We start from the raw sequence: 230,686 nt of genomic DNA, 5'->3' as shown, positions 1-230,686 counted from the left end.
GGCGATGTTCATGCAGACGGCGCCTGACGAGAAATTATCGAGGTCGCGCCAGGTCATCGGCGCGATATACAGGCCGACATACGAGCGGTTGAGATGGAATTTCTTCCGCTCCTTGCCGTCGTCCAGCGTCACATCGAACGCACCGGACATCGCAATCATGATCTGGTGCAATTGGCGATGGGCATGACCCGCGCGCACTGCGCCTCCCGGAATATCGTAGAGGTAGTACACACGCTTGATGTCGAAAGGAATCTGCCGCCCCGCCTCGACAACGCTGAGATTGCCGCGGCTGTCGTGGATCTTGGGCAGTTCAATGATTCTACAATCGCTCAGAGCCATCTAAATCTCGCGAGTTGAGGACATCACTACAGATTATTGTCCTAATGTTTCGGAATGAAGAACATCACGGTCTCGTAAATCGTTTCCGTGTAGTGCCGCATGTAAAGATCATAGTCGCCTCGCACGGCGAGGATCGCCTGCGGGATGCGCCAGAAGTCACCGGCATTGTGATAGACCGAGATCGCAAGGCGCGGATGGGCCGCTGCAATCGTCGCCTTCGCGCCCGCGATCGCTTTCAGCTCCGCGCCCTCGATATCCATCTTCACGAAGGTCGGCGTATCGTTGATGACGTCGTCGAGCCGATCGACCTCGATGACCAGTTCGCCCTGCGCGTCGATATGCGAGGTCGAGCCGCCGGCGCTGAAGTGCAGCCTCTCCTTGCGGTCCGACAGGCCGCAGGCATGGAAGTGCACATTGGGGCGTCCGGCGAGACGCGCCTTGCAGACGTCGATGTTCTTCTGCTCCGGCTCGAACACGTGGATCGCACGGTAGTCCGGGCAGTGCTTGATGAATTCGAGGCTGGTATGCCCGTCGAAACAGCCGACATCGACGAACGTCTCTCCACCGCGCGCGAGCGCCAGAAACGGCTCGAAATACTGCACGTCCTCGCGCGAGGTGAAGCCGCGAAGATTGTCGAGGTCGTGACTGACGCGGAAGTTCACCAGCTTTTGGAACACCTGGCGCGACTCGTCGTCCGCCAGTGCCGCGAAGACCCGGTCATACTCGGCGCGATTGGCGGCGAATTCGGTGGCAAAGCCCTCGTTGAACACCAGTTCGCGGACGGGCAGTCCGGACCATTTGTAGAACGCGAAATAGTCGAGGTGCTGGAGACCGAACGCATCGAGATGGCGCATGACCGTGAACGGGCTGCCGCCCGAGGCGATCAGCACCATGGCATCCTTCGGAACGGCTGACGTCTTGACGATCGGCAGACCGAGGAACGTGTCGTTCTTCGAGAAATCGTCGATGAAACCGTCGACCTTGACCTGCGCGACGAGGTCGTGGCCATAGGCGTTGCAGCCGAAGATGTACTTCTTGCGCCCGTTATCGCGCACGAACTCGCGGCAGAACGCCTGCGCGGCATCGGCCCATTCCCGCCTGCCGGCCTCTTCGACGATCAGCTTCATGTTGAAACGCTTACCCAGCTCTTCTTGGTGGAGGACGACGTGATGGCTTCCAGCATGTTCAGTCCCTCCAGCGCGGCATCGATGCCGAACACGTAGGGCGGAAACGGCGCGCCGTTGTCGCGGTGATAGGCTTCGAGCGCATCGGCGACATCGGTGTAGTAGTTGGCGAACGCCTCGATGAAGCCGGCGGGATGACCGACCTTGAAACGGGTGTAGCGGGCCTGGTTGGCGACCGTCGCCTCGCCGCTGCCGCGATCGAGGGTCGACTTGTGGCCGGCGACATCGGCGAGATGCAGGTACTCCGGATGTTCCTGATGCCACTCGGCGGCGCCGTTGCGGCCGAACAGCCGCAGCCGCAGGCCGTTGCGAAAGCCCAGCGCGCTCTTGCCGTACCACACATTGGAGGTCAGTTCGCCGCTGTAGCGGGCGATGCACAACACGTTGTCCGCGACCTGGTCGAAATGACCGAAGCTGTCCTGGATGGCGACGAGTTCGCGCGGGCTCTCGCCGGTCAGGAACTTGGTCAGGCTGTGGACATGCGTGCCGAGGTCGAGCGACACCGTGGGAATGCTGCGGCCGTCACGCAGCCGCCAGTCCTGCGGCGAGGGGCGATTGCCCCTGGCGTCGAGCCGGGCAAAGCCCTCCTGGGGCATCTCGACATGGATCTGGCTGATGGCGCCGAAGCGCCCCTGCTCGATCAGATGGCGCAGCTCCCGCAGCATCGGGTAGCCGGTGTAGTTGTAGGTCACCGCGAGAAAGCCGCTGTTCTTGTCGAGGGCAGCCTTGATTTGCCGCGCATCGGCGCTCGACGCCGCCAGCGCCTTCTCGCAGATCACCGGCACGCCGCTGGCGATGCACGCCAGCACCTGGTCGCGATGCTGATCGGTCGGCGTCAGAACCAGGATGGCATCGAGGCGCGCGCGCTCGGCGGCGAGCATGTCGTCGAGCGAGCCATAGACGCGATCGTGCGCGACACCATAGGCATCCGCGGTCCGCAGGTTCGGCTCGCTCTTGCGGCTGAAGCAGCCGGCGACCAGCTCGTAACGCTGATCCATCTCGATCGCGATGCGATGCACCTGGCCGATGGCGGAATCGGTGCTGCCGCCGAGAAACGCCACCTGCAGCTTGCGCCGCCCGCCGTTGCGCTGCTGCATCACGCGCGCTCCAGCGACTGAATGGTAATGTGGCTCGCCCATTGCGGCGCGACCTGCAGCATCTCCTCGCGGGAGTGATGCTCGGCGAACAGAATGGCGAGCTTGCCGTAAGGCGCGGGCTTGAGCACCTCGCCGCTGATCATGAGCTGAACGACCTCGACGTTTTTCGCCGGCACGTTCTGGCTGAAGGAGTGAGCGACGACCTGCTCCGTCACCGAGATGGTGTGGCGGCTGTAGGGCTTGAGGACGTCGTTGCGCGGCGGCACTGCGTAGCGCTCGCCGAGATACTTGGCGACGACGAGGTCGTGGTAGGCGACGCCCATCGAGCGCTCGACGAGGCCGCCGTAGAGATCGCCCGGGCAACGGCGCATGCACTCGATCAGCCAGACATCGCTGCCGTTGCTGATGAACTGGGTATGCAGCAGCCCGTCGTTGAGCTTCAGTGCGGTCACGAGACGCCGGATCGCGACCCGCACCGCCTCCTTGATGGCGTCCGACAGCCGCGTCGGATGGTTCGAGCAGTCGACCTGAAACGGATAGACCGTGCAGAACTCGTCGACGAACGTATCGAAGGCGATGTCGCCGTCCTCGATGAACGCAGTATGGCTGTGGAGATTACCCTCCACGAACTCCTCGACCAGCACCTGGCCGGAACGCGACACCTTCAGCGCCTGCGCGATCACGGACGACAGATCCGCATCGGCCGAGGTCTTGGTCATGCCGCGGCCGCTGAAGCTGTCGTCCGGCTTGAACAGCAGCGGCTGCGCCAGATCGAACGCGCCGACCTCGTCGACCGAGCGCACCTGGCGTGCGCGCGGCGCCGGAATGCCGTGCGCCTCGGTGAACTTGCGGAAGCTGACCTTGGTGTGAAGAATCTCGGCGACGTCGAGCTGGTCGAAACCGGGGAAACCGTACTGCCCCGCGAGCGCCGCGCAGGACATATAGGAATAGTCGTTGCAGCTCGGAACGAGGTAATCGATCGTCGCGTTTTTCAGAAAATTGGCGAGTTCCGCTGTCACGGAATAGTCAAAGTAGAACGAACGATCGGCGTACTGATGGCAGGGATCGTCCTTGGCGTTGCCGCACACCCAGACCTCCAGGCCGCGGCGCTTCAACGCAAAGAACAGGGGCGCTGCACTGAAGCTGCTGCCGACGAGTAACGCGATCTTGCTCATTTAACGTTCGTTTCCAAGGACTTCATTTGGAACCACGGGGAGTGCCCGGCACCCGGCCAGCAGGGTCTCGAGCTCAAGGGCGCGCTTTCAGCGCCTCGCTCAAGGTTCCGGGGTCGATGTGATAGGCATTGTGAATTGGGTGCGCCCGTTGGGATGATGGTTGGCCTAACACGAACAACAGATGGTGTCCAAGTACCCCAGACAGCACCGCGTAGTAATAATCATTGCTCTGTTCATAATATGGCTTGAGAGCAACAATAAGCGCTCCCGAAGGCGCAAAGATCATGTTGGCGAGACTGGCCCCGACCGGCGCAGCGATGACCCGTGCATTTCTGCACAAACGAACCTGCTCGGCAAAACCAAGCCGGCCGGGATCGACGAGATGAAAGCCGTTCTCGACCATGATCCGCTCGATCTCGGCAACGTTGCTCAAGCCGCGGGCGTTGGTGCTGCCGGCGCCCCGGTGCAGATAGATCTTCTCCGGTCCGGCGCCTTCCGGCGAAAGATCCGCGCCCCGCGCGACCGTCCGCAGCGAATCCAGCGCGAAGCGCGAGAAGCAGTTCTTGTAGGCCGGATGCGGCTTGTTGCTGAGCTTGTGCGGGATGTACGGCTCGTAGCCCGTGGCCGAAACGTCCGCGAGCACGCCGACGTTCACCGGCTGCCAGCGCTCCACCAGAATCATCGGTCGCGCCTTCCGTGACAGAATTGCGACAGCGTCCCGCATGTTGCGGTGAATCCAGCCATCGACAAGCAACGGCCAATCATCGTAGTCCGGCGACGCATCGAGAATCGCCAGCCGCGGTGCGATCTCGGTCATCCAGTGCGCGTAGTTGCCCGCGCTCTGCCCCAGGAGGTTGATCGCGCGCGGCAGCGTCCGCGCAGCCGCACCGAAATAGGACGTCATGCGCTCGCGTGCCGAATCGAGCTTGATGAAGCCCCGGATTTCGGCCGGGGATTCCTCGGTCTTCGGCGCGAGCAGGTCCGGATGAATGGCGCAGCCCTGCGCAAGGACAAAACTCGTGCCGCCGACCACCATCGCATCGGCGATCTCGATGATGCGCGCCTCCGGCACATCGATCGCGATCGATCCGCTAAGCACATGAGCCCCTTGCGGCGCGCCGATGAACTGCGGCGGCGGCAGGACGAGATGCTCGGCCGGCGCCACCGGCACCGTCTTCGGATGCGACCGGCGCTGAAATTCGGAAAACGCGACCAGCCTGTAGGTGGCGATCGTATCGCCGCGGCGCAGGCGACAGCCGAGGCGGAAGAGCGCGCGGTAGCCCGCCAGCGCGATCTCGCGGCCCAGCCGGAAGACGAAATACTGAGCGAGATACTTGCGATAGATTCGCAAGCCGTTCGAGACGATCTTCCCCATCACCACCCGACTCTGACTTGCCCGAAACGTCCCGGCCGCCTGGGCCCGCCCGTGGGGCAGCCTGCCGCCCGCAGCGCAAGACGTGGAGACCATCGCCAGGCCCCGGGGAAAAAGGCCCCCTGGACGCGGACCCTTCCAGAGGGACTCCACCGGCCCTACCGATGCTTGGCTTTCCCGGGCGGGCGTTGCATACCCGGCAGACCCCGCCTCCGGGCCGCACTCCTAGCGGAAACACCGGCCCGGCACAAACCTCCGAACCGCACCCGGCCGCCCCGTGACGATCGCCTCGCCGCCCCCCGCCCTGCTCCTCGCCATCGCCCCGGCCGCCGCCCTGCTGTGCGCGGCACTGGCGGTGCTGCTGCGGCCGCTGCTGGTCCGCTACGCCCTCGCCCGGCCCAATGCCCGGTCGTCCCACAAGGTCCCGACCCCGCAGGGAGGCGGCATTGCCGTCATCGCCGCCACCATCGCCGCGGTCGCCCTGGCGGGCCTCGGCGGCCTGCACGGCGCGCTGGCGGCCCCCGGGGCCGTGGTGCTCGCGGCCGCCGTCGTGCTGGCCGTGGTCGGCACCGTGGACGACCTCCGGCCGATCCCGGTGCTGCCCCGCCTGGTGCTCCAGGCGGCGGCGGTGGCGGCGGTGATCGCCGTCCTGCCGGGCGATGCGCGGATCCTGCCGCCCTGCCCGCTGTGGCTGGAGCGCGCGGTGCTGGCGCTCGGACTGCTGTGGTTCGTCAACCTCACCAATTTCATGGACGGGCTGGACTGGATGACGGTGGCCGAACTCGTTCCGGTCACCGCGGCGCTGGCGGCATTCGCCGCCGTCGGCGCAGCGCCGGGGGAGAGCCTGCCGGTCATGCTGGCCCTCGCCGGCGCGCTGATCGGCTTCGCGCCGTTCAACCGGCCGGTCGCCCGGCTGTTCCTGGGCGACGTCGGCAGCCTGCCGCTCGGCCTGCTCACCGGCTGGGGCCTCGTGCTGCTGGCCGGCAACGGCCACCTCGCCGCCGCGCTGCTGCTGCCGCTGTATTACCTCGTCGACGCCACCCTCACCCTCGGCCTGCGGCTGCGCCGCGGCGAGAAGGTGTGGGAGGCCCACCGCAGTCACTTCTACCAGCGCGCCACCGACAACGGCTTTGCGGTCATCGAGGTCGTCGGCCAGGTGTTCGTGCTGAACCTCGTGCTGGCGGCGCTCGCTGCGCTGTCGCTGGCATGGCCCTCCGCGCTCGCCGGCGTCGCCCTGGTGTCCCTCGGCGCCGCCGCAGTGGCCGTCGTGATGGCGCGCTTCGCGCGGCCACGGAACAAAACCTAAGCCCGTCCCGCTCCGAACTCCGGCACCGCATCGCGCAGCACGCCCTCGATCACGCTGCGATCCTCGGCGATCACCGCCTTGTCCAGCGCCGCCAGCCAGCCGCGCAGGGTCTCCAGCGGCGGTTCGGCCGGCTTGGCGGCGACGATGCCGGGAATGCCGATCTCGGCGGTCGGCTCCTGGTGCGCGAACAGGATCTCGTGCAACCGCTCGCCCGGGCGCACGCCGGTGAACACGATCTCGATGTCGAAGCCGACCTGCAGGCCCGACAGGCGGATCATGCGCTCGGCGAGATCGACGATCTTCACCGGCTGGCCCATGTTGAGCACGTAGACCGAGACGTCCGGCCGCTGCGGCTGCAGCGCATGGGTCGCCGCCGTCACCACGAGGTCGCAGGCCTCGCGGATGGTCATGAAGTAGCGCACCATGTCCGGATGGGTGACGGTGACGGGGCCGCCGGCCTCGATCTGCGCCTTGAACTTCGGCACCACCGAGCCGTTCGACGCCAGCACGTTGCCGAACCGCACCGAGATCAGCCGCATCGGCGGCTTGCCGTTGCCCTTGCCCTGCAGCTTGCGGTCGAGCGCCTGGCAGTACATTTCGGCGAAGCGCTTGGTCAGCCCCAGCATCGACACCGGCTCGATCGCCTTGTCGGTGGAGATCATCACCATCGCCTCGGCGCCTGCGGCGAGCGCGGCATCGGCGACATTGACCGAGCCGAAGATGTTGGTCTTGACGCCCTCCGCCCAGTCGCGCTCAAGGATCGGCACATGCTTGAGCGCGGCGGCATGGAACACGATGTCCGGCCTGAATTCCTGCAGCAGCCGCAAGATACGGTCGCGGTCGCGGATGTCGGCGATACGGCCCTCGATCTGCACGTCGGCGCCACGACGCGCGAGCTGCTCGGTCACCGCATGCAGCGCCGGCTCGGCATTCTCGATCACGAGGAGACGCGCGGCGCCGAAGGTCACCACCCGCTCGCAGATTTCCGAGCCGATCGAACCGCCCCCGCCGGTCACCACCACCGCCTTGCCCTTCACCAGGGCCTCGAGACGGGCATAGTCGATCCGCACGCTCGGCCGCAGCAGCAGGTCCTCGACCGCCACCGGCGCGAGCTGCGGCGTATCGCGGCTCTCGCCCAGCGACGGCAGGCGGCTGACGGTGAGGCCGAGCTTGCGGGCCCGCATCAGCACCGATTCCGGCTGCATCTCCGGCTCGAATGCCGAGGGCAGCATCACCACGCGGTCGAACGGCTTGCCGCGGCGCTCGAAGTCGCCGGCGACGTCGCCGAGATCATCGAGCCCGCCGAGCACCGGCACGCCGCGGATGATCTGGCCGCGATCGGCCATCGACGGCGACAGCATGCCCACCGGCCACAGCCGCTTCACCGCGCCGTTCTCGATGGCGCGCAGCAGCACCTCGGCGTCGGCGGCGCGGCCGATCAGCAGCGCCGGCGCGGCGGCGACCACGCGGGCGTGGCTGCGGGTGCGGGTGTAGCGGAAATAGCGGTAGGCAAGCCGCGCGCCGCTGAAGAAGAAGATCTGGACGAACCAGTAGAGGATGATCGTGGTCTTGCCGAGGAAGAACGTGCCGTAGACGTTCGGCGCCAGGAAGATGTAGTCGACGACCAGCAGCGCCACCGCGAGCACGGTGGAAACGCGCAGGATGTTGAACAGGTCCGGCAGCGAGATGAAGCGCCACTTGGTCGCCGTCAACTGGAACAGGTAGCTGACCACGAAGCTGAACAGCAGGAAGTACGGCAGCATCCACAGCAGCAGCGGCAGGCGGTCGAACAGCCGCGAGCCTTCGAAGCGCAGATAGAATGCCACGAGCACGGCGGCGCCTGTCGCCAGCACGTCGTGCAGGGCGATCAGCCACATGCGCCAGGTCATGCGGTACAAGCGGATCATGGCCGCGCGCTCCCCGCCGCGGCGACCGCCTGCGGCGTTCCGCCGGCTGCCGCCTCGCGGCGCGCCTTCAGCGCCATGCCGCCGGCGACCCCGACGCCGATGACATACATCCAGCCCTCATGGAAATCGAACAGGTGGGAGTTGAGCAGCGAGCTCACCATATTCTCCACCACCACCAGCAGGCCGACATAGGCGACGAGCGAGTTGCCGCGGAACAGCAGCAGATGGGCGATCCACATGGCGTAGAGCACGATGCAGCCGAGCACGCCCCACTGCACCGCGACATTGAGCGTCTGGTTGTGCGGGTTGCCGATGACGTCGGCGGCGAGCCCGGTCTTGCCGACGGCATCGAGCTCGAACAGCCGCTTGGTCGCCCCGGTGCCGTTGCCGACCAGCGGCGCCTGCGCGATGAACTTCAGCGACCGCTTCCAGTAGCCGAGCCGCTGCGCCGTCGAGGTGATCTCGTTGTTCTGGTAGCCTTCATACTCGACGCCGATATGGGTGACGCGCTCGCGCAGGTAGGGCGAGGAGAACCACACGGCAGCCGCGACCACCGCCGCACCGGCGAACAGCAGCACCGTGGTCCGCGCGCGCAGATGCAGCACCGCGAACAGCAGCAGCAGCACCGGCATGTAGACCAGCGCGGTGCGCGCCGACACCACGAACATCATGTTGACGAAGAACGCCAGCATCAGCACCGCACAGGCGAGCGCAAGGCCCCATTGCCGCCGGCGGACGAGGGTCAGCGCCGGCGCCGCCAGCGCGAACATGCACAGCGCGAACTCCTGGCTCTGGTCGATGTAGTTCTTCACCGGTACGCCGTCGGTGACGGTGAGCTTCAGCGCGGGAAACACCAGCACGACATAGGACCACACCAGCAGCAGTGCGCACGACACCACGAACGCCACCAGCACCCACAGGCCGCGCTGCGACCGCTCGAAGTGGTAGATCAGCAGCGGGATCAGCAGCAGCTTGGACACCGGGTTGATGCCGTGCAGCCGCTCCGGCCACGGGCTCTGCGCCCATAGCGTGCCGACCACCGCGAGCGCGAAGAACACCAGCGGCATGAAGCATGCCGGCCGGCGCAGCGAGGCCAGCAGTTCGCGCCAGTTCGCGGTGAATGCCAGCGCCACCAGCCACAGCGCCATGAACACCGCCGGCGGGGTCGTCGACCACGGCAGCGAGGCGGCGGCCAGCGCCGCGAAGATATCGGTGTTGCGCATGCGCACCGCCGGGTCGCGCAGCGCGGCCATCAGGCCGCGGCGCCCGCCGCCGGGGGCCGCGCCGTCACGCGCGATCACGCCCTCGCTCACGTCCGCCCCTCGCGCGCGCGCTGCACCAGCGAGGTCGTGCTGTGGCCCTGCAGGATGTCGACGAGCACCACCTCGCCGCCATAGGCCTCGACCACCTCGTGGCCGACCACCTGCTCGCGGGTGTAGTCGCCGCCCTTGACCAGCACGGCGGGCCGCACCTGCTTGATGAGGTCGAGCGGGGTATCCTCCTCGAAGATCACGACCAGATCGACCGCCTCCAGCGCCGCCAGCACCTCGGCGCGCGACAGTTCGTTCTGCACCGGTCGCCCCTCGCCCTTGAGGCGTTTCACCGAAGCGTCGCTGTTGAGGCCGAGCACCAGACGATCGCAGGCGGCGCGCGCCTGGGTCAGCACCCGGACATGGCCGGGATGCAGGATATCGAAGCAGCCGTTGGTGAAGCCGATGCGCAAGCCCTCCTCGCGCCACTCCGCGAGGCGGACGTCGAGATCGGCGGGGGTCCCTGCGATCTTCTGCTCGGCGGCGAGCGAGGCCGGCGGCAGAATGCGGCCGCGCAGCTCCGACAGCGCCACCGTCGCGGTGCCGCGCTTGCTGACTGCGACAGCGGCGGCGGCGGCGGCGCAGCGCAGCGCCTCTTCCCAGTCGGCGCCTGCGGCGAGCGCCACCGCCAGCGCTGCGGCGACGGTGTCGCCGGCGCCGGAGACGTCGCGCACCTTGACCGGCTGCGCCGGCACATGCACCGGCGCGCCCTCGCCGGGCACCAGCGTCATGCCATGCTCGCTCTGGGTCACCAGCATCGCCTCGCAGTCGGCGAGCAGCATCAGTTCGCGCGCGGCGGTGGCGATCTCGGCATCGCTGCCGGCGCGGCTGCGGCTCGCCTCGGCGAATTCCTTGCGGTTCGGGGTGAGCAGCGTCGCGCCGCGGTAGATCGCGAAGTTGGCGCTCTTGGGATCGACGATCACCCGCTTGCCGAGCTTGCGCGCGGCGTCGATGACATGACGGATCACCCGCGCCGTCAGCACGCCCTTGGCGTAGTCCGACAGCAGTACGATGTCGGCGCGCGGCAGCGCCGCGAGCGCGGTGTCGATCAGCTGCTGCTCGATCGCTTCGGTCGCGGGCGCGGCGCGCTCCCAGTCGGCGCGCAGCATGTGGGTCGAGAAATGTTCCGACACGTAGCGCACCTTACGCGTCGTCGGCCGTGCCGAATCCGTCACCAGCAGCGGCTCGATCTGCGGCTCGCGCGCCAGCGCCGCACGCAGCACGTCGCCCGCGGCATCGGCACCGACGAGGCCGACGAACAGGCACCGCGCGCCGAGGCTCGCGATGTTGCGCGCGACGTTGCCGGCGCCGCCGACATTGGTCTCGCTGCGCTGGACCGCGATCACCGGCGCCGGCGCTTCCGGCGAGATACGCGACACCTCGCCATAGACGAACTCGTCAAGCATCAGGTCGCCGATGCACAGCACCGTCTGCCGGACCATGGCGCCCGCGAGCGCGTCGAAATCGAACATTTAAAGCGTCCGTATCCTTGAGGTTGGCCCGATCAGCGGTAGCGATCGGCCTGGTCGAGAAAGTCCTTCACGTAGGCGCCGACAGCGTCCTCCAGCGAGGTGAAGCCGCCATTGTAGCCCGCGGCGAGCAGGCGATCGACGCTGGCCTGCGTGAAATACTGGTAACTGCCGCGGATCTGCTCGGGCATGTCGACGTAGCTGATGTTCGGCGTGCGGCCGAGCGCGGCATAGCCGGCGAGCATCAGGTCGCGGAAGCTGCGGGCATGGCCGGTGCCGACATTGAACAGCCCGCTGACCGAGCGGCGCGACAGCAGCCACATGATCACCCGCACGACGTCGTCGACATAGATGAAATCGCGGCGCTGGTCGCCGTCGGCGATGCCGTCGCGATGCGACTTGAACAGCTGGACCTCGCGGCCGCTGCGGATGTCCTCGAAGCGCCGCGCCAGCACGCTGGCCATCGTGCCCTTGTGATATTCGTTCGGGCCGAACACGTTGAAGAACTTCAGGCCGGCCCACTGCGGCGGCAGCTTGTCGCCGTTCTCGAGACGGCCGAGCACCGCGAGATCGAACAGGTGCTTGCTCCAGCCGTAGAGGTTCATCGGCCGCAGCCGCTTGAGCGCCTCGACCGAGCCATCATCGACGAAGCCCTCCTCGCCGTCGCCATAGGTCGAGGCCGACGACGCATAGATCAGCGGCGTCGCATTGGCCGTGCACCAGTCGAGCAGCTTGAGCGACAGGCGGAAGTTGGTGTCGATGACGAGATCGCCGTCGGTCGCCGTGGTCTCGGAGATCGCGCCGAGATGGATGATGGCCTCGATCCGCCGCCCCTGCAGCCAGCTCATCAGCTCGGCCGGCGGCACGATGTCGGCGAGCTGGCGCTTGGCGAGGTTGCGCCACTTGCCGTCACTGCCCAGATGATCGCAGACCGCGACATCGGCGCGGCCGGCGTCGTTGAGCGCGGCCACGACATTCGATCCGATAAATCCGGCCCCACCGGTCACCAGCAGCATGACAGTTCCAGTTTTACGTTGCGGGGGCCACCTTTGCCCCAGACCCGGCCGGCAGGCAACTCACGTCCGGTATCATTCGCGCACCGTTCTGGGGACGGGTCCTGGAGCGGACCTTGGGACCGGTCCTGGGACAGGCCTTGGCCTCAACATTTCTCGCCGCGCCACTGGACGCCGCCCGCGGCAGGCGATAACCGGCGGGGGCCGGCCGAAGCGTTCCGCGCCTCGGTCCCGGCCCGCCGGATGTGGGACAGTCGAAGAATTATGAACAAAGATTCACAATTTAAGCTGGATCCGTCGCTGGTCGACCCGTCCGACACCCGGCCCCTCCTGATCGTCCCCTATATGTGGATTGGCGATTTCGTGCGCGGCCACACGGTGGTGCGGGTGCTCAAGCAGCGCTGGCCCAACCGCCCGGTCGATATCCTGGCGACCAGCCTGGTCGCCCCCCTGCTCGACTACATGCCGGGGGTGCGCAAGGGCATCGTTTGGAACCTGCCGCGCAGCCGCCTCGCCCTCAGGCAGCAGTGGGAGCTCGCCCAGGTCCTGCGCGCCGAGGGCTATGGAACCGCACTGATGATGCCGCGCACCTGGAAGTGCGCGATCGCGCCGGCGCTCGCCGGCATCCCCGAGCGGGTCGGCTTCGTCGGCGAGGTCCGGTTCGGCCTGATCAACGACTGGCGCTGGGGCGAGCGCGCTCTGCCGCGCCTGATCGACAAGAAGGTCGCCCTGACACTGCCGCCTCGCACCCACCTGACCATGGACTGGCCGCCGCCCCGAATGGTCGTTCCCGCCGCCGAGGCGGCCGCCTGGCGGGCCAGGAACGGCCTCGGCGACGGTCCGGCGGTGGCGCTCGCCCCCGGCGCGGTCGGCCCCTCCAAGCGCTGGACGGCCTATCCCGAGCTCGCCCGGCAGCTCACCGCCCGCGGCATCGATGTCTGGGTCGTCGGCGGCCCCGGGGAAAAACCGCTCGCCGACGCCATCGTGGCCGCCGGCGGCGCGCGGGCGCGCGACCTCACTGGCACGGACCTGCGCAACGGCATCCTGGCGCTCGCCGCCGCGCGCCTCGCCGTCTCCAACGATTCGGGGCTGCTGCACGTCGCCGCCGCCGCAGGCACGCCCTCGGTCGGGATCTTCGGCCCGACCAGCCCCTACCACTGGGCGCCGCTCAACGGCCTCGCCGCCACCATCCAGTGCGACACCAAACTGTCGTGCCAGCCGTGCCACAAGCCGGTGTGCGCCATGAGCCACCATCGCTGCATGACCGACATCAGCGCTGCAACGGTCATGACCGCAGCCACCGACATCCTCGCAGGCCTCGGCCTTGCGGCGACGCCGCAGCCGACCTGACCGCTTGCGCCTTTCGCGCACGGCCAGTACCACTTCAGCGCATTCCCTTGAGGCGGAGCTTCCCTTGAGCCAGTACCGGATCGCAGCCCATTTCCAGAGCTCGCTGGCGGCCATGACCGAGGCGGCCTGCGACGACGCGCTGCTGCACACTGCGCACGCCATCGCAACGGCCTGCGTCAAGGCATTGCAGGCCGGCAACAAGGTGCTGATGGCCGGCAACGGCGGCAGCGCCGGCGACGCCCAGCACCTCGCCGCCGAGATCGTCGGCCGCTACAAGGTCGACCGGCCCGGCTGGGCCGCGATCGCGCTGACCACCGACACCTCGGCGCTCACCGCCATCGCCAACGACTACGGCTTCGAGCAGGTGTTCGCGCGCCAGGTGCAGGGCCTCGGCCAGCGCGGCGACGTGTTCTGGGGCTTTTCCACCTCCGGCAAGTCGCCGAACGTCATCGCGGCGCTGAAGCTGGCGCGCGCCAAGGGCCTTACCACCATCGGCTTCACCGGCCTGAAGGGCGAGGCGATGCGCGAGCACTGCGATCTGCTGCTGGTGTCGCCGAGCGAGGACACAGCGGTGATCCAGCAGATCCACATGGTGGCCGGCCACGCCATCTGCGACGAGATCGAGCAGGGCCTGCTTGCCGGCGCGGCCGCCGCCAGCCCCAGGGCATGAGCGCGCGCGCCGCCGGCACGACCGCGCCGCGGCCCGCCGCCTTCCTTGACCGCGACGGTGTCCTCAATCACGACGACGACTATATCGGGCACAGCGACCGCATCCGCTGGATCGACGGCGCGGCACGCGCCGTGCGCCGCCTCAACGACGCCGGCTATCTCGTGTTCGTCGTCACCAACCAGTCGGGCGTGGCGCGCGGGATGTTCGGCGAGGATGACGTCCGCGCGCTGCACGCGTGGATGCGCCAGGAACTGGCCCGCGACGGGGCACGCATCGACGACATCCGCTACTGCCCCGACCACCCGCAGGCGCCGCTGCCGCGCTATCGCCGCGACAGCGACTGGCGCAAGCCGAAGCCCGGCATGCTGCTCGACCTGATGGCGCAATGGCCGGTGGACACCGCGAACAGCTTCATGATCGGCGACAAGGACAGCGACATCGACGCGGCGACCGCCGCCGGGATCAGGGGCATCAAGTTTTCCGGCGGCGATCTCGACGCCTTCGTTGCCGAGCTGCTCAGCGCCCCCAGGACTTGATCAAGACGACTTGATCAAGGCGACCTGATCGAGACGACCTGATCAAGCTGTATTGAGCGCAATCCGTCATCTTCAAAATCCGTCATCCCGAGGTGCGCGCACTTGCGCGCCTCGAAGGATGAACGGCCACGGAATTGCTGCACGGGCCGTCGCCCTTCAAGGGCCATGCTACGCATGGCGACCTCAGGGTGACGGACGACACGCCTGAAATCATCAGGATGCTAGAGCACCGACGGCAGCACCTGCTGCTCCAGCACCTCCGTCGCCTGCACGAACGACGGATACTGCCCCTTGCCGCCGAGCACGGTGATCGGCCCACGGCCGACCGGCCCGGTGAGGCCGGGATCAGTGGCGAGGAAGATCGCAAGCAACGGCACGCCGTAGGCGGCGGCGAGATGCAGCAATCCGGTGTCGACGCCGACGACCAGCGCGGCGCCCGCGATCACCTTCGCCGTCGCATCGAGCGGCTGGCGCTGCAGCACCCTGGCGCCGGGGATCGCCGCCGCAAGCCGCGTCGCCCGCACCTCCTCGGCCGCGTTGCCCCATGGCAGCAGCACCGCGAAGCCGCGTGCCGCGAGCCATTTGCCGAGCCCGATCCAGTCGACCTCGCGCCACTCCTTGCTGGCGCGCGAGGTGCCGTGCAGCAGCACCGCATACGGCGCGCCGCCATCGCGCAGCGGCCGCTCGAGGCCATAGTCGATCACTTCGCTCGCCTGATAGCCGAGACTTGCCGCGGTCAGCAGGCGGTTGCGCGTCACCGCATGGAGCGCGCGGCTGACGCGATGGGTGACGTCGTAGAAGCGCGACGCGATCGGCTCGCGGATACTGTCGCGGTCATAGCCGTGACGCTCGCCGGTGGTGAAATGCACGATGAGCGCCGAACGCAGCAACCCCTGGGTGTCGACCACCGTCTGCGCGTTCACCGCGCGCAGCGCCGCGCGGAACGCCGCGAAGTCGCGCCATGTCGCGGCCTGAAACAATTGCTTTCGCCAGCGCCGCGTCGCCACCGGCAGCACCGCATCGACCGCCGGATGCAGCCGCGCCAGCGGCGCGAACGCCTCCTCCACCACCCATGTCACCCGCGCATCGGGATACGCGCGGCGCAGGTCCGTCATCGCCGGCATCTGGTGCACGACGTCGCCGAGCGAAGAGGTCTTGATGATCAGGACGTTGGACATGCGTGATTTCGGGAAAAGCACACCATCGGCGTTACGGTTTGGAAACCATAAAGCGGTTTCGAGCGCAAAAAGCCACAGAAATGCGCCCCGCGCCGGCTGCCTTATACCTGATATCGACCACGCGCGATGCACAGTCGCGCCAACGCCGGAGCATTCGCCGGCCGACTTGAGATGCGGCGGCCGCGACCCGGCCACCGCCGGAATGAGGTGATCGCATGACCGTTCTTGTCACCGGCGGGGCCGGCTATATCGGCAGCCACACGGTTCTGGCGCTGGCGGAGGCCGGCGAAAGCGTCGTGGTCATCGACAACCTGTCGACCGGCTTCTCGCACTTCATTCCCGATGGCGTGCCGCTGTTCATCGGCGACGTCGCCGACGAAAATCTCGTCGAGGGCGTGATCGCCGCCCATCACGTCGATTCCATCATCCATTTCGCTGGCTCGGTCGTGGTGCCGGAGTCGCTGCGCGACCCGCTCGGCTACTACCGCAACAACACCATGACGACGCGCAACCTGCTCAACGTCGCCGTGAAGTGCAACATCCCCCGCTTCATCTTCTCGTCGACCGCCGCGGTCTACGGCAATCCCGACCAGATGCCGGTCGTCGAGGAAGCGCCGACGCGGCCGCTGTCGCCCTACGGCATGTCGAAGCTGATGACCGAAATCATGCTGCACGACGTCGCCACCGCCCACGGCATGAACTATGTGGTGCTGCGCTACTTCAACGTCGCCGGCGCCGATCCGCAGGGCCGCATCGGCCTCGCGACGCAAGGCGCCACGCACCTGCTCAAGATCGCGGTGGAAGCCGCCACCGGCCAGCGCGCCAAGATCGACATCTACGGCACCGACTACCCGACCCCCGACGGCAGCTGCATCCGCGACTTCATCCATGTCAGCGATCTGGCAGATGCCCACCGCGCCGCGCTCGGCTATCTCGATCATGGCGGCCCCTCGACGACGCTGAACTGCGGCTACGGCCGCGGCTACTCGGTGATCGAGGTCATCGAGGCCGTGCGCCGCGTCTCCGGCCGCAGCTTTGCCGTGCAGCATGCCGAGCGCCGCGCCGGCGACATCATGACCATGATCGCCGACACCCGCCGCATCCGCAGCACCCTCGACTGGACGCCGCGCCACGACGACCTCGACTCCATCGCCGCCCATGCCCTGGCATGGGAAGAGAAGCTGCTGCAGGAGCGCGGCACAAACCGGGCCGCCAGCGCCTGATTCGCCGTCCGCAAGCCGCCCGGACCACACCGCGGGGCACCGCTCCGGCCGGCGTCAAGCCCTGATTTGGCTTGAAAAACCCCGCCCACGCGGGCATTGAGGCACGCGCTTCGCACGAACCTGGCCACGACACGGGCCGCGCGCTCCCCGGCCTGTCCGGCACGGGACACGCGTTCTGCGCCCGACAAGGGCTCGGCCGAACGCCGCCCGCATGGCCCGGCCCGCAACCGGTTCCCGGCGGGAACCATGTGCGCCTGTTTCCCATGCCCTCGACGGACCGCGGATGACCGATACTGCTGCCAAGAACCAGACCAAGCCGCCGAGAAAGATTACGGACGATCCGTATGGCGCTGCCGTCCTGATCCGCCGCCTGGTGACCGAACAGGGCCTCACGTACTGGCGGCGCTACCTCGTGGCGTTTGGCATGATGGCCGTGGTGGCGGCCAGCACCGCCGGGTCCGCCTATCTGCTCGGCGAGGTCATCAACGCCGCCTATGTCGCGCGCGACTTCCACGCCATCCTGACACTGTCGCTGGTCACCATGGCGCTGTTCACCGCCAAGGGCGCGGCGACCTACGGCCAGTCGGTGATCCTGTCGCAGATCAGCAACGCCATCGTCGCCACCAACCAGCGCCGGCTGTTCAGCAAGCTGATGAGCGAGAGCATCGGCTTCTTCTCCGACCGCCACTCCTCCGAATTCCTGGGACGCCTCACCGCCGGCGCGACCTCGGTGACGCAGGTGCTGAGCCTTTTGATCACCGCGCTCGGCCGCGACCTGCTGTCGCTCATCGGCCTCGTCGTCGTCATGCTGATGCAGGACCCGATCATGTCGCTGTTCGGCCTCGTGGTAGCGCCGCCGGCGATCATCGTGCTGCGCAAGCTGGTGCGGCGGGTGCGCAACCTCGCGCACACCCAGTTCGCCAACACCAACGACATCCTGGAAACCATGCAGGAATCGTTGCAGGGCATCCGCACGGTGAAGGCGTTCACCCTCGAAGACACCATGCGCGCGCGCATCGACGCCAACATCAGCGCGGTCGAACGCAACGCCAACAAGATGGCCCGCGTCTCCAACCGCTCCAGCCCGCTGATGGAGATGCTCGGCGGCTTCGCCATCGCCGGCGCGCTGATCTATGGCGGCTATGGCGTGGTGGTGAAGGGCTCGACGCCCGGCCAGTTCTTCTCGTTCGTCACTGCGTTCCTGCTCGCCTACGAGCCGGCCAAGCGCCTTGCGCGCCTCAACATCGACCTCAACAGCAACCTGATCGGCGCCAGCAAGCTGCTGGAGATCGTCGACAGCCCGGCGACCGAGCCCGACGACAGCGACAAGCCGGCGCTCAAGCTGACGCAGGCCCGCGTCGAGCTGCGCGACGTCAGCTTCGCATACCGCCCGGACGAGGTCGTGCTCGACCACATGAGCCTCACCGCCGAGCCCGGCAAGGTCACCGCGCTGGTCGGCCCGTCCGGCGGCGGCAAGTCGACGGTGCTGGCGCTGCTGCTGCGGCTCTATGAGGCGAACAGCGGCCAGATCGTGATCGACGGCCAGGACATCGCCACCATCTCGCGGCGCTCGCTGCGCCAGCAGACCGCCTATGTCGGCCAGGACGTCTATCTGTTCCGCGGCACCATCCGCGAGAACATCGCGTTCGGCCGCCTCGGTGCGTCGGAGGCCGACGTCATCGCCGCGGCGCGCGCCGCCTGCGCCCATGATTTCATCATGGGCTTCCCGCAGGGCTACGACACCCCGGTCGGCGAGCACGGCACCCAGCTCTCCGGCGGCCAGCGCCAGCGCGTGGCGATCGCCCGCGCGCTGCTCAAGGACGCGCCGCTGATCCTGCTCGACGAGGCCACCGCGGCGCTGGATTCGGAGTCCGAGCGGCAGGTGCAGGAAGCCATCACGCATCTGTGCCAGAACCGCACCACGCTGGTCATCGCCCACCGCCTGCACACGATCATGCATGCCGACGCGATCCTGGTGGTCGAGGGCGGGCGCATCGTCGAATCCGGCCAGCACGACGACCTGTTGCGCCGGGGCGGCCGCTATGCCTCGTTCTTCCGCTTGCAGCATCGTGAAGCGGCGCCGCTGGCGCCGGTGGCGGCCTCCGCCTAAATTGGGGCCGGCGCCGGCCCGCAGGCCTGCGCCGCTCATTCCTGTCGCCCAGCCAGCGGACCCCAATCATGTCGACCAGCGCTTCCTTCGTCATTCCCCCCACCGCCACGCCCGTGCTGCCGGTCGCCGGCCTCGACAAGACCTTCCCGGTCCGCCGGATCTGGTGCGTCGGCCGCAACTACCTCGAGCACATCCGCGAACTCGGCAATGACGAGCGCCAGCCGCCGTTCTTCTTCGCCAAACATGCCGACATGCTGGCCCCGAACGGCGCGATCATCCCCTACCCAACGCTGACCAAGGACTTCCAGCACGAGGTCGAGCTGGTGGTGGCGCTCAAGAGCGGTGGCCTCAACATCACCCCTGCCCAGGCGCTCGATCACGTCTACGGCTACGCGGTCGGCATCGATCTGACCCGGCGCGACCTGCAGATGGCGTCGCGCAAGAAGGAGCAGCCCTGGGAGATCGGCAAGTCGTTCGACCTCTCCGCGCCCTGCGGCGCGCTGCGGCCGGCGAGCGAGATCAGCCACCCGACCAGCGGCCGGATCTGGCTGTCGGTCAACGGCAGCGAGCGGCAGAAGGGCGACCTCTCCGAGATGATCTGGAATGTCGCCGAGATCATTTCCCGCCTGTCGCTGCAGGTCTCGCTCGGCGCCGGTGACATCATCATGACCGGAACGCCCGCCGGCGTCGCTGCACTGTCCCCCGGCGACCGGGTCGAGTGCGGCATCGACGGCATCGGCAATCTCAAGATCGCGATCGGCGAGGCTGCCTGAACACGGTCCCGGGCCATCCCACCCAGCTGTCCAACGGCCCCTTCGGGGGCCGTTTTGCCGTCTGCTGCACGGTGCTTGGATACAGGCGTCCGAAACATGGGCTACGATGGCCAACGCTTGAACGTCAATAACCAGAACTGGCTAGTGGCAGACTCTGGGGGGTGGGTCACATAGTCCGCCGCCTTCGACAACCGGCTTGGGGACGCGCCGGGCGACGTTCGCGCGCCGCGTCTTCCTGCCCGGGAGTTCGCTCCTTGAGGCACATGTTTCGCATCACACTTCCTGCACCACAACGCGGTGGTTCCGAATGCAATCACAGAAGGAACTCAAAGAACTCGGCAACAGGATCGCATCCACCATGCAGCTCGCCGAGAAGCTCGATCAGCGGATGGCCGCCTACCTGCTCTCGATGGCCAGCCTCGAGGTATCGCAGGCGCTGGAGAGCATCCAGCAGCGCGCCGCGGGACGACGAATGGACAATTGATGGACGCCGACCAGCATCGCGGGTGATCGGGGTCGTCACCGACCACCGGCCGGGCGCCGGGGAACAACACGTCCGGCCTGATCGATGCAAAAAAGCCCCGGAGCGATCCGGGGCTTTTTCATTGTGCGCGGCGCTCGCGCGGCCGATGGCCGCACGCGATCAGTAACGATAGTGATCCGACTTGAACGGGCCTTCCGGCGTGACGCCGATATAGGCCGCCTGGTCCGGACGCAGCTTGGTGAGCTTCACGCCGATCTTGGCGAGGTGCAGCATCGCGACCTTCTCGTCGAGGTGCTTGGGCAGCGTGTAGACCTTCTTCTCGTACTTGCCGGGGTTGGTCCACAGCTCGATCTGCGCGATCGTCTGGTTGGTGAACGACGCCGACATCACGAACGACGGATGGCCCATGGCGTTGCCGAGGTTCACCAGGCGGCCTTCCGACAGCAGGATGATGCGGTTGCCCTTCGGGAACTCGATCTCGTCAACCTGCGGCTTGATGTTGGTCCACTTCAGGTTGCGAAGGCCCGCGACCTGGATCTCGTTGTCGAAGTGGCCGATGTTGCAGACGATCGCCCGGTCCTTCATGCCGCGCATGTGGTCGACGGTGATGATGTCCTTGTTGCCGGTCGCGGTGACGTAGATGTCGGCGCGCGGCAGCGCGTCCTCGATGGTGACGACCTCGTAGCCTTCCATCGCCGCCTGCAGCGCGCAGATCGGATCAACTTCGGACACCAGCACGCGGCAGCCGGCCTGGCGCAGCGACGCCGCCGAGCCCTTGCCGACGTCGCCGAAGCCGGCGACGAACGCGACCTTGCCCGACATCATGACGTCGGTGCCGCGGCGGATGGCGTCGACCAGCGATTCACGGCAACCATAGAGGTTGTCGAACTTCGACTTGGTCACGCTGTCGTTGACGTTGATCGCCGGGAACAGCAGCTTGCCGGCGGCGGCGAGCTGGTACAGGCGATTGACGCCCGTGGTGGTCTCTTCCGACACGCCCTTGATGCTCTTGGCGAGCTCGGCGAACCAGCCCTTCGGCTTCTCGGCCAGCTTCTTCTTGAGCAGCGCGAAGAACACTTCTTCCTCTTCGCTCTCGGGCTTGTCGAGGAATGCGGTGTCGCCGTTCTCCGCACGCAGGCCGAGGTGCACGAACATGGTGGCGTCGCCGCCGTCGTCGAGGATCATGTTCGGCAGGCCGCCGCCGTGCCAGTCGAACAGCTTGGCGGTGTAGTCCCAGTACTCGGTCAGGGTCTCGCCCTTGTAGGCGAACACCGGAATGCCGGCCGCCGCGATCGCCGCCGCGGCGTGATCCTGGGTCGAGTAGATGTTGCAGGACACCCAGCGCACGTCGGCGCCGAGCGCCTTCAGCGTCTCGATCAGCACCGCGGTCTGGATCGTCATGTGCAGCGAGCCGGCGATGCGCGCGCCCTTCAGCGGCTGCGACGGGCCGTACTCGGCGCGGGTCGCCATCAGGCCCGGCATCTCGGTTTCGGCGAGATCGATTTCCTTGCGGCCGAACGCGGCGAGGCTGATGTCCTTGACGATGTAGTCGGCGGTGCTCATGGAGGGTCCCTTGAAAGGCATGTCCCCGGACATGCGAAAAAGCTGCGGGGAACACGCAACACGAATGCGGAGAAAATGAGAGCTGTTCGCGCTCTCATTCCTGTCTTGGATACATTTCAATCGCGTCAGTCACGCGATCCGGCGGTGGCCTGCCGCGGATGGTATCCGCGGCAGCCGCACCGAGGCCGCGTCAGACCGCGCCCTTGAGCGCGTCGGTCAGATCGGTCTTCTCCCAGGAGAAGCCGCCCTCGGCGTCCGGCGCACGGCCGAAGTGGCCGTAGGCGGAGGTGCGGGCGTAGATCGGCTTGTTGAGATCGAGATGCTTGCGGATGCCGCGCGGCGTCAGGTCCATGACCTCGGCGACCGCCTTCTCGATCTGGCTCTCCTGCACCTTGCCGGTGCCATGGGTGTCGACATAGATCGACAGCGGCTTGGCGACGCCGATGGCGTAGGACAGCTGGATGGTGCAGCGATCGGCGAGACCGGCCGCCACGACGTTCTTGGCGAGGTAACGCGCCGCATAGGCCGCCGAACGGTCGACCTTGGTCGGATCCTTGCCGGAGAACGCGCCGCCACCGTGCGGTGCCGCGCCGCCGTAGGTGTCGACGATGATCTTGCGGCCGGTCAGGCCGGCGTCGCCGTCCGGACCGCCGATGTAGAACTTGCCGGTCGGATTGACGTGCCAGATGGTGTCCTTGCTGATCCAGCCATCCGGCAGCGCCTTGCGCACGTAGGGCTCGACCAGTTCACGCACTTTGGCGGAGGTCAGGTTCTCGACGAGATGCTGGTGCGACACCACGATCTGGGTGACGCCGACCGGCTTGCCGTTCTCGTAGCGCACGGTGACCTGGCTCTTGGAGTCCGGGCCGAGCACCGCCTCGGTGCCGGCGTGGCGGGCTTCCGAGATCAGGCGCAGGATCTTGTGGGCGTAGTAGATCGGCGCCGGCATCAGCTCAGGCGTCTCGTTGCAGGCGTAACCGAACATGATGCCCTGGTCGCCGGCGCCCTCTTCCTTGTTGGTGCCGGGCTGCAGCGCGTCGACGCCCTGGGCGATGTCCGCGGACTGCGGGTGCAGCAGCACCTTGATGTCGCACTTGTCCCAGTGGAAGCCGTCCTGCTCGTAGCCGATGTCCTTGATGGCCATGCGGGCGACGTGGGCGATCCAATCCTTGGTGACGGTCGACGGGCCGCGGGTCTCGCCCGCGATCACCACCTGGTTGGTGGTCGCGAGGGTTTCGCAGGCCGCACGGATCGCCCAGGGGTCGATGCCGGCCTTCGGGCCCTCACGGAAGAACAGATCGACGATTTCATCGGAAATCCGATCGCAGACCTTGTCCGGATGACCTTCCGACACCGACTCGCTGGTGAACAGGTAAGATGCGCGCATCAAGAAACCCCTTCCGCTGGACCATCCAGCGGTCCGTTTAGAATGATCATGAAACGTCAGTCACGCCGGCGCGAAATGACGTAGGATTCATCGTAGAACCACAGGCCGTTGTGCCGGCGCAGAACGTCCCGGGTCGCCTCGAGATAGCGGCCGCTCTGGGTCATTTCCGTCAACCGGTCGTCCTCGATCTGAGCGACATACACCGCCGCGTTCCAGGCTGCAAAGGCCGTCGAACTCCCGATCGCACCGGTAACCTCGTTCGGCAATGCTTCCATATCGTATCGGAAGATGGAACGCGCGTCCGAATAGGCGTTGAAGTTAAGATCCCGCCCGGCTGTCCCCAGCTCGTATTTCACCGCGCGCAATAGCTCATGACGGCTCACGGAGAAAGGATTTTCTCCCGGCCAGACCGTCTCGATGATCTCCATCCCGGGATCGTGGCCATAGGAGTGAATTCCGATCAGCCGCCCCCCGGGGCGCAGGGCCCGGGCCAGGGGGGCGATGATCCGCTTGGCCCGGAAGTTGACCGAGGACTTCGCCCGGTAGGGCTGCGACGCAATGACCAGGTCGAAATTGGCCTCCACCCGGCCGGCCCGGGGGATCACCGCATCCAGCAGGAAGCGGTGGTCCTCGCGAAAGAACACCAGCGCGATCGGCCGCTCATAGACCGGCATGCCCGACCGCGGACTGACGCTGGCGCGCCAGTTTTCCTCGAGAAATGGCTGCAATTGCGCGATCTGGGCCTCGAAATCGCCGGCGGCGTTGCCGCCGAGCGCGACCTCCTTCCAGATCATGCCGGCGGCCGCCGCCGGCGAGCGCGGCGCCAGCCAGGGCGCCTCGGCATAGTGCATGTTGGTCAGGACGAAGACGGTGGCCGGATGCTCGAACAGGCGGTCCGGCAGCTTGTCCAGCACAAGGCGGACGTCCTCCAGGCTGATTTCCTTGCCGGCGACATAGAACGGCATATGCGGGAAGCGGCTATGCATCGAACGCATAACGCGGGCCAGCACGGTTCCATCGCCCACCCCGGCGTCGAACACGCGCAACGCCGGCGGACGGGGGTGGATGCTCGCGAATTCCAGTTCCACCCGCTGGGCCACCACCCGCTTCTCGCTGCAGGTGTGGACGAACAACAGGTACTTCTGGCGATTCTCGAAGAAGCGGAAGTTGCCCCGGGGGTCGCGCCGCTCCAGCGGTTCAGGCGGCAACGGGGCTGCGCCGCCCGGCAACCCCTCCCCCAGGAAGGCACGGATACGGTCCAGCGTATCGGTGGTGATGCGCTTGCCCTCACGCAGGCGGGACACCAGCTTGCCGTCGTTGACGGCGAGGCGGCCGAAGGTCGATTCGGCGATGCCGGCCTCGCGACAGTAGTCGGAGATCTGGGCCAGCAACGGATCGTTTTTCATCGCGAGCGTCTCGGTTTTGACGGGATCACGGTGCGGCAGGCTCCTTGGCGACGGTCAGGACCGCGGGGGGCGCTCCCAGATACAGGATTCCGCCGTGGTTTTGGACCGCCTGCCCATTCCACCCAGCGGCCCAAGTCGCTCACAGCCCAAGGGCCCGAGCATGTGGGGCGAGTTTCCCCTCCTGGCGGCGCCGCGGCGGTTCGCAAATGAATCACAGGACTCACGTATAGCCGGTTCGCGCGGCAGGGGGACCGGCCCGCGGCGACAAAACCGCCCGCGAGGCCCCTGCCCCTCCGCGCCTGCGGCCCTCGCCACGACGGGCCGCCCCTGTTAGAAGGCGCCCGCCAGCGCAACGGATTGGATCGGCAGCATGCGTATCGCAATGATCGGCACGGGATATGTGGGGCTGGTGTCCGGCGCCTGTTTCGCCGACTTCGGCCATCAGGTCACCTGCATCGACAAGGACGCGGCGAAGATCACCGCGCTGCAGCGCGGCGAGATCCCGATTTACGAGCCCGGCCTGAACGAACTGGTGGCGAGCAACGCCGCCGCCGGCCGCCTCGACTTCAGCCTCGACCTGCGCGACGCCGTCGCCGCGGCCGATGCCGTGTTCATCGCCGTCGGCACGCCGTCGCGGCGCGGCGACGGCCATGCCGATCTCAGCTACGTCCACGCCGCGGCGCGCGAGATCGCCGAGAACGTCAAGGGTTTCACCGTCGTCATCACCAAGTCGACCGTGCCGGTCGGCACCGGCGACGACGTCGAGCGCATCATCGCCGAAACCAATCCCGCCGCCGATGTCGTCGTCGCATCCAACCCCGAATTCCTGCGCGAGGGCGCGGCGATCCGCGACTTCAAGCATCCCGACCGCATCGTCGTCGGCACCGAGGACGAGCGCGCGCGCAAGGTCGTCGCCGAGATCTATCGCCCGCTCTACCTCAACCAGGCGCCGATCATGTACACCGGACGGCGCACCGCCGAGTTGATCAAGTACGCCGCCAACGCCTTCCTTGCCACCAAGATCACCTTCATCAACGAGATCGCTGATCTCGCCGAGCGCACCGGCGCCGACGTGCAGGAGATCGCCCGCGGCATCGGCCTCGACAACCGCATCGGCGGCAAATTCCTGCACGCCGGCCCCGGCTTCGGCGGCTCGTGCTTTCCCAAGGACACCCGCGCGCTGATCAAGACGGCGCAGGACCACGACGTGCCGCTGCGCATCGTCGAGGCAGCGCTCGCCGTCAATGACAACCGCAAGCGCGCGATGGCCCGCAAGGTGTCGGCCGCGCTCGGCGGCAACCTGCGCGGCAAGATCATCGGCGTGCTCGGCCTCACCTTCAAGCCGAACACCGACGACATGCGCGAGGCGCCATCGATCCCGCTGATCACCGCGCTCGAGGATCTCGGCGCCCATGTCCAGGCCTATGATCCGGTCGGCATGGAGCAGGCCAGACTCGAGCTGCCCGCCATCACCTACTGCGACAGCCCCTATGCCTGCGCAGCGAAGGCCGACGCGCTGGTGATCGTGACCGAGTGGGAGCAGTTCCGCGCCCTCGATCTCAAGCGGCTGAAGGCGGAGATGGCGCATCCGGTGATCGTCGACCTGCGCAACATCTACCGCCCCGACGAGATGGCCGAGCACGGCTTCACCTATGAGAGCATCGGCCGGCCGAAATAACCGCGCGTCGGCACACGACGCTGTCACGTCTCCGACAGCGAATGCTTTAGGCCGCCAGCCGGTCGAGCAGCGCCAGCATCACCGGCGCATCGGGCATCGGCAGCACTGCGTCGACACGGTCGATCAGGCGCGACTGCAGCAGCGCGTTGCGCGCCTTGCCGATGGTGCCGAGCGGACCACGGAAGCCGTGATCCTCCCAGGCGAGTTCGAGCACGCTCTCGTTTACCAGCGCATCGATGAGATCGTCCGCCTCCCGGTTGATGCTGATCAGCGGATGCGCGGAGAACACCGTCGGCCGCGGATAGAGGATGACGGGCTTGGCGGGTGCGTTGGCCTCGACGCGCTTCCAGCGATCGGCGTCCTGCAGCACCCACTCGACGAGCTGGTTCTCGTAGCCGACGATCAGCGGCTGGGCGCCGACGCCCCCCGAGACATAATCATCGAACAACTTGCCCGACGACGGCGGCTTGAAGCCCATGCGCCGGAACACGGTGGCGACGTCGCCGTCGACGCGCCCCAGCGTGTCGATCATGACGAGATCGCCGCTCAGCACGCTGGCGACGAGACCCGCGAACATGAAGCCGGAATTGGACCGGTTGGGATCGGTCGAGACGACGCGCGCGCGGCCGAACAGGTCGGACACGCCGATATCAGCCCAGGACTGGCCGGCGATGATGGCCTTGAGCAGTTTCAGCAGGTCGACGGTGTAACGTGGCCCGCCGGCGGATTCCGCAAAACCCGCCTTGACCAGACCATCGGCGATGCGGTCCCAGGAATAGAGCACGATCGGCGAATTGAAGATCACCTGGTCGCGCGAGATCTTCACCCCGGAGCTGCGCGCCACCTCGACCAGCACCGACGACGACGGCCACAGGAACTGCGGCTTCTGGTCGAGCAGCGTGCGCTCGCGCACCATCTCGACGGAGCCGGCACGGCGCGCATCCAGCACCAGCCCGAAGCGGCGTTCGAGCAGGTTGCGCACGCGTGCGTTGGCGAGGAAACCCTCCTTCTCGCCGCCGGCGAAGCCGAACAGCCGCTTCGCCTCGCCAAAGCGCCCGGCGATCTCCGGATGGCCCCGCAGATAGATGTAGCCGCCCGTCGCCGCGGCACTCGCGGCCAGCAGCCCGACACCGAAGGCTCGGCGCGACATCGCCATCAGGATCTCCCTTGGCCCTGACCGGACGATGCACCGACGGATGCCGGTCCCAGATCCTCGTCGAGGGCGCTCTTCAGCAGTTTGAGTTCGATATCCAGCTTGTCGAGATCGGCATCCTGCAGGCTCGCGGCGTAGCGCGTGAAGGCAAGGTCGAGCCGATCGATCAGTTCACTGGTGGCCGCGATCCGCGCGCCATCCGGAATGGGGTGACGCTCGAGGAGATCATAGGCTTCGGCGATCTCGGCCGCGCGCGGCAGGTAATAGGTCAGGAAGCGCCTGATACGATCGACCCGCAGCGGATCCTTCTCGATCGCGGCAAAGATGTCCCGCGCGATGGTCACGAGATGGCGGACATGGGCGGCGATCTTGGGCGTGCGGATCGACGCCGCGGCCTCCTCCAGGCGCGCCGTCAGCGGCTCGGCTTCGGTCAGCAGCTCGCGCGCGAATTCGATCTTGCCGCGCGCCGCGCCGCTGGCATCGAGCCGCGCGAACAGCTGGCGCGGCGCCACGACGGCGACAGTGCCGCAGCCGGCCACTGCGCTGATCAGCACCGCCATCCAGAACGGCATGGCGGCGCCGAGCGCCAGCACGGGCAGGAGGATCGCGCCGACAACGCCGCCAACGACCCAATTGCTGCCAGATGGAAGCGCCGGCATGTCAGTTGTACCCGCGGACCGCACGGAACGCGTCGGTCAGGTTCTTCGTGCCGTCGAAAACCCTGCCGCCGGTGAGCCTCGCCAGCGCGTCGAGCTGGCTGCGATCGGCATCGTCGCCGAAGGTGACGCCGAAGACAGGGACGCGCCGACCATCCGCGCGCCACGCACGCTCGAAGGTCGCCATCTCGCCCTGGCTCTTGCCATCGGTCATGATGACGATCGCCGCGAGATGCTGCCCCTCGTCGAGGGACTGTTTCATGGCGTCGAGCGCCCGCGCCCCGCAGGTGTAGAAGTCGGTGCCGCCGCCGGCACGCAGCTCCAGCGCCCGCGCGAGAAGGCCGGCCTGCTCGCTGTCGTCCCCGCTTGCGCCCGCCGTCCACAGCACATGGTCGTTGAACGGCAGCACCACGATCTGGTCCTGCTTCGACCATTGCACCAGCATCTCGCGGGTGCGGGCGGGCGTGAACAGGAATTTCATGGCGTCGAGCAGCTGCTTCTCGCCATTGCCCTGCATGCTGCCGGACAGATCGAGGCACAGCGCCGTCAGCGATGGCCGCCGCAGCGCCTCCTGATAGAGGCCGAGCGCCTTCTGGATCACCGCCGGCTCCGGCGGGCGAACCACGGTGACGGCACGGCCGGGATCGACATTGGTTGCGGCATCCGCGGGAAGCTGGGCCGCGCGGTTGAGCTCGACCCGGCGCCCCGTCCTGGCGATACGCGCCTGCGAGTCGTCCTTCAGCAGGAAGGCCTGCAGATCGTTGAAGAAGGTCTCGACATCGCTGCCGCGGCCGCGCTCGACGAAACCGAGCGGCGAATCGGCGACCGCGACGCCATCCTCCGGATAGATGGCATAGAGCGGCTCCTGCCGGTCGGCGATCAGCTTGTCGTTGGTCTCCTTGATCACCGCTTCATAGTTCCACATCGCCGCGTAATGGGCACCGGTCCGCTCCCCGTCCCGGTAGAGATCGGCGAGCCAGCCGCTGGAGCCGGCGGTGCGCTCGACACCCTTGAGCAGCGCGCGCACGGTCGCGAGGACGCCGGGCTTGTCGAGATCGCCGGCTTCGATCAGGTCGGGCTTGCCGATGCCCGCGGCCAGCATGGCGAGATAGGCCGCCGCGCCGGAGTTCGACTGGGTCGCCGAGGTCATCAGGAATTTCAGGCGGCCGCCCTCGACCGCGGCGAGAATGTCCTTCGCCTTCACCTTTGCGCCCACCCAGCCGAGCGCCTGCGCCCGCGAGCGACGCACGCCGAGGATGACCGGCATCTGCGCGATCGACCGCACCGACTTCACCCGACGCTGGGTATCGAACATGTCGATCCAGATCGACGCGGCCGGCCACACCGCATCGGCCGCCGGGTCGTTGCCCGACTTCAGGGCAAGCGCGATGTCGAGTGAGCCCTGATACCGGATCGTGCAGGTCGCGCCGCGCGACTTGCAGAACTCCTGCACCAGCGGCGCGAGAACCTCGTTCTCGGAGCCGGACAGGATGGTGAATTCCGGCACCGGCTTCGAACAGGCGGCGAGCAGCCACGCGCCGAGCGCGACGACAAGCAGCTTCATCGGCGAGATCAGCTTCATGCGGGCGTCTTGGCCAGGGCGTCTTTCAGCTCGTCGGTGAGCTGCGCCATGCGCTGCTCAGCATCGGCGCGCTTCTTGCGGCCCTGCTCCTGCACGTTCAGCACGCCGGAGACGGTGTCGATCAGGTCGCGATTGGTCTTTTCCAGCGTCTCGATATCGACGATACCGCGCTGCGACTGCTTCTCGATCTCGATCGCCTGCGACTTCATCATCTCCGATGCCTGGCGCATCATCTCGTTGGTCGCGTCGGTCACGGTCTTCTGCAGGGCCAGCGCCGATTCCTGGCGCTTCAGCCCGAGCAGCAGGATCATCTTCTGCTTCCACACCGGGATGGTGAGCTCGGTGGTCGCCTGCAGGTTCTCGATCAGGGTCTCGTCGCCGGACTGGACGATGCGGATCTGCGGCAGCTGCTGGATGCCGATCTGGCGCGCCTGCTGCAGATAGAACACGCGCTTTTCGAGCCGGTCGAGCGCCTGCACCGCATCCTGATAGGTCTGTGCGGCCAGCAGGGCGTCGCTGTCCTGCGATTGCGTCTTTGCCGCCCGTTCCAGCTCGACAAGCTGGCCGCGGCGGAATTCCTCGGCAAAGCCCTTGCCTGCCGCGATATGGGCGTCGAGATCGACGAGCGCGGACTTCGTCTGCTCGTGCAGATCATCGAGCAACGCGATATCGCGCCGCAGCGTCTCCTTGTTGCGGTCGAGTTCGACACAGACGCGATCGATCTGCGAGGCGACATCGCCGAACTGCTCGCTGAAACGCCGCAGGCGGGCTTCCACCGACGAGAACAGGCGGGTGAGCAGGCCGCTGTCCTGCAGCGCCGCGGGATCGAGCCCGCGCGCCTTGGCGAGAATGTCCGACAACAGCTTGCCGGTCGTCCCGAGTTCGCGGTTCTGGGTCTGGGCCAGGATGCGATCCGCGAACTCGACGACCGAACGCTGCGCGCGGTCTCCGAACGTGACGATGCGCGAACGGTCGGAGATGTCGATCTCGGACTTGATCCGTGCGACCACCGAGACATCGCTCGTGACAGTCGGAAGATTGACGGCTTCGTTCATCGCGATGGACCCCACTGACATGCTGCCGGCGCAGCAACGGCCAGCAACATAACCGAGGCCCCCACCGCCAGAATGACAGTTTCATGACGTTCATTTTATGAAGAGAATTCAATCGGGTAGGAGCAGCCAGCGAGCCCTCCGCAACCACGACGAGACCTTTCACTTCTTTTCTCCAGGCGAATCCGGTCGTCGCGCGGGTGCCGCTTTTGCCGCCTCCGCGACGCCGGGCGTCTTCGAAGGCGGGAGCGAGGCCGCCGTCGGAAATCGGGTGGAGTCCACGGCCTGACGGACGCATCGTCGACGCAACGGTCACGCCCACAGCAGGAGGCCTCACCATGACCCCGTTCCGGATGCAGCCATCCCCCGATCCCGTCCTCGCCTACGCCACCGGCGCCTGCACGCTCGGTCTCGTCCTCGTCGCCGCCGGCGGCAAGGGCATCCGTGCCATCCTGCTCGGCGACAACACCGACACGCTCGTGCGCGATCTGCGGACACGCTTTCCCCATGCCGAGCTTCTCGCCAGCAACGATGGCTGCGGCGGCTATCTCGCCGAGGTCATCCGCCTGATCGAAGCGCCTGATCATGCGACCGCGCTGCCACTCGATCCGCGCGGCACCGCGTTCCAGCGCCGGGTGTGGCAGGCGTTGCGCACGATCCCCGCCGGCGAGACCCGCAGCTACGCCGACGTCGCGCGCTGCATCGGCACCCCGGGCGCGGTGCGCTCGGTGGCCAGCGCCTGCGCCGCCAACCCGATCGCGGTGGCGATCCCCTGCCATCGCGTGGTGCGCGCCGACGGCGCCCTCTCCGGCTACCGCTGGGGCGTGGTGCGCAAGCAGCGCCTGCTGCAGCAGGAGGCCGCGCGATGATTGCGGCAACCCGTACGGCCGTGCGGCGCGCGGCGGCGACTACCGCCCCGCCGCAGCTCGACGCCATCACCCGGCATGTCGACGCCATGCCCTGGCCGGAGATCACCGGCGAGCTCGACGCCGGCGGCTGCGCCGCGATCCGCGACCTGCTGACCCCGGACGAATGCGCCGAGGTCGCCGCGCTCTATGACCGCGACGTCTTCCGCAGCCACATCGTGATGGCCCGGCACGGCTTCGGCCGCGGCGAATACAAGTACTTCTCCTACCCGCTGCCCGACCTCGTATCGGCATTGCGCACCGCGCTGTACCCACGCCTCGCACCGACTGCCAACCGCTGGAACGAGGCGATGGGCATCGAGGTGCGCTACCCCGATGACCATGCCAGCTTCGTCGCGCGCTGCCACGATGCCGGGCAGACGCGGCCGACACCGCTGTTGCTCCGCTATGTCGCCGGCGATTACAATTGCCTGCACCAGGATCTCTATGGAGAGCACGTGTTCCCGCTGCAGGTGGCCATTCTTCTGTCGGAGCCCGGACGCGATTTCGAGGGCGGCGAGTTCGTGCTGACCGAGCAGCGGCCGCGCATGCAGTCGCGCGCCGAGGTCGTGCCGCTGCGCCAGGGCGACGCCGTCGTCTTCGCCGTGCATCATCGCCCGGTGCAGGGCACGCGCGGCGTCTACCGCGTCAACCTGCGCCATGGCGTCAGCCGCCTGCGCGCCGGCCGCCGTCACACCGTCGGCATCATCTTCCATGACGCCAGATGATGGACGATCTGTTCGGCAGCGAACCGCGCGACCTGCCGCTGGCCACCGGCGCCGTGGTGCTCGGCGGCTTTGCGCTGCCGCGCGCCGACGCTCTGCTCGCGGCGCTGCGCGAGGTGGTGGCGCAGGCGCCGTTCCGCCACCTGATCACGCCCGGCGGCTATCGCATGTCGGTGGCGATGACCAATTGCGGCGCGGTCGGCTGGGTCAGCGACCGCAGCGGCTATCGCTATGATCCCGTCGACCCGGAGAGCGGCCGGCACTGGCCGGCGATGCCGGAGGCGTTTGCCGCGCTCGCCGCCGACGCCGCAACCGCCGCGGGCTTCGCCCGTCTCGTTCCCGATGCCTGCCTGATCAACCGCTACGAGCCCGGCGCCAAACTGTCGCTGCACCAGGACAAGGACGAGCTCGACCTCGACGCGCCGATCGTCTCGGTGTCGCTGGGGTTGCCGGCGACGTTCCTGTTCGGCGGCCTGTCGCGCAACGACAGGACGCGGCGCGTGCGCCTCAGCCATGGCGATGTCGTGGTGTGGGGCGGCCCCGCCCGCCTCGCCTATCACGGCGTCGCGCCGCTGCCCGATGGCGAGCATCCGCAAGTCGGCCGCCAGCGCCTCAACCTGACCTTTCGCAAGACGCGGTAGCGGGTGGCCTGTCGGCCTGTGTCCCGTCATCCCGAGAACCTGACTGAAAATGCAAGCAACTGCCTTCATGTCGTCGTCGCCGGGCTTGTCCCGGCGACCCCGATAAGGAAGGCACTGCGTCCCTAAGCGAGGTGGCCGGGAGACCTTAGTCCTAGCGATCCGTCAAAGACGGATCGCGCTGCCCGGCCACGACAGAAAAACAGAAAACGCCAGGGCGATGGATCAGGCCACAGGCGCATCCCGGTCACGCTCGAAGTCAGCTCACAGCCGCCACGGCACGAGACGCCGCTCCAGCCAGTCGAGCACCACGACAAGCGCAAGGCCGAGAAACGACACGGTCAGGAGGCTGACGAACATCGTCTTGATCGAGAACAGCTCCCAGGAGCGCCAGATCTGCCAGCCGATGCCGGATTCGGCGTTGATGAACTCTAGCGACACCACCACCAGGAATGCCGAGCCCAGCGCCAGCTTGAGGCCGGAGAAGATCGCCGGTAATGCGGCGGGGATGGCGATGGTAGCGATGAAGTCGAGGCCGCGGGCGCCGAAGTTGCGGCCGACGTCCATGTAGACGCGCGGGATGCTCATCACCCCGGACATCGCGCTGATGGCGAGGAAGAAGAAGCAGCTCGCCGAGATCGTCACCAGCTTGGAGGCCTCGCCGAGGCCGAAGATCAGCAGGATCAGCGGAAAGATCGCGATCTTCGGAATTGGATAGATCGAGGCGATCAGCGGATAGGCGCAGAACCGCATCCACGGGATCAGGCCCATCAGCGCGCCGACAAGGATGCCGAGCGCCGAGCCGACGGTGAAGCCGAACAGCACCCGCCCGAGCGTGGCGCCGACATGGTAGAACCACGTCCCCGACATCAGGTCCTGGGCGAAGGTCATGGCGATCTGCGACGGCAGCGGGAAGAAGCGCAGGTTGATCCAGCCGAGCATGCCGACGATCTGCCAGACCAGCAGCAGCACCGCCGGCGACAGGATGTAGACGAAGCCGGAGGTGGGATCGAAGCCGCGCGTCTTCACGTCTTCCGGCGGCAGCACCACGGTGCGGCGCTTTCGCGTCTCAGTGCGCATCTCTCACCTGCGGCTTCATGACTTCTTCCTGCAGCTGCGACCAGATCTGCGCGTACAGCGCCGAGTAGCGCGGGTCGGCCTTGAGCGCGACGCTGTCGCGCGGCCGTTCGAACGGAATGTCGAGCACCGACTTCACCGTGCCCGGCCGCGCCGCCATCACCACGACGCGGTCGCTCAGCGTCAGCGCCTCCTCGAGGCTGTGGGTGACATAGACCACGGTCTTGCGCGTGGTCTCCCACAGCGCCAGCAGCTCGTTCTGCAGCAGGATCTTGGTCAGCGCGTCGAGCGCGGCGAACGGCTCGTCCATCAGGAGAATGTCGGGATCGTTGGCGAAGGCGCGCGCGATCGATACCCGCTGCTTCATGCCGCCGGACAACTGGTGCGGATAGGCGTTGCGAAACCGTGTCAGCGCCATGGCGTTGAGCCAGTAGCTGACCTTCTCCTCGACCTCGCCGGCCGGCATGCGCCGCCGGCGCAGGCCGTAAGCGACGTTGTCGGCGACTGTCATCCACGGCAGCGCCGAGGCTTCCTGGAACACCATGTTGAGCTGCGGCGCGCCGCTGTCCGAGACCTCGATCTCGACCCGCCCCGAGGTGTGGCGCTCGAGCCCGGCGAGAATGCGCAGCACCGTGCTCTTGCCGCAGCCGCTGGGACCGACGATCGACAGAAACTCGCCGTCGCGGATGTCGAGGCTGAAGCCGTCGACCGCGACGAAGTCGCCCTCGCGCAGCCGGAACACCTTGGTCAGATCACGCAGGCTGATCCGGGTCTCGCCGGGCGGCGAGCCCGGTGCGTCCACGGGCAAGCCCGCCGCGCCCTCGTTGCGGCCGGTGGGCGGGATCACCCGGAAGGGCGGCGACATCGCGGCTCTCCGTGTCAGTTGGCGCCGAGCGCTTCGGCCGCGAGCTTCGTATCAATGAAGGCATCAACGTCGAGGCCGCTCTTGACCAGCTTCTGGTCGATCCAGGTCTGGTACTGCTCCTTGATGTCGGGCACGTTCATCTGCAGCTTGTCGTCGAAGAACGTCCACGACGAGTGCTTGAGGGTGTCGGCCGGCAGGCGCGTCCACTTCTCGGCGATCAGCAGCAGCTCGGTGCGGTCGCCCTTGAGCGCCGCCTTGTACCACGCGATCGCCTTGGCGTAGGCGCGCAGGAACGCTTTCGCCTCCTGCTGGCGCGTGGTCAGCAGGGACTCGCCGAGGATCAGCGTATAGGCCTGCAGGCCCGGCGCCGCCTTGCGCGCATCGAGCCAGTCGATGGACATGCCGCCGGCGGCGAGGCCGAGGTTCTGCGGCACGGTCATCGCCGATGCATCGACCACCTTGTTCTCGAAGGCGACGCCCATGTCGGACAGCGCCTTGAAATACTTGATGGTGACGTCACCGGGCTTGAGGCCGCCGTTCCTGAGCGCCTTGAACATCATGTAGGCGAGCGAGGTGCCTTCCACGGCGAAGCTCAGGGTCTTGCCCTTGAGGTCGGCGAGCGACTTGAATGCGCCGGCGTCGTAGAGATCCTTGCGCACCACGATGACATAGGGCGCGCCTTCGAAATCCGGATTGACCTGGCCGCCGTCGGCGACCATGGCGAACTTGATGCCGCCATCCATGGCGTTGAACAGTGCCGCCGACGGGCCGCCGAACACGACGTCGAGTTCGCCGGCCGCGAGCAGCGGCAGCAGCTTCGGCGTCGCGGTGACGGTCGGCTTGAGGGAGACCTGCAGCCCCTCGTCCCTGAAGAAGCCCTTGTCGGCGGCGATGTACAACGGCACCTGCGGCAGGCTCGGGCTGAAGCCCACCTTGATCTCCGCGGCGAGCGCGGCATGCGACGTCAACGCGGCCAGCGAGAACGCTGCCGCCGTGAAGAGTTTCGGCCAGATCCTGGTCATCGTTTCCCCGTCTTGAAAGATGTCATGCCGGCGCGCCGCGTCAGGCCGCGGTGCGCTGGTGTTCGAAGGCCGGCATCACGCCGGCGCTGAAAAGCTCCACCGAGCGCAGGCTCTCGGCATGGCTGAGGTCGCCGAACGCCATGCGGCAGAGCAGATAGCTGACGCCGGACGTCTCGATCTGCTGGCGCAGCGTGTCGCGCACCGCCTCGGGCGTTCCGACCACCGCATAGCCCGCCTCGACCGCCTCCGCGAAGTCTTCCGGAAAGCTCAACGTCGCTGGCACCGAGCCATGGGCGCGCCACAGGAACATCAGGCTGGCGTGCCATTTGGCATAGGCACGCGCGCCGATCGCGAAGGCCTCGCGGGCATCGTCGGCCACCACGATGTGGCGGCTCATGCCGATCAGCGGCATCGGCGCATCGTCCGGCGCGAAGGCCTGCCAGTGCCGGCGATATTCAGACGCGACCTTCTGCACCTGCTCGGCGCGGCCGTTGCTGACGATGTTGACGCGGTGCTGCGCCGCCCACGCCGTCCCCTCCGGCCGCGTGACGCCGAGCCACAGCGGCGGGTGCGGCTGCTGCAGCGGCCGGATCTCGATCGGCACGTCCCTGAAGCTGAAATGCTCGCCGGCAAAATCGATCCGCTCGCCGGCAAACGCCTTGAGCAGGATGTCCGTCGCCTCGGTGTACATGCCCTGCGCGCGGGCCATGTCGACACCATAGAAGCCGAGCTCGATCGGCGAGATGCCGCGGCCGATGCCGAGTTCGAGCCGGCCGCCGCTCATCTGGTCGAGCATGCAGATCTCTTCATAGAGCCGCAGCGGGTGATAGAGGCTGAGCGTGTAGACCAGCGGCCCGAACCGCAGGCGCTTCGTGCGCTGGGCAATCGCGGACAGCAACACGCTCGGCGACGGCGAGCATCCCAGCGGCGTCGAGTGATGCTCGGCGACATGGTAGGCATGGAAGCCGGCGCGATCGTACGCTTCAGCCAGCCGCAGGCGGTCCTCGTACTGGCTCCGCAGATCCGAGCCATTCCGATCCATGTGATCGAACACACCGAATTTCACCGAGAACGCCCCCCACGCCGCGATTGACAATCGCTTATTCAATATTATTGAATTGATCAGCTAAATCAAAATAGCGGCGCCCGCCAGCCTTGGCAAGGCGACATGCTGTCCCGCCTGCGGCGGGCGATCGAAGGCAAGGATCGGGCGCGTGGGCGACCAGGTGAAAGCGAAGAAGGAGCCGCGCGGCATCCAGTCGATCGAGGTCGGTCACCGCGTGCTGCTGGCAATCCAGGCCGGCCCCGAGGCGGTGGCGCTGCGTGACATCGCGAGCCGCGCAGGCCTGTCGTCCAGCGCCGCGCACAACTATCTCGTCAGCTTCATCCGCACCGGTCTCGTACAGACCGACCAGCGCGGCTCCTACCAGCTCGGCTCCGCCGCGGTGGCGCTCGGCATGACGGCGCTGAAGCAGGTCACGCCGTTCGACGCGGTGCGCCGCGAGGCGCTGCACCTGCATGCCAGCCTCGGCACCGGCATCGCCGTGCTGACCTGGAGCGACACCGGACCGGTCATCATCATGAAGAAGGAAGGCGTGCGCCGCGGCCCGTTCGAGCTGCGCAACGGCCATGTGCCGATGCTGACCACCGGCGGCGGCAACGTCTTCATCGCCTACCTAGACGACAAGGTGACGCGGCCGGTCGCCGTCACCGAACTGCGCGCCAAGGACCGCTCGCCGCGCGAGGCGGCGGCGGTGCTGGCCGAGATCCGCGCCGACGTGCTCGCCAAAGGCTATTCGGCGCGCCGTCTCGAAACCCTGCCCGGCTATGGCGCGCTGTCGGCGCCGGTGTGGGACCTCAACGACGATGTCGCCTACGCGCTGACCCTGACCGGTCCGGCCGAGGGCCTCGACTTCGCCAGGACCGGCAAGCACATCCCCGAACTGCTCAGGAGCGCCCGGCGCGCTTCGCAGCAGCTCGGCGCCCATGCCCGTCACTGGGCCGATGCGGGCTGACCCCGGGAAGATCTCGCGTGCATCTTTTCCGTCATCCCCAGGCACGCTCACTTGCACGCCTCGAAGGATGAACGGCCACCGAACTGCTCGGTCCGTCGCCCTTCGAGCGCCACGCGCCATCACAAGCCGGGCTCGCCCGACTTGTGCGCTCTTCACGCCTGCGCCGGGACCTGCGCGTGGTAGCGTCGATCGTCCGGAGTGCCCGATTCGCCGGGCCGCCGGCCGAGGCCGACTGCATGTCCGATCTCCTGATTCACTCGATGTCGGAATTCGCCGATCTGATCATGCCCGCGCTGGCGCTTGCCGGCGCACGCGACATTGTCGAGATCGGCGCCGAATATGGCGGCATGTCCTCGCTGCTCGCCGATCATTGCCGGCACCACGGCGGCACGCTGACCAGCATCGACCCGGCACCGAAGGCGGCGTTCGCGCGCTGGCTGCAGGACAATCCCCATGTCCGGCATCTGGCGAAACCGAGCCTCGATGCGTTCGCCGACCTCGCCGCCGCCGATGCCTGGTTCGTCGACGGCGACCACAACTGGTACACGGTCTATCACGAGCTGCTGCAGATCGAGGCCCTCGGCCGCCGCGACGGCAAGCCGCTGCTGGCCTTCCTGCATGACATCGGCTGGCCGTGTGCGCGGCGCGACCAGTACTGCGCGCCCGACCTGATCCCGGCCGAGTTCCGCCATCCTCACAGCTACGATGCCGGCACCCGGCCCGGCACGCCCCACCTGATCGAAGGCCGCGGCTTCCGCGGCATGGGCAGCTTCGCCATCGCCACCATCGAGGGCGGGCCGCGCAACGGCGTCCTGACCGCGATCGAGGACTTTCTGGCGCACAGCCTCGGCGGCGGGCGCGAACTCGGCTTCGCCGAGATTCCGGCAGTGTTCGGCCTCGGCGTCGTGTTTGACCTGGATGCGCCGTGGAGCGCGGCGCTCGCCGCGCAGTTGCTGCCGTTCCACCAGAACCGGCTGCTCCGCACGCTTGAGGACAACAGGCTGCGCAACTACCTGCAGGTCATCGAGCTGCAGGACATCGCCGCCGCGGGCTGACGGCCGCGGCCACGCCGCGCATCCCCGAAAGCATCGGGGCCGGCAGCGCCATGCGCCACCGGCCCCGGAGATGTACCGCCGCTGCAGGACGCGGCGACGCGCATGCGACGCTTACTTGCCCCACACCTCGTTGGCGATCTCGACGGCAAGGCCGAGCTTCGCCCACTGCTCGTCTTCGGAGAGCACGTTGCCTTCCTCGGTCGAGGCGAAGCCGCACTGCGGCGACACCGCCAGCTGGTTGATGTCGGCAAACTTGGACGCCTCGTCGAGACGACGCTTGACGTCGTCCTTCTTCTCCAGCTCGCCGAACTTCGAGGTGATCACGCCGACCACGACCACCTTGTTGCCCTTGGGCAGGAAGCGCAGCGGCTCGAAGCCGCCGGCGCGATCGGAATCGTACTCCAGGAAGTAGCCGTCATAGTTGGTGCCGGCGAGCATGGTCTCGGCCACCGGCTCGTAGCCGCCGGACGAGATCCAGGTCGAACGGAAGTTGCCGCGGCAGACATGGGTGGTGATCGCCATGTCGGCGGGCTTCTCGGCGATCGCGTAGTTGATGACGCGGGCGTAGATCTCCTGCAGGCGATCGACCTCGTCGCCGCGGGCGCGGGCCTTCGCCAGCTCGTCCTGCGAACACAGATAGGCCCACACGGTGTCGTCGAACTGCAGGTAGCGGCAGCCGGCGTCGTAGAACGCCTTGACGGCCTTGCGGTAGGTCTTGGCGAGATCTTCGAAGAACGGCTCGAGATCCGGATAGACCTCCTTCGAGATCGACCTGCGGCCGCCGCGGAAATGCAGCACGGCCGGCGACGGGATGGTCATCTTGGCGACCGCGCCGGTCACAGCGCACTGCTTGTGCAGGAAGCGGTAGTGATCGAGCATCGGATGGTCATCGGGAAAATCCAGCTTGCCGATCACCCGCACGCTGTCGGGGCGCGTGGTGATGCCGGTGAACTGGATGCCCTCCGGATGATAGAGCTCCGCGCCGGTCAGCCTGGCAAGGAAGTCGAAGTGCCACCACGAGCGGCGGAACTCGCCGTCGGTGGCGAGCTGCAGGCCGATCTGCTTCTGCTTGTGAACGATCTTTTCGATCTCGGCGTCCTCGATGCGGGCAAGCTCGCTCGCCTGGATCTCGCCCTTCTCGAGCCTGGCGCGCGCCTCCTTGATGCGCTGCGGGCGCAGCAGGCTGCCTACCTGGTCGGCGCGGAAGGGAGGGAAGGTGCGTTGCATGGTCTGTCTCCAATGCGTGTTGGTCTTGGGGGATCGTTGGGGTCGTCTGTGGCCGCTCCGCACATGCAAACGGGGCGGCAATCGGTTGTCAGCGCGCGGGGCGCTCAGTGTCCACCTCCCGATACGCCCAAAAACTTCTCCAGCGTCGCGGCATCCTCCTTGAGCGCCGCGCTCGGCGCGTCGTGGACGATCGCACCGCGCTCCAGGATCACGGCACGGTCGGCGAGGCCGAGGATCTTGCGCGCGTTCTGCTCGACAATAATGGAGCAGATGCCGCCGGCACGGGTGATCTTGCCGAGCGCCAGCAGCAGCTCGTCGACGATGATCGGCGCGAGGCCCTCGGTCGGCTCGTCGAGCAGCAACACCTTGGGGTTGAGCGTCAGCGCCCGGCCGATCGCCAGCATCTGCTGTTCGCCGCCGGACAGCTGGTTGCCGAAATTGCGCCGCCGCTCCTTGAGGCGCGGAAACATCTCGTAGATGCGCTCCACGGTCCATGGTCCGGGGATCGCGACCGCGGTCATGTTCTCCTCGACAGTCAGCGAGCGGAAGATGTTGCGCTCCTGCGGCACCCAGCCGATGCCGGCGCGGGCGCGCTGGTCCGGCCGCATCCGCGTCACGTCATGGCCGCCGAGCGCGATGCTGCCGCCGAAGCGGCGGGTGACGCCGACGATGGAATTGATCAGCGTGGTCTTGCCGGTGCCGTTGCGGCCGAGCAGTGCCAGCACCTGCCCTTCGGCGAGCTGCAGCGACATCTTCGGCAGCACCACCGCCTCGCCATAGCCGGCGCGCAGGTCGGAGATCGACAGCAGCTCAGGCATCGGCGCCCTCCCCGAGATAGACCGCCTTGACCTGCGGATCGCGCGCCACCTCGTCGGGCGTGCCCTCGACCAGCAGCGCGCCGCTGACCAGCACCGAGATGCGGTCGGCGAAGCTGAACACCAGATCCATGTCGTGCTCGATCAGCAGCACCGTGACGTCGCGCGGCAGGCTGGCGACCGCCGCCAGAATGTCGTGGCGCTCGCTCTCCGGTACGCCGGCGGCCGGCTCGTCGAGCAACAGCACCCGCGGCTTGGTGGCGATCGCCACCGCGATCTCCAGCAGGCGCTGCTTGCCATAGGGCAGCCGCGAGGTCGGTTCGTTCATGACGTCGAGCAGATGGAAGCGCGCGAGGTGCTCGGCGATCTCGCCATTGACGTCGGCGCGGGTGCCGAGCACCCGCCACCAGTCCGAGCCATGGCCAAGCCGCTCGGACACCGCCAGGCCGACGGTCTCCAGTGGCGTCAGATCGGGATAGAGCTGGTTGATCTGGAAGGTGCGCGACAGGCCGCGCAGCACGCGCTTGTGCACCGGCAGCGCGGTGATATCCGAGCCTTCGAGCAGGATGCGGCCACCGTTCGGCCGCAGCACGCCGGTCAGGAGGTTGATCACCGTGGTCTTGCCGGCGCCGTTCGGACCGATCAGCGCATGGCGCGCGCCGGTTCTGATCTGCAGCGACAGGTCGCGGGTGACGGCGAGGCCGCCGAAATTCTTGCGAAGGCCGATGGTTTCAAGCGCCAGCGACATCACGCCTCCTTGCCGGTGGTCGGAGCGGCGGCAGGCTTGCCGGCAAGACGCGCGATCTGACGCGGCACCACCAGCACCCAGCGGTGCAGCCGCTCACGGCCGATCAGCACGATGATCACCAGCACGAGGCCGATCCAGAACTGCCAGAACTGCGGCGTCCAGGTCGAGAACTGCTCCTGCAGCAGCTTGAACACCACCGCGCCGATCAGCCCGCCATAGAGATAGCCGGTGCCGCCGATCACCAGCACCAGCAGCAGGTCGGCGGAGCGGTCGAACGCGAACACGTCAAGGGACGCCAGCGCCGTCGACTGGGTGAACAGCGCGCCGGCGACGCCAGCATAAAAGGCCGAAAGGGTGTAGATCGCGATCAGCCGCCGCGTCACCGGGATACCGATGGCGGCCGCCCGCAGCGGATTGTTGCGAATGGCGCGCAGCGACAGGCCGAACGGCGAGTGCACGATGCGCCGCGCGATCAGGAACATCACGAACAGCACGGCGAGGCAGTAGATGAAGCCGACCTTGCCGAAGATATCGAACTCGAACAGCCCGAGGACCGGCGCGATGGTGATGCCTTGCAACCCGTCGAAGCCGCCGGTGATGTTGGAATAGCGGTTGGCGAGCTCGCGGAGCAGCAGCGCGATGCCGAGCGTCACCATCAGCCGCGTCAGGTCGGCGGCGCTGCGCGTCACCAGGAAGCTGGTGAGGAAGCCGACGATCATCGCCGCGAAGCCGGCGACCACGAGCGCGATCACCGGCTCGTTGATGATGCCGTGCTTGGCAAGGAGACCGGCGCTGTAGGCGCCGACGCCGAAGAACGCGGCATGGCCCAGCGACACGATGCCGGCATAGCCGAGGATGAGATCGAGCGACAGCGCGAACAGGCCGAGCCAGGCGATCTCGGTGAGGATGAGGTAGCGGTTGGGGAACAGGACGATCGCCGCCGCGGCGACCAGCCAGAAGGCGACTTCCGGCCAGCGCCAGCGCGCCGCCGCGACCAGGTGATCTCCCATGGCACCGTGCTGCTGCATGACCGCCCTCACCGCGTCGCCGAGCGGCCGAACAGGCCGTTCGGACGCCAGATCAGGAGCACGATCATCATGGCGTAGATGACGAAGGCGCCGAGCTTGGGCACGTAATACTTGCCGGCAACGTCGCCGATGCCGAGCAGCAGCGAGGCGAGGAACGGCCCGGTGATGCTCGAGGTGCCGCCGACCGACACCACGATGAGGAAGTAGATCATGAACTTCAGCGGGAAATACGGATCGAGGCCGAGGATTTCGGCGCCGAGCGCGCCGCCCAGGCCGGCAAGCCCCGAACCGAACGCGAAAGTCAGCGCGAACACCTGCGCGACATTGATGCCAAGGCCCGTGGCGACGCGCGGGTCATCGACCGCCGCGCGCAGGCGGCTGCCGAACCGGGTGCGGCCGAGCACAAGCTGCAGCGCGACCGTGAGCAGACCGCAGATGACGATGATCATCAGGCGATAGCGCCCGACCTCGAGGCCGAACAGGCTGACCTGGCTGCGCAGGTATTCGGGAATCTGGATGAACACCTGCTGCGAGCCCATCAGGTAGTCCATCGCGGTCACCGCCATGAACGTCAGGCCGATGGTGAACAGCACCTGGTCGAGATGGCTGCGGCTGTAGAGATGGCGGTACAGCAGCCGCTCCAGCACCACGCCGATCAGCGCGCCCGCGACGAAGGCGAGCGGCAGCGCCGCGAAGAACGGCAGGCCCCAGCGATTGACCAGGATGACGCAGGCATATCCGCCGGCCATCGCGAACGCGCCATGGGCGAGATTGACGAAGTTCATCAGGCCCATGGTCACGGCGAGGCCGCAGGCCAGCACGAACAGCAGCATGCCGTAGGCAACGCCGTCGAACAGGATGGTCAGGACGGTCATGAGCGATCCAAGCGGTGGTTCGTCGTCTGCATCAGGCTCAGGCCCCCTCGTCCCGCGCATCTGACTGGAAACGGCGTCAGGCTATGGTGAAATAACAGCGCTTTCCGTTTTTCAGTCGTGGCCGGGCTCGTCCCGGCCACCCCGCTTAGGGGCGCAGTGCCTTCCTTATCGGGGTCGCCGGGACGAGCCCGGCGACGACAAACACTAAGGTCGGCGGCTAACGCGGCCCGAGGGCCGCTCCTCACCATGAGGAGGACAGATGGCCGGAAACCGGCAGCCGTGCCGCGCGGCCGCCCTACCTCACTTCTTCAGCTTGCCCGGATCCTTGATCGGGCCGAAGGTCGCGAACTCGATGTTGTAGAGCTGGCCGTCCTTCTTCTCGACTTTGCGGATGTAGACGTTCTGCACGATGTCGCGGGTTTCCGGATCGATCGAGATCGGACCGCGCGGGCTCTCCCAGGCCATGCCCTTCATCGCCGCGATCAGGGAATCGCCGTCGGCCTTGCCGCCGGTCTTCTTCAGCGCCTCGTAGACGAGGTGGATGCCGTCATAGCCGCCGACCGCCATGAAGCCCGGACGGGTGCCGTAGGCCTTCTCGTAGGCCGCGACGAAATCCTTGTTCTTCTGCGAGGGATGCGCCGCCGAGTAGATGTGCGCGGTGACGGCGCCGATCGCGGCATCGCCCATGTTGTTGAGCAGGTCGTCGTCCATGACGTCGCCCGGTCCGATCACCTTGATGCCGCTCTTGTCGAGGCCGCGCTCGACATACTGCTTCATGAAGTTGCCGCCCTGGCCGGCCGGCACGAACACGAACATCGCGTCCGGCTTGGCGTCCTTCATGCGCTGCAGGAACGGCGCGAAGTCCGGATTGGCGAGCGGAACCTTGACTTCCTCGACGATCTTGCCGCCGCCGCCCTCGAAGTGCTCCTTGAACGAGGCCAGCGCGTCGGCGCCCGGCGCATAGTCCGACACCAGCACGGCGACCTTCTGGATGCCGTTCTTCACCGCCCAGTCGCCGATCACGGTCGAGGACTGCGGCAGGGTGAAGCTGGTGCGCACGATATAGGGCGACTTCTCGGTGATGATCGAGGTGCCCGCCGCCATCACGATCTCCGGCACCTTGGCCTGGGTCGCGAGCGGTGCCGCGGCGAGGGCGGCCGGGGTGACGCCGAAGCCGGCGATGATGTTGACCTTGTCGTTGACGATCAGTTCCTGGGAGAGGCGCTTGGTGTTGTCGGGCAGCGCGGCGTCGTCCTTGAGGATGACCTCGATCTTCTTGCCGGCGACGGTGTCGCCGTTCTGCTGCATGTACAGCTTGATGGCGTTGTCGATCTGCTTGCCGGTGGAGGCCTGGCCGCCGGTCATCGGCACGATCAGGCCGATCTTGACGGTTTCCTGCGCCAGCGCCGAGGTGGAGGCGAGCGCAGCGGCGCCGATCAGGCCCAGCAGGGCGGCGCGCGAGAACAGGTGAGTGCCAGCAGACATCGTCTTTTCCCTCCAGTCGTTCAGTCGTTGTTGATCACCACCCTTGCGGTGGCTTCGGCGAGAACCCTAACCCAAAACGCAGCCTGCGTATCAGCGCGATGTCAGGGCGTGATGACCGAAGCGTTTGCTGCGGCCGTGCCTCCACGCGCGCTGTCTTAGCGGATGGTGTGGCGCATCCGTGCGAGGCGGCGGCGCGACGCCATCGCCGGCCCCGCACGTCTCGCCCCCGCCGATCCGGTCCCCCGCCGCAAACCTGCGTCCGAACTCCGTGTGCCGGAAGCGCATGCCGTCAGCGTCATGCCCCTCCCGTCCGGCGGGCATCGTGTATACAGCTCGCGCCCGAAATCAACCGTTTATCGCACGAAATGCAGGTTTATATCCTTGAACTGTATACAGGGGAAACCGCATTCCGCGTCGTGACGCCCGCCCGAAAATCGCGGCGATCGCTGACATGTCGCCGCCTCCGCTCGCCGGACGGCGGCTCCGGGCCCGGCCCGCGGCCGAACGACGCGCTCGGCCATGTCGCGACCTCAGCGAATCATCGGGAAATCTCCTAACGTCCGCGCTGGCGATGGGAGCTGGGGGCTCACCGAATGTCTGAGGCATTCATGCGCGCGGCGCGGGCGACATCGTCCGATGGCGCCGCGGCGATCGTTGGTGGCTGGACCGATGGCGATCTCGACCCCTCGGTGAGCGAGCACGACGGCGACGCGGTGATCAGGCTCGGCATCCGCCACGCGGTGCTCGGACGCCTGCCCTCCCCCACCGCCTCGCTGTCCCCCGCCGTGCTCGAAGCAGGCCCGGGCGCGCGCTTCGTCGTCACGCCACCGCCGGCACCGACCACCGCCCAGCTGCGCGATCTCGCCGCACAGGGGGTCTGCGGCGTTCGCATTGCCGTCCCCGGCAACGCCGAGGCCGCCCGCACCGAAATGGAGAGCGCGCTGCGCTATGCCGACCGCATCGTGCCGTTCGGCTGGCATGTCGAGCTGGCGCTCGACGCCACCGCCGAACTCGCCCCGCACGAGTGGGCGCTGATGCGTCTTCCGGTCGCAACCTGCATCAGCGGCATCGCCCCGCTGGTCGCGCAGGGCGGCGACGAGGCCGAGACCTCGTTCCTGCTCGAACTGCTGCGGCTCGGCCGCACCTGGATTCGTCTGCCGGGCCGAGTGGCTGCGACCGACGATGACGGCATGGCCGCCTTCGTCCGCGCCGCAGCGGCGATCCGCCCCGACCGCCTGGTGTGGGGCAGCGGACCACCGGCCCCCGGCCGCGACGGCGGCGCTCATGTCGCCGACGCCCTCGCCACCCTCGTCCGCTGGCTGCCCGACGCCGCCGTCCGCGCCGCCGTGCTCGGCGACAATCCGGCACGGCTGTATGGCTTCGTCACGGGAGCGGCGCCGGCCTGACTCTGTCTGCCGTCGTGCCGCGATTTCGCCGTGCAGGTACGCCACAATCGGTTCATGAATTCCACAGGCATCATTCAGTCCGGACGCACCTTGAGACGCCTGCGCCTTCTGCAGCGTATGAAGCAGGCCGACCTCGCCGCCCGCCTCGGCGTGACCCAGACCACCGTGTCGCGCTGGGAGCGCGGCGCGCTGGCGATGTCGGCCGAACAGCAGGCGGCGGCGTGGCAGTTGCTCGCCTGCCGGCCCGACCCGGCGCACGACGCCGTGCTGCGGCGGCTGGTGGAATCGTCCATGGCGCGCGTCCACCTGATCTGCGACCGCACCCATCGCCTGCTCGCCGCCTCGCCGGCGCGCCACGCCGACTGGCAGGTCGACGCCAGCGAGATGATCGGCCGGCCGCTGCTGCGCTACGCTTCGCCCGACATCCTGATCGCCGAAGCCTCGCTCGCCGCGCGCGGCTGGCACGACGGCGAGCTCGCCGAGCTGATCGTCGAGACCGGGCCGAACGCCGATCCGGTGATTCCGATCCGCGCCAGCCGCGTGCTGTGGGAGCGCATCGCCCTCGCCGACGGCAGCGCCGGGCGCCTCGTGACGACGCTCGCCTGAGCCCTGCGACCTCAGGCGCGCCGTCGCGCATATTTTAGGCGTGGACCGCCACACCCTGCCGTGATGGGTGTCGGCCATCCCCTTCGTCACGGAAGACGTCATGACCCTGCTGATCACCGGAAGCGCCGGCCATCTCGGCGAGGCGCTGATGCGGACGCTGCGCGCCGCCGGCCGCCCCGCCCGCGGCCTCGACCTCAAGCCATCGCCCTTCACCGATCATGTCGGCGCGATCACCGACCGTGCCTTCGTCGCGGCCTGCCTGCGCGGCGTCGACGCGGTGATCCACGCCGCGACACTGCACAAGCCTCATGTCGCCACCCACAGCGCACAGGATTTCGTCGACACCAACATCAGCGGTACCCTGGCGCTGCTGGAGGCGGCGGTCGCCGCCCGCATCGGCGCGTTCGTGTTCACCAGCACCACCAGCGCGTTCGGTGCGGCGCTGACCCCGGCGGCCGGCGAGCCCGCCGCCTGGATCGCCGAGGATGTCGCGCCGATCCCGCGGAACATCTACGGCACCACCAAGGTCGCCGCCGAAAGCCTGTGCGAGCTGTTCGCCCGCCGCCACCGCCTGCCGGTGATCGTGCTGCGCACGTCCAGGTTCTTTCCCGAGGCCGACGACGATCCCGCGCGCCGCGCCGCCCATGCTCCCGCGAACGCCCAGGCCAACGAGCTGCTCTACCGCCGTGTCGACATCGCCGACGTCGTCAGCGCCCACCTGCGCGCGCTCAACCGCGCCGCGGCCATCGGCTTTGGCCGCTACATCGTGTCGGCGGCAACGCCGTTCACCCCGGCCGACTGCGCAGAACTCAGCCGCGACGCCGCAGCGGTGGTGCGCCGGCTCTATCCGGACTGCGCCGCGCTCTATGCCGCGCAGGGCTGGACGCTGTTCGCCGACATCGACCGCGTCTACGACAGCCGCCGCGCCTGCGACGAACTCGGCTGGCGCCCGGCCTACGACTTCGCCCATGTGCTGGCGAGCCTGCGCGACGGCTCCGACTTCCGCAGCCCGCTGGCGCGCGCCGTCGGCCGCAAGGGCTATCACGACGCGGCATATGCCGACGGGCTCTATCCGGTGGCGTGATCGCGAGCGCGCGGCGCTTCAGCGGCGCAGCTTGTCGAGAATGTCGCCGAGCTTCTTCACATCGGCGCCGTTGAGCTTGGCCGCGAAATGGGTGGCGATGGCCTGATGATAGACCGGCCAGATCCGCTTCTGCATCTGCCGGCCCGCGGCGGTCACCACAATAGAGGCGCCGCGCGCATCATCGGCCACCGCCTCGCGCACCACGAGGTCTTCGGCCTCGAGGCGGTCGAGCAGCCGCGACAGGTTGTGCTTGGCGAGCAGGAGCCGCGCATGCAGATCGCGGTAACGCAGCCGACCGGCCGGCTCGCGGACCAGTTCCAGCAGCACGTCGTACCACACCAGCGGCGGCAGCTCGGCCGCCTTGAGATCGGCCTCGACATGGTCGAGCAGGTCCTGCTGCACGCGCACGAGGCGCGCCCAGGTCCGGATGGTGTCGTCAGGCAGCCGCTCGGTCATGACAGTGGATCCATCTGCGCCGCGGCGGCATCTTCCCGGCGCTGTGCCGCCGCCATTCGCTCTCGCATCGCCTCTCCTCACCCCGTGGAAAACGCTCTAGCAGGTTGTTGCAATTACAACAAGGCGAGCTATTTTGTTGTAATTGCAACGAAAGGAATGCACCCATGCCACTTGATGCCCGTCTGGCCCCGACCGGAGTCCTGGTGATCCGCGTGACGCTCGGACTGATGTACCTGATGCACAGCATCGTTTTGAAATTGCTGACCTTCAGCCTCGCCGGCACCGCCGGCTTCTTTGTCAGCGTCGGCCTGCCGGCGCCGCTCGCCTACCTCACTTTCGCGGCGGAAGCGGTCGGCGGCGTGCTGCTGGTGCTCGGCATCCAGGCGCGCTGGGTCGCGCTCGCGCTGCTGCCGCCGCTGTTCGGCGCCATTATCTGGGTGCACGGGGCCAATGGCTGGGTGTTCACCGCCGCGGGCGGTGGCTGGGAATATCCGGCAGTGCTGATCGCCGTCAGCGTCGCGCTCGCGCTGCTCGGCGACGGCGCGCTGGCGCTGGTGCCGTCGTCATGGCCGCGTTCGCAGACCGCGGCGCTTGCCCCTAGTCGGTGAACACCACCGTCTTGCGGCCGTTGAGGATGACACGGTCCTCGAGGTGGAAGCGCACCGCGCGCGCCAGCACCCGCCGCTCGATGTCGCGGCCCTTGCGGACGAGGTCGTCGGGGGCGTCGCGATGGCTGATGCGCTCGACGTCCTGGTCGATGATCGGGCCCTCGTCGAGGTCGGCGGTGACATAGTGGGCGGTGGCGCCGATCAGCTTGACGCCGCGCTCGTGGGCCTGGTGATAGGGCTTTGCGCCCTTGAAGCCCGGCAGGAACGAGTGGTGGATGTTGATGCAGCGGCCGACCAGACTGGCCGAGAGATCGTCCGACAGCACCTGCATGTAGCGCGCCAGCACCACGAGATCGGTCCTGGTCTCGTCCACCAGCCTGAGGATCGCGGCCTCCTGCTGCGGCTTGGTCTCACGCGTGACCGGCAGGTAATGGAACGGGACGTCGCCGAACTCGGAGCCGTTGTAGGTCTCGCGCGGGTGGTTGGCGACGATCGCGGTCGGGATCATCTCCAGCTCGTCGGTGCGCCAGCGGTAGAGGATGTCGGCGAGGCAGTGGTCGAACTTCGACACCAGCAGCATGACACGCTTGCGGTGGGCGCGGTCGCGCATCTGCCAGTCGATGGCAAAGCGCATCGCGACATGGCCGAACTCCGCCTGCAGCCGCTCCAGCGCGACACTGGAGGTCGCCGGTTCGAACACCACGCGCATGAAGAAGTGGCCGGTCTCGGTGTCGCTGAACTGCTGGGCGTCGAGGATGTTCTGGCCGTTGGCGAGCAGGAACGCCGACACCGCGGCAACGATGCCGGGACGGTCGGGGCATGAAAGCGTCAGCACGAACTGGGGCTGGGGCATGGACTGCGGTCTTCCCGGCATCTGGTGGCGCCGGACGGCGAACCGGCCGGCGATGGCGGGGTTGATCTACCACCGGCCCCCTCTTGCGCCAATCCCCGCCCCGATCACAATGGCCCGGCGGGGCGGCGCTGGTTAACGGTCTCCCACAGGCGATCCCCGAGATCCGGGGCCGATGCGACCGATCCACCAAAGACTCAGGTCACGAGACCTGCGAAAAGAAATTTGCGAAACAAGACTTTACGAAACGAGACTGGCGAGACCAAACCATGGCGGACAGACTGAACGGCTATCGCATCCTGATCCTGGAGACCCGGGAGGAGGCCCAATTCTCCCGGCTCCTGGCGGAACAGGGCGCGCAGGTGCTGCAATGTCCGATGTTCGTCATCCACGACGCGCCGGATCCGGCGCCGGTCGACGCCTGGCTGCGCCGCTGCATCGCCCGCCCGTTCGATGATGTCGTCCTGATGACCGGCGAAGGGCTGCGCCGCCTGCTGGCGCTCGCCGGTCGCCTTGGCATCGACCGTGATGTCGTCGCCGCGCTCGGCAAGGCGCGGATCGTCGCCCGCGGACCCAAGCCCGGCAAGGCGCTGCGCGAGGTCGGGCTGACGCCCGCGCTCACCACGGAAACGCCGACCTCCGAGGGCGTCGCCACGCTGCTCGCCGGCCTCGACCTCCAGGGCCACCGCGTCGGCCTGCAGCTCTACCCCGACAAGGACCATGCCGAGCTGATCGCCGCGATCACCGCGCTCGGCGCCGACGTCGACACGGTGCTGCCCTACGCCTACGACCCGCAGGCAGCGGAGACCAACATCCTCACCGCCATCGACGAGATGGCGGAGGGCCGCGTCGACGCCATCGCGCTCACCAACTCCAACCAGGTGCGGCGGCTGCTCGATGCGGCGCGCGCCCATGGCTATGACGACAGGCTGCGCGCCGCGCTCGGACGCACGAAGATCGCGTCCGTCGGTCCGGCCGTCTCCGACGAACTGACGGCGCTCGGCCTGCGCACCGACATCTACCCCGCCAACGACGCCTTCTTCATGAAGCCGCTGATCAGCGCGATGGCCAGCGCCCTCGCCGCAACACCCCCGCGCGCGCCGGCTTGACACGGCGCGTCATGCGCTCAAGGGGCGAGCAAGCCAGGCGTCAGTACGACGTCAGGTATAGCTGCGATGCGGTCCCGCGCATCACGCAGGATCGCCCGATCGCGCGCATTGAGCGTCGGCAAATCACCGTCCTTGAAATAGCCGATGGCGCGCAGCACCTGAGACGGCTCTCCGTCGAACATCTGTCTGAAAGCGCCCAGACCGGTGGATAGCGACACCCCCGCCGATATCATCGCGGCAATATCCCGATAGTCCTTGGCTTCCGCACGATCCAGCGTCGCCTTCAATTTGGTCGCCATCAGATCGTCCAGCGATGCAACAAGTAATGTGCCATCGCCGGTCAAGGACGGCTCGTGAACACGACCGATGCCCAGAGCGCCGAAGAACGACACCTTGACGGGCCCTGAAGGCATCTGTGCGAGCACCACAAGCGTGTCCGGACTGTCCTGAAGAACGGCCGCGCCATGGACGAACTTGAACGCCGACCTGATTGCCGCCTTGTCCAGGGAATCGGCAGTGAAGAAATCGAAATCAACGGACTGGCGATGACCGAGATGAAGAGCGATCGCCGTCCCCCCATAGAGCACGAGGGACAGTCCGGGCGCGGGCTTCAGAAACTCCCAGATCTCCTGCTGCGCAGCAGGCAGGATGGACAGCTTCGGATCAAGTCGCGAGGGCATCGAGCGCCCTCCGGGGTGGTTCGTCCGCGATCGCTTCGCCGGTCGACAATGACAACCGCCCGCGCCAGAACTCCCAGGACCGTTCACTGAACCAACCCGGCTCGGCGAGGCGCATAAGGCCCACCAGGCGATCGCGCCCGATGATTTGCTCGAGGCGCAGGACGTCATCGAACGTTGCCAGGTTCATGGCCTGCGCGATGACGCGATCATCGGAATGAGAGCGACCGTCAATCGGCTCCCACCACACGTATTTGCGGCTCAAATCCGCGATCAGGCGGCGTGTCTCGGCATCCGGGTTCATTGTTCAGATATAGCAAATCCACCCTTCGACTGCCATCTGCTTGTCAATCCACGGGACACCACTTTGGCGCCCGAATACCAGACCGCATCAGCCCCCTCGGCAACCATGTGCGTGCATGCGCGTACGCGCATTGAGCTTTGCGAAGACTTCGCTCACACTGCTTTTCCGAGCAGATGGAGCGCAGATGCAACAATTTCCGCTGTCTGGAATACGCGTCGTCGAAGTCGGCTCCGGTGATGCGCTCGCCTATTGCGGAAAGCTGTTTTCGGATTTCGGCGCCGAGGTGATCAAGGTCGAACCGCCCGGCGGCGATCCGCTGCGCCACGCGGCGCCGCTCGCCGCGATCGGCGACGGCACGCACGAAAGCGGTGTATTCGCCTGGCTCAACACCAACAAGACCAGCGTGACCGCCGATCTCGATGACGCGGCGGACGTCGCGCGCGTGCGCGCCCTGCTCGCGACCAGCGACCTGCTGCTCGACGCGCGGCTGCCCGGCGCGATCGAAGCCTCGCAGCTGTCGCATCGCGCGCTGCGCGAGAGCGATCCTGCGCTGGCGATCACCGCGCTGTCGTGGTTCGGCGAGCACGGTCCCTACCGCGATCTCCACATCACCGAAGCGGTGTGCCGCAGCCTCGCCGGCCTCGTGAAGCTGGTCGGCCCGGTCGACGGCCCGCCGGTGCTGCCGCGCGACGGCCAGGTGGCGATGACCGCCGGCCTCACCGCATTCATTCCCAGCCTCGCCGGTCTGATGGGCGGCGCGGCCGGCGGCGCCCGCCGCTTCACGGTGAGCGCGTTCGAGGCGTTCCTGCAGATCACCGAGTTCGACACCGGCCTCGCCCTCGAGGCAGGCTTCTCGCGGCCGCGCGCCGGCCTCAACCGCTTTGGCCGCGGCTACCCGTCGGGCGCGTTCATGACGAAGCACGGCTGGCTCGGCGTCACCGTGGTCACCCCCGCGCAATGGGTCGGCTTCTGCGAACTGATCGGCCTGCCGCAGCTCGGGCACGATCCGGCCTACAACACCACCATCGACCGTTTCCTGCGCGCCGAGGCGCTGCGAGACATCATCACGCCCGCGCTGATGCAGCAGACGGCGCAGCACTGGTTCGAGCGCGGCATCGCGCTGCGGCTGCCGCTCGCCGTGGTGCCGGACATGGCGGAGCTGCTCACCCAGGAGGTGCATCGCAGCCGCGGCGCATTCGCGGAGGTGACCATCGGCGCAGCGACATTCACAGCGCCGGTGCTGCCGCAGTCGCTGACGAGAACGCCGCCGAAGCCGAACGGCCGCGCGCCACGAGCGGGCGAGCGGGATATCGCAGGGCTCGCGCCCCATGCACGCGCGGCGCGACGCGCGGCGACCGCCGACGATGCCCTGCCGCTGGCCGGCGTGCGCATCGTCGACCTCACTATGGGCTGGGCCGGCCCGACCGCGACACGACAGCTCGCCGACTTCGGCGCCGATGTCATCAAGGTCGAGTCCTGCCAGTATCCGGACTGGTTCCGCGGCACCGACACCCGCCCGCCCTATCTCGAAGAGACGCTGTACGAGAAGACTTACTGGTTCCAGTTCAACAACCGCAACAAGCGCGGCATCACCCTCGACCTGACGAAGCCACGGGGCCTTGCGCTGCTCAAGCAGCTGCTCAGGGATGCCGACGCCGTGATCGACAACTACGCCGCCGACGTCATGCCGCGGCTCGGCCTCGATGCCGCGGCGATGCTGGCGATCAACCCGCGGCTCGTCGTCGTCACCATGCCGGCGTTCGGCATGACCGGCGCCTGGAGCGGCGCGCGGGCCTACGGCTCGACGCTGGAGCAGGCGTCGGGCCTGCCGTCGGTGAACGGCGGCGACGGCGATCCGCCGACCATGCTGCACGCCGCGCTCGGCGATCCGCTGGGCGGCCTCAACGGCGCCGCCGCGCTGCTGCTCGGCCTCGCCCACCAGAAGGCGACCGGCGAGGGCCAGCACATCGACCTGTCGCAGGTGCAGTGCATGCTGCCGCTGGTGGCGCCGTTCATCATCACGCAGTCGCTGACCGGCCGCAGCGAGCCGCGGCACGGCAACCGCCATCCGGATCACGTGCCGCACGGCTGCTTCCCGTGCCTCGGCATCGACCAGTGGATCACCCTCGCCGTGCGCAGCGACGCCGAGTGGCTGGCGCTGTGCGCGGCGATGCGCCGGCCGGACCTCGCTGACGACACGACGCTGGCCTCCGCCGACGGCCGCCGCGCCGCCGAGGATCGCATCGAGGCCGCGGTGGCGCAGTGGACCGCGACGGTGCGCCCGGACGTGGCGATGGTGACGCTGCAGCGCCATGGCATCGCCGCCGGCGTCGCGCGGCTGCCGGGTGACCTGCCGGCCGATCCGCACCTGCTCGCCACCGGCCACTGGCACAGCGCCGACCGCACCTTCATCGGCCCGCACCTGCTGCCGTCCGTGCCCTGGCGCCCGGAGTTCGCCGCCCATCCCCCGCCGATCCACTCCACCGCGCCGACGCTGGGGCAGCACAATGCCGAGGTCCTCTCGCAGGTGCTGGGACTGAGCGCGGAGGACATCGCCGCGCTGGAGACCAGCGGCGTCATCGGCACAGTGGCGACGGTGAAGGGCAAGGGGTGAGCAGGTCCCTGCACTGCTGAAGTGCGATGCCTCTCCACGTACTCCAAGTCATTGCCGGGCTTGACCCGGCAATCCAGCTTCGTCGCGAGATGTAAGGCCTTTTAAGCTGGATCACCGGGTCACGGCGCTGTCGCGCCGGCCCGGTGATGACGCAGAATATGCCATTGGCGATCTCGACCTCACCCCGCCCGCTCAAGAAACGCCTGATACGCCAGCCGCAGGCCGTCGTGCAGCGGCGTGCGGGCGCGCCAGCCGAGTTGCGACAGGCGGCCGATGTCCATCAGCTTGCGCGGCGTGCCGTCGGGCTTGGTCGTATCGAAGGTGATGGCGCCATCGAAGCCAACGACCTCGGCGACGACGCGCGCGAACTCGGCGATGGTGATGTCCTCTCCGCAGCCGATGTTGACGAGATCGGGGCTCGAATAGGTCTTCATCAGGTGGACGCAGGCGTCCGCCATGTCGTCGACATAGAGGAATTCGCGCCGCGGCGTGCCGGTGCCCCACACCACCACCTCGTGCGCGCCGGCGACCTTCGCCTCGTGGAAGCGACGGATCAGCGCCGCCACCACATGGCTGTACTCGGGATGATAGTTGTCGCCGGGACCATAGAGATTGGTCGGCATCACACTGATGAAGTCGCTGCCATACTGCGCACGGTAGGCCTCTACCAGCTTGATGCCGGCGATCTTGGCGATGGCATAGGGCTCGTTGGTCGGCTCGAGCGGGCCGGTCAGCAGCGAATCCTCGCGCAGCGGTTGCGGCGCGAGCTTGGGATAGATGCACGACGAGCCCAGGAACATCAGCTTCTCGACGCCATGGACGTGCGCCGCCTGGATGACGTTGGTGGCCATCATCAGGTTCTCGTAGATGAACTCGGCACGCAGGGTGTTGTTGGCGACGATGCCGCCGACCTTGGCGGCGGCGAAGAACACCGCCTGCGGCCGCTGCGCGGCGAACCAGCGGTTGACCGCAGCCTGGTCGATGAGATCGAGCTCGCTGCGCGTGGCGGTCAGCACCGTGACGCCCTCGGTCGCGAGGCGCCGCACCAGCGCGCCGCCAACCATGCCGCGATGGCCTGCCACGAACACGCTCTTGCCGGTCAGTTCGTAGGTGCCGGTCTGCCCATGGGGCGGCATCGCCATCGTCTCTCCTCAGCCTGTCGCCTCCATTTAGGCGACCTGTGGATTTTCCGCCAGTTGGGCATCTTCCCGATGCGCCGGACGGCAGGAACCGGCGCCGGCCATCGTCCCCATGCCGGCCTCCGACTAAAGGCCAATGAGACTCCTGAAAGCCAGGACAGCGGCCCCGCCCGAGCCGCGGACGGCACGTGGCTGCTGGCTATCCCTGCGCGCGAGCGCCGCAGGGCGCCTTCCGGCCTTGCCACCCGGAAACGCTTGGACCACAATCCGGCCCAACCAAGAACGACACACGACATCAGGAACCGCCAACAATCCGACAGCGTTGGGCACGCCAATTTCGTGCAACGAAATTGGCTCGTCACGACCTCTCGACCGCGACTTCACGACCACCGAAGAAACGCTCCAACAAGAAACCATCCAAGGAGGATGACGATGCGTAAGGCGATGATGACCGCGCTGCTGGCGCTGCCCCTGCTGGGCGCGACCGCGATGGCGCAGGAGACGGTGAAGATCGGCTACATCGATCCGCTGTCCGGCGGCGGCGCGAGTGTCGGCGAGGTCGGCCTCAAGACCTTCCAGTTTCTCGCCGACGAGCTCAACGCCAAGGGCGGCATCCTCGGCAAGAAGGTCGAGATCGTCCCGCTCGACAACAAGACCAACCCGCAGGAGAGCCTGGTGCAGGCGCAGAAGGCGATCGACGCCGGCGTGCGCTACATCACCCAGGGCAACGGCTCGGCGGTCGCCGCCGCGCTGTCCGATTTCGTCACCAAGTACAACGAGCGCAACCCCGGCAAGGAAGTGCTGTACTTCAACTATGCCGCTGTCGATCCGATCCTGACCAACGACAAATGCAGCTACTGGCATTTCCGCTGGGATGCCAACTCCGACATCAAGATGTCGGCCCTGACGAGCTACATCAAGGAAACGCCGTCGGTCAAAAAGATCTACCTGATCAACCAGGACTACTCGTTCGGCGAGTCCGTGCGCACCCAGGCCAAGGCGATGCTGGCCCAGAAGCGGCCCGACATCCAGATCGTCGGGGACGAACTGCACCCGCTGCTGAAGATCACCGACTTCGCGCCCTACATCGCCAAGATCAAGGCGTCCGGCGCCGACAGCGTCATCACCGGCAACTGGGGCCAGGACTTCGCGCTGCTGCTGAAGGCCGCTGCCGATGCCGGCCTCAAGGTCAACTGGTTCACCTATTATGCCGGCGGCACCGGCGGCCCGACCGCGGTGAAGCAGGCCGGCCTCAATCACCAGGTGTTCCAGATCTCCGAAGGCGTGCCGAACCTCGATTACGCCCCCGCCAATACCTTCGAGAAGGCGCTGCGCGCCAAGTACGACTTCAGCCTGTTCTATCCGCGCGCGGTCAACGAGATGCGCATGCTCGCCGCCGCCGCCGAAAAGGCGAAGTCGATCGACCCGGTGAAGGTTGCCGCGGCGCTCGAAGGCATGGAGTTCGACGTCTATGACGGCGGCAAGGGCTTCATGCGCAAGGACGACCACCAGTTCTTCCAGCCAATGTACATCTCCTCGTTCGGCGAACGCACCGACAAGGAGCCGTTCGACGAGGAGAAGACCGGCTGGGGCTGGAAGCTCGTCGCCAAGCTCGACGCCAACAGCACCGTGTTGCCGACCACCTGCAAGATGGACCGGCCGTAAGTCCGGACGCGCTGGAGCGTCGACCTCGTTCCTCATCCTGAGGAGGCTGCGCAGCAGCCGTCTCGAAGGATGAGGCCATCGGGGCCGACGCGGCCGGCGCGACCGCCACTTCCCGGGCCTCATGGTTCGAGACGCGCGGCCATGCCGCGCTCCTCACCATGAGGAGAGACCTTGGGCGGGAACGCAGGAGACCCTTTTGCTCGAGCTGATCATCACGTCCACCCTGAACGGCGTCCTCTACGGCATGCTGCTGTTCCTGATGGCGAGCGGCCTCACCGTCATCTTCAGCATGCTCGGCGTGCTCAACTTCGCCCATGCCAGCTTCTATATGCTCGGCGCGTTCTTCGGCTTCCAGCTTAGCCGCTGGTTCGGCTTCTGGCCGGCGCTGATCATCGCGCCCGTGCTCGCCGGTGCGCTGGGCGCTGCCGTGGAGCGCTATGGCCTGCGCAATGTCCACAAGAACGGCCATGTCGCCGAACTCCTGTTCACGTTCGGTCTCGCCTACGCCATCGAGGAAGTGGTGCAGATGATCTGGGGCAAGAGCCCGATGGACTACCGCGTTCCCGCCGTGCTCGACTTCCCGGCGTTCACGATCTTCTCGACCAACTATCCCGCCTACAAAATCTTCATGCTGGCGGTCGCGGTAGCGATCTTCGCCGCGCTGCTGATCGGCCTGAAGAAGACGCGGGTCGGCATGATCGTGCAGGCAGCCCTGACCCATCCGCACATGGTCGGTCATCTCGGCCACAATGTCGGGCGCATCTTCATGCTGGTGTTCGGCTTCGGCACCGCGCTCGCCGCCGTCGCCGGCGTCATCGCCGGTCCGGCGCTGGTGACGCAGTCGAACATGGCCGGGCTTCTCGGGCCGATCCTGTTCGTGGTGGTGGTGGTCGGTGGCCTCGGCTCGCTGCCGGGCGCGTTCATCGCCTCGCTGCTGATCGGCCTTTTGCAGACCTTCGCCGTCTCCATCAACGGCTCGCTGGCGAGCGTGTTCGGCCCGCTCGGGCCCGGCCACACCCTGCTCGCCGACGTCTGGAACGTCACCGTCGCCCAGGTCGCGCCGATCCTGCCTTACGTGCTGCTGGTGCTGATCCTGATCCTCCGCCCGATGGGCCTGCTGGGAACGCGTGAAACATGAGCGAGATTTCGTCCCACGCGCCCCGTGCCCGCGCCATCCTGTCGGACAATGTCCGCTTCTACGGGCTGTGGCTCGCCGTCGTGGTCGCCCTGCTGGTGATGCCGCGGATCTTCTCCTCCGGCGCATCGCTGACCACGCTGAGCCTGATGGGCATCGCCATCATCTTCGCGCTATCCTACAACATCCTGCTCGGACAGACCGGCATGCTGTCGTTCGGCCATGCGGTCTATTACGGGCTCGGCGGCTTCCTCGCCGTGCACGGCATGAACCTGATCATCACCTCCAAGCTGCCGGTGCCGCTGCCGCTGGTGCCGTTGATCGGCGGCTTCGCCGGCCTCGTGTTCGCCATGGCGCTGGGCTGGGTGTCGACGCGGCGCAGCGGCACCGCCTTCGCCATGATCTCGCTCGGCGTCGGCGAGCTCGTCGCCTCCTCGGCGCTGATCCTGCGCAGCTTCTTCGGCGGCGAGGCCGGCATCACCACCAACCGCGCCAAGCTGTTCCGGCTGTTCGACTGGAGCTTCGGTCCGCAGATCCAGGTCTACTACCTGGTCGCCGCCTGGACGCTGATCGCCATGATCGCGATGTACGCCCTGACCCGCACGCCGCTCGGCCGCATGTGCAACGCCGTGCGCGACAACCCCGAGCGGGTGCAGTTCGTCGGCTACGACCCGCATGTGGTGCGCTACATCGCGTTCTGCTTCTCCGGCTTCTTCGCCGGCATCGCCGGGGCGCTGTCGGCAGTCAATTTCGAGATCGCCAACTCCGCCTATCTCGGCGCCACGCAATCCGGCGTCGTGCTGCTCGCCGCCTATATCGGCGGCATCGGATTCTTCGTCGGCCCGATCCTCGGCGCGATCTTCGTCACCTATCTGTCGCTGGTGCTGTCCGACCTCACCTCGGTGTGGCAGCTCTATTTCGGCCTGATCTTCATCGCCGTGGTGGCGTTCGCACCCGGCGGCATCGCCGGTGTCCTGATGAAGCACCGCCCGCTGCTGCGCTCCGGGCAGATGATGCCGGTGCTGCGCGCCTACCTCGTGGCACTGGTGCCCACGCTCGCCATGCTCGGCGGCCTCGTGCTCGCCATCGAGATCGTCGTCCACCACACCGTCAATGCCTCGGACGATCCGGTCATCCAGGCCTTCGGCATGCGCTTCGACGCGGCGAGCCCGCTGATCTGGGGGCTGGCGGCCGCACTGATGATCGTCGGCTACCTACTGGCGCGGCGGACCTGGGCGTATGTCGCCCGGGCCTGGGACGACGCCCTGACCGCGGCGCGCGAGAAAGGGATCGCGGCATGACATCGTCCTCCACCCCCGCGGCCATCACCGTCCGCCACGTCAGCAAGAGCTTCGGCAACGTCGCCATCATCCGCGACCTCAACCTCTCCATCGCCCAGGGCGAGCGCCATGCGGTGATTGGCCCGAACGGCGCCGGCAAGTCGACCACCTTCAACCTGATCAGCGGCTACATCACGCCGACCTCCGGCGAGATCCTGCTGCGCGATCAGGTGATCTCCGGCCTGCCGCCCTACCAGATCAACCGCCGCGGCCTGTCGCGCAGCTTCCAGGTCACCAACGTGTTCGCCAACATGAGCGTGTGGGAGAACGTGCGCTGCGCGGTGCTGTGGGCGAGCGGCCAGCGCTACGCGTTCTGGAAGAATGTCGACCGCCTGCCCGCCGTGCGCGAGCGCACCGAGCGCATCCTCGAGGACATCGGCCTCACCGCGCGGCGCGACGTGCCCGCCGGCCTGCTGACCTATGCCGAACAGCGCGCGCTGGAGATCGGCATCACCACCGCCGGCGGCGCCGATGTCATCCTGCTGGACGAACCGACCGCGGGCATGAGCCATGCCGAAACCGAACGCGCCGTGGCGCTGATCCGTCGCCTCACCGAAGGGCGCACGCTGGTGATCGTCGAACACGACATGAGCGTGGTGTTCGGCCTCGCCGACCGCATCTCGGTGCTGGTCTACGGCCAGATCATCGCCTCCGGCACGCCCGAGGAGATCCGCAACAACCCCAAGGTCAAGGAAGCCTATCTCGGCGAGGAGGCCGCCTGATGCTGGAGGTCAGCGATCTTCACGCCTATTATGGCAAGAGCCACATCCTGCAGGGCGTCGACATGCATGTCGACGCCGGCGAGGTTGTCAGTCTGCTCGGGCGCAACGGCGTCGGCCGCTCCACCACGGTGAAGGCGATCATGGGCGAGGTCGCGCCTCGCGGCGCCATCCGCTTCAAGGGCCAGGACATCGCCGGCCTGCCCAACCACCGCATCGCCCGCCTAGGCCTTGGCTACGTGCCGGAGAACCGCGACATCTTCCCCACCCTGACGGTGCGGCAGAACCTCCTGATGGGGGTCAAGGATCCGCGCAAGCCCGGCAAGTGGAAGCTCGAGGACATGCTCGCCATGTTCCCGAATCTCGCCGCCCGCGCCGACACCGCCGCGGGCGTGCTGTCCGGCGGCGAGAAGCAGATGCTGACCATCTGCCGCACCATGATGGGCGATCCCGAGCTGATCATGATCGACGAGCCGACCGAAGGGCTGGCGCCGCTGATCGTGCAGCAGGTCGGCGACCTCATCGCCGAGATTGCCCGCCGCGGCGTCGCCATCCTGCTGGTCGAGCAGAAGCTGTCGATCGCCATGCGCATCTCCCACCGCGTCTATGTGATGGGCCATGGCCGCGTGGTCTTCGAAGGCACCCCCGCCGATCTCAAGGGTAACGCCAGCGTGCGCAAGGAGTGGCTGGAAGTCTAGATTCCCTGCGTTTCCGCTCCCAAATCGACAAGGTATTTGAATGCGCGCAAGATATTTGATTGCTGTGTTGCTCTCGCTCGTGCCTGCCATCGCCAACGCTCAGTTCGAACCGTTCCCGGCGCGCTTCAAGGCCAGCACGATCGCGGCCAACGGGACGCAGATCCATGTGCGCGTGGGCGGCAGCGGACCGGCCGTGATCCTGATCCATGGCTTTGGCGACACCGGCGACATGTGGGCGAAGCTCGCCGCGGATCTGGCGAAAGACCACACCGTCATCGTGCCCGACCTGCGCGGCATGGGGCTGTCGGCGAAGCCCGCCGACGGCTACGACAAGTGGACCCAGGCCGCCGACATGCGCGCGGTTCTCGACGCGCTGAAGATCGATCATGCGGCCGTCGTCGGCCACGATATCGGAACGATGGTGGCCTACGCCTACGCTGCGCGCTACCGCGACAAGACCGAGAAGCTGATCGTCATGGACGCTCCCGTTCCCGGCGTGCCGCCATGGGACGAGATCGTCCGCAGCCCGCAGCTCTGGCACTTCGATTTCGGCGGTCCCGACATGGAGCGACTGGTGAAGGGCCGCGAGCGCATCTACCTCGATCGCTTCTGGAACGAATTCGCGGGCACGCCATCCAGGATCTCGGAAGACACCCGCCGCCACTATGCACAACTCTATGCCCGGCCCGGCGCGATGCGGGCGGCGTTCGCCCAGTTCAGGGCGATCCGCAGGGATGCGGAGGACAACAAGAAGGCCATGGCGACCAAGCTGGACATGCCGGTCCTCGCCATCGGCGGCGAGAAGTCGTTCGGCGCGATGGAAGCCGTCGTGATGCGCAATGCCGCGACGCATGTCACCGGACTGGTCATTCCGGATGCCGGACACTGGCTGATGGAGGAGCAGCCGGCCGCGACCATCGCTGCGGTGCGCCAGTTTCTCGACGCGAAGTAGCGACGGCACGCGTCATGGCCCTGCGGTCGGCTGGACCAGCCCAGGGACCGGCCGGCCGATCCGTCGCGGGTCGCCGGCCCGCTACCCGGACAGCGGTCGATCGGAAGAGTCCGGTTGCCAGACGATTCAGGCCGTGCATTGATGCGGCCGAGCCTGACGCGACGTGATCGACCGCGAGGATGCGAGCCCATGAGACGCGCATTGGTGATCCCTGCCCTTCTCGCTCTTGCTTCCCTTGCCTTCCTTGCCTCCGTCGCGACCGCACCGGCCCATGCGGACGGCTCCGTATCGAGCCTGCGCAAGCCCGATGGCCGGCCCATGGGCATGGGTGCCCGCCGCGGCGAGATGCAGCTGTTCGACGAGGTAATCGCGAAATACAACGCCTCGGGCGAACGCTTCCGGATCGACAGCCACTGCCAGTCGGCCTGCACCATGTTCCTGTCGATCCGCAACGTCTGCGTCACGCCGGGCGCGACACTGCTGTTTCACGCCGGCGGCACCCAGGCCGCGGGCATCAGCGTGGCTGCGACCCAGCACATGCTCAGCGCCTATAACGCCGCGCTGCGCCAGTACGTCACCGACAACCATTTCATGGACACGTTCGAATTTCACCCGATCTCCGGCCGCGACATCGTCAAGCGCTTCGGCTATCCGGCCTGCCGCTGAAGGCCCGTGCGGTAGCAGACGACTACGCGCCGATGTCGCAGCGCACCGCAAAAAATTGTGCGCAGCAACATGATCGCGAACGCCCACGCTGATGGACACAGCGCCGCGGCCCAAATGTCGTCTGGGCGATATTCTTCGGCCCCGTTTCGGGCGAAGACGCATTCAAGCGTCGGGTGAACAACACCCGCGACTTTGATAACATGGGAGCGAAATTCGGGATCGTCGGATTGCGCGTGCGAACAGACGTCACAAAGCTGCGGCCGCATCGACGACAGAACAAGATTATGCCCTTCGTTGAATAGGTTAGCGGGACGAAACCGGTTAGGTTTCGAATTCCGACGATCAATCGCCAACCACAACAAGAGCGCGCAATGCGCCGTCAGGGGAGACGACGAGCTTGGCCAGGGACGAATCCAACGTCGCGTTGGAGGTGCGCAACATTTCGCTGCGGTTTGGCGGCGTCCGAGCGCTGACCGACGTCAGCTTTGCGGTGAACGAGGGCGAGCTGTTCTCGATCATCGGACCGAACGGCGCCGGCAAGACCTCGATGGTCAACTGCGTCTCCGGCCGCTACCGCCCGACGGAAGGCAGCCTGCACTATCGCGGCCGCGACATCACCGGCCTGACACCGAACGCGCGGCCGGGCATTGGCATCGGCCGCACCTTCCAGAACCTCGCCCTGTTCCACCACATGAGCGTGCTCGACAACATCATGGTCGGCCGCCATCACCTGCTGAAGAACAACTTCCTCACCGGCTCGCTGTACTGGCTGACCGGCGCGCGTCGCGAGGAGCTGGAGCATCGCCGCAAGGTCGAGGAGATCATAGACTTCCTCGATCTCCAGGCGGTGCGCAAGGCCACCGCGGGCACGCTGTCCTACGGCCTGCGCAAGCGCGTCGAGCTGGCGCGCGCGATGGCCCTGGAGCCGAGCCTGATCCTGCTCGACGAGCCGATGGCCGGCATGAACTTCGAAGAGAAGGAGGACATGGCCCGCTATATCGTCGACCTCAACGAAGAGTACGGCATGACGGTGATGATGATCGAGCACGACATGGGCGTGGTGATGGACATCTCCCACCGCGTCATGGTGCTCGATTTCGGCCGCAAGATCGCCGAGGGCGATCCCGCCGCCGTGCTCGCCGATCCGCATGTCAAGCGCGCCTATCTCGGCGAAGAGGACGAGTTGCTGACGAGCCCCGACGACCAGCCGGCGGAGGTCTCGGCATGATGGACTATGCGGGCCGCGTCGCCGCCGCCGACACCTATCCGAAGCTGCTGCGGCTCAACGCCGCCGAGCATGGCAGCGCCGTCGCGCTGCGCGAGAAGGACTTCGGGCTGTGGCGCGAGTTCACTTGGGCCGATTACCAGGCGCGGGTGCGTGACTTCGCGCTGGGCATGACCGCGCTCGGCCTGTCCGCCGGCGACGTCGTCGGCATCATCGGCGACAACCGCCCCGACTGGGTCGCCGCCGAGATCGCCGCTCACGCCATCCGCGGCATGAGCCTCGGCATCTACCGCGACGCGCTAGAGGAAGAAGTCGGCTACCTCCTCAACTACGGTGAAGCCAAAATCGTGTTCGCCGAGGACGAGGAACAGGTCGACAAGCTGCTCGGGCTCGGCGAGCGCGCGCCGCACCTCAAGCACATCGTCTATTCCGACCCGCGCGGCATGCGCAAATACGACGATCCCCGCCTGATCGAAGCCGACAAGCTGGCCGCGCTTGGCCGCGCCCGTGGCGAGGCCAACGCCGATCTCTACGACCGCATGGTCGACCTCACCCATGGCGAGGAGGTCGCGATCCTCTGCACCACGTCCGGCACCACCTCCAATCCCAAGCTGGCGATGCTCGCCCCCGGGCGCGTGCTGCGCCACTGTGCCACCTATCTCGCCTTCGACCCCAAGGGACCGGACGACGAGTATGTCTCGGTGCTGCCGCTGCCCTGGATCATGGAGCAGGTTTACGCGCTGGGCAAAAACCTGCTGTGCCGCATGAAGGTCAACTTCATCGAGCACGCCGACACCCTGATGAACGACTTCCGCGAGATCGCGCCGACCTTCGTGCTGTTCGCGCCGCGGATCTGGGAATCGATCGCCGCCGACGTTCGCGCCCGGGTGATGGACGCCTCCCCGCTCAAGCAGAAGCTCTACGACATCGGCACGAAGGCCGGCCTCGCCGCGCTCGCCGACGGCCGCCATTCCACGATCGCCGACGTCCTGCTCTACCGCGCGCTGCGCGACCGCCTCGGCTTCAGCCGCCTGCGCTCGGCCGCCACCGGCGGCGCGGCGCTCGGCCCGGACACCTTCAAGTTCTTCCGCGCGATGGGCGTGCCGCTGCGTACGCTGTACGGTCAGACCGAGCTACTCGGCGCCTACACGCTGCACCGCCCCGATCATGTCGATCCCGACACCACCGGCGTGCCGATGGCCAGCGAGGTCGAGATCCGCATCGAGGCGCCGGACGCCAACGGCGTCGGCGAGATCGTGGTGCGCCACCCCAACATGTTCCTCGGCTACTACAAGAACCCGGACGCCTCCGCGACCGACGTGCGCGAGGGCTGGCTGTACTCGGGCGATGCCGGCTACTTCAACAAGGACCGCCAGCTCGTCGTCATCGACCGCATCAAGGATCTCGCCGAGACCACCCGCGGCGACCGCTTCTCGCCGCAATACATCGAGAACAAGCTGAAGTTCTCGCCCTACATCGCCGAGGCGGTGGTGCTCGGCGCCGGACGCGACCAACTGGCGGCGATGATCTGCATCCGCTACTCGATCGTGTCGAAGTGGGCGGAGAAGAGCCGCATCGCCTTCACCACCTACACCGACCTCGCCTCCCGCCGCGAAGTCTATGCGCTGTTGCGCAAGGAGGTCGAGGCGGTCAACGCCACCCTGCCGCCGGCGCAGCGCATCGCCAAGTTCCTGCTGCTGTACAAGGAACTCGACGCCGACGACGGCGAATTGACCCGCACCCGCAAGGTGCGCCGCAGCGTCATCAACGAGAAGTACGCCGACATCATCGATGCCGTCTACTCCGGCCGCCCGGACATCGACGTGGATACCGTGATCCGCTTCCAGGACGGCTCGACCCAGCGGGTGCGCACCACGCTGACCGTGGTCGACCTCGCGGGCGGCCGCCCCTTCGCCGAAGCTGCCGAGTAGGACGCGCGATGAACACCCATCTGCTGATCCAGCTTCTTGTCAACGGCCTCGTGGTCGGCACGCTGTATGGCGTCGTCGCGATGTCGTTCGTGCTGATCTACAAGGCGACCCAGGTCGTCAACTTCGCCCAGGGCGAACTGCTGCTGGTCGGCGCCTGGGTGTGCTGGGCGCTGCTGACCAAGTACCAGGTGCCGTTCTGGCTGGGCATGCCGATCACCCTGGTGTTCATGTTCGCATTCGGCATCGCGGTGCAGCTCGTAGTGCTCAGGCCGATGATCGGCGAGCCGATCATCTCGGTGATCATGGTGACCATCGCGCTGTCGACCATCCTGCAGGCGCTGATGAAGTGGATGTTCGGCGTCAACCCGCAGCCGTTCCCCCAGATTTTCGCCAGCCAGACGGTGAGCTTCGCCGGCTTCCAGCTGCAGACCGTCTATGTGCTGAGCCTCGTGGTCTCGGTCGCAATGATGGGTGGCATGGCGTGGTTCTTCCGCGTCTCCAAATACGGCCTCGCGATGCGCGCCACCGCGTTCAACCAGCAGGTGGCGCAGTCGCTGGGCATCTCCGTCAAGAGCGTGTTCGCGATGGCGTGGGCGATCTCCGCCACCGTGTCGGCGGTCGCCGGCATTGTCGTCGCCGTGGTCAACGGCGTGTCCTCGGGACTGTCCGCCTACGGCATCAAGGTGTTCCCGGCGGTGATCCTCGGCGGCCTCGACAGCATCGCCGGTTCGGTGATCGGCGGCATCATCATCGGCCTTCTGGAAAACGCCGCGCAGTTCATCGACGGCGAATACCTGCACTGGGGCAACCTGTTCGAAATCGCGCCGTTCTACGTGCTGATCATCATCCTGATGATCAAGCCCTACGGCCTGTTCGGCACCAAGGACATCGAGCGGATCTGATGAGTGGCAGCATGATCGGAGCATCGATCGATATGTGCGCGGGACTACGCCTCGCGCGGCCTCATGGTTCGAGACGCGCGGCAAGCCGCGCTCCTCACCATGAGGAGCTTCCCCTCATCCTGAGGAGGCGCGCAGCGCCGTCTCGAAGGATGCGGCCCCAATCCCTCCGACCTGAGGCGTGACCATGGCCAGCCAGTCCCTCCTCCCCGCCGGTGATTTCCGCTCCAGCTACGCGGCCGACACCACCATCTTCCCGACCGTCACCAGCCGCAACGCCGCGCTGCTCGGCATTGTCCTTGCCGCCGTCTCGCCGTGGCTCCTCAATGACTACTGGGTCGCGATCCTGATCCAGGTCGGCATGTTCGGCATCGCCGCGCTCGGGCTCAACATCCTGGTCGGCTTCACCGGCCAGATCTCGATCGGCCATGCCGCGTTCTTCCTGTTCGGCGCCTTCACCTCGGCGTATCTGTCGAGCAAGCTCGGCGTGCCCGTATTCTTCGCCATCCCGCTGTCGGGCGTCGTCACCGCGCTGGTCGGGCTCGTGTTCGGCCTGCCGGCGGCGCGGCTCAAGGGGCTTTATCTGGCGATCGCGACGCTGGCGGCGCAGTACATCCTGCTCGACTTCTTCTCCCGCGCCGAATGGTTCACCGGCGGCAGCGTGCCGGCGATGGCCGAGCCGTTCTCGATCCTTGGCTATGCCGTCCAGGGCGACCGCCAGTATTTCTATGTCGTGCTGGCCTATGTCGTCGTCTGCTTCCTGCTCGCCACCAACCTGATGCGCACCCGCGACGGTCGCGCGCTGGTGGCGGTGCGTGACCATTATCTCTCTGCCGAGATCATGGGCATTAACCTCACCAAGTACCGCACGCTGTCGTTCGGCCTCGCCGCGTTCTTCGCCGGCGTCGGCGGCGCGCTCTATGCCCACTACCAGCTCGTGGTCTCCAACGAAGGCTTCGGCATCGACCGCTCGATCCTGTTCCTCGCCATGGTGATCATCGGCGGCACCGGCTCGATCATGGGCACGCTGATGGGCACCGCGTTCGTGGTCATCCTGCCGGAATCGATGCAGTGGATCAGCGCCGCGCTGAAGGGCTCGTCGATCGACCAGGCGCTTCATCTCAACAACAACCTGACCTTCCTGCGCGAGATCGCGGTCGGCCTGATCATCATCCTGTTCCTGATCTTCGAGCCCGACGGCCTCGCCCACCGCTGGCGCCAGATCAAGGCGTACTGGAAGCTCTATCCGTTCTCGCACTAGCGATCATCCGTTCTTCCACCACAAAAACGAAAGACCACAAGGAGGATACGTTCATGACCATCAAGACCCTTCTCGGCTCGGCCGCGGTCGCGCTGCTGCTGACGAGCGGCGGCGCGCTGGCGCAGTCGACCGTCAAGCTCGGCCACCTCGCCGACTACTCCGGCGGCACCTCCGACGTCGGCACGCCGTTCGGCCAGGCCGTCGCCGACACCTATGCCTGGATCAACAAGAATGGCGGCTCCGACGGCCTCAAGTTCGATGTCGACACCGTCGACTACGGCTACCAGGTGCCGCGCGCCATCGCGCAGTACAAGAAATGGTCGGGCAGCGACAAGGTGTCCGCGATCCTTGGCTGGGGCACGGCCGACACCGAGGCGCTGACCGGCTTCCTGGCGCAGGACAAGATTCCCGACATCTCCGGCTCCTACGCCGCCGCGCTGACCGATCCCACCGGCACCAGCGGCAAGGCCAAGCCCGCGCCCTACAACTTCTTCTACGGCCCGAGCTATTCGGACGCGCTGCGCGCCGAACTGACCTGGGCGGCTGAGGACTGGAAGGCCAAGGGCAAGCCCGACAAGCCGAAGTTCGTCCATATGGGCGCCAACCATCCCTACCCCAACGCGCCGAAGGAAGCCGGCGAGGCGATGGCCAAGGAGCTCGGCTTCGAGGTGCTGCCGCCGCTGGTGTTCGCGCTGACACCCGGCGACTACAGCGCCCAGTGCCTCAGCCTGAAGAGCTCGGGCGCCAACTACGCCTATCTCGGCAACACGGCGGCCTCCAACATCTCGGTGATGAAGGCCTGCAAGGCGGCCGGCGTCGAGGTGCAGTTCATGAGCAACGTCTGGGGCATGGACGAGAACGCTGCCAAGGCCGCGGGCGACGCCGCCGACGGCGTGATCTTCCCGGTGCGCACCGCCGTCGTCTGGGGTGGCAAGGCGCCGGGCATGAAGATCGTCGAGGAGATCTCCAAGGTCTCCGATCCCGGCGGCAAGATCTATCGCCCGGTGCACTACGTCGCTGGGGTCTGCACCGCGCTCTACATGAAGGAAGCGGTGGTGTGGGCCGCCAAGAACGGCGGCGCCACCGGCGAGAACGTCCGCCAGGGCTTCTACCAGAAGAAGGACTGGGTGCCGGCCGGCCTCGACGGCGTCTGCAATCCCTCGACCTGGACCGACAAGGACCATCGCGGCACGCTGACCGTCGATCTCTACCGCTCGCGAGTCACCGGCGCGACCGACGGCGACCTCAACGACCTGATGGCCAAGGGCACGATCAAGCTCGAGAAGGTCAAGACCATCACCCTGCCGCGCAAGGCCGAACTGCTCGGCTGGTAAGCGCGGCGCTCATCCCGCGGAGCGGCCACCGGCCGCCTCTCGAAGGATGAGGCCTCATGGTTCCCCGACCATGAGGAGCGACGATCCGCCGCCCGACCACGGCCGGGTGGCTCCACGTCCAAACCGAGGATCACGATGTTGCAGGCTCCCCAACCGTCCTCAGGACCGACGCCATCGACCGCGCCGGCGCCGCTGCTGTCGGTCAAGAACATCGAGGTCGTCTATGACGACGTCATCCTGGTGCTGCGGGGCCTCAGCCTCGACGTGCCGCGCGGCGCCATCGTCGCGCTGCTCGGCGCCAACGGCGCCGGCAAGTCGACGACGCTCAAGGCGATCTCCGGCCTGCTCAAGACCGAGGACGGCGAGGTTACCCGCGGCGACATCGTGTTCGACGGCGAGCGCATCAACGGCATCGACCCCGACAAGATCGTGCGGCGCGGCATCTTCCAGGTGATGGAAGGCCGCCGCATCGTCTCCGACATGACCTCGCTCGAGAACCTGCGGCTCGGCGCGTTCACGCGGCGCGACCGCGAGGTCGAGCGCGACATCGAGATGGTCTACAATTATTTCCCGCGGCTGAAGGAACGCACCGGCCTTGCCGGCTACCTCTCCGGCGGCGAGCAGCAGATGCTGGCGATCGGCCGCGCGCTGATGGCGCGCCCGAAGATGATCCTGATGGACGAGCCGTCGATGGGTCTGTCGCCGCTACTGGTCAAGGAGGTGTTCGCCATCATCCGCCAGATCAACCGCGACCTCGGCGTCACCATCCTGCTGGTGGAGCAGAACGCCCGCGCCGCGCTGTCGGTGGCGAGCCACGGCTACATCATGGAGCAAGGCAAGGTGGTGCTCGACGGCACCGCCGACGATCTCCGCGACAACGAGGACGTCAAGGAATTCTATCTCGGCGGCGCTGGCGACCAGCGCAAGAGCTTCAAGAACCTCAAGAGCTTCAAGCGCCGCAAGCGGTGGCTGTGAGGATCTCGTGAAGCCCGGCCCCGCGCCGTGCCGCAAACCTTCCTCATCCTGAGCAGCCTGCACGGCAGGCGTCTCGACGGGTGAGGCCTCAACGATAGCAACGCCTCGACCACATGGTTCGAGACGCGCGGCGTTGCTGCGCTCCTCACCATGAGCAGAACGACAGGACAGAAGCGAAAGAGCGGCCATGACCAACCACTACGACACCCGCGAGACCCGCTCCCCCGCCGAGCGCGATGCCGAGCTGTTCGGCCGCCTGCCCGACGTGCTGCGCAAGGCGATGGCCGCGCCGGCTTATGCCGAGCACCTCGCCGGCGTCGAACCGGCCGCCGTCACCGACCGCGCGGCGCTGGCGCGGCTGCCGGTGCTGCGCAAGTCCGAGCTGCCGGCGCGCCACAAAGCCGAGCCGCCGTTCGGCGGCTTCGTGCACGAAGCGCCCGGCACGTTCGCCCGCCTGTTCACGTCGCCCGGCCCGATCTTCGAACCCGAGCCGATCGCCATCGATCCCTGGCGCGGCGCACGTTTCCTTCATGCCGCGGGCGTACGCCCGGGCGACGTCATCCTCAACACCTTCAGCTATCATCTGACCCCCGGCGGCTTCATCTTCGACAGCGCGGCGCGGGCGCTCGGCTGCGCGGTGATCCCTGCCGGCCCCGGCAACACCGAGCAGCAGTTCGAGCTGATCGAGGCCTATCACCCCGTCGCCTATGCCGGCACGCCCGACTTCCTCAAGATCCTGCTCGATGCGGCGGTGACCGCCGGCCGCGACGTCTCCTCGATTCGCCGCGCGCTGGTGTCCGGCGCGGCATTTCCGAAATCGCTGCAGGACGAGATCAAGGGCCGCGGCATCGACGCCTACCAGGCGTTCGCCACCGCTGATCTCGGCTTCATCGCCTACGAGACCGCAGCGCGCGACGGCATGGTGGTCAACGAGGACCTCATCCTGGAGATCGTGCGGCCCGGCACCGGCGATCCCGTGCGCGAAGGCGACGTCGGCGAGATCGTCGTCACCTCGCTCTCCCCGCAGCATCCCTGGATCCGCCTTGCGCTCGGCGATCTCACCGCCGCCCTGCCCGGCGCCAGCGCCTGCGGGCGCACCAACATGCGCATCAAGGGCTGGATGGGCCGCGCCGACCAGACCGCCAAGGTCAAGGGCATGTTCGTGCGCCCCGAACAGATCGCCGACGTCGGCCGCCGCCATCCCGAGCTCGGCCGCCTGCGCCTCGTGGTCAGCCGCGACGGCGAGACCGATGCCATGACGCTGAGGGCCGAGGCCACCACGATCGACGACGCCCTGCGCGGCGCCGTCGCCACCACCCTGCAGGGCATCACCAAGCTGCGCGGCGCCGTCGATCTCGTCGCGCCGGGCTCGCTGCCGAACGACGGCAAGGTGATCGCCGACGAACGCTGACGCATGGTGAGCCCGAACGGAGCGACGGCCCCACGCCATCGCCAACCGGGCTCTACGACATCACGCGCGCAACCGCAGCGGGCGCATCCGAACGGCGCGTTGCCGTAAACACGTCCAGCGTCGCTGCCCGCCCCCGCAACTGGACGGACCCGAGCGCCTCGATCACAATGTCAGGCGGCGGACGCCCATGGCCGAGCAGATCCGCCGACAACAGCAGCGGCCGCCCCGCAGCCTTGCATTGCTCCTGGAGCCGCGCCGTGACATTCACCGTATCGCCGAAATAGGCGATCTGGCGGCGCGAGTCGCCGCACTCGCTGATGATCACCGGGCCGGCGTGCAGACCGGCGCGGAAGGCCGGAACGATCCCGAATTCGCGCCGATAGGCCTCGGCCTTCGCGGCGATCGTATCGGCGATGGCGAAGAAGCAGGCGATGCAGCGCTGCGCGGCCTCACTGCCGAGCGGCCAGATGACGATGACCTCGTCGCCGACATAGGCATGCACCTCACCACCATGCCTGACAATGGCCGCGTCGATGTCGAAGAAGAAACGGGTCAACAGATCCTGGACCCGCAGCTCGCCCATCGCCTCCGCGAGCGCGGTCGAGCCCGCAAGATCGAGGAACATCAGGACGCGCTCCTCCCGCACCGGCCGACGGTAGCGCCCGAGAATGACGTTCAGCAGGACGCGGCTGCCGACCAGCCGCGTCACTTCGTAGACCGCGCCGATCACAAACGACGTCACGAAGGCCAGCGCGACGATGCGCGGCAGGTCGACGAACAGCCATCGCGCCTCGATCGGCCCCCCGTACAGCAGGGCTTCGAGAACCACGGCCAGAACGGCAACGACGACCGCCATGCTGGCGGCGCGCACGGCGACATCCACCCACAACGGCCATCGGCGCACCCCCGCGCTGCGCCCTGTCGTGAAATAGAGATGAACGCCCCATCCGGCGAGCGCCAGTCCCACACCATGAACGCCGCTGCGCAGGTAGTTCGCCGCGGTGCCTTCGACCGCGGCATCACCAAAATAGCGATAGCCGATCCCCGCCAGCAGACCGCAGGCAGCCATCACGAGGGTCGGTTTCAACGCGCGCGGCATGTGATGGCTCGTCGTCCGTCTCATGAGTCGATGAACGCCCGGGGATAAGCTCGCGGCATCCTGCCATCGCCAACATGACGGCGCGATTTCAGGCGATGGGGCGCCGGCTCCGCCGATGCCCCCGCGCATCGCGACGCGCGTGGCTACCAGGAGCGATAGGACGGTCCCGGCGGGAACAGGCCGAAGACGTTGTCGAACGGCGTCTCGTTCTTCGGCACGCCGGTCTGATAGTAATAATTGAGGTGACCGCCCTGCGGGCAGCGCGGGCCGCTCAGGTCCTCGGGCCGCTCACGGCCGCGACGCTCGCGGTATTTCGTCGACCAGCAATTGCAGAACTGGTCGCAGACCAGGCGAACCTGCATGACTACACCGGGCGGCTGCGCCACGAAACCACCGCCCTGCGGCGCGGCCAGCGCCGCGGTCGCCAGCATCAATGCCGGAACAGCCATCAGCACCGATTTCATCCCACCCGACCTGACCATGTCCAACTGCATCCTTCCTGATCCGGCGCGCGCGAGCCTTGTCGGCTTCGTGTCACGCACCCCTTTCCGTCTCCGGCCGAAAGGCACGGAGCGCGGCACTCTACACCAGGGCCCGGCAAAGATCAGCCTGTGAAAAATAGCAGCCAGCCGCACCGGCTCATCGCACCGCGCATCCATGCCGGCTCCCGGCCGGCGCCCGCTTCCACTATAGTGCCGCTCCATCCGCAATGTTCATGGACCGACCGTAACTGTTCATGCAGCTCGCGCGCCTCACCGCGCAAGGAGGTCTGAATGCAGGCGAACGAAAGAGGCTGGCACGCATTCTACGCCAGGCACGTCGAACACGGCATCAAGTCCGTCTTCGAGCATGTCGAGAAGATCATTGTCGGCACGCTGATCATTTCTGCCGGCGCCCACGTCTCGAGTACCGAGCCGGCGATCCAGCTGTTCGGCTATCTGCGCCACAACTACGTCGGCCTCGGCGTCGAGCTCTTTGGCATCGCGCTGCTGATCATGAATTTCGTCGACGGGCTGTTCAAGCTGTCGAGACGGCCATGGCACCTCACCCTCCAGATCATTCTGGCGGCGTCCTATTTCGTACTGTCCGTCCGGTTGATTCAGCTCATTCTCGCGTTTCGCGGCGAGTGATCGCGCGGCTTCCTTGCGGAGCCGCGCCAGCGAGCCTGATCGCAGGCTCGCCCTGGCCGCCGGTTTGCGCGCGAGAGAGCTTACCAGCAGCGCCGTCGCCAGACACAGCCGTAAGGGCCGCAGACGCGCACACGCCTGCAGCCGCCCCGTGGGCCATAATAGCCACGGCGAACGACATAATAGGCCGGCGTGAACGGCTGGCTGACCGATGACCCGGCACGGGCCAGCGGCGTGTCCGGCGCCGGAGCTGCGGTTGCACCACCCGCTCCGAATGCCGTGATCCCGACCACGACCAGCAGTCCGAAGATGACGCGCTTCATCAGACTCTCCCTACGCTGCACCTGGATACGAACGACGAGCTTGCAAAACCTCCGCGACACAATCCGATACTACCGGCGCATTCCCACCATCACGCTCTGGCAGCGAGGCGACAGCGACGCCTCGTTGGCGCGCAGGCATTCAATCACACGTCCGCCGCCCAAGGGGACATCGCCGCACAGCATGCGGAGATCACGCCCGCACGACGATCTGACCATCGCAATCTCCTGGCGCGGCGACATCGCGCGCGGCATCGCGGCGGGCGCAGCCATCGCCGGCGCGCCGCCGGATGCCGCCGGGGCGGCAACGTCCGGCGACCCACCCGCCGCATTGACCGCCTGCTGACAGGGAGCCGACAGCGCCGCGACATTCTTCTGCAGGCAGCTCAACGCCGCAGCGCCACCCGTGGGCACCCCGGCGCACGCCGCCTGATAATCAGCCCGGCAGGCGCTCCGGATCGCCGCAACCTGAGCTTGAGTCGGACGTTTCGCGCCAGTTGCCATCGCAGCCTTGGGCACTGCTGCCGGCGCCGCGGGCGCTGCGGCGGATGGAGTGGCAGGCGCGGCCATCGACGCAGCGGGGGCTGACGCCGCGGGGGCCGCAGCGGGCGTTGCAGCAGCCGCAGGCGTCGGCGCGGCAGCTGCTGGCGCGGGAGGCGCAGCGGCAGGAGCGGGCGCTGGCGTCGGCGCAGCCGAGCCCACGATCGCGTTGACTGCGCGCTGGCAAGGCTCCGACAGGCTGGCCAGATTTTTCTGCAGACACATCAACGCCGGCTTGCCGCCCGGCGGCACGCTTGCGCAGTGCGCTTCATAGTCCGACCGGCATGCGGCGCGAACCGCATCGCGTTGCGCCTGGGTCGGTTGCTGCGCCGCAACCGGACCAGTGAAAACAAGCCCTGTCAGAACCAGGCTTGTCAGAACCAGGTTTGCCGCTGCGGCTGAAATGACTTGCGTCGCGGCACGACGCTCAACATGATGAGCCACATCTGAAAGACACGTTTCGCCTGCAAGAGATATCTCACTTGCAAAGGACATCTCACTTGAAAGTGGCATCTCACTTGAAAGTGGCATTTCACTTGAGAGAGGCATTTCGGATCTCCAGCACTTTGCCTTCAATGAAGGCGGCTTCGATCACGTCAGATCAGACAACTGATCAGCAGAGAGACCTCAATCCCGACCAGACTGCCTGTTTTTGAATTCTTCATCAAGCGCTAATGTCCCGATGATGCCGCGCGGCACCGCCGAACGCGATCGACAGGGAGGACGGCCATGACGTCCACTGCACCTTCGATGGGGAAGATGCGCCGCAGCAACGCCGGAATCGCCGCGCGGCGTTCGCGCACACCGACCGCGCTGATCGCCGCGACCGGATGCCTCGCCATCCTCTGCGGATGCGACGACAACAACTTCGTTCCGCCACCCGCGCCGAAGGTCGAGGTCGCACCGCCGCAGCGCCAATCGGTGACGCGTTATCTCGAAGCCACCGGCAACACCGCGCCGGTGAAGATCGTCGACCTCGTCGCGCGCGTGCAGGGCGTGCTCGAGGCCATCGACTACAGGGATGGCGCCTTCGTCAAGCAAGGCACAACGCTGTTCACGATCGAGCCGCAGACCTACAAACTCAAGCTCGAGCAGGCGCAGGCGGCGGAAGCCGGCGCCCAGGCTTCTCTCACCCAGTCCGAGGCCGACTACAAGCGCCAGTCGGATCTCGCCGCCAAGCAATTCGCATCGCAGGCGACCTTCGAGCAATCCGCCGCCACCCGCGACAATGCCCGCGCCAACCTGCAGCAGGCGCAGGTCAACACCCGCATCGCCGATGTCAATTACGGCTACACCAGCGTCAAGGCGCCGTTCGACGGCATCGTCAGCGCGCATCTCGTCTCGATCGGCGAACTGGTCGGCGCTGCCTCGCCGACGCAGCTTGCGACCATCGTCCAGCTCGATCCGATCTACGTCAACTTCACGGTCAGCGAGCAGGACGTCATCCGCATCCATGCCGGCGCGATGCGCCAGGGCCTGACGTCGGACGACCTGCAGAAGATCCGCGTCGAGGTCGGCCTGCAGACCGACACCGGCTATCCCCACGTCGGCAAGCTCGACTATGCCGCGCCGACCGTCAATCAGTCGACCGGCACACTCACCGTGCGCGGCATCCTGCCCAACGCCGATCGCGCGCTGCTGCCGGGCTATTTCGTCCGCGTCCGGGTACCGCTCAGCGAAACGCCGGACAGCTTGCTGGTACCGGATGTCGCGCTCGGCAGCGACCAGGGCGGTCGCTATGTGCTGGTGGTCAACAAGGACAATGTCGTCGAGCAGCGCAAGGTCGAGACCGGACCGGTGCTGGGCGAACTGCGGGTGATCGAGAAAGGCATCGCCGCCGACGACCTCATCGTGGTGTCCGGCCTGCTGCGCGCCATCCCCGGCCAGAAGGTCGACCCGGTGCAGCGGGTCGCCGGACAGAGCCGCGCTGCGGACAGATAGGGATCGCGCATGATCTCGAAATTCTTCATCGAACGGCCTGTGCTCGCCAACGTCATCGCCGTGCTGATGGTGCTGATCGGCGCGGTGGCGCTGCTCGGCCTTCCGGTCGCGCAGTATCCGGACGTCGTGCCGCCGACCGTGCAGGTGACGACGCGCTATCCCGGCGCCAGCGCGCAGACCGTCGTCGACACCGTGGCGCTGCCGATCGAGCAGCAGGTCAACGGCGTCGAGAGCATGCTGTACATGCAGTCCTACAGCGGCGCCGACGGCACCTACACCCTGACCGTGACGTTCAGCATCGGCACCGATCTCAACTTCGCGCAGGTGCTGGTGCAGAACCGCGTGTCGAGTGCGCTGTCATCGCTGCCGCAGGCGGTGCAGACGCAAGGCGTCAACGTCCAGAAGCGCTCGACGGCGATCCTGATGTTCGTGACGCTGACCTCGCCGGAGGCACGCTACGACAGCCTCTATCTCAGCAACTACGCCACCATCAACATCAAGGACGAGCTCGCACGCATTCCCGGCGTCGGCAACGTCACGGTGTTCGGCGCCGGCCAGTACTCGATGCGGCTGTGGCTCGACCCGACGCGGCTGCAGTCGCGCGGCCTGATGCCCCAGGACGTCGTGCAGGCGGTGCAGCAGCAGAGCCAGCAGGTCACCGCCGGACAGGTCGGCATGCCGCCGACGCCGGCTGGACAGGCGTTCCAGTACACGCTCAATGTCAACGGCCGCTTCGACGATGCCGCCCAGTTCGGGAACGTGATCGTCAAGACCGGCGACAACGGTGACGTGACGCGGCTGCGCGACGTCGGCCGCGTCGAGCTCGGCGCCCAGACCTACAGCCAGGTGTTCTCGCTCGACCGGCGTCCGGCCGCGGGCATCGGTGTGTTCCAGTCGCCGGGCGCCAACGCGCTCGATGTCGCCAACGCGGTTCGCGCCCGGATGGCCGAGCTGTCCGGCGGCTTCCCGTCCGGGCTGACCTTCGACATCCCCTTCGACACCACGAAGTTCGTCACCGCCTCGATCGACGAGGTCTACAAGACGCTGGTCGAGGCTGCCATTCTCGTTCTCGTGGTGATCCTGGTGTTCCTGCAGGACTGGCGGGCGATGCTCGTGCCGGCAACGACCGTCCCGGTCACCATCATCGGCGCGTTCGCCGCCATGGCCGCGCTCGGCTTCACCGTCAATCTGTCGACGCTGTTTGCCATCGTGCTCGCCATTGGCATCGTGGTCGACGACGCCATCGTCGTGGTCGAGGGTGCGGCCCACAACATCGAGCGCGGCATGTCCGGACCGCAGGCGGCGATCAGCGCCATGGATCAGCTGTTCGGCCCGATCATCGGCATCACGCTGGTGCTGGTCTCGGTGTTCCTGCCGGCCGCGTTCCTGCCCGGCCTCACCGGGCGGATCTATGCCCAGTTCGCCCTGGTCATTGCCGCGACCGCGCTGATCAGCGCCGTCAATGCCGCGACACTCAAGCCGACCCAATGCGCGCTGTGGCTGCGGCCGCCGGTGCCGGCGGACCATCGCAACCGCTTCTACCGCGGCTTCAATGCCGTCTATGCCCGCATCGAACGCGGCTATGCCGGCCTGATCGGCTGGCTGGTGGGGCACAGCGGCGCCGCGGTGCTGGTGGCGCTGGCCCTGATCGGCATCGGCGGCTATGGCCTCGCGCGCGTGCCGACAGGCTTCCTGCCGATCGAGGACCAGGGCTACCTGCTGGCGGCCGTCCAGCTGCCGGACGGCGCCGCGCTAGACCGCACCCGGCGCGTGCTCGACCGGGTCAGCGAGATCGCCGGCAAGACGCCGGGCGTCGCCCACGCCATCGGCATTTCCGGCATTTCCGCCCTCGACAACAGCGCCAGCCTCGCCAATGCCGGCGTCGCCTACATCGTGCTCAAGGACTGGAGCGCGCGCGGCGCCGGCGAGGACCTGCGCTCGCTGGTCGTCGGCCTCAACCAGTCGCTCGCCGCGATCGACGAGGCGCGCATCATCGTGCTGCCGCCGCCGCCGATCCAGGGCATCGGCAATGCCGCGGGCTTTGCCATGCAGGTTGAACTGCGCGACGGCAGCTCCGACTATGGCAAGCTGCAGGCTGTGACCAATGCCGTCGTCGCCAACGCCGCCACCCAGAGCGCGCTGCAGCGGGTCAGTTCGCCGTTCCGCTCGGCGGTGCCGCAATTCAACGTCGAGGTCGACCGGGTCAAGATCCAGACGCTCCACGTCTCGACCGACCAGGTGTTCTCCACCCTCGCCGGCTATCTCGGGTCGACCTATGTCAGCCAGTTCAACCGGTTCGGCCGCACCTTCCAGATCTACGCCCAGGCGGATGCCCCGTTCCGCCTGCGTCCGCAGGACATGGAGAGCCTGATGGTGCGCAACCAGGATGGCAGCATGATTCCGCTGGGGACTGTGGCCAGGGTGACGCCGACGGTCGGCTCGTCGCTGGTCAGCCTCTACAATCTCTATCCTGCCGCGACGGTCGTCGGCCTGCCGGCACCGGGCTTCAGCTCCGGCCAGGCGATGGCGCTGATGGAGGAGATCGCAGCCAAAACCCTGCCGCGCGGCATGGCCTACGAATGGACGGCGATGTCGTTCCAGGAGAAGGCGGTCGGCCGGCAGATCTACTATGTGTTCGGGCTCGCGATGCTGCTGGTCTATCTCGTGCTGGCGGGCCAGTACGAGAGCTGGTACGCGCCGATCGCGGTCATCCTCGCCGTGCCGCTGTCGCTGCTGGGGCCGATGTCGGTGCTGACGGGACTGCGGATCGAAAACAATCTCTACGTCCAGATCGGCCTGATCCTGCTGATCGCACTGTCGGCCAAGAACGCCATCCTGATCGTCGAGGTCGCGCGCGAGCTTTACGTCCGCGACGGCAAGCCGCTGCTCACCGCGGCGATCGAAGCCGCGCGCGCCCGTTTTCGCCCGATCGTGATGACGTCATTCGCGTTCATTCTCGGCGTCGCGCCGCTGGTGCTCGCGACCGGCGCAGGCGCCAGCGCCCGCAAGTCGATCGGCATCACCGTGTTCAGCGGCATGATCGCATCCACCTGCCTCGCGGTGCTGTTCGTGCCGTCATTCTTCGTCGTGGTGCAGCGGTTCGAGAACTGGCTGGCGGTCCGGCGGACCAAACCGCACGGCGCCGCCGCGCCGCGCTAGGATCCCGCTGGCCTCACGCATCCGGCGTTCGCATCAGGCCGGCTTCACCCTGCGCGGCCCGATGAAGCCGAACAGGAACGCCGCGATCTTGCGCATCTGGATTTCCTCGCTGCCCTCGGTGATGCGGTAGCGGCGGTGATGACGGTAGATGTGCTCGAACGCCTTGTGGCGCGAATATCCCATGCCGCCGTGCACCTGCATGGCGCGGTCGGCGGCCTCGCAGCACAGCCGGTTCGCCCAGTAATTGCACATCGACACCTTGTCGGACAGCGTCTTCTCGATGCCATCGCGGCTGAGGCTATCCATTTCGTGGGCGGTCTTGCGGATCAGAAGCCGCAGCATTTCCGCCTGCGTCGCCAGTTCGACCAGAGGCCACTGGATCGCCTGATTGTCGGCGAGCGGCTTGCCGAACGGCTTGCGCTCGCGCGCGTAGGCTATGCTCTCCTCGATGCAGTACACCGCCGCGCCGAGCGAACTCGCCGCCTGGCGGATGCGGTTCTCGTGCACGAAGCACTGCGCCAGCGACAGCCCGCGCTCGACCGGCCCGAACAGCGCCTCATCGGGCACGAACACATTGGTGAACGACACCCGCGGATGATCGGTCGGCATGTTGAAGGTCCACAGATACTCCTCGACCTTCACCCCCGGCGTGTCGGTCGGCACCAGGAAGCAGGTGATGCCGGAGGCATCACCGTCCTTGCCGGAGGTGCGGGCGAAAGTGGCGCAATGGGTCGCCACATGCATGCCCGTGGTCCACATCTTCTCGCCGTCGATGCGCCAGCCGTCGACGCCATTGCGCGTCTCGCGCACCGCGCGGGTCTCCATGTGGGTGGCGTCCGAGCCGTGATCGGGCTCGGTCAGGCCGAAGGCGATGCGCACCTCGCCGCGGATGCTGGCCTCGATGTAGCGCTGCTTCTGTGCCTCGGTGCCATAGGTATCCAGCATGGTGACCAGCGGAAAGTTGCCGACGATCGAATGCTCGTTCTGCAGGTCGTTGTGCAGGCCGAGGCCCTGGCTGGCGAAGTGCTCGCGGATCACTGCCATCCACAGGTTGCTGCCGTCGCGGCCGCCATAGCGTTTCGGCAGCGCGAAGCGCAGGTGGCCGGCGCGGTCGGCACGGTTCTTGGCCTCGCGGAGCAGCACCTCCCATTCATGGCGCGGCAGGCCGTCATTGTCGAAATCGGTGCGCGCCCACTCGCGGCGATGGTCGAAGAAGCGGCCATTGTCGTCCTGCTGCTGCAGCGGCCTGATGTCGCTGGCGATGAAGGCATCGAGCTCGGCGAGATAGGCGGTCAGCTCCGGCGGCAGCGAGAAGTCCATGGCGTTCCCCTATTTTTTCAGTTGTTATGCTCAGTAGCGCAGAAGTCAGGTCTTGGCGGCCTCCGCGCGGTAGGCGGCGTAGGTTGGCTGGTCGACCGCGAGCTTGTCGAGCGTCGTCGCCCACAAATGATCAAGCACCGCGGCGTCATCCGCGGCGATGGCGCCGGCGGCGATACGGTCGCACAGCAGGCGGTTGAGGTCGGGAAGCGTGCCTTCCACCCCGAGCAGCGCCTGAAGCCGTGCCAGCTCGGCGGTTTCGCCGGGGCCCGCCAGCGTGAGCTGACGCACCACGAGATCGAGCGCATTGGCGGCGACGCGCGCCTCGAAGGCGGCGCTGCCGGCGAGCTGCGGCATCAGCCTCTCCCTCAACGTGTCGGCGACGGTGCGGATCAGCTCAATGACGTCGGGACGGTCCTGCATCGTGTCAGCTCCGCGGCGCCAGCAGCCGCAACAGGTCGATTTCGGTTTCGGAGGCGCGGCGGCCGATCATGGCGCGCTCGATGGTGCGGTCGCCGCCGCGCTCGAACCGCGCCAGCATGGACAGGCACATTACGCCCCAGCGCAGCGAGCCGAACGTCTCCCAGAACTTCACCCGCGCGAGGTCGACGCGCGCGCCGCCGGCCTCTTCATAGCCGGCCACGAGGTCGGCGAGCTCGCCGAAGCCGCCGATCGGCTTGTCGATGCCGCCGAAACGCCAGGAGCCGGTGCAGATCCAGCCGATGTCGCGCAGGGGATCGCCGAGATGGGCAAGCTCCCAGTCGAGGATCGCGCGCACGCCCTGCCCGTCGACGATGAAGTTGCCGAGACGGAAATCGCCATGGACCAGCGACGGCGGCGGCTCGGCCGGCGCATGGTCGGCGAGCCAGCGAAAGGCGTATTCGAACACCGGCCGCGGCTGGCCGTCGGCACGATAGGTCTCGCGCATGTGCGCCAATTCTTCCGCCGCAGTGACGGTGCCGAGCGGCGGCAGGCTGTCGACGGCGATGGCATGCAGCCGCGCCAGGATGCCGCCGAGTTCGCGCGCGAGGCGCGGCCGCAGGCGCGCGAACGCGTCGTCCCGCAGGATCTTGCGTGCGATGGTCTCGCCCGCAACATGCGCCATGACAAAGCCCTGGCCGAGATCGTCCGCTTCCGACAGCACATGCAACACATGCGGTGACGGCACGCCGGCGGCACCGGCAAGGCGCATCAGGGCCGCTTCGGTTTCCAGCTCCGCCCCGCCCATGCGCGCATTGGCATGCGGCGGCGCGCGGCGCAGAATCAGCCGGCGCCGCGCGCCGCCGTCGGTCGCATCGAACGCCCAGGTTTCCTTGCTGGCGCCGCCGGACAGCCGGTGGAACGCGGAGAGCCGCCAGTCGGCACCCAACAGCCGCGGGACGAGGTGTGTCAGCGCCGTGGAGAATTCGTCCGCCGTGGTCACATCGGTCATCGATCCCTGCCGCGCCGCGCCATCATTGCGGCAGGGATCATGACGACAAACAGGCGGGAAGGATAGGCCCTCCGCCGTCGCATGCGCCACGCGAATTTCTGCGTGACGAAAAACCCGATCGAACATCGCGGCGACCGATGCTATCAAGGCGCCCATCTCGCAAAGAGCACGAACATCGAAAGGATCGTCATGTCTCAGCAAAAGGTCGCCATCGTCACCGCGGGCGGCAGCGGCATGGGGGCGGCGGCCGCGCAGCGCCTCGCCACCGATGGCTTCAAGGTCGCGATCCTGTCGTCGTCGGGCAAGGGCGAAGCGCTCGCAGCGTCGCTCGGCGGTCTCGGCATCACCGGCTCCAACCGCTCCAACGACGACCTGCGCCGGCTGGTCGAGGCCGCGATGGCCGCGTGGGGCCGGGTCGACGTGCTCGTCAACAGCGCCGGTCACGGCCCGCGCGCACCGATCCTCGATTTGACGGATGACGACTGGCACACCGGCCTCGACGTCTACCTGATGAACGTGATCCGCCCGACGCGCCTGGTCGCGCCGATCATGGTGGCGCAGCGTGGCGGCGCGATCATCAACATCTCGACCTACGCCGCGTTCGAGCCCGATCCGCTGTTCCCGACCTCGGGCGTGTTCCGCGCCGGCCTCGCGGCCTACACCAAGCTGTTCTCCGACAAGTACGCGCCCGACAATGTGCGCATGAACAACGTGCTGCCCGGCTTCATCGACAGCCTGCCGGAGACGGAAGACCGCCGCCAGCGCATTCCGATGGGCCGCTATGGCAAGAGCGAGGAGATCGCCGCGACCATCGCCTTCCTCGCCTCGCCCGGCGGCGGCTACATCACCGGCCAGAACATCCGTGTCGACGGCGGCATCACGCGGTCGGTGTGACGCCGATCCTCGGCAAGACACCAAGCCATTGGCGGGTCGATGAGTTCGTCAAGGCCGGGCTCGCCCCCGCCAAACACGTCTCGCTTCTGACATGCGAGCCGTAGATGCACGCACAGGCCGGTGGCTATCCGGTTGGCCGTGCACGCGAGCCGCGTCCTCGGCGTCATGCGCGGGCTCGACCCGCGCATCCAGCTTCATTCGCCGCCTTCCCCGAACTTTCAAGCTGGATCACCGGGTCACGGCGCTGGCGCGCCGGCCCGGTGATGACGCGGGAATGTGGAAGCTCCGATCGTCAGCTCTGATGCGGGCCGCGCATCATCTTCATGGCGTCCTCGATGTGACGCCAGTTCCGCGCCTCGACGTTGTCGCCATCCTTCTCGTATGCCTGCGCCTTTTGCGCAGCGGTGGCGATGGCCTGCTGGCCGTGGCGCTCGAGCATCTGACGGGCGATGTCGTGGATTTCCATCTCGCGCATGGTGTCACTCCTCTGTGCCGCTCCGACCACGCCGGTGATCGCAACTGATCGCAACGACAACGCCGAATGCGCCCCTGCCCTCGAATGTCGTCCCGCATCGGGGCGACCGCAAGGCAGCGCCGATCACGATCGCTGGTGCGTCACGGTCAGTCTCGCTGACCGATCCCGACGGACCCCATGGCGCGCTTGACGTCGCCGGCTTCATGTAGCATACGAAGTTACATGAGACGCGACAGCAGACTTTCCGGCGCCCTGCATGTGCTGCTGCACATGGCCGAGCGCGGCCAGCCGATGACATCGGACGAACTTGCTCTGTGCATGAGCACCAACCCCGTGGTGGTGCGGCGCATGATGGCGGGGCTGCGCGAAGCGGGCTTCGTGCAATCTGAAAAGGGCCATGGCGGCGGCTGGACCATCGCCTGCGACCTCAAGGCCGTCAGCATCAAGGACATCTACGACGCGCTGGGCGCGCCAACGGTGTTCGCGCTCGGCAATCGCACCGAGGCGCCCGGCTGCCTTGTCGAGCAGGCGCTCAACAGCGCGCTCGACAGCGCGTTCCATGATGCCGAGGCGCTGCTGCTGGCGCGTCTCGGAACCATTTCGCTGGCGGACCTGTCGGACGATTTCAACCGGCGGTTCGCCGCCCACCGCAGTCAATCGAGAAAGAAACCCCGTGCCGTATGATGTCATCATTGTCGGCGGCAGCTACGCCGGCATCGCCGCCGGCCTGCAGGCCGCGCGGGCCCGCCGCGACGTGCTGGTGATCGACGCCGGCGAGCCGCGCAACCGCTTCGCCCATGCCTCCCATGGCTTTCTCGGCCAGGACGGCCGCTCGCCGGCGGCGATCACCGCGGATGCGCGAGCACAGTTGCTCGCCTACCCCACCGTCACTTGGCGCGAGGGCCGCGCATCCGAGGCGGCAGGATCGATCGACGCCTTCGCGGTGTCGACGGCGAACGGCGAGCGCCACGACGCGCGGCGGCTGGTGCTTGCCACCGGCATCGTCGATCACCTGCCGGAGATCCCGGGCCTGCGCCAGCGCTGGGGCCGAACAGTGGTCCACTGCCCCTACTGCCACGGCTATGAGTTCGCGCAGGGGCCCCTCGGCGTGCTGGCGTCGGGACCTCTCGCGTTCCATCACGCGCAGTTGGTACCGGACTGGGGCCCGACCACGCTGTTCCTCAACGACAGCTTCACACCCGACGACGAGCAGCAGGCGATGCTCCGGCGGCGCAACGTCACCATCGTGGCCGGCGCAGTTGCGGCCGTCACCGGCAATGACGACGTCACCGTGGAGCTTGCCGACGGCCGCACCTTCCCTCTCGCCGGGCTGTTCGCGGCGCCGCGGACCGAGCCGGCGAGCCCGCTGGCGGCCCAACTCGGCTGCGCCTTCACCGAAGGCATGCTCGGCCCGTACGTCACCACCGACGACTTCAAGGCAACCAGCGTGCCCGGCGTGTTCGCCTGCGGCGACGCGGCGCTGGCGATGACGTCGGTGTCGCTCGCGGTCGCCGACGGCGCCATGGCCGGCGTCGCCGCACATCGTTCGCTGGTGATGGCGGCCGCCTGAGAAGCAGCTACTCCGCCGGCACCGAGGCCTCGCGCAGCCGCGTCGAATAATACGACGCGTTCTGCCGGCCGCTGGCGGCGCCGCGCGCGAACAGGATGAGGTGGTGGGCGACGAGACCGACGCTGATGATGCGCTCGATGTCGCCCTTTTTCAGCCGTGGCCACGCGAAACGCCAGAATGCGCGGCGGTAGTCGCTGAACACGCCGACCTTCCACAGGATCTTGGCGAGCATGGTGAGCCCGCGCCTGATGTTGGGCCACGACACCCGCTGCGGCGAGTTCGGCGGTTGCAGGCGGTTGGGATAGGTCACGATGTCCTGGTGCTCGAACCGGGCGAACAGCTTGTCCGGGGTATAGGCGCGCGCCATGGTGTCGCGCCACATCCCGACCACCGTGTCGTACGGCAGGCGGAAGTCGACATTGGAATCGCGGCCGTCGTCGTCGACGAGGCGGTTCTCCCGCGCCAGGCGGTCCCACAGCGGCGTCTGCGGCAGCGCCTGCAGCAGATTGATGGTCAGCATCGGGATGTGCGACTGCTCGATGAAGTCGAGGATGCTCTCCCCGGTGTCCGGACGATCGGTGTCGAGGCCGAGGATGATGCCGGATACCACCTCCATGCCGTAACGGTTGATCGTCTCCACGCCCTCGATGATCGGCACCATCATGTTGTGGGACTTGGCCATCGCCTTGAGGGCATCGCGGTCCGGCGTCTCGATGCCGCAGAACACCGTGGTGAAGTAGGCGTCGCGCATCTGGCTGAGAATTTCGGGTCGCTTGGCGATGTTGAGCGTCGCCTCGCAGGCGAATTGCAGGGCGAAGCCGTTGCGCTTCTGCCATGCGATGAGATGCGGCAGCAGCTCCTGCACCGCGCGGCGATTGCCGATGAAGTTGTCGTCGACGAAATACACCGCGCCGAGCAGGCCGCAGGCGAGCAGCTTGTCGAGTTCGGCGGTGATCTGCTGCGGCGTCTTCAGGCGCGGGTTACGGCCGTAGAGGCCGGGAATGTCGCAGAACTCGCATTGATAGGGACAGCCGCTGGAGAACTGAATGCTGCCGATGAAGTAGCGCTGGAGCGGCAGCAGTTCGTAGGCCGGCTGCGGAAACTCGGTCATGTCGCGCCGCACCGCCGTGGTGAGGCGCACCTGGTGGGCCGGACGCGACGGATCGCGGCCCAGCCGTTCGATCAATGTATCGGTGGCGTCGCCGAGTTCGCCGATATGGAGATAGTCGAAATCAGGATAGTACTCGGGACACGCGCTGACCGATGGGCCGCCGAGCGCGGTCACCTTGCCGGCGGCATGAGCGCGAGCACAGATATCGTTGATCTGGCGGCGCTGGATATGCATGCCGCTGACCAGCACCACATCCGCCCAGGCGAAATCCTCAGGCGTCGCCGGATCGATGTTCTCGTCGATGAAGCGCACGGGCCAAGACGGCGGCAGCACGGCGGCGATCACCAGCAGTCCCTGCGGCGGCATAAACGCCCGGACGCCGTCGGTCAGGGCATACGAATATTCGAACGTGCCGAACGAGGCGGTGTAACGTGGAAATACGCACAGAATCTTCCGTGCCGGCAACGCGCCGTCATACGGCATGGATCCCCCGATCTCACCGGATCCGGTCGAACGACCGGCGCCGGAACCAAGTCCCCAAAGCCCAATTCGAAAGCGTAACTCCCATGACAACCCGCGTCGCCGGCTTTGGTGCCGGCCCCGCAAATCATCATGTTGGAGCATCCGGGGCGATTGTGGCATTTGCCGGACAGGACGGCGGCTTTCGGACGCGACATTTGCGCATGGCGATGCGCAGGGCCGGCACGCCGACGCACAACATCATGGGCGGACACAGGGCGTCACACACAACCACCGAGGTGACGCGGACGGCCGCGCGACGTCATGGACATGACATGCTCGCGGACATGACAACGCCGCCGCTGCGGCGGACCTGGAGAGATCCGGGCAGACGGCGGCGCTGTTCGGGTCCGATGGTCGGCGCGTTACGCGCGCGGCAGAACGGCAGTGGCCTCGATCTCGACCCGCGCCGAAGGCTCGACCAGCCGCACGACCTGGACCAGCGCCATGGTCGGATAGTGGGCGCCCAGTACCTCGCGATAGGCCTGGCCCAGCGCCTTCAGGTTCGAGACGTATTCCTCCATGTCGACGACATACCAGGTCAGCCGCACGAGGTGCTCGGGACGCGCCCCGCCCTCCGCCAGGATGGCGACGATGTTCTGCAGCGTCTGCCTCACCTGGGCCACGAAAGTGTCCGGGAAGCGCTCCTCGGCATCCCAGCCGACGACGCCGCCGGTGACGATCAGGCGCCCCTCGGCCAGCATGCCGTTGGAATAGCCCTTCGGCCGCGGCCAACCGCCGGGCTGCAGCACCTGCGGCCCCGCCGCGCGCGGCTGCTCGTCCGTCGCGGGCAACACCGCCACATTGCTTGCTTTCGGTGCGTTCACCGGCCTGTCTCCTTCACGTGTGCTGGCGCCGCGGCGGACTCATTCCGCCGCGGTGCTGGTCATGGGGTTGGCGGCATCTGCCTCGGCCAGCGCCATCTGACGCAGGGTGAAGCGGCGCAGCTTGCCGCTTGCGGTCTTCGGCAGTTCCGTCACGAACTCGATCGCGCGCGGGTATTTGTACGGGGCGATCTCCCGCTTGACGTGGTCCTGCAGCGCGCTGACCAGCGCGGCATCGCCGGCGACGCCCGGCCGCAGCACCACATAGGCCTTCACGATCATGCCGCGATCATGGTCCGGCGCACCGACCACGCCGCATTCGGCAACCGCGTCATGGGTCATCAGCGCGGCCTCGACATCGGGACCGGCGATGTTGTAGCCCGCCGACACGATCATGTCGTCGGAGCGGGACTGGTACCAGAAGTAGCCGTCCTGATCCATCACATAGGTGTCGCCGGTCAGGTTCCAGCCATTGAGGATGTATTTGCGCTGCCGCTCGTCGGCGAAGTAGCGACAGCCCGTCGGGCCGCGCACCGCGAGGCGGCCGAGGGTCCCCGGCGGCACGTCGCGGCCCTCATCGTCGACGATCTTGGCCTCGTAGCCCGGCACCGGCTTGCCGGTGGCGCCGGGACGGATCTCGTCCTCGGTCGCGCTGATGAAGATGTGCAGCATCTCCGTCGAGCCGATGCCGTCGATCAGCTTGAGCCCCGTCGCCTTGTACCAGGCATCGAAGGTGCCCTTGGGCAGGGCCTCGCCGGCGGACACGCATTTGCGCAGCGACGACAGGTCATGCTTGCCGCCAAGGCCGAGGATGACGCGGTAGGCGGTCGGCGCGGTGAAGCACACCGTCACCTTGAAGCGCTCGATCGCCGCGGCGAAGTTCGGCGGCGCCGGATTCTCCAGCAGGACGAACGAGGCGCCGATATGCATCGGGAACAGCACGCCGCCGAAACCGAAGGTGAACGCGAGCGGCGCCGAGCCCATGAAGCGGTCGTCGCTGCGGGCGCGCAGCACGTTGCCTGCGAAGCCGTCGCACACCGCGAGCATGTCGCGGTGGAAATGCATGGTGCCCTTTGGATCGCCGGTCGTGCCGGAGGTGAAGGCGATCAGGCAGAGGTCGTCGGCGGCGGTGTCGACCGCGGTGAAGGCGTCGCTCTCGTCGGCGATCAGCGCCTCCAGCGAATCCGGCCCGCCGGATTCCCAGTAGACGACACGCTTGAGCTCGTCCGCCACCGCCTTCGCCTTGTCCATCTCGTCGGCGAGCTTGTGGTCGCACAGCGCCAGCGCGATCCTGGTCCGCTGCACCGGAAAGGCGATTTCCTTGGCGCGCAGCAGCGGCATGGTGGCGACCGCGATGCCGCCGGCCTTCATCACCGCAAGATACGCGGCAACCATCATCGGCGTGTTGGCCGAGCGCAGCAGCACGCGACCGCCGGGCACGAGACCGAGCTTGTTGGTCAGCGCGTTGGCGATGCGGTTCACCAGCTGCTGCAGCTCGCGATAGCTGTAGTTCTTCTTGTCAGTGTAGATGCAGGGCGCGTCGCCATGGCCTTCCGCGACCCAGCGGTCGAGGAAGTTGTGCACGCAGTTGAGCCGCTCCGGATACTGATATTCCGGACGGGTGAAGATCAAATCCGGCCACAGCTCGCGAGGCGGAAGATTGTCGCGGGCGAATGTATCGACATGAGCCGTCTGTGCCATCGTGCGTTCCTTTTCAGCGTCGCCCGGTGCACCCCGTCGTCACGAGACGTCAGACGTCTCGCCCGATCGTGGCAGCCGGGCCTCCCGCTGCCCTATGCATGTCTCGCGCCACTCGCGCGGCGGAGCCGCATTCATTCCAGCATCGCTCGCAACCGCGGATCACTCCGCGGCGCGTTGCACTGCGACCGTCTGCGCGGTCTTCATCAATTCGCGGCCAATGACCACCTTCTGAACTTCCGTCGCGCCCTCGTAGATACGCAGCGCGCGAATCTCGCGATAGAGCTCCTCGACCTTGACGCCGCTCTTGACGCCGAGGCCGCCGAACACCTGCACGGCACGATCGATCGTCGCCTGCGCGGCTTCGGTCGCAAACATCTTGGCCATCGCGGCCTCGCGCGTCACGCGCGCGGCGCCGCGATCCTTGGTCCACGCCGCGCGATACACCAGCAGCGCGGCCGCATCGATATTGGTCGCCATGTCGGCGAGACCGGCCTGGGTGAGTTGCAGGTCGCCGAGCACGCCGCCGAACATGCGACGGCTCGCGGCGCGACCGAGTGCTTCGTCGAGCGCACGGCGGCCGAGACCGAGCGCGGCGGCGCCGACGGTGGAACGGAAGACATCGAGGGTCGCCATCGCGACCTTGAAGCCCTCGCCGGCAGGACCGACGCGGCGCGCCAGCGGCACGCGGCAGTCGGTGAAATGCAGCGTCGCCAGCGGATGCGGCGCGATGACGTCGATGCGCTCACCGATCTCGAAGCCCGGCGTGCCGGCATCCACCACGAAGGCGCTGATGCCGCGAGCACCCGGCGCCTCATTGGTGCGCACGAACACGACGTAATGATCGGCGATGCCGCCGTTGGAAATCCAGGTCTTCAGGCCGTTGATGCGCACGTGATCGGGACCATCGGGCACCGCGACCGTGCTCATGGCGGCAACGTCGGAACCGGCGTCGGGCTCCGACAGCGCGAACGCCGCGATGCTGTCGCCGCGCGCGACGCGCGGCAGATAGGCCTGCTTCAATTCATCGGAGCCGAACAGCGAGATCGGCCCCGTGCCGAGGCCCTGCATGGCGAAGGCGAAATCGGCGAGCCCGGTCTCATAGGCGAGCGTCTCGCGCACAAGACACAGCGTGCGCACGTCGAAGGCCGGCGTCAGTCCGCCATAGGCCGCGGGCACCGCGGCGCGCAGCCAGCCGCCCTCACCCAGCGCGCGCACGAGGCGGCGACACGAGCCATCGACATCATGATGATCGACGAGCGGCGCGAGGTGCGTGCGCGCCCAGACCGCAAGCTCCGTGGCGAACGTGCGGTGGCGATCCTCGAAGAACGGCCATGCGAGCGTCTCGGCCAGCCTTGTGTCCATTGCACCGGTCGTCATCGGATCTCGAGCCTCCGCTGCGGTCCTTCGCCTCACCGCTTGCCAATCATTTTAAACCTAAAATAATTTGGCGCAACACCGAAAATACGCGAGAGCCCGGGCGAGCGCGCGATGGCGCCGCCCGGCAGGCCGGCGAGACCGATCGAAAGGAAAAGCTGGCCAGCCTCAGGCCTTTGGCGCGGCGCCCGGCCGCCCGTCATACACCGGCTGAAGCCGCCGCGGCACCGCCGCCGCGATCGCCGGGTCAGCGCCCGGCGTGGGCGGCGAGCGTCGCAAGCCGCGCGGTCATCCCCGAGTCGGGATCGGCGAGCGGCGCGATGACGGTGAAATGGTTGGCGCCGGGAACCGGCTCGAAGCGGGTCGCGATACCGGCCGCGCCCCAGACCTCCGCCATGTCCCGGCTCTGGCGCAGGAATTCGTCGCTCTCGGCGCCGCCGACGGCAGCGTCGAGGATGCCGCGCCGCGGCGGCGTCCAGTGGCGGGGACTGACGGCTCGCGCCCCCTCCGCGTCCAGCCGCAACGCGCCGTTGAGCGAAGTCCCGACCAGCGGGCCGAGGTCGAACACGCCGGAAATCGCATAGGCCGAGGTGATGAGATCGGCCGGCAGACCGGGATCCACCGTGGTCCAGTCGGTCGCCAGCAGGCAGGCGGCGAGCTGGCCGCCAGCGGAGTGGCCGCTGACCACCAGCGGCCGGCCGAGCCGCGCCAGCTCCCGCACCGCGGCCCGCATCTGGGTGATGATATCAGCGACGCCGACCTGCGGGCAGAGATCGTAGCTCGGCACCGCGACCGTGACGCCGCGGGCATTGAGCCCGCGCGCCATGTGGCTGAAGAACGAACGGTCGAGTGCCTGCCAGTAGCCGCCATGGATGAAGACGACGATGGCGCCGCCATCGACATCCGCGGCGAACAGGTCGAGGCCATGACGCTCGCCGCTGCCATAGCGCAGCGTCCGCATGTGCCCGGCGCGAGCGGCGCGGTAGGCGGCGGCATCGCGCGCCCATGCAGCAATGATCTCGCCGCTCTCCGGCACGCGGGCGCGGTTGTTGTATTCGGCCTCGAAGTCGATGGCAGTCACGGGCAGCCCCTTTTCGCAAGGTCTTGTGGTTGACGTCGCAGATGAAGTGGATGGCGGCGGCGCGCTCAGCCTTCCGGCGCCGTGTCGTCGCGCCGCGCGGCGCGCTCGGCGACGGCGCGCTGGGTCGAGACCTTGGCCTTGCCGAGCAGGCGCATCATGTCGCGCACGTCCTTCTCGGTGAGATCGGCGAAGAAGCTGGCGATCCACAATTCGTGCTCGGCGGCCATCTTGCGGAACACGGCGCGGCCGGACTTGGTGAGACGGATCATCTGCACGCGGCGGTCTTCAGGCGAGGTGCGGCGGTCGATATGGCCGGATTCCACCAGGCGCTCGACCAGACCGGTGACATTGCCGTTCGACACCATCATGCGCTTGGAGACGTCCGACAGCGTCATGCCGTCCGGCGCCTTGTCGAGCTGGGCCATCAGGTCGAAGCGCGGCAACGTGACGTCGAAGCGCTCGCGCAGCCGGCTGCGGATCTCGCCCTCGATCAGCGTCGTGCAGGTCAGCAGGCGCAGCCACAGCCGCAGCTCGTCGCCATGGTCCTCGGGCGTCTCGACGGCCTTGGTCTCGGAATCGAAGGTCATGGACATGATGGGATGTCGCCCCTAGCGCCCGTTGCGGCGTCGTCGCCTGCGGTCCGTGGCTTCAAGGACAGCGGCCGTCGCGCCGGTCGAGTCAAAGCCGATCAGCTTGAACCTTGAAATAATTCGGGGGGACACGCAAGTCAAAGAACGCAGCCGGCCCGCCGGCGCCACCGATACGGGGGCGACGCAAGACGTTCATGCTGTCGGGCGCAGCGCCTTGCGAATAATTTGCGCGCCCCGCTCAATTGCGGTGCAGCCCGGATGATGCGGACGAAACCTCGGCCAGTACAGCACGCTTGCGCCGCAGCACGAACGCCGGCCCTGCCGCCGCCGCTTTCGCTTTAGGCAGCGGCACTGCTTGCGCCATCCCGCCAATTCCTTTAGGATTAAAATAATTAAGCAACATGACGCGGCGACGACGCCCGGCGCCATGACAGGGAGTGATACGGGATCCGATTTGGTGCGACACCGCTGCGGTGCGCATCGGCTTGCGGCGGTGCCGCAAGGCCAGCTAGGTTGCGGTTTCAATCCGACAGGCTCAAGGGGCGGGAGAACAACGATGAAGCGGATTTTCGGAGGGATGGCGGTCGCGGCGCTGACGGGCCTGATGGCCAGCCAGGCGGTCGCCCAGGAGAAGGTCAAGGTCGGCCTCGTGCTGTCGCTGTCGGGCCCGGCCGCCGTGCTGGGCCAGCAGGCCCGCGATGGCTTTAACCTCGCGGTCAAGGATCTCGGCGGCAAGTTCGGCGGACGTGACGTCGAGGTCATCGTGCTCGACGACGAACTCAAGCCCGACGTCGCCGTCACCAAAGTCAAGGGCCTGCTGGAGCGCGACAAGGTCGACTTCGTGGTCGGTCCGATCTTCTCCAACATCCTCGGCGCCATCGAAAAGCCGGTGGTGGAATCCAAGACCTTCCTGATCAGCCCGAACGCCGGCCCGTCGAGCTTCGCCGGCAAGGCCTGCAGCCCCTACCTCTACGTCACGTCGTACCAGAACGACCAGGTCCACCAGGTGCTCGGCAAGGTCGCGCAGGAGCGCGGCTACAAGCGCGTCTACCTGCTGGTGCCGAACTACCAGGCCGGCAAGGACGCCGTCGCCGGCTTCAAGATCGACTACAAGGGCGAAGTGGTCGAGGAGTCCTATGTGCCGCTCAACACCCTCGACTTCCAGTCGGAGCTGTCGAAGATCGCGGCGCTCAACCCCGACGCCATCTTCACCTTCATGCCCGGCGGCATGGGCGTGAACCTCGTCAAGCAGTACAAGCAGGCCGGCCTTGCCGACCGCATCCCGTTCCTGTCGGCGTTCACGGTCGACGAATCCACGCTGCCGGCGCAGCAGGACGCCGCCGTCGGCATGTTCGGCGGCGCCAACTGGGCGCCGAACCTCGACCTGCCCCAGAATAAGAAGTTCGTCACCGCCTATGAGGCCGCCTACAACAACGTGCCCGGCACCTACGCCTTCCAGGCCTATGATGCGGCACTGCTGATCGACAGCGCGGTGAAGGCGACCAAGGGCGACCTCAGCAACAAGGACGCGGTCAAGGCGGCGCTGAAGAAGGCCGACTTCACCTCGCTGCGCGGCTCGTTCAAGTTCAACACCAACGGCTATCCGATCCAGGACTTCTACCTCGTCAAGGCGGTGAAGCGCCCCGACGGCAAGTTCCAGACCGAGATCGTGCAGAAGGTGTTTTCCAACTTCGCCGACCAGTTCGCCAAGGACTGCCCGGCGAGCAACTGAGCTGGATCAGGCACGACGCGCGCCACAGCAATCGCGTCATGGCCGGGCAGCGCGATCCGTCTTCGACGGATCGCCAGGACTAAGGTCTCCCGGCCATCCACGCCTTGTCTTGCCGGACGGTCGTGAAGACGTGGATCACCGGGACAAGCCCGGTGATGACGTCGGTGAGTGGTCAGCTGCCAAGACTCGTAGCCCGGATGAGCGCAGCGACATCCGGGTCTGAGACAACCTTCGCACCCGGATATCGCTGCGCTCATCCGGGCTACCGTTCAGATGGTCGGCCTCGAACCGACAAACGATTGGACATGTTGCGCGTGATCACCCCGATGCGCCCACCCCAACCTGGCACTCACCGCGCATGACGCTGACCCTCGCCCTGGTCCAGATCCTCAACGGCCTGCAGTTCGGGCTGATCCTGTTCCTGATCGCCGCCGGCCTGACCATCGTGTTCGGCGTGATGGATTTCATCAATCTCGCCCATGGCGTGCAGTACATGGTCGGCGCCTATCTCGCTGCCGCCTTCACCGCCATGACCGGCAGCTTCGCCGTGGGCCTCGCGCTGGCGCTGCCGGCGGCGCTGCTGTTCGGCCTGCTGCTGGAGGTGCTGATCTTCCGCCACCTCTACGACCGCGACCACCTTGCCCATGTGCTGGCCACCTTCGGCGTCATCATCTTCCTCAACCAGGCGGTCAAGTTCCTGTGGGGCGCGGCGCCGCTCAGCGTGCCGGTGCCGGCGCTGCTGTCGGGCACGGTGACGCTGGCGCCGGGCATGCTCTACCCGGTGTACCGCCTCGTCATCATCGCGGCGGGCCTCGCCGTCGGCGGCCTGCTGTACTGGACCGTCAACCACACCCGGCTCGGCATGCTGGTGCGCGCCGGCGCCAGCAACGCACCGATGGTGTCGGCGCTCGGCGTCAACATCCGCCTGCTGTTCTCCATCGTGTTTGGCGTCGGCGCCATGCTCGCGGGCTTTGCCGGCGCCATGGTCGCGCCGATCCTCTCGGTCGAGCCCGGCATGGGCGACAACGTGCTGATCCTGGCTTTCGTGGTGATCGTGATCGGCGGCATCGGCTCGATCCGTGGCGCGTTCATCGCCGCCCTCCTGATCGGCCTCACCGACACCCTCGGCCGCTTCTTCGCGCCGACGCTGCTGCGCGCGGCGTTCGACCCGGCGACCGCGAGCCAGACCGGCCGCGCCATCGCGCCGATGATGATCTACGTGCTGATGGCAGCGGTGCTGTTCTTCCGGCCCACGGGCCTGTTTCCGGCGCGCAAGTGAGGCTGTGGACGTGAACGATATCGCCGAACGCAATCCCAGCCTCACCGCGACGCCGCCGCACCGGCGCCTGCGCGGCGTGGCGCTGCCCGTCCTGCTGTTCACAGCGCTGGCGCTCGTGCCGCTCGCCGCGCAGTTCGGCGCCGCGGGCTTCATCATGGCGCTGCTCACCCGCACCATGATCCTGGCACTGGCGGCGATGTCGCTCGATCTGCTGATCGGCTGCGGCGCCATGATCAGCTTCGGCCATGCCGCCTTCCTCGGCATCGGCGCCTATGCGGTCGGCATCCTGTCGAGCCATGGCATCGACGATGCCTTCGTCCAGCTCGCGGCCGCGTTCGCGGTGGCCGGGCTGTTCGCCCTCGTCACCGGCGCGATCTCGCTGCGCACCCGCGGCGTCTACTTCATCATGATCACGCTGGCGTTCGGCCAGATGCTGTACTTTCTCGCGACGTCACTCGCCGCCTATGGCGGCGACGACGGCATGAGCCTGCCCTCGCGCAGCCGCATCTTCGGAATGCCGCTGCTCAAGAATGACCTCACGCTCTACTACGTGGCATTCGGCGTGCTGCTGGCGCTATACCTGATCTGCCGCGCCATCGTCGCGTCACGGTTCGGCAGGGTGCTGCGCGGCATCAAGGAAAACCCGGTGCGGATGGAGGCGATCGGCTTTGCACCGTACCGCTACCAGCTCACCGCCTATGTCATTGCCGGCCTGATCGCGACCCTCGCCGGCTGCCTGCTCGCCAACCAGAGCGAGTTCGTCAGCCCGGCCTATGCCACCTGGCAGCGCTCCGGCGACCTGATCTTCATGGCGGTGCTCGGCGGCCTCGGTTCGCTGCACGGCGCCATTCTCGGCGCCGTGGTGTTCACCCTGCTCGAGGAGTTCCTGTCCGGCCTCACCGAATACTGGGGCCTGATCTTCGGCCCGCTGCTCGTCCTCGTGGTGCTGTTCGCCCGGGGCGGCCTCGTCGGCCTGCTGCGGAGCGAACGATGAGCGGTCCCATCCTGGTCATCGAGAACCTGCACAAGAGCTACGGCGCGCTGCGCGTCACCGACGACGTCTCCCTGAGCGTCGGCACCCGCGAGCTGCATGCCATCATCGGCCCCAACGGCGCCGGCAAGACGACGCTGGTGCACCAGATCTCCGGCCTGATTACGCCCAGCGCCGGCCGCATCGTGTTCGACGGCCGCGACGTCACGGCTCTGCCGATGCACGAGCGCGCCCGGCTCGGCCTCGTGCGCTCGTTCCAGATCGTCTCGATCCTGCCGGCGTTCTCGGTGCTGGAGAACGTCGCGCTGGCGGCGCAGGCGCGCGCCGGCTCGAGCTTCCGCTTCTTCGGCAACGCCGCCGCCGAGCGCGCGCTGAACGACGAGGCCCACGACCTGCTGATACGCTTCGGCCTCGCGGCGCGCGCGGATGTCGCCGCGGGCCTGCTGTCGCATGGCGAAAAACGTCAGCTCGAGCTCGCGGTCGCGCTCGCCGCCAAGCCGCGCCTGCTGCTGCTCGACGAACCGCTCGCCGGCACCAGCCATGAAGAATCCCGCCGCGTCACCGCGACGCTGCAGGCGCTCAAGCAGGAGCTGCCGATCATCCTGATCGAGCATGACATGGAAGCGGTGTTCGCGCTCGCCGACACCGTGTCGGTGCTGGTCTATGGCCGCGTCATCGCCAGTGGAACGCCGGACGCGATCCGCAACAATGCCGAGGTGCGCGCAGCGTATCTCGGCGAGGAGACCGCCTGATGCTCGCCGTCTCCAATCTTCAGGCCGGCTATGGCGCAGCCCAGGTGCTGTTCGACATCTCCTTCGGCATCGGCGCCGGCGAAGTCGTCACCCTGCTCGGCCGCAACGGCATGGGCAAGACCACGACGGTGAAGGCGATCATGGGGCTTTTGGCGCCGACCGGCGGCGAGGTGCGTTTCAATAACACCGCGCTGGCCGGCCTGCCGTCGTACCGCATCGCGCAGTGCGGCATCGGCCTCGTCCCCGAAGGCCGGCAGATCTTCCCGACGCTGACGGTCGACGAGAACCTCATTGCCACCGCTGCGGCGCGCCGTGGCACCGCGCGCTGGACGCTTGAAGCGGTACAGGAACTGTTCCCCCGCCTCAAGGAGCGGCGCAACAACCTCGGCACGCAGCTGTCCGGCGGCGAACAGCAGATGCTGGCGATCGGCCGCGCGCTGATGACCAATCCGAGGCTGCTGATCCTCGACGAGGCGACCGAAGGCCTCGCGCCGCTGATCCGCGCCGAGATCTGGGGCTGCCTCAAGCGCCTCAAGAGCGAGGGCCAGGCCATCCTGGTGATCGACAAGAACGTCGACGCGCTCGCCGCCTTCGCCGACCGTCATGTCGTCGTCGAGAAGGGCCGCGTGGTCTGGACCGGCAGCAGCGACGACCTTCGCCATGATCCAACCGTTAAGGACAAATTCCTGCACGTCTGAGAGGAGCCTGTACGGACCATCTTTTCTCCGCCATCCTTCGGGGCTCGCTGCTCGGGATGACGGATCACAGCGTTTCAACTCGCCGAATATCCCACCAAGAAAGAGGAACGACCATGGCCAATCCCATCGAGACCGCCGGCATCACGCGGGCCAACGACGGCCTGCAGGGTGTCAGCTGGAGCATCCTCGGCCAGACCTATGTGCCGAAGACGCGCACCGAGCATTCGTTCTCCTGGCACGCCACTTTCCCGCCCGGCACCTTCGTGCCGCCGCACATCCATCCCGACCAGGACGAGTATCTCTACATCCTCGAAGGCCGCCTCGACTTCATGCTCGACGGCGCCGACGAGCACGCCACGCCGGGCGACCTCGTGCGCCTGCCGATGGGCAAGCCGCACGGCATCTTCAACAAGTCGCAGCAGCTCGCCAAAGTGCTGTTCTGGGTATCGCCGACCCGCCGCCTCTACGACCTGTTCTGGGGCATCCATAACATGAAGGAGCAGAAGCCCGAGGACGTGGTCGCGCTCGCCGCCGAGTACAACATCCACTTCCTGCCGCCCCCTCCGGGCGCGTGAGGCAATCGCCGCGATCAATCGCGGACATCGCCCAATCGCAGGTATGGTCCTGTCGCGGATGCATCATGCCCGGCCCTTGCGCCGGGCATTTTGCTGGGTGGAGGAGTGGCGGCGCGATAAGGCGAGCGCGGCACGTACCACCTCCCTGACACTGACGCGTGGCCCGCATGAGCGTAGCGACATGCGGGGCCGCCTCGTTCCGCAGTCCCGGATATCGCTGCGCTCATCCGGGCTACGGGACTGAAAGAAGAGCTGCAGTCCCTCCCCCTCATCCTGAGGAGCAGGCGCAGCCTGCGTCTCGAAGGATGAAGACCGCACATCTCCGCGAACGCGGAGACGCCACAGCCTCATGGTTCGAGGCGGCGCTGTCGCGCTTCCTCACCATGAGGGTCTGACGCAGGCGACCGACGATAGCCCCGAACCGCGCTACGCGGACTTGCCGATCAGCCGTGCCGCAAACCCGGCCTTGGCGGCGTAGCCGCGGACGATGGCCTCGCGGGCGTCGTAGCTGAGGATGGCGTCGATGTCGGAAAAGCCCTGAGGCGCCAGCTTCTCGATGGCGTCGATCACGCCCTCGGGACCGCCGCGGCGGTTGGAGGCGACGATTTCAGCGGTCATCGGCAGGCGCTGGCGCTCATAGGCGACGAGCGCCTGGCGCGGATGCTCGGCGCGGGCGAGCGCGTCCGCCAGCGCGCGGGCGTCGAGGATCGCCTGCGACGCGCCGTTGGAGCCGACCGGATACATCGGATGGGCGGCATCGCCGAGCAGCGTGACACGCCCGCTCGACCAGTACGGCAGCGCGTCGCGATCGCAGCACGGATACTCCCAGAATTCCGGCGTCGCGCGAATCAGCGCGGCGAGATCGACCTGCGGGATGGAGAAGCCGGCGACATGCGGCATCAACTCGTCGCGCTTGCCGACGCGCGACCAGTCCTCGCGGCGCGGCGGCTGGGTATTGGCGTCGCCGATGCGCACCAGCACCGCCCAGTTGGTCAGGCGGTTGGCCGGGCCGGAGCCCTCGGCGATCGGATAGATCACGGCCTTGGCGTTGAGGCCACCGGCGATGATCATGGAACGCCCGGTGAGGAACGCCGGCCAGTCGGTGGCGCCGCGCCACAGCATCAGGCCATTCCAGCACGGCGCGCCTTCGTTCGGAAACAGCGTCTGGCGCACCTTGGAGTGAATGCCGTCGGCGCCGATCAGGATGTCGCCGCGCGCGGTCGTGACATGGCCGCCAGTGCGGTCGAAGAAATGCGCGGTGACGCCGCCTTCGTCCTGGGTGAAGGCCCCGAGCCGGCAACCGGTGTGGATCGCCTGCGGACCGAGACGCTCGATCACGGCCTGCTGGATGACGCTCTGCAGGCGGCCGCGGTGGATGGAGAACTGCGGCACGTCATGGCCGGCATCGAGGCCGCGCTTCTCGTGCCAGACCTGCTGGCCGTGGCGCGTGAGATAGAACAGCTCCTCGGTTCGGATGGCGACCTCGTCGAGGCGGTCGAGCAGGCCGAGCCCGGTGAGCTCGCGAATGGCATGCGGCAGCGTGTTGATGCCGACGCCGAGCTCGCGGATGGTGTCCGCCTGCTCGTAGAGCTCGCAATCGAGGCCGCGGGCGCGCAACATCAGCGCCGTCGTCAATCCCCCGATGCCGCCGCCGACGATGATCGCCTTCATGCCACCCTCCATACCCTTGACGCGTACTTATCGTTGTTGGTTATCGGCCTTGCGGCCATCCGCCCCGCCATGTGGCGATGCGGCGCATCTCCCGTCGCGGCTGGCCCGCACCAGGTGCCGGGGCGCGCCGCCGTATCATTCCAGACCTGTCACTCTGCCGCCAGCGATTTGGCGGCATCCGCCTTCAGCTCCGCACGCGTCTTGGGCTTGCCCTTGATCTTGAGATCCTCGAAGTCCTGCCGGTCGCGCACGCTGTTGCGGAAGATCTGATCTTTTCCGGGCAAATACGGCGGAGGGCAATAGGCGTCAGCCGCGCCGTACCAGGCCGCTGCCTTTATGGTAAAGCCGGGGTCGACGAGATGCGGGCGCCCGAGCGCCACGAGATCGGCGCGTCCGGCCGCCAGGATGGTGTTGATCTGGTCCGCGGTGGTGATGTTGCCGACGCACATGGTGGCGACGTCCGCCTCGTTGCGCACCTGGTCAGAAAACGGCGTCTGGAACATGCGGCCGTAGATCGGACGCGATTCCTTCACCGTCTGGCCGGTCGAGACGTCGACGAGGTCGACCCCCGCCTCGCGGAAGGCCCGCGCGATCTCCACAGCGTCATCGCCGGTGATGCCGCCTTCCGCCCAGTCCGTCGCCGAGATGCGCACCGACATCGGCTTGTGCGCCGGCCACGCCGCACGCATTGCGGTGAACACCTCCAGCGGGAAGCGCAGGCGATTGTCCAGCGAGCCGCCATAGGCGTCGGTACGGGTGTTGGTCAGTGGCGAGATGAAGCTCGCCAGCAGGTAGCCGTGGGCGCAGTGCAGCTCCAGCATGTCGAAGCCGCAGCGGTCGCCGCGGAGCGCGGCGTCAACGAACTGCTGGCGCACGCGGTCCATCGTCGCGCGATCGATCTCGCGCGGCACCTGGCTGTCGGGGAAATACGGCAGCGGCGACGCCGAGACGATGTCCCACGCGCCCTGCTCGAGCGGCCGGTCCATGCCGTCCCACATCAACTTCGTCGCGCCCTTGCGGCCGGCATGGCCGAGCTGCAGGCAGATCTTCGTCTCGGAGTTGCCGTGGACGAAATCGACGATGCGCCGCCACATCGCTTCCTGCTCGTCGTTCCACAGCCCGGTGCAGCCGGGCGTGATGCGCGCCTCCGGCGCGACGCAGGTCATCTCGGTGAAAATGAGACCGGCGCCACCGATGGCGCGCGAGCCGTAATGCACCAGGTGGAAGTCCTGCGGAACGCCGTCCTTCGCCGAATACATGCACATCGGCGACATCACCGCGCGGTTCTTCAGCACCATGTCGCGCAGCCTGAACGGCTGGAACATCGGCGCCACCGGCTTGTGCGTGTCGACGTCGAAGCCGCGCGCCTTGACCTGGCGGGCGAACACCCGATCGACCTCGGCGACAAAGTCCGGCGCACGCAGGCCGAGATTGTCATAGGTGATGGCCTTGGCACGGGTCATGACGCCGAAGGCGAACTGCACGGGGTCGAAATCCCAGAAGCGGTCGACATGCTCGAACCACACCAGCGAGACGTCGGCGGCGTGCTGGGTCTTCTCGACCTCCTCGCGGCGGCCGTGCTCGTACTTCACCAGCGCCGCCTCCAGGGTCGGCGCGGACTGCACCGCCTCTGCCAGCGCGATGGCGTCCTCCATCGCGAGCTTGGTGCCCGAGCCGATCGAGAAGTGCGCGGTCGCCTTGGCGTCGCCGAGCAGCACCATGTTGTCCCGCACCCAGCGCTGGTTGCGGATCATCGGGAAGTTGCGCCACATCGAGCGATTGATCAGCAGCTTGTGACCGTCGAGGTAGTCGGCGAAGATCGCTTCCATGCGATGCGCCGATTCCTGTTCGCCGAGGCCCGTGAGACCGGCGCGCGCAAACGTCTCCGGATCGGTCTCGAAAATCCAGGTCGAGTGGCCGGCCTCGTACTGGTAGGCGTGGGCGATGAACGGCCCCCACTCGGTCTCCTGGAACACGAAGGTGAAGGCGTCGAGCGGCTTGGTCGAGCCCATCCAGGTGAACTTGTTGGAGCGCAGATCGACTTCCGGCTGGAAATGTTCGGAGAATTTTTCGCGGAAGCGGCTGTTGACGCCGTCGGCGATCACCACGAGGTCGGCATCGGCGAACTTCGCCTCGTCGGCAATGTCGACCTCGAAGAACAGCTTGACGCCAAGCTCCCGGGCGCGCTCCTGCAGGATCAGGAGCAGCATGCGGCGCGAGCAGCCGCAGAAGCCGTTGCCGCCGACGCGGTGGACGGTGCCGCGGAAATGCACCGCGATATCGTCCCAGTAGGCAAACTCCTGGGTGATGCGGCGGTAGCTCGGCGGATCGTGCTTTTCGAAATTGTCGAGGGTGGCGTCGGAGAACACCACGCCGAAGCCGAAGGTGTCGTCGTGGCGGTTGCGCTCGTAAACGGCGACGTCCGCCTCCGGCCGCTGTTTCTTGAGCAGGATCGCGGCATAGAGCCCCGCCGGTCCGCCGCCGATGATCGCCACCTTCATGACACCGCCTCCGGATCTTGATGCTGGAAATTATTTTAAGCCTAAAGCATTTGACTGGCAAGCGGCGATTTTGCGCCAATTCCTCAGGGTGCCTGTCGCCGATTGGGCGAGGCCGCCCCAGCCGCCGAGCATATCCCGTAGCCCGGATGAGCGCAGCGATATCCGGGAGGGATCAGGCAAAAGAAAACCCGGGTGTCGCTGCGCTCACCCGGGTGACAGCTTGCTGGCATGAGGCGCCGCACTCCCCCTCATGGTGAGGAGCGCGGCAACGCCGCGCGTCCCGAACCATGAGGCCACGGCGTTGCGGGCCTCATCCTTCGAGACGGCGGCTGCGCCGCCTCCTCAGGATGAGGGGATGTGTCGCGACCGCCTCAGTTCCCCTCGAACACCGGCTTCTGCTTGGCGGCGAAGGCGTGGAAGGCGCGCTCGAAGTCCTGGGTGGTCATGCACAAGGCCTGGGCAACCGCCTCGGCCTCGACCGCCTCCTCCACCGACATCGCCCATTCCATCGCCAGCATGCGCTTGGTCATGGTGTTGGCGAAGGTCGGACCGGCGGTGACGTCGCGGGCCAGCGCCTGCGCCTGGCTGAGCACCTCGGCGGCCGGCACGATGCGGCTGAAGAAGCCCCAGCGCTCGCCCTCCTCGGCGGTCATGAAGCGGCCGGTGTAGAGCAGTTCCGAGGCGCGCGACTGGCCGATGATGCGTGGCAGGATCGCGCACGCGCCCATGTCGCAGCCCGCAAGCCCGACCTTGTTGAACAGGAAGCCGACCTTGGCGTTCGGCGCCGCCAGGCGCATGTCGGCGGCCATCGCGATGATCGCACCGGCACCGGCGCAGATGCCCTCGACCGCGGCGATCACCGGCTGCGGGCAGGCGCGCATCGCCTTGACGAGATCGCCGGTCATGCGGGTGAACGCCGTGAGGCCCTTGGTGTCCATCTTCACCAGCGGGCCGATGATCTCGAACACGTCGCCGCCGGAGGAGAAGTTGCCGCCGGCGCCAGTGACCACGATGGTCTTGACAGCGTCGTCATGGGCGCAGGCGCGAAAGAAATCGACCAGCTCGCGGTAGCTCTCGAAGGTCAGCGGATTCTTGCGCTCCGGCCGGTTCAGCGTCACAGTCGCCACGCCGCCGTCGACGGCCAGCAGGAAGTGCTTCGGCGCATACGCCGCGAGCGGCAGGGTGACGGGGTTGGCAAAGCTGGTCATGGGATCTCCCGGACGGTTTTCCTGATGTAAGGTCGTGGGTGGTTGCGCCCGCGTGCGGACGGTCAGATCTCGCCGCCGGCCACCGCGATGGCCTGGCCGGTGACGGCAGACGCGCCGGGGCCACACAGCCACAGCACCGTATCGGCGACTTCCGCCGGCGTCACGAGGCGCCCCTGCGGATTGTGCTTGGCGAGTTCCGCGACCGCCGCATCGCGGCTGCGGCCGGTCTTCTTCATGATGACGTCGAGGCTGCCGGCGACGAGATCGGTGTCAGTGAAGCCCGGACACACCGCGTTGACGGTGACACCGCTGGCGGCGACTTCGAGGGCGAGCGAGCGCACCAGGCCGACCACCGCGTGCTTCGCCGCGCAGTACGCCGAGACGTAGGAATAGCCCTTCAGCCCCGCGGTCGAGGCCACGGCGACGATCCGCCCCGCCTTGCGTTCCAGCATCGGCCGCAACACTGCATGGGTGGCGTTGACCACGCCCATCAGATTGACGTCGAGCATGCGCTGGAACAACGCGGCATCGGATTTGACGAACGGCGCGGACTCGGCCGCGCCGGCATTGGCAATGAGCAGATCGACCGGCTGGCGCGCGGCGGCTTCCGCGATCGCGGCGCCGACCGAGGCAGCGTCGGCGACATCGGCCACCGCGGCATGATGCGCCACGCCAGACGCGACCGCGGCATCGAGGGCCTCACGCTGGCGGCCAAGCACCGTCACGGTGGCGCCGGCGCCCGACAGCGCCGCGGCGATGGCCAGACCAATGCCCCGGCCACCACCGGTGACAAGCGCGTGGGTGGAACGGGAGAATGCTGCCATTGTCGACCTCGCTGTGCGGCCCGCAATATATTTTAGGCTTGAAATAATTGCAAGGAACGCGGCCCGCCCGGCGGCAGGCGGCTGTCAGCATCGTGAATCCGATGGCAGCGCCGCTCAGCTCATGCGGCGCAGCGTGGCGGACGGCGTCTCGCCGAACTTGGCGCGGTAGGCGCTGGCCATGCGGCTGAGATGGGTGAAGCCGAGCTCGAACGCGAGGTCGGTGACGCGCGCATCGGCCGGCGCCCTGCGCAGGCGGGCGTGGAGATGGGCGAGGCGGACGTCGAGCAGCATCTCGGAGATCGAGGTGCCGAAGTGGCGGCGGAAGCCGAGCTGCAGGGCGCGAATGCCGGTGCCGGCGGCGTCGGCGAGATCGGCGAGGTCGAGTGGCTCGGTGGCGTTGGCGTCGAGATAGTCGCGCGCCCGCCGCAGCGCCGCCGGCAGGTTGTCGGCACGGCCGGCGAACACCTCGATCGCCGCCGACAAGCCATGGGACTGGCCGTTGAGCAGCGCATCGAGCAGCGTCTCGCGCAGGTTGGCGGCGGCGAGCGGCGGCAGGTCGCCGCCGGGGCCGAGATGCTCGGCGAGATCGGCGAGATGCGCCATCTCCGCCTGCAGGGCCTGCCCCGCTGCCCCGGTCAGATCCACCGCCGGCTCGAACTCGACCGGCTGCACCGCCCTGCCGGCGAGTGCTGCGGCGCGCTGCTCGACGAGACGCCGCTCCACCAGCAGGATGAGTTGCGCGCAGTCGCCCTCCCAGACCATTCGCGTCGACAGGGTCGGCGACAGCAGCGACGCCGCAACGCCGGGCGCCGTCGCGATCTCGCGCGCCGCGGTGCGGATGCGCGCGACGCCGCCGAGCGGCAACTGCAGCAGGAAAAAGCGCTCGAGGCATCCGGGGTCGATCGACACCGCGCCGCCATACGCGACGTAGTTGATGGAGATGCCGTCATAGGATGCGCAGTTGTGGCGGGCATAGAAATCGCCGGCGCCGTGCAGCGGCACGAGATCGTGCGGACAGAAGATGCGGCCGATCTCCGCGGCGGCATCGTCGAGCCGTCCGGTCGCGACGCGGCTGAAGGCGGCAAGCCGCATCGCGCGGCCCGTCGGCGCGGCAGCTTCGTTCCTCGTGATGTCCATCCCCATCGCCCGGCTCTCGATCGGCCCGCGCTGTTATTTGAAACCTATAATATACCGGCGTGCCAAACGTGAAAGGGCTATCGCAGCGCGAAATGCAGTCACCCTGCCCGCGTGCTGCGCACCCGGCTGCCGCATTTTGTGCCGTGGCGACCCGCGCCATGGCGCTGGCGAACGTTATCGCATCGCAGCAACGCCGCGTGCCGATCCGGATTCGTTTAACGGCTAGACACCTCCGCCTTGCCGGCCCGAAGCTGCCGGCGACATCACACCAGGAGGACGACCATGGCTAAACTCGAAAAGGGCATCACCGCCAACGGCACCGGCTACAATGGCAAGACCTGGAACATTCTCGGCCAGGTCTATTTTCCCAAGGCCGTGACCGACTCCGCGTTCGCCTTCGAAACCAACAGCGATCCCGGCCAGTTCGTGCCGGTGCACGTCCATCCCACCCAGGAGGAATTCATCCTGGTGCAGGAGGGCGAACTCGACCTCAAGCTCGACGGCGTCTGGCTCAAGGCCAAGGCCGGCGATCTCGTGCGCATGCCGCGCGGCATCCCGCATGGCTACTTCAACAAGTCGGACAAGCCGGCGCGCGCGCTGTTCTGGGTGTCGCCGATGCAGAAGCTCGAAGCGCTGTTCGAAAAGCTTCACAACCTGACCGATCCAGCCGAGGTGGTGCGCATCTCTGCCGAGCACGAGGTCGACTTCCTGCCGCCTGAAGCCAACGAATAACGCGGCCCGCACGGCTGCATTTCGCCGCATCGCAGATGCCCCACGCGCTCCGCCGCACGCGGAGCGCGCCCGGCGGCGCATGCCCTGCGCGCATCCACGGGCAAGGGACGGCCCGGCACACGGCATTTCATCCACGACCATTCCGGAGGAAGACCATGGTCAAGCAGAAGCATGTGGGCGTGATCGGCGCCGGCATATCCGGGCTCGCCGCCGCGAAGGCTTTCGCCGCGCGCGGCCACACCGTCACCATCATCGAGCGCAGCGGCGACCTCGGCGGCGTATGGGAGCCCGCCCGCTCCTATCCCGATGTGCAGACCCAGAGTCCGAAGGAGCTCTACCGCTACACCGACAAGGCGATGCCGGCGTCCTATCCGGAATGGCCGAAAGGACCGCAGGTCCACGCCTATCTCAAGGACTATGCCCGCAGCCATGACCTCGAACGCGCCATGCGCTTCAACACTTCGGTCACCGCCATGGCGCGGCGCGCCGACGGCAAGGCCGGCTGGACGCTGACGCTGCGCAATCCCGACGGCCGCGACAGCCAGGAAGATTTCGACTTCGTCGCGGTCTGCACCGGCCAGTTCAACGAGCGACAGACCCTGACGCTGCCCGGCGAGGACGCCTTCAAGGCGCAGGGCGGCCAGATCCTGCACTCGTCGCAGTACAACGACGCCAGCACGGCCAGGGGCCGCAGCATCGTCGTGCTCGGCGGCTCGAAGTCGGCGACCGACATCGTCGTCAACGCCGTCAACGCCGGCGCCGCAAACGTCACGCTGGTCTATCGCGAGCCGGTGTGGCGCATCCCCTACTTCATCGGCGGCCTCATCAACTTCAAGCGCATCCTCTACATCCGCGCCCAGGAAGAGATGTTCCGCAGCTGGGGCATCGGCCCGCTGTCGCGGCTGATGCACAGCCTCGCCAAGCCGCTGGTGTGGGCGAACTGGCGCGGGCTGGAAAGCCTGCTCAAGCTGCAGCTCAAGCTCGGCAAGTGCGACATGGTGCCGAAGGAGCGCATCGAGGACGGCATCAACTGCTCGGTGCCGATCGCGACCCCCGGCTTCTTCCCGATGGTCGCCGACGGCCGCATCAAGGCGGTGCGCGGCAGCTTCGATCACTATGAAGGCAACAGCGTCGTCACCACCGGCGGCCAGCGCATTCCCGCCGACATCGCCGTGCTGGCGATCGGCTACAAGCTCGGCGTGCCGTTCCTGCCCGAGGCGTATCGCGCCAAGCTGGTCGATCCCGACGGGCAGTATCGTCTCTACCGCCTGATCGCCAATCCCGACCTGCCCGACATGGGCTTCGTCGGCTTCAACTCCAGCTTCTGCACCGTGCTGTGCGCCGATCTCGCCGCCAACTGGCTGGTGCGCTATGCCGACGGCCAGCTCAAGCAGCAGCCGACGGCGCAGCAGATGCGCGACAACATCGAGATGATGCTGAACTTCAAGCGCGTCGAACGCCCGGCCGCGGGCGTCTATGGCGGGCTGTGCGTCGCGCCCTACCACTACAAGCACTTCGACGAATTGATCGCCGACATCGGCGCCACCACGCGCCGGCGCAATCCGCTCGCCGAGAAGTTCACGCCGCCGAATGCCGACGCCTACGCCCGCTTCCTCGCCTCGGCGCCGCAATATCGCGCCGCCGCTGGCTAGGCGGCCGCCCCGAACGCGCCACGATGATGTCTGAGACATCATCGTGGCGCGCCATGGCGTGCCGTACATCCGTAGGTACGATCGCTTAGATGCTGCCACCGGGCGCTTTTTCGCGTTTACGCGATTCGCGCCGCTCGCCTAGATTCCGTGGCAGGGAATCAACGGAGGGGCATGGGCATGGCCAGCGAAAGCATATCGCGTCGTCTTTCCTTCAACATGATCGATCCCGCCACCATGGCGTTGCTGCGCGAGGCGAAGCCCTTCGTCCTCGCCGAGCTGCCGGCGGTGCTCGATCAATTCTATGAGCATGTCGCGCGCTTCGAGGAGACGTCGGCGTTCTTCAGGAGCCGCGAGCACATGATGCACGCCAAGGCGATGCAGCTGCGGCACTGGGGCGTGATCATGGATGGCGAGTTCAGCGAGGCCTACGAGACCTCCGTCACCAAGATCGGCGAGGTGCACAACCGCCTCGGCCTCGAACCGCGCTGGTACATCGGCGGCTACAACGCACTGGTCAACGGCCTGCTCGAGGCCATCGCCACCCGCTTGCCCGCCTCCGGCCGCTTCGACCGCAACATCACCGCACGCCGCATCGCCGTGCAAAAGGCGATCACGAAGGCCGCGATGCTCGACATGGATCTCGCCCTCGCGGTGTACATCGACGCCGGCCGGCGCGACCGCCGGGCGACGCTGGAACGGCTCGCCACCGACTTCGAGCAGGCGGTCGGCGGCGTGGTCGACACCGTCGCCGCCGCCGCCGAGCAGTTGCAGGTGTCGGCGCAGACCATGACCGGAACCGCCGAGGAGACCGCGACGCAATCCAACACCGTGGCGGAGGCGTCGGAGCGGGCGACCACCAATGTGCGTTCGGTCGCGGCGGCGACGGAGGAGCTGACCAGCTCGATCACCGAGATCAGCCGCCGCGTCAACGATTCCGCCCGCATCGCCAGCGAGGCCGCGCGCGACGCCGACCACACCGCCGAGCGCATCAACCGCCTGTCGGAGAGCACCAAGGAGATCGGCACCATCGTCGATCTCATCACCAACATCGCGTCCCAAACCAACCTGCTGGCGCTCAATGCCACCATCGAGGCGGCCCGCGCCGGCGATGCCGGCCGCGGCTTCGCCGTGGTCGCCCAGGAGGTTAAATCGCTGGCGGAGCAGACCGCGAAGGCGACCGCCCAGATCGCCTCCCAGATCGGTGACATCCAGATGTCGACCGCCGAGGCCGTCACGGCAATCGCCGGCATCAATAGCGTGGTCAAGTCGATGCAGGAGATCTCCACCACTATCGCCTCGGCGGTCGAGCAGCAGGGCGCCGCGACCAACGAGATCGCCCGCAATGTGCAGCAGGCGGCCGACGGCACCGGGCGCGTCTCCGCGAGCATCGGCAATGTCACCCGCGCGGCGAGCGAGACCGGCACCGCGGCCGGCGAGGTGCTGTCGTCGGCGACCGCGCTGTCGCAGCAGTCCGCACAGCTGCGCGCCGAGGTCGACAAATTCCTGGCGACCGTGCGCGCGGCCTGAACGGCGCGGCGGTCCGCAACGACGCCCCCTCCAAAGTCGACGGCCCCGGCGGATATCCGCCGGGGCCGCAGCGTTTCAGCGATCACGGCGCCGCGCTTACCAGGCGTAGCGCAGCACACCCTTGCCGCCATAGGACGACGTGACCTTCGAGAACTCACCTTCGAAGGTCGCAGCCATCGACCAGCCGTTCAGCCACTTCACCTCGGCACTCGCCGTGGTCAGCGCGGAGTCGCTGGCCTGGCGCGCACCGTTGACCACGAACGACGCTCCGGGCAGCGACTGGAAGGTCGCCGACGCGGCGCGCGACGGATCGAAGTCGTGCGCCCAGGCGAGCCGGCCGCGCAACGTCAGGAGGCCGGTAGCCATCGCGAAGGTGCGGTCGGCGCGCAGGCCGAGTTCGCTGCGCGTGTCGGTCACGCTCCGGCCGGCGTAGGCGAGCGCGAAGGTGCTGGTGCCCGCCAGCGCGGTTTCAGCATAGGCCGGCAGGTCGAGCAGCGTGACCTGGCCCGCCGCATACGGCGTCAGCCCCATCCATGGCGTCACGAAGCGATAGCCGCCTTCAAGCCGCCCCGAATAGGTGTTGGCGTTGAACGAGGCATGCAGGCGATCGAGCCCGGCGATGGTCACCGAGCGGTCGGTCGTGATGTCCTGCCAGCCATAGGCGAGCGCGCCCGCCAGATAGGCCGCGCCGACGGTCTGGCGCACGAACGCTCCGGCCTGGAACAGGTCGGACCGACCGCTGCCGAGGCCACCGCTGGTGGTGAACGCGGTGCCGCCGCCCGCGAGCGCGAAGCCCGCGACCGTGTCCGGCGCGATGCGATAGTCGGCACCAACCGCCGCCCCGTACAGCGAGCTGCTGGTGCTGCTCGATCCCTGCGCCGTATTGCCCTGCGTCGTCTGCCCGCCGCCGAAGCCCATCGCCCACACCGCCCAGCCCGGCGCATAGGCCGGCGCCGGCGGCGCCTTGGTCAGGAGACCATAGGCATCGCGCTCCCCGCCGCTGCGCTTGCGTCCGGCCGCAGCATAGGCGCTGACGCCGAGGTCGCCGTCGTCGGCATAGGCAAACGGCCCCCCGCCGCCGCCGGCGTCGCCACGGCCCGCGCCCGACGGATCGAGCAGCGACGTCGTGAACTGGGTCATGGCGTTGAACGAGGTCTGCTGCGCGCCGGCCGCGTTCTCGCCCGCCGCCTGGGTCAGGTTCTGCTGGACATTGCCGGTGAAGATCGCACCGAGCCCGCCGACATTGCCGGACGTATTGAACGCGTTGTCGAGACCACCGCCTACCGCGCGCTGGTTGCCGTTGGCGCCGCTGACCTGGCCGAGCGACGAGGTGAGGTTCACCGTCACCGCGGTCGGCGAATAGGCGAGCGAGCCGCTGATGCCGGTCGGCAGCACGAGGCTGCTGAACTGGCTGCCGTTCAAGCCGGCAGAAGTCAGGATGGTCGATGCGCCGAACTTGTAGGCGTTGTTTGCCGCCGAGAGCTGGACGTTACCGGCCAGAGCGGCGGTGCCCGTGACCGTCGTCGACGACGCCGCCGTCGCATTCATCTGCACGAGGTAGGTCGCGCCCGACTGGAACGCGAGGTTGCCGTTTATGGTCAGCGAGGTGCCTGGCCCGTTGCCCGGCGCCAGGGTACCGCCGCTGCTCACCACCGTCGAAGCCACGGTGCCGGTGCCGGCGAGCGTGCCGCCGTTGGCGATGGTGACGTTGGTGGTGACGACATCGCTGCCGGCGAGCGTCAGCGTGCCGGTGAGGTTCTGGAAGTAGCCGACCGCGGAGTAGAGATCGATGCGCGCCCAGTAGCTCAGCGCCGTGCCATAGAACGCCGCCAGCGCGTTGGTCTCGGTGTTGACGATGATCTGGTTGATCGTGCTGGTCTGCAGGTTGCCGTACAGGCCGCCTGTCGGCGCGATCTGCTGCGCTGCTGCGGTGCTGCCGCCATAGACCGGCGCCAGCAGGATCGAGGCGTCGGGACCGCCCGTCGGCGCGGCCTCCCGCGGCGCCTGCGCGAACGACAGCGTCGGCAGGCCGTAGGTCAGCCGCTGCTGGTACAGCGCCTGGTTGGCAGCCGAGGCGAGGTAGGGATCTCCCGTGGTGTTGGCCGAGCTCGCGGCGCAGGCCGCGACGGTGTTGCCGCACTGGGCGGCGAGATAGGCACGCAGCTCGGTCGTACCCTGGGTCAGCAGCGACGGCAGGTTGAGCGCCGTGCCGGTCGTGGCCGCATTGTTGATGTACGCCGGATTGGTCAGCGCCTGCGCCAGATCATAGCCGACGAAGGCACGGCTGGCGATGATATCGAGCGGATAGTGCACGCCGAGAACGATACGGCTGTTGGCGTATTCGGACGCGCGCAGCAGCATGCTCTGGTAGAGTTCGGGCACCATCATGCCGATCAGGATCGAGTCCGTGTAGGCATAGTTGGTGTGGCCGCTCGGGAACGACGGATTGGTATTGATGCCATTGAGCGCCGTCGGATCGAACAGCTTGATCTGGTTCGACACCTGCGCTGGCCGCGAGTCGCCGTAGATGTTCTGTCCGGGCTGGGTGTTGTTGATTCCATAGGCAAGGTCGTAGACGCTGTCGGTCTTGTTCGGCAGGCCGTTGAAGGTCGGCAGCGCATATCCCGCCGGCGCGACTGCCGTGACAGTGCCGTTGATGGTGCCGTTGGCGAAGTAGTTCTTCGCGGTGCCGAGATCCGAACCGGTGACACTGTAGGCCTTGGTCAGCAGCGCCACCGTGTTGGCGAGCGGCCCGCCAGTACCGCCGCCGACGCCCGTCTGGAAGATCGCGCCGAGCTGGACGCCGAGACCGCCGACGGCCTGCTGCGGCGTGATCCCGCCGATCGGCGCCTGCGCCGGCAGGCCACCGGCGAGGTTCGCCGCAACGCCCCACGTGCCGGCAAGGCCGGTAACGGTGTTGGAGGCCGAACCCAGCAGGTTCTTGTCGCTGATCGCGAGCTGCTGCTGCGTCGGCGTCGCGCCATTGTTGATCGCGATCGCCTGCTGCAGGTTGGCCTGCAGCGTCGCCTGCCCGACCGCGCTCGCATTCAGGCCGAGGAACGGCGACAGCAGGTTGAGCACATTGACATTGGCGACGGTGGTGTTGGCGGTCTGCGCCTGCGCGCCGACGGCCGACGTCACGAAGACGACGAGCGCGGTCGACTGCAGCAGCCGCGCCCTGAAGCGGCTCTCACTTGTACGATTCACTTTCAGCCCCCTGAAAATATCCGGACATGCTCCGGTTGGGGCCGGACGCTAGAAAGTTAAGATTTCATTGCCGTGACGAATGCGCGCACCACGCGAGCTGCGATGCAATCATGTGCCGGCGTGGCCTCCGTGCCACAGCGCCGCAGCGTTGGACGACGAAGGGATGACGCGGCATCGCACGGCGAACGCCGCCGTATTGAAAACGCCATCGATGCGTCGCCAAAACGTCATCGAACCGAGCGCGAAACGTCATGTGACAGTTGCTTGTCAGGCCGGCACGTGAATGCGACGATGGCGTCATGAATCCAGCCGATCTCGCCAGCATCGCCGACGACATCCGCGCCCGCACGCCGGGCGTCGGCGCTGGCGTCCATCTCAATGCCGCGAGCGCCGCCCTGCCCTCGGCGGGCGTGATCGCGGCGATGCGCGCCCATCTCGAACATGAAGGTCGCGCCGGGCTGCAGGCGGCGCTGGCCGGCGCCGCGGACGCGCTGGCCGAAACCCGAGTCCGCGCCGCACAGGTGCTCGGCGCCCGCGCCGACCAGATCGCGTTCGGTGGCGGCTGCGCCCAGCTGTGGGCCACGGTGCTGCGCGGGCGAACACCACCGCGCGGGGCGCGCGTGCTGGTGTCGCGCGGCGAATGGGGCGGCAACCTGCTGGCGCTGGCGCCGCTCGTGCAGGCGCACAGCCTGCGTGTCGATGTCATCCCGACCGATGCGGCCGGACGGATCGACGTTCGCGCGCTCACCGGCAAACTCGACGACGACGTCTGGCTGGTCGCGATCGCCGCGGTGTCGAGCGCGAGCGGCCTGCCGCAGCCGGTCGATGCCATCGGCGCGCTGCCGCGGCCGGACCATTGTCTCCTTGTCGTCGATGCGGCGCAGGCCGCCGGCCGCTTTCCGCTCTCGCTCGCCGCCATGGGCGCGGACGTGCTGGTGGCGCCGGCCCGCAAATGGCTGCGCGGCCCGCGGGGCCAGGCCCTGGCAGCGCTGTCGGACGCCGCGCTGGCCTGCCTCGCGCCGCCCGCTCCGGACCTCGGCGGCGTCACCTGGAGCGGCGGCGATGCCGTGCCGCGCGCCGATGCCCGCCGCTTCGAGATCTACGATTACGGCGTCGCCGCGCGGGTCGGGCTTGGCGTCGCGCTGGGCGAACTGCTGGCCATCGGCGTCGACACGGTGGCCGGGATCGTCGACGCTCGCGTCCGTGCCTTGCGCAGCGCGCTCGCCGGCTGCGACGGCGTCACCGTGTTCGAACCCGCCGATGCCCGGGCGGCGTTTCTCACCTTTACCTGCGACCGAGCTCCGGCGGCCGTCGCCGCCGCCCTTGGCGATGCCGGCGTGAGCATCGCCGCCATCGAGCGGGTGTATGCCCCTCACGAGCTCGACGCCCGCGGCATGGCCACGGTGCTGCGCGCCTCGCCCCACGCCTACACCTCGCCGGACGAGATCGAGCGCCTTGCCGAAGCGCTGCGGACGGCGCTGCGCGCGTGAGACGCGAACGCGGCTGGGTCACGCCCGAAGCTGGTGCGGAGCAGGACGGCGTGACGCGGCCGAAAGGCGCAGGCGCAAGCCCGTTAACCCGCCGTTAGGCAAAACATCACTTAGGTACCTCCGGGTGGAACTCACCAAACTGGGGATACTGATGATGACCGGCGGGGGCACGCTGTCTCGGCGACTTTCTTTCAACATGATCGATCAGGCCATGCTGGGCCGGCTGCGCGAGGCGAAGCCGTTCATCCTCAGCGAGATGCCCGCCATCCTCGATCGCTTCTACGACCATATCGCGACCTTCAGCGAGACCGGAGCGCTGTTCAGGAGCCGCGAGCACATGATGCATGCCAAGGCGATGCAGGTGAAGCACTGGGGCGTGATCATGGACGGCCAGTATGGCGACGCCTATGAAGCCTCGGTCACCCGCATCGGCGAGGTCCACAACACGCTCGGTCTCGAACCGCCGTGGTACATCGGCGGCTACAACGTGCTGATCAGCGCGCTGGTCGGCGCCATCGCCGAGCGCTACCCGGTCGGCCGCTTCGACCGCAATGGCTGGAAGAAGAAGGCGGAGCTTCAGCAGGCGGTGATCAAGGTCGCAATCCTCGACATGGACATCGCGCTCTCCGTCTACACCGCCGCCGGCCAGCGCGACCGCCGCGCCACTTTCGAGCGCCTCGCCACCGACTTCCAGAAGGCGATCGGCGGCGTGGTGCAGGGCGTCGCCTCCGCCGCCACGCAGTTGCAGGCGTCGGCGCAGTCGATGACCACCGTCGCCGAGAAGACCGCGACGCAGTCGCGCACCGTGGCGGACGCCTCCGAGAAGGCGACGTCCAACGTCAAGACGGTGGCGGCGGCGACCGAGGAACTGACCAGTTCGATCACCGAGATCAGCCGTCAGGTCAATGATTCCGCCCGCATCGCCAGCGAAGCGGCCGTCAACGCCGACCAGACCGGCGAGCGCATCAACCGCCTGTCGGAGAGCACCAAGGAAATCGGCACCATTGTCGATCTCATCACCAACATCGCCTCGCAGACCAACCTGCTGGCGCTCAACGCCACCATCGAGGCGGCGCGCGCCGGCGACGTCGGCCGCGGCTTTGCGGTCGTCGCCCAGGAAGTGAAGTCGCTGGCCGAGCAGACCACCAAGGCCACCGCCGAGATCGCCTCGCAGATCGGCAGCATCCAGAGCTCGACCGCCGAGGCGGTGTCGGCGATCGCCGGCATCAACGACGTCGTCAAGTCGATGCAGGAGATCTCGACGACGATCGCCGCCGCGGTCGAGGAACAGGGCGCCGCCACCAGCGAGATCGTGCGCAACGTGCAGCAGGCTGCCGACGGCACCGGCCGCGTCACCGCCAGCATCGGCGACGTCACCTCCGCTGCCCGCGACACCGGCGCGACGGCGTCCCAGGTGCTCTCGGCTGCGACCGACCTGACGCACCAGTCGACGCAGCTGCGCGCCGAAGTCGAGCGCTTCCTCGCGACGCTGCGCGCGGCGTAGCGCCCGCGCCGAGGTGGCGCTCCCGTCACGGGGCACCGACTTCAGCAGCATCCAGACCCATGGACATGCCCGGCCTTGTGCCGGGCATTGTCGTTTGTGAGGAGGTGTGCGGCGATGCGCACGGGAGCCGATCCGGGACGACAGCTCGCTATTCAAACTCCACGTCGTTGCCGGGCTTGTCCCGCCAATCCAGCTTGCGCGTCGCACGGTGGGAGATTTTGAAGCTGGATCACCGGGTCACGGCACTGACGCGCCGGCCCGGTGATGACACAGAAAACCAAACGACCGCAGCGCGTATCCCTCATGAGCGAAGCGACATGCGGGACTCTCGTGCCACATCCCGGATGTCGCTGTGCTCATCCGGACTACGAGCCCACGTTGCTCCAGAACCTACTTCGGCCCGCTCAGCTTGAAAATCTCCAGCGCCTCGGCATCCTCGCCGCGGCTCGCCTGCAGCATGCGGAACAGCTGCGCGGCAAGGCCGGCCATCGGCACCGGCGTGCCGGTGGCCTTCGCTACATCCAGCACCGTGTCGAGATCCTTGAGCATGGTCGCGGCATGGCCGAGCGGCGGCTCGTGGATGGCATCGACCATGCGCGGCACGAACAGCTGCAGCGGGATCGAATCCGCAAAGCCGCCCTTGAGCGCTTCCGGCAGCTTCTTCGCATCGATGCCGGCATTGACCGCAAGGCGCGCGGATTCCGCCAGCACCGCCATGGCGCAGCCGACGATCACCTGGTTGCAGAGCTTGGTGGTCTGGCCCGCGCCGGTCGGGCCCATGTGGGTGAAGCGCCGCGCCATGGCGAGCACGAACGGCTCGACGCGGGCAATGTCGCCGGCGTCACCGCCCGCCATGATCGCGAGCGAGCCTTCCTCGGCGCCCTTGGTGCCACCGGACACCGGCGCGTCGATCCAGCGCATGCCGTTCGCCGCCTGCAGGCGCTGCGCGATGTCGCGCGTGGCGTCGGGGTGGATCGAGGAGAAATCGACCACGACCTTGCCCGCGCCTGCAACTTCAGCGAGGCCGCCCGGACCGAACACCACCGCCTCGACCGCCTTCGCATCGGTCAGGCACATGAAGACGATGCTGGCCCTGGCGGCGACGCCGGCGGGATCCGCGGCCGCAGCAGCGCCGGAGGCGACCGCCGCGTCGCGCTTCTCCGGCGACCGGTTCCACACCGTCACCGCGTGCCCCGCGGCGAGCAGCCGCCGCGTCATCGGCAGGCCCATCAGCCCGAGGCCCACGTAACCCAGCGTCTCCATTCCAATCCTCCAGAGTTGCAGTCGAGATCGCACTGCTGTGCGCCTCAACGCATCTCATTTCGGGATCAGCGTGGCAACCTCCCTGTCGGCCGGACGCTCGCTCGCCGACAGCCCCTCGATCACGCCGGCACGGTCTTCGGCGTTGCGGTTCTGGCTCATCTTGCGCTTGCCCTCGAGGCGGCTGATCGGCATGCGCAGGCCGACAATGCCACGCAGCTGCGCGCGCACGAACTCCTCCGGCGCGTCGCTGACCTTCCAGCGCTCCGCCCGCGACGCCTCGTGCAGGTCGGTCAGCCGCGTCACCACCGCGCGCAGCCGCTCAGCGTCGTCGAAGAACTCGACCGGACCATAGGCGTGCACCGTGACGTAATTCCATGTCGGCACCACCTTGCCGCTCTCGCGCTTGGTCGCGTACCACGACGGCGTCACATAGGCGTCCGGTCCCATGAAGATCGCGAGCGCCTCGCCGATCGGAGCCGCCTTCCACTGCGGATTGGCGCGGGCGACATGGCCGTACAGCACGCCGTGCTCGCCCTCGGCGGGATCGAGGAACAGCGGCAGCGGCGTGCCGATCATCCCTTCGGCGGTCGTGGTGACCAGGGTCGCCAGCCGCGCGGCCCGGATGGTGGCGTGGATCTCCGGCAGGTCATCGACGCGAAAGGCGGGCGGCAGGTACACGGCGAAAGCTCCTTCATGAACGGCTGGAGCGTGCCGCAAAACCGGCCGGCATTAAATAGCCCGCTTGCAACAAAATAGCGATCGCGTCGCCAATGCTTCCGCTCGCGACCGGGCAGCGCGACGAATCGCGCGGCCCGGCGACGACAGTATTGCAGTCGGGCGCGCCCTCACGCCTGATCGAACCACGGCCATTCCGCTGCGCCGTCGTGGGTCACGGCGCCGCCGGGCGCCTGGCCGACAAGCCTGGCGTATTTGGCAAGCGCGCCGGCGCGGTGGCGCGGCGGCGGCGCGGTCCATGCCTTGCGGCGACGTTCCATCTCGGCGTCGTCGACCAGCAGATCCATGCGGCGCGCGATGCCGTCGATGCGGATGGCATCGCCGGTCTTGACGAGGCCGAGCGGGCCGCCGACGACCGCTTCCGGCGAGACATAGCCGATGCACATGCCGCGCGTCGCGCCGGAGAAGCGGCCGTCAGTGACGAGCGCGACCTTCTCGCCCATGCCCTGGCCGTAGATCAGCGCGGTGACGCCGAGCATCTCGCGCATGCCGGGGCCACCGACCGGACCTTCGTTGCGGATGATCAGCACGTCACCGGCCTCATAGGCGCGGGCGCGCACCGCGGCGACGCAGCCCTCTTCATCCTCGAACACGCGGGCGCGGCCTTCGAACACCAGGTTCTTGAGACCCGCGACCTTGATCACCGCGCCGTCCGGACACAGGCTGCCCTTGAGGATGGCGACGCCGCCGTCCGGCATGATCGGCTTGGCGGTGGTCATCACCACCTCGCCGTCGGGCGCGTTCGCCGCGCCATATTCCTCCGCGAGGGTGCGGCCGGTGATCGAAAGGCAGCTGCCGTCGAGATGGCCACTCTCGATCAGCGCGCGGATGATCACCGCGGCGCCGCCGATGTCGTAGACGTCCTTGGCGGTGTATTTGCCGCCCGGCCGCAGATTGCCGATCAGCGGCGTGCGCGCGAACACCTCGCCGACGTCGTCGAGGGTGAAGCGGATGCCGGCCTCGTTGGCGATCGCCGGCAGATGCAGCGCCGCGTTGGTCGAGCCGCCGGTGGCGGCGACGATCGCCGCACCATTCTCCAGCGACTTGCGGGTGACGAGGTCGCGCGGCAGCGGACCGCCACGCTTGAGCATCTCCATGATCAGACGGCCGGCGCCGCGGACGAGCTGCGCGCGCTCGCTGTAGACGCCGGGCACCATGGAGATGTTGGGAACGGTGAGGCCCATCACCTCCGACACCATGCCCATGGTGTTGGCGGTGAACTGGCCGGCGCAGGCGCCGAGCGTCGGCAGGCAGGCGCGCTCCATCCGCTCCAGCGTCGCCTCGTCCATCTGCCCGGTCATCACTGTGCCGACCGCCTCGTAGGCATCCAGCACCGTCAGTGTGCGGCCCTCGAAGCGGCCGGGCAGCGCGCTGCCGCCATAGATGAAGATCGACGGCACGTTGCAACGGACCATGCCCATCATCACGCCGGGCAGAGTCTTGTCGCAGCCGCCGAAGCCGATCAGCGCGTCGTAGGCAAGGCCATGCACCACGGCCTCGATGGAATCGGCGATCAGCTCGCGCGACAGCAGCGAGAACTTCATGCCTTCATGATTCATGCTGATGCCGTCGGACACCGAAATGGTGGCGAACTCGCGCGGCGTGCCGCCGCCTTCGAGAATGCCCTGCTTCGCTGCCTCGACCTGGAAGTCGTGGGTCATGTTGCAGGGGGTCTGCTCGCCCTTCATGCTGACCACGCCGACCATCGCCTTCGCCAGCGCGGCATCGTCGAGCCCCATGGCACGCATGAACGCACGGTGCGGCGTGCGGTCCATCCCGTCGGTGGTGACGCGCGAGCGAAGTTTCTTCATGGGAACGTCCTGATTGGCATGGCATGGGCGAGCACGAAACGCTCGCCTTCCTCCATATCGCCGTGCGCGCGGGTGTCAAACCGATAAGTCAAACGGCACACCGCGAAAGGTAGACCCACGCGAGTTTCGATTTGCTTCCGCGCCTGACACACCCGATGGTCATTGCCGGGCTTGACCCGGCAATCCAGCTTATTCAGTGCGCTGACGCATGTTTTAAAGCTGGATCACCGGGTCTCGACGCTTCGCGTCGGCCCGGTGATGACGAAGTCAATTTGGCTCGGCCCAACCACGCATCACCGCTGCCTGCCGAATAGGCGCAGGCTTTGCCGCACTGCGGCAATCCGAAGCGCGCACAAGCACTTCTTCGCAACCGCCAAAAATACTTCAACTCTAAAATTATCGCTTTTCATATAATTCCAGCCTGCTAGGATCGACAGCAATCCGGCAGTTGCGAGAGTGGTCATGGTCGATATCGCCCAGAAGACAACCGACGACGGACGTTTTGCTTACGAGACCGCAGGCGCTGCACATCTGCCGCCGCTGGTCTTTCTCCATGGCATCGGCGGCGCGGCCCGCGCCTTCCGGCCGCAGCTTTCCCACTTTCATGACCGCTTCCGCGCCATCGCCTGGGATATGCCGGGCTATGGCGGCTCGGCGCCGCTGCCGCAGGTCAGCATCGCCGCGCTCGCCGCCGCGCTGACAGATTTCCTCGCCGGCTGCGGTGCGACAAAAACCATCCTGGTCGGCCACTCGATCGGCGGCATGATCGTGCAGCAGGCGCTGGCGAATGATCCCGCACTCGCCAGCGCCGTGGTGCTGGCGCAGACGAGCCCCGCGTTCGGCAAGGCCGACGGCGACTGGCAGACGCAATTCATCGCTGCACGGCTCGGCCCGCTCGACCGCGGCGCCACCATGGCGCAGCTCGCCCCATCCCTGGTGTCTGAACTGGTCGGCGACACGCCCGATGAAGCCGGCCTCGTGCTGGCGCGCGACTGCATGGCCTCCGTGCCGGAGGCGACCTACCGCGCCACCATGCTGGCGCTGATGGGCTTCGACCTGCGCGCCGCGCTGCCGAACATCGCCGTGCCGACGCTGGTGCTGTCGGGCTCCAAGGACAACAACGCCCCCGCGCCGATGATGGCCAGGATGGCGACCTTCATTCCCGGCGCGGCTTATGTGGAACTCGACGGCGTCGGCCATCTCGCCGGCCTCGAGCGCCCCGACGCCTTCAACCGCGCACTCGACACGTTTCTTGCGACCACGATTTAAGAAGAGGACGCCATGACCGCTGCTCCCCGCCCCGCTTCCGCGCCTGCGTCTGTGAAGCCCGACGCGCCGATCTTCGACGCCAAGGCATTCCGTCTCAGCGACGAGCAGGCGGAGCTGATGGCGCGGGCGCGGCATCTCGGCCAGACCGTGTTCGCCGGCCGTGCCGCGGCTTACGACCGCGAGGCGACGTTCCCGACCGAGAACTATAAAGACCTGCATCGCTCCGGCCTGCTCGGCATCGCCATCCCGAAACATCTCGGCGGCGGCGGCGCCGACTACCAGACCTATTCGCTGACCGCAGCCGAGATCGGCCGCTACTGCGGCGCCACTGCGCTGACCTGGAACATGCATGTGTGCTCGACGCTGTGGTCGGGCCCGCTCGCAGATGACCTCGAGATGGATGCGGCAACCCGCGCCGAACACGACAAGCGCCGTGCCGTGCACTATCGCCGCATCATCGACGACGGCGCGATCTACTCCCAGCCGTTCTCCGAAGGCGGCGCGGCCGCGGCCGGCGGCGTCGCGTTCGGCACCGAGGCGAAGCCCGTCAAGGGCGGCTGGCTGGTCAGCGGCAAGAAGATTTTTGCCTCGCTGTCCGGCCACGCCAACTACTACGGCGTGCTCTGCACCGAGGTCGCCGAGGGCGAGAAGGCGTCGCGCCGCAACACGCTTTATCTCGCCATTCCCGCGGACGCGCCCGGCGTCTCCGTGGTCGGCGACTGGGATCCGCTGGGCATGCGCGGCACGGTGTCGCGCACGCTGATCTTCAAGGACGTGTTCGTCGGCGAGGACGCGGCGATGCTGCCGCGCGGCGTCTACTTCCAGGCGGCGCTGCGCTGGCCGCACATGTTCCTGACGCTGTCGCCGACCTATATGGGCCTGGCCCAGGCCGCATTCGACTTCACGGTCAAATACCTGCGCGGCGAGGTGCCGGGCACGCCGCCGGTGAAGCGGCGGATGTACCCGACCAAGCAGATCGCGGTCGCCGAGATGCAGGTCAAGCTCGAGCAGATCAAGGCGATCTGGTTCCAGGCGGTGACGGAAGCCTGCCCCAATCCGAGCAAGGAGCAGGTGCTGCGCGCCTATGCGGCGCAGTACGCCACCATGGAAGGCGCCAATGATCTCGCGCGCCTTGCGATCCGCACCTGCGGCGGCCAGGCGATGCTGAAATCGCTGCCGCTGGAGCGCATCTACCGCGACAGTCGCTGCGGCTCGCTGATGCTGCCCTGGACCGCCGAACTCTGCCTCGACCGCATCGGCCGCGAGTCGCTGTACGAGGCGGGCGAGACGGATGAGTGACACGCCATGCCCGGACACAGTGATCGTCGGTTCGACCGCGCGTCCGGGACAACCGGCATAAACGGGACTTCGGTGTCTGGGACGGTGAGCCGCACTCCACTCTCGGCGTCATTGCCGGGCTTGACCCGGCAATCCAGCTTTCGCACAGCGCTCGCCCACCTTAAGCTGGATCACCGGGTCACGGCGCTGACGCGCCGGCCCGGTGATGACGCAAAATATCACAGAAGCGCTGATTCATGCGGTGAGCGCCTCTCATCGGCATGGCGGACACTGACCGCAACCGCTTCTCCCATCCTTGCTGCGATGTAGAGCAAACGCCGTGGATCTCTCGCACCTCATCGAACGCAACGCCACCTTCACTCCGGACAAGCCGGCGCTGCGGTTCGACGGCGGGACGCTGACCTATGCGGAGCTGCAGCAGCGCATCGCAACGACAGCACAGGCGCTCAAGGCGGAATACGGCGTCGGCCGCGGCGATCGCGTCGCGATCCTCAGCCTCAACCATCCCGACTATCTCGTGCTGCTGTACGCCTGCGCGCGGCTTGGCGCCATGCTGGTGCCGCTGAACTGGCGGCTCGCGGTCGCCGAGCAGGTGTTCATCCTGTCCGACGCCACGGTGAAGGTGGTGGTGCTGCAGCAGGCGTTCGCCACGCTGCTGCCGCCTCTTACCGCCGCTTTGCCTGACGCCCGCCCGGTCGGCCTCGACTTCACGCCCGAGCGCGGCTTGTCCTTCGACACGCTGCTGACGCGGGCGCATGGCGATGGCCGCAACCCGCACACCGACCTCTCCTGTCCGCTGCTGATCGTCTACACCTCCGGCACCACCGGCCGGCCGAAGGGCGCGGTGCTGCGCCAGGAGGCGCTGCTGTGGAACGGGATGATGAGCCAGCACATGCATGGCCTGACGTCCGACGACCATGTGCTGACCGTGCTGCCGTTCTTCCATGTCGGCGGGCTCAATATCCAGACCACGCCGGCGCTGCATCATGGCGCCACCGTCACCATCCACGACCGCTTCACGCCCGACCACACGCTCGCGACCATCGCGCAGGAACGCCCGACCCTGACCGTGCTGGTGCCGGCCACCATGCAGGCGGTGCTCGACCATCCGGCATGGGCGGACACCGATCTGTCGTCGCTCAAAGCCATCGCCACCGGCTCGACCATCGTGCCGCCGGCGCTGATCGACCGCTTCACCGCGCGCGGCGTGCCGGTGCTGCAGGTCTACGGCTCGACCGAGACCTGTCCCATCGCGATCTACACCCGCATCGGCGGAGACCTCAGCCGGCGCGGCTCGACCGGCCTGCCCGGCCTGTGGTGCGAGGCGGCCGTGGTCGACGACGACGGCGCGGAGGTGGCGCCCGGCGCCGCCGGCGAGATCGTGGTGCGCGGCCCCAACGTGTTCTTCGAATACTGGGGCAACGAACAGGCGACGCGCGACGCGCTGCACGACGGCTGGTACCGCACCGGCGACATCGGCACCCGCGATGCCGACGGCTATGTCTGGGTGCACGACCGCAAGAAGAACATGATCATCTCCGGCGGCGAGAACATCTATCCTGCCGAGATCGAGCGGGTGCTGCTGCAGCATCCTGAAGTCGCCGATGTCGGCGTCATCGGCGTGCCCGATCCGAAGTGGCAGGAGGTGCCGGTGGCCTATGTGGTGCGCCGCACCGGCTGCACGGTCGCGCCCGACACGCTCAAGGTCGCGCTCACTGCCCATGTCCAGGCCGAGCTCGCCCGCTTCAAGGTGCCGCGCGACGTCGTGTTCGTCGAAGACCTGCCGCGCACCGCGCTCGGCAAGGTGCAGCATTTCAGGTTGAAGGAAAGCGTGAGGAGAGAATGAGCCCGCAGCCCGGATGAGCGAAGCGACATCCGGGACAGAGCCGCACCGGGAGTCACCCCGGATATCGCTGCGCTCATCCGGGCTACAGGGTTCGCTCGCCGGCGCAACGTTGATGGGTGCGACGCGAGGGTGGATTTTCAATCCGTCATCCTGAGGTGGGCGCGCAGCGCGCCTCGAAGGATGGACGGCCAATACGGATTATGGGGCCGTCGCCCTTCGAGGGCCGCGCTGAGGAGCGCGGCCACCTCAGGGTGACGGAATGAAGACACGATTGAAATGAAGCAACTCGATTGGAAGAGGGCACCAAGGTGAAGATAGCGGTTCTCGGCGGCGGCAACGGCTCGTTCGCGGCGGCGGGCGACTTCGCATTGCAGGGCCATGAGGTGCGGCTGTGGCGGCGCGACACGGAGGCCGTGGCGCAGCACCGCGCCGCAGGATCACGCATCGCGGTCAAGGACGCGCGCGGCCGCCATGACGCGCAGCTCGCCCTCGTCACCACCGACATCGCCGAGGCCGTGCGCGGCGCCGAGCTGATCGTCTGCCCGGCGCCGGCCTTCGCCCAGCACGACATCGCCCGCGCGCTCGCGCCGCATCTCACCGACGGCCAGGTGGTGTACCTGCCGCCGGCGACCTTTGGCTCGTTCATCTTCGCCAAGGCCGCGCACGACGCCGGCAACCGCGCCGACGTCGCCTTCGCCGAGACCGGCACCCTGCCCTGGCTGACCCGCAAGCACGGCCCGTTCGAGGTCGCCATCACCATCCGCGCCAGGCGGCTGCCGACCGGCGTGTTCCCCCAGCGCAGCGCGCCCCATGCCCTCGCCGTCATCGGCAAGGCTTTCCCTGGCGTCATCGAGGATTGCGGCGACGCGCTGTCCGGCGCGCTGATGAATGCCGGCTGCATCATCCATCCGCCGCTGATCGTGATGAACGCCGGCCCCATCGAGCATTTCGAGCGCTGGGACATTCACAAGGAAGGCACGCAGGCCGCGATCCGCCGCGTCACCGACGCGCTCGACGCCGAGCGCATCGCCATCCGCGAGCGCCTTGGCTATGGCGCTCCGCACTTCCCGCTCGCCCACCACTACGCCAAGGAGGGCGAGGAATGGATGTACGGTCGCGGCTCCCATGATCGGCTCACCGACTCCGGCGACTGGCGCGAGCAGTTGGTGCTGACCGAACACCGCTACATGCGCGAGGACCTGCGCGTCGGGCTGTCGTTCCTCACATCCGTAGCGCGGCTCGCCGGCGTGGCGACGCCACTCGCCAGCGCCTTCCTCGCCATCGGCGGCGCGATCTGCGGCGAGAACTTCCTTGCCGACGGCCGCACGCTGGAGAGCGTCGGCCTCGGCGGCCTCGATCGCGCGGCGCTGCAAAAGCTTCTGAAGGAAGGTTTCCCGCGATGAGCCGCGCTGGCATCGCCTGCCTCGGCGCCGGACGGATGGGCCGCGGCATCGCCGTCGCCTTCGCCTATGCCGGCCATCAGGTTTCGATCGTCGACTTCAAGGCCCGGCCGCAGGATGCCTTCGATGCCCTCGCCGCGGACGCCCGCGCCGAGATCCGCAAGACGTTCGAGAGCCTCGGCCGCCTCAATGGCCTGAGCGACGCGAACATCGATACGCTGATGGCGCGCATTCATGTGGTGCCGGAAAGCGATGCCGGCGCGGCGCTGTCCTCCGCCGCGGTGATCTTCGAGGGCGTGCCCGAGGTCGTCGACCTCAAGCGCGAGGCGCTGGCACGGGCCTCCGACCTCGCCGGCCCCACACCGATCATCGCCTCGACCACCTCCACCATCCTGGTCGACGACATCTCCCCGGCGGTCACCCACCCCGAACGTTTCCTCAACGCCCACTGGCTCAATCCGGCCCACCTCGTGCCGCTAGTCGAGCTGTCGCCGGGAGAGAAGACGTCGCCGGACGTCACCGCGCGCCTCACCGCGCTGCTGGAGAGCATCGGCAAGGTGCCGGTGACCTGCGCGGCGCGGCCCGGCTACATCGTGCCGCGCATCCAGGCGCTCGCCATGAACGAGGCCGCGCGCATGGTCGAGGAAGGCGTCGCCAGCGCCGCCGATCTCGACAAGGCGATCAAGTACGGCTTCGGCTTCCGCTTCGCGGTGCTGGGCCTTCTGGAGTTCATCGACTGGGGCGGCGGCGATATTCTCTATTATGCCAGCCGCTATCTCTCCGGCGCGCTCGGCCACGAGCGCTATGTCGCGCCCGACATCATCCAGAAGAACATGGCCGAAGGCCGCATCGGCCTGCGCACCGGCCAGGGCTTTCTCGACTACGCCGGCATGGACGTCGACGCCTACCGCGAATCCCGCCTCGCCGAACTTGCCGAGCAGCTCAAGCGCATGGGCTTGGCGAAGCCGCCGGTGCTGGATTGACATGAGCGGTCCAGTTCCGCTCACACCGTCGACAGCGTCAGACGATCACGCCGGCAGCCGGACTTGACGCCTCCAGTCCCAGGAATCGCCATCGGCGAGCAGCCGGCCCTCGTTGACGAGGGCCACCACGCGTGCGCGCAACATCAGATCGCCGACCTGAAAATACGGCTCGGAACTCGTCCCCAGTGCGTGCCCGACCACGCGCCTGATTTCCTGCCAATCCGATGTCGCGTGCGACAGAAGCAGTGCGTCGAAATGGTCGGCCGATGCAGAAACCAGCCCCCTTTCCGTGACAACCCGAAAAGGCGCGTTCTCGCCTTGCAGACGCTGCCAACGCCGCCTGTTCTCGTCGATTTCCTCGCGCATCATCGGCCGCTCGGTCCCGAACAGCAGCCTTAACGCTTCCGCCGGCACGATCGAGACAGCCTCGACCGGTCGGGACAGCACCGTCGGACCACTCTCCGTGACATCGATGATCTCGCAGGGCATCTCCCCCAGTCGTTCAGTCCAGGCCAGAAAGAACGCGAGCTCCAGCGCCGAGTGACGGCCGAACCAAACGATACGCCGAAGACCTGGCGCGGTCGCGCGCCTCCAGAACTCGCAGAGATCATGTTCGCAGGACTCGGGACGGTCATCCCCCAGTGCCAGCCCATCATGAAATTGATTCCACCAATTGGCACGCGACGAAGGCACGTTTGTATCGATCGGACCGCAACTGAGATCGTCGCAAAAAGACAGCACCTCATCATCACGCGCCACCAGTTGCAGCGCATGCCGAAGTTCGATTCCAGCCGAAACGCTCGGCAGAATGTGGATTGTTTTCATCTCAGGTTCCCGGCCGAGCCTGCCAAAACGAGCAATATCATAACAGTTGCCGCAGAAGCGCAACGCCGGCGGATTAAAATACCTTCTCTTCACAGAGAGGCCCTACCTCCGGCAGGACGATGCCCCGGGCCTCATGGTTCGAGACGCGCAGCTGCGCTGCGCTCCTCACCATGAGGAGAGACGTTCGCAGCTGGTCCAGTCACGTCATTAGAGCTTAGCCGCAAGAAAGACCCGGATGGTCGGAACAAATCCGGCCATGACGCAGAGAATGGCGAAGCACTTCGGCAACCACTATCGTCATGCGCGGGCTTGACCCGCGCATCCAGCTTGTTTCCGACGTAACGCAAATTCTGAAGCTGGATCCATAGCAACTCGGCCATGCCGAGTTGCGTCCTTTAAGAGCTCAAGCCGGAAACATCCGGCTTGAGCTGTCTCGGCGCTACGCGCCGGCCCGGTGATGACGACTGAAATTGTCGAAGCGTAGCGCTTCGACGTCGCCCTCACTCCTCCACGAACGCTCGCAGGCGCTGCAGGGCGTCGTCCCACTGCCGCGAGACCTCATCGAGATAGTGGCGCGCGTCCGCGAGGCGCTTCGTCTCCAGCGCGAACAGGTTCTCCCGTCCGGCCCTGATGCTGCGCACCACGCCGGCGGTTTCCAGCACGCGCAAATGCTTGGTCACCGCCTGCCGCGACAAGCGGGTGCCTTCGGTCAGGCGGGTGATCGACTGCGGCGTGCCGGCGCTGAGGCGCCCCAGCACCGACAGGCGCGTCTCGTCGCCAAGCGCGGCGAACACCGACGCGCGCTGCCTGAGTGCGGCGGCTGATCTAGCCATGGGCCAGATACTCCGCGATGTTCCTGACCTGCTCGGCCCAGCCGCCATCGTTCATGCGGAACGCCTCGGCGCGGCGGCCGGCGGGGATCCTGTCGAAACCACTCTCGACCACCCGCAGCAGCGTGCCGGTCGGGATCTTCTCCAGTGTGAAGGTCACCAGCGTCGGCGTCTCCTGGGAATAATCCGTATTCGGATCGACCGCGTAGGGATGCCAGGTGAACGAGAACAGCCGCTCGGGCTCCATCTTCTGCACCACCGCCTGCCATTCGACATGCTCGAAACCGGGATAGGTGACGCGGCCGCGCGAGACCTCCCCGGGGACGAACGGCCCGTCCAGCTTGACGCGGAACCAGGTGCCGAATGCCTCGTGATCGGTCAGCGCTTTCCAGACCCGCGACAGCGGCGCCTTCAGTTCGATGGATTTTTCGATGCGATCGGTTTCACTCATACGCAACCTCCTGGTTGCGTAGCCATATAGACCGCCACCCCGCGATGCGCAACCATTTCGTTGCGCATCGTCGCGCACCGCGCCGCGGGGCGAGGCCGACACCGACATGTCAGAAATGGTTGCCGCCTAGTGCGGCCGGGTCGAAAAACGCCGCTCATACTCGCGCGGCGACACGCCGGTCTCGCGCTTGAACAGCTGGCGGAAAGTGCTGACATCGCCATAGCCGACCCGGGCGCTGACATCGTCGATGCCAAGACGGCTGCCCACGCGGCGCGTCTCCAGCAGCTTGCGGGCCACCTGGATGCGCAGCTTCTGCAGGTGATGCAGCGGCGCCTCGCCGAGCGCCGCCTTGAAGCGGCGGTTGAGCGTACGCTCGCTGACGCCGAGATGAGCGGCAAGATCGCCGAGGTGGAAGCTGTCCCGCAGGTGGCGCTGCATCCAGCGCTGCGCCCGCGTCACCAGTTCGTCGTCGTGCGCGACGTCGTCGGCCACTGCATAGGACGCCTGCGACACACGGTTCATGTCGACCAGCAACAGCCGCGCCGCCTCCGTCGCCACGGCGCCACCAGCGAGAATTTCGACAAGGCGCAGAGCGAGGTTGAGCGCGGTCGTGACCGCGCCGCTGCAGACGATGCGGTCCTGCTCGGTGATGATCTCGTGCGCACGCAGCTCGACCGCGGGATAGCGCTCGCGAAAGGCGCGCGCCTTCGCCCAGTGGGTGGTGGCGATGCGGCCGTCGAGCAGCCCCGCCTCCGCCAGCAGGAAGCTGCCGGTGCAGTACGAGGCGATGATCGCGCCGCGTCCATGCTGCTGACGCAGCCCGGCCAGCAGCGGCTCGAGCCGGCGATCCCGAACCGAGAAATCCGTCATGTCGCCGACGAACGGCGCGGCGGCCACCACCACGTCCGCGCGCGCCCGGGCGGCGATCGCGCCATCGACCGCAATCACCTGTCCCGAGGCCGTGGTCACCGCGCGCCCGTCGACGGATTCGATCCGCCAGCGCAGACGCTGCCCGGCCGGCGCGCCCTGCCGGCCGAGCACGAGGTTGGCGGTGGTGAGAACGTCAATGACACCGGCGACGCTGGACGCGAGAATGCCGTCGAACACCCACACCCGCACGTCCTTCATCGTCGTCCTCCTCGCCCGATCGCGCGGCGCTGCCGCTCAGGTGGCGTCCGTCCGCATCACCCGCCGCGGCGGCACCGGCACGTCGAGCGCCGCGAGAAGCGTCCGCAAGCCGGCAACGAGATCGCCGCGGCGCTTTTCAGCCAGCCGCGCCTCGCCCTCGCGGCGGAACACGTCTGCCTCCGCGCCGCCGAAATAAGCCATGATGTCCGGCAGGTGGCGGATGACGCCGCGTCCGCCCCAGCCGCCGTCAAAAATTTCGCTCGGGAAGACCCAGACCCGCGTCGCGACCTCGGCGGGATCGCCGCCCTCGGCGCGGGCGATCGCGGCGGTGACGTCGCGGACGAGACCGGCACGCGCCGCGTCGGTGTACTGGCCTTCCGGCACCGTGGGTACGATGCGATAGAGCGGCGCCTTGCTGCGTACGCCGGCCTGATAGGTCGTTACCCGGTGCAGCAGCACCCAGGTCGAACTCAGGGTGCGCGGGTTGGTCGGATCGAGCCCCTCGTGGCCGATCAGGATGGTGGTCAGTTCCGCCATCAGGCGGGCCTCGGCCTCCACACTGAGGGCGCCTTCAGGAATGCACGCGTCGATCATGGGCATGGCTTGAACTTCTCCGGTTGCGATGTCCGGACGCTAGCTGCCGCCATGATGCCATGGGAGTGGCAGAATTGCCATCTTTCGATGAATTTCAGACATCGTCGGACAACCGAAAAATCAGACCTGCTCGCAGGCCTGTGGCTTGCAATCCACCAATATCTTCTCTTTATCTTGCGGACGCAGGATCATGGATGTCTGCATGACCGGGGCTTCCGCAACAACCGTCAATGTCGTCGTCGCCGCGGTGATTTTGGCCGTCCCGCTCGCGGCGGCCGTCTATTACCATTGGCAGACCTATACGATGTACAAGCTGGTGCAGGCGCGGATCGGACGCATCAGCTATTGCTGGTTCAGCTTTCAGTTTCAGAGCGAATGGCTCGCCCGCCAGCTTCCGGGCTACCGTAACTACGCTGAAGCGCTGCCGGACGAGATCAAGATCCGTTTCACGCAAGCGCAACGCAAGACGACTCGTAGCATGGTCGCCATGCTCTGCTGGTTTCTCTGCGTCGTGCCGCTGCTACTGCTCGCGGTCCATCTGATCGAGAGCCGTCTTTGACAGAGGCGCGACCTGCGCCTGCCGACGCCTATCCGAACACGTCCTGCACCACGCCGTCCTTGATCACCGGCACACCGTCGAGGGTAATGGTGGTGCCCATCATCGGCAGGTCGAAATGGCCGGCGGTGTAGCGGCCGGCGAACTCGTTGGCGCCGGTCGAGAACAGGAAGTTGCCGGACACCGCGCGCAGCTCGGTGCCGTTGGTGTCGCGCTGGTCGTACATGGTCAGCGCCTCGTAGCGCGCTGCCGGGTTCATGCCCCAGCCGACATGGGACACCGCATAGGCCTCGCGGTCGCCCCAGGCGGCCAGGTAGTTGCGCATCATGATGGCGTCGGCGCCCTCGCCCTTGAGGTCGACGATGTAATCGTCCTTGAGCGTGAGATGGATCGGCGAGGCGAGATAGCGCTTGAAGGTGAGGTTGATGTCGCCGGGCGCCATCACCAGCGTGCCGTTGACCGAACCGCTCTTGGGGAAGCTGACAACGATGCCGCCGGGCCAGTGCGCCAGCGTGCCCGGCTTGTCGGTCCAGCCCCACACGCCGACGGTGGACGCGCCTTCCATGACGACGTCGAGATCGGAGCCCGCTGCCGAGGTGACGTGCATGCGCTTCGTGCCGCGCAGCATCTTCGCCGCCGCGCGCACGCGCTTCTCCAGCGCCGAGTCCGGACGCATGCGCTCGAGCGCCTCGGGATGCTCGTTGGAAATCACCTGGATGCGCGCGCCGGCCTTGAGAATCTCCGGCGTCTCCGGCGCATGCATCAGGCCTTCGATGGTGCAGTCGACCACAAAGCCTGCCTGCTGCAGCGCCGTGATCACCGGCCCAAGCCGCTGGATCGCCTCGCTGGCGCCGGTCGAACGCACCGGCACGATGTGGCGGTTGCGCGGCGTCGGCACCACCACATGAAAGGGCTTTGCACCCATGCGCAGCAGCGCGAGTTCGGACAGGTGGACGTTGAGGGCACGCGATTGCGTTTCGGAGAGAATGGCCGCGGTGTCACCGGGCTTGACCGCGCAACGCTCGAACACCTCGCAGAACGCGTCGATCCACTTCGCCTCGATCCGGTCGGCCAGCATGGCGTGCTCCTCGCTCCTTGCATTCGCTGCAGTGCAGAACGATCAGGCCGCGGCCTTCCCTCTCCGCACGCGCGTCATTTGACGTTGGAGCGTAGGCGGTTTCATGTTATATGAAAAGGAATATTTTTAGAGTTGAAGGATATGGCGTCCCGTCCTTGTCCCATCAAGACAAGGATCTGCAGAACATTCAACCGACGAGGTTCGCTTGGCCGTCAAACCGATCAGGGATGATACCGTCGCCGCCACGCGGCCCGATCCCGCAGCGTTCCGCAAGGCGCTGGGCCAGTTTCCCACCGGCGTCACCATCGTCACCGCCAGTCATGGCGACCGCCGTCTCGGCATGACCGCCAACTCCTTCGCTTCGGTCTCGCTCGATCCACCGCTGGTGCTGTGGAGCGCGGCCAAGAGCGCACCGAGCCACGACGCCTTCGTCGCCGCATCAGGCTTCGCCGTGCACTTTCTCGGCGCCGAGCATCAGGAGCTGGCGCTGCGCTTCGCCGGCCGCGGCACCGACAAGTTCGCCGGCATCGCGTTCACCACCGGCACCACCGGCGCGCCGCTGCTCGCCGAGCTCGCGCCGATCTTCGAATGCCGCACCTGGGCGCGTTACGACGGCGGCGACCACACCATCCTGGTCGGCGAGGTGCTGCGCCTCGTCGAGCGCGCGCACGATCCGCTGCTGTTTCATTCCGGCGTGCTGCGCCGGATCGAAGCCGCCGGCCCGCGCCGGCCGTCGGCGCCGCGCGACGGCAGCTTCGCGCGCAGCTACCTCGCCTACCTCCTGGCGCGCGCGAGCTTCATCGTTTCCAACGAATTCCACGCCCAGCTCAAGGGCTGGAAACTGTCGGTGCCGGAATGGCGCGTGCTCGCCTGCCTGATGGACGGCGAGGCGCTGCCGGTCGGCGAGCTCGCCGCGATGGCGCTGATGAAGCAGCCGCGCCTGACCAAGGTGCTCGACCGCATGGAGGCCGATGGTCTCGTCGAACGCGGCGGCACGGCCGACGACCGCCGCCGCACGCTGATTCATCTCACCGACAAGGGCCGCGGTCTCGCCAAGCCGGTGCTGCGCGCCGCGAAGGCGCACGAGACCGAGCTGCTCAACCGCTTTTCGGACGACGAACGAGCGATCATCAAATACGCGCTCGACCTGCTGATCGACACGCACGCGCCCCACGATGACTGAACGCCGCGCGCGCGAGACGGCTCAGGCTGCGTCGGCCCGGTGCGGCGCATGGCCCGGTGTCGTCGGCGGCGATGACGGCAGCGGTGACGGCGGTACATGGGGATGCTGGTACAGCCGTTCGGGCGCGATCACCAGACGATAGACCCTCGCCTTCGGCTTCTCCCAGCTCTCGACCAGCGCACCGCAACAGCTGCAGCGGAACTGGCCGCTGTGTCCCGTCAGGGAGCTGGCCTCGGCGCGCCGGTAGAACGCGCCGCACTCACAGGTGACGTCGGAAACGATCATGGCAGTGCCCCATCCCGGCTGGTCCGCGCCTCAGCGATGTCGGCTCTCACGCGAACGCTAGCAAGCTAGCCGCCCCGGCGCGAGTCCCCATTGATGCAAAGCAAGAATGCGAACCTGGCCGCGGAACGAATGCCAGTTCCGGCGACCTGCGGATATGACACTTCGACGACGCCGTCAGCGGCACTCCTGCACGGCGACTGAGGCCACCGTGCGCGGGCGCAGACCGATGGCGCTGATGATACAGCCCAGCACCAGCGCGGCGCCGGCGGCGAGCTGCGCCAGATGCATGCCGCCGACGAGATCGCCGCCATAGGCCGCGATCAGCGAACCGAATGCGCCGACCCCGATCACGCCGCCGATCTGCCGCGCGGCGTTGAGCACGCCGGACGCAATGCCGGCGCGCTGGCGCTCGACATGGGCGAGCACCGCCGCGGTCATCGACGGCACGGTGAGCGAGGTGCCGAAGCCCGCGGCGAGCAGCGGCCCGATGATGGCAACATAGGAAGTGTCGCCGCCGATGCGCGCCAGTGCGAGATAGCCCCCCGCCGCCACCGCCTGGCCGACGACCATCGGCAGCCGCGCGCCATAACGCGCGGTGAGCCAGCCGGCGACGAGGTTGCCGACGGTCACCAGCGCCGTCATCGGCAGGAACGCGAGCCCGGCCTGCAGCGGCGTGAACCCCTTGACGACCTGAAAGTACAGGCTGAGCACGAACATCAGGCCGTAGAACGCAAAATTGGTCAGCAGGCCGACGAGACACGAACCGCTCACCGCACGGTTGCGGAACAGCGCCAGCGGCAGCATCGGATCGGCGCTGTGGCTTTCGACGACGATGAACGCGATGGTCGCTGCCACGACGGCGACGGCGCTCGCGATCACCACCGGATGGCTCCAGCCGAGCGGCCCGCTCTGGATGAACAGCACCGTGAGGCTTGCCAGCGCGACGATCGCGAGCAGTTGGCCCGCGGGATCGAGGCCGCGGCCCGCACCGTGGACGACGGACGGCGCGTGGCGCAGCGTCAGCCAGATGCCGACGACGCCGAGCGGCAGGTTGATGAAGAAGATGCTGGGCCAGCCCAGCCGGTCGACGAGGATGCCGCCGACCACCGGGCCCGCCGCCAGCGCGAGACCGCCGATGGCAGACCAGATCGCAACGGCCTTCGCGCGCGCCGCCGGCGCCGGGAAGCTGACACTGATCAGCGCCAGCGACGACGGCAGGCACAGCGCCGCACCGACGCCCTGTACCACCCGCGCCGCCACCAGCATCGCAAGGCTCGTCGCCGCGCCGCAGGCGAGCGAGGCCAGCGTGAACAGCACGAAACCGGCGACGAACACCCGCCTGGCGCCGAGCCGGTCGCCGAGCGCGCCGGCCGACAGCATCAGGCTGGCGAACGCCAGCGTGTAGGCATTCATCACCCATTGCAGCCCGGTCACCGTGGTGGCGAACGACGCCTGGATGCGCTCCAGCGCGACATTGACCACGGTGACGTCGAGAATGATGAGGGTGACGCCGATGCCGGTGGCGATCAGGGTCAGCGTCGGCGACGGACGCTCGATGGCAACGGGGTCGCGCATGGTCGGAAAACTCCCGGAAACGAGGCGGGAGGCTGGCCGGTCGGATCGCATCCCCTGCGACCTTGTATTCACCAAGCCGAACTGGATAAACTGAGCCATTATTGGTTCAGTCCAAACGTTGGGTTGGCAATGGATATCGTCCGGGCGATGCAGGTGTTCGTCAGCGTCGTCGACGCCGGCAGCCTGACGGCCGCCGCGCACCACTGCGACATGTCGGCGACCATGGTGGGCAACTATGTCCAGGCGCTGGAAAGCCGGCTCGGCACGCGGCTGCTGAACCGCACCACGCGCCGACAGCATGTCACCGCGTTCGGCCAGGTCTATTACGAGCGCTGCGTCGAGATCCTCGGCCTGATCACCGATGCCGATGCGCTGGCGCAGCAGACCCATGCGGTGCCCCGCGGCCGGCTGCGGATCACCGCGCCGGTGTCGTTCGGCGTCGACGGCCTGATGCCGGCGCTCGCCGACTACACCGCGGCCTATCCCTGCGTCGATCTCGATCTCAATCTCGGCGACACAGTCACCGATCTGGTTGCGGGCGGCTTCGAGGCCGCCATCCGTATCGGCCCCGTCCATGACGAAACCCTGATCGCCCGCGCGCTCGCGCCCTATCGCATGATCCTGTGCGCCGCACCGGCCTATCTCGCAAGCCGCGGCATGCCGAACGGCCCGGACGACCTTCAACAGCACGCCTGCATGACCTTCAGCTTCGCCCACGGCACCGAGTGGTGGTCGCCGCGCCGCGAGTGGCGGCTGCTCGGCCCGGAAGGCGACGTCACCGTTCCGATCACCGGCCCGCTGCAGGTCGACAACTCCCAGGCGCTGCGCCGCACGGCACTGGCCGGCATGGGCATCACCATGCTGCCGGAGATGGTCGCCCGCGACGACCTCGCGACGCATCGCCTGGTGCGGGTGCTGCCGCAGCACGAATTCCCGCCGCGACCGATGCACGTCGTCTACCTGCGCGATCGCCGCATGACGCCGAAGCTGCAGAGTTTCATTGCGTTCGTGACGGCGCGGTTCGGGGCGGCGACGGACGCCGCCGCGCACCGGCTGTGAGCAATCGATCGCCGGTTAATCGACAAGCCTGCCGATGACCTCGGGCGCATCGACAAAGGCGTAGGGATTGAGGAACTGGCGCCGCCACAGAAAATTCCGGTCGACCTCGCTGAGCCCGGCCTCATCGCACACCTGCTTCCAATAGTTCTTGATGGCCTTGATCTGTGCGGTCGCGACAAGGATCGCCTCGTCCTCGTTGAGCAGGAACAGCGGCGCGGCCTTCAGGCAGAGGGCGATCCGACTTGCGCGCTCCTGTCCCATGATGAGCATGGCTTGCGAGGCCTCTCCGCCAGTGCGGTTCTGCGGACAGATGTCGTAGGCCGGCGTGAGCGTCAGCTCCGCGCCGGTCCAGAATGCGGCGTGGTTTCGCGCGTGATCGTCGGTGTTGCCGGACAGGATGTTGAACAACAGCCTGCCGAAGAGCTCCTTCAAGGTCTCTCGCGGTGAGATGAAACGGTGACGGATGACGGTGGCAAGCCCCTCATAGCTCGCATAGCGGGCCATCATTTCGTCGAGCTCCAGTAGCGTGAGCGCCGAGACCATGGCCCTGCGGCGCCAGCCTTCCGGGGCTTTCTCGCGGTCGAAGCGCTCGATGAGCAGCACGTCCTTGCCCGCCGCACGCGTCAGGGTGACAGCAGACACCTTGAGACCGATGATGGACGCAAGGCGCATGGCGACGAATTCGGCCTTGACCACGCTGAAGAGGTCGTTCTGCGACGAGAACTTCGCTACGAACTTCTTGTTGCCGGACGTGATCATGGCTTTCGGCCGAGCGCCGCCGATGGAGCTTCCGTGGAGAAGCGCGCGGTCGAGCTCCGCCGTCAGCGGCACGCCTTGTTCGACCAGTGCAGCCGCGTTCAGCAACTCGTCGAGCGACGCCTCAGCGCTCCCGCGCGGCACATAGCTTGACGCCGAATCCTGGAAATCCAGTGCCCCGATGCGATCCGAACCTGACTCCAGAAGATAGGTCAGTTCGTTGAGGCTGCCGGGATCGATGTCTCGGCCGCCCCCGCCAAACTTGCGGTTGATGATGATCCGGCGGCCCCATGCGTCGGGGGCCGCATCACGAATGCAGTTGGGCATGTTGAGCCCGTTCAGGAGCGGTAGCAGGCCGCTGCGGAGCGGCAGCTCAGGCTCATAGAGCGCGATGGCGTTGCGCCGCGCGAGATAGCTCCGCCCGTAGTTGTAGACGAGCTGCTGGCCGCTAGCCGACAGGAGACCGGCGACGACGGGCTCGGTGCTGTCCGGCAGCCAGACCCACACATAGGCCTGAGTCTGGATCTGTTGTGACTCAGAAGTCATCGTCGGCCTCGGTGCGACGGCTGCGGACGGCCCTCGGCAGCAACGCCATCACTTCGCGCTGGGTCTCGACGTCGCGCGCCATCGTCGTCCGATCAGCGTCGAACAGGCGCACGCCGACGATCGCCGCGACCTCGAACACCGCGCCGATGGTACAACCGGGGTCCCCCGCCTCGATGCGCTGCATCAGGCCGCGCGAGATTCCTGCCCGTTCGGCGAGGGCCGCAACGGTCATGCGTCGCTCGATGCGCGCCTTCCGGATGAGCTGTCCCAACCGGGTTATGGCGTCCACCGCATAGGAAGACATGGGGCGGCTGACTTTGGGCATGCGCGATCCATAAACAGTTCACATGAACCCTAATGATCTACTTGTGGACCATTTCAGGACAAAAGTCAACATAGCGGTCTATAAATGGATCAATTTCGCCAATACGATCTATTTATAGATCATCTATGCCGCCAATTCGGCGTTCGTCAGTTCCATCCCACATGGTCCATCCCGCGCACGCCCGCAGGCATCGGCCCAAACGCTGCGACCGTACAATAGAAAAAGCCGCCGCAGCGCGGGGCTGCGGCGGCTGATGGGGTGTCGACGCACTCAGTTGTTGATCGGCGCGACGATGGTGGCGTGCTGGAACTGGCCGACGTTCATCTTCGGCAGCATGCCGGTGGCGGCGTAGATGTCGAGCATCGCCTGGATCGCCTCGAAGTTCGGCGCGGCGCCGGGGTCGCGGCCGAAGTCGTTGTTCTTGAGCAGATACGTCTCGAGCACGGCTGGCGGCGCCTTGATCACCTCGGACACCACCTTGACGGTCTCATCGCGGTCGGCGAGCGCCATCTTCATGCCGCGGGTGATGTCGGCGACATAGGCCTTCACGAGATCCGGGTTCTTGTCGACGAAGTCGGCGCGGCAGGCCTCGAGGATGTGCACGATGTTGGGCATCGCCTCCGACAGTGCGAACAGCTTGTGCATGCCGCCCTTGGCCTCGGCGCGCGCGGCGAACGGCTGGTTCATGTTGACGGCGTCGACGCGGCCCTGGCGCAGCGCGTCCTCGGACACGGCGAAGCCGACCTCGACCAGCTTGATGTCCTTCTCCGGATCGATGCCGTTCTTCTTGAGGATCATCGCGAACGGCCCGTAGGTGCCGCCGCCGAGCACCGAAATGCCGATGGTCTTGCCCTTGAGGTCGGCGACGGTCTTGATCGGAGAATCATCCTTCACCGCCCAGTACACCGAGAAACCGCCCGGCTTCTCATAGACGTGCTGGGCGACGATGTAGGCCTTGAGCCCGCCATTGACCGCACCATTGGCGAGCGACAGCACGCCCTGGGTGGCGCAGTCGAGCGCGCCTGCCGCGAGCGCCTGGGTCATCGGCGACGTGCCCTGGAACTGGGTCCACTCGATCTTGTAGGCCTTGCCGAGATCGGGGAATTTCTCAGGCCGGCGCATCATCCAGTATTTGGATTCCTCCGCCGGGATGGTCCAGCCGACACGGATGGTCTGCTGCGCCGAGGCCGCGGTGGCGGTCATGACGGCGCAGGCCGCCGCAGCCGTGGTGACGATCGTCCTGATGGTGTTGCGCATGTGGATCCCCTCGAAGCCGATTTTTGTTCGCGCTGATTTTGTTCGCGCCGATTTGTCAGGAGCCCGGCGCGTCTTGTTGTTCGTCGTGCTCGCCCCTCGCGATTGCCGGCGAGTGTTTCATGCTTCAAATGGCCCGGCAACCGGCAAATTCGTCCATGACCGCCTCATCGTATGACCACCGTCATGCATCCGGAAAGCCGCGCAGCAGCACCTTGCGCGCGCCGTACAACACGCCGTTGAGCGCGAGGCCGAGCAGCGAGATCGAGATCAGCGGCACGAACATGTCGACGGTCAGGAAGCTGCGCGACGCGCGCACCAGCAGGTAGCCGAGCCCGTCGGTCGAGGAGATCATCTCGGCGAGGAACACGACGATGCAGGAGATCACGAGGCCGATGCGGCAGCCGGTCAGGATCGAGGGCAGCGCGGCCGGCAGCACCACCTTGAACAGGATCTGGTGCGGCTTGGTGCCGGCGGCGAGCGCCGACCAAACCAGCTTCTGCTCGACCATGGTGGCGCCGTAGTAGGTCGACAGCAGGATCGGGAATAGGGCATCGGCGGCGACCAGCGCGACCTTCGAGGCGTGGCCGAAGCCGAGCAGCAGCAGCAGTGCGGGATAGAGCGCGACCTTCGGCACCGGCGCCAGCACACGCACGATCGGCCGCACCACCGCGCCGACGGTACGGTTGACGGCGGCCGACAGCCCGATGCCGACGCCGAGGATCACGGCGATGGAGAAGCCGATGAACAGCCGCAGCAGCGTGGCGCTGGCCTGGGCGAGGAAGTCGCTGCTCGAGGTGATCTGCGCCAGCATGCGGCTGAACACCAGCGTCGGCGGCGGCAGCAGCGCCTGCGGCGCATAGCCGAACGCGACGATGGCCTGCCACAGCGCCAGCAGCAGCGCGATGGGAACGATGCCGAGCGCGACGTCGCGCGCGATGCCCTGTGCCTTCATGAGAAGCTCAACGGCAGGTCTTCGCGCGTCGCCTCGGACCATGCGACGAGCGCGCGGCGCAGCTTGTCGAACGCCGCATCGAGCACGATGCCGAGCGCGCCGATGATGATGATCATGGCGAACACCGTGTCGTACTGCCCCATGTCGAGGGCGTTGAACAGGATGTTGCCGGCGCCGGACTTGCGCGCGATCATCTCGCTGGTGACCATGGTGATCAGCGCCAGCACGAGACCGGTACGGCAGCCGGCGAGGATCTCCGGCAGCGCCGCCGGCAGCACCACGCGCAGCATGCGCTGCAGCGCCGACATGCCCATCGCCGCGCCCGACCAGATCATCTTCTCCTCGACGGCGCGGGCGCCCTCGAAGCTGTGGTAGATGATCGGCAAGGTCACCGCGAGGAAGATCACTAGCGTCTTCGACAGATCGCCGACGCCGAGCCACAGCATGATGATCGGCATCAACGCCGCCTTGGGCACCGGATAGGTCACCATCAGCAGCGGATTGAAGAACGACGCCACCGCATTGACGCGGCCCATGGCGAGGCCGAGCGGAATGCCGACCACGACGGCCGCGGCGAGCCCGATCACCATGCGGCGGATCGAATCGAGGATGTTGAGCAGCGTCTCGTGGTCGCTGAGGAGTCCTGGCACCGCGCGCAGCGCGTCGAGCGCCGACGGCACGCTGTCGGTGGCGAGCATCAGCGATCCGAGCTGCCATACCACCAGCAGGCCGATGCACGCGGCAGCCGGCGCGAGACGCGCGATCCAGACCCGGCGCCGGTCGGCGGCCGTGCTCATGCGTGCAGCTCGTCTTCGGGGACGTCCTCGATCAGGCGCTCGATATCGACGATATACTTCTGGTAACGCGGGTCGAGCAGCAGGTCGGCGCGGCGGCGCGGCCGCGGCAGCTCGATGTCGATGACCTGCTTGATGCGGCCCGGCGAGCGGGTCATGACGATGACCTTGTCCGAGAGATACACCGCCTCGTCGACCGCATGGGTGACGAACAGCACGGTCTTGCGGTCGCGCTCCCAGATGTCGAGCAGGTCGTTCTGCAGGCGGGTGCGGGTGTGAGCGTCGAGCGCACCGAACGGCTCGTCCATCAGCAGCACGGCAGGGTTGTAGGCGAGCGTACGAGCAATTGCCACGCGCTGCTTCATGCCGCCCGACAACTCCTTGGGATAGAAGTTCTCATAGCCCTTGAGGCCGACCATGCCGATCAGGCGTTTGGCGCGCTCCTCGGCTTCGGCACGGCTAACGCCCTGCTGGCGCAGGCCGTAGCAGACATTGCCGAGCACCGTCTTCCACGGAAACAGCGCGAATTCCTGGAACACCGGGCCGCGATCCGGCCCCGGGCCGGTGATCAGGCGATCCCTGACCTTGACGGTGCCGGAGGTCGGCTTGACGAAGCCGCCGACGATATAGAGCAGTGTCGACTTGCCGCACCCCGAAGGACCGAGAATCGAGACGAAGGCGCCTTCGGCGATCGACAGCGAGATGTCGGACAGCGCCAGATGGCTCTTGCGGCCGGCGGTCTGGAAGCTCTGGGAGACGCCGGCGATCTCGATCATCGCGGGCGCAGACGCCGCGGCCGGAGGCGGAACATCCTGACGAAGCGAAGCGGGCCTCATGCGCGCCCCTCGCTGGCCGTCAGGCCCGTCATCAGCAGGACCGTCGGTTTCACCATCCGCTCTCCTTCCGAACTTTCCTCACTGTAGCGCAAACCACGATTTGTTTTAAGATTAAAATTAACGCGCCCTGCCCACCCCCGATGCCGGGAGACTGGGCAGGTCGCCGGGCTTGCGACGGGGGCGCAACCTGTCACATCGACGCGCCAGGGGCAATTCCGGCGGCGATGGTCCTGTGCATGGCGCGCGACACGGCGTTTCGCGCCATGCCGAGCATGCCGGCGCGCGGCTGCGATGTCGCGCTGGCGGCGTAGCAGCAACGCTCCGCGAGGGCACGCCGGACCGCACTCCTCCGGCGCTCAGGTCAGCGTCGCATAAGCCAGGAATCCGACGACATCGCCCGCCGCCACCTGCGTGACGTCTTCGCCGAGCTCGACGAGGCCGTCGGTCTCCACCAGCGACGACAGCAGGCCCGCGCCCTCGCGCGGGAATTTGACGGCCTCGAGCTGGCCGTCGCCGCCGCGGCGCAGACGGGCGCGGACATATTCGCGCCGGCCCTTCTTCTTGCGATAGGAAAACGCCGCACGCACCGGCAGCGCCACGGGCCTGCGCCACGCTTCGCCGGCCAGCGCCGCGATGGTCGGCCGCACGACATGGACGAAGGTGACGAAGCTCGCCACCGGATTGCCCGGCAGGCCGATCAGCGCCGCGCCCTTGACGACGCCCATCGCCACCGGGCGGCCCGGCTTGATCGCCATCCGCCACAGCACGAGATTGCCGATGCTTTCGAGGCCGGCCTTGACGTGATCTTCCTCGCCGGTCGAGACGCCGCCGGAGGTGACGACGAGATCCGCCGTATCGGCCGCCGCCGCGAGCGCTGCGGCCAGCGCGGCGGGATCGTCACCGACGATACCGACATCGTTCACCACGCAGCCGAGCCGCCGCAACATCACACTCAGCATCACGCGGTTGGAATCGTAGAGCTGTGCCGCGCCGCGCGCAGCGCCCGGCGCCACCACCTCGTCGCCGGTCGACAGCACCGCGACACGAAGGCGCCGGCGCACGGTGACCTGCGTCAGGCCGAACGCGGCGAGCAGCGCGATATCCTGCGGCCGCAACCGCGCACCCGCGCGCAGGCCGATCGCCCCGGCGGCGACATCCTCGCCGGCAGGCCGCACGTTGGCGCCCGGCGCGAGCCCGGACGGCAGCACGACGCGGCCCTGCGCGTCGAGCTGCACGTCCTCCTGCATGAACACGGTGTCGGCGCCCGCCGGCATCGGCGCGCCGGTGAAGATGCGCACGGCTTTGCCCACGGTCGCGGCCTGCGGCGCGGCGCCGCCGGCCACGACACGGCCGCTCACGACGAAGGCACGCGGCTCGCCCGCGGGCAGGTCACGACTCGCCAGCGCATAGCCATCGACGGCGGAGTTGGTGAACGGCGGCAGCGCCAGCGGCGCGACGACATCCGATGCCAGGACTCGACCGTCGGCATCAGCGAGCGCCACCGTCTCGACCTCGGCGACGGCGGTCACGCGCGATGCGATGGTCGCCACCGCGTCGTCGACCGACATCATCGGTCCGCCGAAAGCAAAACAATCCTGAGACAGCTGCGCCATGCGTCCAGTCTACAGCTCCGGACTCCGACCGGCCAGCACATCCGCAATCGGGATCGCCGATCGCTCGATCAGCCTTGCGATGGCAACGATATCGTCGAGGTGCGCCACCGGCAGGTGCGTATCGACCGCGGCATCGGTCGCAAGGCCGACAATCGCCGCATCGCCGGGAAACAGCCAGTCCTTGCCGTTGGCGGCGCGGTGCACCTCGATCTTGCGATGGGGCGCGGCCTTGAAGCCTTCGACGATGACGAGATCGACCGGCGACATCTTCTGCAGCAGTTCGGCGAGCGGCGGCTCGTCGGCGCCGCGCAGCTCGTGCATCAGCGCCCAGCGCCGCGCCGACGACACCAGCACCTCGCTGGCGCCCGCCTCGCGATGCTGCCAGGAGTCCTTGCCGGGCACGTCGACATCGAAAGCATGATGAGCGTGCTTGATGGTCGAGACGCGCAGGCCCTGCGCGACGAAATGAGGAATCAGGCGCGTCAGCAGTGTCGTCTTGCCCGCGCCGCTCCAGCCTGCCAGTCCGATCAGCCGCATTCCGGTCCCTGCCTCGTCCACCCGTTCGCGTTGCACAATGCCCGCTCGGCGCGCCGGCGCAAGCCGGCCTCCGACGCAACACGATAACACCATGTTCCACAAGGTGCCGAACCGGCCCGCACGCTGTGCCCGCGCCCTTGCTCCTTTTGACGGATCAGTCCTGCCGCACAAGGGCGTTGCAAAGACCGCCGGCCGCGCTCTATCAATCCTGCATGGCGGATTTCCCACCAACGCCCGGCGTGGTGCTCGCCGGTGGACTCGCGCGACGCATGGGCGGCGGCGACAAACCGATGCGCACCATCGGCGGCCGCACCATCCTCGACCGCGTCATCGCGCGGCTGGAGCCGCAGTGCGACGGCCTCGTCATCAACGCCAACGGCGATCCCGGCCGCTTCGCGGCCTTCAACCTGCCAGTGGTCGCCGACAGCGTCGGCGACTTTCCCGGGCCGCTCGCCGGCATTCTCGCCGGCCTCGATTGGGTCGCCGCTCACCACCCGGGCGTCACCTGGGTGCTGAGCGCCGCCGGCGACTGCCCGTTCCTTCCCCGCGACCTCGTCGCGCGGCTGCATCGCGGCCAGCGCGAGCACAACGCCCAGATCGCGGTGGCCGCCTCCGGCGGACAGACCCACCACACCATCGGGCTGTGGAACGTGTCGCTGCGCGGCGACCTGCGCCATGCGCTGATGGTCGACGAGTGCCGCGCGGTGCACCGTTTCACCGCGCGCTACCGCCTCGCCGTGGCGGACTGGCTCGATGTGCCGCTCGACCCGTTCTTCAACGCCAACACCACCGAAGACCTCGACGCCGCCGAGCACCTCGCCAGCCGCGACGGGCATTGATGCGCCCATGAGACGCCTCATGCCGGCGTGAAGCCGGCGTCGCGCAGCGCCTGCCGCGTCGGCTCCGCCGCAAGCGCCGCGAGAAACGCCTGCACCGCCGGACGGTCGCGCCGTGCTTCGACCAGCGCGAAGTCATAATGCTCTTCCGCCAGCGGCAGGAAGCCGAGGCCCGCGGCCTTCGCCACCGGCGCGATGGTGACGCCCCAGTCGGCGCGATGCTGCGCCACCGCGGCGGCGACCGCGTTGTGCGAGCGCGGCTGGTTGAAGTAACCGTCCGGCCGTACGCCGCCGAGCAGGCGGTCGATCAGGATGCGCGTGCCAGCCCCCTGGTTGCGGTTGACCATCAGGCATGCGGGGTCGGTGAGCGCGGAGGCCACCGCGGCCTGCGGCGTGCGGCCTTCGAAACGCGCATCGCCCGGCCGGAACACGACGCCCTGCATGCGTCGCCAGCCCGGCACGAGCACCAGCCCGTCGGCCAGGAACGGTGTGTTGTAGCTGTCGCTGGCCTCGTCGAGGAGATGGATCGGCGCGAGATCGCATTCGCCGCGCTTGGCCGCCGCGAGGCCGCCAAGGCTGCCGACCGCGATGCTGCGCACCAGCAGACCCGCGCGCGCCAGTGGCGCGGTGGCGATGTCGAGCCCGGTGCAGTGGCTGCCGATCACGACGAGATCCGGCACCCGCACATGGGGCGTGAACAGCATCACCTGCGTCGCCGTTCCCGCCGGCAGGTGGTCGGCGAGGGCGTCGATCCTGAGAAAGCCGTCGGCCTGCGCGAACGACGTGATCGCGCCGGAGCCCTTGCCCGAGGGATAGGCGATCAACCCCTCATGGCCGGCGACCAGCGACACCATCACGAACTCGGTGCGGCCGAGCTCGGAGGCAATGCGCACCGGCACGGTGGCGTCGACCTTCGCATCGGTGCGCGGCGGCAGGCCTGCCATGCGCCGCAGCACCGGCACGATCATGTCATGGAAGGTGAACATCGCCGAGGTCGGAAACCCCGGCAGCACCACCACCGGCGTGCCCTGGCACACCGCAAGGCATAGCGGCTTGCCGGGCTTGAGCGCGACGCCATGCGCAACGATGCCCGGCGCGCCGAGGCTGCCAATGATGCGGTGAGACAGATCGCCCTCGCCCTTCGACGTGCCACCGGACAGGATCACCATGTCGTGGTCCGCAATCGCCTGGCGCAGCGCCGCTTCCAGCGTCACCGCATCGTCGGGAAACGCGCCGAGGAAGACGGCGTCGCCACCATTCTCGATTACCGCCGCGGTGACGATGGCGCCATTGCTGTCGTAGATCGCCGCAGGACGCAGCGGCGCGCCCGGCTGCACGAGTTCGTCGCCGGTGGACAGCACCGCGACGCGCGGCCGCCGCACGACGTCGACTTCCGCGATCCCGCACGCCGCCAGCATGCCGATCTCGCGCGAGCCGATGACCGTGCCGGCACGCAGCAGCGTCTCGCGCTCGGCGATGTCGGAGCCGGCATAGGCGATGAACTGCCCGGGGGTGGCGGCGCGGCGCACCTCGATGGCATCAGCGCCGTGCGGCTGGGTGTGCTCGACCATGATCACCGCGTCCGCACCACGCGGCACCGGGCCGCCGGTGGCGATGACGGTGGCCTCTCCCGACGTCACCGCGCGCACAGGCGCGACGCCGCAGGCGATGGTCTCGCCGGTGAGCGCAAGCGTGACGCCCGCAGCCTCGCCGGCGGCGGCGGTGTCCGCCGCCCGCACCGCGAAGCCGTCGACATTGGCGCGGTCGAACGGCGGCACGTCGCGCGGCGCGACCACATCCGCGGCGAGCGGCCGGCCGAGCGCGGCGGCGAGCGTGCGCGTCTCCCGCGGCAGCGGCCGCGGGAACAGCGCCGCCTCGAACCGCGCCAGTGCGTCCTCGCGCGACAGCACGGACAGGAACTGGTCCTGATCGCGGCCGGGGGACTCCGACGTCGGCTTCGACATGACTCAGACGCCTTCGCGCAGGGGAGAGCCGCCGACCGGCGTGCCGGTGGCAAAGCCCTCGCTGTGCGCCGGCACCGCGAGCCAGGCGTCGGCGGCGGCGAGCGCTCGCAGCGGCAGGTCGCCGACGGCGAGCGGCAGCCAGCCCTCGCCCGCGTCCTGCAGCAGCACCAGATCGGTCATGCCGACGGTCGAGGCGATCTTGCGAAGCAGCGGCTTGACGGCGGCGCGGCGCGGCAAGCGGCCGCTGAGCCGGTCGAGCACCGGCTGCACGAGCGTCCACCACACCGCGAGCGCCTGGTCCGGCGCACCAGGCACCGCGACCACCGGCATGGTGCCGATGCGACCGGCCGCGGCGGTGCGGCCCGGCTGCAGCGCAAGGCCGTGGATCAGCGTGGCATGCGCCGCGAGCGCGGCAACCGCGGCATCGTTGCGGCCGGCGCCGGTGCCTCCGACGGTGATCAGCAGATCGCAGTCCGCGCCCGCGATCGCCTTGCTCACGGACGCGGCGTCACGGCCGGCGGCGACGGTGCGGTCGAGTTGCGCGCCGGCGCCGCGCAACTGCGCCGCGACGAGGCCGATGGTGGTGGCATTGCCGCGCGTGGCGGGCACGTCGATGATGCGCACCCGCGGCCGCCGCACGCTGACTTCGCCCTGGCCGGCGCGGCGCGCGATCATCTCGTCGACGACGCCGATGCGACGACCTGCCACCAGCGCGTGCCCGCCGGCCGGCAGATCCTCGCCGACCCGGCGCACGCCGGCGCCGGGGATCGCGTCCGCCACGGCCTGCGTCAGCGGCCCCGCCTGTTCGATCGCGCCGGCATCGAGCACGCAGTCGCAGCCCTCGGGCAGCACATCGCCGGCCTCGACCCACACCGGCGGCGCTGACAGCGGCACCGGCGTGTAGGACGAGGCGCCGGCGAGATCGACCGCGCGCAGCGCAAAGCCGTCGGTCATGGCAATGCTGCGCGCCGGCAATGCGGCGGCGAGCGGCGGCATCGCCGCGGCGATGCTGCCGAGCGCATCGGCGACATCGAGGTCGATCGGTGCGACGGGCGCGAGTTCCGCGAGCAGCAGCGCGAGCGCGGCATCGAGGCCGGTCAACGCCGCGGCCTGGCGCTGGCCGCCGGTCATGCCGCCCCGCCGCGGGGGCTGAACGTGGGGATGTGCGTCGTGGTCATGCGAATCCTCGCTCCGTTGCCTGACACTACCGCCGAATCCACCATTGCATTGTGTTGGCCGCGGGCCCATGCGTCCAGCCGCCTCGCACCGTCCGGCGTGCGCCACACGACACCGGCCGGCGCAAGACCACCGCGCGCAAGGCAGCCCGGCGCGGACGGCGTTGGCAGGCGGCCGCGCCGTGATAGGGTGCCGCGCCGCGGGATTCGCCCGCCGGGAGACCGTGAGACCATGGCGCTGGCCAGGGCCGCCGAACACGCCTCGCTGTGGGACGTCGTCCGCGACGACGCCCAGGCGCTCGCGCGCGGCGAGCCGGCGTTCGCCGCCTGGATGCACGAGGCGATCCTCAACCATGATGACCTCGGCGGCGCGCTGGCACAGCTGATCGCGGTGGCGATCGGCGGCGACAGCGACGACCGCGCCACCATCCGCCGCATCGTCCACACGGCCTATCGCAGCGCCCCGGCACTGGCCGCGACCGCCTGCCGCGATCTCGCCGCGCCGCTGGCGCGCGACCCGGCCTGCCCGGGACCGCTGCATGTGCTGCTGCACTTCAAGGGCTACCTCGCGCTGCAGGTCCACCGCGTCGCGCACCGGCTGTGGCTGGAAGGCCGCCGAGAGCTGGCGCGCGAACTGTCGGTGCGCACGGCGCGGGCCCTGCATGTCAGCATCCATCCCTCCGCCGTCATCGGCGGCGGCGCGTTCATCGATCATGGCACCGGCGTCACCATCGGCGCCGACGTCAGCATCGGCGACGACCTGTCAATGCTGCAGGGCGTGACCGTCGGCACCGCGCCCGATGCGCCGGGCGCCCCGCGCATCGGGCACGGCGTGCTATTGTCGGCGGGCGCCATCGTGCTCGGCGGCATCGACGTCGGCGACTACGCCAAGGTCGGCGCCGGCTCGCTGGTGACGTCCGACGTGCCGTCCGGCTGCACCGCGGTCGGCGTACCGGCGCGCCTCGTCAACTGTTCGCCCGACGTACGGCCAGCATCAAGCATGGACCAGTCGCTGCCGTAGAGCTGCAGCGGGCAGCGCCCCGGATATCGCTGCGCTCATCGGGGCTGCGGGCACCGCTGTCGCTCCATCGTCTGCAACGCACTCCATCCCATCCCCTCACGGTGAGGAGCGCGGCACGCGCGTCTCGAACCCTGAGGCCCGGAACAGGCCGCAACCGCGGAGGCCTCATCCTTCGAGACGGCGCGAGGCGCCTCCTCAGGATGAGGAAAAAGAGCGTGCACCCGCACAGGAGACGCCCCTACTCCGCCGCGCTGCGCATCGGCACGCGTTCGGCGCGCACCGCGCAGAACTTGAACTCCGGGATCTTGCCGAACGGATCAAGCGCCGGATTGGTCAGCAGGTTCGCCGCCGCCTCCGCGTAGCAGAACGGCATGAACACCATGTTCTCGGGCACGTCGCGGTCGGAGCGCACCTTGATCTCGACGGCGCCGCGGCGCGTTTCCAGGCGAATGAAATCGCCCGGCGCGATGTTCATGCGCCGCATGTCCTTCGGCGTCATGAACGCCACCGCCTCCGGCTCGATCTGGTCGAGCACGCCGGCGCGGCGGGTCATCGAGCCGGTGTGCCAGTGCTCAAGCACGCGGCCGGTCGACAGCACCATCGGATACTCGGCGTCGGGCAACTCGTCGGGCGGGATGACATGCGCCGGCACGATCTTGCCGCGGCCGGTCGCGGTCGGGAAACCGGTGGTGAAGATGATCTCGTTGCCGGGCCTGTCGGGATCGTCGACCGGATAGGTCACCGCGCCCTCGCGCACGAGGCGGTCCCAGGTGATGTTCTTCAGCGACGGCATCACCTGCGTCATCTCGGTGAACACATCGGCCGGCCCGGCATAGTGCCAGTCGAGGCCCATGCGGCGGGCGATCTCCTGGATGATCCACAGATCCTGGCGCGCCTCGCCCGGCGGTTCGATCACCTGGCGGGCGAGCTGCACGCGGCGGTCGGTGTTGGTGAAGGTGCCGTCCTTCTCGGCGAACGCCGAGGCCGGCAGGATCACATCGGCGTGGAACGCGGTCTCGGTCACGAACAGATCCTGCACCACGAGATGGTCGAGCATGGCGAGCGCCTCGCGCGCATGCTGCAGGTCCGGGTCGGACATCGCCGGGTTCTCGCCCTCGATGTACATGCCCTTGATCTGGCCGTCGTGGATCGCGTTCATGATCTCGACCACGGTCAGGCCACGCACCGGATCGAGCTCCTGCTGCCACAGATGTTCGAACGGCGCGCGCAGGTCGGTGCGGCCGACCGGCTGGTAGTCCGGAAGAAACATCGGAATGAGACCGGCGTCGGAGGCCCCCTGCACGTTGTTCTGGCCACGCAGCGGATGCAGGCCGGTGCCGGGCCGGCCCACCTGCCCCGTGGTCAGCGCCAGCGCGATCAGGCAGCGCGCGTTGTCCGTGCCGTGGACATGCTGGCTGATGCCCATGCCCCAGAAGATGATCGAGGCGCGCGAGGTGGCATAGAGTCGCGCGACCTCCTTCAGCGTCTCGGCGGGCACGCCGCAGATCGCCTCCATCTTCTCCGGCGGGAAATCCTTGATGCGCTCCTTCAGCTCATCGAAGCCTTCGGTGTAGCCGGCGATGTACTGCTCGTCGGTGAGGCCCTCGGTGATGATGGTGTGCAGCATCGCGTTGAGCATCGCGACATCGCTGCCGGGCTTGAACTGCAGATGCGTGTGGGCGTGACGTGACAACGTCTGGCGGCGCGGGTCCGCGACCACGAGCTTCGCGCCGCGCTTGGCCGCGTTCTTGATGTAGGTCGCCGCCACCGGATGGTTGACCGTCGGGTTGGCGCCGATCACCAGGATGAACTCGGCGTCCATGGCAGCGGCGAACGGCGCCGACACCGCGCCGGAGTTCAGCCCCTCCATCAGCGCCGCGACCGACGACGCGTGGCACAGCCGCGTGCAGTGGTCGACGTTGTTGGAGCCGAAGCCGGTGCGCACCAGCTTCTGGAACAGGTAGGCCTCTTCATTCGAGCCCTTGGCCGAGCCAAAGCCGGCGAGCGCCTTGACGCCCTGCTCGTCGTGAATTCTGACAAGGCCCCTCGCCGCCATGTCCAGCGCCTCATCCCACGTCGCCTCGCGGAAGTGGGTGAAGGGATTGGCCGGATCGACCTGGTCGTTGGCGTTCTTCGGCGCGTTCGGCAGCCGCACCAGCGGCTTGGTCAGGCGGTGCGGATGATGGATATAGTCGAAGCCGAAGCGGCCCTTGACGCAGAGACGGTTGTGGTTGGCGGGTCCGTCGCGACCCTCGGCATAGATCACCTTCTCGTCCTTGACCTGATATGTCACCTGGCAGCCGACGCCGCAGAACGGGCAAAGCGAGTCGACGGTGCGGTCGGCATAGACCGCACGGGTCTGCTGGTCGTCGAGCAGCGCGGAGGGCATCAGCGCGCCGGTCGGACAGGCCTGCACGCATTCGCCACAGGCGACACAGGTGGATTCGCCCATCGGATCGTCGAAGTCGAACACGATCTTGGCGTCGTGGTTGCGGTAGGCCATGCCGATGACGTCGTTGACCTGCACCTCGCGGCAGGCGCGCACGCACAGGCCGCACTGGATGCAGGCGTCGAGATTGACCCGCATCGCCGGGTGGCTGGCGTCGCCGCTCCAGCGCTCCGCCGCCGGGAATCGGCTTTCGGTGACGCCGACCTTGTCGGCCCAGTGCCAGAACTTCGAATCCGGATCATGGGCGGTCTCGCGCGCCGGCTGGTCGGCGACGAGGAGCTCCATCACCATCTTCTGCGCGGCGACCGCACGTTTGCTCGCGGTCGTCACCTTCATGCCGACCGCCGGGGTGCGCTTGCACGACGCCGCCAGCACACGCTCGCCCTCGATCTCCACCATGCAGGCGCGGCAGTTGCCGTCGGCGCGGTAGTCCGGCTGCGGCGAGTAGCAGAGATGCGGAATCTCCGTGCCCAGGCGCTTGGCGACCTGCCAGATGGTCTCGCCCATCGCCGCCTCGACCTTGTGGCCGTCGAGCTCGAAGGCAATGACCGGGGGTGTGTTCGGAGCCTTGCTCATTCGGCGGCCTCCCTGGGCGCGAATTCATCCGGAAAATACTTGATGACGGTGGTCAGCGGATTCGACGCCGCCTGGCCGAGGCCGCAGATCGAGGCATCGCGCATCGCCTGGCTCAGCTCCTCGAGCAGATCGCGGTCCCAGACGCGCTGTTCCATCAACAGCGCCGCTTTCTGCGTGCCGACACGGCACGGCGTGCACTGGCCGCAGCTCTCGTCCTCGAAGAACTTCATCAGGTTGAGCGCGGCGGCCCTCACATCGTCCTTGTCGGAGAGGATGACGATCGCCGCCGAGCCGATGAAGCAGCCGTATTTTTCAAGCGTGCCGAAATCGAGAGGAATGTCGGCCATCGACGCCGGCAGGATGCCGCCGGACGCGCCGCCCGGCAGGTAGGCGCGAAAGCTGTGTCCGTCCGCCATGCCGCCGCAGAACTCATCGATCAGCTCGCGCACGGTGATGCCTGCGGGCGCGAGCTTCATGCCGGGCTCCCTGACCCGCCCCGACACCGAAAAGCTGCGCAGGCCCTTGCGCTCGTTGCGGCCGTGGGACGTCCACCACGCCGCGCCCTTCTCGACGAGATCGCGCACCCAGAACAACGTCTCGACATTGTTGATCAGCGTCGGCCGGCCGAACAGGCCGACTTGAAACGGATACGGCGGCTTGTGCCGCGGCAGGCCGCGCTTGCCCTCGATGCTCTCCAGCAGCGAGGATTCCTCGCCGCAGATATAGGCGCCGGCGCCGCGCCGCATGTGCAGCGCGGGGCCCCCGGGCAGATGCTGCCGCAGCAGCGCGATTTCGCGCTCCAGAATGGCGCGCGCCGCGGGATATTCGTCGCGCAGGTAGATGTAGACGTCGGCCGCTTCCACCACATGGGCGGCGATCAGCATGCCCTCGAGAAAGCGATGCGGATCGGTTTCGAGATAGTAGCGGTCCTTGATGGTGCCGGGTTCGCCCTCGTCGCCATTGATCGCCATCAGGCGCGGTCCGGGCTCGCCGAGCACCGCACGCCACTTGCGCCCCGTGGGAAAGCCGGCGCCGCCGAGGCCGCGCAGGCTGGCATCGTCGAGCACCTTGAGCACGTCGTCGCGGGACAGCGTTCCCGCGCGCAGCCGCCGCAAGACCTGATAGCCGCCGCCAGCGACAGAGGCGTCGTAACCGATCGCCGCGGGCAGATGGGCGTGGGTGTCGCCCGCCTTCGCCGCGGCGAGCACACTGGCCACCGTCGCATGGTCGATGAAGTTGTGACCGACCTCGGCCGCGGGCGCGGTGTCGCAGCGGCCGACGCAGGGCGCGCGCACCACCCGCACGCCCGGACCGGCGCTGCGCTGCAACTGGCGCAGCAGTTCCTCGCCGCCGAGCATGGCGCAGGTCAGCGAGTCGCAGACGCGAATAGTGAGCGGCGGGATCGCCGGATCGCCCTCCTTCACCACGTCGAAATGGGCATAGAACGTCGCGGTCTCGAACACCTCGGCGAATGACAGCCGCATCTCGTCGGCCAGTGCCGCAAGGTGCGCCGCGGAAATCTGATGAAACGTGTCCTGGATCAGATGGAGATGCTCGATCAGCAGATCGCGCCGCCGCGGCCGCTCGCCGAGCAGCTCCGCGATCTCGTGCGCGGCCTGCGGATCGACCTGGCGACCCTTCGGCGTCGCCTTCGCCCGCCGCCGCCCCTCGCCGGGATGGTCGAAGGCTCGGACTTGGTGAACGTCATGACTGCTCATCGGATTGGCCCATCCCGACAACGATTTGAGCGATTCTAAACATTGGCATGCCAGATGCCAAGCGCCATTTCGCCTCATCTCCGGCGCGCCGTCCCGACCTCAGCTTAACGCACCATCGGCCTCGCGCGATCCGCGGCGGTGAGCCGACGATGCGACGCAAGCGCGCGGCTGCATCATGGTGCCGCCCGGCCGGCCGCCTTGATCCAGCGCATCGCGCCCCCCGTCGGCCTCAAGAAAAATGCCTGTCGTCGATCCGGCAGGTTGGTTAGTCTCGAACGGGTTTGCAGACGAAGATCCCGGATCATTCAACTCGGAGAACGTCATGAGCACCACCGCCGACAATCTCAAACCGAACGACCTGCGTGCCGGGATCGCGCCGCTGCGCGCCAAATGGGGCTGGATCGTCGCCCTCGGCGTCGTCTATCTCGTCACCGGCTTCATCGCGCTCGGCAGCGTGGTGATGGCGACCGTCGCCAGCGTCATCGTCGTCGGCGCGATGATGATCGTCGCCGGCGTCGCCGAGGTGATCGGCGCCTTCCAGTTCAAGAGCTGGGGCAAGTTCCTGCTGTGGGCGCTGCTCGGCGTCCTCTATGTCGTCGCCGGCTTCGTCACCTTCGAGAATCCGCTGCTCGCCGCCGCACTGCTGACGCTGATCCTCGGCGCATCGCTCGTCGCCTCCGGCGTGATGCGTATCGTGCTCGCTTTCGGCATGAAGGACCAGAAGCCGTGGGGCTGGGTCGCGGTCTCCGGCATCATCACCGCGGTGCTCGGCGTTTTGATCCTCGCGCGCTGGCCGGTGTCGAGCCTCTATATTCTCGGCATGTTCCTCGGCATCGACCTGATCATCGCCGGCGCCGGCTGGGTCAGCCTCGGCCTCGGCCTGCGCCGCCATCACTGAACGAACGACAGCATCCGCCATCATCGGGAAGGAGCGCGCATGCGCTGGGTCCATCTGTGCGTCATCGCGCTGTTCGCGCTCGTGACCATCGTGTTCGCGTTCCAGAACCTGATGCTGGTGACGATGTCGTTCCTCGGCTTCAGCGCGCGGCTGCCGCTCGCGGTCCTGGTGATCGTGATCTATCTGCTGGGCGCTGTGACCGGCGGCAGCGTGCTGGCGCTGCTGCATCGCTCCTATCTCGGCTCGCGCGGCGAGCCCTGAGCAGAACGGCCGGAACCATCATGGTAAACGGGGTCTTAATTGGTATCCCGCCCTGGTGGCAATTGCTTCAAATTTTCCGCAAGTGTTGTCCGCTATCACAAGGCTCTGGCAACGGAGCAGTGAACATGGCAACCAACCGCAAGGAAGCTCGCAAGAAGCGGGTGAAGACCGACCACGACGCCTGGATGATGCTCGACGGCGGTTTCGCCCGGCGCAAGTGCACGGTGCTCGACCTGTCGAACGGCGGCGCGCGTATCCGGGTGCACGACACCAATCCCGTGAGCGGCAAGGTCCGCCTCGCGTTCTCCCGCGATGTCCGCAAGGTCACCCATTGCCGCCTGGTGTGGCGCGACGAATCGATCATCGGCCTAGAATTCATGGTGCCCGTCTAGTCTCCGGCGGCTGCTCCCGCGCGCCCTGCACGTCCACGTGCGGGGCATACTCCGATCCTCCGCCCCTTCCGCATCCCTCCCGCACTCGCCGCGCCACAAGCGTGGCGCGCGCGTGCGCGTCACATCACCGCGTGCAGCCACGACACGAGGCGGCCGCGCGCATGCGGCGCGCCGTCATGCGGCCGGATCGCGACACTGCAGGTCATGCCGGCTGCAAGCTGCACGCCGTGTGGCACGTCATCGATGTGGATGCGCACGGGAATGCGCTGCGCCAGCCGCACCCAGCTGAACACCGGATTGACGCTCGGCAGGCCGAGATGATCGGGGCTGTCGTTGGCGTCGGCGATGCCATGACCGATGCTCTCGACATGGCCGCGCACCGGCGCGTCGTTGCCCATCAGCCGAATCTCGGCGACATCGCCGACGCCAATGCCGCGCAGCTTGGTCTCCTCGAAATAGCCGGTGATCCAGAAGCTGTCGGCATCGAGCACGGCGAGCTTGCGAACGCCGGCGGTGGCGTAATCGCCCGGCCGCATGCGCAGGTTGGTGACGAAGCCATCGACCGGCGCCCGCACGGTGGCGCGCGCAAGGTTGAGCCGCGCGAGATCGCGCGCCGCGCGCGCCCGACGGGCATCGGCGTCGGCGACGGCGGCGGCGCCGGTGGTCTGTTCGAGATCCTCCGCCGACACCACGCCGCTCTGGAGACGCCGGCGACGATCGGCGATCGCGGCCTTCAGGATCGCCTGCCGCTCCCTCGCATCGAGATCGGCTTCGGCATCATCGAGCGCGAGGCGAAAGCGCTCGGGATCGATGACATAGAGCACGTCGCCGCGGCGGACACGCTGGTTGTCGGCGACGCGCACCTCCGCCACGGTGCCGGAGACCTCCGGCGCGACCTGCACCACCTCGGCGCTGACGCGGCCGTCGCGCGTCCACGGCGACAGCACGTATTCGCGCCACAGCAACGCGACCAGCGCGCACGTCGCGGCGGTCATGGCAAGGGTGAGGAGAATGCGGACGAGCGGTCTTGCGGAGCCGATTTTCATCAGAACAACAACAGCAGCAGGGTGAGAAGCGAAAGCGACAGGCCGAATTCAAACAGCGCCGGATGCCACACCCGTCGCAGCACGCCGAGGCGGACGAGACCATGGCGCAGCAGCAGGAACAGCGGCACGGTGGCGCAGGCGTAGACCAGGAACGGCGGCAGGTAGACGCCGGCGATGTTGACTTCGCTCAGCATCGGCGATCTCCGGCGAGAGGTGTCGGCGCTCCACGGCCGCCATCGGCGAGCGCGGCGATCTCGTGGAACGCCATGATCAGGCGGTGGCGCGCAGCGGCCATGCCGGACGGCGTCGCCGCAGCGAGATCGGCGGCGATGCGGCGCGCCGCGTCCGCCGGCGCGGCATCCCGCGCCAGCTCCGCCAGCCCGTCGATCGCGCGCCGACAGGCCTGCGGATCGACGGCGGCGCCAGCACGAATGCGCTGGGCCGCGCGCCCGAGATGCAGCGCGTCCTGCACCTGCGCCATCAGCGCCGCGGCCCCCGGCGCGCCCCTGAGCAGCAAGGCGATGCGCGCCAGGCGGTGGTGCTGCAGATGGGCAAAGGCGATGCGGTCGGTTGCAGCGGCGCGCCTCAGCAGCGCGCGGGCATCGGTGACGGCCGCAGTTGCGATGCGCTGCGCTTCGCGGGCGGGATCGCGCGGCAGCAGGACGCGGAAGGCGAGCAGCGTGACGAACACCGCGACCAGCCAGCCGGCGGCCTGGTTGAGACAGGCGGCGAGATCGAAGATCATGGGATTGCCGGCGCCGACCAGGGTGTTGAAGGCGACGAGATAGGCGAGCCCGGCCGGCGCGTAGCGGGGAATGGTGGTCGTGTAGAGTCCCGCCGCCCAGAACGGCGCCAGCGCGACGATCAGCAGCGCAAAGCCGTCGACGCGCGGCAGCACGACGAAGGCGCAGACGATCGCCGCCGGCACGGCAACAATGGTGCCCTTGATGAATTCGACCGCGCCGGCGGCGGGATTGCCGGTCATCGCCAGCAGCACGGTATAGGGCGCGAGCACCAGCAGCATCAGCGGACCGCCGTTCCAGCCGGTGGCGATCCACAGCGCGCCGGCGAGCACGATCGCGAGCATCGCCCGCGCGCCGTTGTCGAGCGCGCCGCGCAGGTCGCGATGAAACGGCACGGCACGGCGGCGCGAGCGCGGCGCCGGCGCGCCCTGCAGCACGGCCAGCCCGTCGAGCGCGGCGAGATAGTCGGCGACCGCCTCACTGATGCGCTCGGCCGCGACAAGGGCGGCCGCGTCGTCGCCGTCCTCAGCCTGCGCCGTCAAGCGCATGAGATCGGCGCGCGCGGTGACCAGCACGAGGCGCGCGGCGGCAACGCCCGTGGGACCCGCGGTGAGCGCGCCCACCGCGCCCGCCATCGCAGCACCGGCACAGGCGCGCGCGGCGGCGACAGGTGACGGCTCTGCATCCGACCGGCACGGCAGCGTGGCGGCCGCAGCGAGCGCGGCGATCAGCGCGGCCGCGCCCTCGCGCACCGCACCGGCACGCCCGGCGACATCGGCTGATTCCGCCGCGGCGAGCGCGAGGAGATCGTCGACGGCGACGATGTCGGCGCCGAGCCCGGACGGCGCATCGTCCCCGACGCCATCCTCCTGGCGCGACAGCCGCGCCAGCAGCACGCGGCCGACCTCGGCCGACAGCTGCGAAAGGCGCGCCGCGAGCCGCGCCCGCGTGCTCCGCGGCGACAGCAGCGCGGTGACGACGCCGGCGCAGACCACGCCCAGCACCACGGTCGCGACGCGGCCGAGGGTGTGGTCAAGCGTGAGGTCCGGCGCTTCCAGCGCGCCATAGGTGGCAAGGCCGATGGTGTAGCCGGCGACCGCCGCGCCCGAGGCGCGGAAGTGACGCAGCAGCGTCGCCGCGGCGGCGCACAGGCCGAGCCACGCACCGAAGCCAAGCAGGAACAGCGCCGGCATCTGGGCGAACAGCGCCATCAGCGCGATGGCAATCACGGCGCCGGCCAGCGTGCCGATGGCGCGCCATGTCCCCTTGGCCAGCACCGCGCCATGGTTGGGATTGGCGATCAGCAGCACCGTGGACGCCGCCGAATACGGCGTCTCCAGTTCAAGAAGGTAGGCGAGCCCGAGCGCTAGCGCCGCCGCCAGCACCGAGCGGCCGACATAGGCCCACTGCGGGGTGAACAGGTCGATCGCCCGGCCATGGCGCTCGACGACAGCGACGGCCCGCGCACTGAAACGGCGCATGGCGATCAGGGCCGCGGCGGGCGTCGCCGCCCGTCCGCTGATCCCGTCCCGCAGCAGCAATTCCGGGCGCGACGGCGCCCGCTCCAACCCGACTCTCGACATCGCCCTGGGTTTTGTCTTTTATGATGGGATCATCCTATGTTTAGTTTCGCGCCCAAGTCAACCCGAACGCCCTGAGGTGGGATGATCCCCTCAATCGTGATACGGAACCGCCATGACCCCACCGCCCGCCTCGCCGCCGGATCAGCCGCCGGGATTGTCTCCGGCCCTGCCGCAGGTTCCCCGCCGCTCGCTGGTGGAATCGGCGATCGACCTGATCCGCTCCCAGGTGGAGAGCGGTGTCTGGAAGGTCGGCGAGCGCATTCCCAAGGAAGCCGAGCTCGCGGAGATGCTGCAGGTCGGCCGCAACACCGTGCGCGAGGCGGTGCGGGTGCTGTCCCATGCACGGATGCTGGAGGTGCGCCAGGGCGACGGCACCTATGTGCGCTCCAGCGTCGATCCCGCGGAGATCATGCGCCGTGTCAGCCGCGCCAGCCTGCGCGACCACTTCGAGCTGCGCGTGGTGCTGGAGACTGAGGCGGCGCGCCTCGCCGCGACGCGCGCGACGGCGGAGGATCTCCTGCGGCTGCAGCAGACGCTCGATGCCCGCAACGCGATCTCGAAGGACGATGATTTCGACGCCTTCGTCACCAGCGACATCGCCTTCCATGTCGCGGTGGCGCGGGCTGCCCACAACAGCGCGCTGGAGGAATTGTATCGCTACTTCTCGACGGCGGTGTTGCTCAACGTGCGCTCATCGCTGATCGAGCACAACCTCCCCGAACCCGACGCCGCCGACCATGCCGCGATCGTCACCGCCATCGTGCAGCGCGATCCCGACCGCGCCGCCGACGCCGCGCGCGCCGTGCTGGCGCCGGCGATCGCGGCACTGACGCGCATGATCGAAGACTGACGGAGCGCGACCTGACGTTTGATCGACGTGATCCGTCACCCTTCGAGGCCCGGCTCTGCCGGGCACCTCGGGAAGAGGGATTACGCCGCCCTACTTCACCAGACGAAAACGCCCGCCCTCGACCTTGATGATGAACGCCGAGCGCTGATCGTAGCCGTTGTGGTCGGTCGGGCTCATGTTGGCGAGGCCGTTGTTGAGGTAGACGTCCCTGCTCTGCTCGAGGCCGTCGCGCAGCGCGGCGCGGAATTCGGCGCTGCCCGGCTTGCCGGCCTTGAGCGCCGCCGGCAACGCATTCGCGACCAGTTGCATGGAGTCGAAGACATGGGCGCCGAAGATCACCGGCGGCTGGTTCTGACTCTTGCGATAGGCCTCGATATAGGCCGCGGTCACCTTGTGGAACGGGCTCGACGGATCGAGATCTTCGGCGACGGTGTAGGCCTCGCCGGCGAAGATCGCGCCTTCGACATCCTTGCCGCCGAGCTTGATGAAGTCGTCGGTGGCGACGCCATGGGTCTGGTAGATCGGCCCCTTGTAGCCGCGCTCGCGCAGCGCCTTCTGCGGCAGCACCGCCGGCGTGCCGGCGGCGGCGATGAACACCGCGTCGGGCTTGGCCGAGAGGATCTTGAGCACCTGGCCGGTGACGCTGGCGTCGCCGCGGGCATATACCTCCTTGCCGGCGATGGTGACGCCGAGCCTGGGCGCGAGCTCCGCCAGCACCTTGTAGTAGCCCTCGCCATAGGCGTCCGAGAAGCCGATGAAACCGATGGTCTTTGCACCGGACTTCGCGATGTAGGTCAGCATCGCCGTCGCCATGATGTCGTCGTTGGGCACCACCTTGAACACCCAGCGCCGCTTGTCGTCGACAGGCGCCACCAGCACATTGGAGGCTGCCATGGTGAGGAGCGGCGTGCGGCTCTCCGCTGCGATATCGAGCAGCGGCAGCGACACCGGCGTCAGCGACGAGCCCAAGAGGACGTCGACCTTCTCGTCGAGCACCAGCTTGCGGGCGTTCTGCGCCGCCTTGGTCGGATCGGACTCGTCGTCGAGCGCGATATACGTCACCTTCTCGCCGCCGATGTCCCTCGGCAGCGCCGCCACCGCCTTCATCTGCGGCTGGCCGAGCGCCGCGCCCGGGCCGGACGCGCTCACCGTGACGCCGACCTTGATATCGGCCTGCGCCGCGCTGACGCCAAGCAGCAGCGCCGCCGCCGCCAGCCATCCCGTCCGCCCGTTCCTGCCCATTGTCATCCTCCCCTGTTTGTTGTCTTCAGTAAGCGTTCTTGCCGAAGCCGAGATAGCTCTCCACCAGCCGCTGGTCGGCGGCGATCTCCGCCGGCGTGCCCTGCGCGGTGACGCGGCCCAGTTCCATGACGTAGGCATGGTCGGCGATCTTGAGCGCCGCGCGGGCGTTCTGCTCGACCAGCAGGATCGAGACGCCGGCCTCGCGCAAGGCGACGAGAATGTCGAAGACGTCGCGGATGATGCGCGGCGCAAGCCCAAGGCTCGGCTCGTCGAGCATCAGCAGCTTCGGCCGCGCCATCAGCGCCCGGCCCATCGCCAGCATCTGGCGCTCGCCGCCGGACAGCGTGCCGGCGAGCTGGCGATGACGCTCGCGCAGCCGCGGGAAGCGCTCCAGCACCTCGGCCAGCGTGTCGGCGCGCTCGGCGCGCGAGCGGCGGAAGCCGCCGAGCAGCAGATTGTCGGCAACGCTCATGTCGGCGAACAGCTCGCGACGCTCCGGCACCAGCGCCAAGCCGCGGCCGACGCGCTGTTCCAGCGGCTGCGCCGCGACATCGGCACCGTCGAACGCAACCGCACCGCGCCCCGGCATCAGGCCGATCAGCGCATTGAGCAGCGTGGTCTTGCCGGCGCCATTGGCGCCGATCACCGTAACGAGGCTGCCGCGCGGGACCGCGAGCGACACGCCGTGCACCACCGTCACCGCGCCATAGCCGACATGAAGGTCGTCGACCGCGAGCAGCGTGCTCATTCGACGCCTCCGAGATAGGCCTCGATCACCCGCGGGTTGCCGCTGATGGCCCCGGCGTCGCCCTCGGCGATGCGGGTGCCGAAATCGAGCACGACGAGATGGTCGGCAAGGCTCATGACGAAGTCCATGTCGTGCTCGACCAGCAGCACGCTGATGCCCTCCTGGCGCAGCTCGCGTAAGAGCCGCGCCAGCGCCTTCTTCTCGCCGACGCGCAGGCCGGCGGCCGGCTCGTCGAGCAGCAGCACCAGCGGATCGAGGGCGAGCGCGCGGGCGATCTCGACAAGGCGCAACTGACCCAGCGACAGCGCGCCGGCCGGCACGGCCGCGACATCGGTGAGCCCTGTGCGCTCGAGCGCGCGGGATGCGGTCTCGAACAGCACGACCTCCTCCTTGCGATCGAGGCCGAGCACGGCGGCGACCATGCCGGCGCGGCCGCGCAGATGGGCGCCGAGCATGACGTTCTCGATCACGCTCATCTCCGGCGCCACGGCGGCATGCTGGAACGAGCGGCCGACGCCGAGCCGCGCCATCTGCTGCGGCGTCGGCGCCCTGAGCGGCGCGCCACGGAACAGCACCTCGCCGGCGGTGGGCGCCAGCACGCCGGTGATGAGGTTGAAGGTGGTGCTCTTGCCGGCGCCGTTGGGGCCGATCAGGCCGACAATGCGTCCGGCCGGCACCGTGAAGCCGACATCGTTGACGGCGATGAGCCCACCGAATGCCTTGCGCAGGGCCCGCACCTCGATCAGCGGCGTGTCGCGCTCGGGACGCGCGCGATGGCCGGCGGTGACGACGCCGCCAGCGGTGCCGAAGTCCGGCGGCTGCGGCGGCCCGGCAAAGCGGCTCCACAGCCCGTCGCTGGCGTTGCGCAGCAGCAGCACCAGCACCGCGCCGAACACGATGGTCTCGTAGTTGCCGGTGCTGCCGATCACGAGCGGCAGCCATGACTGCAACTGGTCGCGCAGCACGATCACCAGTGTGGCGCCGAGCAGCGCGCCGGGAATGCGGCCGGCGCCGCCGAGCACGGCCATCAGCAGATACTCGGTGCCGGCGGTGATGCCGAACGGCCCCGGCGACACCGAACGCTGGAAATGGGCGTAGAGCCAGCCGGCGACGCCGGCGAGCAGCGCGGCGTAGACGAACACGCCGAGCTTGACGGTGGCCGGCTGAATGCCGAACGCCGCGCCCGCCAGCGTATCGTCACGCAGCGCGCGCACCGCGCGCCCCATGCGGCCGCGCAAGAGATTGCGCGTCGCCACCACCGCCAGCGCGACCGCGACAAACACCACGACGAAGTAGTCGCGCGTGCCGGTCAGCGCGTGCTCGCCGATGCGCAGCGGCGGGATGCCGGACAGGCCGTCATGGCCGCCGAGGCCCTCGATGTTGGCGAACAGGTAGTAGAACGAGATGCCCCAGGCGATGGTGCCGAGCGGCAGATAGTGGCCAGACAGCCGCACCGTGACCGCGCCGATCAGCAGCGCACAGGCCATGGTGACGGCGACGGCAACCGGCAGCGTCAGCCACGGCGACCAGCCGAACTGCGTCGTCAGCACGGCGCTGGTGTAGGCGCCGAAGCCGACGAACGCCGCCTGGCCGAACGACGTCATGCCGCCGACGCCGGTGAGGATGACAAGGCCGAGCGCGACCAGGCTGGCGATGCCGATATCGGTCATCAGCGCGACGCCATAGTCCGAGACGAGGCCGCTGAACGGCAACACCAGCACCACGAGCGCGGCCGCGAGCTCGACGATCCGGCCGTGACGTTGCATCAGGCGGCGCATCAGTTGTGCCCTCCGCCCGGCGCGCGGGCCAGCGAGCGCCACATCAGCACCGGGATGATCAGGCTGAACACCAGCACCTCCTTGAAGGCGCTGGCCCAGAACGAGAACAGCGCCTCGGCGATGCCGACGCCGAGCGCCGCCAGCACGGTCAGCGGATAGTTGACAAGGCCGCCGAGAATGGCGGCGACAAACCCCTTGAGGCCGATCAGGAAGCCGCTGTCGTAATACACCGTCATCAGCGGCCCGATCAGCACGCCGGACACCGCGCCGAGGCCGGCCGCCATGGCGAACGCGATCTGGCCGGAAAGCCCGGTCGGGATGCCCGACAGCCGCGCACCGACGCGGTTGGAGGCGCAGGCGCGCAGCGCCTTGCCGAACAGCGAAAGGCGGAAGAACGCGCCGACCACCGCGAGCAGCACGACGGTCACGAGCAGCACCACGAGGCTCTGCCCGGAGACGACCAGCGTGCCGACATCGAACGATTGCGCGGCCAGCGCCGTAGTGCCGACACCTTCAGGCCCGAAGAATACCAGGCCAAGGCCCATCAGCGAAAAGTGCACGCCGAACGCGGCGATCAGCAGCACCAGCACGCTGGAGGTGGCGATGGGATCGAAGGCGATGCGGTAGAGCATCGGCCCCATCGGCAGGATCAGCACCACGGTGAGCGCGCCCGCCGCGACCGGACCGATCTTCAAGGGCGCGAGCAGCAGCGTCAGCGCCACCAGCGCGGCCGGCAGCGCAAGGTCGGCGAGCAGGATGCGAACGAGCCGCCGCGGCGTGATCTCGCGCCGGTGCAGCACCAGTTCGGACACCGCGGCAAGGCCGCCGAGGGCGAGCAGCAGCCACACCGTCCCAGGCAGACGACCGTTCTCCAGCGCCGCGGCAGTCAGCGCCGCGAACGCGACGAACTCGCCCTGCGGAATCAGGATGACCCGGGTGACGGCGAACACCAGCACCAGCGCGAGCGCCACCAGCGCATAGACCGCACCGTTGATGATGCCGTCCTGCATCAGGAACAGGAAGATGGTGGCGTCCACGTTGGCGGCGTCTCCCCTTGCCCGCGCGGCGGCGCGGGGACCCCAAACCTACGCCGCGGCCCCGGCGAGCGTCTGTCCCTAGGGATTGCGACAAGACAGACCGGCGGGAGGCCACCTCGGCGCTTCCGAGGCCGCCGCCTTGCTGCTAGGATTCGGGAAAACAAGACGTTTGGGAGGAGACCATGGCAGGGCGACCGGCCATCGACGGCATCTCGCGCGGCGCCCGCGCGGCCGACGACATCACGCGGACCGACATCACCAGCGCCGTGCTCGCCATCGGGCGGCCGGCGTTTCCGCAAGCCCTGATCGGCGCGCTGCGACGCGTCGCCGGCGTCGGCCACTGCATGGTGTTCTCGTTTGCCGGCGAGCGCTCGGCGCGCTGCCTGCTCGACATCGGCAACATCCCGACCGGCGGCGATCTCGGCGTCGCCTACTCCCAGCATTTCCACCAGGCCGATCCCAACCGCGACGCCATCTTCGGCGGCCAGGCGGCGCCGACCCCGATCGTGCTGCCGACCTTCGCCCGGCGCATGTACGACGACAGCTACCGCAAGCTGTTCTTCGAGGACTCCGACATCGTCGACAAATTCGCGACCGCGATCTGGGTCGGCGACACCTGCTTCTATGTCAATTTCTACCGCATCACGGCGCAAGGCCGCTTCAGCCGCGCCCAGACCGAGCGGCTGCGCCGCGTCGCGCCGGCGGTGAGCGCGGCGGTGGCGCGGCATTTCGATGCCGCGGAGATGCCGGCGGCCATCGACGCCTCGCCGGCACCGGACGCCCGCGGCAGCCTCGCCGCGCTGTTCGCCCATGACGCGACCTTCGAGGCGCTGACCGGGCGCGAGAAGGAGGTGTGCCTGCGCATCCTGTCCGGCTACAGCTCGGAAGCGATCTCCGCCGACCTCGACATCAGCATCCACTCCACCCTGACCTACCGCAAGCGCGCCTACGACAAGCTCAGGATCTCGTCGCAGAACGAATTGTTCGGCATCGTGCTGCAGCTGCTGACGGCGGAGCGGCGGCTGAACTGAGGGGGCGTTCGCGACACGCCGCGCCCCGACGTCTCCCCTCATCCTGAGGAGCAAGCGTAGCTTGCGTATCGAAGGATGAGGCCCGTGCGGCAACGCCTCGGCCTCATGGTTCGAGACGCCCGGCGATGCCGGGCTCCTCACCATGAGGGGGAATGCAATGCTTCCCGGCCGAATGCTCCGCCGGCGCGCCCCGCACTCGGCGTCATGCGCGGGCAGCGCGATCCGTCTTCGACGGATCGCCAGGACTAAGGTCACCCGCGCATCCAGCTTTCTTTCGGCCTACGTCACACCATCAAGCTGGATCACCCGGTCACGGCGCTGCGCGCCGGCCCGGTGATGACGCAGAATGAGACAACAGTCGGTCCTGCGAGGTTGATCACGCTAAACCTTTCCCCTCATCCTGAGGAGCAGGCGCAGCCTGCGTCTCGAAGGATGAGGCCCCGCGGTGAAGCGCCTCGGCCTCTTGGTTCGAGACGGCGCTAAAGCGCCTCCTCACCATGAGGGGCAACCTTGTTCGCCGGAAGATCAGATCGCCAGCCCCCCTGTCCCAACGGCAGGGGACAGACGCCCGCGCCGCCGCGGCCTATCGTCGGGGACCATACCGAGAGGGCCTCCGTGAGCACCGCACCGCGCTTCGACATCGACGTTCCCGCGTTCTGGGCCGATCCCTACCCGACGCTGAAGCGGCTGCGGGCGGAGGCGCCGATCGCGTTCATTCCGCAGCTCGGCAGCACGGTGTTCACCCATCGCGACGACATCTTCGTGTCCGAGAAACAGATCGACGTGTTCAGTTCGCACCAGCCCGACGGGCTGATGAACAGGCTGATGGGCCACAACATGATGCGCAAGGACGGCGAGGCACACCTCGCCGAGCGCAAGATGGTCTTCCCGGCGGTGTCGCCGAAGACGGTGAAGGCGCACTGGACCGCCCAGTTCCAGGGCCATGCCGATCGCATCATCGATGCCCTCGATCCGCGGCAGGACATCGACTTCGTGCGCGATTTCGCGCTGCCGTTCTCGGCCGAGTGCCTGAAGTCGATCACCGGCCTCGTCAACATGCGCTTCCAGGACATGAACGCGTGGTCGCAGGCGATGATCGACGGCATCGCCAACTACACCGGCGATCCCGCCGTCGAGGCGCGCTGCCACGCCGCCACCGCCGGCATCGACGCGGCGATCGACGAACGCCTGCCGGCGCTGCAGGCGGCGCCGGACCTCAGCCTGCTCGGCGTCAGTCTCGCCGCCGGCATGCCGATGGACAGCGTGCGCGCCAACATCAAGCTTGCGATCAGCGGCGGCCAGAACGAGCCGCGCGACGCCGTCGCCGGCACGGTGTGGGCGCTGCTGACCCATCCCGACCAGCTGGCGCTGGCGCAGGCGGGCGAAGTGTCGTGGCTGCAGACCTTCGAGGAGTATGCGCGCTGGATCTCGCCGATCGGCATGTCGCCGCGGCGGGTGGCGAAGCCCTGGCGGATCCGCGAGGTCGAATTCGCCCCGGACGACCGGGTGTTCTTCATGTTCGGCTCGGCCAACCGCGACGAGCGCCATTTCGACAATGGCGAGGCCTTCGACGTGCGCCGCGACGCCGGCAAGAGCATCGCCTTCGGCGCCGGGCCGCACTTCTGCGCCGGCGCCTTCGCTTCGCGCGCCATGGTCGCCGATGTCGCGTTGCCGACCGTGTTCGCGCGGCTGAAAAACCTGCGCCTCGTCGACCGCGAACCCGTACGCATTGGCGGCTGGGCGTTCCGCGGCCTGCTCAACCTGCCGGTGACGTGGGACGCCTGAGAGGCGCGGCTGGCGCTTCGGCAAACAAAAAGGCCCCCGGAACGGGGGCCTTTTCGTCGTCCGCGAATGCGGAGCGGATAACGGCTTACACCGCTTCCTTGGCGGCCTTGACCGGACGCGCACGGATGATCTTGCGGGCCGGCTTGGCCTTGAAGGTCATCGGCTCGCCGGTGAACGGGTTGGTGCCCTTGCGCGCCTTGGTCGCCGGCTTCTTGACGACAACGAACTTGGCGAAGCCCGGAACAACGAACACGCCGTTCTTCTTCAGCTCCTTGTAGCCGACCGTGGTGAGGACCTCGAGAACGCCCTTGACGTCCTTCTTGGCGAGTTCGGTCTGGGTCGAGATCTGCTCGATGAGCTGCGACTTCGTCAGTTGAGCGGCCATAGTGTCTCCTAGGGAAAAATGATTCGGACATCGCCACCATATGGCGGAATCTGCCTTGAAACATAGTCCCAACGCGCTCTGCACAGCTTTTGTTGGCCAAAAAACCCGAAAAAAACGCCTTTTCAGCGATTCGGGGCGGCCGGGAACGCCGCAAACCCTGTCATCCAAGGCATTTTGGGCATCGCCGGCGGTGCGCGACATGCCGGAGAATCAGCCGCGCGGGTCTGCCGCGACCACCGCTGCGGTGCGCTGTCGCATGCTGGCGCGTCGCTTTCAGGGTGCGGGCGCGAACAGCCGCGCGCCGAGGTAGTCGACGAACACGCGCCGCTTGGGCGACAGGTGACGGCTCGCCGGCCACAGCGCCCAGAACTGGCCGGGATTGATCAGGTGGGCATCCAGCATGGTGACCAGCTCCCCGCGGGCGATGGCGTCGCGCGCGAGGAAGTCCGGCATATGGGCAATGCCATAGCCGCTGACGGCGGCGGCGCGCAGCGCCTCGATGTTGTTGCAGACGAGCGCCGTCGGCAGCCGCAGTTCCTGGCCGGCGCGCGCCTTCAGCAGCCAGTCCTGCAGCTTGCCGGTGGAGGGAAAGCGAAAGCGCAGGCAGCGATGGCCGGCGAGGTCGGCCGGCGTGCGCGGCTTGCCGTGCTCCGCCAGATAGCCGGGCGAGGCGCACAGCACGAAACGGAACGACGACAGCCGCCGCGACATCAGGGCCGAGTCCGGCAGGTCGCCGCTGCGCACCACGACGTCGAAACCATCTTCGATGACATCGACAAGGCGGTCCTCGAAATCGAGGTCGAGTTCGATGTCGGGATAGCGCGCGCTGAACGCCGGCAGCAGCGGCATCAGGAAGCGATAGCCGATGGTCGGCAGGCTGACCCGCAGCCGGCCGCGCGGCGTCGCGGCGGACTGCGCCAGCATCGCCTCGGCCTCCTGCAGGTCGTCGAGCACCTTACGGCAACGCTCATAGAAGAGTGTGCCCTCGTCGGTGAGGCTGACGCGGCGGGTGCTGCGGTGGAACAAGCGCACGCCGACATCGCTCTCGAGCTTGGCGATGCTCTTGCCGACCGCCGAGGCAGAGATGCCGAGCGCCCGGCCGGCCGCCACGAAACTCAGGGTCTCGGCTGCCCGCACGAAGGCGATGATCCCGCTCAGACTGTCCATGGCCGGCAAATTAGAGAGTTTTACTCCGCAATCAATGGAGTTAGAGCGCGTTTATCAACCCGCTCGTCTGGCTTAGTTCCCTGGCTGGTCCTCGCGCCCAATGCTCAAGGACACTCCAAGGATAGCCATGACGCCCTCCGCTCCCTCATCTCCGTCCCGTGGCGGCCACGCCGCCGTGCTCGCCGCCGTCTGCCTCGCCGCGATCGTGCTGCCGATGAGCTTTTCCGGTGGCGCCGTCGCCACGCCCGCGATCGGCCGCGACCTCGGCGGCAGCCCCGCGGCGCTGACCTGGATCACCAACGCCTTCATGCTGACCTTCGGCGGCACCCTGATGGCCGCTGGCACCCTCGCCGATGCCTTCGGCCGCAAGCGCGCCTTTGTCGCCGGGATCGCCGCCTTCACCGTGATCTCGCTGCTGCTCGCCTGCGCTTCGTCCATCGTGATGGTCGACATGCTGCGCGCGGCCCAGGGCCTCGCCGCCGCGGCGACTCTTGCGGGCGGCACCGCGGCGCTCGCCCAGGATGTCGAGGGCCACGCGCGCACCCGCGCCTTCAGCCTGCTGGGCACCACCTTCGGCCTCGGCCTTGCGTTCGGCCCGCTGCTCGCCGGTGCGTTGATCGCGGCTTTCGGCTGGCGCGCGGTGTTCGCCGCCACCGCCGTGGTCGGCCTCGCTGCGCTCGCCTTCGGCGCGCGGCGGATGCGCGACAGCCGCGATCCCGCCGCCCGGGGCCTCGACTGGGCCGGCACGCTGAGCTTCACCGCCATGCTCAGCCTGTTCACCTTCGGCCTGATCGCAGCCCCGAGCCGTGGCTGGGGCGATCCGCTGGTGGTCAGCCTGTTCGTCGGCACGCTGGCCTTGCTGGTCGTGTTCATCGCCGCCGCGCGCCGCGTGGCGCGGCCGATGCTCGACCTGTCGCTGTTCCGCTATCCGCGCTTCGTCGGCGTGCAGATGCTGCCGGTCGCGACCTGTGCCTGCTACATCGTGCTGCTGGTGCTGCTGCCGCTGCGCCTGATCGGTGTCGAGGGGTTTCGCGAGATCGATGCCGGCTGGCTGATGGTGGCGCTGTCGGCGCCGATGCTGGTGGTGCCGTCGCTGGCGGCGACGCTGACGCGGGTCGTGCCGGCGGGCATCGTCTCCGCCGCAGGTCTTGTGGTCGCCGCGGCAGGGCTGGTCTGGCTCGGCGCCGTCGATCCCGGCGGCCCCGTGCTGCCCGTGATCGGCCCGCTGCTGCTGATCGGCTGCGGCGCCGGCCTGCCGTGGGGACTGATGGACGGCCTCGCCCTCAGCGTGGTGCCGACCGAGCGGGCCGGCATGGCGACCGGCATTTTCAACACCATCCGCGTCGCCGGCGAAGGCATCGCACTCGCCATCGCCGGCGCGGTGCTGGCGGCGCTGTCCGGCGGCCGGCTGCACGCGGCGCTGCCCGACACCATTCCCGCGCCGACCATCACGGCCGCCGCGGCGCGCCTTGCGACCGGCGATCTCACCCATGCCGCGGAGTTGCTGCCATCAGCGGTGCGACCGCTGCTGGTCGCGAGCTATGCGGGAGCATTCCAGACGCTGCTGTGGGTGCTGGCGGCGGTGACTGTCGCAGCCGCACTCGTCGTGCTGCTGTGCCTGCGTCAGCCGCAGATCGGTACCGACCATCGCGACGCCGGCGCGCTCGATGCCTCGCAGGCGTGAGACCGCGACTGGATTATGCCACGACCGTCAGCGGCGCTTCGGCGAGATCGCGAACGAAGCGGTTGTGGCCGTCGACCAGGATGACCTGCGGCGTGATCGGCTGCTCGACCAGTTCGAAGCCCATGATGATGATCTCTTCGCCGGCGCCGATGAGATGGGCGGCGGCGCCGTTCATGCAGATCGCGCCGGAATGGCGCTCGCCCTCGATCACATAGGTCTCGAGCCGCGCGCCGGACGTGTTCGACACCACCAGCACGCGCTCGCCGGCCCACAGGCCGGTGCGCTCGAGCAGATCCTTGTCGATGGTGATCGAGCCGACATAGGCGAGGTTCGCCTCGGTAACGGTGGCATTGTGAATCTTCGAACGCATGACGAAGCGCAAGGACATCCTCCCGGTGTCGGCCGACGGCGGCGCGGCCGTGTGGGCGGCGAACCTAGGGCGGTCGATCGCCGATGTCGATGGGCCGGGTTGTGATCACAGCATCGCGGTCAGGCCTCGTCCCACAACCCCAGCGACAGCAGCGCGCCGAGCGCCAGCAGCACGACGTTGCAGCCGAGCGCGACGGCGAAGGCATGGGCATAAGCCGCGAGATCGCGGCCATCGCCGAGCACGGTGTAGAACACACCGCCGATGACGGCGACGCCGAGCGCGGAGGCGATCTGGAAGGTCGAGATCGCGATGCCCGACGCAAGGCCCGCATGGCGGGGATCGACGCCGCCGATCACCACCTTGATCACCGAGGGCATCACGAGACCGAAGCCGATGCCGGCGCAGGCGAGCCCCGCGGACAGCGGCACCGCAACAAACCCCGCGACCGTCAGCGCAACGCTACCGAAGCCGAGCACCTGCAGGGCGAAGCCGAGCGTCAGCGTGCGGGCGCGCAGGCGCTGCATCACCACCGCCGACGCCAGCGAGGCGACGAAGTAGCCGCCGGCATAGGGCAGCATCGCAACGCCCGCCGCCAGCGGCGTCAGCTGACGGCCGCTCTGCAGATAGACCGCGAAGGTGAGATAGAAAGACGCCAGCAGATAGAGCGCCAGCGCCATCAGCACGCCGAGCACAAAACTGCCGTTGGCGAACAGCGACAGCTCCACCAGCGGCGCGCCGCCGCGCGCGGCCAGCCGCCGCTCGAAGGCGATGAAGACCGCGAGCATCGCCGGACAGGCGATCAGCATGGCGACGATCCACACCGGCCAGCCGCTCTCGCGCCCTTCGATCAGCGGATAGACCAGCAGCGCCAGCGTCAATGACAGCAGCACCACGCCGCCGAGGTCGAGCCGCTGCGCCTGCGGCGCGCGGGAGTCGCCGAGCACGGTGAGGCCCCCGACGAAGGCGACGAGGCCGATCGGCACGTTGACGAGGAAGATCGCCTGCCAGGTCCAGCCGAACGGCTGCGACGACACCAGCACGCCGCCGAGAATCTGGCCGACGATGTTGGCAAGGCCGAAGGTCGCGCTGTAGAACGCCAGCGCCCGGCCCTGCTCGGCGGCGGGAAACAGCACGCGGATCGAGGCCAGCACCTGCGGCGCCATGATGGTCGCCGTCAGCCCCTGCAGGATGCGCCCGACGATCAGCACCTGCGGCGACCAGGCGAAGCCGCACAGCACCGAGGCCAGCGTGAAGCCGGCGACGCCGGTGACGAACATTGGCCGCCGTCCCAGCCAGTCGCCGAGCCGCCCGCCGGTGATCAGGAACACCGCATAGGTCGCGGCATAGGCGGAGATGACGAATTGCAGGTCGCCGGCGCTGGCATGCAGCCCCTGCCGGATCGCCGGCAGCGCCAGATTGACGACGTTGAAATCGAGGATCGGCAGGAAGGCGCCGGTGAGCAGCACCGGCAGCGCCAGCCAGCGTCTGGGGTCGCCGGCCCCGGCGTCGCTGCGGCTCCCCGTGGCCGCGACGGTGATCTCGTCCGTTTGACTGCTCATGCCTGCTCTCCCGATGGCGCCGTCGGAGGCAAGCTAGTGCCGGCTTGATCATATTATAATGATATGATTGGATATATTAGAAATAACGATACGGCATCTAACATGACCACCCTCGATGTCGACGCCGTGCAGGCGTTCGTGCTGGTCGCCGATCTGCAGAGCTTCACCCGCGCCGCCGACGCTCTCGGCACCTCGCAGGCCGCCGTCAGCGTCAAGCTCAAGCGGCTGGAGGAGCGGCTCGGCCACAAGCTGATCGAGCGCACGCCGCGCTCGGTGCGGCTGTCGGCGCGCGGCGCCGCCTTCCTCGACAGCGCCCGCGACTTCATCGCCGCGCACGAGCGCGCGGTCGCCGACCTGTCGTCGCGGCCGCAAACCCTGACGCTCGGCATCAGCGACCATGTCGCCGGACCCGAGCTGCCACTGCTGCTGGCGCGACTGCACGCCTACGATCCGGCGCTGCTGATCACCGTGGAGATCGGCGCCTCGCGCGCCCTGCTCGATGCGTTCGATGGCGGCACGCTGGATGCGGCGATCGTGCGTTGCGAGGACGACCGCCGCGACGGCGAGGTGCTGGGACGCGAGCGCGTCGGCTGGTTCGCCGCGCCGTCGTTCATGCGCCGCGACGGCGAAGCGCTCCGCCTCGCCTCGCTGGCGCCGTCCTGCGGCGTGCGCAACATCGCCGGCCGCGCGCTCGATGCCGCGGGGATCGCCTGGATGGACGTGTTCATGGGCGGCGGCACCACCGCGGTTACCGCCGCGGTGTCGGCCGGCCTTGCGGTCGCCGCGCTGGCGCAGCGGGTCGCGCCCGCCGGCAGCGTCGAGGTCGGCGAGCGTCTTGGCCTGCCGGCCCTGCCGCCGTCGACCATCGTGCTGCATGCGCGCCTGACCGATGCGCGCTCGCGCGGCGCGCTGCGCACGCTGGCCGCGGCGTTTCGCGAACATCGCTGACCGGGCCCAATGCGGTTCGGGCTATTTCGTCCTGACAGGAGGCGACCGATGGCGAAGTGGAAAGGGAGTGTCTGGCTTTTGGGCCTGGCCATCTGCTTTGGAGCCGCAAAGGCTGATGACGACAGCAGCGTCACCGCAGAGGCAAGGCTCCTCTTCCAGACGGTGATTGCAGACGAAATCCCTTTGCAACGCTGCGAACTCCAGCCAGCATGGCAAAGCTCTCCAATTCCTGAGCCTATTGCCCGTCATTATTTTGGTTCGACAGTGCGCGCGGAGCTCGTACCGGCAGTCTCTGGAGGCAGTCTCAGCAGGATTGTCGATATTGCTGACCGCGAAGAGTATGTATGCAGCGGGGAAAAACAAAAATTGCTGGACCAAGATCGGCGAAGAAAATTTGAAGCCGGCAACGGGGACCGTCTGGAGATCAAACACTCCGGCTACACGTTTCCAGTCTTTAGCAACGACTACACACTGGCGGCTCTGATTGTCTCCCACCACCTTCAGGAGTGGGTCCGATCACCCGGAGGCGTCAAAAACCTGCCCGTACAAGCGGTTGGATATGTCGCCATCTACAGGAAGATGGACGGCAGATGGCGACGCGTCGAAACGATCGATCTGTTTGTCACTTGAGTGCCGCCACCGAGAGGGGCTCCCGCCTCGCGAGAACTCCTCCCGGTCACAAGCAGCCATTGAATCTGCGCCTAGATGCGGCCGAGCAGCACGAGGATCAGCAGGATGACGATGACCAGCCCGAGGCCGCCACCGCCATAGTAGCCGGTGCCGTAGAACGGGCCGCCGCCGAGGCCGCTGAAGCCGCCAAGCAGCGCGATGATCAGGATGATCAGAATAATAGTACCGATCGACATTCATGGTCTCCGTGGAATGAAATCGCCACGGTAACCCCGGTCCGGAACCATGGTTCCGGCACGAAGGCCAATCGATTGCGCCTGTGCAGATGAAAATTTTCGGCGTGCGCGGGGAACTGATCGACGGTGCGCCGAAGGTGCGGGCTTACAATCCCATTACAATCCCATGCGCCGCTTGCGTTCGGCCCGAAACGACGCACCGGCGAAACCGACATCGCGCAGGCCGCGCGACAGCTCCGGCCCGTGCACCAGAAGCGACAGCAGCAGCACGCCCGCGGCGGCTGCGGCGAGCATGATCTCGCCGTTGCCGCAGCCGAGGCCGAGCAGCGGATCGATCGGTGTCGTGACGCCGCGGGCATAGGCGACGCAACTCGCCGTCCATGCCGGGGCCAGCACCATGCCCGCGACCACAGCCAGCATCATGTTCATGACCGCCATCACGACGACGGCCATGGCAAGGCCCTTGCGGAGCGGCAGCAGGCGATCGACCAGCGCGACCACCACCGCACCGGCGGCGAGACCCGCGACCAGCGCCATCCAGGCATCCGGCCGGGGCAGCGCCGCTCCGGCGACCAGCAGCACCGCCGCGACGATCAGCACGATGTTGGCCTTGATCGCCTCGGGGAACCTGCAACGCAGCACACGCCCGCCGACACGCTCCGCGCCATCGAGGAGTGCGCAAGCGATCAGCCCCGCGGCGAAGCCGCCGAGATGCACCCGCCAGTCGATCGCCGACGTCGCGAGGGTCAGCACGACGTTGAGGCCGATATTGATGACAAAGAAATTGGGCGCGAGGTCGACCTTGCCGAGGACCCTCAGGCACAGCAGCGCCCCGAGAATGCCGGCGACGCCGCCGGACGCGCCGACGGTGAGGAATGGCGCGCCGTGCGTCGCGATGCTGACGACGTTGCCGCAGACCACCGCCGCGACATAGACAATCAGGAAGTAGAGCGAGCCGATGCGCTTTTCCAGCAGGCCGCCCCACAGCACGAGGCAGAGCATGTTGGTGCCGAGATGCAGCGGATTGACGTGCAGGAAGCCGGCCACCAGCAGGCGCCAGTATTCATGGTGGTCGAGCGCGCCGATATAGATCGCGCCGCTGCGATACAGCACCTCGGCCGTCATAGTCCCGGTGCCCGACCTCGAGAGGCACAGACCATAGGCCAGGAGATTCGCCGTCAGCAGCAGGTAGACAGCGAAATGGGGGATTTCAAAAGCCTGCCAGCGGCTTCGGGGAGTGGGCATGCGTCGCAATCCGGCGAGAACGAAACTCGCGGCGAGGCTACGCCATCCGGTGCATCCCTGACAATCGGTGCCGCGCAAATCCGGCGACGCAGCCGATCCGCATCGTCGCGGCATCCACCATCCTGACATCAGCCATCGCGGCCGCGGCGCCATCGTCCCCGTGCCCTGGCCGAAGTGACACGCGACAGGCGCGGCTGCACGCGATGGATCGGCTGCACCTGCCCCGCCGTCACCGCCGTGATACGAGCGCTGAACTGGCCGTTCATGACGATCCTGCCGCACGGCTGGCCGCCGGCTACGGCGGCGCGACGACGCGCAGAAGGCGCGCGAGTCCCTTCACAATGATGGGATCGGTGCGAACGCAAACATTTAGCTTGGAGTTTTGCGGACACTCCAGCGGCCCGCGATTACCCCGGATATCGCCTCGCTCATCCATGCTACGCGACAACGTCGAGACAGAGCCGCGGAACTTCCTCCGTCATCCTGAGGTGCGAGCGGAGCGAGCCTCGAAGGATGAACGGCCACCGAGCAGCCGCCTGGGCCGTGGCCCTTCGAGGGCCCCGCTACGCGGGGCCACCTCAGGGGGGCGAGGAGAGGCTGTGCGCTTCAGGCCGCATAGCTCGCTGCTGAGTTCACACCGCCGGCTGCGGCAGCGCGACGATGCGCAGCAGGTTGGTGGTGCCGGCGACGCCGAAGGGAATGCCGGCGGTGACGACGATGCTGTCGCCGGGCGCGGCAAAACGCTCGGCGAGTGCGGTCTCGCAGGCGACCTGGGTCATCGCCGCCTCGCTTTCGATCTCATGGGCGATCACCACCGAATGCACGCCCCACACCGGCGCCAGCCGCCGGGCGGTCGCGACCGACGGCGTGATCGACAGGATCGGCGCAACCGGGCGCTCGCGCGCGGCGCGGATGCTGGTGAAGCCGGATGACGTGTAGGTGACGGTCGCCTTGGCCGAGATCTGGCGCGCGACGTGGCGCAGCGCCCGGCAGATCGCGTCGGCATGGGTGGTACGCGCCTCCTCGTGCTGGGCATCCGCCAGGGTGCGGTAGTGCGGATCGGCTTCGACGCCCCTGATGATGGACTCCATCATCGCCACCGCCTCGCGCGGGTATTGCCCGCTGGCGGATTCCGCCGACAGCATCACCGCGTCAGCCCCCTCGTAGACAGCGGTGGCGACATCGGACGCCTCCGCCCGCGTCGGCACCGGCGCGCTGGTCATCGATTCCAGCATCTGGGTCGCCACCACCACCGGCTTGCCCTCGCGATGGCAGGCGCGCACGATGCGCCGCTGCATCACCGGCACCTGCTCCGGCGGCATCTCGACGCCGAGATCGCCGCGCGCCACCATGATGCCGTCGGCGCGGGCGACGATGGCATCGAGGTTGTGGATCGCCGCGGGCTTTTCCATTTTCGCCATCACCAGCGCGCGGTCGCCGATCAGCGCACGCGCCTCGTCGATGTCCTCCGGCCGCTGCACGAACGACAGCGCCACCCAGTCGGCGCCCATGTCGAGGCCGAAGGCAAGGTCGCGGCGGTCGCGCGCGGTGAACGGCGACATCGGCAGGATGACGCTGGGCACATTGATGCCCTTGTGCTCGGACAGGCGTCCGCCGACCACCACCCGCGTCTCGGCGAAATCCGGCCCGCAGCTCTCGACCGAAAGACGGATCTTGCCATCGTCGAGCAGCAGCGGCGTGCCGGCGGCGAGCGCGGCAAAAATCTCGGGATGGGGCAGCGCCACACGGCTGGCATCGCCGGCGACCGGATCGAGATCGAGGCGAAAGCGCGCGTCGCGCACCAGCTCGACCGGGCCATTGGCGAACTTGCCGACACGCAGCTTCGGCCCCTGCAGGTCCATCAGGATGCCGACGGGACGGCCGACCTCGCGCTCGACCTCGCGGATGATGCGAAAGCGCTCGCGATGATCGTCGTGGCTGCCATGGCTGAAGTTGAGGCGGAACATGTCGACCCCCGTCTCGAACAGCGCACGGATCATTTCCGGCGACGAGCTCGACGGACCGAGGGTGGCGATGATCTTGGCATTGCGGGAGCGGCGCATGGGGAGGCCTCTGTGTGTGATGCGGATAGCAGCAGATGTGGATCGCCGGCGCGTGCGTCGGCGTGACCTCGCTTCCCTTCCTCGTCATGCCCGGGCTCGTCCCGGGCATCCACGTCTTCAGGGCAGTCCGGCACAAAAGACGTGGATGGCCGGGAGACCCTCGTCCTGGCGATCCCTCCAGGACAGATCGAGCTGCGCGGCCATGACGGCGAATGGGGCGACGCCGTGCGTCACCTCCTCCGCTCGCGATGCTGGCCCCTCCCCTCATCCTGAGGAGCCCGTACAGTGGGCGTCTCGAAGGATGAGGCCGAGGCTTGCGGCCTCATGGTTCGAGACGGCGCTGACGCGCCTCCTCACCATGAGGAGAGAAGTTGCGCCCGGCCAGAACGGAGAATGTAGCTACAGCCAGCAGCATCCATTCCGTCATCCTGAGCAGCATCCATCCCGTCATCCTGGGGTGCGAGCCAACGGGTCCGCGCGCAAGCGCGGCCCGATGACAGGCTCCGCGAGCCTCGAAGGATGAACGGCCCGGTGGCCAGCTTGGAAGGCTCGGGCCGTCGCCCTTCGAGGGCCGCGCAGAGCGCGGCCACCTCAGGGTGACGGATTGACCTTCACCGATCGATGGAGGCGCAGGCCTCATACCGCGTAGCGCCCCGCCCCCTCAGGCGATGTCGTGCGCGGCGGCGAGCTCCAGCGCCTTGACCATCGCCGAGTGGTCCCACGCCTTGCCGCCCTGGGCGGCGCAGGCGTTGAAGAGCTGCTGGGCGATTGCGGTCGACGGCAGCGCGATGCCGAGGGCGCGGGCGCCGTCCAGCGCAAGGTTGAGGTCCTTCTGGTGCAGCTCGATGCGGAAGCCCGGCTCGAAGTTGCGCTTGATCATGCGCTCGCCATGGACCTCGAGGATGCGCGACGATGCAAAGCCGCCCATCAGCGCCTGGCGCACCAGCGCCGGATCCGCGCCGGCCTTGGAGGCGAAAAGCAGGGCTTCGCCCACCGCCTCGATGGTCAGCGCGACGATGATCTGGTTGGCGACCTTGGTGGTCTGGCCATCGCCATTGCCGCCGACCCGGGTGACGTTCTTGCCGAGCTTGTCGAACAGCGGCTTGACGCGCTCGAACGCGCGCTCCGGGCCGCCGACCATGATGGTGAGCGACGCCGCCTTGGCACCGACCTCGCCGCCGGACACCGGCGCGTCGAGATAGTCGACGCCGCGCTCGTTGATGGCCTTGGCGAACTCCTTGGTGGCGAGCGGCGCGATCGAGCTCATGTCGACCACGATCTTGCCCGGCGACAGCCCCTCGGCGACGCCGCCGGCATCGAACAGCACCGCCTTCACATGCGGGGTGTCCGGTACCATGATGAACACGATGTCGGACTGCTCGGCGACGTCCTTCGCCGACTTGCAGGCGACCGCGCCGGCTTCCAGCAGGTTGCCCGGCACCGGATTGACGTCGTGCACGGCGAGACGATGGCCGGCCGCCAGCAGGTGGCCCGCCATCGGGCGCCCCATGATGCCGAGGCCGATGAATCCGAGATTGCTCATGGTGTGTCTTCCCTTGGGTTGTTTGATCGGATGTCTGAGCCGGCCCTTGCGCTTCATGCGGAGCAACAGGCCGGTGCCTTGCGGCGGATGCGTGCGCCGCGCCTCGACGTCAGGGGCGTGCGCCCGACGCGGCGCGGTCCTGGTCACGCCGCCGCCAGTTGCGCGAACCATCCAAGGCCCTCGGCCGTGGTGGTCTTCGGCTTGTATTCGCAGCCGACCCAGCCGCGGTAGCCGATGTCGTCGAGATACCTGAACAGGAACGGATAGTTGATCTCGCCGGTGCCCGGTTCGTTGCGGCCGGGATTGTCGGCCAGTTGCACATGGGCTATGCGGTCGAGATGGCGCTTCAACGTCGGCGCCAGATCCCCTTCCATGATCTGCATGTGGTAGATGTCGTACTGGATGAACAGGTTGTCCGAGCCGACATCGCCGATCAGCTTCACCGCCTGGTCGGTGCGGCTGAGGAAGAAGCCGGGAATGTCGCGGGTGTTGATCGGCTCGACCAGCAGGCGGATCTTTTCCTTCGCCAGCGCGGCGGCGGCAAAGCGCAGGTTCTCCACCAGCGTGTCATGGGCGGTCGCGGCATTCGCGCCGGCCGGCAGGATGCCGACCAGGCAATTGAGCTGGCGGCAGTCGAGCGCCCGGGCATAGTCGATGGCGCGGCCGACGCCGTCGCGGAATTCCTGCATGCGATCGGGAAGCACCGCGATGCCGCGTTCATCCCCAGCCCAGTTGCCGGCGGGCAGGTTGTGCAGCACCTGCGTCAGGCCGTGCTGCTTCAGCTGCCCGGCCAGTTCGGCCTTGTCGAAGTCGTAGGGAAACAAATACTCGACGCCGGAAAAGCCGGCGGCCTTCGCGGCGGCGAAGCGTTCGACGAACGGCAGCTCGTTGAACAGCATGGTGAGATTAGCAGCGAATTTCGGCACGGCGGTTGTCCTTTTCTTCAAGCGAAAACATCAGATCGTCACCCTGAGGAGGTCGTGCGCAGCACGACCCTCGAAGGGCGACAGCCCGGGCCGTCGTCCTTCGAGGCTCGCTAACGCTCGCACCTCAGGATGACGGATCACGTCACGCGACCACGCATGACGAGGGTTCGGGACAGGCTGCCGCCCCCTACTCCGCCGGCGTGAGCACGCGTTCGCTGAGCGGGGCTTCCTCGAACTCGTTGATGGCGTCGATCTCCACGCCCATCGGAATGTTGGTGACGCGCTCGAGGATGAACTCGATCACCACCGGCACCTGGTGCTCGCGCATCAAGGCTTCGGCACGCGCGAACGCGTCCTTGAACTCGTTGGGGCTGCGCACCCGTACCGCCTTGCAGCCGAGACCTTCGGCGACGGCGACATGGTCGACGCCATATCCGCCGGTGTCGGTGTTGACGTTCTCGAACGCCAGCGACACCTCGAAGTCCATGTTGAAGCCGCGCTGCGCCTGGCGGATGAGGCCGAGATAGGAGTTGTTCACCACCACGTGGAGATACGGCAGCTTGTGCTGGGCGCCGACCGCGAGCTCCTCGATCAGGAACTGGAAGTCGTAGTCGCCGGACAGCGCGACGATGGTCTTGTCCGGACATGCGGCGCGCACGCCGAGCGCGGCCGGCAGCGTCCATCCCAGCGGACCGGCCTGGCCGCAATTGATCCAGTGCCGGGGATGATAGACGTTGAGCAGCTGGCCGCCGGCGATCTGCGACAGGCCGATCGCGGTGACATAGCAGACATCGCGGCCGAACGCGGCGTTCATCTCCTCATAGACGCGCTGCGGCTTGAGCGGCACCTGATCGTAATGGGTCTTGCGCGGCATGCTCGCCTTGCGCGCGGCGCACTCGCGCGCCCAGATGCCGCGATCCCTGAGCTTGCCCGCCGCCTTGCGCTCGCGCGCCACCTCGATCAGCAGGTCGAGGGCGGCGAGCGCATCGGAGACGATGCCGAAGTCCGGGCCGAACACCCGGCCGATCTGGGTCGGCTCGATGTCGATGTGGATGAACTTGCGGCCCTTGGTGTAGGTCTCCACCGAGCCGGTGTGGCGGTTGGCCCAGCGGTTGCCGATGCCGATGACGAAATCGGACGCCAGCATCGTGGCGTTGCCATAGCGGTGGCTGGTCTGCAGGCCGCACATGCCGGCCATCAGCGGATGGTCGTCGGGGATCGCGCCCCAGCCCATCAGCGTCGGGATCACCGGAATGCCGGTGAGCTCGGCGAACTCGACCAGTTCCTCGGCCGCGTCCGCATTGATGATGCCGCCGCCGGCGACGATCAGCGGCCGCTCCGCCGCGTTGAGCATGTCCAGCGCCTTCTCGATCTGCTTGCGGGTCGCGCGCGGCTTGTAGACCGGCAGCGGCGCATAGGTGTCCTCGTCGAACTCGATCTCGGCGAGTTGCACGTCGATCGGCAGATCGACCAGCACCGGGCCCGGCCGGCCCGAGCGCATCAGGTGGAACGCCTGCTGCAGCACCATCGGCACCAGCGCCGGCTCGCGCACCGTCACCGCCCACTTGGTCACGGGCTTGGCGATCGCCTCGATGTCGACGGCCTGGAAGTCTTCCTTGTAGAGTTTTGCGCGCGGCGCCTGGCCGGTGATGCACAGGATCGGAATGGAATCCGCCGAGGCAGAATAAAGCCCGGTGATCATGTCGGTGCCGGCGGGGCCCGACGTGCCGATGCACACGCCGATGTTGCCGGCGACGGCGCGGGTGTAGCCCTCGGCCATGTGGGAGGCGCCCTCGACATGGCGCGCCAGCACGTGGCGGATGCTGCCGCGCGCCTTCATCGCCGAATACAGCGGATTGATCGCGGCACCCGGCACGCCGAACGCGCACGAAATGCCTTCCTTCTCCAGCACGCGCACTGCTGCATCGACCGCTCGCATCCGGGCCATGGCTTGTCCTCACCGACGTTGTCTGTTGTTCGATGGACAGAGCATTGCGCCGCGGCACAGCGCTTCTCAATCGCGACGTCGGCGTTTCCCGCGTCGTGGAAGGGATTTTGAAATCGGTGGCGGATCAAGCTGTTAGAGCGGTGGAGCGATGAAAAAGCGGAAGCTGGCGATGACACGTGGTGTGATCACAGACCACACGCCCTGCGCAGGAGCTTGATGGACCTACGCAGAACCGCAATCGGTCCGCTGCGCTTTATTCCGTCATCCCGAGGTGCGAGCGTAGCGAGCCTCGAAGGATGCACGGCCACGGAGTTGCTGCTCGGGCCGTCGCCCTTCGAGGGCCATGCTTTCGCACACAAGTCGGGCTTGCCCGACTTGTGACTTCAAAAGAACGCCCCGACTGAAGCCGGGGCTATGCACCTCAGGGTGACGGATGACATCAGCACGGCGAGGCGATTTTCACCGACGATGGCCTCCTTACTCGAACAGCGGCACCTGGGTCATCTGCGGCACCAGCACGAGGCCCTTGTCGGTGATGCGGATCTCGGGGATCACCGACAGCGGGATGAGGTTGAAGCCCATATAGGGAATGGTGCAGCCGGCCGCGCGCCATTCGACCTTGAGCTGCTTCACTTGCTCCGCAACCTCCGTGATGCGCTTGTCCGAGAGAAGGCCGGCGATCGGCAGCGGCACCAGCGCTTTCACCGCGCCCCCGGCGACGACACAGACGCCGCCTTGCTGCTCCTTGATCGCAGCCAGCGCCACCTGCATGTCGGCCTCGTTGGTGCCGGCGATGATGATGTTGTGGCTGTCGTGACCGACACTGGAGGCGACCGCGCCGCGCGTCAGGCCGAAGTCCTTCAGGAGGCCATGGGCGACGTTGCCCGCGGACTTGCCGTGGCGCTCCACCACCGTGACGAAGCACAGGCCATGGCGATCGAACAGCTCCTGCCAGTCGCGTGCCGGCGTGATCGCGACCTTGTCGTGCACCAGCGTGATGCCGGGCAGCGCGGTGCGGATGGCGTTGACGGTGCACGCGCCCGCCGGCAGCTCCGGCGTCAGGCGCACATGTTGCGGCAGCTTCACCGTGGCGTAGGCCGCCCGGGGGTACTGGTAGCGCTGCGACAGCGCGGCATCGAGCAGCGGGGTGATCCTGCCGTCGTCGACCACCAACTCGCCGCCATACCAGGTGGAGCGCGGCCTGAGATCATCGTCCATCAGCACGAGGTCGGCGCGCCGGCCGCCGCCGAGGCCGCCGATCTCGCTCTCGGCATTGAAACGCGTCGCGCCATGCAGCGAGCCCATCGCCCACGCCTGCTCCGGCGACATCCCGGCCTTCACCGCCTCGCGCACCACCCAGTCCAGGCCGAACTGCAGGAGGTCGTCGGCGTCGCGATCGTCGGTGCACACGGCGACGCGCTTGTGGGAGGCGCCGAGCTCGGTGATGGTGCGGATCGCCTGCGGCAGGCTGTGCCACGGCGTGGTCGGCGGCCCGCCGCGCAGGAACAGCCAGACGCCGGCTTCGAGCAGGTCATCGGCGATGTCGCGATCGATCGCCTCATGGGTGTCGGTGACGCCGCTCGCGGCATAGGCCGCGACGAACTCGCGGCCATAGACATGGCCCGACACCGGCCGTCCCCGCGACAGCGCCGCCGCGAGAATGGCATGGCTGCGCTCGTCACCCATGGTGACCGGCACGAAATCCATCTTCTCGCCGAGCGCCACCGCCTCGGGCCAGCGGTCAAACAGGCCGGCGATCTTGTCGGCGGTGAGATCGCCGCCGGCCGTCTCCAGCGCCGCCGAGGTCGCCGGCACGGTGCTCGGTACCGTCAGGAAGATCGACAGCGGCGCCTGCCGCGCATCCTCCAGCATCGCCTCGACGCCGGCGACGTCCATGACATTGCCGATCTCGTGGCTGTCGCAGAAGATCGTGGTGGTGCCGTTGAGCAGCGCCGCCTCGGCATAGGCGCAGGCCGTGACCATGGATGATTCGATGTGGAGATGCGGGTCGACGAGGCCCGGCGCGATGATGCCGCCAGCGACATCGCGAACCGTCGCGCCGCCGCCATTCGCCTTGTGGCTGCCCGCCGGCTTGACCGCGGCGATGCGCCCGCCGCTGATCCAGATCTCGCGGTTCTCGATCATACGCTCCGAATAGGTCGACAGCACCCGCGCGCCGGTAATGACAAGATCCGGCGCAGCGCGCCCGGACGCGACATCGGCGAGGCGGCGGGTCATGGTGTGCAGCGGCTGGACGGAGAAACGGGTCAGCCTGGACATGGAGGCACCTCGCGTCGGAACACATCGGGAGCAACGGGATCGAAACCCGCCCCCCAAGCATTCAATCATCGCGCGAGGTGAACAAGCTCAAAATTTGGCATCGCGCTGCCGCTTTCGCGACACGGCGCGGGATCACCGCCGCGGCGCAGCGTGCAGCTCACTGCGTTCGGCGCAGGTCCGGGAAGATCGCCTCATCCTGCAGGATGACGTCCGCGGTGCGCTGGTAATGCGCGGTCAGGAGGTTCACGGCCTCGTCGGCGTTGCCGCTCATCACCGCATTGGCGATGGCGAGATGCTCGTCGCCGACATGGCGCGAGGGAAACGCCTTGCGGATCGACAGCCGGCGATAGCGGTAGAGCTGGTCGGCGAGCTGGTTGCAGAACGCGATCAGCGACTGCGAACCGCAATTGCCGATCAGCGTATGATGGAAAGTGCGGTGTAGCCGCTCCCACTCCGGATTGTCCTCGAACTCCGTGGCATTGAGCGATCGCGGCGTCCGGCTCAGGCGATGCTGCGCCACCAGCAGTTGCTCCTCCCAGTGCGGCGTCGTCGCCGCCATGGATTCGCGTAGCGCCAGGCTCTCTACCCAGCAGCGCGTCTTGGTCAGTTCGGCGAGCTCGCCGCGGCTGATGTCGCGGACGTAGAAGCCGCGCTGCTCGCGCACCTCGACGAGGCCGTCGGCCGTCAGACGGTTGAGCGCCTCGCGCAGCGGCGTCTGCCCGGTCTGATAGGTCTCCATCAGGAAACGCATCTGCAGCTTGCGCGATGGCGCCAGCTTTCCGGACAGCAGGTCGTCACGCAGCCGGTCATAGACGTGGCTGGCCTGCGTCGACGGTCCTCCAGCCCCTTCAACCGCCGCGGCGTCCATCGCCTTGCCTCCCGGGCGCGCACCGGCCGCCCACCCACGAATCCACGCCTTTATATACTTATTCGCCGCTCCGGCAAAAATTTATAAATTATTCTTGTGATCGACGTTTTGTGTAATATAGAGGACGAGCAGCCCGGGATGGGGACCGCCATCACGCCAACGACCGCCCGTGCAGGGGCGGCAAGGCCCGCACCGGCCAACGAGGAAATCAGGAGACGGCAACCGCCATGGCCCATGTCCAAGCCCCGCGCGTCAGCGCCCATCACAGCAAGGCTGCCTGATGTCCCGCTTTCCGGTCATCGCCCTGCGCAGCGTCGATCTCGGTACGCCGGATCTGGCGCGCTCCGAACAGTTCTATGTGGCGGTATGGGGCCTCGAGGTCGTCGCTCGTGACAACGGCGTCGTCTACCTGCGCGCCGACGGCAGCGATCACCATGTGGTGGCGCTACATGCGAGCACACGGCCCGAACTGCGCGCGGTAACGTTCCGCGTCGCCTCGGCGGACACCTTTGCGACCATCGCGGCCAGCATCACCGCCCATGGCGGCACGATCGTCGCGCCGGCGGCCGCCAACGGCGCGCCGGACGGCGGCACCGTCATGACCGCGCGCGGACCGGAAGGCGGCGTGCTGCGCTTCGTCCACGGCGATCGCACGCATGCGCCGAAGCCGGGCGGCAGCGACCGCCCGGAACGGCTCGCCCATGTCAATCTCAACAGCACCGACGTCGACGCCTCGGTGGCGTTCTACGAACAGGCGCTCGGCTTCCAGCTCAGCGACCGCTCGAAGCTGATGGGTTTCGTCCGCTGCAACAGCGATCATCATGCCGTGGTCATCGCCGAGGCCAGAGTCAACGGACTGAACCACGTCGCTTTCCTGATGCCGAGCCTCGAAGCCGTGATGCGCGGCTCGGGCCGCATGATCGACGCCGGCTTTCCCATCGCGTGGGGCGTGGGGCGCCACGGCCCCGGCGACAACGTGTTCTCCTACTTCATCGATCCGATCGGCTTCGTCATCGAATACACCGCCGAAGTGCTGCAGGTCGACGACAGCTATATGGTGCGCCGCCCCGACCAGTGGGTCTGGCCGCCGGGCCGCACCGATCAATGGGGCATCGCGCCGCCAAAAGCCGATCACGTCAAGGCGGCGCAGGTCGCCGTGCCCTACGCCGATTGAACATCCACACGCCCGTCGAACGAGATCCATGCCGAACACCGTTGCGAATGACTTCCAGGTCGTGGTCGTGGGCTTCGGCCCGTCGGGCGCGGTGGCGACCAGCCTGCTCGGCGACCGCGGCCTGCGCACGCTGACCATCGATCGCCAGCGCGGCGTCTACGACAAGCCCCGCGCGATCGCGATCGACCACGAGATCCTTCGGCTGCTGGACAATCTCGGCGCCGCCGACAAGGTGCGCCCCTACATTGCGCCGTTTCCGGCGTCCCAGCATTTCGGCGCCAGAGGCCAGCTGATCCGGCGCATCGACATGGTGGCCGAGCCCTACCCGCTCGGCTACACGCCGAGCATGGTGTTCACCCAGCCGCCGGTGGAAGCGGCGCTGCGCGCCCATGCGCAGGCCTATCCCGGCGTCAGCGTCGAACTCGGCACCGAGCTCGTCGGCTTCACGGACACCGGCGACGGCGTCATGCTGCATCTGCGCGACGACGGCGGCACGATCCGCACCGTCACCGCCGACTATGTCATCGCCTGCGACGGCGCCTCCAGCGGCGTGCGCCAGCAGCTCGGCATCGCCTTCGACGATCTGGTGTTCGACGAGCCATGGCTGGTGGTCGACCTGCAGGTGGAGGACGCCGCGCTCGACCGGCTGCCGGAAACCGCGGCGCAGTTCTGCGATCCGGCCCGTCCCACCACCTTCATCATCGGCCCCGGCCGTCACCGCCGTTTCGAGATCATGCTGATGCCCGGCGAGGATCCGCGCGCGATGGAACAGCCGGACCGGGTGTGGCAATTGCTGGCGAAGTGGCTGACGCCCGCGCATGCCACGCTGTGGCGCGCCGCGAGCTATCGCTTCCACGCCCTCGTCGCGACCGACTGGCGGCGCGGCCGCGTGCTGCTGGCGGGAGACGCCGCGCACCAGCAGCCACCGTTTATCGGCCAGGGCATGTGCCAGGGCATTCGCGACGTCGCCAACCTCGTGTGGAAGCTCGACCGCGTGCTGCGCGGCCAGTCGTCCGCGGCGTTGCTCGACACATATGGCGAGGAACGCGGCGCCCATGTCCGCGAGCTCACCGGCCGCATCAAGGCCATCGGCCATGTGATCTGCGAGCGCGATCCCGTCGCCGCCGAAGCGCGCGACGCCCGCATCCTCGCCGAGGGTGGCGGCGTGCCACGCACCATCACGCGGCAGGATATCGTGCCGCCGCTCACCCACGGCCTGCTCGCCGGCGCCGCCCACGCCGCCAACGGGACGCTGTTTCCGCAGCCCTGGATCCGGACGCCCGCCGGCCGGCAATTGCTCGACGCGGTCAGCGGGGCGGGATGGCGCCTCGTGCTGGATGGCCGCAACGCGCGCCTCGCATCGCCCGCGCCCGACGATCGGGCCGGCGCGGCGGGCCTGCGCGTCATTCGCATCGGCGGCAGCGACGACAGCGCGCTGACCGAGACGGACGGCGTGATCGCCACCTGGTTCGACCGGCATGGCTGCGCGGCCGCGATCGTGCGGCCCGATCACTACGTATTCGGCGTCGCAGGCGACGCGCCCGCCCTCGCCGCGCTGATGACCGAGCTGACGACACGGCTGCAGTGACTGCGTTCAACGAAAAAACAACAAGCACGTTTCAGGGAGAACGACCATGACACCATCGAACCCGGCCACCTCCGCGGGCGGCGTGCGCGCCTTCGCAGTCCTCATCATGCTGTTCCTGTTCCAGACGCTGAACTTTTTCGATAAGCTGGTGTTCGGTCTCTCGGCGGTGCCGATGATGAAGGAGCTGGGGCTGACGCCGCAGCAGTTCGGCCTGATCGGCAGCAGCTTCTTCCTGCTGTTCTCGCTGTCGGGCATGGCGGTCGGGCTGTTCGTGATCGGCCGCGTGCCCACCAAGTGGATCCTGATCATTCTCGCCGGCATCTGGTCGGCGACGCAGTTGCCGATCTTCTTCTCGAGCTCGGTCGCGGTGCTGGTGGTGTGCCGCATCCTGCTCGGCGCCGGCGAAGGTCCGGGCCTGCCGACGGCGCTGCACGCCTGCTACAACTGGTTCGCCGCCGACAAGCGCAGCGTGCCGAGCGCGGTGGTGCTGCAGGGCATCAGCGTCGGCCTGCTCGCCGGCGGCCCGTTCCTCACCTACATCATCGTCAACTACGGCTGGCGCACCGGCTTCCTGGTCTGCGGCCTGCTCGGCCTCGCCTGGATGCTCGGCTGGCTGTTCATCGGCGGTGAAGGGCCCTATGCCGCCACGGCGCCCGGCCAGGACACGGCGCAGGCGGGCGCCACCGTGCCGACGGCAATGCTGTGGGGCGATCCCACGGTGATCGGTGTCATCATCATGTCGACGATGTCGTACTGGATCGTCGGCATGTCGGCGACCTGGCTGCCGCCCTACCTGCAGCTCGGCCTCGGCTACCAGCCGGTCGCGGTCGGCTGGATCATCTTCGGCATCTATCTGTTCCAGTCGCCGCTGCTGCTCGGCGGCTCGTGGGTGACGCAACTGATGCAGCGCAGCGGCTTCAGCCTGCGCACCTGTCTCGGCAACGCGTCCGGTCTGGCGCTGCTGGTCGCCGGCATCGCGCTGCTGCTCACACTGGTCACCACCGGTCCGCTGCAGCTCGCCTGCATCGCGCTCGCCTTCGCCGCCCCCAGCCTGACCACGATCTTCGGGCCGGTCGCGCTCGGCGCGGTGGCGCCAGCGGCGCAGCGCGGCAAGCTGATCGTGGTGATCTATTCGGGCAACGCGGTCTCGGCGCTGGTCTCCAACGCCCTCACCGGCTGGATCGTCGGCGAGGCCGGCGCCGACGTCACGCGCGGCTATGCCCACGCCATGACCTTCACCGCTGGCATCCTGCTGATCGGCGCGGTGTCGGCCTTCGCGCTGATCTTCCCCGAGCGCACCATCGCGCGCTTTGCCCGGACCGTCCGGCCCGCGGCCACAGCCACCACTGTGCCGGCGACGTCATGACGGCCGCCGCGTTCATCAGCATCATCCACACCACCGAGGACCTCCGATGAAATTCGCAAGCTTCACCCACAACGGCGCCGCAAGCTGGGGCCTGATCGAGGGCGATAATGCCATCGATGTCGGCGCGCGGTTGCGCGACCGCTTTTCCGATCTCAAGTCCGCCATTGCCGCCGGCGCACTCCCCGACGCCGCGGCGGCCGCGGCCGGCGCGACGCGTATCCCGCTCGCCGCGATCGGCTGGCTGCCGGTCATTCCCAATCCGGACAAGATCCTGTGCATCGGCCTCAACTACGAAACCCATCGCAAGGAGACGGGACGCTCCGAGGTCGAGAACCCCACCGTATTCGGCCGTTTCGCCAACAGCCAGACCGGACACCTCACCGACATCGTCCGGCCGCGGGTGTCGACCGACCTCGACTTCGAAGGCGAACTCGCGCTCGTCATCGGCAAGGCGGGGCGATACATCTCCCGCTCCGAGGCGTGGGGCCACATCGCCGGCTATGCCTGCTACAACGAAGGCAGCGTGCGCGACTTCCAGCGCCACACCCATCAGTTCACGCCGGGCAAGAACTTCCCGCGCACCGGCGCGTTCGGCCCGTGGCTGGTGACGCCGGACGAAGCGGGCGATCTCGCCGGACTGCGGCTGCAGACGCGGCTCAACGGCGAGGTGGTGCAGGATGCAACGCTCGGCCAGATGATCTTCGATATCCCGCGCCAGATCGAATACTGCTCGTCGTTCACCCGTCTTGAACCGGGCGACGTCATCGTCACCGGCACGCCGGGCGGCGTCGGCGCCAAGCGCACCCCGCCGCTGTGGATGAAGCCCGGCGACGTCGTCGAGGTCGAGATCGACCGCATCGGCCTGCTGCGCAACGGCATCGCCCAGGAAGCGTGACACGCAACCTGACCGACGCGTGACGCGCGGCACCTCGCGCATTCGTGACCGAAGGTGTCATGACACGGTGAGGCCGATCTCCTACAGAGACCGCCTCGCCTGTCCACCCTTCAACGGTTCGCCGCCGCCATGTCCGTGCCGACCTACGCTCCGCTGCTGCGCAAGATCCACTGGGCGACCGCGATCCTGTTCATCGTCGCGATGCTGATCGGGCTGTACTGCGGCCTGCAGGAGCCGGGCACATCGCCGCGCCGCGAGTTGCTGGAGCTGCACAAGTCGCTGGGCGTCACGCTGTTCGCGCTCGCCATCCTGCGCGTCATCGTGCGGCTGTCGACCCCGGTACCGGCGGAGCCGGCATCATTCGGCCCGCTGGTGCGCCTCGCCGCGCGGCTCAACCATGCCGCGCTCTATGTCATCCTGTTCGCAATGCCCGTCACCGGCTACATGTTCTCCTCCGCCGGCGGCTACTCGCTGAAATACTTCTGGACGTTCAGCTGGCCGCGGCTGTTCGCGGGCAACAAGGCCATCGCCGAGGCCGGCGAGATCGCCCATGGCCTGCTCGCCTACCTCGTCTATGCCGTGGTCGCGGTGCATATCGCCGCCACGCTATGGCATGCGCTGGTCAAGCGCGACGATGTGCTGGCACGGATGTGGCCGGCACGGCGGGACGCGTAGGCACCGCGATGCTGGCGCCGGGGATCACCGGCACGATGCTTCACGCCGGCCGGTGATAACGCAGCGAAAAACAAAACCCATCGTCGTGACGACGCCAGCGTAGCCCGGGTGAGCGCAGCGATACCCGGGTTTCATCGCACCGTCCGTCCCGCATGTCGCTGCGCTCCTGCGGGCTACGCGCCGCGCGCTTTTCCGCGGCAGGAATTCGTCATGAACGCATCCAGCCCGCGTGAGCGAAACGACATGCGCAACGCGACCGTTGAACGATGCCTCAGGTGATCAGCCGTCCCTGCTCCACCGGGATGACCCCGCCGAGCGCGGCGCTGAGCTCCTGCGCAACGTCGCGCACGATCTTGCCGAGCGCCGGCAGCCGCTCGGTCGGTACGCGCGCGGTGGTGCCGGATACGGAGATGGCGGCGAATGGCTCGCTGCGGTCGTCATAGACCACAGCGGAGACGCAGCGCAGGCCGATCACTGCTTCCTCGTCGTCGATGGAATAGCCCTGCGCGCGCACGGTCTGCAGCGTGCGGCTGAGGTCGCTGGCGCGGACGATCGACTTGGCGGTGAGCTTGGGCATGCCCTGGCGGCGGATCACCGCATGGACGTCGTCCTCGGAATAGGTCGCGAGCACCGCCTTGCCGAGGCCCGAGGCGACCATTGGCGCACGGCCGCCGACCTTGGTCACCGAGCGCATGATCTCGCGGCTCTCGACACGGTTGACAATGACGATGGCGCCGTCGTCGACGACAGCGAGGTTCGCCGTCTCCTTGGTGAGGTCGCGCAGCTTGCGAAGGAACGGCAGCGCCTGGGTGGCGAAGCTGCGGCGGCGCAGGAAGGTGGTGCCGACCGAAAAGCACTTGGCTCCGATATGCCAGGTTGCTTCAGCGCGGTCGAACTGCACGAAGCGGCGCTTCTCAAGCGTGGTCAGCAGGCGATGCACGGTCGATGGCGACAGTCCGGTGCGCACCGCGAGATCGGTCAGGCGGTAGCCCTCGTCGTCTTCGGCGAGGGTCTCGACCAGCAGCAGCGCACGGTCGACCGACTGCACGCCACCGTCGCGCGGCTCCGCGTCCGGCTCGGCCACGCCCTCCCGCGCCACGCGCGGTTCCACCGGCTTGCGCTCGGCCTTGCGTTCGATCTTGCGCTCGGGCCTGCGCCGGGGTCCATCGGTCGTCATTGCCACCTGCCTCCCGTAGCCAGATGCGAAGTTCGCACTGAATTCTGTCGTTGCCATTCTCTTATTGTTCGCAGCGCCTCATGACCAGCCCCTCATGATCCGGAGCTCACCGAGGCCGCGCGGGCGGCTTCTCTCCTCATTCTCCCGAGGAGCAGGCGACGCCTGCGTCTCGCAGGAGCAGGCCCGGCGAAGGGCGTCCCCACCTGATGACTCGGCTCAGCATGACGAGCACCTGTCGCCGCACACAACACTACGCCCGGTTCGGCGCCGGGATTTGCAGGCGTTTCGCGAAGACTTTCCCAAAAAGCCGGAGGATGCCGCCTTCGGGGATCGGCGTGGATCCGGAGGCGGCATCCATGATGCGGTGCGGTAGCGGCCGCAACGCGCGGCCGCGCCGCGTTCAGAGCAGGCCCGCGCCGCGCGCCCACTTGTACTTGGCGCCGAGCACCTCAACCGGCAGCTCGGTGGAGTAGGCATAGGCCGGAATGCCGTGCTGATAGAGATATTCGGCCGCTTCCTCGACCTCGACGTCGCCGGCCAGCGAGGCGACCATCGGCTTGACGAAGCCCTTGGCCTCCATCTCCTTCTTCACCTCGACCATGTTGCGGGCAAACACCATCGGCGGGGTGACGATGGTGTGCCAGTAACCGAGGATCAGCGCGTGGATGCGCTCGTCCGACAGGCCGAGCTTGACGGTGTTGACATAAGTGATCGGCGGTTCGCCGCCAGTGATGTCGACGGGGTTGCCGGCGGCGCCGAACGGCGGGATGAACTTGCGGAACGCGGCATCGAGATCCGGCGGCATCGCCATCAGCGACAGGCCGTTGTCGACCACCGCGTCGGACAGCAGCACGCCCGAGCCCCCGGCGCCGGTGATGATCAGCACGTTCTCGCCCTTCGGCGTCGGCAGCACCGGCACGCCGCGCGCGAACTCGAGGAGCTGGCGCAGCGAGCGGGCGCGGATGACGCCGGACTGCCTGAGCACGTCCTCATAGATCTTGTCATTGCCGGCGAGCGCGCCGGTGTGCGACGAGGCGGCCTTCGCACCAGCAGAAGTGCGGCCGGCCTTGAGCACCACCACCGGCTTCTTCTTGGAGACGCGCTTGGCGGCTTCCGCGAAGGCGCGGCCGTCTTTCAGATCCTCGCAGTGCTGCGCGATCAGGTTGGTGTTGGGGTCCTGCTCGAAGAACGCCAAGAGATCGTCCTCGTCGATATCCGACTTGTTGCCGAGGCCGACGATCGCCGAAACGCCCATCTTGGCCGAGCGCGAGAAGCCGATGATCGCCATGCCGATGCCGCCGGACTGCGACGACAGCGCGGCGTGGCCCTTGACGTCATAGGCGGTGCAGAACGTGGCGCAGAGATTGGCCGGCGTATAGTAGAAGCCGTAGATGTTCGGCCCCATCAGGCGGATGTCGTACTTCTTGCCGACCTCGACGATCTCGGCCTGCAGCTCCGGCGCGCCGGCTTCCGCAAAGCCCGACGGGATCAGCACCGCACCGGGGATCTTCTTCTCGCCGCACTCGGTCAGCGCCGCGGCGACGAACTTGGCGGGGATGGCGAACACCGCGGTGTCGATGACGCCGGGGACGTCCTTGACGCTCTTGTAGGCCTTGTAGCCGAGGATCTCATCGGCCTTGGGATGGATCGGATAGATCTCGCCCTTGTAGCCGCCATTGATGAGATTCTTCATCACCGAATTGCCGATCTTGCCGGCTTCGGCGGACGCGCCGATCACCGCCACGGCCTTCGGCATCATGATGCGGTTCATCGCCGCGACGATCTCCTCGGTGGAGCGCGGCGCCGGACGCGGCTTGTAGTCGAAGTCGACGACGATGCGGACGTCGGCGGCGATCGCGTCCTTTTTGGTGGCGAACACCGGGTTGAGGTCGAGCTCGACGATCTCCTGGAAGTCACTGACGAGTTGCGACACCTTGACGATGACGTCGGCGAGCGCCTCGCGATTGACGGGATCGCCGCCGCGTACGCCCTTGAGCATCTCATGGGCCTGGATGCCGTCGAGCATCGACAGCGCGTCCGCATGGCTCGCCGGCGCGAGGCGGAAGGTGACGTCCTTGAGCACCTCGACCAGCACGCCGCCGAGGCCGAAGGCCACCAGCTTGCCGAACGAGCCGTCGGTGATCGAGCCGACAATCACCTCGGTACCGCCGGCCAGCATCTGCTGCACCTGCACGCCCTCGATCCTGGCGTCGGCCTTATAGTTCTTCGCATTGGCGAGGATGGTGTCGTAGGCCTTCTCGGCATCCGCCGCCGTCTTGACGCCGACGATGACGCCGCCGGCCTCGGTCTTGTGCAGGATGTCGGGGGAGACGATCTTCATCACCACCGGAAAGCCCATGCCGGCGGCGATCTTCGCCGCGTCGGTCGCCGAGGCGGCAAGATCCTCCTGAGGCACGGGAATGCCGTAGGCGTCGCAGACCAGCTTGCCTTCGGGCGCGGTCAGGCTGGTGCGGCCATCGGCCTTCACCCTGTCCAGCACCTTGCGAACGGATTGTTTGGCGTCGTCTGCGTGATCGATCTTGCGCGCTGCGTCCTGAGCCATGTGGTGTCCTCCTGTGGCGTCCGTTTTGCGGTGCCTGGGACGCGCGAGCCGCGGACGGCCTCTCCCCCGCGCGATCGACGACACATCCGCACGGACGGGAGCACGTCCCGCCGGCGAACCGCCCAGGCGAACCGATTTCGACCACGGACACCGCTGCGCCGCTGCCGGCCAATCCCCGCGGCAGCAGCGGCATCCGTTACGTCTGGCATTTGGCATACCAAGAACAAGCTTTGTCAAGAGCAATTGCGGCTTGACTTCGCTGACAATCGAGGCAAGTTGACACTGTGGCATCTGGCATGCCAAGAACATAAGATGCAAGGACGTGGTATCCTTCCCTCAGACCTGACAGGGGGAATGATTCACATGAGTGACGAAAAGAGCAGCAGCAGGGTTCAGCCGGCCGTGGCAGTGGACGCCGATATTCCGATCATGCGCATCGCGCCTGAGACGAGCTTCAAGACCAAGGCCTACGACGCCTTGAAGGAAGCGATTCTCAAGATGGATATCTACGCCACCCCGGAGCCGGTGATGCTCGACGAGCGCGCCCTCTCCGAACGGCTCGGCGTAAGCCGCACGCCGATCCGCGAAGCCATCGCCATGCTGGAGCAGGATGGCTTCGTGAAGACGGTGCCGCGCCGCGGCATCGTGGTGGTGCGCAAGAGCAAGGCCGAAGTGGTCGACATGATCCGCGCCTGGGCGGCGCTGGAGAGCATGGCGGCGCGCCTGATCACCACCACCGCGCGCAAGAAGGACATCTCGGCGCTGCGCAACTTCTTCAAGGACTTCAGCAAGGATCGTCTGCCCCAGGACAACATCGACGAGTATTCGCGGGCGAACATCCAGTTCCACCAGTCGCTGATCGGCCTCAGCGAGTCGCAGGTGCTGGTCGACATGACCAACGACATCCTGCTGCATGTGCGCGGCCATCGCCAGCTCACCATCGGCCGGCAGGAGCGCATCGCCAACTCGCTGCCCGAGCACATGGCGATCATCGCCGCCCTCGAGGAACGCGACACCGAGCTCGCCGAGAAGCTGGCGCGCGACCACACGCTCGGCCTTGCCGCCTATGTCGAGGCGCACGGCGACGAGATCTTCAGTTAGCCATCAACCACAAAGACGTGAAAGACCAGGGAGACGCCGCGATGTTGAACACCGTTGCCAAGGATGAAGCGCCGGCAGCCGAGCAGGAGCTGACGGACGGCTTCCATCTCATCATCGACGCGCTCAAGCTCAACGGTGTCGAAACCATCTACGGCGTCCCCGGCATTCCGATCACCGACTTCGGCCGCATGGCGCAGGGCGCCGGCATTCGCGTCATTTCGTTCCGCCACGAGCAGAACGCCGGCAACGCCGCGGCGATCGCCGGCTACCTCACCAAGAAGCCCGGCATCTGCCTGACGGTGTCAGCGCCCGGCTTCCTCAACGGCCTCACTGCGCTGGCCAACGCCACCACCAACTGCTTCCCGATGATCCTGATCTCCGGCTCGTCGGAGCGCGAGATCGTCGACCTGCAGCAGGGCGACTACGAGGAGATGGACCAGCTCGCCATCGCCAAACCGCTGTGCAAGGCCGCGTTCCGCGTGCTGCACGCCGCCGACATCGGCATCGGCGTCGCCCGCGCGATCCGCGCCGCGGTGTCCGGCCGCCCGGGCGGCGTCTATCTCGACCTGCCGGCCAAACTGTTCTCGCAGACCATGGAAGCGAACGCCGGCGCCAAGTCGCTGGTCAAGGTGATCGACGCCGCGCCGGCGCAGATCCCCGCCCCCGACGCCGTCAAGCGCGCGCTCGACGTGCTCAAGTCGGCGAAACGCCCGCTGATCATTCTCGGCAAGGGCGCGGCCTATGCCCAGGCCGACGACGCCATCCGCACCCTCATCGAAAAGAGCGGCATTCCCTTCCTGCCGATGAGCATGGCCAAGGGCCTCCTGCCCGACACCCATCCGCAGTGCGCGGGCGCGGCGCGCTCGACGGTGCTGAAGGAGTCCGATGTCGTCATGCTGATCGGCGCGCGGCTCAACTGGCTGCTGTCGCACGGCAAGGGCAAGAGCTGGGGCAAGCCGGGCTCGCAGAAGTTCATCCAGATCGACATCGAGCCGAAGGAGATGGACAGCAACATCGAGATCGCAGCTCCCGTGGTCGGCGACATCGGCTCCTGCGTCTCCGCGCTGCTCGCCGGCATGGGCGACAACTGGACGCCCGCGCCCGCCGACTGGACCGGCGCGGTCAAGACCAAAAAGGACGAGAACATCGCCAAGATGGCGCCGAAGCTGATGAGCAATGCGGTGCCGATGGACTATCACGGCGCGCTCGGCGCGCTGCGCACCATCATCAGGGAGCGGCCCGACGCCATCCTGGTCAACGAGGGCGCCAATACGCTCGACCTCGCCCGCGGCGTCATCGACATGTACCAGCCGCGCAAGCGCCTCGATGTCGGCACCTGGGGCGTGATGGGCATCGGCATGGGCTTCGCCGTCGCCGCCGCGATCGAGACCGGCAAGCCGGTGCTCGCGGTGGAAGGCGACAGCGCGTTCGGCTTCTCCGGCATGGAGGTCGAGACCATCTGCCGCTACAACCTGCCGGTCTGCGTCGTCGTCTTCAACAACAACGGCATCTATCGCGGCACCGACGTCAACCCGAGCGGCGGCACTGACGTCGCCACCACCGTGTTCGTCAGGGATGCGCGCTACGACAAGATGATGGAGGCGTTCGGCGGCGTCGGCGTCAATGCCACGACGCCCGACGAGCTCAAGCGCGCGGTCAACGCGGCGATGGACTCCGGCAAGCCGACCCTGATCAACGCGGTGATCGACCCGACCGCCGGCAGCGAGAGCGGCCGCATCGGCAACCTCAACCCGCAGAGCGTGCTGAAGAAGAAGTAGGACGCGCGGCGCGCGGCCTGATCGTCGCGCGCCAGGGCCTTCTGCGTCATCACCGGGCGTATCCCGGTGGTCCGCGCCTTCGGAGCGCTGCCCGCGAAGACAGGCGTGGATGGTCGGGACAAGCCCGGCCATGACGAACACCAGACGTCGTGATCGACCAACTGATAAGCCAATTGAGGAGGTAGCTGAACCATGACACAGGCGCTGAAGGGCGTTCGCATTCTCGATTTCACCCACGTCCAGTCGGGCCCGACCTGCACGCAGTTGCTGGCGTGGTTCGGCGCCGACGTCATCAAGGTGGAGCGTCCCGGCGTGGGCGACATCACCCGCGGCCAGTTGCGCGACGTGCCGAACGCGGACAGCCTGTACTTCACCATGCTGAACCACAACAAGCGCTCGATTACGCTCGACACCAAGAACCCCAAGGGCAAGGAGGTTCTCACCGAGCTGATGAAGAGCTGCGACGTGCTGGTGGAAAACTTCGGCCCCGGCGTGCTCGACCGCATGGGCTTCCCCTGGGAGACCATCCAGACCATCAACCCCAAGCTGATCGTCGCCTCGATCAAGGGCTTTGGCCCGGGACCGTACGAGGACTGCAAGGTCTATGAGAACGTCGCCCAGTGCACCGGCGGCGCCGCCTCGACCACCGGCTTCCGCGACGGCCCGCCGCTGGTCACCGGCGCGCAGATCGGCGACAGCGGCACCGGATTGCACCTCGCGCTCGGCATCGTCACCGCGCTTTACCAGCGCACCATGACCGGCAAGGGCCAGAAGGTCACGGCGGCGATGCAGGACGGCGTGCTCAACCTGTCGCGCGTCAAGCTGCGCGACCAGCAGCGCCTCGCCCACGGCCCGCTCACCGAGTACAGCCAGTATGGCGAAGGCGTGCCGTTCGGCGAAGCCGTGCCGCGCGCCGGCAACGACTCCGGTGGCGGCCAGCCCGGCCGCATTCTCAAGTGCAAGGGCTGGGAGACCGATCCCAATGCCTACATCTACTTCATCACCCAGGCGCCGGTATGGGAGAAGATCTGCGACGTCATCGGCGAGCCGGAGTGGAAGACCCACCCCGACTATGCCAAGCCGGCCGCGCGCCTGCCGCGCCTCAACGAGATCTTCGGCCGCATCGAGCAGTGGACGATGACCAAGACCAAGTTCGAGGCGATGGAGATCCTCAACAGGGACGACATCCCCTGCGGCCCGATCCTGTCGATGAAGGAGCTCGCCGAGGACCAGTCGCTGCGCAAGACCGGCACGGTGGTCGAGGTCGAGCATCCTGTGCGCGGCACGTATCTGTCGGTCGGCAACCCGATCAAGCTGTCGGACTCGCCGACCGTGGTGACACGCTCGCCGCTGCTCGGCGAACACACCGACGAGATCCTGAAGGAAGTGCTCGGCTTCTCCGATCACCAGGTCGCCGAGGCGCACAAGTCCGGTGCGCTCGATCCGCCGCAGAAGGTCGCCGCGGAGTAAGCCGCACCCTTCATCGCCACGCGATACAGCGCCGCCGGATCACTCCGGCGGCGTTTTTCATCGAACGCGCGTGATGCGAACGCGCGCGAAATGCCGGGAACATGGGTCAGCATTGCGTTCTTGACGCCCCTGCCCGATGTGCTTTGCTTCTCCACGCGCTCCTGAGAGGAGCATGACCGGCGTCGCCACAACGCCGGTCCGCTCGACAACCGTCGGAGGTGCTGGATGACGCCACCGGGTCTTATGGCCGCGATCATCGCGGACGCAGTCGTTCGGGCGTTCGCGTAGCGGCATCCACGAACAGCACGCCGGGAGCGGTCGATGGGGCCACATCAGTGAGGCAAGGCCCGCGATGGCCCCTCCCGGCGCGAAATTCCTCGGAGGCGATACGCAGGGCGCAGCTTTGGCGGCGCGATATCGTATGTCGGTGATGGTCCCCGGACGCGCGCCCCATTCGGCGGATGCGCAGCGACGCGGACACACGTGATTCCGGGCGCCTCGAACGAGAGCCCGTCACCTGCGGCATGACGATCATCGGAAGGAGTCGGCCAGCGCGTAGCCGGTCGTTTCATGAGGGCGCAAAACGCCGCGTGCGATGTCCCGATCGCACGCGGCGTTTGATCAAGCTGTCGGCTTCGACCGGGATTGCTCGAGAATGCGCGTCAGCACTTCCTCACGCGCACGGCGCTCGCCGTCGTCGCGCAATTCGCGCTCCTGCTTCTCGAATTGATCCAGCGCCCCGCGAACCTCATCCATAAAGTTCCCACGTGCCGAAGGCGTGCGCGAGCGGCGTTCAGTCATGCAGCAAGTCCCTGTGTTGCAAAACCGTCATGAAAACCAATTCGGGCAAATGTGGGGGCGCGATCGGCCCGGTTTCGGACCTTTCCCGCGCAACATCCGCATCAATGCTCTTTTTGTTCCACGATCAAGCATCAAAACAGCATAAAATGACCAAGCCATCAGCTGAATTTGGAAGATCATTTTTGTGATAGCGCCGCAGGGCATCAACCCGTCCGTGCCGGCGACAGGCGACCATCATATTGATTGCAACGCGATCGCCGACCGAACAGGGCTCAGGGCATCACGCGCGGCGAGAACGGCCCGGCTGCGGCCGGCGGCGGCAGCGCCGCGAAGCGCTGCAGCGTGCCGGCTCCCCTTTGCAGCGGCGCGGACTGGGGGCAGCGGCATGTCCCGGACGTGGTGCCGAACTGGCAGCTGCCGCCGGTGAACGGTGCGAACACGAAACTGGCGGCGCAGTCCCAACTGCTGGGATTGCAGTCGCTGACCAGCGCGCTGCGCTCGGGGCCGAACCCGCAGTCGGGGCAGGTCTCGGGCGAACAGATCGCGCAGCTCGCCGTGTCCGTGGCGCTCGGATGCTTGTGGCAGTACGCGGCGATCATCGCAAAGAAGGTGTCTCTCGTCGTGTCCTTGAGGATCGCCGCGGACACCGGCCGCTGCATCAGCGCGACGGCCTGCGGGCGATGCACCAACCACCAGCCACCAAACGCGATCGCCGCAATCGCGATGACGACACCAAGCCTGACGAGTGTCCTGACCATTGACGTTTCCCTGCCCGCTGCAATCCTCGGCGACGTCCATGCGAGCGTCAATTCTCAGGGCGCGCAATCAACCGCTGGCGCACGGCGCGTGTCGCGATCATGCTTCGAGCGCGAGCGAAGCGACCCGGCCGCCCGCGCGCTATCACACGTCAGGACACGGTCGTCGCGCAGCGGCGACGAGCGAACGCGAGGGAGAGTTGCTGTGATCGCCATCATTTTCGAGGTGTGGCCCGCGGACGGCCGCAAGGACGACTATCTCGACCATGCCGCACGGCTGCGCGACGAGCTGATGACCATCGACGGCTTCATCTCCGTCGAGCGCTTCCAGAGCCTGACCGAGCCCGACAAGCTGCTGTCGCTGTCGTTCTGGCGCGACGAGGAGGCCGTCGCCGCCTGGCGCAACCGGCCGCGCCATCGCGCCACCCAGGCCGCCGGCCGCGGCGGCGTCTTCCGCGACTACCGCCTGCGTGTCGCCGGCGTCCTCAGGGACTATGGCCTCGAGGCGCGGCGCGAGCAGGCGCCGGCGGACAGCCGCGCCGCGCTGGAAAAGGGCCGGACGGATCCGGCCTGATAGGCCCGGCAGCCTCTTGGCCCCTCCATACGATTCGTATATAAAATATATACGAATCGTATGGACGGAGAGGCCCGTGGGGATTGTGAACATCGACGACGACCTGCACGACCAGTTGCGCCGGGCGAGCAAGGTGTCGTTCCGCTCGATCAATGCACAGGCCGCCTACTGGATCAGGATCGGCATGCTCTGCGAGACCAACCCGACGCTCAGTTTCGCCGAGATCCTGCAGCGGGAGCTCAGCGCCGCCGGCGTTTCGGCCCAGTCGCTGGCCACGAGCGAGGCATGACCAAGCAGCCGCACGAGCTGGCCCTGCTCGCCGAATCCGGCCGCCTGCTGGCGTCCGTCTTCGGGCTGATCGACCGCACGCCGCTCGCCGGCCTGTCGACGCTACAGGTCAACGACATGGTCGAGCGCTTCATCGTCGATGATCTCGACGCCCGTCCCGCGAGCAAGGGCCAGTACGGCTATGGCTTCGTGCTGAACGCGTCGGTGAACGAAGTCGTCTGCCATGGCGTGCCATCGGCGGCGTGCGTGCTGCGCGACGGCGATATCGTCAATTTCGACATCACGCTGGAGAAGAACGGCTATATCGCGGATTCCAGCAAGACCTATCTCGTCGGCGAGGTGACGGGCGTGGCGCGCAATCTCGTCCAGACCACCTATGAGGCGATGTGGCAGGGCATCCGCGCGGTCCGCCCCGGCGCGCGGCTCGGCGACGTCGGCTGGGCGATTGAACGACATGCCAAACGCAACGGCTATTCCGTGGTGCGCGAATTCTGCGGCCACGGCATCGGCCGGCAGATGCACGAGGAGCCGCAGGTGCTGCATTTCGGCAAGCCGGGCACCGGCCTCGTCCTGCGCGAGGGCATGGTGTTCACCATCGAGCCGATGCTCAACCGCGGCCGACGCGAGGTGCGGACCGAAGACGACGGCTGGACCGTGGTGACGCAGGACGGCTCGCTGTCGGCCCAGTTCGAGCACACCGTGGCGGTGACGGCATCCGGAGTGTCAGTGCTGACACTGCGCCCCGACGAGCGGCCTGCCCGCCGGCGGCCGACAGCTGTGGCGGCCGGCTGATCGGACCTCGCGCCCCCTCGGTTCCGTCCAGCGCAACACCGATCTCCCAGCCAGACCAATGCCTTGGGCTATGTCCTGGGTTATTTCTTTGGTTGCTTCGCAACCGCAGCACAACTTTATAGAAGCACGGATCTTGTAAAGCACAAAAGTAGTGCTTTAATCATTTCCATGCCCGCGCCCCGCCAGACCGCCGACTACGCCCTGCGCTACCGCCTCGCGCCCGACGCGGCCGGCCAGCAGGCCATCGCCGCGACCTTCGACGACTACGCGGTGATGATGGACCTGCTCGACGCCATCGCGCGCGACAACAACATCGGCTCCAATCTCGTCGCCCTGCACGCCCATGCCTATGACGCGATCCGCCAGCGCACCCGCCTGCCGTCGCGCCTCGTCACGCTCGGCCTGCGCGACCGCCTCGACTATCGCGCCGCGCCGCTGCCGCGCCTGCCGCTCGACGAGAAGCTGGTCAACATCAAGACGGCGACCACGCTGACGCTCGGCACCGCGCTCGGCCGCATCGCCGTGCCGTTCGACGTCGCCGGCTACGTCCCCGGCTGGGGCCACAACGCGCCGGCCTACCTCGTGCGCCGCGACGGCGCGTTCGAGATCCATTTCGGCGTCACGCCGAATCTTCCGCCAGAACAGGAGACCGCCATGACCTCCGATACCATCCTGGTCCGCGTTGGCCGGCTGATCGCCGGCATCGCCAATGCCGCCATCGACAAGGCCGAGGACGCCAACAAGGTCGCGGTCGTGCAGCAGGCGATCCGCGAGATCGAGGACGCGGAGAGGACCGCGCACGCCGATCTCGCCCGCGCCCGCGCCGAAGAATATCGCCTGAAGGCGCGGCGCGGCGAGCTCGAGCACGAACTGACCGATCTCTCGGACAAGATTCGCAGCGCGATCGACGCCGGGCGAGACGATCTCGCGACCTCGGGCCTTGCGCGCCAGCTCGACCTCGAGGCGCAACTGGAAGTGCTCGCGCGCGCCGACCAGCAGAACCGCGACAGCATCGAGGCCAATGTCACCTCGCTGCAGGCGGTGCGCTCGGCGCTCGAGGACGCCGAGGCGCGCCTCGCCGATCTCAAGGCCAGCGAAGCTACCGCCGCCGAGGGACGCGCCAGCCCCGCTTCGCCGCGCGCCGGGAGCATCAGCAAGGCCGAACGCGCCGGCCGTGTCATCGCCCGCACCACCGGGATACCGGCAGGCCATGTAGCATCGGCACAAGGCATCGATGAACTCAGCGCGCTCCACCGCGACCAAGAGATTGCCAGCCGTCTGGCCCGCTTGAAGGCACAGTCATCGGGATCATAAATGAAGGACGTACACCACCTGGTCGAATCACGACTCTGGTTTCATGCTTTGGTTGCGTCTTTCCGGTCCAATCGGACCCTCATTGCACAGGCGCCCCATGACGTTCGTTGAGCACCTTCTCGCCCCTGAAGTCCGTCCCTTCTCCATTGCTGCAGTCATGATCCTCCTGATCGGTGGCATCGAGGCGATCTCGATGCTGATCGGCGTATCGCTGAGCGAGGCGATCGGCCACAGCGTCGATTTCGAGGGCCATGGCGACCATGGCCTCGTCACCGCCATCTCCTGGCTCAATGTCGGCGGCGTGCCGCTGCTGATCTTCCTGCTGCTGGTGCTCGGGCTGTTCTCGATCGCCGGTTTCCTGATCCAGGACATCGCCCGCACCGTCGCCGCGCCGCTGCCGCTGATCGTCGCCGGCCCTGCCGCCTTCGTCGTGGCGCTGCCGCTGGTGCGCGCATCGAGCCGCCTCATCGCCCGCATCGTTCCGCGCGACGAGAGCTATGCGGTCGAACTCGGCGATCTCGTCGGCCGCGTTGGCGAAGTCGTGGTGGGTCCGCTCGACCAGGGCCTGCCCGGCCGCGTCCGCGTCACCGACGTGCACGGCAATCCGCACTTCGTCGCCGCCTGCGCCGCCCCGGCGTCGGCGGCACTGCCCCAGGGCACGACGGTCCTGCTGGTCGATCGCGACGACACCCGCTTCGTCGCCGTCGCGGCGCCCGAGGATCTCAAGCGCGCTCCTTCTTCGTCCGTCAACTGACTGGAGTCATTTCGATGTTCGATCTTGCGTTTCCCGCCCTGGTCGGCGTGCTGCTGATCATCGTCATGGGCATCGTCTTCACGACGCTCTATCGCCGCTCGACCCGCGACGAGGCGTTCGTGCGCACCGGCCTCGGCGGCAAGAAGGTGGTGCTCGACGGCGGCGCCGTGGTGCTGCCGATCTTTCATTCGCTGGCCCGCGTCAACCTCAAGACGCTGCGCCTGCAGGTCGAGCGCAGCAAGAAGGACTCGCTGATCACCAAGGACCGCCTGCGCGTCGACATCGGCGCCGAGTTCTATGTCCGCGTCCGTCCCGACGCCGAGAGCATCGCGCTCGCCGCGCAGACGCTCGGCGACCTCACCAACGACGCCGAGAAACTCCGCCAGCAGGTCGAGGCCAAGTTCGTCGACGGCCTGCGCTCGGTCGCCGCGACCATGGAGATCCTGGAGCTGCAGGAGAAGCGCAGCGACTTCGTCAAGCATGTGCAGACCGCGGTCGAGTCCGACGTCAAGTCGAACGGCCTCGAACTTGAATCCGTGTCGCTGACCAAGCTCGACCAGACCGACATCACCTTCTTCAATCCCGAAAACTTCTTCGACGCCGAAGGTCTCACCAGCCTCAAGAAGATCACCGAGGCGCGCAAGCAGGAGCGCAACGCCATCATCCGCGACAACGAGGTGGCAATCGCGCAGAAGGATCTCGAAGCGCGCCAGCAGACGCTGTCGATCGAGCGCACCAAGAAGGAAGCCGAGCTCAGCCAGGACCGCGACATCGCCAACAAGACGGCGAGCACCCGCGCCGAGGTGGCGCAGGCGCAGCAGACCGCGAAGCTGACGGAAGAGAACGCCCGCATCGAGACCGACCAGCAGATCGCCCAGCGCGAGGCCAGCGCCAAGCAGGTCAAGGAGACCGCGACCATCGAGGCCGACCTCGCCGTCAACAAGCGCAAGACCAACGCCGACCGCGAGATCCAGATCGCGACCCAGGAGAACGAGATCGCGGTTGCCAACAAGAGCAAGGAGCAGTCGGAGGCGATCGCCAACGCCAAGGCCGCCGAAGCCCTCGCGGTGTCGGCCGAGGAAAAGGTCGTGACCGCGCGCGCCATCGAAGTGGCCGACCGCGACCGCCAGACCGCAGTGCTCGCCGCGCGCAAGGAGGCCGAGAAGAAGTCGACCGAGGTCATCGTCGCCGCCGAAGCCGAGAAGAAGGCCTCGCTCGACCGCGCCGACGCCATCCGCACGCTCGCCACCGCCGAAGCCGAGGCCAACAAGATCAAGGCCGCCGGCGTGCGCGACATGGGTGAAGCGGAAGCCGCCGTCACCACGCTCAACAACGAGGCGCGCAACAAGCTCGGCGAGACCATCATCAACTTCGAGCTCGCCAAGAAGCGCATCGAGATCATCCCCGCCGCGATCACCGAGGCGGTCAAGCCGATCGCCAGCATCAAGGACATCCGCATCCTCAACACCGGCGGCATGCTCGGCGGCGGCGCAGGCGGCGACGGCGGCGGCCTCGGCTTCGGCGACGGCCTCGCCGGCCAGCTCCTCAAGGTGCAGGCGCTGCGGCCGATGGTCGACGAGATCCTGCGCCAGGGCGGCTACAAGCCCGGCGCCGACCCGCTATCGACCCTGCTGGAGAATTCGGTCAGCGATGCCATCGGCGCGCCGCCGGTGACACAGGGCAACGGCGCCGTGCCCGCCGAGGATGGCCACGGCCACGCCTGACGTTTGAGACGACGAACAGCCCCCGCGACGCCGGCCGTCGCGGGGGCTTTTTCCCGTCGGGCCGAACGTCAGCATCCTCCTCGCCCGACACACCTTCGTAAAGGCAAGACCTATTGACTAGACAGACCTGTCTGTCTATATCCGGTTCATGAGCATACCCGACAGCGCCACCGATCCCCGCACCCGCATCCTGCAAACCGCAGAAGCGCTGTTCTATCGCCACGGCATCCGCAGCATCGGCGTCGACCGCCTGATCGCCGAGAGCGGCGTCGCCAAGGCGACGTTCTATCGTCACTTCCCGTCCAAGGATGATCTGGCGCTCGCCTTCATTCGCGAGCGCGACGTCGCCTGGCGCGCCTGGCTCGCCGCCACCGTGGCGCGCCTCGCGCCCACGCCGCGGGCGCGGCCGCTGGCGATCTTCGATGCCATCCGCGAGCGTTTCGAGGATCCGTCGTTTCGTGGCTGCGCGTTCTCCAATTCCATCGCCGAGGTGGCGCAGGGCGACAGCGCCGTGCACCGCGCTGCCGCCGAGCACAAGCGCGCGGTCACCGCGATGATCGCAAGCTATCTGCATGAGGCCGGCATCGCCGACGCGTCACGGCGCAATGAACTGGCGCGCGCGCTGATGCTGCTGCTCGACGGCGCCATCGTTACCGCCGTGCGCGAGCAGAGCGCGACCGCCGCCGACGCCGCCAGGCGCATCGCCGCGACGCTGCTCGCCGGCCACATTTCCTGACAGGCACATCGAAAGGACCCCGACCATGTCACCCCGCTTCGCCATGCTCGACGCAGCCACCGCCGATGCCGCCGTGCAGCCGCTGCTCGAAGCCACCGAGAAGCAACTCGGACGGCTGCCAAACCTCTACAAGGCGATGGCCAACGGCCCCGCCGCGCTCGCCGGCTATCTCGACTTCCGCGCCGCGCTGGTCGGCCCCACCGCCGTGCTCGATACCAGGATGCGCGAGCGCATCGCGCTGCTGGTCGCCGAATTGAACGGCTGTGAATACTGCGTCTCGGCCCACAGCTTCCGCGGCGGCAAGATCGGCCTGTCCGCGGACGAGCTCGCCCTCACCCGCCGCGCCCATTCGCAGGACGCTGCGACGGACGCCGCTCTCGCCTTCGTGCGCGATGTCGTCGAGCAGCGCGGCCATGTCAGCGACGAGCGCCTCGCCGCGGTGCGCGCCGCCGGCTGGAGCGACGCCGCACTCGCCGAGATGGTCGCCCATGTCGCGCTGAACCAGTTCTCGAACCTGTTCAACCATGTGGCGCGGCCGCAGCTCGACTTCCCGCGCGTGCCGGTGGGGGTCGTCCACGGCGACGCCGCATCATGAACCCACCAATGCTTTCGCCTCTGCAGGACCGCGTCACACCAGTGATCGCCGCCGTCGGCGGCGCGCTGGCGACCCTCGGGGCCTGGCAGATCGGCATGCTCGCCGGCTTTCCGGCGCTGCCGGCGCCGGTCGCCGCCGCCGCGCTGGTGGTGCTCGCCGCGCCACAAGCGCCCGCCGCGCGTCCGCGCGCGGTGGTGCTCGCCCATCTCGTCTGCCTGATCGCGGGCGGCCTCGGCGCCAGCCTGCCGCTCGCGGCCATCATCGCCATTCCGCTCGCCGTGGGCGCGGCCGCCGCGGTGATCCTGGCCGCGCGCGTCGTTCACGCACCGGCGATCGCCCATACGGTGATCATGATCGTCGCGATCGCGCCCGGCCTGACGACGCTGCGCTATGCCACCGCGGCGCTGGCGGCGATCGCCCTCGTGCTTGCGCTGCGCGCCGCGCTGCTGCGGATGACGCCCTCGCCCACGGCCTGAGCGTCAGGCCGTTTGCGTGAACGACAGCGTGTGCGCCATCTCCGGCGGCACGCCGCCCGCCAGCACCTCCGCGTAGGCGGCCTCGATCGCACTGCGGCCGACGCCATGGCCGATGCGCAGCCAGCGGTCGGTGTCGACGACGAACGCGCCCCACGCCGCAGCCATCCGCGTGCGCAGCAGGTCGGCGCCCCATTCGCTGCGGCGACGCACGATATGGTCGGGCGTGAAGAACCATTGCGGCGCCGGCCCCGGCAGCACCTCGTTCGCCGCCGCGCTGTCCCAATGGGTGGCGCCGACGCGAATGCTCTGAGCGATGGTGTCGCCGAGATGGCGGTGCACCGCCGCCAGCACCTTGTGATCGCCGGCGATGTCGACGACCACGGCGCGCGCATCCGCCGGCAGCGTCGTGATGGCATCGTAGGTCACGACGTCGTCGTAGGCGCCGGCGCGGGCAACGAACGCGGCATTGCCCGGCGACGTCAGGCCGACGATGCGCACGTCCGCCGGCTTGTGCTGCGCCAGCAGGAAGGCGAGGCCCATCGCCGTCTTGCTCGACGCGCTGGAGATGATGATCTGCCGTGCGCCGAAGCAGTTCGCATCCTGCAGGTGCGCGGCGAGGAAGAACGACAGCGCGAACAGCGGCCGCAGCACCAGATGCTGGTCTGCGCGCGCCGGGTCATAGCCGCGGTCGTGGTCGAGCCGGGCATATTCGTTGTAGGTGCGCGGCAGCTCCGCGCGATGGGCTTTGGCGTCGACGAAGCCCGCGGCGCGCACCGGCTCCGGCGTCACCACGAGATGGCTCGCCATCGGGAAATAGCCATACACCCGTTCGCCCTCGGCAAGCTGAGGATGGCGCGAGCGCGCGACCTCGCCGATGCCCCACACGGGGATCTGGCCCCAGCCCTTGTCCCGCGTCTCGTCGATCGGGAAGAAGCGCCAGTACTGGATGGCGTCGCCGAACCTGGCGTAGGTGATGTTGTTGGCGGTGAGCGCGAAGCGTAGCTGCCGCAGCTCGACCTCGCCCTCGGCGAGATCGGCCGGCCGCACGATGTCGTGCCAGCGCGATTGCGCCAGCGCATCGCGCTGGACCAGGAAGGCTTCGGCGACACTGGTGTCGGACATCGGGACATTCCTTCGGGACGACGAGCCAGTGAGACGGCGAACCGGCGAGCTTGAGCAAACCTAGGCGGTCGCCTACCATTCCTCAAATGAATTGATCGCATGCCGAGCCATCAATGTGATGCATCTATCGCGGATCGACCTCAACCTCTTCCTGGTGTTCGACGCCATCTACAGCGAGGGCGGCGTCACCGCCGCGGCGCGGCGGCTGAACCTGACCCAGCCGGCGATCAGCCACGCCCTGGCACGGCTGCGTCAGCAGCTCGGCGATCCGCTGTTCACACGCCAGGGCCGCAGCCTCGCGCCGACGCCGGCGGCGCGGCGCATGATCGGCCCGGTGCGGCAGGCGATCCAGAGCCTGCGCGGCACCCTCGCCGACGCCGGCGGTTTCCAGCCGGCGACGGCGCGGCGCGGCTTCACCATCGGCATGCGCGACCTGCTGGAAACATGGCTGCTGCCGGAGCTCGCCACACGTATCCGGACGGCCGCGCCCCATGTCGATCTCGCCGTCGTCAAGGTCAGCCGGCGCGAGCTCGAGATGGAATTGTCCGCCGGCACCATCGATGCGGCTGTCGACGTGCTGCTGCCGCTGCCCCACGCCGTGCAGCGCGAACGCCTCGCCGGCGAGCCGCTCGCAGTGCTGGCGCGCCGCGATCATCCCCGCGTCGGCAAGCGGCTGACCCTGCCGCGCTATCTCGGTGAGGACCATGTCATGGTGTCGGCGCGCCGCCGCGGCCAGGCGCTGGAAGATCTCGAACTCGGCCGCGAAGGCCATCAGCGCAACGTTCGCCTGCGCTGCCAGCACTATTTCGCCGCCGCGCGCGTCGTCGCCCGCAGCGACATGCTGTGCACGCTGACGACGCCGGTGGCGCGCATCCTCGCCGAGGTGCTGCCGCTGCAGCTCCAGCGCTTCCCGCTGGCGACCCAGCCGTTCGACCTGTTCCTGTACTGGCATGCCCAGGCCGAGGCCGACCCCGCCAGCCAATGGCTGCGCCGGCAGGTGGCGGACGCGGTGCGGGCGGCGACGCCGACGCGGCCCTGACCGAACCGTGCCCAACGTGCATGACGGGCTCCGGGGAGACGGGTCCGGCCGGCCGGCCGCAGCATATCGCATCGCAACAGATGCATGCTGCCATGCAGAAACGCAGGTTGATGTGGCATCTGGTATACATTAAATCAGTCCCATGACGCCGGACCGACCGGCCACGCCAACACACGGGAATACCGCGATGACCAACACGACCTCGCTCGGCCGCCTGCCCTCGCAGAGCCTGTTCGGCCGCTTCATCACCCTGATCGAGACCGCCCTCGACCGCGTCGCGCTGATCTCGGCGCGCAATGGCGACGTGCCCTATTTCGGCCTCTGAGGCCACCGATTAGCACAGCCCTGAGAAGGGCTTGATGCTGATCCGCCGGCCTGCGCCGGCATCCAGTTTCCTCCCGAGACGGCCTTTCTCCTCCCTGGGCACGTCTCATACTCGGGCCCCGGTTTTCCGGGGCCTTTTTCTTGACCCAGCCCGTCCTCAAAAACGCGCCTTGCTTTTTGGTATATCGTATACCAATATTACTGCAACGCGCGGCCGAGCCGCGGGTTATTCGGCCTGATTGTTCCGATTTTCTTCCCTGACTTTAAAAGCCCCGAACTTTCGGGGCTTTTTTTTGCACAGGCACACGGACGCCGATGCCGCGGAGACGGCCGGCATCCCGACACCGCCGCCACGGCGACGGACACCATCGGCCAAAACCCGCTTGCAAATTGGAATATAGTATACCAGTCTTTACGTCGGCAGCGCTCGGCTTCAAAGCCACAATCAAACACGCGCACCGGAGGAAGCATGACTCTCAACCAGCAATCGGCACCCGTGCCCGTTGAAGGCGGTGGATTCCGCTGGCTTCAACTTGCGATGGGCATCGTCTGCATGGCGATGATCGCCAACCTGCAATACGGATGGACGCTGTTCGTCGACCCCATCGACGCCAAGTATCACTGGGGACGCGCCGCCATCCAGTTCGCCTTCACGATCTTCGTCGTGACCGAGACCTGGCTGGTGCCCGTCGAAGCCTGGTTCGTCGATCGCTATGGCCCGCGCGTGGTGATCATGTTCGGCGCGGTGATGATCACGCTGGCCTGGGTGCTCAACTCCGTCGCGTCCTCCCTGCCGGTGCTCTATGCGGCCGCAGTCGTCGCCGGCATCGGCGCCGGCTCGGTGTACGGCACCTGTGTCGGCAACGCGCTGAAGTGGTTTCCCGATCGCCGCGGCCTCGCCGCGGGTGCGACCGCCGCAGGCTTCGGCGCCGGCGCCGCGATCACCGTGGTGCCGATCGCCACGATGATCGCCAGCAGCGGCTATCAGCAGGCATTCCTGACCTTCGGCATCGGCCAGGGCGTGATCGTGTTCGTGCTGGCGCTGTTCCTGCGGCCGCCGTCCCGCGCGGTGGCGGTGAACAAGAAGAAGCTCAACCTGCCGCAGAGCAAGGTCGACTTCATGCCCTCCCAGGTGCTGCGCAAGCCGGTGTTCTGGCTGCTCTACATCGTGTTCGTGATGGTCGCCTCCGGCGGCCTCATGACCGCGGCGCAGATCGCCCCGATCGCCCATGACTACAAGATCGCCTCCGTGCCGGTCAGTCTTCTAGGCTTCCAGATGGCGGCACTGACCTTCGCGATCTCGCTCGACCGCATCTTCGACGGCTTCGGCCGGCCGTTCTTCGGCTGGGTGTCGGACAACATCGGCCGCGAGAACACCATGTTCATCGCGTTCGGCACGGCGGCCGTGATGCTGCTGACACTCGCCACCTACGGCCAGAACCCGGTGGTGTTCGTGCTGGCGACGGCGGTGTACTTCGCGGTGTTCGGCGAGATCTACAGCCTGTTCCCGGCGACGTGCGGCGACACGTTCGGATCGAAATTCGCCACCACCAACGCCGGCATGCTCTACACCGCCAAGGGCACCGCATCGCTGCTGGTGCCGCTCGCCAGCGTCGCGGCGGCGACATGGGGCTGGCAGTCGGTGTTCGTGATCGCGGTGGCGCTCAACGCCACCGCGGCGCTGCTCGCGGTGTTCGTGATCAAGCCGGTACGCGCGGCCTTCATCCACGGCCACCAGGACGCGGCCGCCACCGAGAGCAGCGTGCAGAAGGCGAAGATCGCCTGAAGACGATCGTCGTCGCGGCGGATCCCCTGATCCCGCCGCCCCTTGCGACAGGCGCGCACCGAAAGGTGCGCGCTTTTTTTGTCGGGGTCCGGCTCATGATGCTGGCGTTGCTTGATGCTCCCGCGAGACGTTCACCGCTCGTCATTCCCGACGCCGCAAGCGCGGCGAACCGAATCTCGAACGCTCAGCAAGACCAAAGGCCGAGCTTCCGGGTCCGTCGCTTCGCGACGTCCCGGAATGACGCCGTGAGGCGGAGCGACCTTCCTCCTCATGGTGAGGAGCGCGGCAGCGACGCGCGTCTCGAACCATGAGGCCCTCCGGCGCGTTGTGCCGTGACGGACATGTCAGCAGGACTGCCCGTGACCATGAGCCCCCTGGGCCCACAGCCGATGCAAGACGCGGCCCATCACCTGCCTCCCCCGCGCGGCTTGACAGCCGCGCCATCTTGCATTCTGGTATACAAAATACACAATGCCAATTGTCGCTCTGGTCGCGCCGCGTGCGCGCGCCGGCGCGGACAACAGCAGCAAGCGGAGGGAGCGAACGCATGAACATTCACGAGTACCAGGGCAAGGCGATCCTGAAGGAGTTCGGCGCGCCGGTATCCCCGGGCGTCGCGGCCTTCACCGCCGATGAAGCAGTGGCCGCGGCGCGCACGCTGCCCGGCCCGGTCTATGTGGTGAAGTCGCAGATCCATGCCGGCGGCCGCGGCAAGGGCGCGTTCAAGGAGTTGCCCGCCGGCGCGAAGGGCGGCGTCCGCATCGCGCGCTCGGTGGCCGAGGTCGGCGCGTTCGCAAGCGAGATGCTCCACCACACGCTCGTGACGGTGCAGACCGGGCCGCAGGGCAAGCAGGTCAACCGTCTCTACATCGAGGACGGCTCCGACATCGCGAGGGAGTTCTACCTGTCGATGCTGGTCGACCGCGCCACCTCGCGCGTCGCGTTCGTGGTCTCGACCGAAGGCGGCATGGACATCGAGGAGGTCGCGCACAACGCGCCCGAAAAGATCGTGACTTTCTCCATCGATCCCGCGACCGGCGTGATGGGACATCACGGCCGCAAGGTCGCGACCGCCCTCGGCCTCACCGACGATCTTGCGAGGCAGGCCGAGCGGTTGACGCTGCAGCTCTATGCGGCCTTCGTCGCCAAGGACATGGCGATGCTCGAGATCAATCCGCTGGTGCTGACGAAACAGGGCGAGTTGCGCTGCCTCGACGCCAAGGTCAGCTTCGATTCCAATGCGCTCTACCGCCATCCCGACGTGCTGCGGCTGCGCGACCTCTCCGAGGAGGACGACAAGGAGATCGAGGCGTCGAAATACGATCTCAATTACATCGCCCTCGATGGCGAGATCGGCTGCATGGTCAACGGCGCTGGCCTTGCCATGGCGACCATGGACATCATCAAGCTCTATGGCGGCACGCCGGCGAACTTCCTCGACGTCGGTGGCGGCGCCACCAGGGACAAGGTCGCCGCCGCCTTCAAGATCATCACCGCCGATCCCAACGTGCGCGGCATTCTGGTCAATATCTTTGGCGGCATCATGCGCTGCGACGTCATTGCCGAGGGCGTGGTCGCCGCGGTGCGTGAGGTCGGACTTAAAGTTCCGCTGGTGGTGCGGCTCGAAGGCACCAATGTCGAACGCGGCAAGACGCTCATCGCCGAGTCCCGTCTCAACGTCGTCTCCGCCGACGATCTCGACGACGCGGCGCAAAAGATCGTTCGCGCCGTGCGCAAGGAGGCCGCGTAAATGTCGATCCTGATCGATGCCGACACCAAAGTGATCTGCCAGGGCTTCACCGGCAAGAACGGCACCTTCCACTCCGAGCAGGCGATGCTCTACGGGACGAAGATGGTCGGCGGCACTTCGCCGGGCAAGGGCGGCTCCACGCATCTCGGCCTGCCGGTGTTCGACACCGTGGCGCAGGCGCGCGAGGCGACCGGCGCCGACGCCAGCGTGATCTATGTGCCGCCGCCGGGCGCGGCGGATGCGATCTGCGAGGCGATCGACGCGGAGGTGCCGCTGATCGTGTGTATCACCGAAGGCATTCCGGTGAAGGACATGGTGCGCGTCAAGCGCGCGCTCGACGGCTCGGCCTCGCGCCTCGTCGGGCCGAACTGTCCGGGCCTGATGACCGCCGGCGAATGCAAGATCGGCATCATGCCCGGCAGCATCTTCAAAAGAGGCAGCGTCGGCGTGGTGTCGCGCTCGGGCACGCTGACCTATGAGGCGGTGTTCCAGACCTCGCAGGTCGGCCTCGGGCAGACCTCCGCGGTCGGCATCGGCGGCGATCCGGTGAAGGGCACCGAGTTCATCGACGTGCTGGAGATGTTCCTCGCCGATCCCCGGACGGAGTCGATCGTGATGATCGGCGAGATCGGCGGCGCGGCGGAAGAGGACGCCGCACAGTTCATCAAGGACGAGGCAAAGCGCGGCCGCAGCAAGCCGATGGTCGGCTTCATCGCCGGCCGCACCGCGCCGCCCGGCCGCCGCATGGGCCATGCCGGCGCCATCGTCTCCGGCGGCAAGGGCGATGCGGAGTCCAAGATCACGGCGATGGAAGACGCCGGCATCCGCGTCTCGCCCTCGCCCGCGCGCCTCGGCACCACGCTGGTCGACCTGTTGAAGCGATAGTCGGCGCCTTCCCCCGACGCCGCCATCGCGATGCCCGCGCTCCCCCGCGCGGGCATTCGCATTCGGGGGCGAGGACCGAGAGGTGATCGCGTTGCCGATGCACTTGTGGTTTGGGGCCTCGCTTGCCGCAAACGCCGCATCATCGCCGGGTCGAGCCCTGCGAAGACGCTGGATTTGAAGCAATCACCTCGGCACCAAACACTCGCACTGTGAGAAGAAGGCGCGACATTCCCGGCGGGCGCCTTACCGTAAAAACGTCAGCCTCTCCGCCCCTTCCCTTTTGACAAAATTACAAACCGGGCACCGCCCAATTCGCATTGACTTCTGGTATAATGTATACCAATACTCATACCCGTCGGACTGAACCGGCCGGCTCCATGGCCAGCCCACACGAGGGAGGTTGAAATGAAAGTCGGTGACATCCTGCGCACTCGTCAGGGCACCCGGATTGCGACGGTGCGGATGAACGAGACGGTGGCGATCGCCGCCGAGCTGCTGCGGGCCAACAACGTCGGCGCGCTGGTGGTGAAGGACGTCTGCCGCACCGAAGGCAATGTCGCGGTCGGCATGTTCTCCGAGCGCGATGTGGCGCGCGCGATCGCCGAGCACGGCCCGGCAGGCCTTGCGATGAAGGTTTCGACCCTGATCTCGGTGCAGCAGCTGGTGTCGTGCAGCTCGAGCGACACGCTCGCCCACGCCCGCGGCCTGATGCGCGACCATCACATCCGCCACCTGCCGGTGATCGACGAGCACAGCCTGATCGGCGTCATCAGCATCCGCGATCTCGAGCTGCTCGCCGACGACGCCTTCGTTCCCGCCGCCGCGATTGCGCCGGCAGCGACCGCCGCCCCCGCCTCGCGGCCCTGACGCGACCGGCAAGGCGCCCCCTGACACAGCGCCCGGCGGCGTAACCGCCGGGCCGGTCATGGACGCGCCGCGCCCGGCCCATCACTTCGCCCACGCTATCCGAAGACGGTAGGACATCATGAAGATCTGCATTTACGGCGCCGGCGCGATCGGCGGCTATCTCGGCGTCAAGCTCGCGGAAGCCGGCGCGGACGTCAGCCTGGTGGCGCGCGGCGCCCATCTCGCCGCGATGCGCGAGCACGGCCTCAAGCTGCTCGCCGGCGACGAGACCCGCGTGGTGCGGCCACGCTGTACCGACAACGCCGCCGAACTCGGCGTGCAGGACTATGTCATCATCTGCCTGAAGGCGCATTCGATCACCGGCGCGCTCGACGCCATCAAGCCGCTGATCGGCGATCACACCCGCATCGTCACTGCCGTCAACGGCATCCCCTACTGGTACTTCTACAAGCACGGCAACGCATTCCAGAACACGACGCTGGAGAGCATCGATCCCGGCGGCCGGCAGTGGAAGGAACTGGGACCGCAGCGCGCCATCGGCTGCATCGTCTATCCCGCCACCGAACTCGAGGCGCCCGGCGTCATCCGCCATGTCTATGGCGACCGCTTCCCGATCGGCGAGCCGTCCGGCGAAATCTCCGCCGACGTCACCAGGCTGTCGGAGATGTTCGCCAGGGCCGGCCTGCAGGCGCCGGCGCTCGATCGCATCCGCGACGAGATCTGGCTGAAGCTGTGGGGCAATGTCTGCTTCAATCCGATCAGCGCGCTGACCCACGCCACCCTCGACGTCATCGCCTCCGATCCCGGCACCCGTGCGGTCGCCAAGGCGATGATGCTGGAAGCCCAGGCCATCGCCGAGCGCTTCGGCGTCAAATTCCGCGTCGATGTCGAGCGCCGCATCGAGGGCGCGCGCAAGGTCGGCGCCCACAAGACCTCGATGCTGCAGGACCTCGAGCGCGGCCGCCCGATGGAGATCGATCCACTGGTCACCGTGGTCCAGGAAATGGGCCGGCTGACGCAGATCCCGACGCCGGCGATCGACACCGTGCTGGCCCTGACCGCGCAGCGGGCCAGGGTGGCCGGGCTGTACTGAGGCGAACGCCGTCTCCCTGTCGCAGCATCTCGCGTCAGGTCTCTCTCCGTCATCCTGAGGTGCGAGCGCCAGCGAGCCTCGAAGGATGCGGCCCCAGCGCGGCCCGGGCCGTCGCCCTTCGAGGGCCATGCTTCGCACGGCCGCCTCAGGGTGACGGTCTTACAGCTGTCGACGCGACAGTTCGTCCCCCACCGCAGACAAGACACGTTAGAGAGGACACGCCCCATGCCCCACTGGGTTCGCTTCCGCCACGGCGACAGCATCGGTTTCGGCACGCTGGCTGACGACACCATCACCGTGCATCACGGCGACATGTTCGACAGCCCCCAGGCCAACGGTGCACGGCTGCCCCGCTCGAACGTCACGCTGCTGGCGCCTACGACGCCGTCCAAGGTGATCGCGCTGTGGAACAACTTCCACGCCCTCGCCGCCAAACTTGGCGTCGCCGAGCCCAGGGAGCCGCTGTACCTGCTGAAAGCCCCCTCGTCCGTCACCGGTCCCGACGCCGCCGTCGGCCGCCCGCCATCCTATGACGGCAAGATCGTCTATGAGGGCGAACTCGCCATCGTCATCGGCCGCAGCTGCAGCAACGTCAGCGTCGCGGACGCCGACGCCCACATCTTCGGCTATACCTGCGTCAACGACATCACCGCCGCCGACATCATCTCCCGCGACGCCACCTTCGCCCAGTGGGCGCGCGCCAAGGGGTTTGACGGCTTCTGCCCGTTCGGCCCGGCGATCGCGACCGACGTCGACCCGGCGGCGCTGGTGGTGCGCACCGTGCTCGACGGCGCCGAGCGCCAGAACTACCCGATCGCCGACATGATCTTCAGCGCCGCCGAACTCGTCAGCCGCATTTCCGGCGACATGACGCTGCACCCCGGCGACATCATCTGCTGCGGCACCTCGCTCGGCGTCGGCGCCATGAAGGCGGAGGTCAGCACCGTCACCGTCGCCATCGACGGCATCGGCGAATTGACCAACACCCTGCGGCAATAGCGGCGAAGGCCGCAGTCCCGCGCGTCCCGCATCCGGCGACACGACACCGGGCCAACGGCCAGCGCGGCCGGAGCAACGTCCTCCAAAATGACAATGGCCGGGCGCAAGCCCGGCCATCGGCGTTTGTCCCGAGCAGCGCCGTCAGGCGACCATCTGGTGCTGCGCGTTCTGGAACACGATGTTGACGATGTCGTTGCCGCTGGTGCCGTAGCCGTGCAGCGTCACCACGTCATGCGCGCCGCCGGAGAAGTTGCCGCCGCCGGCGGTATCGACCTGCACGGTGATGTCGTTGCCGCTCTGTGCCAGATGCACGTAGTTGTTGATGTTGGCGTTGGTGACACCGGTGTTCGAGCCGAGCAGCGCGGTGAGGTCGATGGTGTCGCCCTGGCTCGCGCTGTAGTCGAGGATGGTGTCCTTGTTCGCCGTCCCCATCTCCGCGAACACGAAGCGGTCGGCGCCAAGGCCGCCGGTCAGCGTGTCGTTGCCGAGGCCGCCGGTGATGACGTCGTCGCCCTTGCCGCCGACGATGGTGTCGTTGCCGGTGCCGCCGAGCACGTTGAGATGCGAGGTGGCATCGACGCCCGAAGCATCGAGGGTGAGCGACAGCGCGGTATGGGCGTCGACCGTCAGCGTTCCCGTGCCGATCGCCGTGGTCGCGTTGGCGCCGAGCGTGACGGTGTCGGTGGTGCCGGCGCCGAACTGCAGGGTCTCGACGTGGCTGACATGGGCGAATCCGGCATCCAGAATATTCGCCGTGCCGACGATCTGGATGGTGTCGTTACCCGCACCGCCGTCGATGGTATCACCCATGTTGAAGCGGTCGCTGGTCAGCTTGACGATGTCGTCCCCCGCGCCGCCGTAGATCGCCAGATGCGAGCTCGACGACAGCGCCGTCGACGAGGCGTCCAGCGTCAGGCCATGGCCCGCCGTCGCGGCGCTGTCGTCGATGATCAGCAGCTTGCCGGTCGCCGACTGGATCTCCACCTCGGCATTGGCACCCAGCGTGACGCTGTTGGCGAAATCGCCGAGCACCAGCTTCTCGATGTGCGTCTTGTTGGCGAATGCCGCGTCGGTGATCGACGCCGCATCCAGGATCTGGATGGTGTCGGTGCCGGCGCCACCGTCGATGACGTCGTTGCCGTCGAAGTGGGCATTGGTGAACTTGAAGGTGTCGTTGCCCGAGCCGCCGGTGATGTGGTCGTTGCCCGCACCGGTGTTGACCACCAGATCGGCCGTCACCGCCGACGCGTTCAGCGTCAGCGCTCCCGTTGCCGCCGAGTCGTCGATCGTCAGCGTGTGACCAGCGCCGCCGACCATCGCGCTGGCGTAGCTGCCGAGCGTCAGCACATTGACCGCGTTGGCGAGCACGATGGCTTCGACGCTGCTGACATTGGCGAACGCCCCGTCGGTCTGGTTGACCGCATCGCTGAACTTCAGCGTGTCGGTGCCGGCGCCGCCGGACACCACGTCGTTCGCCGAGAATGCCGCATTGGCAAACACGAACGTGTCGTTGCCGCTGCCGCCCTTGAGCGTGTTGGTGCCGCCATTGGCGATGAAGGTGAACGCGCCGCCGTTGGTCACCGCCGAGGCGTCGGCCGCGAAGGCAAGGTTACTCGCCAGGGCGAAGCCGCTCACGGTGAGCATCTGGCCGCCGAGTACGTTGCTGTTGCCGAACGCCAGGCTGACGTTCTTGGAGTTGCTCGGCCCGATGACATTGACTTGCGAGAAGCCCTGGAAGGCCGACATCGCGCCGAAGTTGAATGAATAGTTCGTTCCTGCTCCGGTGCTGTTCGCGGCCAGGTTCAGGGTGTCCTGCCCCGCGCCGATCAGCTTGTCGCTCGAATTGAGTTGTGTCGCGCTGGCACCGGTGGTCTGGGTGTTGATCGTGCCGACCACGGTGTTGGTGCCGCTGGCGAAGAACACCGAGTCGGTGCCCGTGGTCAGCGACGCGAACGTGCCCGACGAGGTCCCGATCACCAGCGACGCGGTGTCGGTCGTCGTCGAGAACGCAGTGGTGCCACCATTGACCGTGGTGTCACCACGGCCACTGACCGAACCCGAACTCTGGTCCCAGGCCGCGAACGTCAGGCCGACGGTGCCGGTCGACGAGCTGCCGTTCGGCCTGAAGTAGAGGCGGGTCAGCGAGTCGGCCGACAGCAGCAGCGCGTTGGTGGCGCTGAGCGACGTCATCGCATACCAGTTCGCGCCGCCATTCGTCGTGTAGTACCAGGTGCCGCTGACCGAGCCGGTGGTGCCGGTGATGGCGATGCCGGTCTTGGCGCCGCTGTCGACGTCGGAGACGTTGTTCGGCCCGGTGCCGTTGCCGACCAGCGCCGACACCAGCGTGCCGGAGCCCAAGCCGGGCGAACCGTTGCCCTTGGCCTGGCTGCCCAGCGACACGCCGACCGAGCTGTCGAGCACCGGCGCATCGTTGACGCCGTTGAGCGTCACCGTGACATCCTGCGAGGTCACGCCGCCATGGCCGTCATTGATGGTCACGGTGTAGGTCTGCGTCAGCGTCTGGCCGGCGCCGAGCGACTGGATCGCGCTGTCGGCAACCGAGAAGCCCCAGTTGACCTTGCCGGTGGCGCCATTGGCCGAGTCATTCGCCAGCGACGTGGTGAACGAGCCGAGATAGCCGGTGCCCTTCGGGGTGACCAGAATGCTGTGGCTGTCGCTGACATCTGCGTCAGTGAAGGTAATCGTGCCCTTCGACGTTTCCGTTCCAGGCGTCGGCTGCGGTCCCGATGCATTGACCGAGATGTGGTCGAGCTGGAAGCTGCCGAAGTCCATGCCGCTCGCACCGAACGTAATCGTCGTGCTGCTTCCAGTTGCAACGAACTGGTAGGTATACTGGTGATAATTGGAATAGTCGATCACGACCGGAATTGCGCCCGTCGGATTGCCCGTTGCGCTGACCGTGAAGTTGGCGTTGCTGAAATCCGAATGCATCGCACCGCCGTCGAGCACGTAGAACGAGACCGTATAGGTCTGCCCGGCCACGGTGTTGATGGTCTGACTGAGGGTGGTGAGCTGCGAGCCGAGGAAGTAGGCTTCGCCGCCAGTTCCGTTGTAGCCGGAGCCCAGCACGCTGACGTTGCCCGCGCCGCCCACGGTCCAGTAGTCCAGCGAATACCAGTGGAACGAGTTGTCCGGCGCCGTGAATGGATCGAAATCGCCATTAAGGACGAGATTGCCGGTCTGGACAACGTAGGACGCATCCTCGGTGATGCTGCCGGTCTGCGCCGACGACGTGATCACCGGCGCGTGGTTCGGCGGCGGCTGGACGGTGATGCCGACGGTGTCGGTATCGCTGAGGCCACCATCGCTGGTGACGATCTTCAGGCTGTCCTGACCGGTATAGCCGGACGTCGGCGCATAGGTCAGGCCGTTGAGCGCCGCATTGATCGCGCTCTGGGACCCGGTGAACGTCATCGTGGCGTCGGACGTGCCGTCGCCGGCCGAGAACGACAGCCCGGTGAGCTGATGCAGCGTCAGCGTGCCATGCGCGACGGTGAGCGTCACCGTCAGCGTCGGGCTGTCGACGTCGGACACCGACAGCGCGTCGCCATTGGCCGACGAGAATACCAGCGAGCCATTGTTGGCGACGCTCTGGTCCGCCGGCACCGTGTTGACCGGCGCGACGTCCGAGTCCTGTACGGTGACGGTGACGTTCTGGCTGACGGTGCCGCCGTGCCCATCGTCGATGACGATGGTGTAGGTCTGGTCGACATGCTGGCCGGTGCCAAGGCCGGCGAGATCGGCGTCCTTGACCACGAACGTCCAGTTCACCTTGTTGGTGGTGTTGTCGACCGTGGCCGTGAAGGTGCCGTAATAATTCGAGCCGGTCGGCGTCACCGACACCGTGTGGACCGTATCCGTCAGGTCGACGTCGTGGAAGCTGATCGCGCCCTTCGCCACCTCGGCCGGCGTCAGCTTGACGTCATTGACGTCGATGCCGCCGAGCTGGCCGTTGCTCACGATCTGCAGCGCGACCGTATCGGTGCCGCCGTCTCCGGCGAGAACATACTGGTAGTGCCCGACCGAGTTGCCGATATTGGTCAGAACGCCTTGCGAGGCGTTGTTCCACAACACGCTCACCGACGAATTGCCGGCAAGCCCGTAGGAGCCCGCGAGGTCGAATTCGAGGAGATAGCTCTGGCCGGCGACGGTGTGGACGGTCTGCGACAGCGTCGCTGCCGTGTTGCCGCCGACTTCGTAATTGTAGTTGTCGCCGTTGTGGAAGCTGAAGACCGAGCCGACCGCGGCATAGGGCAGACCGCCCGTCGTGCTGGTGGCCGTGCTGGTCCAGGCGCCGAGCGATCCCGTCTCGAAATCGCCATTGCTCAGCAGCGAGGCCGCCGAACCGGCAAGCCTGGTGACACTGCCGGTGGTTGCGCCACCATCGATCACCGGGGCATCGTTGATGCCGTTGAGGGTGACCGTCACCGTCTGGTTGGTGATGTGGCCATGCTGGTCGTTGATCGCCAGCGTGTAGGTCTGGGTCAGCGTCTGGCCCGCGGCGAGATACTGGATCGCCGCATTCGCCACCGAGAAGTTCCAGTTGAACTGCTGGCTGGTCTCGTTGACCGTGCCGACCGTGAGGTTGCCGAGATAGCCGCTGCCTTGCGGCGTCACCGTCACCGTATGGGTATCCGTGGCATCATCGCTGAAGTGGATGGTGCCCGAGGTCGTCTGGGTCGTGTTCGGCGTCACCGCCTTCACGGAAACGTCGTCGAGATAGATCTGGTCGCCCGTATTGGTGCCAGCCGTCGAGCCGGCGAAGGCCAGCGACGTGCTGCCGCCGGTGCCGGTCACGATCACCTGGTACTCGTGATAACTGGTGCCGAGCGCATTCGGCCCGCTGATGCCGTAGGCAGCAACGGTCTGGCCGTTCCACACCACGGAGATCACGCCGAGACCGTTGGTGTCCTTGGCCCAGAAGTCGATCAGGTAGCTCTGTCCGGAGACCGTCGTGATGTTCTGCGACAGCGTCGCGGCAGGGTTGGAGCTGTCATAGGCGTAGAAGATCGTCGAGAAGCTGCCGGAGTGGACGCCATACATCGAGCCCGTGACGTAGCCCGGGCGCGCGCCGGTCCAGCCCGTGGGCACGCCCTGCGTCCATGCGCCCTCCATGTTGCCGTCGACGACGAGCTCCGGTCCCGTGGTCGGGCCGGCGTCTTCCGTCACCGCGCCGGAGAACGTGCCGCCGGTCACCGTCGGCGCGACGTTGTTGCTGATCACGGCGACGGTCGGGTCGCTCACCGGATCGTTGGTGAAGCCCTGACCGTCGATGTAGTGGGCGCTGACCGTGATGTGCTTGCCGATGTCGTCGGTCGTCAGCGTATAGGTCGCGCCGGTGGCGCTGGTGATCGCCTGGCCGTCGCGCAGCCACTGGTAGGTCACGCTGCCCGCGGCAGGATCGCCGTCGCGGTCGTGGCCGAGATTGGCCTGCAGCACGTCGCCCACGGTCGGTGCGGTCGACGGGGTGCTGTCGGTGATGGTCAGCGGCGCCGGACCGTCGCTCACCGGCGTCACCGTCAGATTGACCGTGACGACGTTGGAGTCGGCAGTGCCGTCGTTGGCCTTGTAGGTGAAGCTGTCGCCGCCGGCGTAGTCCGCCGCCGCCTGGTAGGTGAACGAGCCATCCGCGTTGAGATGGAAGCTCGACGCATGACTCGGCCCCGACACCAGCACCGCATTGAGCGGCCCGCCGCCGGCGTCGGTGTCATTGGCGAGCACGCCGGTCGCCGCCGTCGTCGTCAGCAGCGTGTCCTCGGCCACCGTGTAGCCGTCGTTGCTGGCCACCGGTGCGACGTTGGTGACGTTGATCGTCACGGCCTTGGTGGTGTCGGCGATGCCGTCGTTGGCATGGACGATGATGTTGTAGCTGCTCTGCGTCTGGTAGTTCGGCGCATTCTTGAACGTCACCTCGCCGTTGGCGGAGACGTTGAACGCAGCCGCGTCATTGCCGCTCAGCGAGTAGGTCAGATGGCTGCCGGCGTCGGCGTCCGTCGCGGTGATCTGGTAGACGACGTTGCTGGCCGCCGTGCCCTCGGCCTCGGTGGCGGATGCACCAGAGGTGATGATTGGCGCATCGTTGGCGCCATTGATGGTCACGGTCACCGGCTGCACCACGGTGCCGCCGTGGTGGTCGTCGATGGTGACATTGTAGGTCACCGTCAGGGTCTGGCCGGCCGACAGGAAGTCGAGCGCGCCGTCGGTGACATTGTAGGTCCAGGCGACGTTGCCGTTGCCCGGGGTCACGGCATCGTGCACCACGAGATTGAGCAGGCTCGCGGCCTTCAGCGCCGCGAGCTGATCGCCCGTCAGGGTGCCGCCCGACCAGGTGAAGCTCGGATCGCCGGCGGTCGCGGCGTGAGTGTCGATCAGATCCGGATCGGCTAACGCGATGGTGCCGGAGACGTGGTCGGTCGCGGTCGAGCCGGTGACGCCCGCCTGCTCGTCGAACGAGCCCGCCGCCGACGTCGACGCGGTGACGACGGTCGGCGCGTCGTTGGTGCCGACCAGGGTGATGGTGATGTCGCGGTAGGTCGACGCACCATGGCTGTCGGTCACCGTGATGCGGAACACCTCCGTCACGATCTGCCCTTCGGCCAGCGGATTCAGCTGAGCGTCGGTGACATGGTAGTTCCAGTTGACGAAACCATAGCCCGTCGTGCCCGTGTCGGTGCCGATCGAGGCATCGACATAGCCGATCACACTGCTCGCGGTCGTCGACTGCAGTGCCACCGCAACGGTGTGCGCATCGTTGAAGTCGGTGTCAGCGATGTGGAAGCCGCCGCCGTTGTAGCCGCTGTCGAAATAGGTGCGGTCGGTCGACGATCCCGCCGCCGGATTGGTCGCGACATACTCGGTGATGGTGCCGCCGTCGGGGAAGCCCGGCGACGTCGTCGGCGCATCGTTGGCGCCGTTGATGGTGATCGTGATCACCTGCGGCGTGCCGTCGGCGCTGAGCACCGTGAAGGTGTCGGTCAGCTTGTCGCCGATGTTGAGGCCGGCGACCGTGGTGTTGGAGTTGTTGACGCCATACGTCCAGTGGCCGCTGGCATCGACGGTGTACGAGCCATAGGTCGTGTTGGTCCAGCCGACCGCCTGGAAGACGTTGGTCGGGCCGTCAGGATCGGCCGCGGTCAGCGTGCCGGTGGCGACCTGGTTGGGATTGTCGGCGTTGTTGACGCCGCCCGCCTCCGTCACCGATCCGGTGATGGTGCCGGCGATCACGGCCGGCTCATTGGCGCCATTGATGGTCACGGTCACCGGCTGCACCACGGTGCCGCCATGGTGATCGTCGATCGTGACGTTGTAGGTCACCGTCAGGGTCTGGCCGGCGCCGAGGAAGTCGAGCGCGCCGTCGGTGACGTTGTAGGTCCAGGCGACGTTGCCGTTGCCCGGGGTCACGGCATCGTGCACCACGAGATTGAGCAGGCTCGCGGCCTTCAGCGCGGCGAGCTGATCGCCCGTCAGGGTGCCGCCCGACCAGGTGAAGGTCGGATCGCCCGCGGTCGCGGCATGAGTGTCGATCAGGTCGGGATCGGCAAATGCGATCGAGCCGGAGACGTGGTCGGTCGCGGTCGAGCCGGTGACGTTCGGCAACTCGTCAAGCGTTCCCGTCGCCGTAGTGGTCGCGCTGACCAGCGTCGGTGCATCGTTGGTGCCGACCAGGGTGATGGTGATGTCGCGGTAGGTCGACGCACCATGGCTGTCGGTCACCGTGATGCGGAACACCTCCGTCACAATCTGCCCTTCGGCCAGTGGGTTCAGCTCGGCATCGGTGACATGGTAGTTCCAGTTGACGAAGCCATAGCCCGTCGTGCCGGTGTCTGTGCCGATCGCCGCCGTGACCGAGCCGATCACACTGGCCGCCGTCGTTGACTGCAGTGCCACCGCAACGGTGTGCGCGTCGTTGAAGTCGGTGTCGGCGATGTGGAAGCCGCCGCCGTTGTAGCCGCTGTCGAAATAGGTGCGGTCGGTCGACGATCCGGCCGCCGGATTGGTCGCGACATACTCGGTGATGGTGCCGCCGTCGGGGAAGCCCGGCGACGTCGTCGGCGCATCGTTGGCGCCGTTGATGGTGATCGTGATCACCTGCGGCGTGCCGTCGGCGCTGAGCACCGTGAAGGTGTCGGTCAGCTTGTCGCCGATGTTGAGGCCGGCGACCGTGGTGTTGGAGTTGTTGACGCCATAAGTCCAGTGGCCGCTGGCATCGACGGTGTACGAGCCGTAGGTCGTGTTGGTCCAGCCGACCGCCTGGAAGACGTTGGCGGGATTGTCGACGTCGGTCGCGGTCAGCGTGCCGGTGGCGACCTGGTTGGGATTGTCGGCGTTGTTAACGCCGCCCGCTTCCGTCACCGAGCCGGTGATGGTGCCGGAGATCACGGCGGGATCGTTGACGCCGTTGATCACCACCGCGATGTCCTTGGTGACGCTGTCGCCGTCGCCGTCCGTGACGGTGAAGGGGATGTGCAGTGTCACCTGCTGGCCGACATTGAGGGCGTCGAACGCGGTGCCGGGCACGATGGTAATGGTGTGACCGTCGGCGCCGAGCGTGACGGTCGGCATGCCCAGCGTCAGGCCGGCCGGGGTACCGGCCAGCGTCGCGGTGCCGAGCGTGATCGCCGCGCCATGGCTGTCCGCACCGAACGCGTAGTCGGTGCCCACGACCAGGGTGATGACCTTGGTGTCGTTCTCCGACATCGCGGCGTTGACATCGTGCGCGGTCGGCACGTCGTCGTGCACGGTGACCGTGAACTGGCCGCCCTTGGTGTCGCCGTCGCCGTCCTTGGCGGTGAAGTCGAAGCTGAGCTTGAGGTCGGAGACGGTCCCCGACGGCAGATCGTCGAGCGGCTTCGACAGCGTGAAGTCATAGGCGCCATTCGGATTGGCCGCATTCTGCGACAGCACCACCGAGAACACGACATTGGCGCCGGTGATCGAAGTCGGCGCGGTGTCGCCGGTGTAGGCGACCAGCGTCGCGGTGTCGATCAGCACATAGTGCACCTGCTGACCCTGCGAGGTCAGGGTCGAGGCGTCGACCGTGTGGCCCTGATCGTCGACGATATGGACGTTGGTGATGGCACTGGAGGACGAGAACGTCACCGCGCCGGGGATCGCCGCCGACGCGCCGCTGTTGACGACGACATTGTCGACGACCACCGAGCCGTTCACGTTGTTGTCGTGCTGCGGCACGATCGTCAGCTTGGAAATCTGCAGGCCGTCGAGCACGGTGTGCGACAGATCGATGGTGGTCAGCGCCGAGCCGAGCCCCACCGTCGCCCCGACATTGACCACCAGCGTGCCGATCACGTTGCCGTGGGCGTCGTAGGCGGTCAGCGTGATGTTGTCGTAGCTCGGGTTATTGCTGGTGCCGTAGAGACCGAGGTCGATCTTGCTGAGGGTGAACGGACCCGCGGCATCGCTGATCGTGACCAGCGTGCCGTAGAGCTGGCCGGCATGGCCGCTGGTGTTGGCGATGCCCTGGTTGGTGGTGAACTTGAAGTCGCCGACCGAGAAGCTGGTCAGGCCGCCGTTGGCGAGATTGTCGAAATTGATGGTCTGGGTGATGCCGGGGTTGGCCGGCGCGCCGGCCGCAGCAGCGCCGTCGGTGCCGAAGTTGATGCCCAGCGAGCCATGCGACGATGTCGTGGCGTGGGTGGTCAGATCCCCTTCGCCGACAGCGGTTCCCGCCGGCGTGCCGATGGTCGGGCCGTCGTCGAGGATATTGATATGCAGCGGCGTCGCCGAGGTCGCGACATCGTTGTCGCCGTCCGTCACCGAGACGTAGACGACATTGGCGAGCGACACTGCATCGTTTGGATTGCTGCCGTCGGGATGCTTGATGGCGCCGTACTCGGCGACCGACACCGTGCCGGTGGCCGGATCGACGAAGATCGCCAGCACCGTGACGCCATTGGCCTTGCCGAGCACGAGGTTGGCGTTGTTGGCATCGTTCGACAGCAGGATATGGGTGCCGTCGAGCGTGGTCAGGCCGCTGTCGACGTTGACCAGCGCCGCGCCGGTGCTGGTGGTCAGCGCAACGCTCTTGACGCCATCGGCGCCGCCGCTGATCGCGGCATAGCCGGCGGCCGACTGCGCCAGGTTGATGATGGTGCCTGCCGCCGCCAGCAGCGCGGGAGCCGCGGTGGTGACGTCGTTGGTCCCGGGCTGCGCGCCCGGGGTCTCGTCGGCGACGATGATCGTGCTCGACACCGAGATGGTCGGCACGTCGTCGGTGACCTTTACCGACACCGTCGCCGGCTGCGACACGTCGCCGTCGCCGTCCTTGATGGTGAAGGCGAAGTCGATCTGCTTGACGTCGGCGCCGGTGCCGCTGTGGAACAGCGCCACCTTCTGGTCGTAGGTGTAGGTGCCGTCGGCGGAAATGGTCAGCGTGAACACGGTGACGCCGCCGGCGGTGCCGGTGACGACATTGCCGTTCTGGGTCACGACCACGGCAGCGCCGCTGTCGATGGTGAGCCCGCTAGGCAGCACGGTGAAGCTGATCGCGGTCGACAGCGAGCCGCCATAAAAGCCGTCCGCGCCGGCGCTGAGCGGCGCATTGGTCGACACCGCGATGATGTCGGTCGCGCCGACAAGGCCATGCTCGTTGACCGACAGCGTCGCACCTGCCGGATTGACCGGCACGTCGTCGGTGATCTTCACCGACACCGTCGCCGGCTGCGACACGTCGCCGTCGCCGTCCTTGATGGTGAAGGCGAAATCGATCTGCTTGACGTCGGCGCCGGTGCCGTTGTGGAACAGCGCCACCTTCTGGTCATAAGTGTAGGTGCCGTCGGCAGCAATGGTCAGCGTGAACACCGTCACGTTGCCCGCCTTGCCGGTGACGACGTTGCCGTTCTGGGTCACGGTCACCGCGGTGCCGTTGTCGATGGTCAGGCCGGTCGGCAGCGTGGTGAAGGCGATGGCCTTGGCGAGCGAACCGCCGAAATAGCCGTCGGCACCGACCGAGAGCGCCGACACGTGGCCGACCGCGATGATATCCGTCCCGCTCACCAGGCCATGCTCGTCGACCGACAGCGTCGCGCCATCCGGCGTCGCCGGCACGTTGTCGACGACATTGATGACGATGTTGGTCGAGACGGTGTCGCCGTCGCTGTCGGTGGCGTTGACCTTGAAGTTGAACGACAGCGTGTCGGCGCCCGCGCCGGTGTGGTCGAGCTTGCCGAGCAGCTGGAAGGTGTACTGGCCGTTCGCGGTCGCGTCCGGATCGAGCGTCAGCGTGAACACCTGGTTGGCGGCATTGCCGGCGCCGAACACCGAGCCGGTGTAGGCGATGAGCTGCGCGCCGCCGTTGAGCAGCGGCACCACCAGATAGTGCACAGCCTGGCCACCGGACGTCAGGTTGGCGACCGTGCCGGTCACGCTGTCGGTGACGGTCACGACCGGGTTGAGACCGGACATCGCGAAGGCGAGCTGACGCTCGCCGGGGAAATTGGTGCTGTTGTCGGCGCCCCAGGAAATGCCGACCGAGCCGGTCAGCGACGTGACGTCGGCCGGTGTCGGATCGGCCGCGCCGGTGACCGTGGGCAGGTCCTGTTCATAGAGCGTGACGGTATCGGGCTTGCCGGCCACCGGCACGTCGTCGACGACATGCACCGTCAGCTTGCTGGACACGCTGTCGCCGTCGCTGTCGGTCGCCTTGAAGCCGACCTGGATGTCCAGCGAGTTTTTGCCCGCGCCCGCGCGCTCGTCGAGCGCGTCCAGCAGCGTGAACTTGTAGGCGCCGTTCGGCGCCGACGGATCGAGCTCGATCGTGAACACCGTGCGCGGCGTGCCGTTCAACCCATAGGCGGTTGCGGTCAGCAGCGGGTGGCCGTCCGCGGTGGTCGAGACGGTGTAGACGAGCAGATCGCCCTTCGAGGTGCCGAGGAAGGCGCCACTGGCGTCCCTGATCGTGACATCGGGGAACTGGAGCGGCCCGACCGAGGTGGTGTTGAAGGCGAGGCTGCGCGCCGCGCCGTTGTCCGCACCCCAGCTGACGCCGAGGCTCGCGGTCGCGGTCAGCTGCGAGGGATCGCTGCCCTCGTTGCCGTTCGGCAGATGGCCTTCGCGGATGGTGCTGTCGGTCGCACCATTGGCAACCGGCACGTCGTCCTGAACGTTGATGTTGAAGGTGGTGTTGACGGTGTCGCCATCGGCATCTGCCGCCTGCACCTTGAAGGTCAGGCCGATCGTGTTCGAATTCGCCGCATCGTCCAGCGGACCGAGCAGCTGGAAGCTGTAGCTGCCATGGGCGCTGGTCGGATCGAGCGACAGCGTGAAGATCTTGATGCCGTCGGTCGGCGAGCCCTTGTAGGCGGTGAGCAGTTCGCCGCCATTGTCGAGCGCGGTCACGACATAGG

At 67.5% G+C, this 230,686-nt stretch carries 199 protein-coding genes (1 of these 199 cut by a window edge); 97 read left to right on the top strand and 102 right to left on the bottom strand.

The window, feature by feature from the left end:
• The 5 genes from JQ639_RS31210 to JQ639_RS31190 all read right to left on the bottom strand — a co-directional run.
• Window positions 1-339 carry the 5' portion of a sugar 3,4-ketoisomerase gene (locus tag JQ639_RS31210; protein WP_211963711.1) on the bottom strand. The gene continues 75 nt to the left of window position 1, outside the view, so only the first 339 of its 414 coding nucleotides appear in the window; it begins with the start codon at window positions 337-339; the stop codon falls past the left edge of the window.
• A 41-nt stretch (window positions 340-380) separates the two neighbouring features.
• Window positions 381-1,466, bottom strand: a complete 1,086-nt coding sequence (locus tag JQ639_RS31205; protein ID WP_211963710.1) for an FkbM family methyltransferase — start codon at window positions 1,464-1,466, stop codon at window positions 381-383.
• Window positions 1,463-2,620 (bottom strand): Gfo/Idh/MocA family protein, encoded by a 1,158-nt coding sequence (locus JQ639_RS31200; protein WP_211963709.1) that lies wholly within the window; start codon window positions 2,618-2,620, stop codon window positions 1,463-1,465. The genes JQ639_RS31205 and JQ639_RS31200 overlap by 4 nt, the downstream gene beginning before the upstream one ends.
• A complete protein-coding gene (locus tag JQ639_RS31195) occupies window positions 2,620-3,795 on the bottom strand; it encodes an ATP-grasp domain-containing protein (protein ID WP_211963708.1) in 1,176 nt (391 codons plus the stop codon). Before JQ639_RS31195 ends, JQ639_RS31200 begins: the two co-directional genes overlap by 1 nt.
• A 73-nt stretch (window positions 3,796-3,868) precedes the next feature.
• The gene (locus tag JQ639_RS31190) at window positions 3,869-5,170 is read right to left on the bottom strand and encodes a glycosyltransferase family 61 protein (protein WP_211963707.1); all 1,302 of its coding nucleotides are present in this window, start codon (window positions 5,168-5,170) and stop codon (window positions 3,869-3,871) included.
• Window positions 5,171-5,450: 280 nt separating this feature from the next.
• Between JQ639_RS31190 and JQ639_RS31185 the strand changes: the two genes are divergently transcribed.
• Window positions 5,451-6,473 carry an MraY family glycosyltransferase gene (locus JQ639_RS31185; RefSeq protein ID WP_211965035.1) on the top strand — a complete coding sequence of 341 codons (1,023 nt, stop codon included), beginning with the start codon at window positions 5,451-5,453 and terminating at the stop codon, window positions 6,471-6,473.
• Here JQ639_RS31185 and JQ639_RS31180 read toward each other — a convergent pair.
• The 4 genes from JQ639_RS31180 to rfaD are packed head-to-tail and all read right to left on the bottom strand — an operon-like array spanning window position 6,470 to window position 12,175.
• Window positions 6,470-8,380 (bottom strand): nucleoside-diphosphate sugar epimerase/dehydratase, encoded by a 1,911-nt coding sequence (locus JQ639_RS31180; protein WP_211963705.1) that lies wholly within the window; start codon window positions 8,378-8,380, stop codon window positions 6,470-6,472. The two genes, JQ639_RS31185 and JQ639_RS31180, sit on opposite strands and share 4 nt — an antisense overlap.
• Entirely contained in the window at window positions 8,377-9,693 is a 1,317-nt protein-coding gene (locus tag JQ639_RS31175; protein WP_349644657.1) for an O-antigen ligase family protein, read from the bottom strand. The genes JQ639_RS31180 and JQ639_RS31175 overlap by 4 nt, the downstream gene beginning before the upstream one ends.
• The gene (rfaE1, locus tag JQ639_RS31170) at window positions 9,690-11,162 is read right to left on the bottom strand and encodes a D-glycero-beta-D-manno-heptose-7-phosphate kinase (protein ID WP_211963703.1); all 1,473 of its coding nucleotides are present in this window, start codon (window positions 11,160-11,162) and stop codon (window positions 9,690-9,692) included. The genes JQ639_RS31175 and rfaE1 overlap by 4 nt, the downstream gene beginning before the upstream one ends.
• Before the next feature lie 32 nt (window positions 11,163-11,194).
• Window positions 11,195-12,175, bottom strand: coding sequence for an ADP-glyceromanno-heptose 6-epimerase (rfaD, locus tag JQ639_RS31165; RefSeq protein ID WP_211963701.1), 981 nt, complete (start codon window positions 12,173-12,175; stop codon window positions 11,195-11,197).
• Window positions 12,176-12,436: 261 nt separating this feature from the next.
• Between rfaD and waaF the strand changes: the two genes are divergently transcribed.
• From waaF to JQ639_RS31150, 3 genes are all read left to right on the top strand, one after another.
• Window positions 12,437-13,522, top strand: coding sequence for a lipopolysaccharide heptosyltransferase II (waaF, locus tag JQ639_RS31160; RefSeq protein ID WP_211963699.1), 1,086 nt, complete (start codon window positions 12,437-12,439; stop codon window positions 13,520-13,522).
• Window positions 13,523-13,586: 64 nt separating this feature from the next.
• The gene (locus JQ639_RS31155) at window positions 13,587-14,192 is read left to right on the top strand and encodes a D-sedoheptulose 7-phosphate isomerase (RefSeq protein WP_211963697.1); all 606 of its coding nucleotides are present in this window, start codon (window positions 13,587-13,589) and stop codon (window positions 14,190-14,192) included.
• Window positions 14,189-14,728, top strand: coding sequence for a D-glycero-alpha-D-manno-heptose-1,7-bisphosphate 7-phosphatase (locus JQ639_RS31150; RefSeq protein ID WP_211963695.1), 540 nt, complete (start codon window positions 14,189-14,191; stop codon window positions 14,726-14,728). Before JQ639_RS31155 ends, JQ639_RS31150 begins: the two co-directional genes overlap by 4 nt.
• Before the next feature lie 221 nt (window positions 14,729-14,949).
• On the opposite strand, the gene waaC is transcribed toward JQ639_RS31150, so the two are convergent.
• Window positions 14,950-15,906: a lipopolysaccharide heptosyltransferase I gene (waaC, locus tag JQ639_RS31145; RefSeq protein ID WP_211963693.1), complete on the bottom strand. Its 957-nt coding sequence runs from the start codon at window positions 15,904-15,906 to the stop codon at window positions 14,950-14,952.
• Window positions 15,907-16,121: 215 nt separating this feature from the next.
• Here waaC and galE point away from each other — a divergent pair, with 215 nt between their 5' ends.
• From galE to JQ639_RS31125, 4 genes are all read left to right on the top strand, one after another.
• Window positions 16,122-17,129, top strand: a complete 1,008-nt coding sequence (galE, locus tag JQ639_RS31140; RefSeq protein ID WP_211963691.1) for a UDP-glucose 4-epimerase GalE — start codon at window positions 16,122-16,124, stop codon at window positions 17,127-17,129.
• Window positions 17,130-17,412: 283 nt separating this feature from the next.
• On the top strand, window positions 17,413-19,239 hold the full coding sequence (locus JQ639_RS31135; RefSeq protein ID WP_211963689.1) for an ABC transporter ATP-binding protein: 1,827 nt from the start codon (window positions 17,413-17,415) through the stop codon (window positions 19,237-19,239).
• Window positions 19,240-19,307: 68 nt separating this feature from the next.
• Window positions 19,308-20,012, top strand: coding sequence for a fumarylacetoacetate hydrolase family protein (locus JQ639_RS31130; protein WP_211963687.1), 705 nt, complete (start codon window positions 19,308-19,310; stop codon window positions 20,010-20,012).
• Window positions 20,013-20,319: 307 nt separating this feature from the next.
• The gene (locus tag JQ639_RS31125; RefSeq protein ID WP_211963685.1) at window positions 20,320-20,496 is read left to right on the top strand and encodes a hypothetical protein; all 177 of its coding nucleotides are present in this window, start codon (window positions 20,320-20,322) and stop codon (window positions 20,494-20,496) included.
• A 159-nt stretch (window positions 20,497-20,655) separates the two neighbouring features.
• Here the strand turns inward: JQ639_RS31125 and ahcY are convergent, their stop codons facing one another.
• The 3 genes from ahcY to JQ639_RS31110 form a co-directional block, all read right to left on the bottom strand.
• Window positions 20,656-22,059, bottom strand: coding sequence for an adenosylhomocysteinase (gene ahcY / locus JQ639_RS31120; RefSeq protein ID WP_211963683.1), 1,404 nt, complete (start codon window positions 22,057-22,059; stop codon window positions 20,656-20,658).
• A gap of 190 nt (window positions 22,060-22,249) precedes the next feature.
• Window positions 22,250-23,446 (bottom strand): methionine adenosyltransferase, encoded by a 1,197-nt coding sequence (gene metK, locus JQ639_RS31115; RefSeq protein ID WP_211963681.1) that lies wholly within the window; start codon window positions 23,444-23,446, stop codon window positions 22,250-22,252.
• A 56-nt stretch (window positions 23,447-23,502) separates the two neighbouring features.
• A complete protein-coding gene (locus JQ639_RS31110) occupies window positions 23,503-24,852 on the bottom strand; it encodes a hypothetical protein (RefSeq protein WP_211963679.1) in 1,350 nt (449 codons plus the stop codon).
• Window positions 24,853-25,222: 370 nt separating this feature from the next.
• Here JQ639_RS31110 and JQ639_RS31105 point away from each other — a divergent pair, with 370 nt between their 5' ends.
• Window positions 25,223-26,530 (top strand): UDP-glucose dehydrogenase family protein, encoded by a 1,308-nt coding sequence (locus JQ639_RS31105; protein ID WP_211963677.1) that lies wholly within the window; start codon window positions 25,223-25,225, stop codon window positions 26,528-26,530.
• Window positions 26,531-26,576: 46 nt separating this feature from the next.
• Here the strand turns inward: JQ639_RS31105 and JQ639_RS31100 are convergent, their stop codons facing one another.
• Genes JQ639_RS31100 through JQ639_RS31085 form a run of 4 tightly spaced genes read right to left on the bottom strand, consistent with a single transcriptional unit; the run spans window position 26,577 to window position 30,997 of the window.
• Window positions 26,577-27,686, bottom strand: coding sequence for a hypothetical protein (locus JQ639_RS31100; protein WP_211963667.1), 1,110 nt, complete (start codon window positions 27,684-27,686; stop codon window positions 26,577-26,579).
• A complete protein-coding gene (locus JQ639_RS31095) occupies window positions 27,686-28,342 on the bottom strand; it encodes a 5-bromo-4-chloroindolyl phosphate hydrolysis family protein (RefSeq protein WP_211963665.1) in 657 nt (218 codons plus the stop codon). Before JQ639_RS31095 ends, JQ639_RS31100 begins: the two co-directional genes overlap by 1 nt.
• 1 nt (window position 28,343) lies before the next feature.
• The gene (locus JQ639_RS31090; protein ID WP_249122952.1) at window positions 28,344-29,903 is read right to left on the bottom strand and encodes a substrate-binding domain-containing protein; all 1,560 of its coding nucleotides are present in this window, start codon (window positions 29,901-29,903) and stop codon (window positions 28,344-28,346) included.
• A 14-nt stretch (window positions 29,904-29,917) separates the two neighbouring features.
• A complete protein-coding gene (locus tag JQ639_RS31085) occupies window positions 29,918-30,997 on the bottom strand; it encodes a toxic anion resistance protein (RefSeq protein ID WP_371745007.1) in 1,080 nt (359 codons plus the stop codon).
• Between the two features lie 314 nt (window positions 30,998-31,311).
• On the opposite strand from JQ639_RS31085, the gene JQ639_RS31080 reads away from it, so the two are divergent.
• From JQ639_RS31080 to alkB, 3 genes are all read left to right on the top strand, one after another.
• Window positions 31,312-31,842 carry a methylated-DNA--[protein]-cysteine S-methyltransferase gene (locus JQ639_RS31080; protein WP_211963659.1) on the top strand — a complete coding sequence of 177 codons (531 nt, stop codon included), beginning with the start codon at window positions 31,312-31,314 and terminating at the stop codon, window positions 31,840-31,842.
• Window positions 31,843-31,928: 86 nt separating this feature from the next.
• Window positions 31,929-32,606: a 2OG-Fe(II) oxygenase gene (locus JQ639_RS31075; RefSeq protein WP_249122948.1), complete on the top strand. Its 678-nt coding sequence runs from the start codon at window positions 31,929-31,931 to the stop codon at window positions 32,604-32,606.
• The gene (alkB, locus tag JQ639_RS31070; protein WP_249122865.1) at window positions 32,603-33,244 is read left to right on the top strand and encodes a DNA oxidative demethylase AlkB; all 642 of its coding nucleotides are present in this window, start codon (window positions 32,603-32,605) and stop codon (window positions 33,242-33,244) included. Before JQ639_RS31075 ends, alkB begins: the two co-directional genes overlap by 4 nt.
• A gap of 261 nt (window positions 33,245-33,505) precedes the next feature.
• Here the strand turns inward: alkB and JQ639_RS31065 are convergent, their stop codons facing one another.
• From JQ639_RS31065 to JQ639_RS31050, 4 genes are read right to left on the bottom strand one after another with little or no spacing between them, the layout of a single operon-like run.
• A complete protein-coding gene (locus tag JQ639_RS31065; RefSeq protein WP_211963652.1) occupies window positions 33,506-34,321 on the bottom strand; it encodes an ABC transporter permease in 816 nt (271 codons plus the stop codon).
• Entirely contained in the window at window positions 34,311-35,183 is an 873-nt protein-coding gene (locus JQ639_RS31060) for an ABC transporter ATP-binding protein (protein ID WP_211963650.1), read from the bottom strand. Before JQ639_RS31060 ends, JQ639_RS31065 begins: the two co-directional genes overlap by 11 nt.
• Window positions 35,184-35,197: 14 nt before the next feature.
• The gene (locus JQ639_RS31055) at window positions 35,198-36,205 is read right to left on the bottom strand and encodes an ABC transporter substrate-binding protein (RefSeq protein ID WP_211963648.1); all 1,008 of its coding nucleotides are present in this window, start codon (window positions 36,203-36,205) and stop codon (window positions 35,198-35,200) included.
• Window positions 36,206-36,245: 40 nt separating this feature from the next.
• Window positions 36,246-37,301 (bottom strand): LLM class flavin-dependent oxidoreductase, encoded by a 1,056-nt coding sequence (locus JQ639_RS31050; RefSeq protein ID WP_211963642.1) that lies wholly within the window; start codon window positions 37,299-37,301, stop codon window positions 36,246-36,248.
• 118 nt (window positions 37,302-37,419) lie between these two features.
• Here JQ639_RS31050 and JQ639_RS35740 point away from each other — a divergent pair, with 118 nt between their 5' ends.
• Entirely contained in the window at window positions 37,420-38,220 is an 801-nt protein-coding gene (locus JQ639_RS35740) for an IclR family transcriptional regulator (protein ID WP_211963640.1), read from the top strand.
• 236 nt (window positions 38,221-38,456) lie between these two features.
• Window positions 38,457-39,275, top strand: a complete 819-nt coding sequence (locus tag JQ639_RS31040) for a class I SAM-dependent methyltransferase (RefSeq protein WP_211963638.1) — start codon at window positions 38,457-38,459, stop codon at window positions 39,273-39,275.
• Window positions 39,276-39,386: 111 nt separating this feature from the next.
• Here JQ639_RS31040 and JQ639_RS31035 read toward each other — a convergent pair whose 3' ends face one another.
• The 6 genes from JQ639_RS31035 to JQ639_RS31010 form a co-directional block, all read right to left on the bottom strand.
• The gene (locus JQ639_RS31035) at window positions 39,387-40,502 is read right to left on the bottom strand and encodes a cobalamin-independent methionine synthase II family protein (protein ID WP_211963636.1); all 1,116 of its coding nucleotides are present in this window, start codon (window positions 40,500-40,502) and stop codon (window positions 39,387-39,389) included.
• Window positions 40,503-40,606: 104 nt separating this feature from the next.
• A complete protein-coding gene (locus JQ639_RS31030; protein WP_211963634.1) occupies window positions 40,607-41,320 on the bottom strand; it encodes an ABC transporter ATP-binding protein in 714 nt (237 codons plus the stop codon).
• The gene (locus JQ639_RS31025; RefSeq protein ID WP_211963632.1) at window positions 41,313-42,065 is read right to left on the bottom strand and encodes an ABC transporter ATP-binding protein; all 753 of its coding nucleotides are present in this window, start codon (window positions 42,063-42,065) and stop codon (window positions 41,313-41,315) included. Before JQ639_RS31025 ends, JQ639_RS31030 begins: the two co-directional genes overlap by 8 nt.
• Window positions 42,065-43,093, bottom strand: a complete 1,029-nt coding sequence (locus JQ639_RS31020; RefSeq protein ID WP_211963630.1) for a branched-chain amino acid ABC transporter permease — start codon at window positions 43,091-43,093, stop codon at window positions 42,065-42,067. The genes JQ639_RS31025 and JQ639_RS31020 overlap by 1 nt, the downstream gene beginning before the upstream one ends.
• Before the next feature lie 8 nt (window positions 43,094-43,101).
• On the bottom strand, window positions 43,102-43,968 hold the full coding sequence (locus tag JQ639_RS31015) for a branched-chain amino acid ABC transporter permease (protein WP_211963628.1): 867 nt from the start codon (window positions 43,966-43,968) through the stop codon (window positions 43,102-43,104).
• Window positions 43,969-44,268: 300 nt separating this feature from the next.
• Window positions 44,269-45,453 (bottom strand): ABC transporter substrate-binding protein, encoded by a 1,185-nt coding sequence (locus JQ639_RS31010; protein WP_211963625.1) that lies wholly within the window; start codon window positions 45,451-45,453, stop codon window positions 44,269-44,271.
• Between the two features lie 593 nt (window positions 45,454-46,046).
• On the opposite strand from JQ639_RS31010, the gene JQ639_RS31005 reads away from it, so the two are divergent.
• From JQ639_RS31005 to JQ639_RS30995, 3 genes are all read left to right on the top strand, one after another.
• On the top strand, window positions 46,047-46,859 hold the full coding sequence (locus JQ639_RS31005) for an amidohydrolase family protein (RefSeq protein WP_211963624.1): 813 nt from the start codon (window positions 46,047-46,049) through the stop codon (window positions 46,857-46,859).
• A gap of 69 nt (window positions 46,860-46,928) precedes the next feature.
• Window positions 46,929-47,465: a helix-turn-helix domain-containing protein gene (locus JQ639_RS31000; protein ID WP_211965029.1), complete on the top strand. Its 537-nt coding sequence runs from the start codon at window positions 46,929-46,931 to the stop codon at window positions 47,463-47,465.
• A gap of 100 nt (window positions 47,466-47,565) precedes the next feature.
• Window positions 47,566-48,549 (top strand): NAD-dependent epimerase/dehydratase family protein, encoded by a 984-nt coding sequence (locus JQ639_RS30995; RefSeq protein ID WP_211963623.1) that lies wholly within the window; start codon window positions 47,566-47,568, stop codon window positions 48,547-48,549.
• Between the two features lie 18 nt (window positions 48,550-48,567).
• Here JQ639_RS30995 and JQ639_RS30990 read toward each other — a convergent pair whose 3' ends face one another.
• The gene (locus tag JQ639_RS30990; protein ID WP_211963622.1) at window positions 48,568-49,005 is read right to left on the bottom strand and encodes a MarR family winged helix-turn-helix transcriptional regulator; all 438 of its coding nucleotides are present in this window, start codon (window positions 49,003-49,005) and stop codon (window positions 48,568-48,570) included.
• A gap of 164 nt (window positions 49,006-49,169) precedes the next feature.
• Between JQ639_RS30990 and JQ639_RS30985 the strand changes: the two genes are divergently transcribed.
• Window positions 49,170-49,613, top strand: coding sequence for a DoxX family protein (locus JQ639_RS30985; RefSeq protein WP_211963621.1), 444 nt, complete (start codon window positions 49,170-49,172; stop codon window positions 49,611-49,613).
• Here the strand turns inward: JQ639_RS30985 and purU are convergent.
• Window positions 49,603-50,466 (bottom strand): formyltetrahydrofolate deformylase, encoded by an 864-nt coding sequence (gene purU, locus JQ639_RS30980; protein WP_211963620.1) that lies wholly within the window; start codon window positions 50,464-50,466, stop codon window positions 49,603-49,605. The two genes, JQ639_RS30985 and purU, sit on opposite strands and share 11 nt — an antisense overlap.
• Before the next feature lie 266 nt (window positions 50,467-50,732).
• Here purU and JQ639_RS30975 point away from each other — a divergent pair, with 266 nt between their 5' ends.
• Window positions 50,733-51,572 (top strand): uroporphyrinogen-III synthase, encoded by an 840-nt coding sequence (locus JQ639_RS30975; protein ID WP_211963619.1) that lies wholly within the window; start codon window positions 50,733-50,735, stop codon window positions 51,570-51,572.
• Window positions 51,573-51,589: 17 nt separating this feature from the next.
• On the opposite strand, the gene JQ639_RS30970 is transcribed toward JQ639_RS30975, so the two are convergent.
• The gene (locus tag JQ639_RS30970; protein ID WP_211963618.1) at window positions 51,590-52,252 is read right to left on the bottom strand and encodes a nucleotidyl transferase AbiEii/AbiGii toxin family protein; all 663 of its coding nucleotides are present in this window, start codon (window positions 52,250-52,252) and stop codon (window positions 51,590-51,592) included.
• A complete protein-coding gene (locus JQ639_RS30965; protein ID WP_211963617.1) occupies window positions 52,236-52,553 on the bottom strand; it encodes a hypothetical protein in 318 nt (105 codons plus the stop codon). The genes JQ639_RS30970 and JQ639_RS30965 overlap by 17 nt, the downstream gene beginning before the upstream one ends.
• A gap of 184 nt (window positions 52,554-52,737) precedes the next feature.
• Between JQ639_RS30965 and JQ639_RS30960 the strand changes: the two genes are divergently transcribed.
• A complete protein-coding gene (locus tag JQ639_RS30960; RefSeq protein WP_211963608.1) occupies window positions 52,738-55,167 on the top strand; it encodes a CaiB/BaiF CoA-transferase family protein in 2,430 nt (809 codons plus the stop codon).
• 179 nt (window positions 55,168-55,346) lie between these two features.
• On the opposite strand, the gene fcl is transcribed toward JQ639_RS30960, so the two are convergent.
• Window positions 55,347-56,309 carry a GDP-L-fucose synthase gene (fcl, locus tag JQ639_RS30955; RefSeq protein WP_283811620.1) on the bottom strand — a complete coding sequence of 321 codons (963 nt, stop codon included), beginning with the start codon at window positions 56,307-56,309 and terminating at the stop codon, window positions 55,347-55,349.
• Between the two features lie 429 nt (window positions 56,310-56,738).
• On the opposite strand from fcl, the gene JQ639_RS30950 reads away from it, so the two are divergent.
• From JQ639_RS30950 to JQ639_RS30885, 14 genes are all read left to right on the top strand, one after another.
• Window positions 56,739-57,971, top strand: a complete 1,233-nt coding sequence (locus JQ639_RS30950) for a branched-chain amino acid ABC transporter substrate-binding protein (RefSeq protein ID WP_211963606.1) — start codon at window positions 56,739-56,741, stop codon at window positions 57,969-57,971.
• 196 nt (window positions 57,972-58,167) lie between these two features.
• Window positions 58,168-59,109: a branched-chain amino acid ABC transporter permease gene (locus JQ639_RS30945; RefSeq protein ID WP_211963604.1), complete on the top strand. Its 942-nt coding sequence runs from the start codon at window positions 58,168-58,170 to the stop codon at window positions 59,107-59,109.
• Window positions 59,106-60,407 carry a branched-chain amino acid ABC transporter permease gene (locus JQ639_RS30940; RefSeq protein ID WP_211963602.1) on the top strand — a complete coding sequence of 434 codons (1,302 nt, stop codon included), beginning with the start codon at window positions 59,106-59,108 and terminating at the stop codon, window positions 60,405-60,407. The genes JQ639_RS30945 and JQ639_RS30940 overlap by 4 nt, the downstream gene beginning before the upstream one ends.
• Window positions 60,404-61,168, top strand: a complete 765-nt coding sequence (locus JQ639_RS30935) for an ABC transporter ATP-binding protein (RefSeq protein ID WP_211963599.1) — start codon at window positions 60,404-60,406, stop codon at window positions 61,166-61,168. Before JQ639_RS30940 ends, JQ639_RS30935 begins: the two co-directional genes overlap by 4 nt.
• Entirely contained in the window at window positions 61,168-61,863 is a 696-nt protein-coding gene (locus JQ639_RS30930) for an ABC transporter ATP-binding protein (protein ID WP_211963595.1), read from the top strand. The genes JQ639_RS30935 and JQ639_RS30930 overlap by 1 nt, the downstream gene beginning before the upstream one ends.
• Window positions 61,864-61,903: 40 nt before the next feature.
• Entirely contained in the window at window positions 61,904-62,815 is a 912-nt protein-coding gene (locus JQ639_RS30925; protein WP_211963593.1) for an alpha/beta fold hydrolase, read from the top strand.
• 189 nt (window positions 62,816-63,004) lie between these two features.
• Window positions 63,005-63,481, top strand: a complete 477-nt coding sequence (locus JQ639_RS30920) for a hypothetical protein (RefSeq protein WP_211963588.1) — start codon at window positions 63,005-63,007, stop codon at window positions 63,479-63,481.
• A 424-nt stretch (window positions 63,482-63,905) separates the two neighbouring features.
• Window positions 63,906-64,709 carry an ABC transporter ATP-binding protein gene (locus JQ639_RS30915; RefSeq protein WP_211965019.1) on the top strand — a complete coding sequence of 268 codons (804 nt, stop codon included), beginning with the start codon at window positions 63,906-63,908 and terminating at the stop codon, window positions 64,707-64,709.
• Entirely contained in the window at window positions 64,706-66,637 is a 1,932-nt protein-coding gene (locus JQ639_RS30910; protein ID WP_211963586.1) for a long-chain fatty acid--CoA ligase, read from the top strand. The genes JQ639_RS30915 and JQ639_RS30910 overlap by 4 nt, the downstream gene beginning before the upstream one ends.
• An 8-nt stretch (window positions 66,638-66,645) precedes the next feature.
• Window positions 66,646-67,539 carry a branched-chain amino acid ABC transporter permease gene (locus JQ639_RS30905; protein ID WP_211963584.1) on the top strand — a complete coding sequence of 298 codons (894 nt, stop codon included), beginning with the start codon at window positions 66,646-66,648 and terminating at the stop codon, window positions 67,537-67,539.
• 184 nt (window positions 67,540-67,723) lie between these two features.
• Complete coding sequence (locus JQ639_RS30900) at window positions 67,724-68,797, top strand: branched-chain amino acid ABC transporter permease (protein ID WP_211963583.1); 1,074 nt, start codon at window positions 67,724-67,726, stop codon at window positions 68,795-68,797.
• A gap of 53 nt (window positions 68,798-68,850) precedes the next feature.
• Window positions 68,851-70,131, top strand: a complete 1,281-nt coding sequence (locus tag JQ639_RS30895) for an ABC transporter substrate-binding protein (RefSeq protein ID WP_211963579.1) — start codon at window positions 68,851-68,853, stop codon at window positions 70,129-70,131.
• A 135-nt stretch (window positions 70,132-70,266) separates the two neighbouring features.
• Window positions 70,267-71,106: an ABC transporter ATP-binding protein gene (locus JQ639_RS30890; protein WP_211963577.1), complete on the top strand. Its 840-nt coding sequence runs from the start codon at window positions 70,267-70,269 to the stop codon at window positions 71,104-71,106.
• Between the two features lie 187 nt (window positions 71,107-71,293).
• Window positions 71,294-72,517, top strand: a complete 1,224-nt coding sequence (locus JQ639_RS30885) for a phenylacetate--CoA ligase family protein (protein WP_211963575.1) — start codon at window positions 71,294-71,296, stop codon at window positions 72,515-72,517.
• A 52-nt stretch (window positions 72,518-72,569) separates the two neighbouring features.
• Here JQ639_RS30885 and JQ639_RS30880 read toward each other — a convergent pair whose 3' ends face one another.
• On the bottom strand, window positions 72,570-73,616 hold the full coding sequence (locus JQ639_RS30880) for an adenylate/guanylate cyclase domain-containing protein (RefSeq protein ID WP_211963574.1): 1,047 nt from the start codon (window positions 73,614-73,616) through the stop codon (window positions 72,570-72,572).
• Between the two features lie 143 nt (window positions 73,617-73,759).
• On the bottom strand, window positions 73,760-74,071 hold the full coding sequence (locus tag JQ639_RS30875; protein ID WP_211963573.1) for a hypothetical protein: 312 nt from the start codon (window positions 74,069-74,071) through the stop codon (window positions 73,760-73,762).
• A gap of 318 nt (window positions 74,072-74,389) precedes the next feature.
• Between JQ639_RS30875 and JQ639_RS30870 the strand changes: the two genes are divergently transcribed.
• Entirely contained in the window at window positions 74,390-74,746 is a 357-nt protein-coding gene (locus tag JQ639_RS30870) for a hypothetical protein (RefSeq protein WP_211963572.1), read from the top strand.
• A gap of 80 nt (window positions 74,747-74,826) precedes the next feature.
• Here the strand turns inward: JQ639_RS30870 and JQ639_RS30865 are convergent, their stop codons facing one another.
• Window positions 74,827-75,066 (bottom strand): hypothetical protein, encoded by a 240-nt coding sequence (locus JQ639_RS30865; RefSeq protein WP_211963570.1) that lies wholly within the window; start codon window positions 75,064-75,066, stop codon window positions 74,827-74,829.
• On the opposite strand from JQ639_RS30865, the gene JQ639_RS30860 reads away from it, so the two are divergent.
• From JQ639_RS30860 to JQ639_RS30845, 4 genes are all read left to right on the top strand, one after another.
• Window positions 75,053-75,409, top strand: coding sequence for a hypothetical protein (locus tag JQ639_RS30860; protein WP_211963568.1), 357 nt, complete (start codon window positions 75,053-75,055; stop codon window positions 75,407-75,409). The genes JQ639_RS30865 and JQ639_RS30860 overlap by 14 nt on opposite strands.
• Window positions 75,410-75,560: 151 nt before the next feature.
• Window positions 75,561-75,776 carry a hypothetical protein gene (locus tag JQ639_RS30855; RefSeq protein ID WP_211963566.1) on the top strand — a complete coding sequence of 72 codons (216 nt, stop codon included), beginning with the start codon at window positions 75,561-75,563 and terminating at the stop codon, window positions 75,774-75,776.
• 556 nt (window positions 75,777-76,332) lie between these two features.
• Entirely contained in the window at window positions 76,333-77,544 is a 1,212-nt protein-coding gene (locus tag JQ639_RS30850; protein WP_211963564.1) for an efflux RND transporter periplasmic adaptor subunit, read from the top strand.
• 9 nt (window positions 77,545-77,553) lie between these two features.
• Complete coding sequence (locus JQ639_RS30845) at window positions 77,554-80,703, top strand: efflux RND transporter permease subunit (RefSeq protein WP_211963562.1); 3,150 nt, start codon at window positions 77,554-77,556, stop codon at window positions 80,701-80,703.
• Window positions 80,704-80,736: 33 nt separating this feature from the next.
• On the opposite strand, the gene JQ639_RS30840 is transcribed toward JQ639_RS30845, so the two are convergent.
• The 3 genes from JQ639_RS30840 to JQ639_RS30830 are packed head-to-tail and all read right to left on the bottom strand — an operon-like array spanning window position 80,737 to window position 83,452.
• Window positions 80,737-82,023, bottom strand: coding sequence for an acyl-CoA dehydrogenase family protein (locus JQ639_RS30840; RefSeq protein ID WP_211963560.1), 1,287 nt, complete (start codon window positions 82,021-82,023; stop codon window positions 80,737-80,739).
• A 45-nt stretch (window positions 82,024-82,068) separates the two neighbouring features.
• Entirely contained in the window at window positions 82,069-82,443 is a 375-nt protein-coding gene (locus tag JQ639_RS30835) for a DUF6285 domain-containing protein (RefSeq protein ID WP_211963558.1), read from the bottom strand.
• Between the two features lie 4 nt (window positions 82,444-82,447).
• Window positions 82,448-83,452 carry a phosphotransferase family protein gene (locus JQ639_RS30830; protein WP_211963556.1) on the bottom strand — a complete coding sequence of 335 codons (1,005 nt, stop codon included), beginning with the start codon at window positions 83,450-83,452 and terminating at the stop codon, window positions 82,448-82,450.
• Between the two features lie 189 nt (window positions 83,453-83,641).
• Here JQ639_RS30830 and JQ639_RS30825 point away from each other — a divergent pair, with 189 nt between their 5' ends.
• Window positions 83,642-84,346 carry an SDR family oxidoreductase gene (locus JQ639_RS30825; protein WP_211963554.1) on the top strand — a complete coding sequence of 235 codons (705 nt, stop codon included), beginning with the start codon at window positions 83,642-83,644 and terminating at the stop codon, window positions 84,344-84,346.
• 292 nt (window positions 84,347-84,638) lie between these two features.
• Here JQ639_RS30825 and JQ639_RS30820 read toward each other — a convergent pair whose 3' ends face one another.
• Window positions 84,639-84,821 (bottom strand): hypothetical protein, encoded by a 183-nt coding sequence (locus tag JQ639_RS30820; protein WP_211963553.1) that lies wholly within the window; start codon window positions 84,819-84,821, stop codon window positions 84,639-84,641.
• A gap of 222 nt (window positions 84,822-85,043) precedes the next feature.
• Here JQ639_RS30820 and JQ639_RS30815 point away from each other — a divergent pair, with 222 nt between their 5' ends.
• Both JQ639_RS30815 and JQ639_RS30810 read left to right on the top strand, forming a co-directional pair.
• Window positions 85,044-85,505: an Rrf2 family transcriptional regulator gene (locus tag JQ639_RS30815; RefSeq protein WP_211963552.1), complete on the top strand. Its 462-nt coding sequence runs from the start codon at window positions 85,044-85,046 to the stop codon at window positions 85,503-85,505.
• Window positions 85,495-86,391, top strand: coding sequence for an NAD(P)/FAD-dependent oxidoreductase (locus JQ639_RS30810; protein ID WP_211963548.1), 897 nt, complete (start codon window positions 85,495-85,497; stop codon window positions 86,389-86,391). Before JQ639_RS30815 ends, JQ639_RS30810 begins: the two co-directional genes overlap by 11 nt.
• Before the next feature lie 7 nt (window positions 86,392-86,398).
• Here JQ639_RS30810 and JQ639_RS30805 read toward each other — a convergent pair whose 3' ends face one another.
• The 7 genes from JQ639_RS30805 to JQ639_RS35585 all read right to left on the bottom strand — a co-directional run bounded on the left by JQ639_RS30805 (window position 86,399) and on the right by JQ639_RS35585 (window position 93,955).
• Entirely contained in the window at window positions 86,399-87,985 is a 1,587-nt protein-coding gene (locus JQ639_RS30805) for a B12-binding domain-containing radical SAM protein (RefSeq protein WP_249122863.1), read from the bottom strand.
• Between the two features lie 401 nt (window positions 87,986-88,386).
• Window positions 88,387-88,848 carry a RidA family protein gene (locus JQ639_RS30800; protein WP_371745004.1) on the bottom strand — a complete coding sequence of 154 codons (462 nt, stop codon included), beginning with the start codon at window positions 88,846-88,848 and terminating at the stop codon, window positions 88,387-88,389.
• 39 nt (window positions 88,849-88,887) lie between these two features.
• Window positions 88,888-90,546, bottom strand: a complete 1,659-nt coding sequence (locus tag JQ639_RS30795; RefSeq protein ID WP_211963547.1) for a benzoate-CoA ligase family protein — start codon at window positions 90,544-90,546, stop codon at window positions 88,888-88,890.
• A gap of 159 nt (window positions 90,547-90,705) precedes the next feature.
• Window positions 90,706-91,908 carry an acyl-CoA dehydrogenase family protein gene (locus JQ639_RS30790; RefSeq protein ID WP_371745003.1) on the bottom strand — a complete coding sequence of 401 codons (1,203 nt, stop codon included), beginning with the start codon at window positions 91,906-91,908 and terminating at the stop codon, window positions 90,706-90,708.
• 259 nt (window positions 91,909-92,167) lie between these two features.
• Entirely contained in the window at window positions 92,168-93,001 is an 834-nt protein-coding gene (locus tag JQ639_RS30785; RefSeq protein WP_211963545.1) for an alpha/beta hydrolase, read from the bottom strand.
• Between the two features lie 65 nt (window positions 93,002-93,066).
• On the bottom strand, window positions 93,067-93,588 hold the full coding sequence (locus JQ639_RS30780) for a MarR family winged helix-turn-helix transcriptional regulator (RefSeq protein WP_211965013.1): 522 nt from the start codon (window positions 93,586-93,588) through the stop codon (window positions 93,067-93,069).
• 241 nt (window positions 93,589-93,829) lie between these two features.
• Window positions 93,830-93,955 carry a hypothetical protein gene (locus JQ639_RS35585; protein WP_256442916.1) on the bottom strand — a complete coding sequence of 42 codons (126 nt, stop codon included), beginning with the start codon at window positions 93,953-93,955 and terminating at the stop codon, window positions 93,830-93,832.
• A 192-nt stretch (window positions 93,956-94,147) separates the two neighbouring features.
• On the opposite strand from JQ639_RS35585, the gene JQ639_RS30775 reads away from it, so the two are divergent.
• The 6 genes from JQ639_RS30775 (at window position 94,148) to JQ639_RS30750 (ending at window position 99,618) form a co-directional block, all read left to right on the top strand.
• The gene (locus tag JQ639_RS30775) at window positions 94,148-95,323 is read left to right on the top strand and encodes an ABC transporter substrate-binding protein (protein WP_211963544.1); all 1,176 of its coding nucleotides are present in this window, start codon (window positions 94,148-94,150) and stop codon (window positions 95,321-95,323) included.
• A gap of 358 nt (window positions 95,324-95,681) precedes the next feature.
• Window positions 95,682-96,602 (top strand): branched-chain amino acid ABC transporter permease, encoded by a 921-nt coding sequence (locus tag JQ639_RS30770; RefSeq protein ID WP_211963542.1) that lies wholly within the window; start codon window positions 95,682-95,684, stop codon window positions 96,600-96,602.
• 10 nt (window positions 96,603-96,612) lie between these two features.
• Window positions 96,613-97,596 (top strand): branched-chain amino acid ABC transporter permease, encoded by a 984-nt coding sequence (locus JQ639_RS30765; protein ID WP_371745000.1) that lies wholly within the window; start codon window positions 96,613-96,615, stop codon window positions 97,594-97,596.
• The gene (locus JQ639_RS30760; RefSeq protein WP_211963541.1) at window positions 97,593-98,345 is read left to right on the top strand and encodes an ABC transporter ATP-binding protein; all 753 of its coding nucleotides are present in this window, start codon (window positions 97,593-97,595) and stop codon (window positions 98,343-98,345) included. The genes JQ639_RS30765 and JQ639_RS30760 overlap by 4 nt, the downstream gene beginning before the upstream one ends.
• Window positions 98,345-99,043: an ABC transporter ATP-binding protein gene (locus tag JQ639_RS30755; RefSeq protein ID WP_211963540.1), complete on the top strand. Its 699-nt coding sequence runs from the start codon at window positions 98,345-98,347 to the stop codon at window positions 99,041-99,043. Before JQ639_RS30760 ends, JQ639_RS30755 begins: the two co-directional genes overlap by 1 nt.
• Window positions 99,044-99,156: 113 nt before the next feature.
• Window positions 99,157-99,618: a cupin domain-containing protein gene (locus JQ639_RS30750; protein WP_211963539.1), complete on the top strand. Its 462-nt coding sequence runs from the start codon at window positions 99,157-99,159 to the stop codon at window positions 99,616-99,618.
• A 426-nt stretch (window positions 99,619-100,044) separates the two neighbouring features.
• On the opposite strand, the gene JQ639_RS30745 is transcribed toward JQ639_RS30750, so the two are convergent.
• The 5 genes from JQ639_RS30745 to JQ639_RS30725 all read right to left on the bottom strand — a co-directional run bounded on the left by JQ639_RS30745 (window position 100,045) and on the right by JQ639_RS30725 (window position 106,959).
• On the bottom strand, window positions 100,045-101,289 hold the full coding sequence (locus JQ639_RS30745; RefSeq protein ID WP_211963538.1) for a flavin-dependent oxidoreductase: 1,245 nt from the start codon (window positions 101,287-101,289) through the stop codon (window positions 100,045-100,047).
• Between the two features lie 149 nt (window positions 101,290-101,438).
• Window positions 101,439-103,790: a bifunctional salicylyl-CoA 5-hydroxylase/oxidoreductase gene (locus JQ639_RS30740; RefSeq protein WP_211963537.1), complete on the bottom strand. Its 2,352-nt coding sequence runs from the start codon at window positions 103,788-103,790 to the stop codon at window positions 101,439-101,441.
• A 371-nt stretch (window positions 103,791-104,161) separates the two neighbouring features.
• The gene (locus tag JQ639_RS30735) at window positions 104,162-104,998 is read right to left on the bottom strand and encodes an enoyl-CoA hydratase family protein (RefSeq protein WP_211963536.1); all 837 of its coding nucleotides are present in this window, start codon (window positions 104,996-104,998) and stop codon (window positions 104,162-104,164) included.
• Window positions 104,999-105,060: 62 nt separating this feature from the next.
• On the bottom strand, window positions 105,061-105,822 hold the full coding sequence (locus tag JQ639_RS30730) for an SDR family NAD(P)-dependent oxidoreductase (protein WP_211963535.1): 762 nt from the start codon (window positions 105,820-105,822) through the stop codon (window positions 105,061-105,063).
• A 114-nt stretch (window positions 105,823-105,936) separates the two neighbouring features.
• Window positions 105,937-106,959, bottom strand: a complete 1,023-nt coding sequence (locus JQ639_RS30725; protein ID WP_211963533.1) for an AraC family transcriptional regulator — start codon at window positions 106,957-106,959, stop codon at window positions 105,937-105,939.
• Between the two features lie 282 nt (window positions 106,960-107,241).
• Between JQ639_RS30725 and JQ639_RS30720 the strand changes: the two genes are divergently transcribed.
• The 3 genes from JQ639_RS30720 to JQ639_RS30710 all read left to right on the top strand — a co-directional run bounded on the left by JQ639_RS30720 (window position 107,242) and on the right by JQ639_RS30710 (window position 110,870).
• Window positions 107,242-107,691: a cupin domain-containing protein gene (locus JQ639_RS30720; protein ID WP_211963531.1), complete on the top strand. Its 450-nt coding sequence runs from the start codon at window positions 107,242-107,244 to the stop codon at window positions 107,689-107,691.
• Between the two features lie 155 nt (window positions 107,692-107,846).
• Window positions 107,847-109,343, top strand: coding sequence for a flavin-containing monooxygenase (locus JQ639_RS30715; protein WP_211963529.1), 1,497 nt, complete (start codon window positions 107,847-107,849; stop codon window positions 109,341-109,343).
• Between the two features lie 177 nt (window positions 109,344-109,520).
• Entirely contained in the window at window positions 109,521-110,870 is a 1,350-nt protein-coding gene (locus JQ639_RS30710; RefSeq protein ID WP_211963527.1) for a globin-coupled sensor protein, read from the top strand.
• Window positions 110,871-110,966: 96 nt separating this feature from the next.
• On the opposite strand, the gene JQ639_RS30705 is transcribed toward JQ639_RS30710, so the two are convergent.
• On the bottom strand, window positions 110,967-114,077 hold the full coding sequence (locus tag JQ639_RS30705) for an autotransporter family protein (protein WP_211963525.1): 3,111 nt from the start codon (window positions 114,075-114,077) through the stop codon (window positions 110,967-110,969).
• Between the two features lie 299 nt (window positions 114,078-114,376).
• Between JQ639_RS30705 and JQ639_RS30700 the strand changes: the two genes are divergently transcribed.
• Complete coding sequence (locus tag JQ639_RS30700) at window positions 114,377-115,567, top strand: aminotransferase class V-fold PLP-dependent enzyme (protein WP_211963523.1); 1,191 nt, start codon at window positions 114,377-114,379, stop codon at window positions 115,565-115,567.
• Between the two features lie 151 nt (window positions 115,568-115,718).
• Window positions 115,719-117,071 (top strand): protoglobin domain-containing protein, encoded by a 1,353-nt coding sequence (locus JQ639_RS30695; RefSeq protein ID WP_349644673.1) that lies wholly within the window; start codon window positions 115,719-115,721, stop codon window positions 117,069-117,071.
• A 390-nt stretch (window positions 117,072-117,461) separates the two neighbouring features.
• On the opposite strand, the gene JQ639_RS30690 is transcribed toward JQ639_RS30695, so the two are convergent.
• From JQ639_RS30690 to JQ639_RS30675, 4 genes are all read right to left on the bottom strand, one after another.
• Window positions 117,462-118,334 carry an NAD(P)-dependent oxidoreductase gene (locus JQ639_RS30690; RefSeq protein WP_211963519.1) on the bottom strand — a complete coding sequence of 291 codons (873 nt, stop codon included), beginning with the start codon at window positions 118,332-118,334 and terminating at the stop codon, window positions 117,462-117,464.
• Window positions 118,335-118,388: 54 nt separating this feature from the next.
• Window positions 118,389-119,012: an FMN-binding negative transcriptional regulator gene (locus JQ639_RS30685; protein ID WP_211963517.1), complete on the bottom strand. Its 624-nt coding sequence runs from the start codon at window positions 119,010-119,012 to the stop codon at window positions 118,389-118,391.
• Window positions 119,013-119,179: 167 nt separating this feature from the next.
• A complete protein-coding gene (gene ilvD / locus JQ639_RS30680; protein WP_211963515.1) occupies window positions 119,180-120,880 on the bottom strand; it encodes a dihydroxy-acid dehydratase in 1,701 nt (566 codons plus the stop codon).
• A gap of 293 nt (window positions 120,881-121,173) precedes the next feature.
• The gene (locus tag JQ639_RS30675; RefSeq protein WP_211963513.1) at window positions 121,174-121,344 is read right to left on the bottom strand and encodes a hypothetical protein; all 171 of its coding nucleotides are present in this window, start codon (window positions 121,342-121,344) and stop codon (window positions 121,174-121,176) included.
• Between JQ639_RS30675 and JQ639_RS30670 the strand changes: the two genes are divergently transcribed.
• The 5 genes from JQ639_RS30670 to JQ639_RS30650 all read left to right on the top strand — a co-directional run bounded on the left by JQ639_RS30670 (window position 121,343) and on the right by JQ639_RS30650 (window position 127,677).
• A complete protein-coding gene (locus JQ639_RS30670; RefSeq protein WP_211963510.1) occupies window positions 121,343-122,149 on the top strand; it encodes an alpha/beta fold hydrolase in 807 nt (268 codons plus the stop codon). The genes JQ639_RS30675 and JQ639_RS30670 overlap by 2 nt on opposite strands.
• 12 nt (window positions 122,150-122,161) lie before the next feature.
• A complete protein-coding gene (locus tag JQ639_RS30665) occupies window positions 122,162-123,448 on the top strand; it encodes an acyl-CoA dehydrogenase family protein (RefSeq protein ID WP_211963508.1) in 1,287 nt (428 codons plus the stop codon).
• 319 nt (window positions 123,449-123,767) lie between these two features.
• On the top strand, window positions 123,768-125,294 hold the full coding sequence (locus tag JQ639_RS30660) for a class I adenylate-forming enzyme family protein (protein ID WP_211963507.1): 1,527 nt from the start codon (window positions 123,768-123,770) through the stop codon (window positions 125,292-125,294).
• A gap of 308 nt (window positions 125,295-125,602) precedes the next feature.
• Window positions 125,603-126,697, top strand: a complete 1,095-nt coding sequence (locus JQ639_RS30655) for an NAD/NADP-dependent octopine/nopaline dehydrogenase family protein (RefSeq protein ID WP_211963506.1) — start codon at window positions 125,603-125,605, stop codon at window positions 126,695-126,697.
• On the top strand, window positions 126,694-127,677 hold the full coding sequence (locus tag JQ639_RS30650; RefSeq protein WP_211963505.1) for a 3-hydroxybutyryl-CoA dehydrogenase: 984 nt from the start codon (window positions 126,694-126,696) through the stop codon (window positions 127,675-127,677). The genes JQ639_RS30655 and JQ639_RS30650 overlap by 4 nt, the downstream gene beginning before the upstream one ends.
• 45 nt (window positions 127,678-127,722) lie before the next feature.
• On the opposite strand, the gene JQ639_RS30645 is transcribed toward JQ639_RS30650, so the two are convergent.
• The 5 genes from JQ639_RS30645 to JQ639_RS30625 all read right to left on the bottom strand — a co-directional run bounded on the left by JQ639_RS30645 (window position 127,723) and on the right by JQ639_RS30625 (window position 131,511).
• Window positions 127,723-128,502 carry a DUF3658 domain-containing protein gene (locus tag JQ639_RS30645; RefSeq protein WP_211963504.1) on the bottom strand — a complete coding sequence of 260 codons (780 nt, stop codon included), beginning with the start codon at window positions 128,500-128,502 and terminating at the stop codon, window positions 127,723-127,725.
• Window positions 128,503-129,002: 500 nt separating this feature from the next.
• A complete protein-coding gene (locus JQ639_RS30640; RefSeq protein WP_211963503.1) occupies window positions 129,003-129,335 on the bottom strand; it encodes an ArsR/SmtB family transcription factor in 333 nt (110 codons plus the stop codon).
• Window positions 129,328-129,783, bottom strand: coding sequence for an SRPBCC family protein (locus JQ639_RS30635; RefSeq protein ID WP_211963501.1), 456 nt, complete (start codon window positions 129,781-129,783; stop codon window positions 129,328-129,330). The genes JQ639_RS30640 and JQ639_RS30635 overlap by 8 nt, the downstream gene beginning before the upstream one ends.
• 126 nt (window positions 129,784-129,909) lie before the next feature.
• A complete protein-coding gene (locus tag JQ639_RS30630; RefSeq protein ID WP_211963494.1) occupies window positions 129,910-130,911 on the bottom strand; it encodes a GlxA family transcriptional regulator in 1,002 nt (333 codons plus the stop codon).
• 36 nt (window positions 130,912-130,947) lie between these two features.
• A complete protein-coding gene (locus JQ639_RS30625; protein WP_211963492.1) occupies window positions 130,948-131,511 on the bottom strand; it encodes a Tautomerase enzyme in 564 nt (187 codons plus the stop codon).
• Between the two features lie 196 nt (window positions 131,512-131,707).
• Here JQ639_RS30625 and JQ639_RS30620 point away from each other — a divergent pair, with 196 nt between their 5' ends.
• Window positions 131,708-132,064 (top strand): hypothetical protein, encoded by a 357-nt coding sequence (locus tag JQ639_RS30620; protein WP_211963490.1) that lies wholly within the window; start codon window positions 131,708-131,710, stop codon window positions 132,062-132,064.
• Between the two features lie 28 nt (window positions 132,065-132,092).
• Here the strand turns inward: JQ639_RS30620 and JQ639_RS30615 are convergent, their stop codons facing one another.
• Entirely contained in the window at window positions 132,093-133,139 is a 1,047-nt protein-coding gene (locus JQ639_RS30615; RefSeq protein WP_211963488.1) for a 2,5-dihydroxypyridine 5,6-dioxygenase NicX family protein, read from the bottom strand.
• Window positions 133,140-133,344: 205 nt separating this feature from the next.
• On the opposite strand from JQ639_RS30615, the gene JQ639_RS30610 reads away from it, so the two are divergent.
• A complete protein-coding gene (locus JQ639_RS30610) occupies window positions 133,345-134,322 on the top strand; it encodes a flavin reductase (RefSeq protein ID WP_211963486.1) in 978 nt (325 codons plus the stop codon).
• 21 nt (window positions 134,323-134,343) lie between these two features.
• On the opposite strand, the gene JQ639_RS30605 is transcribed toward JQ639_RS30610, so the two are convergent.
• Complete coding sequence (locus tag JQ639_RS30605) at window positions 134,344-134,607, bottom strand: hypothetical protein (RefSeq protein WP_211963484.1); 264 nt, start codon at window positions 134,605-134,607, stop codon at window positions 134,344-134,346.
• A gap of 174 nt (window positions 134,608-134,781) precedes the next feature.
• Window positions 134,782-136,182 (bottom strand): MFS transporter, encoded by a 1,401-nt coding sequence (locus tag JQ639_RS30600; protein WP_211963482.1) that lies wholly within the window; start codon window positions 136,180-136,182, stop codon window positions 134,782-134,784.
• A 129-nt stretch (window positions 136,183-136,311) separates the two neighbouring features.
• Here JQ639_RS30600 and JQ639_RS30595 point away from each other — a divergent pair, with 129 nt between their 5' ends.
• Window positions 136,312-137,241 carry a LysR family transcriptional regulator gene (locus JQ639_RS30595; protein ID WP_211963480.1) on the top strand — a complete coding sequence of 310 codons (930 nt, stop codon included), beginning with the start codon at window positions 136,312-136,314 and terminating at the stop codon, window positions 137,239-137,241.
• Between the two features lie 15 nt (window positions 137,242-137,256).
• Here the strand turns inward: JQ639_RS30595 and JQ639_RS30590 are convergent, their stop codons facing one another.
• From JQ639_RS30590 to mobB, 8 genes are all read right to left on the bottom strand, one after another.
• Complete coding sequence (locus JQ639_RS30590) at window positions 137,257-138,543, bottom strand: type II toxin-antitoxin system HipA family toxin (protein ID WP_211963478.1); 1,287 nt, start codon at window positions 138,541-138,543, stop codon at window positions 137,257-137,259.
• Window positions 138,533-138,868: a helix-turn-helix transcriptional regulator gene (locus tag JQ639_RS30585; RefSeq protein ID WP_211963476.1), complete on the bottom strand. Its 336-nt coding sequence runs from the start codon at window positions 138,866-138,868 to the stop codon at window positions 138,533-138,535. The genes JQ639_RS30590 and JQ639_RS30585 overlap by 11 nt, the downstream gene beginning before the upstream one ends.
• A gap of 270 nt (window positions 138,869-139,138) precedes the next feature.
• On the bottom strand, window positions 139,139-140,125 hold the full coding sequence (locus JQ639_RS30580) for an ABC transporter substrate-binding protein (RefSeq protein WP_211963474.1): 987 nt from the start codon (window positions 140,123-140,125) through the stop codon (window positions 139,139-139,141).
• A 181-nt stretch (window positions 140,126-140,306) separates the two neighbouring features.
• Window positions 140,307-141,077, bottom strand: a complete 771-nt coding sequence (locus JQ639_RS30575; protein WP_211963471.1) for an ABC transporter permease — start codon at window positions 141,075-141,077, stop codon at window positions 140,307-140,309.
• On the bottom strand, window positions 141,074-141,874 hold the full coding sequence (locus JQ639_RS30570) for an ABC transporter permease (RefSeq protein ID WP_211963446.1): 801 nt from the start codon (window positions 141,872-141,874) through the stop codon (window positions 141,074-141,076). Before JQ639_RS30570 ends, JQ639_RS30575 begins: the two co-directional genes overlap by 4 nt.
• Window positions 141,871-142,707, bottom strand: a complete 837-nt coding sequence (locus JQ639_RS30565; RefSeq protein ID WP_211963443.1) for an ABC transporter ATP-binding protein — start codon at window positions 142,705-142,707, stop codon at window positions 141,871-141,873. Before JQ639_RS30565 ends, JQ639_RS30570 begins: the two co-directional genes overlap by 4 nt.
• 356 nt (window positions 142,708-143,063) lie before the next feature.
• On the bottom strand, window positions 143,064-144,320 hold the full coding sequence (locus JQ639_RS30560; RefSeq protein WP_211963441.1) for a molybdopterin molybdotransferase MoeA: 1,257 nt from the start codon (window positions 144,318-144,320) through the stop codon (window positions 143,064-143,066).
• 9 nt (window positions 144,321-144,329) lie between these two features.
• Window positions 144,330-144,857: a molybdopterin-guanine dinucleotide biosynthesis protein B gene (mobB, locus tag JQ639_RS30555; protein ID WP_211963439.1), complete on the bottom strand. Its 528-nt coding sequence runs from the start codon at window positions 144,855-144,857 to the stop codon at window positions 144,330-144,332.
• Window positions 144,858-145,069: 212 nt separating this feature from the next.
• Here mobB and mobA point away from each other — a divergent pair, with 212 nt between their 5' ends.
• Window positions 145,070-145,696, top strand: coding sequence for a molybdenum cofactor guanylyltransferase MobA (gene mobA / locus JQ639_RS30550; RefSeq protein WP_211963437.1), 627 nt, complete (start codon window positions 145,070-145,072; stop codon window positions 145,694-145,696).
• Between the two features lie 17 nt (window positions 145,697-145,713).
• Here mobA and JQ639_RS30545 read toward each other — a convergent pair whose 3' ends face one another.
• Both JQ639_RS30545 and JQ639_RS30540 read right to left on the bottom strand, forming a co-directional pair.
• Window positions 145,714-147,657 (bottom strand): molybdopterin biosynthesis protein, encoded by a 1,944-nt coding sequence (locus tag JQ639_RS30545; RefSeq protein ID WP_211963435.1) that lies wholly within the window; start codon window positions 147,655-147,657, stop codon window positions 145,714-145,716.
• Between the two features lie 3 nt (window positions 147,658-147,660).
• Complete coding sequence (locus JQ639_RS30540) at window positions 147,661-148,788, bottom strand: molybdopterin-binding protein (protein ID WP_211963433.1); 1,128 nt, start codon at window positions 148,786-148,788, stop codon at window positions 147,661-147,663.
• A 276-nt stretch (window positions 148,789-149,064) separates the two neighbouring features.
• Here JQ639_RS30540 and JQ639_RS30535 point away from each other — a divergent pair, with 276 nt between their 5' ends.
• On the top strand, window positions 149,065-149,853 hold the full coding sequence (locus tag JQ639_RS30535; protein WP_211963431.1) for a serine acetyltransferase domain-containing protein: 789 nt from the start codon (window positions 149,065-149,067) through the stop codon (window positions 149,851-149,853).
• 238 nt (window positions 149,854-150,091) lie between these two features.
• Here the strand turns inward: JQ639_RS30535 and fdhF are convergent, their stop codons facing one another.
• The 3 genes from fdhF to JQ639_RS30520 all read right to left on the bottom strand — a co-directional run bounded on the left by fdhF (window position 150,092) and on the right by JQ639_RS30520 (window position 154,920).
• Window positions 150,092-152,878 (bottom strand): formate dehydrogenase subunit alpha, encoded by a 2,787-nt coding sequence (fdhF, locus tag JQ639_RS30530; RefSeq protein ID WP_211963429.1) that lies wholly within the window; start codon window positions 152,876-152,878, stop codon window positions 150,092-150,094.
• The gene (locus tag JQ639_RS30525) at window positions 152,875-154,596 is read right to left on the bottom strand and encodes an NADH-ubiquinone oxidoreductase-F iron-sulfur binding region domain-containing protein (protein WP_211965009.1); all 1,722 of its coding nucleotides are present in this window, start codon (window positions 154,594-154,596) and stop codon (window positions 152,875-152,877) included. The genes fdhF and JQ639_RS30525 overlap by 4 nt, the downstream gene beginning before the upstream one ends.
• A gap of 99 nt (window positions 154,597-154,695) precedes the next feature.
• Entirely contained in the window at window positions 154,696-154,920 is a 225-nt protein-coding gene (locus tag JQ639_RS30520) for a hypothetical protein (protein WP_211963426.1), read from the bottom strand.
• Here JQ639_RS30520 and JQ639_RS30515 point away from each other — a divergent pair.
• The 3 genes from JQ639_RS30515 (at window position 154,919) to JQ639_RS30505 (ending at window position 156,147) form a co-directional block, all read left to right on the top strand.
• Window positions 154,919-155,494 carry an HdeD family acid-resistance protein gene (locus tag JQ639_RS30515; protein WP_211963424.1) on the top strand — a complete coding sequence of 192 codons (576 nt, stop codon included), beginning with the start codon at window positions 154,919-154,921 and terminating at the stop codon, window positions 155,492-155,494. The genes JQ639_RS30520 and JQ639_RS30515 overlap by 2 nt on opposite strands.
• A 39-nt stretch (window positions 155,495-155,533) precedes the next feature.
• Window positions 155,534-155,755, top strand: coding sequence for a LapA family protein (locus JQ639_RS30510; protein WP_211963422.1), 222 nt, complete (start codon window positions 155,534-155,536; stop codon window positions 155,753-155,755).
• Window positions 155,756-155,880: 125 nt separating this feature from the next.
• Window positions 155,881-156,147, top strand: a complete 267-nt coding sequence (locus JQ639_RS30505) for a PilZ domain-containing protein (protein ID WP_211963420.1) — start codon at window positions 155,881-155,883, stop codon at window positions 156,145-156,147.
• Window positions 156,148-156,266: 119 nt separating this feature from the next.
• On the opposite strand, the gene JQ639_RS30500 is transcribed toward JQ639_RS30505, so the two are convergent.
• The 3 genes from JQ639_RS30500 to JQ639_RS30490 are packed head-to-tail and all read right to left on the bottom strand — an operon-like array spanning window position 156,267 to window position 159,504.
• The gene (locus JQ639_RS30500) at window positions 156,267-157,193 is read right to left on the bottom strand and encodes an efflux RND transporter periplasmic adaptor subunit (RefSeq protein ID WP_249122861.1); all 927 of its coding nucleotides are present in this window, start codon (window positions 157,191-157,193) and stop codon (window positions 156,267-156,269) included.
• Window positions 157,193-157,387 (bottom strand): DUF1656 domain-containing protein, encoded by a 195-nt coding sequence (locus tag JQ639_RS30495; RefSeq protein ID WP_211963414.1) that lies wholly within the window; start codon window positions 157,385-157,387, stop codon window positions 157,193-157,195. The genes JQ639_RS30500 and JQ639_RS30495 overlap by 1 nt, the downstream gene beginning before the upstream one ends.
• Window positions 157,381-159,504, bottom strand: a complete 2,124-nt coding sequence (locus JQ639_RS30490; protein ID WP_211963412.1) for an FUSC family protein — start codon at window positions 159,502-159,504, stop codon at window positions 157,381-157,383. Before JQ639_RS30490 ends, JQ639_RS30495 begins: the two co-directional genes overlap by 7 nt.
• Before the next feature lie 127 nt (window positions 159,505-159,631).
• On the opposite strand from JQ639_RS30490, the gene JQ639_RS30485 reads away from it, so the two are divergent.
• Window positions 159,632-160,369: a FadR/GntR family transcriptional regulator gene (locus tag JQ639_RS30485; protein WP_211963410.1), complete on the top strand. Its 738-nt coding sequence runs from the start codon at window positions 159,632-159,634 to the stop codon at window positions 160,367-160,369.
• A 90-nt stretch (window positions 160,370-160,459) separates the two neighbouring features.
• Here JQ639_RS30485 and JQ639_RS30480 read toward each other — a convergent pair whose 3' ends face one another.
• From JQ639_RS30480 to JQ639_RS30465, 4 genes are read right to left on the bottom strand one after another with little or no spacing between them, the layout of a single operon-like run.
• On the bottom strand, window positions 160,460-161,611 hold the full coding sequence (locus JQ639_RS30480) for an ABC transporter substrate-binding protein (RefSeq protein WP_211963408.1): 1,152 nt from the start codon (window positions 161,609-161,611) through the stop codon (window positions 160,460-160,462).
• A gap of 25 nt (window positions 161,612-161,636) precedes the next feature.
• A complete protein-coding gene (locus JQ639_RS30475) occupies window positions 161,637-162,359 on the bottom strand; it encodes an ABC transporter ATP-binding protein (RefSeq protein ID WP_211963405.1) in 723 nt (240 codons plus the stop codon).
• The gene (locus JQ639_RS30470; protein WP_249122860.1) at window positions 162,356-164,137 is read right to left on the bottom strand and encodes a branched-chain amino acid ABC transporter ATP-binding protein/permease; all 1,782 of its coding nucleotides are present in this window, start codon (window positions 164,135-164,137) and stop codon (window positions 162,356-162,358) included. The genes JQ639_RS30475 and JQ639_RS30470 overlap by 4 nt, the downstream gene beginning before the upstream one ends.
• Window positions 164,137-165,174 carry a branched-chain amino acid ABC transporter permease gene (locus JQ639_RS30465; RefSeq protein WP_211963403.1) on the bottom strand — a complete coding sequence of 346 codons (1,038 nt, stop codon included), beginning with the start codon at window positions 165,172-165,174 and terminating at the stop codon, window positions 164,137-164,139. The genes JQ639_RS30470 and JQ639_RS30465 overlap by 1 nt, the downstream gene beginning before the upstream one ends.
• A 182-nt stretch (window positions 165,175-165,356) precedes the next feature.
• Here JQ639_RS30465 and JQ639_RS30460 point away from each other — a divergent pair, with 182 nt between their 5' ends.
• Both JQ639_RS30460 and JQ639_RS30455 read left to right on the top strand, forming a co-directional pair.
• Window positions 165,357-166,205 (top strand): helix-turn-helix transcriptional regulator, encoded by an 849-nt coding sequence (locus JQ639_RS30460; protein WP_211963401.1) that lies wholly within the window; start codon window positions 165,357-165,359, stop codon window positions 166,203-166,205.
• Between the two features lie 615 nt (window positions 166,206-166,820).
• Complete coding sequence (locus JQ639_RS30455; RefSeq protein WP_211963399.1) at window positions 166,821-167,990, top strand: cytochrome P450; 1,170 nt, start codon at window positions 166,821-166,823, stop codon at window positions 167,988-167,990.
• Between the two features lie 85 nt (window positions 167,991-168,075).
• Here the strand turns inward: JQ639_RS30455 and JQ639_RS30450 are convergent, their stop codons facing one another.
• Complete coding sequence (locus JQ639_RS30450) at window positions 168,076-168,375, bottom strand: HU family DNA-binding protein (RefSeq protein WP_211963397.1); 300 nt, start codon at window positions 168,373-168,375, stop codon at window positions 168,076-168,078.
• Between the two features lie 273 nt (window positions 168,376-168,648).
• Window positions 168,649-169,542, bottom strand: a complete 894-nt coding sequence (locus tag JQ639_RS30445) for a LysR family transcriptional regulator (protein ID WP_211963395.1) — start codon at window positions 169,540-169,542, stop codon at window positions 168,649-168,651.
• A gap of 127 nt (window positions 169,543-169,669) precedes the next feature.
• Here JQ639_RS30445 and JQ639_RS30440 point away from each other — a divergent pair, with 127 nt between their 5' ends.
• Window positions 169,670-171,226: an MFS transporter gene (locus tag JQ639_RS30440; RefSeq protein WP_211963393.1), complete on the top strand. Its 1,557-nt coding sequence runs from the start codon at window positions 169,670-169,672 to the stop codon at window positions 171,224-171,226.
• A gap of 13 nt (window positions 171,227-171,239) precedes the next feature.
• On the opposite strand, the gene panD is transcribed toward JQ639_RS30440, so the two are convergent.
• Entirely contained in the window at window positions 171,240-171,608 is a 369-nt protein-coding gene (gene panD / locus JQ639_RS30435; RefSeq protein WP_249122859.1) for an aspartate 1-decarboxylase, read from the bottom strand.
• Between the two features lie 107 nt (window positions 171,609-171,715).
• Entirely contained in the window at window positions 171,716-173,155 is a 1,440-nt protein-coding gene (locus JQ639_RS30430; protein WP_211963391.1) for an MFS transporter, read from the bottom strand.
• A gap of 102 nt (window positions 173,156-173,257) precedes the next feature.
• On the opposite strand from JQ639_RS30430, the gene JQ639_RS30425 reads away from it, so the two are divergent.
• Window positions 173,258-174,103, top strand: coding sequence for a LysR family transcriptional regulator (locus JQ639_RS30425; RefSeq protein WP_211963390.1), 846 nt, complete (start codon window positions 173,258-173,260; stop codon window positions 174,101-174,103).
• 48 nt (window positions 174,104-174,151) lie between these two features.
• On the top strand, window positions 174,152-174,733 hold the full coding sequence (locus tag JQ639_RS30420; RefSeq protein WP_211963389.1) for a hypothetical protein: 582 nt from the start codon (window positions 174,152-174,154) through the stop codon (window positions 174,731-174,733).
• 71 nt (window positions 174,734-174,804) lie between these two features.
• Here JQ639_RS30420 and JQ639_RS30415 read toward each other — a convergent pair whose 3' ends face one another.
• The 8 genes from JQ639_RS30415 to JQ639_RS30380 all read right to left on the bottom strand — a co-directional run bounded on the left by JQ639_RS30415 (window position 174,805) and on the right by JQ639_RS30380 (window position 185,842).
• On the bottom strand, window positions 174,805-174,969 hold the full coding sequence (locus tag JQ639_RS30415; protein ID WP_211963388.1) for a DUF3309 family protein: 165 nt from the start codon (window positions 174,967-174,969) through the stop codon (window positions 174,805-174,807).
• 156 nt (window positions 174,970-175,125) lie between these two features.
• Window positions 175,126-176,214, bottom strand: a complete 1,089-nt coding sequence (locus tag JQ639_RS30410; protein ID WP_211963387.1) for a rhomboid family intramembrane serine protease — start codon at window positions 176,212-176,214, stop codon at window positions 175,126-175,128.
• 632 nt (window positions 176,215-176,846) lie between these two features.
• Window positions 176,847-178,277 (bottom strand): pyruvate kinase, encoded by a 1,431-nt coding sequence (gene pyk, locus JQ639_RS30405; RefSeq protein WP_211963386.1) that lies wholly within the window; start codon window positions 178,275-178,277, stop codon window positions 176,847-176,849.
• Window positions 178,278-178,938: 661 nt separating this feature from the next.
• Entirely contained in the window at window positions 178,939-179,877 is a 939-nt protein-coding gene (locus JQ639_RS30400; protein ID WP_211964998.1) for a 2-hydroxy-3-oxopropionate reductase, read from the bottom strand.
• Between the two features lie 86 nt (window positions 179,878-179,963).
• Window positions 179,964-180,746 carry a hydroxypyruvate isomerase gene (gene hyi / locus JQ639_RS30395; protein WP_211963385.1) on the bottom strand — a complete coding sequence of 261 codons (783 nt, stop codon included), beginning with the start codon at window positions 180,744-180,746 and terminating at the stop codon, window positions 179,964-179,966.
• Window positions 180,747-180,933: 187 nt separating this feature from the next.
• Complete coding sequence (gene gcl / locus JQ639_RS30390; RefSeq protein WP_211963384.1) at window positions 180,934-182,694, bottom strand: glyoxylate carboligase; 1,761 nt, start codon at window positions 182,692-182,694, stop codon at window positions 180,934-180,936.
• Between the two features lie 477 nt (window positions 182,695-183,171).
• Entirely contained in the window at window positions 183,172-184,974 is a 1,803-nt protein-coding gene (locus JQ639_RS30385; RefSeq protein WP_211963383.1) for an adenine deaminase, read from the bottom strand.
• 157 nt (window positions 184,975-185,131) lie between these two features.
• The gene (locus tag JQ639_RS30380) at window positions 185,132-185,842 is read right to left on the bottom strand and encodes a GntR family transcriptional regulator (protein WP_211963382.1); all 711 of its coding nucleotides are present in this window, start codon (window positions 185,840-185,842) and stop codon (window positions 185,132-185,134) included.
• 280 nt (window positions 185,843-186,122) lie between these two features.
• Between JQ639_RS30380 and JQ639_RS30375 the strand changes: the two genes are divergently transcribed.
• The 5 genes from JQ639_RS30375 (at window position 186,123) to JQ639_RS30355 (ending at window position 191,540) form a co-directional block, all read left to right on the top strand.
• Entirely contained in the window at window positions 186,123-187,016 is an 894-nt protein-coding gene (locus JQ639_RS30375) for a VOC family protein (RefSeq protein ID WP_211963381.1), read from the top strand.
• Window positions 187,017-187,044: 28 nt separating this feature from the next.
• Entirely contained in the window at window positions 187,045-188,604 is a 1,560-nt protein-coding gene (gene mhpA, locus JQ639_RS30370; protein WP_211963380.1) for a bifunctional 3-(3-hydroxy-phenyl)propionate/3-hydroxycinnamic acid hydroxylase MhpA, read from the top strand.
• Window positions 188,605-188,650: 46 nt separating this feature from the next.
• Window positions 188,651-189,970: an MFS transporter gene (locus JQ639_RS30365; RefSeq protein WP_211963378.1), complete on the top strand. Its 1,320-nt coding sequence runs from the start codon at window positions 188,651-188,653 to the stop codon at window positions 189,968-189,970.
• Window positions 189,971-190,016: 46 nt separating this feature from the next.
• The gene (locus JQ639_RS30360) at window positions 190,017-190,865 is read left to right on the top strand and encodes a fumarylacetoacetate hydrolase family protein (protein WP_211963374.1); all 849 of its coding nucleotides are present in this window, start codon (window positions 190,017-190,019) and stop codon (window positions 190,863-190,865) included.
• A gap of 129 nt (window positions 190,866-190,994) precedes the next feature.
• Window positions 190,995-191,540, top strand: coding sequence for a cytochrome b (locus tag JQ639_RS30355; RefSeq protein ID WP_211963372.1), 546 nt, complete (start codon window positions 190,995-190,997; stop codon window positions 191,538-191,540).
• 271 nt (window positions 191,541-191,811) lie between these two features.
• On the opposite strand, the gene JQ639_RS30350 is transcribed toward JQ639_RS30355, so the two are convergent.
• Window positions 191,812-192,717, bottom strand: coding sequence for an IclR family transcriptional regulator (locus tag JQ639_RS30350; RefSeq protein WP_211963371.1), 906 nt, complete (start codon window positions 192,715-192,717; stop codon window positions 191,812-191,814).
• A gap of 400 nt (window positions 192,718-193,117) precedes the next feature.
• Window positions 193,118-195,280, bottom strand: a complete 2,163-nt coding sequence (locus tag JQ639_RS30345; protein WP_211963370.1) for an acetate--CoA ligase family protein — start codon at window positions 195,278-195,280, stop codon at window positions 193,118-193,120.
• Between the two features lie 363 nt (window positions 195,281-195,643).
• Here JQ639_RS30345 and JQ639_RS30340 point away from each other — a divergent pair, with 363 nt between their 5' ends.
• From JQ639_RS30340 to frc, 3 genes are all read left to right on the top strand, one after another.
• Window positions 195,644-196,381 (top strand): GntR family transcriptional regulator, encoded by a 738-nt coding sequence (locus JQ639_RS30340; protein WP_211963369.1) that lies wholly within the window; start codon window positions 195,644-195,646, stop codon window positions 196,379-196,381.
• 41 nt (window positions 196,382-196,422) lie between these two features.
• Window positions 196,423-198,159 carry an oxalyl-CoA decarboxylase gene (oxc, locus tag JQ639_RS30335; RefSeq protein WP_211963368.1) on the top strand — a complete coding sequence of 579 codons (1,737 nt, stop codon included), beginning with the start codon at window positions 196,423-196,425 and terminating at the stop codon, window positions 198,157-198,159.
• 192 nt (window positions 198,160-198,351) lie between these two features.
• Window positions 198,352-199,629: a formyl-CoA transferase gene (gene frc / locus JQ639_RS30330; RefSeq protein WP_211963367.1), complete on the top strand. Its 1,278-nt coding sequence runs from the start codon at window positions 198,352-198,354 to the stop codon at window positions 199,627-199,629.
• Between the two features lie 621 nt (window positions 199,630-200,250).
• Here frc and JQ639_RS30325 read toward each other — a convergent pair.
• Window positions 200,251-200,430 carry a hypothetical protein gene (locus JQ639_RS30325; protein ID WP_211963366.1) on the bottom strand — a complete coding sequence of 60 codons (180 nt, stop codon included), beginning with the start codon at window positions 200,428-200,430 and terminating at the stop codon, window positions 200,251-200,253.
• Window positions 200,431-200,702: 272 nt separating this feature from the next.
• The gene (locus JQ639_RS30320; RefSeq protein ID WP_211963364.1) at window positions 200,703-201,188 is read right to left on the bottom strand and encodes a hypothetical protein; all 486 of its coding nucleotides are present in this window, start codon (window positions 201,186-201,188) and stop codon (window positions 200,703-200,705) included.
• Window positions 201,189-201,390: 202 nt separating this feature from the next.
• Between JQ639_RS30320 and JQ639_RS30315 the strand changes: the two genes are divergently transcribed.
• The 9 genes from JQ639_RS30315 (at window position 201,391) to JQ639_RS30275 (ending at window position 208,438) form a co-directional block, all read left to right on the top strand.
• Window positions 201,391-201,759 (top strand): antibiotic biosynthesis monooxygenase family protein, encoded by a 369-nt coding sequence (locus JQ639_RS30315; RefSeq protein WP_211963362.1) that lies wholly within the window; start codon window positions 201,391-201,393, stop codon window positions 201,757-201,759.
• Between the two features lie 76 nt (window positions 201,760-201,835).
• Complete coding sequence (locus JQ639_RS30310; protein WP_211963359.1) at window positions 201,836-202,048, top strand: ParD-like family protein; 213 nt, start codon at window positions 201,836-201,838, stop codon at window positions 202,046-202,048.
• Window positions 202,045-202,839: a type I methionyl aminopeptidase gene (gene map, locus JQ639_RS30305; protein WP_211963357.1), complete on the top strand. Its 795-nt coding sequence runs from the start codon at window positions 202,045-202,047 to the stop codon at window positions 202,837-202,839. The genes JQ639_RS30310 and map overlap by 4 nt, the downstream gene beginning before the upstream one ends.
• A 168-nt stretch (window positions 202,840-203,007) precedes the next feature.
• Window positions 203,008-204,153: a PspA/IM30 family protein gene (locus tag JQ639_RS30300; protein WP_211963355.1), complete on the top strand. Its 1,146-nt coding sequence runs from the start codon at window positions 203,008-203,010 to the stop codon at window positions 204,151-204,153.
• Between the two features lie 97 nt (window positions 204,154-204,250).
• Window positions 204,251-204,907, top strand: a complete 657-nt coding sequence (locus JQ639_RS30295) for an OB-fold-containig protein (RefSeq protein ID WP_211963352.1) — start codon at window positions 204,251-204,253, stop codon at window positions 204,905-204,907.
• Window positions 204,908-204,921: 14 nt separating this feature from the next.
• Complete coding sequence (locus tag JQ639_RS30290) at window positions 204,922-206,631, top strand: flotillin family protein (RefSeq protein WP_211963350.1); 1,710 nt, start codon at window positions 204,922-204,924, stop codon at window positions 206,629-206,631.
• Between the two features lie 148 nt (window positions 206,632-206,779).
• Window positions 206,780-207,367 carry a TetR/AcrR family transcriptional regulator gene (locus JQ639_RS30285; RefSeq protein ID WP_211963348.1) on the top strand — a complete coding sequence of 196 codons (588 nt, stop codon included), beginning with the start codon at window positions 206,780-206,782 and terminating at the stop codon, window positions 207,365-207,367.
• Window positions 207,368-207,392: 25 nt separating this feature from the next.
• On the top strand, window positions 207,393-207,962 hold the full coding sequence (locus JQ639_RS30280) for a carboxymuconolactone decarboxylase family protein (RefSeq protein ID WP_249122857.1): 570 nt from the start codon (window positions 207,393-207,395) through the stop codon (window positions 207,960-207,962).
• Window positions 207,963-207,970: 8 nt separating this feature from the next.
• Entirely contained in the window at window positions 207,971-208,438 is a 468-nt protein-coding gene (locus JQ639_RS30275; protein ID WP_211963346.1) for an HPP family protein, read from the top strand.
• A gap of 3 nt (window positions 208,439-208,441) precedes the next feature.
• On the opposite strand, the gene JQ639_RS30270 is transcribed toward JQ639_RS30275, so the two are convergent.
• Window positions 208,442-209,560: a DUF2855 family protein gene (locus tag JQ639_RS30270; protein ID WP_211963344.1), complete on the bottom strand. Its 1,119-nt coding sequence runs from the start codon at window positions 209,558-209,560 to the stop codon at window positions 208,442-208,444.
• A gap of 118 nt (window positions 209,561-209,678) precedes the next feature.
• Between JQ639_RS30270 and JQ639_RS30265 the strand changes: the two genes are divergently transcribed.
• The 8 genes from JQ639_RS30265 (at window position 209,679) to JQ639_RS30230 (ending at window position 218,303) form a co-directional block, all read left to right on the top strand.
• Window positions 209,679-210,599, top strand: a complete 921-nt coding sequence (locus JQ639_RS30265) for a LysR family transcriptional regulator (RefSeq protein ID WP_211963342.1) — start codon at window positions 209,679-209,681, stop codon at window positions 210,597-210,599.
• A 187-nt stretch (window positions 210,600-210,786) separates the two neighbouring features.
• The gene (locus JQ639_RS30260) at window positions 210,787-210,924 is read left to right on the top strand and encodes a hypothetical protein (protein WP_211963340.1); all 138 of its coding nucleotides are present in this window, start codon (window positions 210,787-210,789) and stop codon (window positions 210,922-210,924) included.
• Window positions 210,925-211,392: 468 nt separating this feature from the next.
• Window positions 211,393-212,709: an oxalate/formate MFS antiporter gene (oxlT, locus tag JQ639_RS30255; RefSeq protein ID WP_211963338.1), complete on the top strand. Its 1,317-nt coding sequence runs from the start codon at window positions 211,393-211,395 to the stop codon at window positions 212,707-212,709.
• Between the two features lie 547 nt (window positions 212,710-213,256).
• Window positions 213,257-214,459: an ADP-forming succinate--CoA ligase subunit beta gene (sucC, locus tag JQ639_RS30250; protein ID WP_211963336.1), complete on the top strand. Its 1,203-nt coding sequence runs from the start codon at window positions 213,257-213,259 to the stop codon at window positions 214,457-214,459.
• The gene (sucD, locus tag JQ639_RS30245; protein WP_211963332.1) at window positions 214,460-215,344 is read left to right on the top strand and encodes a succinate--CoA ligase subunit alpha; all 885 of its coding nucleotides are present in this window, start codon (window positions 214,460-214,462) and stop codon (window positions 215,342-215,344) included. It abuts the gene before it with no gap.
• Window positions 215,345-215,749: 405 nt separating this feature from the next.
• Window positions 215,750-216,211 (top strand): CBS domain-containing protein, encoded by a 462-nt coding sequence (locus JQ639_RS30240; protein WP_211963330.1) that lies wholly within the window; start codon window positions 215,750-215,752, stop codon window positions 216,209-216,211.
• Between the two features lie 118 nt (window positions 216,212-216,329).
• Window positions 216,330-217,304, top strand: coding sequence for a 2-dehydropantoate 2-reductase (locus tag JQ639_RS30235; RefSeq protein WP_211963328.1), 975 nt, complete (start codon window positions 216,330-216,332; stop codon window positions 217,302-217,304).
• A gap of 225 nt (window positions 217,305-217,529) precedes the next feature.
• The gene (locus tag JQ639_RS30230) at window positions 217,530-218,303 is read left to right on the top strand and encodes a fumarylacetoacetate hydrolase family protein (protein ID WP_211963326.1); all 774 of its coding nucleotides are present in this window, start codon (window positions 217,530-217,532) and stop codon (window positions 218,301-218,303) included.
• A 141-nt stretch (window positions 218,304-218,444) separates the two neighbouring features.
• On the opposite strand, the gene JQ639_RS30225 is transcribed toward JQ639_RS30230, so the two are convergent.
• Window positions 218,445-230,678, bottom strand: a complete 12,234-nt coding sequence (locus tag JQ639_RS30225) for a T1SS-143 repeat domain-containing protein (protein ID WP_211975092.1) — start codon at window positions 230,676-230,678, stop codon at window positions 218,445-218,447.
• Window positions 230,679-230,686: the final 8 nt, after the last annotated feature.

The organism is Bradyrhizobium sp. U87765 SZCCT0048, assembly GCF_018131225.1.
GTDB lineage: Bacteria > Pseudomonadota > Alphaproteobacteria > Rhizobiales > Xanthobacteraceae > Bradyrhizobium_A.
The sequence above is the reverse complement of the archived record's forward strand: the minus strand, read 5'-3'. Positions and strand labels throughout refer to the sequence as shown.

Coding starts and splice junctions, on each gene's coding strand:
- JQ639_RS30950 (WP_211963606.1), top strand. CDS start 56,739: ATGCGTAAGGCGATGATGACCGCGCTGCTGGCGCTGCCCCTGCTGGGC.
- JQ639_RS31135 (WP_211963689.1), top strand. CDS start 17,413: ATGACCGATACTGCTGCCAAGAACCAGACCAAGCCGCCGAGAAAGATT.
- JQ639_RS31090 (WP_249122952.1), bottom strand. CDS start 29,903: ATGAAGCTGCTTGTCGTCGCGCTCGGCGCGTGGCTGCTCGCCGCCTGT.
- sucD (WP_211963332.1), top strand. CDS start 214,460: ATGTCGATCCTGATCGATGCCGACACCAAAGTGATCTGCCAGGGCTTC.
- pyk (WP_211963386.1), bottom strand. CDS start 178,277: ATGCGCCGCTCCCGCAATGCCAAGATCATCGCCACCCTCGGTCCGTCG.
- JQ639_RS31025 (WP_211963632.1), bottom strand. CDS start 42,065: ATGTCGCTGGCGCTTGAAACCATCGGCCTTCGCAAGAATTTCGGCGGC.
- JQ639_RS30505 (WP_211963420.1), top strand. CDS start 155,881: ATGGCAACCAACCGCAAGGAAGCTCGCAAGAAGCGGGTGAAGACCGAC.
- JQ639_RS31040 (WP_211963638.1), top strand. CDS start 38,457: ATGTCCGATCTCCTGATTCACTCGATGTCGGAATTCGCCGATCTGATC.
- JQ639_RS30470 (WP_249122860.1), bottom strand. CDS start 164,137: ATGCGCCGCCTGATGCAACGTCACGGCCGGATCGTCGAGCTCGCGGCC.
- JQ639_RS30385 (WP_211963383.1), bottom strand. CDS start 184,974: ATGTCCAGGCTGACCCGTTTCTCCGTCCAGCCGCTGCACACCATGACC.
- JQ639_RS31060 (WP_211963650.1), bottom strand. CDS start 35,183: ATGTCGCCGCCCTTCCGGGTGATCCCGCCCACCGGCCGCAACGAGGGC.
- JQ639_RS35585 (WP_256442916.1), bottom strand. CDS start 93,955: ATGGCGCAAGCAGTGCCGCTGCCTAAAGCGAAAGCGGCGGCGGCAGGG.
- fcl (WP_283811620.1), bottom strand. CDS start 56,309: ATGGCGATGCCGCCCCATGGGCAGACCGGCACCTACGAACTGACCGGC.
- oxc (WP_211963368.1), top strand. CDS start 196,423: ATGTTGAACACCGTTGCCAAGGATGAAGCGCCGGCAGCCGAGCAGGAG.
- JQ639_RS30300 (WP_211963355.1), top strand. CDS start 203,008: ATGCCCGCGCCCCGCCAGACCGCCGACTACGCCCTGCGCTACCGCCTC.
- JQ639_RS30620 (WP_211963490.1), top strand. CDS start 131,708: ATGACCGGGGCTTCCGCAACAACCGTCAATGTCGTCGTCGCCGCGGTG.
- JQ639_RS30920 (WP_211963588.1), top strand. CDS start 63,005: ATGAGACGCGCATTGGTGATCCCTGCCCTTCTCGCTCTTGCTTCCCTT.
- JQ639_RS30540 (WP_211963433.1), bottom strand. CDS start 148,788: ATGACCGGCGGCCAGCGCCAGGCCGCGGCGTTGACCGGCCTCGATGCC.
- JQ639_RS31015 (WP_211963628.1), bottom strand. CDS start 43,968: ATGACCGTCCTGACCATCCTGTTCGACGGCGTTGCCTACGGCATGCTG.
- JQ639_RS30585 (WP_211963476.1), bottom strand. CDS start 138,868: ATGCCCAAAGTCAGCCGCCCCATGTCTTCCTATGCGGTGGACGCCATA.
- JQ639_RS30340 (WP_211963369.1), top strand. CDS start 195,644: ATGAGTGACGAAAAGAGCAGCAGCAGGGTTCAGCCGGCCGTGGCAGTG.
- JQ639_RS30400 (WP_211964998.1), bottom strand. CDS start 179,877: ATGAAGCGCAAGGGCCGGCTCAGACATCCGATCAAACAACCCAAGGGA.
- JQ639_RS30600 (WP_211963482.1), bottom strand. CDS start 136,182: ATGCGCGACCCCGTTGCCATCGAGCGTCCGTCGCCGACGCTGACCCTG.
- JQ639_RS31095 (WP_211963665.1), bottom strand. CDS start 28,342: ATGCCGGCGCTTCCATCTGGCAGCAATTGGGTCGTTGGCGGCGTTGTC.
- JQ639_RS30995 (WP_211963623.1), top strand. CDS start 47,566: ATGACCCTGCTGATCACCGGAAGCGCCGGCCATCTCGGCGAGGCGCTG.
- JQ639_RS30590 (WP_211963478.1), bottom strand. CDS start 138,543: ATGACTTCTGAGTCACAACAGATCCAGACTCAGGCCTATGTGTGGGTC.
- JQ639_RS30870 (WP_211963572.1), top strand. CDS start 74,390: ATGCAGGCGAACGAAAGAGGCTGGCACGCATTCTACGCCAGGCACGTC.
- JQ639_RS30280 (WP_249122857.1), top strand. CDS start 207,393: ATGTCACCCCGCTTCGCCATGCTCGACGCAGCCACCGCCGATGCCGCC.
- JQ639_RS30700 (WP_211963523.1), top strand. CDS start 114,377: ATGAATCCAGCCGATCTCGCCAGCATCGCCGACGACATCCGCGCCCGC.
- rfaD (WP_211963701.1), bottom strand. CDS start 12,175: ATGCTGCTGGTGACCGGTGGGGCCGGATTTATCGGATCGAATGTCGTG.
- gcl (WP_211963384.1), bottom strand. CDS start 182,694: ATGGCCCGGATGCGAGCGGTCGATGCAGCAGTGCGCGTGCTGGAGAAG.
- JQ639_RS31100 (WP_211963667.1), bottom strand. CDS start 27,686: ATGGCGATGTCGCGCCGAGCCTTCGGTGTCGGGCTGCTGGCCGCGAGT.
- JQ639_RS31200 (WP_211963709.1), bottom strand. CDS start 2,620: ATGCAGCAGCGCAACGGCGGGCGGCGCAAGCTGCAGGTGGCGTTTCTC.
- JQ639_RS30440 (WP_211963393.1), top strand. CDS start 169,670: ATGACGCCCTCCGCTCCCTCATCTCCGTCCCGTGGCGGCCACGCCGCC.
- JQ639_RS30445 (WP_211963395.1), bottom strand. CDS start 169,542: ATGGACAGTCTGAGCGGGATCATCGCCTTCGTGCGGGCAGCCGAGACC.
- JQ639_RS31055 (WP_211963648.1), bottom strand. CDS start 36,205: ATGACCAGGATCTGGCCGAAACTCTTCACGGCGGCAGCGTTCTCGCTG.
- waaF (WP_211963699.1), top strand. CDS start 12,437: ATGAACAAAGATTCACAATTTAAGCTGGATCCGTCGCTGGTCGACCCG.
- JQ639_RS30720 (WP_211963531.1), top strand. CDS start 107,242: ATGGCTAAACTCGAAAAGGGCATCACCGCCAACGGCACCGGCTACAAT.
- JQ639_RS30690 (WP_211963519.1), bottom strand. CDS start 118,334: ATGGAGACGCTGGGTTACGTGGGCCTCGGGCTGATGGGCCTGCCGATG.
- JQ639_RS31010 (WP_211963625.1), bottom strand. CDS start 45,453: ATGTCTGCTGGCACTCACCTGTTCTCGCGCGCCGCCCTGCTGGGCCTG.
- JQ639_RS30415 (WP_211963388.1), bottom strand. CDS start 174,969: ATGTCGATCGGTACTATTATTCTGATCATCCTGATCATCGCGCTGCTT.
- JQ639_RS30780 (WP_211965013.1), bottom strand. CDS start 93,588: ATGACCTTCGATTCCGAGACCAAGGCCGTCGAGACGCCCGAGGACCAT.
- JQ639_RS30880 (WP_211963574.1), bottom strand. CDS start 73,616: ATGCCGCGCGCGTTGAAACCGACCCTCGTGATGGCTGCCTGCGGTCTG.
- mobA (WP_211963437.1), top strand. CDS start 145,070: ATGGCGGATTTCCCACCAACGCCCGGCGTGGTGCTCGCCGGTGGACTC.
- JQ639_RS30380 (WP_211963382.1), bottom strand. CDS start 185,842: ATGGACGCCGCGGCGGTTGAAGGGGCTGGAGGACCGTCGACGCAGGCC.
- JQ639_RS30365 (WP_211963378.1), top strand. CDS start 188,651: ATGACACCATCGAACCCGGCCACCTCCGCGGGCGGCGTGCGCGCCTTC.
- JQ639_RS30270 (WP_211963344.1), bottom strand. CDS start 209,560: ATGTCCGACACCAGTGTCGCCGAAGCCTTCCTGGTCCAGCGCGATGCG.
- JQ639_RS30425 (WP_211963390.1), top strand. CDS start 173,258: ATGACCACCCTCGATGTCGACGCCGTGCAGGCGTTCGTGCTGGTCGCC.
- JQ639_RS31190 (WP_211963707.1), bottom strand. CDS start 5,170: ATGGGGAAGATCGTCTCGAACGGCTTGCGAATCTATCGCAAGTATCTC.
- JQ639_RS30485 (WP_211963410.1), top strand. CDS start 159,632: ATGACCCCACCGCCCGCCTCGCCGCCGGATCAGCCGCCGGGATTGTCT.
- JQ639_RS31030 (WP_211963634.1), bottom strand. CDS start 41,320: ATGCCTGAGCTGCTGTCGATCTCCGACCTGCGCGCCGGCTATGGCGAG.
- JQ639_RS30410 (WP_211963387.1), bottom strand. CDS start 176,214: ATGCCCACTCCCCGAAGCCGCTGGCAGGCTTTTGAAATCCCCCATTTC.
- JQ639_RS30935 (WP_211963599.1), top strand. CDS start 60,404: ATGACATCGTCCTCCACCCCCGCGGCCATCACCGTCCGCCACGTCAGC.
- JQ639_RS30895 (WP_211963579.1), top strand. CDS start 68,851: ATGACCATCAAGACCCTTCTCGGCTCGGCCGCGGTCGCGCTGCTGCTG.
- map (WP_211963357.1), top strand. CDS start 202,045: ATGACCAAGCAGCCGCACGAGCTGGCCCTGCTCGCCGAATCCGGCCGC.
- JQ639_RS30520 (WP_211963426.1), bottom strand. CDS start 154,920: ATGACGTTCTCCGAGTTGAATGATCCGGGATCTTCGTCTGCAAACCCG.
- JQ639_RS31035 (WP_211963636.1), bottom strand. CDS start 40,502: ATGCAACGCACCTTCCCTCCCTTCCGCGCCGACCAGGTAGGCAGCCTG.
- JQ639_RS30345 (WP_211963370.1), bottom strand. CDS start 195,280: ATGGCTCAGGACGCAGCGCGCAAGATCGATCACGCAGACGACGCCAAA.
- JQ639_RS31130 (WP_211963687.1), top strand. CDS start 19,308: ATGTCGACCAGCGCTTCCTTCGTCATTCCCCCCACCGCCACGCCCGTG.
- JQ639_RS30235 (WP_211963328.1), top strand. CDS start 216,330: ATGAAGATCTGCATTTACGGCGCCGGCGCGATCGGCGGCTATCTCGGC.
- JQ639_RS30795 (WP_211963547.1), bottom strand. CDS start 90,546: ATGGCACAGACGGCTCATGTCGATACATTCGCCCGCGACAATCTTCCG.
- JQ639_RS30605 (WP_211963484.1), bottom strand. CDS start 134,607: ATGATCGTTTCCGACGTCACCTGTGAGTGCGGCGCGTTCTACCGGCGC.
- JQ639_RS30635 (WP_211963501.1), bottom strand. CDS start 129,783: ATGAGTGAAACCGATCGCATCGAAAAATCCATCGAACTGAAGGCGCCG.
- JQ639_RS30755 (WP_211963540.1), top strand. CDS start 98,345: ATGCTCGCCGTCTCCAATCTTCAGGCCGGCTATGGCGCAGCCCAGGTG.
- fdhF (WP_211963429.1), bottom strand. CDS start 152,878: ATGAGCAAGGCTCCGAACACACCCCCGGTCATTGCCTTCGAGCTCGAC.
- JQ639_RS30790 (WP_371745003.1), bottom strand. CDS start 91,908: ATGGACACAAGGCTGGCCGAGACGCTCGCATGGCCGTTCTTCGAGGAT.
- JQ639_RS30645 (WP_211963504.1), bottom strand. CDS start 128,502: ATGAAAACAATCCACATTCTGCCGAGCGTTTCGGCTGGAATCGAACTT.
- JQ639_RS31110 (WP_211963679.1), bottom strand. CDS start 24,852: ATGAAAAACGATCCGTTGCTGGCCCAGATCTCCGACTACTGTCGCGAG.
- JQ639_RS30615 (WP_211963488.1), bottom strand. CDS start 133,139: ATGCTGGCCGACCGGATCGAGGCGAAGTGGATCGACGCGTTCTGCGAG.
- ahcY (WP_211963683.1), bottom strand. CDS start 22,059: ATGAGCACCGCCGACTACATCGTCAAGGACATCAGCCTCGCCGCGTTC.
- JQ639_RS30815 (WP_211963552.1), top strand. CDS start 85,044: ATGAGACGCGACAGCAGACTTTCCGGCGCCCTGCATGTGCTGCTGCAC.
- JQ639_RS30510 (WP_211963422.1), top strand. CDS start 155,534: ATGCGCTGGGTCCATCTGTGCGTCATCGCGCTGTTCGCGCTCGTGACC.
- JQ639_RS30650 (WP_211963505.1), top strand. CDS start 126,694: ATGAGCCGCGCTGGCATCGCCTGCCTCGGCGCCGGACGGATGGGCCGC.
- JQ639_RS30580 (WP_211963474.1), bottom strand. CDS start 140,125: ATGCGCAACACCATCAGGACGATCGTCACCACGGCTGCGGCGGCCTGC.
- purU (WP_211963620.1), bottom strand. CDS start 50,466: ATGCCCCAGCCCCAGTTCGTGCTGACGCTTTCATGCCCCGACCGTCCC.
- JQ639_RS30740 (WP_211963537.1), bottom strand. CDS start 103,790: ATGAAGGTGGCGATCATCGGCGGCGGACCGGCGGGGCTCTATGCCGCG.
- JQ639_RS30665 (WP_211963508.1), top strand. CDS start 122,162: ATGACCGCTGCTCCCCGCCCCGCTTCCGCGCCTGCGTCTGTGAAGCCC.
- JQ639_RS30595 (WP_211963480.1), top strand. CDS start 136,312: ATGGATATCGTCCGGGCGATGCAGGTGTTCGTCAGCGTCGTCGACGCC.
- JQ639_RS30965 (WP_211963617.1), bottom strand. CDS start 52,553: ATGAACCCGGATGCCGAGACACGCCGCCTGATCGCGGATTTGAGCCGC.
- JQ639_RS30640 (WP_211963503.1), bottom strand. CDS start 129,335: ATGGCTAGATCAGCCGCCGCACTCAGGCAGCGCGCGTCGGTGTTCGCC.
- JQ639_RS30355 (WP_211963372.1), top strand. CDS start 190,995: ATGTCCGTGCCGACCTACGCTCCGCTGCTGCGCAAGATCCACTGGGCG.
- ilvD (WP_211963515.1), bottom strand. CDS start 120,880: ATGAAGAAACTTCGCTCGCGCGTCACCACCGACGGGATGGACCGCACG.
- rfaE1 (WP_211963703.1), bottom strand. CDS start 11,162: ATGTTCGATTTCGACGCGCTCGCGGGCGCCATGGTCCGGCAGACGGTG.
- JQ639_RS30260 (WP_211963340.1), top strand. CDS start 210,787: ATGACCAACACGACCTCGCTCGGCCGCCTGCCCTCGCAGAGCCTGTTC.
- JQ639_RS30960 (WP_211963608.1), top strand. CDS start 52,738: ATGCAACAATTTCCGCTGTCTGGAATACGCGTCGTCGAAGTCGGCTCC.
- JQ639_RS30515 (WP_211963424.1), top strand. CDS start 154,919: ATGAGCACCACCGCCGACAATCTCAAACCGAACGACCTGCGTGCCGGG.
- JQ639_RS30495 (WP_211963414.1), bottom strand. CDS start 157,387: ATGCTGAGCGAAGTCAACATCGCCGGCGTCTACCTGCCGCCGTTCCTG.
- JQ639_RS31065 (WP_211963652.1), bottom strand. CDS start 34,321: ATGCGCACTGAGACGCGAAAGCGCCGCACCGTGGTGCTGCCGCCGGAA.
- JQ639_RS30735 (WP_211963536.1), bottom strand. CDS start 104,998: ATGACCAGCTTTGCCAACCCCGTCACCCTGCCGCTCGCGGCGTATGCG.
- JQ639_RS30745 (WP_211963538.1), bottom strand. CDS start 101,289: ATGAAGGCGATCATCGTCGGCGGCGGCATCGGGGGATTGACGACGGCG.
- JQ639_RS30805 (WP_249122863.1), bottom strand. CDS start 87,985: ATGCCGTATGACGGCGCGTTGCCGGCACGGAAGATTCTGTGCGTATTT.
- JQ639_RS30830 (WP_211963556.1), bottom strand. CDS start 83,452: ATGACCGATGTGACCACGGCGGACGAATTCTCCACGGCGCTGACACAC.
- JQ639_RS30450 (WP_211963397.1), bottom strand. CDS start 168,375: ATGGCCGCTCAACTGACGAAGTCGCAGCTCATCGAGCAGATCTCGACC.
- alkB (WP_249122865.1), top strand. CDS start 32,603: ATGATGGACGATCTGTTCGGCAGCGAACCGCGCGACCTGCCGCTGGCC.
- JQ639_RS30860 (WP_211963568.1), top strand. CDS start 75,053: ATGACGCGCTTCATCAGACTCTCCCTACGCTGCACCTGGATACGAACG.
- JQ639_RS30885 (WP_211963575.1), top strand. CDS start 71,294: ATGACCAACCACTACGACACCCGCGAGACCCGCTCCCCCGCCGAGCGC.
- JQ639_RS30230 (WP_211963326.1), top strand. CDS start 217,530: ATGCCCCACTGGGTTCGCTTCCGCCACGGCGACAGCATCGGTTTCGGC.
- oxlT (WP_211963338.1), top strand. CDS start 211,393: ATGACTCTCAACCAGCAATCGGCACCCGTGCCCGTTGAAGGCGGTGGA.
- galE (WP_211963691.1), top strand. CDS start 16,122: ATGACCGTTCTTGTCACCGGCGGGGCCGGCTATATCGGCAGCCACACG.
- JQ639_RS30420 (WP_211963389.1), top strand. CDS start 174,152: ATGGCGAAGTGGAAAGGGAGTGTCTGGCTTTTGGGCCTGGCCATCTGC.
- JQ639_RS30570 (WP_211963446.1), bottom strand. CDS start 141,874: ATGAGCACGGCCGCCGACCGGCGCCGGGTCTGGATCGCGCGTCTCGCG.
- JQ639_RS30545 (WP_211963435.1), bottom strand. CDS start 147,657: ATGTCGAAGCCGACGTCGGAGTCCCCCGGCCGCGATCAGGACCAGTTC.
- JQ639_RS30625 (WP_211963492.1), bottom strand. CDS start 131,511: ATGCCCATGATCGACGCGTGCATTCCTGAAGGCGCCCTCAGTGTGGAG.
- JQ639_RS31105 (WP_211963677.1), top strand. CDS start 25,223: ATGCGTATCGCAATGATCGGCACGGGATATGTGGGGCTGGTGTCCGGC.
- JQ639_RS30715 (WP_211963529.1), top strand. CDS start 107,847: ATGGTCAAGCAGAAGCATGTGGGCGTGATCGGCGCCGGCATATCCGGG.
- JQ639_RS30360 (WP_211963374.1), top strand. CDS start 190,017: ATGAAATTCGCAAGCTTCACCCACAACGGCGCCGCAAGCTGGGGCCTG.
- JQ639_RS31205 (WP_211963710.1), bottom strand. CDS start 1,466: ATGAAGCTGATCGTCGAAGAGGCCGGCAGGCGGGAATGGGCCGATGCC.
- JQ639_RS31180 (WP_211963705.1), bottom strand. CDS start 8,380: ATGATCCGCTTGTACCGCATGACCTGGCGCATGTGGCTGATCGCCCTG.
- JQ639_RS30850 (WP_211963564.1), top strand. CDS start 76,333: ATGACGTCCACTGCACCTTCGATGGGGAAGATGCGCCGCAGCAACGCC.
- JQ639_RS30710 (WP_211963527.1), top strand. CDS start 109,521: ATGGCCAGCGAAAGCATATCGCGTCGTCTTTCCTTCAACATGATCGAT.
- JQ639_RS30500 (WP_249122861.1), bottom strand. CDS start 157,193: ATGAAAATCGGCTCCGCAAGACCGCTCGTCCGCATTCTCCTCACCCTT.
- waaC (WP_211963693.1), bottom strand. CDS start 15,906: ATGTCCAACGTCCTGATCATCAAGACCTCTTCGCTCGGCGACGTCGTG.
- JQ639_RS30460 (WP_211963401.1), top strand. CDS start 165,357: ATGGCAGGGCGACCGGCCATCGACGGCATCTCGCGCGGCGCCCGCGCG.
- JQ639_RS30630 (WP_211963494.1), bottom strand. CDS start 130,911: ATGAAGGACGTGCGGGTGTGGGTGTTCGACGGCATTCTCGCGTCCAGC.
- JQ639_RS31005 (WP_211963624.1), top strand. CDS start 46,047: ATGTCTGAGGCATTCATGCGCGCGGCGCGGGCGACATCGTCCGATGGC.
- JQ639_RS30985 (WP_211963621.1), top strand. CDS start 49,170: ATGCCACTTGATGCCCGTCTGGCCCCGACCGGAGTCCTGGTGATCCGC.
- JQ639_RS30900 (WP_211963583.1), top strand. CDS start 67,724: ATGGCCAGCCAGTCCCTCCTCCCCGCCGGTGATTTCCGCTCCAGCTAC.
- JQ639_RS31085 (WP_371745007.1), bottom strand. CDS start 30,997: ATGTCAGTGGGGTCCATCGCGATGAACGAAGCCGTCAATCTTCCGACT.
- JQ639_RS30535 (WP_211963431.1), top strand. CDS start 149,065: ATGGCGCTGGCCAGGGCCGCCGAACACGCCTCGCTGTGGGACGTCGTC.
- JQ639_RS30840 (WP_211963560.1), bottom strand. CDS start 82,023: ATGGACTTCTCGCTGCCGCCGGAGCTGACCGCCTATCTCGCCGAGCTC.
- JQ639_RS30905 (WP_211963584.1), top strand. CDS start 66,646: ATGAACACCCATCTGCTGATCCAGCTTCTTGTCAACGGCCTCGTGGTC.
- JQ639_RS30725 (WP_211963533.1), bottom strand. CDS start 106,959: ATGGACATCACGAGGAACGAAGCTGCCGCGCCGACGGGCCGCGCGATG.
- JQ639_RS30775 (WP_211963544.1), top strand. CDS start 94,148: ATGAAGCGGATTTTCGGAGGGATGGCGGTCGCGGCGCTGACGGGCCTG.
- JQ639_RS30670 (WP_211963510.1), top strand. CDS start 121,343: ATGGTCGATATCGCCCAGAAGACAACCGACGACGGACGTTTTGCTTAC.
- JQ639_RS30430 (WP_211963391.1), bottom strand. CDS start 173,155: ATGAGCAGTCAAACGGACGAGATCACCGTCGCGGCCACGGGGAGCCGC.
- JQ639_RS30275 (WP_211963346.1), top strand. CDS start 207,971: ATGCTTTCGCCTCTGCAGGACCGCGTCACACCAGTGATCGCCGCCGTC.
- JQ639_RS30940 (WP_211963602.1), top strand. CDS start 59,106: ATGAGCGAGATTTCGTCCCACGCGCCCCGTGCCCGCGCCATCCTGTCG.
- JQ639_RS30990 (WP_211963622.1), bottom strand. CDS start 49,005: ATGACCGAGCGGCTGCCTGACGACACCATCCGGACCTGGGCGCGCCTC.
- JQ639_RS30890 (WP_211963577.1), top strand. CDS start 70,267: ATGTTGCAGGCTCCCCAACCGTCCTCAGGACCGACGCCATCGACCGCG.
- JQ639_RS30825 (WP_211963554.1), top strand. CDS start 83,642: ATGTCTCAGCAAAAGGTCGCCATCGTCACCGCGGGCGGCAGCGGCATG.
- mhpA (WP_211963380.1), top strand. CDS start 187,045: ATGCCGAACACCGTTGCGAATGACTTCCAGGTCGTGGTCGTGGGCTTC.
- JQ639_RS30845 (WP_211963562.1), top strand. CDS start 77,554: ATGATCTCGAAATTCTTCATCGAACGGCCTGTGCTCGCCAACGTCATC.
- JQ639_RS30970 (WP_211963618.1), bottom strand. CDS start 52,252: ATGCCCTCGCGACTTGATCCGAAGCTGTCCATCCTGCCTGCTGCGCAG.
- JQ639_RS30675 (WP_211963513.1), bottom strand. CDS start 121,344: ATGACCACTCTCGCAACTGCCGGATTGCTGTCGATCCTAGCAGGCTGG.
- JQ639_RS30560 (WP_211963441.1), bottom strand. CDS start 144,320: ATGGCGCAGCTGTCTCAGGATTGTTTTGCTTTCGGCGGACCGATGATG.
- JQ639_RS30930 (WP_211963595.1), top strand. CDS start 61,168: ATGCTGGAGGTCAGCGATCTTCACGCCTATTATGGCAAGAGCCACATC.
- JQ639_RS31080 (WP_211963659.1), top strand. CDS start 31,312: ATGACCCCGTTCCGGATGCAGCCATCCCCCGATCCCGTCCTCGCCTAC.
- JQ639_RS30240 (WP_211963330.1), top strand. CDS start 215,750: ATGAAAGTCGGTGACATCCTGCGCACTCGTCAGGGCACCCGGATTGCG.
- JQ639_RS30265 (WP_211963342.1), top strand. CDS start 209,679: ATGCATCTATCGCGGATCGACCTCAACCTCTTCCTGGTGTTCGACGCC.
- JQ639_RS30475 (WP_211963405.1), bottom strand. CDS start 162,359: ATGAGCACGCTGCTCGCGGTCGACGACCTTCATGTCGGCTATGGCGCG.
- mobB (WP_211963439.1), bottom strand. CDS start 144,857: ATGCGGCTGATCGGACTGGCAGGCTGGAGCGGCGCGGGCAAGACGACA.
- JQ639_RS30295 (WP_211963352.1), top strand. CDS start 204,251: ATGACGTTCGTTGAGCACCTTCTCGCCCCTGAAGTCCGTCCCTTCTCC.
- JQ639_RS30320 (WP_211963364.1), bottom strand. CDS start 201,188: ATGGTCAGGACACTCGTCAGGCTTGGTGTCGTCATCGCGATTGCGGCG.
- JQ639_RS30575 (WP_211963471.1), bottom strand. CDS start 141,077: ATGAAGGCACAGGGCATCGCGCGCGACGTCGCGCTCGGCATCGTTCCC.
- JQ639_RS31020 (WP_211963630.1), bottom strand. CDS start 43,093: ATGCAGCAGCACGGTGCCATGGGAGATCACCTGGTCGCGGCGGCGCGC.
- JQ639_RS30865 (WP_211963570.1), bottom strand. CDS start 75,066: ATGAAGCGCGTCATCTTCGGACTGCTGGTCGTGGTCGGGATCACGGCA.
- JQ639_RS30290 (WP_211963350.1), top strand. CDS start 204,922: ATGTTCGATCTTGCGTTTCCCGCCCTGGTCGGCGTGCTGCTGATCATC.
- sucC (WP_211963336.1), top strand. CDS start 213,257: ATGAACATTCACGAGTACCAGGGCAAGGCGATCCTGAAGGAGTTCGGC.
- JQ639_RS30285 (WP_211963348.1), top strand. CDS start 206,780: ATGAGCATACCCGACAGCGCCACCGATCCCCGCACCCGCATCCTGCAA.
- JQ639_RS30525 (WP_211965009.1), bottom strand. CDS start 154,596: ATGAGCAGTCATGACGTTCACCAAGTCCGAGCCTTCGACCATCCCGGC.
- JQ639_RS30325 (WP_211963366.1), bottom strand. CDS start 200,430: ATGACTGAACGCCGCTCGCGCACGCCTTCGGCACGTGGGAACTTTATG.
- JQ639_RS31075 (WP_249122948.1), top strand. CDS start 31,929: ATGCCCTGGCCGGAGATCACCGGCGAGCTCGACGCCGGCGGCTGCGCC.
- JQ639_RS31125 (WP_211963685.1), top strand. CDS start 20,320: ATGCAATCACAGAAGGAACTCAAAGAACTCGGCAACAGGATCGCATCC.
- JQ639_RS30750 (WP_211963539.1), top strand. CDS start 99,157: ATGGCCAATCCCATCGAGACCGCCGGCATCACGCGGGCCAACGACGGC.
- JQ639_RS31195 (WP_211963708.1), bottom strand. CDS start 3,795: ATGAGCAAGATCGCGTTACTCGTCGGCAGCAGCTTCAGTGCAGCGCCC.
- JQ639_RS30350 (WP_211963371.1), bottom strand. CDS start 192,717: ATGACGACCGATGGACCCCGGCGCAGGCCCGAGCGCAAGATCGAACGC.
- JQ639_RS31150 (WP_211963695.1), top strand. CDS start 14,189: ATGAGCGCGCGCGCCGCCGGCACGACCGCGCCGCGGCCCGCCGCCTTC.
- metK (WP_211963681.1), bottom strand. CDS start 23,446: ATGCGCGCATCTTACCTGTTCACCAGCGAGTCGGTGTCGGAAGGTCAT.
- JQ639_RS30770 (WP_211963542.1), top strand. CDS start 95,682: ATGACGCTGACCCTCGCCCTGGTCCAGATCCTCAACGGCCTGCAGTTC.
- JQ639_RS30760 (WP_211963541.1), top strand. CDS start 97,593: ATGAGCGGTCCCATCCTGGTCATCGAGAACCTGCACAAGAGCTACGGC.
- JQ639_RS30820 (WP_211963553.1), bottom strand. CDS start 84,821: ATGCGCGAGATGGAAATCCACGACATCGCCCGTCAGATGCTCGAGCGC.
- JQ639_RS30910 (WP_211963586.1), top strand. CDS start 64,706: ATGATGGACTATGCGGGCCGCGTCGCCGCCGCCGACACCTATCCGAAG.
- JQ639_RS30480 (WP_211963408.1), bottom strand. CDS start 161,611: ATGGGCAGGAACGGGCGGACGGGATGGCTGGCGGCGGCGGCGCTGCTG.
- JQ639_RS30925 (WP_211963593.1), top strand. CDS start 61,904: ATGCGCGCAAGATATTTGATTGCTGTGTTGCTCTCGCTCGTGCCTGCC.
- JQ639_RS30375 (WP_211963381.1), top strand. CDS start 186,123: ATGTCCCGCTTTCCGGTCATCGCCCTGCGCAGCGTCGATCTCGGTACG.
- JQ639_RS30835 (WP_211963558.1), bottom strand. CDS start 82,443: ATGCAGGACCGTCCCGACGTCATTGAGCTGATCCGCACCGTCGCCGAC.
- JQ639_RS30565 (WP_211963443.1), bottom strand. CDS start 142,707: ATGAGGCCCGCTTCGCTTCGTCAGGATGTTCCGCCTCCGGCCGCGGCG.
- JQ639_RS30975 (WP_211963619.1), top strand. CDS start 50,733: ATGGCGGACAGACTGAACGGCTATCGCATCCTGATCCTGGAGACCCGG.
- JQ639_RS30730 (WP_211963535.1), bottom strand. CDS start 105,822: ATGGCAGCATTCTCCCGTTCCACCCACGCGCTTGTCACCGGTGGTGGC.
- JQ639_RS30695 (WP_349644673.1), top strand. CDS start 115,719: ATGATGACCGGCGGGGGCACGCTGTCTCGGCGACTTTCTTTCAACATG.
- frc (WP_211963367.1), top strand. CDS start 198,352: ATGACACAGGCGCTGAAGGGCGTTCGCATTCTCGATTTCACCCACGTC.